The organism is Aquabacterium sp. G14 (assembly GCF_037482285.1).
Taxonomy (GTDB): domain Bacteria; phylum Pseudomonadota; class Gammaproteobacteria; order Burkholderiales; family Burkholderiaceae_C; genus Aquabacterium.
Genome location: NZ_JBBEYB010000001.1, coordinates 1 through 226,044, shown reverse-complemented (window position 1 = coordinate 226,044; position 226,044 = coordinate 1). Strand labels below are relative to the sequence as shown.

211 protein-coding genes, 3 pseudogenes and 1 riboswitch are annotated in these 226,044 nt (G+C 65.8%); of the genes and pseudogenes, 84 read left to right on the top strand and 130 right to left on the bottom strand.

The window, feature by feature from the left end:
- Window positions 1–26 precede the first annotated feature (26 nt).
- From WIT60_RS01075 to WIT60_RS01055, 5 genes are all read right to left on the bottom strand, one after another.
- The gene (locus WIT60_RS01075) at window positions 27–206 is read right to left on the bottom strand and encodes a hypothetical protein (RefSeq protein WP_339582103.1); all 180 of its coding nucleotides are present in this window, start codon (window positions 204–206) and stop codon (window positions 27–29) included.
- Window positions 207–296: 90 nt separating this feature from the next.
- Window positions 297–833: a hypothetical protein gene (locus tag WIT60_RS01070; protein ID WP_339582102.1), complete on the bottom strand. Its 537-nt coding sequence runs from the start codon at window positions 831–833 to the stop codon at window positions 297–299.
- A gap of 81 nt (window positions 834–914) precedes the next feature.
- The gene (gene mgtA, locus WIT60_RS01065) at window positions 915–3,578 is read right to left on the bottom strand and encodes a magnesium-translocating P-type ATPase (protein WP_339582101.1); all 2,664 of its coding nucleotides are present in this window, start codon (window positions 3,576–3,578) and stop codon (window positions 915–917) included.
- A gap of 77 nt (window positions 3,579–3,655) precedes the next feature.
- Entirely contained in the window at window positions 3,656–4,072 is a 417-nt protein-coding gene (locus tag WIT60_RS01060) for an Hsp20/alpha crystallin family protein (protein WP_339582100.1), read from the bottom strand.
- A 125-nt stretch (window positions 4,073–4,197) separates the two neighbouring features.
- Entirely contained in the window at window positions 4,198–4,689 is a 492-nt protein-coding gene (locus WIT60_RS01055; protein ID WP_339582099.1) for a glutathione peroxidase, read from the bottom strand.
- A gap of 211 nt (window positions 4,690–4,900) precedes the next feature.
- On the opposite strand from WIT60_RS01055, the gene WIT60_RS01050 reads away from it, so the two are divergent.
- The gene (locus tag WIT60_RS01050) at window positions 4,901–6,667 is read left to right on the top strand and encodes a hybrid sensor histidine kinase/response regulator (RefSeq protein WP_339582098.1); all 1,767 of its coding nucleotides are present in this window, start codon (window positions 4,901–4,903) and stop codon (window positions 6,665–6,667) included.
- A 26-nt stretch (window positions 6,668–6,693) separates the two neighbouring features.
- Here the strand turns inward: WIT60_RS01050 and WIT60_RS01045 are convergent, their stop codons facing one another.
- The 4 genes from WIT60_RS01045 to WIT60_RS01030 are packed head-to-tail and all read right to left on the bottom strand — an operon-like array spanning window position 6,694 to window position 11,004.
- Entirely contained in the window at window positions 6,694–7,566 is an 873-nt protein-coding gene (locus WIT60_RS01045; protein ID WP_339582097.1) for a M14 family zinc carboxypeptidase, read from the bottom strand.
- Between the two features lie 47 nt (window positions 7,567–7,613).
- Window positions 7,614–8,189: a Holliday junction branch migration protein RuvA gene (ruvA, locus tag WIT60_RS01040; RefSeq protein WP_339582096.1), complete on the bottom strand. Its 576-nt coding sequence runs from the start codon at window positions 8,187–8,189 to the stop codon at window positions 7,614–7,616.
- 9 nt (window positions 8,190–8,198) lie between these two features.
- Entirely contained in the window at window positions 8,199–8,861 is a 663-nt protein-coding gene (locus WIT60_RS01035) for a response regulator (protein WP_339582095.1), read from the bottom strand.
- A gap of 40 nt (window positions 8,862–8,901) precedes the next feature.
- A complete protein-coding gene (locus WIT60_RS01030; protein ID WP_339582094.1) occupies window positions 8,902–11,004 on the bottom strand; it encodes a sensor histidine kinase in 2,103 nt (700 codons plus the stop codon).
- A gap of 130 nt (window positions 11,005–11,134) precedes the next feature.
- Here WIT60_RS01030 and WIT60_RS01025 point away from each other — a divergent pair, with 130 nt between their 5' ends.
- Together WIT60_RS01025 and ybeY are read left to right on the top strand one after the other, a co-directional pair.
- Entirely contained in the window at window positions 11,135–12,211 is a 1,077-nt protein-coding gene (locus tag WIT60_RS01025; RefSeq protein WP_339582093.1) for a PhoH family protein, read from the top strand.
- Window positions 12,208–12,651: an rRNA maturation RNase YbeY gene (gene ybeY / locus WIT60_RS01020; RefSeq protein ID WP_339582092.1), complete on the top strand. Its 444-nt coding sequence runs from the start codon at window positions 12,208–12,210 to the stop codon at window positions 12,649–12,651. The genes WIT60_RS01025 and ybeY overlap by 4 nt, the downstream gene beginning before the upstream one ends.
- Before the next feature lie 50 nt (window positions 12,652–12,701).
- Here the strand turns inward: ybeY and WIT60_RS01015 are convergent, their stop codons facing one another.
- Window positions 12,702–13,820 (bottom strand): homocysteine S-methyltransferase family protein, encoded by a 1,119-nt coding sequence (locus tag WIT60_RS01015; protein WP_445207623.1) that lies wholly within the window; start codon window positions 13,818–13,820, stop codon window positions 12,702–12,704.
- A gap of 78 nt (window positions 13,821–13,898) precedes the next feature.
- Between WIT60_RS01015 and WIT60_RS01010 the strand changes: the two genes are divergently transcribed.
- Entirely contained in the window at window positions 13,899–14,774 is an 876-nt protein-coding gene (locus WIT60_RS01010; protein WP_339582091.1) for an ion transporter, read from the top strand.
- Between the two features lie 12 nt (window positions 14,775–14,786).
- Here WIT60_RS01010 and WIT60_RS01005 read toward each other — a convergent pair whose 3' ends face one another.
- The 3 genes from WIT60_RS01005 to WIT60_RS00995 form a co-directional block, all read right to left on the bottom strand.
- Window positions 14,787–16,982 carry a putative bifunctional diguanylate cyclase/phosphodiesterase gene (locus tag WIT60_RS01005; protein ID WP_339582090.1) on the bottom strand — a complete coding sequence of 732 codons (2,196 nt, stop codon included), beginning with the start codon at window positions 16,980–16,982 and terminating at the stop codon, window positions 14,787–14,789.
- Between the two features lie 122 nt (window positions 16,983–17,104).
- On the bottom strand, window positions 17,105–17,389 hold the full coding sequence (locus tag WIT60_RS01000; RefSeq protein ID WP_339582089.1) for a BTH_I0359 family protein: 285 nt from the start codon (window positions 17,387–17,389) through the stop codon (window positions 17,105–17,107).
- A 366-nt stretch (window positions 17,390–17,755) separates the two neighbouring features.
- Window positions 17,756–18,364, bottom strand: a complete 609-nt coding sequence (locus tag WIT60_RS00995) for a glutathione peroxidase (RefSeq protein WP_339582342.1) — start codon at window positions 18,362–18,364, stop codon at window positions 17,756–17,758.
- A gap of 288 nt (window positions 18,365–18,652) precedes the next feature.
- On the opposite strand from WIT60_RS00995, the gene codB reads away from it, so the two are divergent.
- From codB to codA, 3 genes are read left to right on the top strand one after another with little or no spacing between them, the layout of a single operon-like run.
- The gene (codB, locus tag WIT60_RS00990) at window positions 18,653–19,933 is read left to right on the top strand and encodes a cytosine permease (protein ID WP_339582088.1); all 1,281 of its coding nucleotides are present in this window, start codon (window positions 18,653–18,655) and stop codon (window positions 19,931–19,933) included.
- Window positions 19,930–21,174, top strand: a complete 1,245-nt coding sequence (locus tag WIT60_RS00985; protein ID WP_339582087.1) for a PucR family transcriptional regulator — start codon at window positions 19,930–19,932, stop codon at window positions 21,172–21,174. Before codB ends, WIT60_RS00985 begins: the two co-directional genes overlap by 4 nt.
- The gene (gene codA / locus WIT60_RS00980) at window positions 21,171–22,418 is read left to right on the top strand and encodes a cytosine deaminase (RefSeq protein WP_339582086.1); all 1,248 of its coding nucleotides are present in this window, start codon (window positions 21,171–21,173) and stop codon (window positions 22,416–22,418) included. Before WIT60_RS00985 ends, codA begins: the two co-directional genes overlap by 4 nt.
- 74 nt (window positions 22,419–22,492) lie before the next feature.
- On the opposite strand, the gene WIT60_RS00975 is transcribed toward codA, so the two are convergent.
- From WIT60_RS00975 to WIT60_RS00935, 9 genes are all read right to left on the bottom strand, one after another.
- A complete protein-coding gene (locus WIT60_RS00975; protein ID WP_339582085.1) occupies window positions 22,493–23,857 on the bottom strand; it encodes a Tle1 family T6SS lipase effector in 1,365 nt (454 codons plus the stop codon).
- A complete protein-coding gene (locus tag WIT60_RS00970) occupies window positions 23,841–24,347 on the bottom strand; it encodes a hypothetical protein (protein WP_339582084.1) in 507 nt (168 codons plus the stop codon). Before WIT60_RS00970 ends, WIT60_RS00975 begins: the two co-directional genes overlap by 17 nt.
- On the bottom strand, window positions 24,344–24,886 hold the full coding sequence (locus WIT60_RS00965; RefSeq protein WP_339582083.1) for a DUF3304 domain-containing protein: 543 nt from the start codon (window positions 24,884–24,886) through the stop codon (window positions 24,344–24,346). Before WIT60_RS00965 ends, WIT60_RS00970 begins: the two co-directional genes overlap by 4 nt.
- Window positions 24,883–25,839 (bottom strand): DUF4123 domain-containing protein, encoded by a 957-nt coding sequence (locus WIT60_RS00960; protein WP_339582082.1) that lies wholly within the window; start codon window positions 25,837–25,839, stop codon window positions 24,883–24,885. The genes WIT60_RS00965 and WIT60_RS00960 overlap by 4 nt, the downstream gene beginning before the upstream one ends.
- Entirely contained in the window at window positions 25,826–28,897 is a 3,072-nt protein-coding gene (locus tag WIT60_RS00955; RefSeq protein WP_339582081.1) for a type VI secretion system Vgr family protein, read from the bottom strand. The genes WIT60_RS00960 and WIT60_RS00955 overlap by 14 nt, the downstream gene beginning before the upstream one ends.
- Window positions 28,898–28,999: 102 nt before the next feature.
- Complete coding sequence (locus tag WIT60_RS00950; protein WP_339582080.1) at window positions 29,000–30,073, bottom strand: CaiB/BaiF CoA transferase family protein; 1,074 nt, start codon at window positions 30,071–30,073, stop codon at window positions 29,000–29,002.
- Window positions 30,070–32,229 (bottom strand): 3-hydroxyacyl-CoA dehydrogenase NAD-binding domain-containing protein, encoded by a 2,160-nt coding sequence (locus WIT60_RS00945; RefSeq protein ID WP_339582079.1) that lies wholly within the window; start codon window positions 32,227–32,229, stop codon window positions 30,070–30,072. The genes WIT60_RS00950 and WIT60_RS00945 overlap by 4 nt, the downstream gene beginning before the upstream one ends.
- A gap of 17 nt (window positions 32,230–32,246) precedes the next feature.
- Entirely contained in the window at window positions 32,247–33,449 is a 1,203-nt protein-coding gene (locus WIT60_RS00940) for an acetyl-CoA C-acetyltransferase (RefSeq protein WP_445207629.1), read from the bottom strand.
- A 44-nt stretch (window positions 33,450–33,493) separates the two neighbouring features.
- Complete coding sequence (locus tag WIT60_RS00935) at window positions 33,494–34,648, bottom strand: acyl-CoA dehydrogenase family protein (protein ID WP_320362816.1); 1,155 nt, start codon at window positions 34,646–34,648, stop codon at window positions 33,494–33,496.
- Between the two features lie 280 nt (window positions 34,649–34,928).
- Between WIT60_RS00935 and WIT60_RS00930 the strand changes: the two genes are divergently transcribed.
- Window positions 34,929–35,570 (top strand): TetR/AcrR family transcriptional regulator, encoded by a 642-nt coding sequence (locus WIT60_RS00930; protein WP_339582077.1) that lies wholly within the window; start codon window positions 34,929–34,931, stop codon window positions 35,568–35,570.
- Window positions 35,571–35,593: 23 nt separating this feature from the next.
- Here the strand turns inward: WIT60_RS00930 and WIT60_RS00925 are convergent, their stop codons facing one another.
- The 4 genes from WIT60_RS00925 to WIT60_RS00910 all read right to left on the bottom strand — a co-directional run bounded on the left by WIT60_RS00925 (window position 35,594) and on the right by WIT60_RS00910 (window position 39,262).
- Complete coding sequence (locus tag WIT60_RS00925; protein WP_339582076.1) at window positions 35,594–36,313, bottom strand: anti-sigma factor; 720 nt, start codon at window positions 36,311–36,313, stop codon at window positions 35,594–35,596.
- Window positions 36,310–36,846, bottom strand: coding sequence for a sigma-70 family RNA polymerase sigma factor (locus WIT60_RS00920; RefSeq protein WP_339582075.1), 537 nt, complete (start codon window positions 36,844–36,846; stop codon window positions 36,310–36,312). The genes WIT60_RS00925 and WIT60_RS00920 overlap by 4 nt, the downstream gene beginning before the upstream one ends.
- An 81-nt stretch (window positions 36,847–36,927) precedes the next feature.
- On the bottom strand, window positions 36,928–37,839 hold the full coding sequence (locus WIT60_RS00915) for a DUF4394 domain-containing protein (protein WP_339582074.1): 912 nt from the start codon (window positions 37,837–37,839) through the stop codon (window positions 36,928–36,930).
- A gap of 151 nt (window positions 37,840–37,990) precedes the next feature.
- Window positions 37,991–39,262 (bottom strand): DEAD/DEAH box helicase, encoded by a 1,272-nt coding sequence (locus WIT60_RS00910; protein ID WP_339582073.1) that lies wholly within the window; start codon window positions 39,260–39,262, stop codon window positions 37,991–37,993.
- 79 nt (window positions 39,263–39,341) lie between these two features.
- Between WIT60_RS00910 and WIT60_RS00905 the strand changes: the two genes are divergently transcribed.
- Both WIT60_RS00905 and WIT60_RS00900 read left to right on the top strand, forming a co-directional pair.
- Entirely contained in the window at window positions 39,342–39,683 is a 342-nt protein-coding gene (locus WIT60_RS00905) for a zinc ribbon domain-containing protein YjdM (protein WP_339582072.1), read from the top strand.
- Between the two features lie 116 nt (window positions 39,684–39,799).
- Entirely contained in the window at window positions 39,800–40,843 is a 1,044-nt protein-coding gene (locus WIT60_RS00900; RefSeq protein ID WP_339582071.1) for a GGDEF domain-containing protein, read from the top strand.
- A gap of 2 nt (window positions 40,844–40,845) precedes the next feature.
- Here WIT60_RS00900 and WIT60_RS00895 read toward each other — a convergent pair whose 3' ends face one another.
- Window positions 40,846–41,346, bottom strand: coding sequence for a MerR family transcriptional regulator (locus tag WIT60_RS00895; RefSeq protein ID WP_339582070.1), 501 nt, complete (start codon window positions 41,344–41,346; stop codon window positions 40,846–40,848).
- A gap of 220 nt (window positions 41,347–41,566) precedes the next feature.
- On the opposite strand from WIT60_RS00895, the gene WIT60_RS00890 reads away from it, so the two are divergent.
- From WIT60_RS00890 to WIT60_RS00860, 7 genes are all read left to right on the top strand, one after another.
- Window positions 41,567–43,180, top strand: coding sequence for an acyl-CoA carboxylase subunit beta (locus WIT60_RS00890; protein ID WP_339582069.1), 1,614 nt, complete (start codon window positions 41,567–41,569; stop codon window positions 43,178–43,180).
- 53 nt (window positions 43,181–43,233) lie between these two features.
- Window positions 43,234–44,388: an acyl-CoA dehydrogenase family protein gene (locus WIT60_RS00885; protein WP_339582068.1), complete on the top strand. Its 1,155-nt coding sequence runs from the start codon at window positions 43,234–43,236 to the stop codon at window positions 44,386–44,388.
- 10 nt (window positions 44,389–44,398) lie between these two features.
- Window positions 44,399–45,229, top strand: coding sequence for an enoyl-CoA hydratase/isomerase family protein (locus tag WIT60_RS00880; RefSeq protein ID WP_339582067.1), 831 nt, complete (start codon window positions 44,399–44,401; stop codon window positions 45,227–45,229).
- A gap of 120 nt (window positions 45,230–45,349) precedes the next feature.
- Entirely contained in the window at window positions 45,350–47,326 is a 1,977-nt protein-coding gene (locus tag WIT60_RS00875; protein ID WP_339582066.1) for an acetyl/propionyl/methylcrotonyl-CoA carboxylase subunit alpha, read from the top strand.
- A complete protein-coding gene (locus tag WIT60_RS00870) occupies window positions 47,323–48,225 on the top strand; it encodes a beta-keto acid cleavage family enzyme (RefSeq protein ID WP_445207622.1) in 903 nt (300 codons plus the stop codon). The genes WIT60_RS00875 and WIT60_RS00870 overlap by 4 nt, the downstream gene beginning before the upstream one ends.
- A 193-nt stretch (window positions 48,226–48,418) precedes the next feature.
- Window positions 48,419–49,468: a GGDEF domain-containing protein gene (locus WIT60_RS00865; RefSeq protein ID WP_339582064.1), complete on the top strand. Its 1,050-nt coding sequence runs from the start codon at window positions 48,419–48,421 to the stop codon at window positions 49,466–49,468.
- Window positions 49,465–50,583 (top strand): GGDEF domain-containing protein, encoded by a 1,119-nt coding sequence (locus tag WIT60_RS00860; protein ID WP_339582063.1) that lies wholly within the window; start codon window positions 49,465–49,467, stop codon window positions 50,581–50,583. The genes WIT60_RS00865 and WIT60_RS00860 overlap by 4 nt, the downstream gene beginning before the upstream one ends.
- Before the next feature lie 5 nt (window positions 50,584–50,588).
- On the opposite strand, the gene WIT60_RS00855 is transcribed toward WIT60_RS00860, so the two are convergent.
- The 7 genes from WIT60_RS00855 to WIT60_RS00825 all read right to left on the bottom strand — a co-directional run bounded on the left by WIT60_RS00855 (window position 50,589) and on the right by WIT60_RS00825 (window position 58,610).
- Complete coding sequence (locus tag WIT60_RS00855; protein ID WP_339582062.1) at window positions 50,589–51,107, bottom strand: hypothetical protein; 519 nt, start codon at window positions 51,105–51,107, stop codon at window positions 50,589–50,591.
- A gap of 198 nt (window positions 51,108–51,305) precedes the next feature.
- A complete protein-coding gene (locus tag WIT60_RS00850; protein WP_339582061.1) occupies window positions 51,306–52,760 on the bottom strand; it encodes an NAD(P)(+) transhydrogenase (Re/Si-specific) subunit beta in 1,455 nt (484 codons plus the stop codon).
- Entirely contained in the window at window positions 52,761–53,069 is a 309-nt protein-coding gene (locus tag WIT60_RS00845) for an NAD(P) transhydrogenase subunit alpha part 2 (RefSeq protein ID WP_339582060.1), read from the bottom strand. It lies immediately after the preceding gene.
- A gap of 29 nt (window positions 53,070–53,098) precedes the next feature.
- Window positions 53,099–53,464, bottom strand: coding sequence for an aspartate 1-decarboxylase (panD, locus tag WIT60_RS00840; RefSeq protein WP_339582059.1), 366 nt, complete (start codon window positions 53,462–53,464; stop codon window positions 53,099–53,101).
- A 34-nt stretch (window positions 53,465–53,498) separates the two neighbouring features.
- Window positions 53,499–54,614 carry a Re/Si-specific NAD(P)(+) transhydrogenase subunit alpha gene (locus WIT60_RS00835; RefSeq protein WP_339582058.1) on the bottom strand — a complete coding sequence of 372 codons (1,116 nt, stop codon included), beginning with the start codon at window positions 54,612–54,614 and terminating at the stop codon, window positions 53,499–53,501.
- Between the two features lie 216 nt (window positions 54,615–54,830).
- Window positions 54,831–56,384, bottom strand: coding sequence for a methyl-accepting chemotaxis protein (locus WIT60_RS00830; RefSeq protein ID WP_339582057.1), 1,554 nt, complete (start codon window positions 56,382–56,384; stop codon window positions 54,831–54,833).
- A 54-nt stretch (window positions 56,385–56,438) separates the two neighbouring features.
- Window positions 56,439–58,610 (bottom strand): sensor domain-containing protein, encoded by a 2,172-nt coding sequence (locus WIT60_RS00825; protein WP_339582056.1) that lies wholly within the window; start codon window positions 58,608–58,610, stop codon window positions 56,439–56,441.
- 322 nt (window positions 58,611–58,932) lie between these two features.
- On the opposite strand from WIT60_RS00825, the gene WIT60_RS00820 reads away from it, so the two are divergent.
- The 5 genes from WIT60_RS00820 to WIT60_RS00800 all read left to right on the top strand — a co-directional run bounded on the left by WIT60_RS00820 (window position 58,933) and on the right by WIT60_RS00800 (window position 62,923).
- Window positions 58,933–59,610: a TetR/AcrR family transcriptional regulator gene (locus tag WIT60_RS00820; protein WP_339582055.1), complete on the top strand. Its 678-nt coding sequence runs from the start codon at window positions 58,933–58,935 to the stop codon at window positions 59,608–59,610.
- Window positions 59,611–59,666: 56 nt separating this feature from the next.
- Window positions 59,667–60,221, top strand: coding sequence for an NUDIX hydrolase (locus WIT60_RS00815; protein ID WP_339582054.1), 555 nt, complete (start codon window positions 59,667–59,669; stop codon window positions 60,219–60,221).
- Window positions 60,222–60,239: 18 nt separating this feature from the next.
- Window positions 60,240–61,373, top strand: coding sequence for a tRNA 2-thiouridine(34) synthase MnmA (mnmA, locus tag WIT60_RS00810; protein WP_339582053.1), 1,134 nt, complete (start codon window positions 60,240–60,242; stop codon window positions 61,371–61,373).
- Entirely contained in the window at window positions 61,370–61,843 is a 474-nt protein-coding gene (locus tag WIT60_RS00805; protein ID WP_339582052.1) for a PIN domain-containing protein, read from the top strand. Before mnmA ends, WIT60_RS00805 begins: the two co-directional genes overlap by 4 nt.
- A 117-nt stretch (window positions 61,844–61,960) precedes the next feature.
- Complete coding sequence (locus tag WIT60_RS00800) at window positions 61,961–62,923, top strand: PaaI family thioesterase (protein WP_339582051.1); 963 nt, start codon at window positions 61,961–61,963, stop codon at window positions 62,921–62,923.
- A gap of 16 nt (window positions 62,924–62,939) precedes the next feature.
- Here the strand turns inward: WIT60_RS00800 and WIT60_RS00795 are convergent, their stop codons facing one another.
- The 3 genes from WIT60_RS00795 to WIT60_RS00785 are packed head-to-tail and all read right to left on the bottom strand — an operon-like array spanning window position 62,940 to window position 66,583.
- Window positions 62,940–63,734 carry an SDR family oxidoreductase gene (locus WIT60_RS00795; protein WP_339582050.1) on the bottom strand — a complete coding sequence of 265 codons (795 nt, stop codon included), beginning with the start codon at window positions 63,732–63,734 and terminating at the stop codon, window positions 62,940–62,942.
- A 47-nt stretch (window positions 63,735–63,781) separates the two neighbouring features.
- The gene (gene glpD / locus WIT60_RS00790) at window positions 63,782–65,395 is read right to left on the bottom strand and encodes a glycerol-3-phosphate dehydrogenase (RefSeq protein WP_339582049.1); all 1,614 of its coding nucleotides are present in this window, start codon (window positions 65,393–65,395) and stop codon (window positions 63,782–63,784) included.
- A 9-nt stretch (window positions 65,396–65,404) separates the two neighbouring features.
- Window positions 65,405–66,583 carry a type IV pilus assembly protein FimV gene (locus WIT60_RS00785; protein WP_339582048.1) on the bottom strand — a complete coding sequence of 393 codons (1,179 nt, stop codon included), beginning with the start codon at window positions 66,581–66,583 and terminating at the stop codon, window positions 65,405–65,407.
- Between the two features lie 190 nt (window positions 66,584–66,773).
- On the opposite strand from WIT60_RS00785, the gene WIT60_RS00780 reads away from it, so the two are divergent.
- Together WIT60_RS00780 and glpK are read left to right on the top strand one after the other, a co-directional pair.
- Entirely contained in the window at window positions 66,774–67,556 is a 783-nt protein-coding gene (locus WIT60_RS00780; RefSeq protein ID WP_339582047.1) for a DeoR/GlpR family DNA-binding transcription regulator, read from the top strand.
- 2 nt (window positions 67,557–67,558) lie between these two features.
- A complete protein-coding gene (gene glpK, locus WIT60_RS00775; protein WP_339582046.1) occupies window positions 67,559–69,085 on the top strand; it encodes a glycerol kinase GlpK in 1,527 nt (508 codons plus the stop codon).
- Between the two features lie 115 nt (window positions 69,086–69,200).
- On the opposite strand, the gene WIT60_RS00770 is transcribed toward glpK, so the two are convergent.
- From WIT60_RS00770 to badH, 13 genes are all read right to left on the bottom strand, one after another.
- Complete coding sequence (locus tag WIT60_RS00770; RefSeq protein ID WP_339582045.1) at window positions 69,201–70,382, bottom strand: ABC transporter substrate-binding protein; 1,182 nt, start codon at window positions 70,380–70,382, stop codon at window positions 69,201–69,203.
- 73 nt (window positions 70,383–70,455) lie between these two features.
- Complete coding sequence (locus WIT60_RS00765; protein WP_339582044.1) at window positions 70,456–71,160, bottom strand: ABC transporter ATP-binding protein; 705 nt, start codon at window positions 71,158–71,160, stop codon at window positions 70,456–70,458.
- The gene (locus WIT60_RS00760; protein ID WP_320362888.1) at window positions 71,157–71,876 is read right to left on the bottom strand and encodes an ABC transporter ATP-binding protein; all 720 of its coding nucleotides are present in this window, start codon (window positions 71,874–71,876) and stop codon (window positions 71,157–71,159) included. The genes WIT60_RS00765 and WIT60_RS00760 overlap by 4 nt, the downstream gene beginning before the upstream one ends.
- A gap of 18 nt (window positions 71,877–71,894) precedes the next feature.
- Window positions 71,895–72,881 carry a branched-chain amino acid ABC transporter permease gene (locus tag WIT60_RS00755; protein ID WP_339582043.1) on the bottom strand — a complete coding sequence of 329 codons (987 nt, stop codon included), beginning with the start codon at window positions 72,879–72,881 and terminating at the stop codon, window positions 71,895–71,897.
- 17 nt (window positions 72,882–72,898) lie between these two features.
- On the bottom strand, window positions 72,899–73,750 hold the full coding sequence (locus WIT60_RS00750; protein ID WP_339582042.1) for a branched-chain amino acid ABC transporter permease: 852 nt from the start codon (window positions 73,748–73,750) through the stop codon (window positions 72,899–72,901).
- 105 nt (window positions 73,751–73,855) lie between these two features.
- Window positions 73,856–74,788 carry an electron transfer flavoprotein subunit alpha/FixB family protein gene (locus tag WIT60_RS00745; protein ID WP_339582041.1) on the bottom strand — a complete coding sequence of 311 codons (933 nt, stop codon included), beginning with the start codon at window positions 74,786–74,788 and terminating at the stop codon, window positions 73,856–73,858.
- 23 nt (window positions 74,789–74,811) lie between these two features.
- The gene (locus tag WIT60_RS00740; RefSeq protein WP_320362896.1) at window positions 74,812–75,561 is read right to left on the bottom strand and encodes an electron transfer flavoprotein subunit beta/FixA family protein; all 750 of its coding nucleotides are present in this window, start codon (window positions 75,559–75,561) and stop codon (window positions 74,812–74,814) included.
- A gap of 28 nt (window positions 75,562–75,589) precedes the next feature.
- Window positions 75,590–76,783 (bottom strand): acyl-CoA dehydrogenase, encoded by a 1,194-nt coding sequence (locus WIT60_RS00735; protein WP_339582040.1) that lies wholly within the window; start codon window positions 76,781–76,783, stop codon window positions 75,590–75,592.
- A 20-nt stretch (window positions 76,784–76,803) separates the two neighbouring features.
- Entirely contained in the window at window positions 76,804–77,586 is a 783-nt protein-coding gene (locus WIT60_RS00730; protein WP_339582039.1) for an enoyl-CoA hydratase, read from the bottom strand.
- Between the two features lie 26 nt (window positions 77,587–77,612).
- Window positions 77,613–79,283: a cyclohexanecarboxylate-CoA ligase gene (aliA, locus tag WIT60_RS00725; protein WP_339582038.1), complete on the bottom strand. Its 1,671-nt coding sequence runs from the start codon at window positions 79,281–79,283 to the stop codon at window positions 77,613–77,615.
- Window positions 79,284–79,348: 65 nt separating this feature from the next.
- Complete coding sequence (aliB, locus tag WIT60_RS00720) at window positions 79,349–80,506, bottom strand: cyclohexanecarboxyl-CoA dehydrogenase (protein ID WP_320362904.1); 1,158 nt, start codon at window positions 80,504–80,506, stop codon at window positions 79,349–79,351.
- Between the two features lie 37 nt (window positions 80,507–80,543).
- Window positions 80,544–81,332, bottom strand: a complete 789-nt coding sequence (gene badI / locus WIT60_RS00715) for a 2-ketocyclohexanecarboxyl-CoA hydrolase (RefSeq protein WP_320362906.1) — start codon at window positions 81,330–81,332, stop codon at window positions 80,544–80,546.
- A gap of 42 nt (window positions 81,333–81,374) precedes the next feature.
- The gene (badH, locus tag WIT60_RS00710) at window positions 81,375–82,142 is read right to left on the bottom strand and encodes a 2-hydroxycyclohexanecarboxyl-CoA dehydrogenase (protein WP_339582037.1); all 768 of its coding nucleotides are present in this window, start codon (window positions 82,140–82,142) and stop codon (window positions 81,375–81,377) included.
- 135 nt (window positions 82,143–82,277) lie between these two features.
- On the opposite strand from badH, the gene WIT60_RS00705 reads away from it, so the two are divergent.
- Complete coding sequence (locus WIT60_RS00705) at window positions 82,278–82,790, top strand: MarR family winged helix-turn-helix transcriptional regulator (protein ID WP_339582036.1); 513 nt, start codon at window positions 82,278–82,280, stop codon at window positions 82,788–82,790.
- A 176-nt stretch (window positions 82,791–82,966) separates the two neighbouring features.
- Here WIT60_RS00705 and WIT60_RS00700 read toward each other — a convergent pair whose 3' ends face one another.
- On the bottom strand, window positions 82,967–83,455 hold the full coding sequence (locus tag WIT60_RS00700) for a LapA family protein (protein ID WP_339582035.1): 489 nt from the start codon (window positions 83,453–83,455) through the stop codon (window positions 82,967–82,969).
- A 195-nt stretch (window positions 83,456–83,650) separates the two neighbouring features.
- On the opposite strand from WIT60_RS00700, the gene WIT60_RS00695 reads away from it, so the two are divergent.
- Both WIT60_RS00695 and gstA read left to right on the top strand, forming a co-directional pair.
- Window positions 83,651–83,953: a hypothetical protein gene (locus tag WIT60_RS00695; protein WP_339582034.1), complete on the top strand. Its 303-nt coding sequence runs from the start codon at window positions 83,651–83,653 to the stop codon at window positions 83,951–83,953.
- Window positions 83,954–84,080: 127 nt separating this feature from the next.
- Window positions 84,081–84,686: a glutathione transferase GstA gene (gstA, locus tag WIT60_RS00690; RefSeq protein ID WP_339582033.1), complete on the top strand. Its 606-nt coding sequence runs from the start codon at window positions 84,081–84,083 to the stop codon at window positions 84,684–84,686.
- A gap of 7 nt (window positions 84,687–84,693) precedes the next feature.
- Here gstA and WIT60_RS00685 read toward each other — a convergent pair whose 3' ends face one another.
- A complete protein-coding gene (locus WIT60_RS00685; RefSeq protein WP_339582032.1) occupies window positions 84,694–85,371 on the bottom strand; it encodes a DUF502 domain-containing protein in 678 nt (225 codons plus the stop codon).
- Window positions 85,372–85,571: 200 nt separating this feature from the next.
- Between WIT60_RS00685 and leuS the strand changes: the two genes are divergently transcribed.
- The 4 genes from leuS to WIT60_RS00665 all read left to right on the top strand — a co-directional run bounded on the left by leuS (window position 85,572) and on the right by WIT60_RS00665 (window position 91,494).
- Window positions 85,572–88,289, top strand: coding sequence for a leucine--tRNA ligase (gene leuS, locus WIT60_RS00680; RefSeq protein ID WP_339582031.1), 2,718 nt, complete (start codon window positions 85,572–85,574; stop codon window positions 88,287–88,289).
- Between the two features lie 2 nt (window positions 88,290–88,291).
- Window positions 88,292–88,891 carry an LPS-assembly lipoprotein LptE gene (locus tag WIT60_RS00675; RefSeq protein WP_339582030.1) on the top strand — a complete coding sequence of 200 codons (600 nt, stop codon included), beginning with the start codon at window positions 88,292–88,294 and terminating at the stop codon, window positions 88,889–88,891.
- A gap of 7 nt (window positions 88,892–88,898) precedes the next feature.
- Entirely contained in the window at window positions 88,899–89,993 is a 1,095-nt protein-coding gene (gene holA / locus WIT60_RS00670) for a DNA polymerase III subunit delta (RefSeq protein WP_339582029.1), read from the top strand.
- A gap of 154 nt (window positions 89,994–90,147) precedes the next feature.
- Window positions 90,148–91,494, top strand: a complete 1,347-nt coding sequence (locus WIT60_RS00665; protein WP_339582028.1) for a condensation domain-containing protein — start codon at window positions 90,148–90,150, stop codon at window positions 91,492–91,494.
- A gap of 90 nt (window positions 91,495–91,584) precedes the next feature.
- Here WIT60_RS00665 and WIT60_RS00660 read toward each other — a convergent pair whose 3' ends face one another.
- The gene (locus WIT60_RS00660; protein ID WP_339582027.1) at window positions 91,585–91,980 is read right to left on the bottom strand and encodes a thioredoxin family protein; all 396 of its coding nucleotides are present in this window, start codon (window positions 91,978–91,980) and stop codon (window positions 91,585–91,587) included.
- Between the two features lie 102 nt (window positions 91,981–92,082).
- On the opposite strand from WIT60_RS00660, the gene WIT60_RS00655 reads away from it, so the two are divergent.
- Window positions 92,083–92,700, top strand: a complete 618-nt coding sequence (locus WIT60_RS00655; RefSeq protein ID WP_339582026.1) for a ParA family protein — start codon at window positions 92,083–92,085, stop codon at window positions 92,698–92,700.
- Between the two features lie 145 nt (window positions 92,701–92,845).
- Here WIT60_RS00655 and infA read toward each other — a convergent pair whose 3' ends face one another.
- Window positions 92,846–93,100: a translation initiation factor IF-1 gene (gene infA, locus WIT60_RS00650; protein ID WP_339582025.1), complete on the bottom strand. Its 255-nt coding sequence runs from the start codon at window positions 93,098–93,100 to the stop codon at window positions 92,846–92,848.
- 478 nt (window positions 93,101–93,578) lie between these two features.
- Between infA and WIT60_RS00645 the strand changes: the two genes are divergently transcribed.
- Both WIT60_RS00645 and WIT60_RS00640 read left to right on the top strand, forming a co-directional pair.
- Window positions 93,579–93,794 (top strand): cold-shock protein, encoded by a 216-nt coding sequence (locus WIT60_RS00645; RefSeq protein ID WP_320362946.1) that lies wholly within the window; start codon window positions 93,579–93,581, stop codon window positions 93,792–93,794.
- Between the two features lie 76 nt (window positions 93,795–93,870).
- Complete coding sequence (locus WIT60_RS00640) at window positions 93,871–95,115, top strand: MFS transporter (protein ID WP_339582024.1); 1,245 nt, start codon at window positions 93,871–93,873, stop codon at window positions 95,113–95,115.
- 77 nt (window positions 95,116–95,192) lie between these two features.
- On the opposite strand, the gene WIT60_RS00635 is transcribed toward WIT60_RS00640, so the two are convergent.
- Window positions 95,193–95,513, bottom strand: coding sequence for a hypothetical protein (locus tag WIT60_RS00635; protein WP_339582023.1), 321 nt, complete (start codon window positions 95,511–95,513; stop codon window positions 95,193–95,195).
- A gap of 85 nt (window positions 95,514–95,598) precedes the next feature.
- Here WIT60_RS00635 and WIT60_RS00630 point away from each other — a divergent pair, with 85 nt between their 5' ends.
- On the top strand, window positions 95,599–95,961 hold the full coding sequence (locus WIT60_RS00630) for a phage holin family protein (RefSeq protein ID WP_339582022.1): 363 nt from the start codon (window positions 95,599–95,601) through the stop codon (window positions 95,959–95,961).
- Between the two features lie 20 nt (window positions 95,962–95,981).
- Here the strand turns inward: WIT60_RS00630 and WIT60_RS00625 are convergent, their stop codons facing one another.
- The 5 genes from WIT60_RS00625 to WIT60_RS00605 form a co-directional block, all read right to left on the bottom strand.
- Window positions 95,982–96,479 carry a CinA family protein gene (locus WIT60_RS00625; RefSeq protein ID WP_339582021.1) on the bottom strand — a complete coding sequence of 166 codons (498 nt, stop codon included), beginning with the start codon at window positions 96,477–96,479 and terminating at the stop codon, window positions 95,982–95,984.
- A gap of 62 nt (window positions 96,480–96,541) precedes the next feature.
- Window positions 96,542–97,117, bottom strand: coding sequence for a phosphatidylglycerophosphatase A family protein (locus WIT60_RS00620; protein ID WP_339582020.1), 576 nt, complete (start codon window positions 97,115–97,117; stop codon window positions 96,542–96,544).
- A complete protein-coding gene (thiL, locus tag WIT60_RS00615; protein WP_339582341.1) occupies window positions 97,114–98,109 on the bottom strand; it encodes a thiamine-phosphate kinase in 996 nt (331 codons plus the stop codon). The genes WIT60_RS00620 and thiL overlap by 4 nt, the downstream gene beginning before the upstream one ends.
- A 52-nt stretch (window positions 98,110–98,161) precedes the next feature.
- Window positions 98,162–99,289 carry a hypothetical protein gene (locus tag WIT60_RS00610; protein WP_339582019.1) on the bottom strand — a complete coding sequence of 376 codons (1,128 nt, stop codon included), beginning with the start codon at window positions 99,287–99,289 and terminating at the stop codon, window positions 98,162–98,164.
- 69 nt (window positions 99,290–99,358) lie between these two features.
- Window positions 99,359–101,530, bottom strand: a complete 2,172-nt coding sequence (locus WIT60_RS00605; RefSeq protein WP_339582018.1) for a hypothetical protein — start codon at window positions 101,528–101,530, stop codon at window positions 99,359–99,361.
- 297 nt (window positions 101,531–101,827) lie between these two features.
- Between WIT60_RS00605 and WIT60_RS00600 the strand changes: the two genes are divergently transcribed.
- The 3 genes and pseudogenes from WIT60_RS00600 to WIT60_RS00590 all read left to right on the top strand — a co-directional run.
- Window positions 101,828–104,122, top strand: a complete 2,295-nt coding sequence (locus WIT60_RS00600; RefSeq protein WP_339582017.1) for an NADP-dependent malic enzyme — start codon at window positions 101,828–101,830, stop codon at window positions 104,120–104,122.
- A 265-nt stretch (window positions 104,123–104,387) separates the two neighbouring features.
- Window positions 104,388–104,738 carry a guanyl-specific ribonuclease gene (locus WIT60_RS00595; protein WP_339582340.1) on the top strand — a complete coding sequence of 117 codons (351 nt, stop codon included), beginning with the start codon at window positions 104,388–104,390 and terminating at the stop codon, window positions 104,736–104,738.
- Between the two features lie 96 nt (window positions 104,739–104,834).
- A pseudogene (locus WIT60_RS00590) lies at window positions 104,835–105,221 on the top strand (barstar family protein); the annotation flags it as partial.
- Window positions 105,222–105,494: 273 nt separating this feature from the next.
- Here WIT60_RS00590 and WIT60_RS00585 read toward each other — a convergent pair.
- Window positions 105,495–107,768, bottom strand: coding sequence for a lytic transglycosylase domain-containing protein (locus WIT60_RS00585; RefSeq protein ID WP_339582016.1), 2,274 nt, complete (start codon window positions 107,766–107,768; stop codon window positions 105,495–105,497).
- 17 nt (window positions 107,769–107,785) lie between these two features.
- Between WIT60_RS00585 and WIT60_RS00580 the strand changes: the two genes are divergently transcribed.
- The gene (locus tag WIT60_RS00580; protein WP_339582015.1) at window positions 107,786–108,367 is read left to right on the top strand and encodes a 5-formyltetrahydrofolate cyclo-ligase; all 582 of its coding nucleotides are present in this window, start codon (window positions 107,786–107,788) and stop codon (window positions 108,365–108,367) included.
- Window positions 108,368–108,380: 13 nt separating this feature from the next.
- On the opposite strand, the gene WIT60_RS00575 is transcribed toward WIT60_RS00580, so the two are convergent.
- The 4 genes from WIT60_RS00575 to WIT60_RS00560 all read right to left on the bottom strand — a co-directional run bounded on the left by WIT60_RS00575 (window position 108,381) and on the right by WIT60_RS00560 (window position 113,593).
- Window positions 108,381–109,661, bottom strand: a complete 1,281-nt coding sequence (locus tag WIT60_RS00575; RefSeq protein WP_339582014.1) for an alanine racemase — start codon at window positions 109,659–109,661, stop codon at window positions 108,381–108,383.
- Window positions 109,662–109,671: 10 nt separating this feature from the next.
- Entirely contained in the window at window positions 109,672–111,087 is a 1,416-nt protein-coding gene (locus tag WIT60_RS00570) for a D-arabinono-1,4-lactone oxidase (RefSeq protein WP_339582013.1), read from the bottom strand.
- Window positions 111,084–111,440, bottom strand: a complete 357-nt coding sequence (locus WIT60_RS00565; protein ID WP_339582012.1) for a c-type cytochrome — start codon at window positions 111,438–111,440, stop codon at window positions 111,084–111,086. The genes WIT60_RS00570 and WIT60_RS00565 overlap by 4 nt, the downstream gene beginning before the upstream one ends.
- Before the next feature lie 68 nt (window positions 111,441–111,508).
- Complete coding sequence (locus WIT60_RS00560) at window positions 111,509–113,593, bottom strand: neutral/alkaline ceramidase (protein ID WP_339582011.1); 2,085 nt, start codon at window positions 113,591–113,593, stop codon at window positions 111,509–111,511.
- A gap of 136 nt (window positions 113,594–113,729) precedes the next feature.
- On the opposite strand from WIT60_RS00560, the gene WIT60_RS00555 reads away from it, so the two are divergent.
- A complete protein-coding gene (locus WIT60_RS00555) occupies window positions 113,730–114,395 on the top strand; it encodes a TetR/AcrR family transcriptional regulator (protein ID WP_339582010.1) in 666 nt (221 codons plus the stop codon).
- A gap of 89 nt (window positions 114,396–114,484) precedes the next feature.
- On the opposite strand, the gene WIT60_RS00550 is transcribed toward WIT60_RS00555, so the two are convergent.
- The gene (locus tag WIT60_RS00550) at window positions 114,485–116,341 is read right to left on the bottom strand and encodes a phosphoenolpyruvate carboxykinase (GTP) (protein ID WP_339582009.1); all 1,857 of its coding nucleotides are present in this window, start codon (window positions 116,339–116,341) and stop codon (window positions 114,485–114,487) included.
- 279 nt (window positions 116,342–116,620) lie between these two features.
- On the opposite strand from WIT60_RS00550, the gene WIT60_RS00545 reads away from it, so the two are divergent.
- The 3 genes from WIT60_RS00545 (at window position 116,621) to WIT60_RS00535 (ending at window position 119,527) form a co-directional block, all read left to right on the top strand.
- Entirely contained in the window at window positions 116,621–117,427 is an 807-nt protein-coding gene (locus WIT60_RS00545) for a substrate-binding domain-containing protein (protein WP_339582008.1), read from the top strand.
- A 2-nt stretch (window positions 117,428–117,429) separates the two neighbouring features.
- Complete coding sequence (locus tag WIT60_RS00540) at window positions 117,430–118,830, top strand: molybdenum ABC transporter ATP-binding protein (protein WP_339582007.1); 1,401 nt, start codon at window positions 117,430–117,432, stop codon at window positions 118,828–118,830.
- A gap of 85 nt (window positions 118,831–118,915) precedes the next feature.
- Window positions 118,916–119,527, top strand: a complete 612-nt coding sequence (locus tag WIT60_RS00535; RefSeq protein WP_339582006.1) for an MOSC domain-containing protein — start codon at window positions 118,916–118,918, stop codon at window positions 119,525–119,527.
- A 28-nt stretch (window positions 119,528–119,555) separates the two neighbouring features.
- On the opposite strand, the gene WIT60_RS00530 is transcribed toward WIT60_RS00535, so the two are convergent.
- The 13 genes from WIT60_RS00530 to gspG form a co-directional block, all read right to left on the bottom strand.
- Complete coding sequence (locus WIT60_RS00530) at window positions 119,556–120,335, bottom strand: EAL domain-containing protein (protein WP_339582005.1); 780 nt, start codon at window positions 120,333–120,335, stop codon at window positions 119,556–119,558.
- Window positions 120,336–120,406: 71 nt separating this feature from the next.
- Complete coding sequence (locus WIT60_RS00525; protein WP_339582004.1) at window positions 120,407–121,324, bottom strand: 5'-nucleotidase; 918 nt, start codon at window positions 121,322–121,324, stop codon at window positions 120,407–120,409.
- Window positions 121,325–121,328: 4 nt separating this feature from the next.
- Window positions 121,329–122,549 (bottom strand): type II secretion system inner membrane protein GspF, encoded by a 1,221-nt coding sequence (gene gspF / locus WIT60_RS00520; RefSeq protein ID WP_339582003.1) that lies wholly within the window; start codon window positions 122,547–122,549, stop codon window positions 121,329–121,331.
- 9 nt (window positions 122,550–122,558) lie between these two features.
- The gene (gspE, locus tag WIT60_RS00515) at window positions 122,559–123,983 is read right to left on the bottom strand and encodes a type II secretion system ATPase GspE (protein WP_339582002.1); all 1,425 of its coding nucleotides are present in this window, start codon (window positions 123,981–123,983) and stop codon (window positions 122,559–122,561) included.
- A gap of 19 nt (window positions 123,984–124,002) precedes the next feature.
- Entirely contained in the window at window positions 124,003–126,288 is a 2,286-nt protein-coding gene (gene gspD / locus WIT60_RS00510) for a type II secretion system secretin GspD (protein WP_339582001.1), read from the bottom strand.
- 3 nt (window positions 126,289–126,291) lie between these two features.
- A complete protein-coding gene (gene gspN / locus WIT60_RS00505) occupies window positions 126,292–127,230 on the bottom strand; it encodes a type II secretion system protein N (protein WP_339582000.1) in 939 nt (312 codons plus the stop codon).
- Window positions 127,231–127,247: 17 nt separating this feature from the next.
- A complete protein-coding gene (locus tag WIT60_RS00500) occupies window positions 127,248–127,760 on the bottom strand; it encodes a type II secretion system protein M (protein WP_339581999.1) in 513 nt (170 codons plus the stop codon).
- 21 nt (window positions 127,761–127,781) lie between these two features.
- Entirely contained in the window at window positions 127,782–129,038 is a 1,257-nt protein-coding gene (gene gspL / locus WIT60_RS00495; protein ID WP_339581998.1) for a type II secretion system protein GspL, read from the bottom strand.
- 124 nt (window positions 129,039–129,162) lie between these two features.
- The gene (gene gspK, locus WIT60_RS00490) at window positions 129,163–130,188 is read right to left on the bottom strand and encodes a type II secretion system minor pseudopilin GspK (RefSeq protein ID WP_339581997.1); all 1,026 of its coding nucleotides are present in this window, start codon (window positions 130,186–130,188) and stop codon (window positions 129,163–129,165) included.
- 11 nt (window positions 130,189–130,199) lie between these two features.
- On the bottom strand, window positions 130,200–130,853 hold the full coding sequence (locus WIT60_RS00485; protein WP_339581996.1) for a PulJ/GspJ family protein: 654 nt from the start codon (window positions 130,851–130,853) through the stop codon (window positions 130,200–130,202).
- Window positions 130,854–130,873: 20 nt separating this feature from the next.
- Entirely contained in the window at window positions 130,874–131,296 is a 423-nt protein-coding gene (gspI, locus tag WIT60_RS00480; protein ID WP_339582339.1) for a type II secretion system minor pseudopilin GspI, read from the bottom strand.
- Entirely contained in the window at window positions 131,253–131,768 is a 516-nt protein-coding gene (locus WIT60_RS00475) for a pilus assembly FimT family protein (RefSeq protein ID WP_339581995.1), read from the bottom strand. Before WIT60_RS00475 ends, gspI begins: the two co-directional genes overlap by 44 nt.
- Window positions 131,743–132,201: a type II secretion system major pseudopilin GspG gene (gspG, locus tag WIT60_RS00470; protein ID WP_339581994.1), complete on the bottom strand. Its 459-nt coding sequence runs from the start codon at window positions 132,199–132,201 to the stop codon at window positions 131,743–131,745. The genes WIT60_RS00475 and gspG overlap by 26 nt, the downstream gene beginning before the upstream one ends.
- Window positions 132,202–132,370: 169 nt before the next feature.
- Between gspG and WIT60_RS00465 the strand changes: the two genes are divergently transcribed.
- On the top strand, window positions 132,371–132,934 hold the full coding sequence (locus tag WIT60_RS00465; RefSeq protein ID WP_339581993.1) for a type II secretion system protein N: 564 nt from the start codon (window positions 132,371–132,373) through the stop codon (window positions 132,932–132,934).
- Window positions 132,935–132,997: 63 nt separating this feature from the next.
- Here WIT60_RS00465 and ilvA read toward each other — a convergent pair whose 3' ends face one another.
- From ilvA to ahcY, 6 genes are all read right to left on the bottom strand, one after another.
- Window positions 132,998–134,611 (bottom strand): threonine ammonia-lyase, biosynthetic, encoded by a 1,614-nt coding sequence (gene ilvA, locus WIT60_RS00460; RefSeq protein WP_339581992.1) that lies wholly within the window; start codon window positions 134,609–134,611, stop codon window positions 132,998–133,000.
- Window positions 134,612–134,786: 175 nt separating this feature from the next.
- Complete coding sequence (locus tag WIT60_RS00455; protein ID WP_339581991.1) at window positions 134,787–135,467, bottom strand: PEP-CTERM sorting domain-containing protein; 681 nt, start codon at window positions 135,465–135,467, stop codon at window positions 134,787–134,789.
- Window positions 135,468–135,720: 253 nt separating this feature from the next.
- Entirely contained in the window at window positions 135,721–136,338 is a 618-nt protein-coding gene (locus tag WIT60_RS00450; RefSeq protein ID WP_339581990.1) for an OmpW/AlkL family protein, read from the bottom strand.
- A gap of 243 nt (window positions 136,339–136,581) precedes the next feature.
- Window positions 136,582–137,436: a methylenetetrahydrofolate reductase [NAD(P)H] gene (metF, locus tag WIT60_RS00445; RefSeq protein ID WP_339581989.1), complete on the bottom strand. Its 855-nt coding sequence runs from the start codon at window positions 137,434–137,436 to the stop codon at window positions 136,582–136,584.
- A gap of 55 nt (window positions 137,437–137,491) precedes the next feature.
- A complete protein-coding gene (locus WIT60_RS00440) occupies window positions 137,492–138,256 on the bottom strand; it encodes a TlyA family RNA methyltransferase (protein ID WP_339581988.1) in 765 nt (254 codons plus the stop codon).
- Window positions 138,257–138,367: 111 nt separating this feature from the next.
- Entirely contained in the window at window positions 138,368–139,816 is a 1,449-nt protein-coding gene (gene ahcY, locus WIT60_RS00435; RefSeq protein ID WP_339581987.1) for an adenosylhomocysteinase, read from the bottom strand.
- A gap of 88 nt (window positions 139,817–139,904) precedes the next feature.
- Window positions 139,905–139,983: riboswitch (S-adenosyl-L-homocysteine riboswitch) on the bottom strand.
- A 179-nt stretch (window positions 139,984–140,162) separates the two neighbouring features.
- On the opposite strand from ahcY, the gene WIT60_RS00430 reads away from it, so the two are divergent.
- Window positions 140,163–143,510: a PAS domain S-box protein gene (locus tag WIT60_RS00430; RefSeq protein ID WP_339581986.1), complete on the top strand. Its 3,348-nt coding sequence runs from the start codon at window positions 140,163–140,165 to the stop codon at window positions 143,508–143,510.
- Window positions 143,511–143,575: 65 nt separating this feature from the next.
- A complete protein-coding gene (locus tag WIT60_RS00425) occupies window positions 143,576–145,201 on the top strand; it encodes a peptide chain release factor 3 (RefSeq protein WP_339581985.1) in 1,626 nt (541 codons plus the stop codon).
- A 7-nt stretch (window positions 145,202–145,208) separates the two neighbouring features.
- Here the strand turns inward: WIT60_RS00425 and WIT60_RS00420 are convergent, their stop codons facing one another.
- The 4 genes from WIT60_RS00420 to WIT60_RS00405 all read right to left on the bottom strand — a co-directional run bounded on the left by WIT60_RS00420 (window position 145,209) and on the right by WIT60_RS00405 (window position 149,645).
- Window positions 145,209–145,901 (bottom strand): anaerobic ribonucleoside-triphosphate reductase activating protein, encoded by a 693-nt coding sequence (locus tag WIT60_RS00420; protein ID WP_339581984.1) that lies wholly within the window; start codon window positions 145,899–145,901, stop codon window positions 145,209–145,211.
- Window positions 145,894–146,115 carry an anaerobic ribonucleoside-triphosphate reductase gene (nrdD, locus tag WIT60_RS00415; protein ID WP_339581983.1) on the bottom strand — a complete coding sequence of 74 codons (222 nt, stop codon included), beginning with the start codon at window positions 146,113–146,115 and terminating at the stop codon, window positions 145,894–145,896. Before nrdD ends, WIT60_RS00420 begins: the two co-directional genes overlap by 8 nt.
- Window positions 146,116–146,164: 49 nt before the next feature.
- A complete protein-coding gene (locus WIT60_RS00410) occupies window positions 146,165–148,186 on the bottom strand; it encodes a ribonucleoside triphosphate reductase (RefSeq protein ID WP_339582338.1) in 2,022 nt (673 codons plus the stop codon).
- A gap of 226 nt (window positions 148,187–148,412) precedes the next feature.
- The gene (locus WIT60_RS00405; RefSeq protein ID WP_339581982.1) at window positions 148,413–149,645 is read right to left on the bottom strand and encodes a cyclic di-GMP phosphodiesterase; all 1,233 of its coding nucleotides are present in this window, start codon (window positions 149,643–149,645) and stop codon (window positions 148,413–148,415) included.
- A gap of 212 nt (window positions 149,646–149,857) precedes the next feature.
- Here WIT60_RS00405 and WIT60_RS00400 point away from each other — a divergent pair, with 212 nt between their 5' ends.
- The gene (locus tag WIT60_RS00400; protein WP_339581981.1) at window positions 149,858–151,357 is read left to right on the top strand and encodes a methyl-accepting chemotaxis protein; all 1,500 of its coding nucleotides are present in this window, start codon (window positions 149,858–149,860) and stop codon (window positions 151,355–151,357) included.
- A gap of 27 nt (window positions 151,358–151,384) precedes the next feature.
- On the opposite strand, the gene WIT60_RS00395 is transcribed toward WIT60_RS00400, so the two are convergent.
- Window positions 151,385–152,002, bottom strand: a complete 618-nt coding sequence (locus WIT60_RS00395) for a DUF2238 domain-containing protein (protein WP_339581980.1) — start codon at window positions 152,000–152,002, stop codon at window positions 151,385–151,387.
- A 65-nt stretch (window positions 152,003–152,067) separates the two neighbouring features.
- Window positions 152,068–153,258, bottom strand: coding sequence for a methionine adenosyltransferase (gene metK / locus WIT60_RS00390; RefSeq protein ID WP_339581979.1), 1,191 nt, complete (start codon window positions 153,256–153,258; stop codon window positions 152,068–152,070).
- A gap of 218 nt (window positions 153,259–153,476) precedes the next feature.
- Between metK and WIT60_RS00385 the strand changes: the two genes are divergently transcribed.
- The 10 genes from WIT60_RS00385 (at window position 153,477) to WIT60_RS00340 (ending at window position 164,378) form a co-directional block, all read left to right on the top strand.
- A complete protein-coding gene (locus WIT60_RS00385) occupies window positions 153,477–154,385 on the top strand; it encodes a lysophospholipid acyltransferase family protein (RefSeq protein ID WP_339581978.1) in 909 nt (302 codons plus the stop codon).
- Window positions 154,382–155,278, top strand: a complete 897-nt coding sequence (locus tag WIT60_RS00380; RefSeq protein WP_339581977.1) for a lysophospholipid acyltransferase family protein — start codon at window positions 154,382–154,384, stop codon at window positions 155,276–155,278. The genes WIT60_RS00385 and WIT60_RS00380 overlap by 4 nt, the downstream gene beginning before the upstream one ends.
- Window positions 155,279–155,380: 102 nt before the next feature.
- Window positions 155,381–156,973: a methyl-accepting chemotaxis protein gene (locus WIT60_RS00375; protein ID WP_339581976.1), complete on the top strand. Its 1,593-nt coding sequence runs from the start codon at window positions 155,381–155,383 to the stop codon at window positions 156,971–156,973.
- 40 nt (window positions 156,974–157,013) lie between these two features.
- Window positions 157,014–158,366: a hypothetical protein gene (locus WIT60_RS00370; RefSeq protein WP_339581975.1), complete on the top strand. Its 1,353-nt coding sequence runs from the start codon at window positions 157,014–157,016 to the stop codon at window positions 158,364–158,366.
- 42 nt (window positions 158,367–158,408) lie between these two features.
- Complete coding sequence (gene dapF, locus WIT60_RS00365; protein WP_339581974.1) at window positions 158,409–159,272, top strand: diaminopimelate epimerase; 864 nt, start codon at window positions 158,409–158,411, stop codon at window positions 159,270–159,272.
- A gap of 10 nt (window positions 159,273–159,282) precedes the next feature.
- Complete coding sequence (locus WIT60_RS00360) at window positions 159,283–159,963, top strand: DUF484 family protein (RefSeq protein ID WP_339581973.1); 681 nt, start codon at window positions 159,283–159,285, stop codon at window positions 159,961–159,963.
- Window positions 159,964–160,003: 40 nt separating this feature from the next.
- Entirely contained in the window at window positions 160,004–161,014 is a 1,011-nt protein-coding gene (locus WIT60_RS00355) for a tyrosine recombinase XerC (RefSeq protein WP_339581972.1), read from the top strand.
- Between the two features lie 148 nt (window positions 161,015–161,162).
- Window positions 161,163–162,251, top strand: a complete 1,089-nt coding sequence (locus WIT60_RS00350) for an AraC family transcriptional regulator (RefSeq protein WP_339581971.1) — start codon at window positions 161,163–161,165, stop codon at window positions 162,249–162,251.
- Window positions 162,252–162,357: 106 nt separating this feature from the next.
- A complete protein-coding gene (locus WIT60_RS00345; protein ID WP_339581970.1) occupies window positions 162,358–163,188 on the top strand; it encodes an HDOD domain-containing protein in 831 nt (276 codons plus the stop codon).
- Between the two features lie 131 nt (window positions 163,189–163,319).
- On the top strand, window positions 163,320–164,378 hold the full coding sequence (locus WIT60_RS00340) for a PEP-CTERM sorting domain-containing protein (protein WP_339581969.1): 1,059 nt from the start codon (window positions 163,320–163,322) through the stop codon (window positions 164,376–164,378).
- Between the two features lie 103 nt (window positions 164,379–164,481).
- Here WIT60_RS00340 and WIT60_RS00335 read toward each other — a convergent pair whose 3' ends face one another.
- The 3 genes from WIT60_RS00335 to WIT60_RS00325 form a co-directional block, all read right to left on the bottom strand.
- Window positions 164,482–165,060, bottom strand: coding sequence for a YceI family protein (locus WIT60_RS00335; protein ID WP_339581968.1), 579 nt, complete (start codon window positions 165,058–165,060; stop codon window positions 164,482–164,484).
- A gap of 77 nt (window positions 165,061–165,137) precedes the next feature.
- Window positions 165,138–165,710 (bottom strand): YceI family protein, encoded by a 573-nt coding sequence (locus WIT60_RS00330; protein WP_339581967.1) that lies wholly within the window; start codon window positions 165,708–165,710, stop codon window positions 165,138–165,140.
- Window positions 165,711–165,751: 41 nt separating this feature from the next.
- Complete coding sequence (locus WIT60_RS00325) at window positions 165,752–166,312, bottom strand: cytochrome b (protein ID WP_339581966.1); 561 nt, start codon at window positions 166,310–166,312, stop codon at window positions 165,752–165,754.
- 205 nt (window positions 166,313–166,517) lie between these two features.
- Between WIT60_RS00325 and WIT60_RS00320 the strand changes: the two genes are divergently transcribed.
- Genes WIT60_RS00320 through WIT60_RS00310 form a run of 3 tightly spaced genes read left to right on the top strand, consistent with a single transcriptional unit; the run spans window position 166,518 to window position 169,290 of the window.
- On the top strand, window positions 166,518–167,690 hold the full coding sequence (locus WIT60_RS00320) for a GGDEF domain-containing protein (protein WP_339581965.1): 1,173 nt from the start codon (window positions 166,518–166,520) through the stop codon (window positions 167,688–167,690).
- 39 nt (window positions 167,691–167,729) lie between these two features.
- Window positions 167,730–168,893, top strand: a complete 1,164-nt coding sequence (locus WIT60_RS00315) for a sensor histidine kinase (protein ID WP_339581964.1) — start codon at window positions 167,730–167,732, stop codon at window positions 168,891–168,893.
- Window positions 168,894–168,897: 4 nt separating this feature from the next.
- The gene (locus tag WIT60_RS00310) at window positions 168,898–169,290 is read left to right on the top strand and encodes a response regulator (RefSeq protein ID WP_339581963.1); all 393 of its coding nucleotides are present in this window, start codon (window positions 168,898–168,900) and stop codon (window positions 169,288–169,290) included.
- Window positions 169,291–169,320: 30 nt separating this feature from the next.
- On the opposite strand, the gene WIT60_RS00305 is transcribed toward WIT60_RS00310, so the two are convergent.
- Genes WIT60_RS00305 through WIT60_RS00295 form a run of 3 tightly spaced genes read right to left on the bottom strand, consistent with a single transcriptional unit; the run spans window position 169,321 to window position 171,576 of the window.
- The gene (locus WIT60_RS00305; RefSeq protein ID WP_339581962.1) at window positions 169,321–169,824 is read right to left on the bottom strand and encodes a flavin reductase family protein; all 504 of its coding nucleotides are present in this window, start codon (window positions 169,822–169,824) and stop codon (window positions 169,321–169,323) included.
- A gap of 36 nt (window positions 169,825–169,860) precedes the next feature.
- Window positions 169,861–170,640, bottom strand: a complete 780-nt coding sequence (locus WIT60_RS00300; RefSeq protein ID WP_339581961.1) for a class I SAM-dependent methyltransferase — start codon at window positions 170,638–170,640, stop codon at window positions 169,861–169,863.
- Window positions 170,641–170,673: 33 nt separating this feature from the next.
- Window positions 170,674–171,576, bottom strand: coding sequence for a ParB/RepB/Spo0J family partition protein (locus WIT60_RS00295; protein WP_339581960.1), 903 nt, complete (start codon window positions 171,574–171,576; stop codon window positions 170,674–170,676).
- Between the two features lie 61 nt (window positions 171,577–171,637).
- On the opposite strand from WIT60_RS00295, the gene WIT60_RS00290 reads away from it, so the two are divergent.
- Window positions 171,638–173,740, top strand: a complete 2,103-nt coding sequence (locus tag WIT60_RS00290) for a PAS domain-containing hybrid sensor histidine kinase/response regulator (protein WP_339581959.1) — start codon at window positions 171,638–171,640, stop codon at window positions 173,738–173,740.
- Here WIT60_RS00290 and WIT60_RS00285 read toward each other — a convergent pair.
- The 4 genes from WIT60_RS00285 to mnmG all read right to left on the bottom strand — a co-directional run bounded on the left by WIT60_RS00285 (window position 173,720) and on the right by mnmG (window position 178,653).
- On the bottom strand, window positions 173,720–174,520 hold the full coding sequence (locus WIT60_RS00285) for a ParA family protein (RefSeq protein ID WP_339581958.1): 801 nt from the start codon (window positions 174,518–174,520) through the stop codon (window positions 173,720–173,722). The two genes, WIT60_RS00290 and WIT60_RS00285, sit on opposite strands and share 21 nt — an antisense overlap.
- Window positions 174,521–174,553: 33 nt before the next feature.
- Window positions 174,554–175,564, bottom strand: a complete 1,011-nt coding sequence (locus WIT60_RS00280) for a hypothetical protein (protein ID WP_339581957.1) — start codon at window positions 175,562–175,564, stop codon at window positions 174,554–174,556.
- Entirely contained in the window at window positions 175,561–176,229 is a 669-nt protein-coding gene (rsmG, locus tag WIT60_RS00275) for a 16S rRNA (guanine(527)-N(7))-methyltransferase RsmG (protein ID WP_445207628.1), read from the bottom strand. Before rsmG ends, WIT60_RS00280 begins: the two co-directional genes overlap by 4 nt.
- A gap of 342 nt (window positions 176,230–176,571) precedes the next feature.
- Window positions 176,572–178,653, bottom strand: coding sequence for a tRNA uridine-5-carboxymethylaminomethyl(34) synthesis enzyme MnmG (gene mnmG, locus WIT60_RS00270; protein ID WP_339581956.1), 2,082 nt, complete (start codon window positions 178,651–178,653; stop codon window positions 176,572–176,574).
- A gap of 236 nt (window positions 178,654–178,889) precedes the next feature.
- On the opposite strand from mnmG, the gene WIT60_RS00265 reads away from it, so the two are divergent.
- Window positions 178,890–179,141: a YkgJ family cysteine cluster protein gene (locus WIT60_RS00265; protein WP_339581955.1), complete on the top strand. Its 252-nt coding sequence runs from the start codon at window positions 178,890–178,892 to the stop codon at window positions 179,139–179,141.
- On the opposite strand, the gene WIT60_RS00260 is transcribed toward WIT60_RS00265, so the two are convergent.
- The gene (locus tag WIT60_RS00260) at window positions 179,113–180,132 is read right to left on the bottom strand and encodes a sterol desaturase family protein (protein ID WP_339581954.1); all 1,020 of its coding nucleotides are present in this window, start codon (window positions 180,130–180,132) and stop codon (window positions 179,113–179,115) included. The two genes, WIT60_RS00265 and WIT60_RS00260, sit on opposite strands and share 29 nt — an antisense overlap.
- A gap of 111 nt (window positions 180,133–180,243) precedes the next feature.
- The gene (locus WIT60_RS00255) at window positions 180,244–180,651 is read right to left on the bottom strand and encodes a YchJ family protein (RefSeq protein WP_339581953.1); all 408 of its coding nucleotides are present in this window, start codon (window positions 180,649–180,651) and stop codon (window positions 180,244–180,246) included.
- Between the two features lie 18 nt (window positions 180,652–180,669).
- On the opposite strand from WIT60_RS00255, the gene WIT60_RS00250 reads away from it, so the two are divergent.
- Window positions 180,670–181,455: an SDR family oxidoreductase gene (locus WIT60_RS00250; RefSeq protein WP_339581952.1), complete on the top strand. Its 786-nt coding sequence runs from the start codon at window positions 180,670–180,672 to the stop codon at window positions 181,453–181,455.
- A 19-nt stretch (window positions 181,456–181,474) separates the two neighbouring features.
- Here the strand turns inward: WIT60_RS00250 and WIT60_RS00245 are convergent, their stop codons facing one another.
- Window positions 181,475–182,455, bottom strand: coding sequence for a hypothetical protein (locus tag WIT60_RS00245; protein WP_339581951.1), 981 nt, complete (start codon window positions 182,453–182,455; stop codon window positions 181,475–181,477).
- Window positions 182,456–182,725: 270 nt separating this feature from the next.
- Between WIT60_RS00245 and rbp the strand changes: the two genes are divergently transcribed.
- Entirely contained in the window at window positions 182,726–183,181 is a 456-nt protein-coding gene (rbp, locus tag WIT60_RS00240) for an RNA-binding regulator (protein ID WP_339581950.1), read from the top strand.
- 162 nt (window positions 183,182–183,343) lie between these two features.
- Window positions 183,344–183,865 (top strand): hypothetical protein, encoded by a 522-nt coding sequence (locus WIT60_RS00235; protein WP_339581949.1) that lies wholly within the window; start codon window positions 183,344–183,346, stop codon window positions 183,863–183,865.
- Between the two features lie 62 nt (window positions 183,866–183,927).
- Here WIT60_RS00235 and WIT60_RS00230 read toward each other — a convergent pair whose 3' ends face one another.
- The 6 genes from WIT60_RS00230 to mnmE all read right to left on the bottom strand — a co-directional run bounded on the left by WIT60_RS00230 (window position 183,928) and on the right by mnmE (window position 189,084).
- Entirely contained in the window at window positions 183,928–184,740 is an 813-nt protein-coding gene (locus tag WIT60_RS00230; RefSeq protein ID WP_339581948.1) for an SDR family oxidoreductase, read from the bottom strand.
- Window positions 184,737–185,342 carry an LPS export ABC transporter periplasmic protein LptC gene (gene lptC, locus WIT60_RS00225; RefSeq protein WP_339581947.1) on the bottom strand — a complete coding sequence of 202 codons (606 nt, stop codon included), beginning with the start codon at window positions 185,340–185,342 and terminating at the stop codon, window positions 184,737–184,739. Before lptC ends, WIT60_RS00230 begins: the two co-directional genes overlap by 4 nt.
- Window positions 185,339–185,926: a KdsC family phosphatase gene (locus WIT60_RS00220; protein WP_339581946.1), complete on the bottom strand. Its 588-nt coding sequence runs from the start codon at window positions 185,924–185,926 to the stop codon at window positions 185,339–185,341. The genes lptC and WIT60_RS00220 overlap by 4 nt, the downstream gene beginning before the upstream one ends.
- Window positions 185,926–186,924, bottom strand: a complete 999-nt coding sequence (locus WIT60_RS00215; RefSeq protein WP_339581945.1) for a KpsF/GutQ family sugar-phosphate isomerase — start codon at window positions 186,922–186,924, stop codon at window positions 185,926–185,928. Before WIT60_RS00215 ends, WIT60_RS00220 begins: the two co-directional genes overlap by 1 nt.
- 103 nt (window positions 186,925–187,027) lie before the next feature.
- Window positions 187,028–187,495, bottom strand: coding sequence for a cyclic nucleotide-binding domain-containing protein (locus WIT60_RS00210; RefSeq protein ID WP_339581944.1), 468 nt, complete (start codon window positions 187,493–187,495; stop codon window positions 187,028–187,030).
- Window positions 187,496–187,653: 158 nt separating this feature from the next.
- On the bottom strand, window positions 187,654–189,084 hold the full coding sequence (mnmE, locus tag WIT60_RS00205; protein WP_339581943.1) for a tRNA uridine-5-carboxymethylaminomethyl(34) synthesis GTPase MnmE: 1,431 nt from the start codon (window positions 189,082–189,084) through the stop codon (window positions 187,654–187,656).
- A gap of 159 nt (window positions 189,085–189,243) precedes the next feature.
- Between mnmE and WIT60_RS00200 the strand changes: the two genes are divergently transcribed.
- Window positions 189,244–190,224, top strand: coding sequence for a sterol desaturase family protein (locus WIT60_RS00200; protein WP_339581942.1), 981 nt, complete (start codon window positions 189,244–189,246; stop codon window positions 190,222–190,224).
- Window positions 190,225–190,351: 127 nt separating this feature from the next.
- On the opposite strand, the gene yidC is transcribed toward WIT60_RS00200, so the two are convergent.
- The 4 genes from yidC to rpmH form a co-directional block, all read right to left on the bottom strand.
- Entirely contained in the window at window positions 190,352–192,031 is a 1,680-nt protein-coding gene (gene yidC, locus WIT60_RS00195; protein ID WP_339581941.1) for a membrane protein insertase YidC, read from the bottom strand.
- Window positions 192,028–192,282 (bottom strand): membrane protein insertion efficiency factor YidD, encoded by a 255-nt coding sequence (yidD, locus tag WIT60_RS00190; protein WP_339582336.1) that lies wholly within the window; start codon window positions 192,280–192,282, stop codon window positions 192,028–192,030. The genes yidC and yidD overlap by 4 nt, the downstream gene beginning before the upstream one ends.
- A 68-nt stretch (window positions 192,283–192,350) precedes the next feature.
- On the bottom strand, window positions 192,351–192,866 hold the full coding sequence (locus WIT60_RS00185) for a ribonuclease P protein component (RefSeq protein ID WP_339581940.1): 516 nt from the start codon (window positions 192,864–192,866) through the stop codon (window positions 192,351–192,353).
- Window positions 192,867–192,973: 107 nt separating this feature from the next.
- Window positions 192,974–193,108, bottom strand: a complete 135-nt coding sequence (gene rpmH / locus WIT60_RS00180; RefSeq protein ID WP_339581939.1) for a 50S ribosomal protein L34 — start codon at window positions 193,106–193,108, stop codon at window positions 192,974–192,976.
- Window positions 193,109–193,477: 369 nt separating this feature from the next.
- On the opposite strand from rpmH, the gene dnaA reads away from it, so the two are divergent.
- The 3 genes from dnaA (at window position 193,478) to gyrB (ending at window position 199,650) form a co-directional block, all read left to right on the top strand.
- On the top strand, window positions 193,478–194,983 hold the full coding sequence (gene dnaA, locus WIT60_RS00175; protein WP_339581938.1) for a chromosomal replication initiator protein DnaA: 1,506 nt from the start codon (window positions 193,478–193,480) through the stop codon (window positions 194,981–194,983).
- An 857-nt stretch (window positions 194,984–195,840) separates the two neighbouring features.
- A complete protein-coding gene (gene dnaN, locus WIT60_RS00170; protein WP_339581937.1) occupies window positions 195,841–196,962 on the top strand; it encodes a DNA polymerase III subunit beta in 1,122 nt (373 codons plus the stop codon).
- A gap of 129 nt (window positions 196,963–197,091) precedes the next feature.
- Window positions 197,092–199,650 (top strand): DNA topoisomerase (ATP-hydrolyzing) subunit B, encoded by a 2,559-nt coding sequence (gyrB, locus tag WIT60_RS00165; protein WP_445207621.1) that lies wholly within the window; start codon window positions 197,092–197,094, stop codon window positions 199,648–199,650.
- On the opposite strand, the gene WIT60_RS00160 is transcribed toward gyrB, so the two are convergent.
- Window positions 199,647–200,858, bottom strand: coding sequence for a Fic family protein (locus tag WIT60_RS00160; protein ID WP_339581936.1), 1,212 nt, complete (start codon window positions 200,856–200,858; stop codon window positions 199,647–199,649). The genes gyrB and WIT60_RS00160 overlap by 4 nt on opposite strands.
- 307 nt (window positions 200,859–201,165) lie before the next feature.
- The gene (locus tag WIT60_RS00155; RefSeq protein ID WP_339581935.1) at window positions 201,166–202,074 is read right to left on the bottom strand and encodes an AraC family transcriptional regulator; all 909 of its coding nucleotides are present in this window, start codon (window positions 202,072–202,074) and stop codon (window positions 201,166–201,168) included.
- A 105-nt stretch (window positions 202,075–202,179) separates the two neighbouring features.
- Between WIT60_RS00155 and WIT60_RS00150 the strand changes: the two genes are divergently transcribed.
- From WIT60_RS00150 to WIT60_RS16855, 8 genes are all read left to right on the top strand, one after another.
- The gene (locus tag WIT60_RS00150; RefSeq protein ID WP_339581934.1) at window positions 202,180–202,953 is read left to right on the top strand and encodes a hypothetical protein; all 774 of its coding nucleotides are present in this window, start codon (window positions 202,180–202,182) and stop codon (window positions 202,951–202,953) included.
- Between the two features lie 53 nt (window positions 202,954–203,006).
- Window positions 203,007–203,195 carry a hypothetical protein gene (locus WIT60_RS00145; protein WP_339581933.1) on the top strand — a complete coding sequence of 63 codons (189 nt, stop codon included), beginning with the start codon at window positions 203,007–203,009 and terminating at the stop codon, window positions 203,193–203,195.
- Window positions 203,196–203,280: 85 nt separating this feature from the next.
- Window positions 203,281–204,297 (top strand): hypothetical protein, encoded by a 1,017-nt coding sequence (locus WIT60_RS00140; protein WP_339581932.1) that lies wholly within the window; start codon window positions 203,281–203,283, stop codon window positions 204,295–204,297.
- A 385-nt stretch (window positions 204,298–204,682) separates the two neighbouring features.
- Window positions 204,683–205,198 (top strand): hypothetical protein, encoded by a 516-nt coding sequence (locus tag WIT60_RS00135; protein WP_339581931.1) that lies wholly within the window; start codon window positions 204,683–204,685, stop codon window positions 205,196–205,198.
- On the top strand, window positions 205,195–205,479 hold the full coding sequence (locus WIT60_RS00130; RefSeq protein ID WP_339581930.1) for a hypothetical protein: 285 nt from the start codon (window positions 205,195–205,197) through the stop codon (window positions 205,477–205,479). The genes WIT60_RS00135 and WIT60_RS00130 overlap by 4 nt, the downstream gene beginning before the upstream one ends.
- Window positions 205,480–205,525: 46 nt before the next feature.
- A complete protein-coding gene (locus tag WIT60_RS00125) occupies window positions 205,526–206,140 on the top strand; it encodes a hypothetical protein (protein ID WP_339581929.1) in 615 nt (204 codons plus the stop codon).
- A gap of 69 nt (window positions 206,141–206,209) precedes the next feature.
- On the top strand, window positions 206,210–207,190 hold the full coding sequence (locus WIT60_RS00120) for an IS5 family transposase (RefSeq protein WP_028915768.1): 981 nt from the start codon (window positions 206,210–206,212) through the stop codon (window positions 207,188–207,190).
- A 154-nt stretch (window positions 207,191–207,344) separates the two neighbouring features.
- Window positions 207,345–207,563, top strand: coding sequence for a hypothetical protein (locus WIT60_RS16855; protein ID WP_066708443.1), 219 nt, complete (start codon window positions 207,345–207,347; stop codon window positions 207,561–207,563).
- Window positions 207,564–207,702: 139 nt separating this feature from the next.
- On the opposite strand, the pseudogene WIT60_RS00110 reads toward WIT60_RS16855, so the two are convergent.
- Both WIT60_RS00110 and WIT60_RS00100 read right to left on the bottom strand, forming a co-directional pair.
- Window positions 207,703–207,834, bottom strand: a pseudogene (locus tag WIT60_RS00110) (integrase core domain-containing protein); the annotation flags it as partial.
- A 313-nt stretch (window positions 207,835–208,147) separates the two neighbouring features.
- Window positions 208,148–209,424, bottom strand: a pseudogene (locus tag WIT60_RS00100) (putative bifunctional diguanylate cyclase/phosphodiesterase); the annotation flags it as partial.
- Here WIT60_RS00100 and WIT60_RS16950 point away from each other — a divergent pair.
- Window positions 209,312–209,632, top strand: coding sequence for a DUF302 domain-containing protein (locus WIT60_RS16950; protein WP_510166979.1), 321 nt, complete (start codon window positions 209,312–209,314; stop codon window positions 209,630–209,632). The pseudogene WIT60_RS00100 and the gene WIT60_RS16950 sit on opposite strands and share 113 nt — an antisense overlap.
- Before the next feature lie 16 nt (window positions 209,633–209,648).
- Here the strand turns inward: WIT60_RS16950 and sorB are convergent, their stop codons facing one another.
- The 8 genes from sorB to WIT60_RS00055 form a co-directional block, all read right to left on the bottom strand.
- Window positions 209,649–210,317 carry a SorB family sulfite dehydrogenase c-type cytochrome subunit gene (gene sorB / locus WIT60_RS00090; protein WP_221892517.1) on the bottom strand — a complete coding sequence of 223 codons (669 nt, stop codon included), beginning with the start codon at window positions 210,315–210,317 and terminating at the stop codon, window positions 209,649–209,651.
- 11 nt (window positions 210,318–210,328) lie between these two features.
- On the bottom strand, window positions 210,329–211,576 hold the full coding sequence (gene sorA, locus WIT60_RS00085) for a SorA family sulfite dehydrogenase catalytic subunit (RefSeq protein ID WP_045785196.1): 1,248 nt from the start codon (window positions 211,574–211,576) through the stop codon (window positions 210,329–210,331).
- 37 nt (window positions 211,577–211,613) lie between these two features.
- Window positions 211,614–212,999 (bottom strand): beta-propeller fold lactonase family protein, encoded by a 1,386-nt coding sequence (locus tag WIT60_RS00080; RefSeq protein ID WP_339581928.1) that lies wholly within the window; start codon window positions 212,997–212,999, stop codon window positions 211,614–211,616.
- Window positions 212,999–213,487 (bottom strand): DUF305 domain-containing protein, encoded by a 489-nt coding sequence (locus WIT60_RS00075; RefSeq protein WP_084382890.1) that lies wholly within the window; start codon window positions 213,485–213,487, stop codon window positions 212,999–213,001. Before WIT60_RS00075 ends, WIT60_RS00080 begins: the two co-directional genes overlap by 1 nt.
- Window positions 213,488–213,490: 3 nt before the next feature.
- Window positions 213,491–214,333: an anti-sigma factor family protein gene (locus WIT60_RS00070; RefSeq protein WP_066708469.1), complete on the bottom strand. Its 843-nt coding sequence runs from the start codon at window positions 214,331–214,333 to the stop codon at window positions 213,491–213,493.
- Complete coding sequence (locus WIT60_RS00065; protein WP_174525469.1) at window positions 214,330–214,857, bottom strand: RNA polymerase sigma factor; 528 nt, start codon at window positions 214,855–214,857, stop codon at window positions 214,330–214,332. Before WIT60_RS00065 ends, WIT60_RS00070 begins: the two co-directional genes overlap by 4 nt.
- A gap of 39 nt (window positions 214,858–214,896) precedes the next feature.
- Window positions 214,897–215,337, bottom strand: coding sequence for a nuclear transport factor 2 family protein (locus tag WIT60_RS00060; protein ID WP_066708472.1), 441 nt, complete (start codon window positions 215,335–215,337; stop codon window positions 214,897–214,899).
- 117 nt (window positions 215,338–215,454) lie between these two features.
- On the bottom strand, window positions 215,455–216,501 hold the full coding sequence (locus WIT60_RS00055) for a YeiH family protein (RefSeq protein WP_066708475.1): 1,047 nt from the start codon (window positions 216,499–216,501) through the stop codon (window positions 215,455–215,457).
- A gap of 131 nt (window positions 216,502–216,632) precedes the next feature.
- Between WIT60_RS00055 and WIT60_RS00050 the strand changes: the two genes are divergently transcribed.
- Window positions 216,633–217,547 (top strand): LysR substrate-binding domain-containing protein, encoded by a 915-nt coding sequence (locus tag WIT60_RS00050; protein WP_200899120.1) that lies wholly within the window; start codon window positions 216,633–216,635, stop codon window positions 217,545–217,547.
- A 456-nt stretch (window positions 217,548–218,003) separates the two neighbouring features.
- A complete protein-coding gene (locus WIT60_RS00045; protein ID WP_066708478.1) occupies window positions 218,004–218,993 on the top strand; it encodes an IS5 family transposase in 990 nt (329 codons plus the stop codon).
- A gap of 174 nt (window positions 218,994–219,167) precedes the next feature.
- Here WIT60_RS00045 and WIT60_RS00040 read toward each other — a convergent pair whose 3' ends face one another.
- From WIT60_RS00040 to WIT60_RS00030, 3 genes are all read right to left on the bottom strand, one after another.
- Window positions 219,168–219,797 (bottom strand): hypothetical protein, encoded by a 630-nt coding sequence (locus tag WIT60_RS00040; protein ID WP_339581927.1) that lies wholly within the window; start codon window positions 219,795–219,797, stop codon window positions 219,168–219,170.
- 230 nt (window positions 219,798–220,027) lie between these two features.
- Window positions 220,028–220,873, bottom strand: coding sequence for a DUF6531 domain-containing protein (locus WIT60_RS00035; protein ID WP_339581926.1), 846 nt, complete (start codon window positions 220,871–220,873; stop codon window positions 220,028–220,030).
- 15 nt (window positions 220,874–220,888) lie between these two features.
- Complete coding sequence (locus WIT60_RS00030) at window positions 220,889–221,404, bottom strand: hypothetical protein (RefSeq protein ID WP_339581925.1); 516 nt, start codon at window positions 221,402–221,404, stop codon at window positions 220,889–220,891.
- 321 nt (window positions 221,405–221,725) lie between these two features.
- On the opposite strand from WIT60_RS00030, the gene WIT60_RS00025 reads away from it, so the two are divergent.
- The 3 genes from WIT60_RS00025 to WIT60_RS00015 all read left to right on the top strand — a co-directional run bounded on the left by WIT60_RS00025 (window position 221,726) and on the right by WIT60_RS00015 (window position 223,678).
- Window positions 221,726–222,358 carry a hypothetical protein gene (locus WIT60_RS00025; protein ID WP_339581924.1) on the top strand — a complete coding sequence of 211 codons (633 nt, stop codon included), beginning with the start codon at window positions 221,726–221,728 and terminating at the stop codon, window positions 222,356–222,358.
- Between the two features lie 94 nt (window positions 222,359–222,452).
- The gene (locus WIT60_RS00020; RefSeq protein ID WP_339581923.1) at window positions 222,453–223,340 is read left to right on the top strand and encodes a hypothetical protein; all 888 of its coding nucleotides are present in this window, start codon (window positions 222,453–222,455) and stop codon (window positions 223,338–223,340) included.
- A gap of 20 nt (window positions 223,341–223,360) precedes the next feature.
- Window positions 223,361–223,678, top strand: coding sequence for a hypothetical protein (locus WIT60_RS00015; protein ID WP_339581922.1), 318 nt, complete (start codon window positions 223,361–223,363; stop codon window positions 223,676–223,678).
- A gap of 35 nt (window positions 223,679–223,713) precedes the next feature.
- Here WIT60_RS00015 and brnQ read toward each other — a convergent pair whose 3' ends face one another.
- A complete protein-coding gene (gene brnQ / locus WIT60_RS00010; protein WP_339581921.1) occupies window positions 223,714–225,024 on the bottom strand; it encodes a branched-chain amino acid transport system II carrier protein in 1,311 nt (436 codons plus the stop codon).
- A 99-nt stretch (window positions 225,025–225,123) separates the two neighbouring features.
- Between brnQ and WIT60_RS00005 the strand changes: the two genes are divergently transcribed.
- On the top strand, window positions 225,124–226,044 hold a 921-nt coding region (locus WIT60_RS00005), incomplete at its 3' end, for an IS1595 family transposase (protein ID WP_339581920.1).

Sequence of the window (226,044 nt, the reverse complement as noted above, 5' to 3'; positions counted from 1 at the left end):
CCTCGTGCGGACGAGGCCTGCCGACGTCAGGCGACGGGGCCAGATTCCGGTGCCACCGGGGCCCGTGACGGTGCCGCGTCTGCCTCGACCACCGCGTCAGCGTGACCGCCGCCTTCGGCCTTGCGTTGGGCCTTTTCGGCCTTCTTTTTCTTCTTTTCCAGCTCGCGCTGACGTTTTTCGAACGAATAGTTGGGTTTAGGTGGCACGCAGTGCTTTCAAAAGGTGAGTCTGCACACCATATCCCACTTGGGCCAAAACACCAACCTGATCAGCCCCGATCGACTCCCCGAATCCGCTCAGGGGGCCACGGTGGCAGTCGCCGCCACCGTCTGCGAAGGGGCGACACGCCACGAACAGTCTTTGGTGATCGCCACTCCCTTCAGGAAAGCGCGCCGCACGGTGCCTGCGGCAATGGCGGCCTCGACCTTGCGCGAATGACGCTCGGCGCCGCTGAGCTTGCGCACCCAGCCCCGAAAGGGAATCAAGCCATCGGCCGTGCGCGCCAGCGCCCCAATGGCCGCATCACCGGCCGCATCAGAGCCGCGCTCGATCAAGCCCGGGTTCTCCTTGGTGGGCGGCGTGTCCAGATCAGCCCCCAGCACATGGTCGAGTTCGTGGACCCGCTGCACCAGCGAGGCACAGTCCACCTCGGCCGGCAGTTGATAGGGTTTGGCCTGCGCCTGGCGCAGCACATCGGGGATCTCCTCGCGCACCAGATTCAGGTCGCCCAGCGGACGCGTGGCCGCGTCCGTGACCCGATCCGCTCCCTTGCTGGCGCAAGCTGCCAAGGCGCATGCCATGCCCAACACCAGCCAAGTCTTGATTGTCCGCATCACGATCGCTTTCCTGGCCACCGGCCATCCACGCTGAAGATCCGGCGATTCTCGCGCTGGCAAGGCCACCGGGCAGCCCCCTCAAGAGGGGGGCAAGCTCACCCGCTGCACCACCCCATGCGCCGGATGCCAGACCCGCCGCATGAGCAGATGGGCCAAGCCCAGGTAGGCCAGCAAGATGCCCCCCAGGATGGGCCAGTACGACCACGGCAAGGCCACCAGCCCCAAAGCCCCCGCCAGCGGCGAATACGGCAGACTCACGCCCACCGCGCACACGCCCAACGTCGTGGCGATCAAGGGCACGCTGGCGCGGCTCTGCACAAAGGGCACGCGTGCGGTGCGGATGATGTGGATCACCAGGGTCTGCGACAACAAGGACTCGACGAACCAGCCCGTGTGAAACAAGGCGGCCTGCGCGGCGGTCTGCGCACCGAAGCCGTAGAACATCACCGCAAAGACCACATAGTCAAACACCGAGCTGAGCGGCCCCATCCACAGCATGAAGCGTGCGATCTGGCCCATCTCCCAGCGCCGGGGTTGACGCAGTTCCTCGGTGTCCACCCGGTCGCTCGGAATGGCCGACTGCGACAGGTCGTACAGCAGGTTGTTGGTCAGCACCTGGATGGGCGCCATCGGAAGGAACGGTAGCCAGGCGCTCGCCCCCAGCACGCTGAACATGTTGCCGAAGTTGGAGCTGGCACCCATGCGGATGTACTTGAGCAGGTTGGCAAACACCCGGCGTCCCTCGCGCACACCGGCGTCCAGCACCATCAGGCTCTTTTCCAGCAAGATCAGGTCGGCCGACTCTTTGGCGATGTCCACCGCCGTGTCCACCGAGATGCCCACGTCGGCCGCCTTCAGCGCGGGGCCATCGTTGATCCCGTCGCCCATGTAGCCCACCACATGGCCACGGGCCCGCAGCGCCGTGATCACACGTGCCTTCTGCGTGGGCGAGAGCTTGGCAAACACCTGCGTGCCTCCCACGGCCTCCTGCAAGGCCAGGTCGGACAGGGGCTCGACCTGGTGCCCCAACATCACGCGCTCGACCGGCAGCCCCACCTCCTGACACACCTTGCGCGTGACCACCTCGTTGTCACCGGTCAGGATCTTGACGGCCACGCCATGGCGCCGCAGCGCCGCCAAGGCCGGTTGCGCCGACTCCTTGGGCGGGTCCAGAAAGGCCACATAGCCCAGCAGAATCAGATCGGCCTCATCGGCCACCGACATCGTGTGGGTGGCCGCAGTCAGTGGACGGTAGGCGATGGCGATCACCCGAAAGCCGTCTTCGTTCAAGGCCCGCGCGGCGGCCTGAATGCCCTGCAGGTGGCTGTCATCAAGCTGCACGCGCTGCCCGCCGAAGTCACCCTCACGGCACACGCTGAACACCTCTTCCACCGCCCCTTTGCAGATCAGCAGGCGCTCCTCGCCACGCTGGACCACCACCGACATGCGCCGGCGCTGAAAGTCAAACGGGATCTCGTCGATCTTCTGGTACAGCCCCTCCTCGTGCAGCTTGGCATGCACCTCGGCGTACTTGAGCACGGCGACATCCAACTGGTTCTTGAGTCCCGACTGGTAGTAGCTGTTGAGGTAGGCAAAGTCCAGCACGCGGTCGCTGGGCTCGCCGTTCAGGTCCACGTACTTTTCCAGGATGATGCGATCCTGGGTCAGCGTGCCGGTCTTGTCGGTGCACAGCACGTCCATCGCACCGAAGTTCTGGATCGCGTCCAGCCGTTTGACGATCACCTGCTTGCGCGACAGCGCCAGCGCGCCCTTGGCCAGGTTCATCGTCACCAGCATGGGCAGCATCTCGGGCGTCAGCCCCACGGCCACCGCGCTGGCAAACAGCAGCGCCTCCAGCCAGTCGCCCTTGGTCAGGCCGTTGATGATGAACACCAGCGGCACCATCACCGCCATGAAGCGCAGCATCAGCCACGTGAAGCGGTTCAGCCCCAAGGCGAAGCTGCTGGGGCCCTCCGCATCCGTCATCGACTGCGCGATGCCGCCGAACACGGCCTGCGCGCCCGTGTGCACCACCACCACCGTGGCCGTGCCGCTGGCCACGTGCGTGCCCATGAACGCGATGTTGCGCAAGGCCAGCGTGTCGGTGCCAGGGGCCTCGACCAGCGGGTACTTTTCCACCGGCAGGGACTCACCCGTCAGGGCCGACTCGTTGACGAAGAAGTCCCGCGCCGACAGCACCCGCACATCGGCCGGGACCAGATCACCCGCCGACAGGTGCACCACGTCACCGGGCACCAACTGCGCAATCGGCACCTCCAGGGTATCCGTCCCCGTGTGGCCGCCACGCTCGGCTGCGCTGGCGACCGGCGCACCGCCACGGCGCAAGACGGTCGCCGTCGTGTGCACCATCGCGCGCAAGGCCTGAGCCGCCCGGCCCGAGCGATGTTCCTGCACCCAGCCCAAGGTGATGCTCAGCAGCACCATCAGGGCAATGATGACCGCCGACTGCACATTGCCTGTGAACACCGACACCAGCGCCAGCACCAGCAGCAACAGGTTGAGCGGGTTGGCCACGCGGGCCAGCAACTGACGCCAGACGCTGATGGCGGAGGCCGTGGCCACCTCGTTGGGACCACAGCGCACCAGCCGCTCGGCGGCTTCCTCAGGGGTCAGACCGTGCTCGGCACTGCCCAAGGTGCGCAGGCCGTCCTCGACCGATTGCGCGGCCAAGGTCGACAGCGCCTGGCGGGCCGCCGCCTCTGGTTCGTGTGGTGCGCTCATGGCGTCCAGCATGACACAGTGCCATGACCGAATGCCATCCCCGCGCCCTCACCGAACCGAGGGGGCTCGGCGCACACTCAGCTGATCGTCAGACGCTTGCCGCCGGCCACGGTCTTCTTGGGCAGGGTCAGCTCCAGCACGCCGTCCTTGAAGCTGGCGGTGGCGGCGGCCTCGTCGATGTCATGCGCCAGCTGGAAGCTGCGCGAGACCTGACCGAAGTAACGCTCGGAGCGCAGCACGCGCTCACCGTCCTTCACTTCCTTCTCCTGCTTGACCTCGGCACTGATCGACACCTGGTTGCCGTCGATCTCGACGTGGATGTCTTCCTTCTTCACGCCGGGAATCTCGGCATGCACCTCGTAGGCCTTGTCCTGCTCCTTGACGTCCATCTTGATCTGCTGCGGCGTCAGCTCGGACGGCAGATCCATGGGTTTGACGAAGAAGCCGCGAAACAGTTCGTCCACAGGGTTGGTGTAACGGGTCAGTTTGCTCATGGTGTCCTCCAGTCGTAGTCGGTTTGAACACGCCACAGATGTGTGGGGCGGCCACCATTTTCAAGAGCCCATGCCGACCGTCAAGCCCCTGGAGGGCCTGTGGGTCTGACATGGATCAAACCCGCTCAGGCCGCAGCGGCCAGCGCCTTCTCAATGTCATCGATGAGGGATTTGGGCGCGTCAGTCGGGGCGTAGCGGCCCAGCACCTGACCATCGCGGCCGATGAGGAACTTGGTGAAGTTCCACTTGATCGACTTGGTGCCCAAAATGCCTGGCGCCTCCTTGACCAGCCACTGGTACAGCGGATGCGCCTGCGGCCCATTCACGTCGACCTTGGCCATCATCGGGAAGCTCACGCCATAGTTGAGCTGACAGAACGAGGCGATCTCGTCATTGGCACCCGGGTCCTGCCCGCCAAACTGGTTGCACGGAAAGCCCAGAACCGCCAAACCCTTCGGACCGAAGCGCTGCCACAGCTTCTCCAACCCTTCGAACTGCGGCGTGAAGCCGCATTTGCTGGCCGTGTTGACAATGAGCAGCACCTGGCCGCGGTATTGATCCAGCTTGACGGTCTGACCCGTGATGGTCTGCGCCTCGAAGTCGTAAACGGTACTCATGTGTCGTGATCCAACATGTTTTGACAAGGATCGTCAGGTTCACAGAAAGCCCAAATCCGACTGCGGCGCAGGGGCTTCAGACCCGCATCAAGGGGGGCAGGGTGGACCAGCGTGTTCAAGCACGGTCGAAGCGCCTAGACTGCCCCTTGTGGTGATGCCGGCACACGAACTGGCCACCGAAAACAGCATCAGGAAGACCGAGGAGACCCCCATGCCGGCTGCCGACACCCGCCCCTCTGGCCCTCACGCGGACGCGAATTCCCACACGTCCACCCGACGCTCGCCCGGCGAGGCGCGCCAGCTGCCCGCCGGCATTTCCGAGCGACTCAGCGACGATGCACCCCGCCTGCTCGACGAGTTGCACCTGCGCGATGCCAGCCTCGCCCAGCAAGCCCAGCTGATCCACCAACTGCAGACGGCCCTGCAGCGCGCGCACAGCACCAACCAGGAACTGGCCCTGATCGCCGACCGCGTCAGCGACGCCATCCTGATCTGCGACACCCAGCGTTGCATCACCTGGGTCAACCCCGCCTTCACACGGCTGACGGGCTTCACGCTCACCGAGAGCCACGGTCAGCAGCCGGAAGAACTGCTCAGCGGCCCCCACACCGACTCGGCCACCATCACCCACATCAACCAGGCCCTGGCCCAGGGTGACAGCATCGAACGCCTGGAGATCTGCCACCACCGCAAGGACGGCGAGCCCTTCTGGGTGGCGCGCTCGGTGCAAAGGGTGATCGGCAACGAAGGTCAGGTCAGCCACCACATCGAGGTGCTCAGTGACATGAGCGACCGGCGCCGCGCCGAGACCGAGCACGCCCGGCGCCTCGAAGCGGAGGTGGCGCTGGCCAACAAGGCCGAGTTCCTCTCACGCATGAGCCACAGCATGCGCTCCTCGCTCAATGCCATCCTGGGCTTCACCCAGTTGCTGGACATGAGCGTCGATGGCTTGTTGCCCGAGACCCAGCGCCGCCAGGTGGGCCACATCCACACCGCCGGCCAGCAGCTGCTGAGTCTGCTCGACCAGTCTCTGGAGTATGCGCGGCTGGAGAGTCGACCGCTGAACCTGCGCCCTCAGCGCATCGAACTGTCGGTGCTGTTGCGCGATGTGCGCAACGAACTGGAAGGCGAGGCCCTGGCCCACGACATCCACGTGCTGATCGATGGTCCGGCTCTGACCCTGTGGGCCGACCCCCAGCACACCCGCGCCATCTTGCTCAACCTGCTGCGCAACGCCATCAAGTTCAGCCCCGGTGGGGCCACGGTGTGGCTGCAATCTCGCCCCGCCCCCAACGAACGGGTCGCCCTCATCGAGGTGCGTGACCAAGGCTTCGGCATCGAGCCAGGCGATCAGGAACGCATCTTCCAGCCCTTCGTCCAGCTCGAGAGCGCCACCGGACGCAGCCACGGCAACGGCCTGGGTCTGGCGGTCTCGCAGCGTCTGGCCGAACTGATGCACGGGCGCATCGACGTCACCAGCACCCTGGGGCACGGCAGCACTTTCACCCTGCGCTTGCCCCTGGCCGAGCACGCCCCTGGTGCCCAGGCTCCCGGCACGCACCATCCGGAGCCGGCCGTGATGCTGCCGCCGCTGCGCGTGGTGCACATCGAAGACAACGCGCTGAACCGCAGCCTGGTCGAGGCGCTGTTCGCGGCCTACCCGCAAGTTCGCCTGCATTCGGCCGAAACCGCGGCCGAGGGACTGGCCAGCATCGAGCAGCTGCGCCCCGATGTGGCCCTGGTCGACATCAACCTGCCCGATGGCAGCGGCCTGGACCTGTGCCGACGCGTGCGCGCCAACCCCACGCTCAAGCAAATGCCCCTGATCGCACTGAGCGCCGATGCCCTGCCCGAGCACATCGCCCGCGCGCTGCAGACCGGCTTCAACCACTACCTGGTCAAGCCGCTGCAGATCCAGCGTCTGCTGTCGATCCTGGCCACCCTGCCCAGCACCCAGGCCGCACCGCCCCAAACCTGAGCGCGTCCAGGCCTGACAGCCCAGCGTCAGCTGGTGGGCGGGCGCAGGCGCAGGTGGGTCCAGCGCAGCAGGTCCTGCCACATCTTGCGCATCTCGGCCTCCTGCGGGGTGCGCAGGGCGCTGGGCAATTCGATGGTCACCACGGGCACCTTCTTGTGCACGCCGCCATAGTTGCCCAGGCTGCCGGGGAAGATGCCGACCTGGTCCAGCACCAGACTGCCCAGCTTTTTGGGCGCGGTCACCGGACCGTCGTAATCGAGCACGCCATAAGGGGCATGCACCGCGACGATCAGGTGGGGTTGCCAGCGCTCCATCTCGTCGTGCAGCCAGCGGGTCTCCGGCTCGGACAAGGCCTGGTGCCCGGGAAAGCGACGCGGGTCCTTGCTGGTGCGGTGCTGCCAGTAGCGCGGGGCTTCCTTGTCCCAATGGGGCGTGGGAAAGTTGCGGTTCAGGTCCACGCCGTTCGCATTGGTGCGCGTGGGGCGAGCCTTGAGCATGCCATCGGGATTCATCAGCGGCACGAAGCGCCAGTGGATGTTGGCGGGCGCATCCTGCGCGGCGCCAATCCAGTGCAGCACCAGCGAGGTCGAGGACAGCTCGTCACCATGCACGCCCCCCACCACCAGCACGCGCAAGGTGGCCTTGGGGGCCACCACATCACGCGTCAGCAGGTTGTGCCCCTTCACCGAACGGGCGGGGCCGGGCTGCAGCTGCGCCAGATCGCACAGGGCTGGCGTCACATTGGGCAGCTTGCGCACCATGAGCTCGCAAAAGCGTGCGTGAGACTGAATCGGGGCGCCAGCGCGCGCCGCCTCACGAGCAGGAGCGGCGGTCGCGGTGGCGGCCGACATCAGCGCACCGACGCTGAGCAGCCAGGCAAATGAACGGAAAAAACGCATGATGGCCGATGATACCGGCACCAGGCGTCACGCACCACGCTGTTCGTTCAACGCGCCAGGGCCTTGAGCGCCTGCTTGATGCCGTCGCTGACCGACACATCGGGCGGCAGCGCCTTGAGGGCCACCTGCGCCTCCTTGTCGGAGTAACCCAGCGCGACCAAGGCTTGCAAGATGTCGGTCTGCGCATCGCTGACCGCGCTCCAGTCGGGCGTGGCCAGCACCGGGGCCATCTTGCCCTTGAGCTCGAGCAGCAGGCGCTCGGCGGTCTTCTTGCCGATGCCGGGCACCTTGACCAGGCGGCTGGCGTCCTGCGCCGACACGGCCTGGGCCAGCTCGTCGGTGTTCAGACCCGAGAGCAGCGCCAGCGCGATGCGCGGCCCCACGCCACTGATCTTGATCAGCTCGCGGAACGAGGCCCGCTCGGTCGGCGTGAGGAAGCCGTAGAGCAGCTGCGCGTCTTCGCGCACGATGAACTGGGTCAGCAGCGTGACCTTGGCACCGAGCTCGGGCAGGTTGTAGAAGGTGCTCATGGGCACCTGCACTTCGTAGCCGACGCCGTTGACGTCCACCAGCACAAAGGGGGGTGCTTTTTCAGACAGCACCCCAGTCAGTCGAGAGATCATGAGCCCAGTTTAGCGGCGGAACAGGCCCAGGCGCTGCGCTTCGAGCGCGGCTTCGGCCCGCGACGACACATTGAGCTTGCGGTAGATCTGCTTGACGTAGTCGGCAATGGTGTGGCGCGACAGGTTGAGCTGCACGCCGATTTCGGGCAGGGTGAAGCCCTTGGCCACGCGCAGCAGCACCTCGTTTTCGCGCTCGGTCAACTGCACGTGCGGGGTCACGTTGTCGGGCTCGCGCATGGGTTGCTGGCGGGCCTGCGCCGTGAAGTACTGGATCACACGGCGGGCGATGGACGGCGACAGCGGGGGCTCGCCTTGGCTGATGCGCTGGAGCTGCTCGGAGAGCTGCTCGCGCGACTGCTCCTTGAGCAGGTAGCCGAAGGCGCCGGCCTGCAATGCGGGGAAGAGGTGATCGTCGTCTTCGTGGATGGTCACCACCACCGACTGGGCCTCGGGCTGCTTCTCGCGCAGCGCCTGCACCACTTCCACGCCCGACCCATCGGGCAGTCCCAGGTCCAGCAAGGCCACATCGAAGCGCACGGCGTTGACCAGCTCCAGGGCATCGTGGATGCGGGAGGCTTCACTGATCTGGGCGTCCGGGAACACCTGCATGACCAGGGCCTTGAGCCAGGCGCGGATTTCGGGCAGATCTTCCAGGAGAAGAATTTGCTTCATAGGGGTGTGACCTCTCTCTCTACGGATGGGATGGATGCGCTCACTGGCCGCGCACCTGATCCACCATGCGTGGGACCACGTGGGCCCCCGGCTGCTGCATGGTGGCGACTTCAAGAGGCAGCGTCAAGCGAATGACGGTGCCAAAACCGGGACCAGACTCGACCAGACATTGCCCGCTCAGCTGCTTGGCACGGTGCTTCATGCTCGTCATGCCGTGACCGCGATCCGGGCGGTCGTCCAGCTCCAGCGCGATGCCCTTGCCGTTGTCCTGAATGACGAGCACGAAATCGTGCAGATCCAGATGCACCTCGGCCGAGACCACGACATGCGAAGCCCCGCTGTGCTTGATGACATTGCTGACCGCCTCGCGCAGGATGCGCGTGGTCTGCACATAGGTGCGCGAAGACAGCGGCTCTTCGATGATGTCGTTGGGGTTGCGCCATTCGCACTCGATGCCGGCCTGGCGCAGGCGCGAGACCACCTCGGCGCGCCAGTCGGCCAACGCATCAGACAGCACCATGGGTCGCCCAGTCAGGCCGCGCACTGACAGCCGCATTTCTTCCAGCGCCTCACGCGCCAGCGTCGAGATGCGGTCGTTGTTGCTGGTGTGGACGATGGTGAGCAGCTTGGCGCCCAGGTCGTCGTGCAGGTCAGAGGCAATGCGCTTGCGCTCCTTTTCGGCCACCTGTTCGGCGCGCAACTCGGCGATCTGGTTGAAGTTGCGCTCCAGGTCGGCCGTGACCTCCTTGACGCGCTGCTCCAGCTTGGTCTTGGCCCCCTGCGCGGCCTGCAAGGCCTTGGCATACACCTGCATCAGGCGGATGGCCACCGCGGCATACAGCAGCGGCATCACGAAGTGGGTCACGTGCACACCCCACAGCTTGATCCAGCCCGCCTGGTAAGACAGTTCAATGCCCAGCACCGCCACCACCACGCCCATGACCGCCGACATCAGCCAGAACTCGGGACGACGCTTCTTGCCCGCAGCCCACAGGAAGTAGGCAATGCCGGCACAGATCTCGATGGCGAACACCGGGTACCAGAGGCCCACGCCATCGAAGATGCGATCGAACCCCAGCCACACCAGCGTCAAGGGCACCAGCACGCACTGCGCCCACAACCATGCGCGCACGCGCCACATCCAGACCTCGCTGATCATGGGCTGCAGACGAGCCCCGGCATAACAGAGCACAAACTGCACGGCACAGCCCACCAGCGGGGCAAACATCATGGCGATCAGCACCTCGACCGTGGCATTGGGCGCGGGCAGCTCGGTCAGCCAGAAACGTGCAGTCGCCAACGCCCAGCCCGTGGTCAACAGGCCGAAGTACGCCAGGTAGTCGAGCCGACGAATCCACGCCAGCCCCAGGGCGAACAGACCCATCACGGCCAGGATGCCCCCCAGCACGCGCGACAGGGTCGAGGTCCAGAACTCTTGCTCGTCGTACAACTCGCGAATGTCGGCCAAAGAGCCGATGCGTACCGACGCCAAGCCACCGGCGCGCTGCCGCGCCGCCACCTGCTCCAGGGGATAGCCCACCACCTTGAGGTCCAGCACATTGCCCTGTGCCTTCAACAGCGCCAGAGGCAGGGAAACCACGTGTGACCGGTAGCAGTGCCGGGCATAGGGTTCGGTCATGCGCCCGCCACGGTACAGCACTTGACCATTGAGCCGCACTTCCACATTGGAGCAGGCCCGCTCGATGTAGATGGCCCGCAAATCCTCTCCCCCTGGACGCGCAATAGCCTCGTCGATCTGGAAGCGATACCAGATCCCGCCCTTGTAGCCAGGGTGATTGAGGGCCCATTCGTCGGGCAAGGCCAACCAACGCCCGGGCGCACCTTCCGGGAAGCGCTCCGCCTCGCTGGGCACCACCCAGGCACGGCTCAAGGTCTGGATGCCCGCCCCCTCCGTGTTGCCTGCAGCCGGGTGGCTCAGGCGCACGGCCTCGCGGTTGAGCAGCAACAAGCCCCAACCAACCGCGCCGGCCAGCAGCAAACCCATGAACAACGCCATCCAGAACAGGCGCCGCGAAACCCCGCCACCGCTGCGGTCGGCCGCAGCGTCGCTCACCCCCTCCTCGGCGGTGCTCCACTCCTGACGGAAACGGCGGGCCCACGATTGCCACCCGCGATACGACATGCTCAAAACGGCTCCTGCTGCGGCACGCGATCCGTGCACGACAAAGTTCGATTGATTTTCGCAAGAGATGTCATGCGCTGACGCGCACGGCAGGCGACAATTTGCATGCTTTCGCTCAATACAGGCCGCTATGCAACTGCGACACAGCTTTTCGCCTCCGGATAACTCCCGACTTGCACATCTGTGCGGTTCGTTGGATGAACATCTGCGCACCATCGAAGCGGCCTTCAATGTGACGCTGAGCCGGCGCGGCGAACACTTCCGCATCGAGGGCGCGCGCGGCGTACCGCAGCAGGTTGTCGAGCTGCTCGAATCGCTGTATGCGCAAAGTGCGCGGCCCATCAGTGCCGAGATGGTGCAGCTCGCCATCACCTCCGTGTTGGCAGCCAAACAGCGCGCGCTGCAACCCAAGCGCGGCCGCACGGCCGATGAGGTGCCGCCCCTGCCCGACGAAGCGCCGGACGGCCCCACCCTGCACACCCGTCGCGCCGACCTGCAGGGCCGCACGCCCAACCAAGTCAGCTACCTGCGCCAGGTGCTGAGCAACGACCTGACCTTCGGCATCGGCCCGGCCGGCACAGGCAAGACCTTCCTGGCCGTGGCCTGCGCGGTGGACGCGCTCGAGCGCAGCAGCGTACAGCGCATCATCCTGACGCGCCCGGCGGTGGAAGCCGGCGAGCGCCTGGGCTTCCTGCCCGGCGACCTCACGCAGAAGGTCGACCCCTATCTGCGCCCGCTGTACGACGCGCTCTACGACCTGATGGGCTTTGACCGCGTCACGAAAGCGTTTGAAAAGGGCCTGATCGAGATCGCGCCCCTGGCCTTCATGCGCGGCCGCACCCTGAACCACGCCTTCATCATCCTCGACGAGGCGCAGAACACCACGCCCGAGCAGATGAAGATGTTCCTCACCCGCATCGGCTTCGGCTCGCGCGCGGTGGTGACCGGCGACATCAGCCAGATCGACCTGCCACGCGGCGCACGCAGCGGCCTGATTGAGGCCGAGCGCATCCTCAAGCGCGTCAAGGGGGTGGCCTTCACCCGCTTCACCTCGGCCGACGTGGTGCGCCACCCGCTGGTGCAGCGCATTGTCGAAGCTTACGATGCCGCCCAGGCCGCCGAACCCGACACACCCCGGGGTGGCCGCGCCCCACGTCCCAGCGAACCTCCTGCCGACGGCCCTGACGCCGACCTGCCGACCCAATGAAACCGACCCTGAGCCTGAGCCTGCAATTCGCTGACAAGCGCCACCGTGACCAACTGCCCCGCCACAAGGTGGCGCGCTGGCTGAAAGCCGCGCTGGAAAGCGATGCGGAACTGACCGTGCGCATCGTGGACGCCGAGGAGGGACAGGCCCTCAACCGCGACTACCGCCAGAAGGACTACGCGACCAATGTGCTGACCTTCGACTACACGCAAGAGCCGGTGGTCATGGCCGACCTGATTCTGTGCGCGCCGGTGGTCGAGCGCGAAGCCCAGGAGCAGCACAAGGACCTGGTGGCGCACTACGCCCACATGCTGGTGCACGGCGCCCTGCACGCGCAGGGCTGGGATCACCTGGAAGACGACGAAGCCCAGGCCATGGAGCAGCGTGAGCGCGAGATCATGGCCGCGCTCGGCTTCGACGATCCTTACGCGACGAACTAAGCGGGCGGCGCCGGCATCCAGAGTGCCGCGCCACCGCCCTTCGCCGACGCTCAGGCGGCTTTCAGGCCGCTGAGAAAGCCCGTGGTGCCGCCCTCATGCAGACAGCGCGGCTTCCACTGGCCCACACGCTTGGCGATCTCGGCGATGTGGTCGGGCGTGGTGCCGCAGCAGCCCCCGGCGATGTTCAGGAAACCTGCCTTGGCGAACTCTTCGACCAGGCCGCCCGTGATCTCGGGCGTTTCGTCAAAACCGGTATCGCTCATCGGATTGGGCAGGCCGGCGTTGGGGTAGCAGCTGATGTAGGTGTCCCCGGCGATCTTGGCCAGCTCTTCGATGTAGGGGCGCATCAGCGTGGCGCCCAGCGCGCAGTTCAAGCCGATCGCAATGGGGTGCGCGTGGCGGACCGAGTGCCAGAAGGCGCTCACGGTCTGGCCCGAAAGGATGCGGCCTGATGCGTCGGTCACGGTACCCGAGATGATGATGGGCAGGCGCTCGCCGGTGTCCTCGAACAGCTCGTCGATCGCGAAGATGGCAGCCTTGGCGTTGAGCGTGTCGAAGATGGTTTCGACCAGGAAGACGTCACAGCCGCCTTCCATCAGGGCCTTGGCCTGCTCGTAATAGGCCTGGCGCAGCGTGTCGAAATCGACGTTGCGGGCGCCGGCGTCGTTCACGTCCGGGCTGATGCTGGCCGTCTTGGGGGTCGGGCCAATGGCGCCGGCCACGAAACGGGGCTTGTCGGGCGTGCTGTAACGGTCGCAGCATTCGCGCGCCAGCTTGGCCGCTGCGAGGTTCATCTCGTAGGCCAGCTCGGGCAGATCGTAGTCTTCCTGAGCCACGGTGGTGGCGCCAAAGGTGTTGGTCTCGATCAGGTCAGCCCCGGCAGCGAGGTACTGCTCATGGATCTCGCGGATCACCTCGGGCTTGGTGAGCTGCAGCAGCTCGTTGTTGCCCTTGAGGTCCTTGGGATGGTCGGCAAAGCGGGCGCCCCGGTAATCGGCTTCCGTCAGCTTGTAGCGCTGGATCATGGTGCCCATGGCGCCATCGAGCACGACGATGCGCTCGCGCATGATCTGGGGCAACTGGGCCGCACGGGTGTAGGGCCGACGCTCGACCGGAGGCAAAACAGAGGCGGCGTCAGCGCGGGCAGCGGAGGAAGCAGGGGTGTTCATGCCGCCATTTTAGAGAGTCGGGCGCACTGTGCAGGCCAACCACACCATGCCCCTTGCCGAAAAGCTTATAAATGGCGGATGCACACCGATCTGGACAAACCCGCGCAAGGCTGGCGCCGCACCCTTTACACCGTCATCTACGAGTCGGACACGCCTGCCGGGCGGCGCTTCGACCAGATCCTGATCTGGACCATCCTGATCAGCGTGCTGGCCGTGATCCTGGACAGTGTGGCCAGCATCGCCGACACCCATGGGCCGCTGCTGCACGTGCTGGAGTGGGGCTTCACCCTGGTCTTCACGGTCGAGTATGTGCTGCGCCTGGCCTGTACCGAGCGCCCCCGCAAGTACGCCCTGAGCTTTTTCGGCATCATCGACCTGCTCTCCATCCTGCCGTCCTACCTGGCCCTGATCGAGCCGGGCGCCCTGTTCTTCCTGGATGTGCGCATCCTGCGCCTGATGCGGGTGTTCCGGGTGTTCAAGCTCACGGGCTTTGTCTCGGAGTACACGATCCTGGGCCTGGCGCTGCTGGCCAGCCGGCGCAAGATCATGGTGTTCATGTCCTTCGTGCTGATGATCTCGCTGCTGATGGCCACCGCCATGTATGTGTTCGAAGGGCCCGAGCATGGCTTCACCAGCATCCCCACGGCGATGTACTGGGCCATCACCACGATGACGACCGTGGGCTTTGGCGACATCACGCCCAAGACCGACATTGGCCGGCTGATTTCCTCGTTCGTGATGCTGATGGGTTGGAGCGTGCTGGCCGTGCCCACGGGCATCGTGACCGCCGAGCTGACGGCCAAGCGCCGCCAGGCTGCCGCAGGTGCGCCACTGGACAGCCCCAGCCAGTTCACGGATGTGAGCTGCCCGCGTTGTGATGCCATCGATCAACACCCGCAAGGGCGTTACTGCTGGCGTTGCGGCGCAGACCTGCGCCCGCCCGCCTCGCCCTGAACTCGCCCCGGCTCAGCGACCGACTTGACGCAGCAAAGGCGCGTAGTCCAGTTCGGACCATGCCGTGATGGGGCGCCCCGCCCCCTTCGCAGCCTGCTTGACCTCCGCCGCCGGACGCGACGGGCCTTCCGGCACCACGCCCATGACCGCCATGTCCTGCCGCAGCACCCACACCAGCAGGTCACGCTCAGGCATCGGGCGGGCGTACAGATAGCCCTGTAGCTCATCGCACTGCAAGCGGGTGAGGATGGCCGCCTGCTCAGGCGTCTCCACCCCTTCGGCAACCACCTTCAGACCCAGCGCATGGGCCAAGTGCACCACCGCCTCGACAATGGCCTGCGCATCTGGGCTGGAGTCCAGGTCTCGGACGAAGCTGCGATCGATCTTGAGTTGACGGGCGGGCAGTCGGCGCAGGTAGCTCAGGCTGGAGTAGCCCGTTCCAAAGTCGTCGATCGAGAGCTGCACCCCAATGTCGTCGAGCAGGTCAAACACCCGCAAGGACGCCTCGATGTCGTCCATGGCCACCGACTCGGTGATCTCCAGGATCAACATGGCAGGCGGCACGCGGTGTCGCACCAGGGCTTCGCGCACGCGTCGCTCCAGATCGGGCTGACGCAACTGGTGGGCCGAGAGGTTCACCGCCACCGGCACGTCGACCCCGGCCTCGTGCCACAGCCGCACCTGGCGGCAAGCGGCATCGAGAACCCACAGGCCCAACTCGCCAATCAGCCCAAACCGCTCCGCCACCGGGATGAAGGTGGCAGGGCTCACCAGACCGCGCACCGGATGCTGCCAACGCAACAAGGCCTCCACGCCCGCCAAGGCCCCGCTGCCGGCATGCAGCTTGGGCTGGAAGTGCAGCATCAGTTCGTCTCGCGCGATGGCGTGCCGCAGGTCACGCTGCAAGGCCACCTGGTCGACCCCCACCTGGTCTTCGCCACTGCGATGAAAGCAGTAGACCCCACCACCCGCCTTGCGGGCCGTGAGCATGGCATCGCTGGCGTGGGTCAACAGCAAACGGGCATTGAAACTCTCGGGAGAGCGCGCGATGCCGATGGAGGCACTCACCGAGAGCTCATGGCCGTCGACCAGGCAGGGTTCATGCACTGCGGTCAAAAAGCGCTGCGCCAACTGGGCCATGTCGTGCTCGTCCACCAGGCCATGCGCCAGCACGAGGAATTCGTCAAACTCTGCGTGGGCGAGCACATCGCCTTCGCGCAGGGCCACCTTCAACCGCAGTGCCAAGTGACGCATCAGCTGATCACCGTGGGCGTGACCATAGGTTTCGATGAGGGTGCGCACGCCATCGACGTGCAGACGCATCAGGCACAGCCGTCTCGCCGGCGATGCACCCGCGTCTTCCAACACTTGGTGCAACATGCGCTCGAACCCCTGGCGGTTCAGCAGCCCGGTCAAAGGGTCATGCTGCGCGGCCTCCTCCAGAGCGGCCTGCGCCTCTTTGAGCGAATTGACCAGCACCTGCTGTCGCCGCTGCGCGCGGGCATCGAGTCGCATGCTGAGATGACCCATGACCAGCAACATCAGCACGGCACCAGAGAGCACCAGCACCAGGCCATCACCCGACAGGTGGTCCACGCTCAGGCACTCGGCCCCCGCGGGCACCTGCATGGCCCACACCATGCACACCTGACCCGCGTTGAACAGCCCACTGATGCCCAGCACCTTCAAGGACCGCACCCACAGAGGTGGCTCGACCGCCAGACTCTGCCGCAAGGCCAGCGAGCCCAGCAGGCAGCCCCCCAAGGTCAGCAGCGAGGCCGCCATCAAGCGCCAGACATCCCAGGACACACTCGGCTGGAACATGATGGCCGACGCGTGAATGAAGGTGAGCAGGCAGAACCCGAACGCAATCAGGACCCCACCGATGACGCGCAGGCGCACAGGAAAATGCAGACGGGTCTGCATCCAGATGGCCGCCGCACTGATGACGACGGCCGGCATCCAGGCAGCCAGCACCACCTGCGCCACGAATCCCACACGGATGGGCAGCTGCAGGGCCACCAGATTCAGCAGGGATTGCGCCCAGAAACCGGTCCCGACGCACATCGCGCCGCCCAGCCACCAACCCAGGCCGGCATCTCGGTCGTTGGCGCGCACACAGCGCACGACCGTGCCTTGCAGGAACAGAGCGTACAAGCCGAGGGCCCACGCGATGAGCAGGGTCGACGGCTGAAATTGGGCGTCCATGAAGGGCGAAGACATGCGAATCGATACAAAACGGTGTCGCAGTCTAGGCAGGGGGGATGGCACCAGTCATGGGCACTCACCCCAGCTACGGGGGCGCAAACGGCTCCCCGCGCGCATTTTCGTTAATGCATCACGACTGGCTGCTGCGCCATCCCGGCGAAGCGTTCCAGATACGCATCAAAGTCTTCCACGCTGTGGGCTGATTCGATCAAGGCCTCGACCCCTTGCTTGAAGGACTCGGCCAAAGCGCCTTCGAGGAAGAGCTCCTTGCGTGCATGCTTGTCCACGATCTCGTAGCCACCGCGCGTCAAAGCCGGCCCGGCCCCCTCGGTCGTGGCGACCCCCAGCTCGGGCAGCATCTCGATCTGCACCACGGCATAGCTGTCGGAGTTGTAGAGCATGTGCATGGACGTGACTCCTTGTGTGATCCATCTGTCAGGTCATCAGATAGGGACGGGGCCGCTGTCTGCAAGACCATCATGGGTCTTTCTTCGACCTGCGCACACCCCGACTTGACGGCTGTGACACACGAAAATGACCAAGATGTGTCCAAGTGCACATTCCCCTCGGATTGGGGCCCGGATGGCACATCACCCCCCTGAGAGGGATGCGGGTCACGCGCAGACGCTCTACAGTCTCAACCAGTGCTGTCACACGGTTCTGCTGAGCAGGACAACAGGGAAGACAAGAAAAAAGAAGACATCACGCCAAGTGGCCCCGTCGGTTACCGTCGGGGCCATTTTCTTGGGTGTGCAGCGCATGCGCCGCCCTGGTCAAGGTTGGGCCGCCAGGGCCTGCTCGATGTCGGCCACCAAGCTGCGACTGTCAGGGGCGGTGAGGCTGTTGTAGGCCTCGACCGTGCGCCCATCCCGGGCGATCAGGTACTTGTAGAAGTTCCATTTGGGGGTGGTCCCCGACAGCTTGGCCAACTCGGCGAACAGCGGGTTGGCCTGCGCGCCCTTGACGCTGCTCTTGGCGAACATCGGGAACTTCACGCCAAAGGTGTTGGCGCAGAACTCGGCAATCTGCTTACCCGAGTCGGGCTCCTGCTGTCCGAAATCATTGGACGGAAAACCCAGCACCACCAAACCCCGACCTTTGTACTTGGCGTACAAATCCTCCAATCCCTTGTACTGGGAAGTGAAGCCGCAGTAACTGGCCGTGTTGACCACCAGGATCACCTGCCCGCTGTACTGGCACAGCGACTGGGGCTTTTCGTCTTGCAGGCGAGGAAAGGTCTTGTTGAGCAGGGCCGGACACGTGCTGGACACCGGCGCGGCGGTGCCTGCTGGTGCAGCCTGGGCCACGCCCCCTGCCGCAGCGACGCCCAAGAGGGTGAGAGACAGCATCCAGGGACGCAAACACAAGGCGGTGGTGAGCATGGCGGACACGTGGTGAGACGGAAGATCACAGCTTACCGCGCGCGCAAGGCCCCACACCGAAGTCGGGCTTGCCTGCACCGATGCGAGGCGCCGTCACGCGAGGCCGCCTGCGCTTGGTGCGTCCCCAGCGAAGAGCGCCCTCGCGACGCCGTCGGTCGCAGCGCGAATTGTGCATGGCGCACAAAGCCACTTGTGATGGGTGAACGGTGACACGCGCAGCACCGCCGACGTGGGCCGTGGCACAGGGTTTGCACTGTGAGCGGTGTCCCATGCAACCGGAGTCACCCCATGGCCCAAGCCCCCGACCTCGATCACGACTACCCCCTCAGTGAAGTCCCGCCCGGCGCCCGCAAAGGACTGCTGTCCACCTCCATCCTCTTGTTCGGCTTCACCTTCTTCACGGCCACCATGTTTGCCGGCGGCAAGATGGGCATGGCCTTCGACTTCAAGACGCTCATCTGGGCGGCCATCGCGGGCAACCTGCTGCTGGGCCTGTATGCCGCCGTGCTCAGCCTGATCGCCTGCCGCAGCGGCCTCAACTCTGTGCTGATGGGCCGCTTCTGCTTTGGCGAAACCGGCAGCAAGCTGTCGGACTTCCTGCTCGGCTTCACCCAGATCGGCTGGTACGCGTGGGGCACCGCCACCATCGCCCTGGTGCTGGTCAAGATGCTGTCGCTGCCCAGCAGTTGGACCATGCCGCTGATGGTGCTGTTTGGCTTCGGCTTCAGCCTGACGGCCTTCATCGGCTACAAGGGCCTGGACCTGCTGTCGCGCGTGGCCGTGCCCGCCATGCTCGCGTTGCTGGCCTGGTCGCTGTGGATCGCCACGCGGGATGCCGGCGGCCTCCAAGGCCTGCTCGCCATCCAGCCCAAGGAAAGCATGAGCTGGCACATGGCCATCACCCTGGTGTTTGGCACCTTTGTCAGCGGCGCCACCCAGGCCACCAACTGGACGCGCTTTGCCCGTGATGGCAAGACCGCCGTGCTCTCCAGCCTGGTGGGCTTTTTCATCGGCAATGGCCTGATGATCGTCGTGGGTGCCTACGGCGCGATGGTCTACCAGCAGCCCGACATCGTTGAAGTCATGGTGCTGCAAGGCCTGTCGGTTGCGGCCGTGGTGATGCTGTTCCTGAACCTGTGGACCACCCAGGACAACACCATCTACAACTTCGCCGCGGCCGGCTGCAACCTGGTCCGCCAGGATCGCCGCGGCACCATCACCCTGGTCGGCGCCGGCATCGGCACGCTGCTGGCGATCGCGGGCATGTCGGACATGTTGATCCCCTTCCTGATTCTGCTGGGCTCGATCATCCCGCCCATCGGCGGCGTGATCATGGCCGACTTCTTCCACGGTCACAAAGGCCGCTACCCGCAGCTCAGCACCACCACCCTGCCCCGCTTCAACGGCGTCGGCCTGGGCGCCTATGCCATCGGCGCCGTGTGCGCCTACGCCTCGCCCTGGGTGGCGCCACTGGTGGGCATTGGCGTGGCCGCGCTCAGCTATGTGGTGCTGTTCGAGATCCAGCGCGTGCGCGTCGCTCGTCAACAACTGGGCAGTGTCAGCGCATGAGCCTGAGCATCAGTGATGTGTTGCTCCTGCCCCGGCTCCAGGCCATGCGCCTGCGTGCCGGGCAGGCCGGCGAGCACCACACCGTTCGCTGGCCCTATGTGGCCGAGAACGAGTCGATTGCCGAGTGGGTGCTGGGCGGTGAGCTGGTGTTCGTCACCGGCATCAACCAGCTGCGCAGCGAGGCCAACCTGTGCCAGCTGGTGCGCGAGGCCCATGAGCGACGCTGCGCCGGCCTGGTGATCCTGACCGGTCCCGAGTACATCCGGGAGATCCCAGACAGCGTGCTGCACGAGGCCGATCGCCTGGGCCTGCCCCTGATCGAGCAGCCGTATGCGCTGCCCATGATCGTGGTCACCGAAGCCATCGGCTCGGCCCTGGTGCAAGCCCAGTGGCTGGGCAGCTCCCGCCAGCAGTTCGTCGAGCACCTGCTGGAAGGCCACTTGGTCGATGACGCCGTGCGGGCCCACCGCGCCGCCAGCCTGGCCATCGACCTGCGCCAGCCCCGTCAGGTGCTGGTGCTGACCTTGGGCGGCAGCGCGGCCCTGTTCCGCTCGTATGCGCCCGACATGGCAGAGACCCTGCTGCAGTCGTTCCGCCAAGGGGTGCTGTCGCACCTCACCCGCGCCCTGGCCGAGCTGGGCGAGCCCTGGCCCATCGTCAGCCAGGCCGAGCAGTGGCTGGCCCTCTTGCCCGCTGCCGCCAGCGACGAGGCCCAGCGCAACCGCAGTCTGGTGGAGCAACTCCTGCACACCCTCAACGATGGCGACACGCCCTTGCGCGTGTTCGGCGGCCTGAGTGCCGTCTGCCCACAGGCCCGGGACCTGCCGCGTGGCCTGACGCAAGCCCGCCAGGCCCTGGTGGCCGCCCAATCCTTCCCCGAGCGCCTGGGCCTGTGCTGCTTTGAAGAGCTGGGGGTGCTGGAATTGCTGGTGGCGATCCGCGACCGCAGCCTGCTGGACCGCTTCGTGCAAACCACTCTGGGCCCTTTGCTGCAGCACGATCAGAGCCACCATGCGGCCCTGACGGCGACGCTGGAAGCCTGGACGCAAACCAATGGCAACTTGGTGGCGGCGGCACAGCGGCTGAACGTGCACCGCAACACCCTGAACTACCGCATGCAGCAGATCCAGATCCTGACCGGCCTGGACCTCAACGATGCCCAACACCGCCTGAACATCGCGATTGCGCTGATGATCTGGCGACTGTCTCCTCACCAATCTCACACACGCACCCTGCCATGAACCACATTGTCAACGCCCGCCTGCGTGGCCGCACCGGCCTGTTCACCTTGCGCTGGGATGCCGGCCGGATCAGCGCCATCGAGGCGCAAGCCGACACCCTGCCCCCGCCTGCAGCGGACTCAAGCGGCTTCGATGCCGCCGGCAAACTGGTGATCCCTCCCCTGGTCGAGCCGCACATCCACCTGGACGCCGCCCTCACCGCGGGCGAGCCGAACTGGAACCTCAGCGGCACGCTGTTCGAAGGCATCGAGCGCTGGGCCGAGCGCAAGGCACTGGTCACGCCCGAGGACACCAAGTCCCGCGCGCACCGCACCATCCGCATGCTGGCCGCCCATGGCATCCAGCACGTGCGCACGCACGTCGATGTCACCGAACCGGGTCTGGGCACGCTCAAGGCCATGCTGGCCGTGCGCGAGGAGGCCCGCGACCTGGTGGACCTGCAGATCGTGGCCTTCCCGCAAGAAGGCATCGAGTCCTTCGCCAATGGTCGCGCGCTGATGACCGAGGCCGTGGAGATGGGCGCAGATGTGGTGGGCGGCATCCCCCACTTCGAGAACACGCGCGACCAAGGCGTCTCGTCGCTCCACTTCCTGATGGACCTGGCCGAACGCCACGGGCGCCTGGTGGACGTGCACTGCGACGAAACCGACGACCCCCACTCGCGCTTCCTGGAGGTGCTGGCCGAGCTCACCCGTGTGAAGGGCATGGGTGCGCGCGTGACAGCCAGCCACACCACGGCCATGGGCTCATACGACAACGCGTACTGCTACAAGCTGTTCCGGCTGCTCAAGCAGGCAGGACTGAGCTTCATCTCCTGCCCCACCGAGAGCATCCACCTGCAGGGCCGCTTTGACAGCTACCCCAAGCGCCGCGGCCTGACCCGCGTGCCCGAGCTGGACCGCGCCGGGCTGAACGTGTGCTTTGCGCAGGACTCCATCGTGGACCCCTGGTACCCGCTGGGCAATGGCAACATCTTGCGCATCCTGGATGCGGGACTGCACATCTGCCACATGCTGGGCTACGAGGACCTGCAGCGGGCGCTGGACTTCGTGACCGACCATGGCGCCCAGGCCATGGCACTGGGCGAGGGCTATGGTCTGGAAGTGGGCCGACCGGCGAACCTGGTGCTGCTGTCCGCCGAGAACGACTATGAGGTGCTGCGCACGCAAGGGCATGCGCTGCTGTCGGTGCGGCATGGGAAGGTGGTGGTGCGCAGGACGGTGGGGGAGGTGGTGTGGGGGTAAGGCACCTGCCGAAGCCACACAACACTCAATCCACCGAACCAGAATCGTTCGTGTTACTCGTACAGAAAAGGAATTCAACTTCTGTCAAAAATCACTCTTGCCCTAACATGCCCCTCACTCTCACGGCGAGTGGCCGTCATCATGCGCAGAGTAGTTCTTGTCAGAACATCCTCCATGCTCATGAGATCTGGCACGTCAGAGTCTGAGATCTTTGGGAGTTGCCCCGGGCTGCGCTTCTGAAGCTCTGCCACTTTACGCTCATATGCGTTCAAGGCTTCTCCACGTCGCTGCTTAGCCGCCACATCAGCTATCAACTGCTTTCGCTCAAGAGCCGACGTCGGGCCCAGCAGATAGAAGGAGGCGTGAGAGTCATGAATATGCTGATCGAATAACTCCGCAATCAATGCTGGGACTGGTTGAGGGGTTGCCTTCTCAGCCAACACGATGCTTTCAGCCTGCGTAAGCACAGGAACCTCGACTCGTGCGCCGGCACTCGCCATAGAGGCATCTTGCAGAGCAGTCGATATTGGATTCTTCCGTCGATGTGCCTGTGCATCACGATCCCTCTGTGCCTGCGCAACATCGCGCAGGAAATCCTGCTCGCTGGCATGCAAGTCCTCGCGATCCTGTTCACTAGCCGCCTGATAGCTGGTCAATCGATTCAGGTGAGAGCCCACGTGCAAGCGCCAACGCCAGTACCAGCGCAAGTGCTCCAACACCGTTTTATTGATCTCTCCGCCTTTGGGGCCGTACTGAAGGTATTCGTCGAATCGCTGCGCAAGCTCTTGCGAGAGCGCCAAATCGTTGATTGTTTCGGCACGTCCAATTGAATCCAGTTCCTTGGCATCAGCCAACGGCACCCCTGCCGCACGCGCCTCACGAAACATATGCAAGAGAGGCACCTGTGACAAAAGGTCTGCCCTGCTACGCGCCTTGCCCTGATCTCCTGGTGCGTAGCCACCACCCACATCGGAGTGGGCGCCAGGGTACATCACCTCGCGCACGGCGCATAAACTCTTTCGAGTGGTCGACAGTGGGAACGACTTGCGAATTTCATGCATTGCGACGTAGTGCACACATCGATCTACCCTCGCAGGGAGTTCCAGCGTGCCGTCAGCCCAGCCCATAAAGCCACCGTCATTAGGTACTGGAGCAGAGTTCGCCAACCCCACAGATGCCACTGTGTCGAATAGCCCCACAAACTGGATACGCAGACGCGGGATGCATCCATAAAGCCTGTCATCTGCCTCAACCACTGTCTTCCAGAGACGGTCCAACCAATGACAAAAAACTCGAGCTTCAGCCGCGCCACGGGAAAAGCCGAACACCGTCAGGTACAAAGTCTGAAGCCGCGGCTTGTTATCACGTAGTTTTGCCGCAAGTTCTGAGATTAGAGTGCTGAATACACCACGTCTACGAGCATCACTGGTCGAAACCAAGTTGCCCCCCCCCAAGGAAACTGGGGCCGTTGACCAAACTTGCCAGTCTTGCTTTGTCAACCAATGGTTGACCACTCAATGCTCTGTGAGCTGCATTCAACACCTGAATCATGGCCCAGTGAATACGAGCCTCACCTCCTCTGGCCATCGACTTGCCTTCCCTGCTCTCACCCATCTCTCCGATGTCGGGAAAAGGCGTACCTACACCTGGAACGTAGTAACGATAATGCTTGGGACGCTGGTCGTTGTAGGCGTCAAATAAAACCACTACATTGGAGTGACTGCGTGCGTTAGGGTCCTGCACGTCTTCTTGGTCGCGTTTTTTGTTATTGTTGGTACCATCAAAAAACATGCCCACATGCACGTCCGCCACGCAAGCCGGCAAAGTGCAAGCACCTTGACTAACTGCCTGAGCCCGTGACAGTTGCTCTCTGGCCGAAAGCCGTGATGACGCGGGCTGCGCCGCGCCCGGCTTGAGTACCGTGCTCATTTCAGTTCTCTCCAGTTTGGATTATCCAAGGGGTGAGGACGCCCTAACTTGGCAGGATGATCCTTGTGCTCAGGATCAAACGAGGTCACATATACCTTAACTTCGTCGTCAGGCAGAAAGAACACCTGCACTGTGTCTCCGTTGTCGAAGGGCTCAATCAAGACCTCTTTCTTGAGCGTCCTGTATTTCCATTCAGGAGGTTTTTGCCCCATCTGGAAATCCAAAGGCAGTGGCGGGCAACGCGTGTTCTCAGGCCCTCTTTGTCCGCAATCGCTACGCCGCCATCCAATCGTCACCTTGAGGTCAGGTGACCACCGCTCAGGCAGGTTCACACAGCACACCGTGCCATAACCACCGCCAATGCTGATGCCCCCCCCCCAGGCACCGTTGACGTAGTACTCCTGAATGCCTTCGCTGCTGTAGTTGAATCCTGAGATCGTGCTTGCACTGGCTTCGTTCTTCGGTAGCTCCTTGCCGCAAGCTGAGAGCAGCACCGCCACACCAATGATCCACATCCGACTCATTTGTCGTCGTTTCATGTGTTCGCTTCCCCGTAAAACGCTGCCTGGGACTCGGACTCGATAGCTGCCCAGAGTTCGTCTGGCCACTCATTCACCCATTCAGTGAAGCGTTGGTTCGGCTTGCGATGCTCACGCCAGCCTTGTGCCAACACTGGGCTGGCATGGAAGTCGTCATACGTGCTCAGGCCCAACACCACAAACTGAAACAGATCAGGTAAGTCGTCAAGGCCGTGTGCGTGTGCAGCCGCGAGCATGCTGACAAGCCTCTGGTGAATGAGGCCTCCCTCTTGCTGAGGCAAGATGTCTGGCATTTTCTCCAGCAACATCTGATAGACCATATCTGGTTCGGCCATCGTGAGCATTTGCGAAAACTGCTGCGCATCGAATTCCAACAGTCGATCTGGTGTGCTGATCTGACCGTTGTTCCGATCGAATTTCTCGCAGGTCCACCCCTGCCCTAACCGATCCGGCCACCCCCACCAATTGATCACAGAAGCCAACTGCTCACGCTGATGTGGTTTCAGCACAGCTAGCAGCGAAGACGTGACCCGAGTATCAGCAAATCGGCAGTACAAGGGCACATCGTCATCATCTGTTTCAACCCAGGCAAGCCACTGCAATACGGTTACAAGACTCGCCATATCGGACCGCGGCGATAGCAACGAAAAGGCGGGCTTGAGTTGGCACATTGATACCAACTGGCGCAAGAAGTCCGAGTTGTCCGGCATCGCACTCAGCAGAACAGGCCCGTGCTGACCAAAGCTATCGAACGCGCGCCCCTTGAGTACCCAATGAACTTGTACCGAGTGCCGCAGCACGAGACGATCAAGTAATTTTTCATTGAGCATACTCATGTCCAGCAGTGCCAGCCATGGTTCGGCCTCCTCGGCACACACCGTCACCATGCGCTCGCACAGTGCGCTCGAAACAGGAGAACAAGCGAATTGCATCTGCTCTTCAAACCGTTGCAAATGGAGAGCCAGCTTTCATGGCTGCAAGCATGCATGCCAGGCAGAACTGACGCGGAAGTGGGGGCATGGGCCACCCAATCGTCCCCGGTCCCACCATCGCCTTCTTGCTGGCCTTGACCGTGATCTTCCCCGGACACTGGGCCGTGAACTGCCCACCTGCAATGGTGATGCTCGCGCCACCTGACACCGCCAGCACGACCTTCTTGGCTGCGGCAAGGTTGACCACGCCACTGGCCGTCTTCAACTCCAGCGTCTGCTTGGCTGCCACCTGAGCGGCACCGGCTTGCGCCTGCAGGTCGATGGGGCCTTGCGCGGCGATCATCGTCAGGCCTTTGCCTGCTGCTTCGCTGCCAGGCTGGATGGCCCCAGCCAGCACGCCAATGGCCTGCCCGACCTGCACGCGAGCCTGTCCACCTACGGCCCAATGCGTGTCTTGTCCACTGGCGATCTGGATGGTGTCCTGGCTGCTCAGGTGCAGATCCTGCCCTGCCGTGAGGCCGATACCGGCTTTGCCAATCAGGGCGATGTCGGGGTCGGCCATGTGGGGCACTTTGTCGGCGCCGCCTTGGGTGAGCTTGTCAGCCGCATCGGCTTGCGCGTTGGGCAGGCTGGTGCTGCTGACCATGCCGCTCAGGCTCTTGGTCAAGGCGGCAGCGGGTGCGGCTTGATCATCAAGCGCGCTCTGGCCGGCTTGCTGGCTGCCAGCCGCGGTCGCCAGCCCCACAGTCTGGTGGGTGGTCGCCGCCTGATGGAAGGTCTGGCTCAGTTGTTGGGCTTGCTTGGCCAGGGCCATGCCGGGGGCGTTGTCACCGGCGGGCTCAGGCGTCTGCCCTTGGCCATCACGCAGGCTGAAGGTGCTGAGCATGATGCCGCGCGCGGCGCGCAAGCCACCCCAGCCGTCGGTGCGCAGCTCAAAGCCCAGGCCGCGGAAGCTGCCGCGGTGGTTGTCGGCCTGGTGCAGCAGGTGGCCCATTTGCAGCCAGGTCTGGTTGTGGGTGCTGTGCAGTTGGGTGCGCAGTTGGCCAGGGGTGTCGTCGAGCACCAGTTGGTTGTGGCCGCTGCCACCAAATTCCTTGCTCTTGACGCCGCTGAGCGCCGCGGCGTTCGCCTGACCTTCGTTGCCCTCGCTGGGGGCACCAGGGGCCGCACCGTGCCAGGCCGGGCTGTGGCCGCCGCTGCCGCTGTTGACGCGGTTCATCTGGCTGCTGGGGCGATGGTCGGTGGACTCGGCCAGGGCCGCCGTGTCCGGCGCACCCGCGGCGCTACCGGGCGTGGGCGCGATGCCGGAGTCGCCTCGGCCGTTGTAGAGGCTGGCAATGACCACCGGGCGGTCGATGTCGTTGCCCAGAAAGCCGACCAACACCTCCTGCCCGATGCGGGGGATGAACTGGTGGCCGCCGCCGGCCGTGGCGGCACGCTGCACGACGCGCACCCAGCAGCTGTGGTCGCTGTTGGCACGCTGCAGTGCAAAGGGATTGGCCTGCCAGTGGAACTTGACCTTGATGCGGCCCAGCGCATCGGTGTGGAGCTCGTCGGCGCCTTGGGCGCTGATCTGCCCCTGCGGGCCGACGACGATGGCGGTTTGCGGCCCCAAGGCGGTGGGGCGCGGACGGGGGCGTGCGCCGGTGCCGTCCAGCAGCACCGGGCGCCAGGGCACCTTGCGGCGCAGGGCCTGGAACTGGCAGGCGTAGCCGGTGCGCTCGGCGCGTTCGCGCAGGGCTTGGGTGTCGGCCGCCGTGTCGGTGGTGGCATCGGGGTCGATGGCCTGCTCGGCGCCCTCCTCCATGCCCAGTGCAGCGGGCAACGCCGCCTCGCCCAGGCTGCGCGCAATCGCTTCGCTGAGGTCTTTGGGCAGGTTGTTGATGCCCAGCGCGTGCACGCGGGTGAAGAAGAAGTCCTTGTCGCCCTCGGCTTGGCCGAACTGGGCCAGCGGGTCGAGGGTGGAATGGGTGACGGCCGCCCAGGTGCCGGCCCGCAGGGTGCGCACCGTGCCACGGCCCAGCCAGCGCTTGTAGCGCGCCTCCAGCGCCTCCTGCAGGCGGGTGGCGGCGAACTGGGCTTCGGCGCTGCTGCCCCAGATGAAGTCGCCGCTGGGGTCATAGCTGCTCAGCCAGGTTTGCAGGCTGCTGGCTTCGGTGCCGCCCCATTGGTGCGCGGTGGGCACCTCGGCGCTGATGGCAGCGTGGGCCTTGTAGTCCCAGCCTTGCACCACCGTCGCGGTGGGGCCCAACTCGCGCAGTGCGGCCAATGCCTGGATGCTGTCTTGGGCCTCCTGGCTGCTGCTGCCGTGGAAGCGGATGCCGCGCCCGCCCAGACTGCTCTGGCTGGTGGGGTCTTGCGGCTGGCGACTGCTGTCCACGAAGAAGACGACACGATGCCCCCCGGGGGCCGCCTCGTCTTCCTCCACCCGCCAGCCAATGCCCTCCTCGGCCAGCAGGCGCTGGACGAAGGCGAGGTCGGTCTCGCGGTACTGCACGCAGTAGCTGCGCTGGCCGCCATTGCGGGCAAACAGGCCCTGGGCCACGTAGGTGGGCACGTCTTCGTCCCAATCCCAGGCGGCAATGCTGGCGTGGTCGGCGAACACGTCTTCGACGATCTCGATCACGCTCTTGTCCTGCCAGACGCGGCTTTGCAGGCTGTGGCCGAGCAAGGCGATCCAGGGGCGCAGCAACAAGGCCTTGCGGGCCAGGCCGCCGTCACTTTGCAGAGACCAGGCCTCGGTGACGTAGCCACTGCGGCGCGCCTGGCTGCCATCGGCCAGGGTGGTCAGCAGGGTGACGGGACGGGCGTAGAGCTGTTTCAGCTCGACATGGGCGTCGAGCACCAGCGTGTTGAGGTAGAGCACGAAGGGCTCGGAGACCGCATCGTGCAGGATGAAGCTCTCGACCATCAGGTCGGTGGGCAGCGGACGCTCGCGGCTGGCCGAGGCCAGGTGATAGAGACGGGTGTCGGTGTGCCAAGCCGCCACCAGCGCCTGCCACAGCGGCGCAGCGGAAGATGGCAATGGCGGCAGCTCCGGCATGCCGGTCAGTTGACCGGGTCGGCCCGACAGAATCATGGTGTCCCTGGGTGAAATTCGTTTGCCAGGGAGTCTAGGAGGGGGGGCTGCGCGGGGACGCCCCCCTGATGGGGTGAATGTGCAACGGCCGGTAACGCGGCCTCAGGCGCTGGGCACCATGTGCCAGGGCTGGACGCTGGCATCGCCAGCGAACAAGGGGTGGGCCTCGGCTTCGGCCAGGGTCAGCACAGGCGTCACGCAGGCATCGGCGTCTGCGAAACGTTCGGCCCAGACGGCCAGGGACTGGGAGGCCACCAGCGCTGCCACCTCGTCACGCAAGGCCTGCGCATCCGGTGTGCCGGGGAAAGCACCGCGCTGCCAGTGACGGTCGATCCAGTCGGGGCGGCCAAACACCTCGCAGGCGGCTCGCCAGAACTTGTGTTCCAGCGCCCCCACGGCCAGGTGGCGATCGTCGGCCGTGCGGTACAGGCTGTAGCAGGGCAGTCCGCCGTTGAGCATGTCTTCCCCGGCGCCGGGACGGTGTCCCAGCATGGGGGCCAGCAGGGCGGCCGTGGAACGGGGCATGACCAGGTGCGCGTGCAGGCCGTGCGTCATGCTGACGTCGATGTGGTGACCCTCGCCCGTCCGCTGGGCAGAGAACACGGCCGACAGGATGGCGATGGTGGCCATGGCGCTGCCGCCGGCCAGATCGCCCCACTGCACATTGGACTGCGCCAGGCTGCCATCGGGCGCACGCATCTGATCGAGGGCGCCCGACAGGGCCATGAAGTTGAGGTCGTGGCCGGCCTTGTTGGCCCACGGGCCGGTCTGGCCGTAGCCGGTGATGGACACCATGACCAGACGCGGGTTGCGGGCGTGCAAGGTCGCAGCATCCAGGCCCATGGCCGTCAGGACCCCGGGGCGGAAGCTGTCGACCATGACATCAGAGGTGGCCAGCCAGTCGCGCAACTGCGCCAGATCGTCAGCCTGTCGAAAGTCGATGCGCCGACAGGTCTTGCCGTGGTTCAGGCTGTCGAACAGCGAACCCAAGGCGCGGGCCGGGTCCCCCTCCGGCGGCTCGACCTTGAGGATGTCGGCGCCCAGGTCGGCCAGCATGCGGGTGCTGAACGGGCCGGGCAGGTTGCGCGTGAGGTCGATCACGCGCAAGCCGCTCAGCAGCCCGTTCAAGCCGGTGCCCACGGGAAGGCCGGGCGCATCGGTGCGGGCATTCGTCACGCCACGTCCTCGAAGCGGCCACCTTCTTGCGCCATCTTCACCACGATGGCAGCGGGCTCGAAGCGGGCGCCATGGCGCTGTGCCAGTTCACGCGAACGGGCAACAAAGGCCTGCGCGCCCATCGCGTTGATGAACTGCAGTGCACCACCCTGGTGGGGTGCAAAGCCCCAACCGAAGATGGAGCCGATGTTGGTGTCAGACACCGAACGCACGACCTTCTCTTCATAGCAGCGCGCGGCTTCGTTGGCCTGGATGAACATCAGGCGGTCGATGATCTCCTGCTGGCTGGGCTGTTCGGCCTTGGGCGGGTAGATCTCCAGCAGACCGGGCCACAGGGTCTTCTCCTTGCCCTGGTAGTCGTACAGGCCCTGGCCGCTCTTCTTGCCGACGCGGCCACGCACGCCACACACCTCCTGCAGCACAGCCTCGCCAGGATGCGCCGGGTAGGCGATGCCTTCGGCGGCCAGGTCCTTGCGGGTCTGGGCCGAGATGTGCAGTGACAGGCTCAGCGAGACCTCGTCTTGCAGGGCCAGCGGCGGCATGGGCATGCCGGCCTTCAGGCCTGCGACCTCGACGGAACGCGGGTGCACACCTTCGGCCACCATGGCCAGGCCTTCCATCACATAGGTGGCGAACACGCGCGAGGTGTAGAAGCCGCGCTTGTCGTTGACGACGATGGGTGTCTTGCCGATCTGCAGCACGTAGTCGAAGCCGCGCGCCAGGGTCTCGTCCGAGGTTTGGGCGCCGACGATGATCTCGACCAGCGGCATCTTGTCAACCGGCGAGAAGAAGTGCAGGCCGATGAAGTTGGCCGGGCGCACACTGGCCTTGGCCAGGCCGGTGATGGGCAGCGTGGAGGTGTTGGACGCGAACACGGCGTCCGCGGCGATGACGGCTTCGGTCTTCTGTGTGCAGGCGGCCTTGATGTCGCGGTCTTCGAACACCGCTTCGATGACCAGGTCGCAGCCCTTGAGGTCCTCGTACGAGGTCGTGGTCTGGATGCGGGCCAGCAGCGCATCGCGCTTCTCGGTGGTGCTGCGGCCGCGCGAGATGGCCTTGTCCAGGATGCTTTGCGAGTAGGCTTTGCCCTTGTCGGCGTTCTCTTGCGTGGTGTCGAGCAGCACGACGTCGATGCCGGCCTTGGCCGAGACGTAGGCGATGCCCGCGCCCATCATGCCGGCGCCCAGGATGCCGACCTTCTTCACCTGGGTCTCGGCGATGCCTTTGGGACGCGACTGGCCTTTCTTGATGGCGTTGAGCTGGTGCCACAGCGTGCCGATCATGTTCTTCGAAACCTGCGAGACGACGCAGGCGGCGAAGTAGCGCGACTCGACCTGCGAGGCGGCATCGAAGTCGAGCAGGCAGCCCTCGAACAGGCAGCTCATGATGTGGGTGAGCGCCGGGTAGTTGCCGTGTGCCTTGGCGTTGGCCATAGACGGGGCAATGGCCAGCACCTGCACCACGGCCGGGCTCTTGCTGTCGCCACCGGGGATGCGGAAGCCCTTGGTGTCCCACGGCGCGGCGGCCTTGGGGTTGGCCAGGCACCAGGCTTTGGCCTTGGCAATGAGCTCATCGCGTGAGCTGGTCAGGTCGGTGACCAGGCCCATGTCCTTGGCCTTGGCTGCAGTCAGCTCCTTGCCTTGGGTGATGAGCTCCAGGCTCTTCTGGATGCCGATGAGGCGCGGCACGCGCTGGGTGCCGCCGCCACCGGGCAGCAGGCCCAGCTTGACTTCAGGCAGGCCGAGCTTGAGCTTGGGGTCGTTGAGGGCGATACGAGCGTGGCAGGCCAGTGCCAGCTCCAGGCCACCGCCCAGCGCGGTGCCGTTGAGCGCGGCGACCACGGGCTTGCCGCACTTTTCCATGCGGCGCAGCATGCCCTTGAGGCTTTCGCACAGCGCGTAGGCCTCGTCGGCCGAGGTGATCTGCGTGAGCTGGTCGATGTCGGCGCCGACGATGAAGGTGGACTTGCCCGAGGTGATGACGAGACCCTTGAGGGCGGCGTCGGTTTCCAGGCGCTGGACGAGTTCGGCGAAGGGCGCGGTCAGCGTCGGGTTCAGCACGTTCATGGCCCGGCCGGGCATGTCGATGGTGACCAGGCCGATGCCGTCGGCGTCGATGTCCAGGGTGAAGGCTTGCGCGTTGACGGATGTGGTCATGTTGGGTTGCCTCCGAATCAGACGCGTTCGATGATGGTGGCGATGCCCATGCCGGCACCGATGCACAGCGAGGCCAGCGCGGTGGACTTGCCGGTGCGCTCCAGCTCGTCCAAGGCGGTGCCGAGGATGATGGCGCCCGTGGCGCCGAGCGGGTGGCCCATGGCGATGGCGCCGCCGTTGACGTTGACGCGATCGAGCGAGACACCCAGGTCACGCGCGGTCTTCATCGGCACGGTGGCAAAGGCCTCGTTGATTTCCCACAGGTCGATGTCGCTGGCCTGCATGCGGGCCTTGCCGAGCGCCTTCAGGCAGGCGGGCGTGGGGCCGGTCAGCATGATGGTGGGTTCGGAGCCGATGACCGCACACATGCGCACCTTGGCACGCGGCTTGAGGCCGGCCTTGAGACCCGCTTCCTTGCTGCCCAACAGCACCAGGGCGGCACCATCGACGATGCCCGAGGAGTTGCCGGCGTGGTGCACGTGGTGGATTTTTTCGATGGTGGTGTAGCGGTCGAGCGCGGTCGCGTCGAAGCCCATGGTGCCCATCATCTCGAAGGAGGGATTCAGCTTGGAGAGCGACTCCACCGAGGTGCCGACGCGGATGGTTTCATCCTTGGCCAGCATCGTCATGCCATTGAGGTCGGTGACGGGCACGACCGAGCGGTCGAAGCGGCCATCGGCTTGCGCAGCCGCGGCGCGGCGGTGTGACTCGGCGGCGAAGGCATCCAGATCCGCCCGGCTGAAGCCTTCGAGCGTGGCGATGAGGTCAGCGCTGACGCCTTGCGGGATAAAGCCCAGACCGGTGTTGACGCGCGGGTCCATGGCCCAGGCGCCGCCGTCGCTGCCCATGGGCCAGCGGCTCATGGACTCGACGCCACCGGCGACCACCATGTCTTCCATGCCGGACATGATCTTGGCCGCAGCCAGGTTGACGGCTTCCAGGCCCGAGGCACAGAAGCGCGACAGCGTGACGCCAGCGACCGACTCGGCCCAGCCGGCGTCGAGCACGGCAGTGCGGGCGATGTCAGCGCCCTGCTCGCCTACCGGCGTGACGCAACCCATCACCACGTCATCGACCAGCGAGGTGTCGAGGTGATGGCGTTGTTGCAGCGCCTGCAGCAGCGTGCGCAGCAGCCACACCGGCGTGGCCTGGTGCAGGCTGCCGTCTTTCTTGCCCTTGCCGCGCGGCGTGCGCACGGTGTCGTAGATGTAGGCTTCGATCATGAATGGTTCCTCAAAGATGGCGGGATGGCGCGAGCGTCAGATCACAAGAAACGGCTCGCGAGCTCCTTCATGATTTCGTTGGTACCGCCATAGATGCGCTGCACGCGGGCGTCGGCGTACAGGCGAGCGATCACGTATTCCTTCATGTAGCCGTAGCCGCCAAACAGCTGCAAGCATTCGTCGATCAGCTTGCACTGCTGGTCGGTGATCCAGTACTTGAGCAGCGCGGCACGCTCGACGCCCAGCTCCCCCTTGAGGTGAGACACCATGGCCGCGTCCACCATGGCGCGCGAGGCCATCAGGAGGGCCTGGCATTCGGCCAGCGTGAAGCGGGTGTTCTGGAAGTTGAAGATGGGCTTGCCGAAGGCCTGACGGTCCTTGGTGTAGGCCAGGGTTTCCTGCATGGCCAGCTCCATCGCGCCCACGCCGCCCACGGCGACGATCAGGCGCTCTTGCGGCAGCTCCTGCATCAGCTGGAAGAAGCCCATGCCTTCTTGCAGACCCAGCAGGTTCTCCTTGGGCACGACCACGTCATCGAAGAACAGCTCGGAGGTGTCCTGCGCGTCCATGCCGATCTTGTCGAGGTTGCGGCCGCGGCGGAAGCCGGTGACCTCGTCGGTCTCGACCACCAGCAGCGAGATGCCTTGCGCGCCCTTGGTCTTGTCGGTCTTGCAGACGACGACGATGAGGTTGGCGAGCTGGCCGTTGGTGATGAAGGTCTTGCTGCCGTTGATCTTGTAGGTGTCGCCCTCCAGCACGGCGGAGGTGCGCACGCCCTGCAGGTCGGAGCCGGTGCCGGGCTCGGTCATGGCGATGGCGCCGATCAGCTCGCCGGTGGCCATCTTGGGCAGCCAGCGCTTTTTCTGCTCTTCGGTGCCGTAATGCAGGATGTAGGGGGCGACGATGCCCGAGTGCAGCGAGCCGCCAAAGCCGGCCTGACCAGCCGCGGCCTGGGCCAGGATCAGGGCAGCTTCGTGGCCGAAGTCGCCACCGGCACCACCGTACTCTTCGGGCATGGAGGCGCACAGGAAACCGTTGGCACCGGCTTCGCGCCAGGCTTCGCGGTCCATCATGCCCTGGGCACGCCAGGCTTCGTCCTTCGGACCCCACTGTTCTTTGAAGAAGCGTGTGGCCGACTCCAGCAGCATCTTGTGCTCGTCGGTCATCCAGGTGGATTCGAAGTTCTGAATGGGCATGAGGTCTCCTCAGGAAAAGCTGCGTGGACCGCTTGACGCGACGCCTTCCCTTCAGACCCTTGACGGTAATTTGAATTACCGTTGGTGGAAACCCGTAGAACAGACATCCTGGACGACAGATTTTGTCGTCCTGTCGCATGGAATGCCTTTGTGCATCGCGTCTGCGGCAGATGATCCATGTTGATCAAGGCCGCGTCGCAAGGCAAGAGGATTGGGCCTGATTCGGCGAACGATCGTTCATTTGGTAAGATGAATTACCAACTTGGAAAGCCGGATTCCCATGCCCGCCAGCACCCCCAGCGCCCCGCCGCCGCGCACCCACGAGGAGCGCCGCGCCATGCTCGCCACCATGCGCACCGACACGCTGCAGCGCATCGAAAAGGCGGTGTTGAGCCTGTTCTCCCAGCGCGACTTCCATGAGGTCAGCCTGATCGACGTGGCGCGCACGGCCCATGTGTCCCTGCAGACGATCTACAAGTACTTCGGCAGCAAGGAGGTGCTGGTGTACGCGATGCTCGACGTGATGCTAGGCCGCCTGGCCGAGCGCATGCTCGACCACCTGCAGGGCATCGACAACGTGCGCGAGCGCCTGCGCAAGACCTGCTGGGTGACGCTGGACTACATGGACAAGCACCCGGCCGTGATCCTGCTGCTGTTCACGGCGGTGCCGGTGTCACGCCACAACCAGATCGGCATTTATGAAAGCCCGGAGCTGATGGGAGCGTTTCGCGGCGTGCTGAAAGACGGGCAGGCGCGCGGGGTGCTCAACAACACCGTGTCCTCCAAGGTACTGCTGGACGTGTTCATGGGCATCATCGGACGGGTCATCCTGATGCATGTGGTGCGTGGTGAGCAACGTCCGCTGGTGGACCAGTTCGACGCGCTGTTTCACATCGTCTGGCGGGCGATGTCGGACGACTGAACGCGCACCAGACGACGCGACACTCACAGCGCCACCGCCTTGCCTACCGCGAGGATGGGACCGGTCGGACGGCCGATGGGCGAGCCGTTGGCCGGCTCCATCGTGAGCTCGAACAGCTGTCGCTGTCCCAACGCAGGCAAGCGAGAGGCCGGGATCACATAGGTTTGCCCCGCCTGAACGAGGCCCAGCGAGGTGGGACCGGCAGCGCCTTCGGGCTTGGTCCAGAATTCCATCGCCTTGCCGGCCGGCACCACGGGCATCGCGCCCACGGGGATGAGGCGCACGTCGCCGCCCGCGGCCGCCTCCACCACCCAGGTTGTGGTGCGATCGGGCGCCTGCAGCACGGCCAGGTAACGGGCGCTGACCACTATGCTGTCGGGCTGACGGATGGTGACCAGCACTGTGCCCATCACCACGCTGGCCGCCACGGCCAGGCCGCTGACGACTTGCCAAAAGCGGGTGCGGCGCCAGAACGGATCGTTCGCTGCCGGCGCCATCACCACCGGCGGACGCCCTGTTCCCAGGCGACGGGCGATGCGCGACCACAGGTCGGGACGCACCATCATGGGCGCCGTGTGGGCGTGAAAGTTCAGGAACCGATCCTGCCAGGCGTACACCTCGGCCTGCAGCTCGCGGTCGATGCGCAGCTGGGCTTCAAAGGTGTCGCGCTCGCTCGGGGTCAGGGTGCCGAGCACGTACTCGCCCGCCGAGGCGGTGCGTTCCAGTGCGTCTTGCAAGTTCATGTCAGGCACTCCTTGAGGGCCAGCAGACCGCGGCGCACCCAGGATTTGATGGTGCCCACAGGCCGGTTGCGGCGCTGGGCAATCTGTTCATGGGTGTAGCCTTCCAGATAGGCGTCCACCACGCATTGGCGCTTGTCATCGTCCAGTTGCGACAGGCAGTACTGGAGGGCCGCATCGTCCAGGTCGGGTGCGGTGTCCGTGTGCGTGGCGGTGCTGTCGATGAGCGCCGTCAGCTCATCGCCCACGGGTGTTTCGCGCTCGGCGCGACGGGCTTCGTCCAGGGCCCGGTGACGCACGATGGTGTAGATCCAGCCGCGTCCCGATCCGAGCGAGCGCTGGTAGGTCCCGGCACGCTGCCAGATTTGCACGAAGGCCTCTTGCAGCACATCGTGCGCCAGCTCGCGGTTGCGCACGATGCGCATGGCCACACTCAGCAGCCAGCGCGACTCACGCTCGTAGATCGCCTGCAAGGCGAACTGCTCACCGCGAGCACAGGCCTCCAGGGCGGCGTCATGGTCAAAATCCAGGCTCATTGACGGGGTCCATGGGGGATCAGGCAAGACCGGAAATCCCAGCCTCGCCACATTATGACGTGCGCTTGAGGGCGCCCGTGCTCAGTGCTGGCTCAAGGGCACGGCGATGTCGACCACACTCAGGTCAGAGGCCAGCTTGCCGCGCGGCTGGGCCTTGCCGGTCAGCACGTCCACGCTGTAGAGCGCCACCGAGCCGTCGGCCGCGTGCATCGTGGCCAGTGCGCGGTTGGAGACGGTGATGCCGTCACGCAGCACGCTGTAGATGTCGAAGCCGGTGGTGCTGGACGCGTCCACGGTCAGCTTGCCGGTGGCCATCAGCGAGCCGGCATTGGGCGGCGACTGCAGCACGACCTGATCCTGGGTGGCGTCCAGCACGAACAGGGTGGTGCCGGTAGTGGGCGGCGTGGCCGGGCTCAGGTCGTTGTTGGTGTAAGCCGCGGCCACGATGCCCTGGGCCGGGGTGCCAGCGGTGTAGTTCAGCGTGCCGTCGGCGAGGGTCACACCGTTGGCGTTGACGTTGTGGCGCAGGTTCTGACCGGCATCACTGACGATGCGCAGGCGGTCGGCTGCGGGGTTGAAGTCTACGCCAAAGGTGGTGCCGGACAGGGGCACGCTCAGGCGGTTGACCAGGGCGGCCGCCGCGTTGACGGTGCTGAGGGTGTAGACCCCGCCCGCATCGCCCACGCCGTAGAGCAGACCGTCTTGCACGCGGAAGTCGATGCCGACCAGACGGGTGTCACCTTGCAGGCCATTGACCATGCCGATGAGGCGGGCCTTGGAAGGCTTGTGCTCATTGAAGCAAACCAGACGACTGTCGGCGGTCAGGGCCACGACGTCGAGCTTGTCGTCGGCAGAACCTTTCTTGCCGGCCAGGGTGCCGGCGGTGCCGCTGGCACAGCTCAGCGGCGGGGTGTCGCGGCGCATGTCGGCCTGGGCGCCGAAGGACAAGGCCAAGAGGGTGGCGGCCAGCGAGAGGGAGAAACGGTGTTGCATGACTTTTTCCTTGCGTGAATGAACGTGGGCGATCCGGATGGCGACCCGGCCTCGATATGAGGCGATGCGGGCGCTCATCTGGGACTACGAACGGATGCAGGAAAAAGATGCAGTGCGGATGAAAAAAGTTGAAAAAACTTCGGCCGACCTGTCAGCCCCCTCGGGCGGCGGCCTCGCGGAGCTTGTCCTTCTTGCTCTTGCGCTTGCCTTTGACGCCACCATTCGGGTCGAGTCCCTTGGGGCCGTCCACGACGCTGCCATCAGTCGGCGCCGGTGCCGCCGGCTCGAATCCAGCCAGGCGTTCGCGCGGCACGCGTTGACCCTGGCGCTTTTCGATCAGACGGAAATGCGACTCGGCGTCGGGCGTGATGAAGCTGATGGCCAGGCCGCTGGCGCCCGCCCGGCCGGTGCGGCCGATGCGGTGGATGTAGTCGTCGGGCGAGCGGGGCAGGTCGAAGTTGACCACCACGGGCAGGCCGGCGATGTCGATGCCGCGCGCGGCCACGTCGGTGGCCACGACCACCTGCAGTTCGCTGGCCTTGAAGGCGTCGAGCACGGCGCGGCGGGCGCCCTGGCTCAGGTCGCCATGGAAGGCGGCCGCGTGAATGCCGGCCCGGTGCAGCTTGTGCGCGACCAGTTCGGTGGCGTACTTGGTGGCGGCAAACACCAGCACGCGTGAGGTGCTGCCCCAGTCACTGGTCTGGATCAGGTGCTTGAGCAGCTGGGCGCGCTGGGGGGCATCGACCTCGATGGCGCGCTGGGTGATGTCCGGACGGGTCTCGGGCTCGGCCGGCACCTCGATGCGCAGCGGGTCGTGCAACAAGGCCGAAGCCAGGGCCTGCACCTCGTCGGCAAAGGTGGCCGAAAAGAACAGGCTCTGGCGGCGCGCCGGCAGCATCGCCAGGATCTCGGCCAGCTCGTCGGCAAAACCCAGGTCCAGCAGACGGTCGGCCTCGTCGAGCACCAGGGCGGCCACGTCGTCGAGGCGCACGGCGTTGTGCTGGACCAGGTCGAGCAGGCGCCCCGGTGTGGCCACGACGATGTCGGCGCCACCGCGCAAGGCCATCATCTGCGGGTTGATGGACACGCCGCCAAAGGCGGTGACGACCTTGACGGGCGCGCCCAGGCCCTGGGCCAGTTCACGGGTCACGCCGCCCACCTGATCGGCCAGTTCGCGCGTGGGCACCAGGATCAGCACCAGCAAGCGGCGCGGCGTGCTGCGGCGCGTACCCAGCACCTGCTGCAGGAGCGGCAGCACGAAGGCGGCGGTCTTGCCCGAACCGGTCTGCGCCAGACCGAGCACATCGCGCCCCTGCAAAATGGCCGGGATGGCGGCCGACTGGATGGGCGTGGGGTGCACGAAGCCCTGATCGGCGGCGACGCGGGCCAGGGGAGAGGTCAAACCAAGGGAAGCAAAGGGCATGGCGGCAGTGTAAAGGCGCCCCTCCCTACATGTCCCTGCGACAATCGGGGTTTTGTCCCGTTCTGAGAAGGAAAATCCCATGTCCACCATCCCCGCTTGCCCCGTTTGCGCCATGGAGAACACCTATCAGGATGGCGACAACTACGTCTGCCCGGACTGCGCCCATGAATGGCCAGTGGCCGCCCAGGCCGAGGAAGGCGAGGCCGACGCGGTCATCAAAGACGCGCACGGCACCCCGCTGGCCGATGGCGACAGCGTCATCCTGATCAAGGACCTCAAGGTCAAGGGCTCCTCGCTGGTGCTGAAGAAAGGCACCAAGGTCAAGAGCATCCGCCTGGTGGGTGGCGACCACGATGTGGACTGCAAGATCGACGGCATCGGCAGCATGTCGCTGAAGTCCGAGTTTCTGAAGAAGGCCTGAGGCCGGCCTGAGCCTTGGCTGGCGGCCCCTGCAATCTAGGGCTTGGGTTGGCGCCCAAAGTGCCGATATAGACAGCAAGCCTTGCCGAACACCGCGGGGCGTCGCCCGAAAGCACCATGTCGAATCACCTCGCCCCTGAACACGAAGCCCAGCGTCTGGCCGCTGTGGCGGCCCTGGCCTGCACGGCCGACATGGGCGATCCGGCCCTGGATGCGCTGGTGCGGGTGGCCGCCCAGAGCTTTGGTGCGCCTGCGGCGGTGATCAGCCTGATGCAGGCCGACCACCAGGTCTTTGTGGCCCGGGTGGGCGTGGATGTGTCGGAGTTGGCGCGGACCGAATCGCTGTGTGAACCGGTGCTGGCCTCGCCGCAGAGCCCGCTGGTGGTCGAAGACCTGAGCGCCGACCCGGCACGTGCCCAACACCCGCTGGTGCAAGGCGAGCCGCATGTGCGCCTGTACGCTGGCGCGGCCCTGTGCGACGACCAAGGTCTGGCTGTGGGCACCCTGGTTTTGCTCGACACCCAGCCTGCGGCGCCCTGGACCGAAGTGCAACGCCGCAGCTTGCAGGACCTGGCCCTGGTGGCCGCCCGCATCTTGCAAGACCGGCGCAGCCTGCGCGAGCACGCAAGCTCTGCGCTCGTGCCACACGAGGCGCAGACCACCCTGGCGGCGGCGCTGCCCGGTTTGCGTCCGGCCGATCAGTTTCAGGAGCAGTTGGAAGCCGAACTGGCCCACGCCATGCGCACGGGCGAACCCTTTGCCTTGCTGGCCCTGGACATCGACGGGATCGACACCATTGAAACCGGCTTCGGCGCCGCCGCCGCCGAGTTCGCCCTGCACGACACCGTGCAACGCCTGGCCCAGCAGGTGCGCCTGGGCGATGTGCTGGCCCGCCTGGGGCCGACGCGTTTCGGCGTGCTGATGCGCCACGGTGGCGACGACGAGGCCGAAGGCCTGCAACGACGCATCGCCCACGCCGTGGCCGCGCCGCTGGTGCTGCCCAGCGGCGACGAGGTGGGTGTGGGACTGGCCATGGGGGTGGCGGCGTATACGGACGCCACCGAATCCCTGCACCAGTTACAGGAAGCCGCGCTCACGGCACTGGAAGCCGACCGGGCCCTGCAAGCGCGACGCTGGCAGGCCTTCACGCTGACACGCTGAACTCAGCGCGCCTCGCCGTCTTCCTGCTGCTTCTCGGCCAAAGTCTGGCGGCTGCGCGCGTTGATGACGCGCAACTCGGCCAGCGCCGTGTCGATCTGGGCGCGTTTGGCTTCGAGTTCCGCAATGGCCGCATCGGTCTTCTCGATGACATAGGTGAGCTGCTGGATGCGGCCTTCGCCGCGCTGCCCATACATGTCCAGGTAGTGCTTGATCTCGGCCAACGGGGTGCCGAGCGACTTGGCCCGCAGGATGCGGGTCAGCCGGGCGCGATCCACTTTGTTGTAGACCCGGGTGCCATTGATGCGGCGCGGCGCCAGCAGGCCCTTGGTTTCGTAAAAACGCAGGGCACGGGGCGAGACCTTGTACAGCTCACACACCTCGGCGATGCCCATCAGGGCGTCGGCGCTGGTGTCGTCCTCGTCGTCAAAGGCCCAAGACGGTGGTAGGCCCGTCTCGCGCTGCGCGAGCTCGGACGTCGATGCATTTTCAGCTTTGGCTTTCACGGAACCCACCACGACAAGAACACCCCACTTCGTTTTCCGGACGCCATGTTAACGGGCCGGGACACTCCTCGCCCGTTCGACAGCCGAACCTGCGAGGTTTCCCAAGGGTAGCGACGCGCCGCCCAAGGCTGGCTAGGTAGTTTACCTAGTCAGCATTTGATTGACGTTAACGTCAAGCAACTCTACAGTGAACCTGTCCTCTCCAGACTGGTTCACCAAGATGCCTGCCCTGCGATCTGCCCTTCACACCAAGTCCCCTGCCTTCCAGGCCAACGTCGACCGCATGACGGAGCGCCTGGACCAGGTCCGCGCGCTGGAAGCCCAGGTGCGCGACGGCTCGGCCGACAAGCGCGCCAAGTTCGACCAGCGTGGGCAGTTGCTGCCGCGTGAACGCGTGGCCCGCCTGCTCGACCGCGGCTCGCCCTTTCTCGAGTTCAGCACCCTGGCCGGCCTGGGCATGCACGACGACGACGGCAAGAAGTCCGTCCTCGGCGGCGGCACCATCATCGGCGTGGGCATCGTGGCGGGCAAGCGCTGCCTGATCACCGCCAGCGATTCGGCCCTCAAGGGCGGCACCGTCTCACCGATGGGCCTCAAGAAGGGCCTGCGCGCGCAGGAAATCGCCCGCGAGAACAAGCTGCCCCTGATCTGCCTGGTCGAGAGCGGCGGCGCCAACCTGATGTACCAGGCCGAGATCTTCGTGGAAGGCGGGCGCAGTTTCGCCAACCAGGCGCGTCTGTCGGCCATGGGCATCCCGCAGATCGCCGTGGTGCACGGCTCGTCCACCGCTGGCGGCGCCTACCTGCCCGGCCTGTCCGACTACGTCGTGCTGGTCAAGGGACGCTCCAGCATCTACCTGGCCGGCCCCCCACTGGTCAAGGCCGCCATCGGGGAAGACGCCACCGACGAGGAACTGGGCGGCGCCGAGATGCACGCCAGCGTGACCGGCCTGGGCGAGTACCTGACCGACAACGACGCCCATGCCATCGCCCTGACCCGCGACCTGGTCGACAAGCTGAAATGGGATGCGGCCACACCGCCCAAGGCCGACGTGGTCGCGCCGCTGTACGACGAGCAAGAGCTGCTCGGCTGCATCCCCGCCGACGACCGCGAGCCCTTCGACACCCGCGAGGTCATCGCCCGCATCGTCGATGGCTCCGACTTCCTCGAATTCAAGGCGGAGTACGGCCACGAAACCCTGTGCGGCCACGCCCGCATCAACGGTCACCTGGTCGGCATCCTGGGCAACAACGGCCCGATCCAGCCCAGTGGTTCGACCAAGGCCGCGCAGTTCATCCAGCTGTGCGACCAGTCCGGCACCCCGCTGCTGTTCCTGCAGAACACCACCGGCTACATGGTCGGCAAGACGGCCGAGCACACCGGCGCCATCAAGCATGGCTCCAAGATGATCCAGGCCGTGGCCAATGCCCGCGTGCCGAAATTCACCGTGGTGCTCAACGGCTCGTTTGGCGCCGGCAACTACGGCATGTGCGGTCGCGGCTTCGACCCGCGCTTCATCTTCAGCTGGCCTTCGGCCCGCACCGCCGTGATGGGCGGCGCCCAGGCCGCCAAGGTGATGGAACTGGTCACGCGCGGCAAGATGGAACGCGCCGGCATGCCCGTCAACGACGCGATGCTCGAAGGCATGTCCGGCGAGATCCGCAAGCGCCTGGACGCCGAGGCCAGCGTGCTGTTCGGCACCGCCCGCCTGTGGGACGACGGCGTGATCGACCCACGCGATACCCGCCGCGTGCTGTCGATGTGCCTGGATATGGCCGCCGAAGCCGAACAGCGCCAGCTGCGCCCCAACACCTTCGGCGTGGCTCGTCTGTAAGCCCTGCCCTCCCCCTGCCCTGTCTGCCCCACCCGCCGTTTCAAGGACCGCTCATGCAATTCACCGCCGAACACCTCACCCTCAGCGACACCGTCAAGCGCTTCGTCGAAAACGAGATCAACCCCTATTCCGACGAATGGGAAAAGGCCGGGCACTTCCCCGCCCACGACGTCTTCAAGAAGCTGGGCAACCTGGGCCTGCTGGGCATCAAGTACGACACCGCCTACGGTGGCATGGGCCTGGACTTCTCGTACTCGATGGTGGCCTCGGAAGCGCTGGGCGTGGCCAACTGCGGCGGCGTGCCGCTGGCCATCGGCGTGCAGACCGACATGTGCACCCCGGCCCTGCACCGCTTCGGCTCGGACGCGCTGAAGAAAGAATTCCTGGCCCCGGCCATTGCCGGTGACATGGTCGGCTGCATCGGCGTGAGCGAAGTGGGCGGCGGCTCGGACGTGGCCGCGCTCAAGACCACGGCCAAGTCCGATGGCGACGACTACGTCATCAATGGCTCCAAGATGTGGATCACCAACGGCATGCAGGCCGACTGGTGCTGCCTGCTGGCCAACACTTCCGAAGGCAAGGTCCACGAGAACAAGTCACTGATCATCGTGCCGATGGACGCCAAGGGCATCGAGCGCCAGAAGATCGACAAGCTGGGCATGCGCTCGTCCGACACGGCGCAGCTCTTCTTCGACAACGTGCGCGTGCCCAAGCGCAACCTGATCGGCGTCGAAGGCACGGGCTTCATGATGCAGATGCTGCAGTTCCAGGAAGAGCGCCTGTACGGCGCGGCCAACTCGCTGCTGATGATGGACCGCCTGATTGACCTGACCATCGCGTACTGCAAGGAGCGCAGCACTTTCGGCACGCCGCTGATCCACAACCAGGTCATCCACTTCCGCCTGGCCGAGCTGCGCACCGAGGTCGAGTTGCTGCGCTCGCTGACCTACCGCGCGGTCGAAGACTACGTGGCGGGCAAGGACGTGACCCGCCTGGCCTCGATGGCCAAGCTCAAGTGCGGTCGCCTGACCCGCGAAGTGACCGACAGCTGCCTGCAGTACTGGGGCGGCATGGGCTTCACCTGGGACAACCCGCTGGCCCGCGCCTACCGCGACGGTCGCCTGGTCTCCATCGGAGGCGGCGCCGACGAAATCATGCTGGGCATCATCGCCAAGCTCGAAGGCACCCTGCCCAAGAAGGCCCGCTGAGGATCACCCCATGAGCCACACCACCCTTCAGGTCCAGATGGACCGGGGCGTCTGCACCCTCACGCTGAACCGGCCCGAGGTGCGCAACGCCATGTCCATGACCATGGTGCAGGAGCTGCTCACCGCCCTGAGTGACGCCGAAGCCGACCCGCAGGCCCGCGTGGTGGTGCTGCGCGGCGCGGGCGGCCACTTCTGCGCCGGTGGCGACATCGGCGACATGGCCCAGGCGCGCATGAAGCTGGCGCAGCAGCAGGCGGCACTCAGCGCCGGGCAGGCGGTCAACGAGCGCAACCCGATCGAAGCGGTCAACGCCGCGTTCGGTCGCCTCTGCCTGGCCTTCTCACGCTCCAGCCTGCCCATCGTCACCGTGCTGGAAGGCACGGTGATGGGCGGCGGCTTCGGCCTGGCCTGCGTGTCCGACGTCACCCTGGCGCGCGACAACGTGAGCTTCCGTCTGCCGGAAACCTCGCTGGGCATCGTCCCGGCACAGATCGCGCCCTTCCTGGTCGAACGCCTGGGCTACGCCGAGGCCAAGCGCCTGTCGGTGACGGGCGCCAAGGTCGATGCGCAGGAAGCCCTGACGATCCGCCTGGTGCACGAGGTGCATGCCGACGAGGCCAGCCTGGCTGCGGCGCTGCAGCGCACGGTCGATCGCATCCTGGCCTGCGGCCCCAAGGCCATCACCGAAACCAAGTTGCTGCTCGCCCGTGCCCGCCACACCTCGGCCGAATACCTGATCGACGACGCCGCGGCGGTGTTCGCCCGCGCCGTGCTCAGCGAAGAAGGCCAGGAGGGCACCAGCGCCTTCATGCAAAAACGTGCGCCGACCTGGGTTCCATGACCCACCCCCTACGCGCTGCGCGCGCCCCCTCAAGGGGCACCACCAACGGACCGGCGAAGCCGGATCCATGGTGGTCGCTGGGATGACACCGCATGCAGAGATGTTCACCATAAAGACACCATGCTGAAAAAAATCCTCATTGCCAATCGCGGCGAGATCGCCTGCCGCGTCATCCGCACCGCCCGCAAGCTGGGCTACCGCACGGTGGCCGTCTACAGCGAAGCCGATGCCCAGGCCCCGCACGTCAGCCTGGCCGACGAGGCCGTCTGCATTGGCCCCGCCCCCGCGGCCGAGTCCTACCTGAAGGCCGACGTGCTGCTGGCAGCCTGCCGCCAGACCGGTGCCAACGCCATCCACCCCGGCTATGGCTTCCTGTCGGAAAACGCCGCCTTCGCCCAGGCCTGTCGTGATGCCGGCGTCATTTTCATCGGCCCCTCGCCCGAAGCCATCCGCGTGATGGGCGACAAGGCCGGCGCCAAGCAGGAGATGATCAAGGCTGGCGTGCCCACCGCGCCCGGCTACCTGGGGGCCGATCAGAACGACGAGACCCTGATCGCCGAAGGCCAGCGCCTGGGCTACCCGCTGCTGGTCAAGGCCGTCAGCGGCGGCGGCGGACGCGGCATGCGTCTGGTGCACCAGGACAGCGAACTGGCCCAGGCCATCGTCAGTGCCCGACGCGAAGCGCAAAGCGCCTTCGGCGACGGCACGCTGATGCTCGAGCGCCTGATCCTCGACGGCCGCCACATCGAGATCCAGGTCTTCGCCGACAGCCACGGCAACGCCGTCTACATCGGCGAGCGCGACTGCACAGCGCAGCGCCGTCGCCAGAAGGTCATCGAAGAGTCCCCCTCCCCGGTCGTCAGCCCCGCCATGCGCGAGGCCATGGGCCGCGACGCGGTGCTGGCCGCCAAGGCGATTCACTATTGCGGCGCTGGCACCATCGAGTACATCGTTGACCAGAACCTGAACTACTACTTCCTGGAGATGAACACCCGCCTGCAGGTGGAGCACCCGGTCACGGAAATGATCTCGGGTCTGGACCTGGTGGAGTGGCAGTTGCGCGTGGCCTCAGGTCAGCCTCTGCCCCTCACACAAGAGCAGATCACGCTGAGCGGCCATGCCGTCGAGGCGCGTCTGTACACCGAAGACCCCTACGCCAACTTCGCCCCGCAGACCGGGCGCATCGCCTGGTGGCGCCCCGAGCAGGCCCTGTTCGACGGCGTGCGCATCGACGACGGCATCCGCGAAGGCGGCGAGGTCAGTCCGCACTACGACCCGATGGTGGCCAAGCTCATCGTGCACGGCCGCGACCGCGACGACGCGATCCGCCGCCTGATCGCCACGCTGGACGACGCGCCCCTGCTGGGCCTCAACCACAACGCCCGCTTCCTGCGCGACCTGGTGGACCACCCGCGTTTCCGCGCTGGCACCATGACCACCACGCTGATCGACCAGTGGCAAACCGAGAGCGAGCCCCTGCTGCAGCGCCCTGCTGCCCCCGACACCGCCTGGCTGCTGGCCGCCGCCCTGCACGCCGTGCACCGTGAAGGCCGTGCCACCGACCTGCGCGCCGCCAGCGTGCTGGCCTACGACATCCCGCTGGCCTGCGGCAGCGACCAGCGTGCCCTGCGCGTGCAGCACGGCACCGGCCACACCTACCTGGTCCACCCCACGCCCATGGCGCCTGCCACCCCACTGCGCCTGCTCTCGCACGACGAAGCCACCGGCTGGTGCCGCTACGAACTGGACGGCGTGCAAAAGCGCGTCCGCGCCGTGTGGGTCGGGGAAGAACTGCACCTCGTGATCGAGGCGGCCACCCACGTGTTCACCGAGGTCTCGGCCTGGCCCAACCAAGGCAGTGGTCAGGACCCCAGCCGCGGCCTCTCGCCCGTGGCGGGCACGGTGGCACAGGTGCTGGTCAAGCCCGGTGATGCGGTCGTCGAAGGCCAGCCGCTGCTGAGCATCGAGGCCATGAAGATGGAAATGTGGCTCTCCGCGCAAGCCCCGGGCGTGGTCAAGGCCGTGCATGCGGTCCCGGGCGAACAGGTGCAGGCCAAGGCCCTGCTGATCGACATCGAACTCACCAAGGATCAATGATGGACAAGGCCATTCTCACCTGCGCGCTCACCGGCGTGCTGACCGACCCCAAGCAACACCCGGTGCCCGTCACGGCCCAGGAAATGGCCGCCGCCGCGCGCGAGGCCTACAACGCGGGCGCGTCCATCATGCACGTGCACCTGCGCCAGCAGGCCCCCGGCATGGGGCGCTTCCCCAGCTGGGACCCGGCTGTGGCCGCCGAGATCGACACCGCCATCCGCGAGGCCTGCCCCGACGTCATCATCAACCTGACCACCGGCGTGGTCGGCACCGACATCTCCGGCCCGGCGGCCTGCATCCGCGCAGTGCGCCCCGAGATCGCCGCCTGCAACGCCGGCAGCCTGAACTACCTCAAGATCAAGGACAACGGCGAATGGGCCTGGCCCCCGATGCTGTTCGACAACCAGGTCGACAAGGTCAAGGCCATGCTCGACGTGATGAACGAAACCGGCACCCGCGCCGAGTTCGAATGCTTTGACGTGGGCATCGTGCGCTCGGTGGGCATGTACAAGAAGGCCGGCATGACCGACCACCTCGAATACAACTTCGTGATGGGCGTGGCCTCGGGCATGCCGGTGGACGCCGACCTGCTCAAGCTGCTGGTCAAGTACCGCGAACCCGACACCATCTGGCAGACCACCCTGATCGGCCGTGAAGAGATCTGGGCCGTGCACCAGGCCACCGCCGACCTCGGCGGCATGCTGCGCACCGGCGTGGAAGACACCTTCTACCTGCCCGGAGGCGCCCGCACCACTGGCAACGGCCAGCTGATCGAGGCCCTGGCCCAGTGCGCGCGCAACGCCGGTCGCGCCATCGCCAGCCCCGCCGAAGCCCGTGCCCTGCTCGGCCTCAAGCCCCGCAGCGCCCATGGCGTCTCATCGCCCCTCGTCACTGCCTAAGGACATACCCCAGAACGGGTGGCCCCCCTCACAGGCACCGACTGAAACTGGCATCATCGATCAGCGCCCTTACGCAGTCGTCGACCGGTTCATGGTGTCCAGCCCTCTTCTCCCCACCACCCACAGCGAGCCCCCTGCGCCTCGGGGTCGCGCGTCGGCGGCGGCGGATTGGCATGGCACCGCTCAACAGGGCTTGCATCGTCTGCAAATCACGGTGTTGCCCTACTGCATCGGCGTCGGGTCTGCCTACCTCGGGAGCACGCTCCACGCTGTGCCACTGTGGGCGGCGCACGCCCTGGCCCTTTGGTGCACGACCGGCGTCTTGCTGTTCTGGGCCCTGTTGCACCACGACCTGACTGAACAATGGCATGACCCCGCCCTGATTTTTCCCCAGGTGCTGTTCGGCTGTGGCGCCGTGGTCTTGGCCTACACCCTGATCGACGCATCGAGAGGCCTGGCCCTGTTGTGGCTGTGCCTGCTGATGCTGTTCGACATCCACCGTCTCACCACCCGCCAACTGGTGCTGGCTACGATGGGATCGCTCACCTTGATGGTCGTGGCCACGCTGCTGCATGACCAGCTGCATGACACCCCCATCGACCGGATCTCGGAATGGATCAGCTTGGGCACAGGCGCCATCGTCATGCCAGTGATGCGCCTAGTCTCGCTCAAGAGCTACCGCATGCGCAGCGAGATGCTGGCCCAACGGGCCGCATTGGCCCAGACGGTCGCCGACCTGGAGCGCGCCTCAGCCCATGATGCGCTGACAGGCCTGATCAACCGCCGCCACATGCAGACCCTGCTCGATGAAGAGTTTCGCCGCCTGCGCCGCACCGAGCAGGCCTTCTGTCTGGCCATCATCGACCTGGATCACTTCAAGCAGATCAACGACCAACACGGCCATGCAGTGGGCGACGCCGTCCTGCAAGGCTTTGCCCAGGTGGCCCAGACCGCCTTGCCCCCCACCGACCGACTGGCCCGCTGGGGCGGCGAAGAGTTCCTGCTGCTGATGCCGGAGACGGGTCTGCCGACCGCCCAACAGCGCCTCGACGCCCTGCAACAGAAGGTGCGCCAGCATGACTGGGCGGCCTTCGGCGAGGGCCTGACCGTGAGCTTCTCGGCCGGCCTGTGTGAGCCGGGCGGGCGGGTGCCGCTGCACCGCGATCTAGAACGCGCCGACCGCGCCCTCTACAAAGCCAAAGCCCAGGGCCGTGCCCGCACGGTGCTGGCCGACCGCACATGAACGCCGTCGCCACCTCGTCTTGGTCCGACCGCTTGCTGGGCACCGACCCACGCATGCGTGACCGCACGCTGATGTGTCTGCTCGGCGGCCTGGTCTACCTGGTGTGGTTCCTGGTGATGGTCACGTTCGCCATCCCCCAGCAGCGCATCAGCGCCCAACTCGGGCTGATGTTCGGCCTGCTCATGCTGCCGGGCATGCTGTTGTTCTACCCCTTGGTGCGCAGCGGCTGGACCCAACGCTTTGCCGACCCGGGGCTGATGTCCGTCCAGATGCTCTGGGGTTGCCTGATCGCGGTCGTGGCCTATGCCACCGTGCCCACCGGTCGGGCCGCCTTGTTGCAGACCATGGGCTTGGCCCTGGTCTTCGGCTTCATGAGTCTGAGCCCGCAGGCGGCCCTGCGTACCGGCGCGATCCTGGTTGGGATGCTGCTGGTGATGCTCGTGTGCGGTTTTGTGTGGTCACTGCCCGCCTTCCGTCCCGCCGCCCAAGCCGTCAAGCTGCTCTCGGCTGCCTTCATCATGGGCCTGATCACCCTGCAGTCGCGCAAGTTTGCGCTGCTGCGTGAACGCATCGTGACCGAGCGGCGCGAGCTGGCCGCCGCGCAGAGCGCGCTGGAGAGAGTCACCCGCCACGATGCACTCACAGGACTTCTCAGCCGCCAATACGGCCAGGAACGACTGGATCAGGAGCACCAGCGAGCCAAGCTCAGTGGCCGACCCTTTGGCGTGGTTCAGATCGACCTGGACCATTTCAAGCAGATCAACGACCAGCACAGCCACCAGGTGGGCGATGAGGTGCTGATGGCGTTTGCGCAAGCCGCGCGTGAAGTGCTGCGCGACACCGATCTGATGGCCCGCTGGGGCGGCGAAGAATTCTTGCTGATCCTGCCTGACACGCAGCAGCCCCAGGAAGCCCTGCAGGCACTGGAACGCCTGCAAGCCAAGCTGGGCACCACCGTCGTATCCGCCGCTGTGCCCAGCTTGCGGATCAGCTTTTCAGCGGGCTATGCGCTGTGGGCGGCACCTGAGGACGTGGACATCTTGCTGCAGCGCGCCGACCGCGCCCTGTATGCTGCCAAGCACGCTGGCCGCCGGCGCTGCGTGCAAGCGGCCTGAACGCCTCAAGCCGACAAACCCAAGGCCACCTGGGTCGATTGCGCCACCCGCTCGCCCTTGAGGCGGTGCACCTCGTCGACCAGACGCTGCGCCACATCACGCAGCTCGGCGACGGAACTGGCCTTCTCGATCTCCAAGGAGAAGTGGTAGCCCTTGATCAGCCCCAGGTGGCTCTTGATCTGGGCATTGAGTTGCTCGTACAGCTGACCGTAACTGAGCGTGCTTTCCGCAGCCGGCGGCGTGCGCATGGGGGGAGTGGCAGGGGCGGTGGCCGGCGGCGCCAGCACGGCGATCAGTCCGGCATCTTGCAAGGTCTGCAGATCCTCAACCGTGGCCCCCTGCACCATCGACAGCCACTCGGTCGCCGCCCGTGCAGAGTCGATCACAAACAGCAGGTTGCGCGCCGTGCGCGACAACGGCAAAGACCGCGCCCGAAGCTCCTGGCGACCCAGCTCGGTCTTGGTGAAACACGCCCCCATCGTTCCTCCCCTCACGGCATTGACCTTGTCTTTGACGAGACCCACCCGCCTGTTCTGGCGAGCAAGCAGGAATGTTAGGCGACAGGAACTCGACGTGGGCTATCGTTAGCCCTGCGTACAGAACAGGGCATGTTTTGACGTCCACCGACACGTGCGCGGTGATACGCAAAGCGCCACGCCCATGAAAAAGGCCGGTCCACAGACCGGCCTTCAGAAGCGTGCGCGTGAACGCGTCGCAGGCGCTTACTCGACCGCCTTGACCATGTCCTCGACCACCTTCTTGGCATCGCCAAACACCATCATGGTCTTGTCCATGTAGAACAGCTCGTTGTCCAGACCGGCGTAGCCGCTGGCCATGGAGCGCTTGTTCACGATCACCGTCTTGGCCTTGTAGGCTTCGAGGATCGGCATGCCATAAATCGGGCTGCCCTTGACGTGAGCCGCCGGGTTCACCACGTCGTTGGCGCCCAGGATGATGGCCACGTCGGCCTGGCCGAACTCGGCGTTGATGTCCTCCATCTCATGCACCTGGTCGTAGGGCACTTCGGCCTCGGCCAGCAGCACGTTCATGTGACCGGGCATGCGACCGGCCACCGGGTGAATGGCGTACTTGACGTTGACACCCTTCTCGGTGAGCTTCTGTGCCAGTTCCTTGACCGCGTGCTGGGCACGGGCCACGGCCAGACCGTAGCCGGGCACGATGATGACCGACTCGGCATTGCCGAGGATGAAGGCGGCATCGTCGGCCGAGCCGCTCTTGACGCTGCGCTGCTGCTGCGCGCCACCGGCGGCCGCGGCCCCGGCGTCACCGCCGAAGCCACCCAGGATCACGTTGAAGAACGAGCGGTTCATCGCCTTGCACATGATGTACGAAAGGATGGCACCGGACGAACCCACCAGCGAACCGGCGATGATCAGCATGGAGTTGTTCAGCGAGAAACCGATGCCGGCCGCGGCCCAGCCCGAGTAGCTGTTGAGCATCGACACCACCACCGGCATGTCGGCGCCGCCAATGGGGATGATGATCAGCACGCCCAAGATGAAGCTCAGCGCCACCAGGGCCAGGAACACGTCCATGCGCTGCGTGGCCATGAAGACCCCGATCAAGGCGATGGCCAGCAGACCCAGCACCAGGTTCAGCATGTGCTGACCCTTGAAGATCACCGGCGCGCCCTGGAACAGACGGAACTTGTACTTGCCGCTCAGCTTGCCGAACGCGATGACCGAGCCCGAGAAGGTGATAGCCCCAATGGCCGCACCCAGCGACAACTCCAGCAGGTTGCCCACCGGGATGGGCGCCACCGAACCGTCCACCGGCTTGGCGACGATCTGGAAGGCGTAGGGCTCGGCCACCACGGCGATGGCGATGAACACCGCGGCCAGGCCGATCATGCTGTGCATGAAGGCGACCAACTCCGGCATCTTCGTCATCTCGACGCGCTTGGCCATGATGGCGCCGGCACCGCCGCCGACCACCAGAGCGCCCAGCACATAGCCCAGGCCTTCACCGAAGTTCACGCCCAGTGCCGCAGCCTGACCATGGATCAGGCCGACCGTGGTCAACACGGCAATCGTCATGCCGACCATGCCGAACAGGTTCCCCCGGATCGACGTGGTGGGGTGGCTCAAGCCCTTGAGCGCCTGGATGAAACACACCGAGGCGATCAGGTACAGCAATGCAATCAGGTTCATGCTCATTTACTTGGCCCCCGCCTTCTTGTCCTTCTTCTTGAACATTTCCAGCATGCGGCGGGTCACGAGGAAGCCCCCGAACACGTTGACCGCTGCCAGCGCCACGGCCAGCACGCCCATGGATTTACCCAGGGGCGTCACGGTCAAGGCCGCCGCCAGCATGGCGCCCACGATGACGATGGCCGACACCGCGTTGGTCACGGCCATCAAAGGGGTGTGCAGGGCGGGCGTCACCGTCCAGACCACGTGATAGCCCACATAAATGGCCAGCACGAAAATCGAGAGGTTGATGACAACGTGTGAAACAGCTTCCATCGCGTGGTCTCCAAGTGAAAAGATGAGGATCAGGTGAACTTGCGAACTTCTTTGACCTTGTTGCCGGCGTCCAGCAACACAACCTTGGGCTTGTAGCTGGCCACTTCTTCCTCGTTCATCGGCGCGTAGGTGCAGATGATGAGCAGGTCGCCCACATGGGCACGACGGGCGGCCGCGCCATTGAGGGAAATGGTGCCGGAGCCACGCGGCGCCTTGATGATGTAGGTGGCAAAGCGCTCGCCGTTGTTGACGTTGTAGAGCTCGATGTACTCGAACTCTTTCATGTCGGCCGCGTCCATCAGGTCTTCGTCGATACCGCAGGACCCTTCATAGTCCAGGATGGCTTCGGTGACGGTGGCGCGGTGCAGCTTGGCACGCAGCATGTTGCGTTGCATGGTATTTACTCCTCAGGGCACAAAAGCCACGTGCTCAGGCACGCAGCAACTGGCCATCACGACACATCAGGCAGGCCTTGACGATGTCGTCTTCCAGATCGACATGGAACTGGCCTTCCTTGTTGATGACCAGTTTCAAGAAATCGATCACGTTACGGGCATAGAGCGCAGAGGCGTCAGCGGCCACCAGCGCGGGCAAATTGGTTTCACCGACCAGGGTCACGCCGTGCTTGACGACGGTCTGGCCAGCTTCGGTCAGGGGGCAGTTGCCGCCTTGCGCTGCCGCCAGGTCCACGATGACCGAGCCGGGCTTCATGGACTTGACCATGTCTTCCGACACGAGCACCGGTGCAGCACGGCCCGGAATCAGGGCGGTGGTGATGACGATGTCGGCCTGCGCCACGCGCTTGGCCACTTCGGCCTTCTGGCGGTCCAGCCAGGACTGGGGCATCGGACGGGCGTAACCGCCCACGCCTTCGGCGGCTTCCTTCTCTTCGGCCGTTTCATACGGCACGTCGATGAACTTGGCGCCCAGCGACTCGACCTGCTCCTTCACCGAAGGACGCACGTCGGAGGCCTCGATGACCGCGCCCAGGCGCTTGGCCGTGGCGATGGCCTGCAGACCAGCCACGCCCACACCCAGGATCACCACGCGGGCAGCCTTGACGGTGCCGGCGGCGGTCATCAGCATCGGGAAGATGCGCTGGTACTTGTCGGCGGCGATCATGACGGCCTTGTAGCCCGCCAGGTTGGCCTGCGACGACAGCACGTCCATGCTCTGCGCACGGGTGGTGCGGGGGGCGGCTTCGAGCGCGAAGGCGGTCAGCTTGCTGTCGGTCAATGCCTGCAGCCCGTCCTTGTCGAAGGGGTTGAGCATGCCCACCAGCACGGCGCCCGGCTTCATCAGCGCACGCTCGTCGGCATTCGGCGAACGCACCTTCAGCACCATCTCGGCCCCGAAGGCACCGGCCGCATCGGTGATCTCGGCACCGGCGGCCACATAGGCCTCGTCGGTCACGCTGGCGGCCACGCCGGCTCCGGACTGCACGCGAAGCGTGTGGCCCTGGGCCTTGAGCTTCTTGACGGTCTCCGGGGTCACGGCCACGCGGCTTTCGCCAGCGGTGGTCTCCATGGGTATGCCAATGAGCATACGGATCTCCTAGTGGGACAGATGAGGAACAAATGACAGGACGCCGGTCCGCAAGAACCGTCGCCGCAAGACATATGGAACCCGTCAGCATACACAATCTTGTTGACAAGATCGGGTTTCTGCGGGGGCAGACCATGCACCAACTGGGTGCATGGCGTGGATCCCACACCCAAGGCCGCGGGTTAACCCGCAACCCAGTCCCCCGTCGCGCGCGGCTCAGCCGGTTCGACGGAAAGCGTGGATCGCCTCCACCAGGCGCCCCGTGCGCTGGTACAACTGCGCCGCGGCATTGGCCGACTGCTCCACCAGCGAGGCGTTTTGCTGGGTCATCTGGTCGAGTTGCGTGACCGCCTGGTTCATCTGACCGATCCCGGCAGACTGGTCGTTGGACGCGGAGTGAATCTCGCTGACCAGGGTGGTGACCTGCTGTACCTGGGTGACCAGGCTGGTCATGGTCTGCCCCGCCCCTGCAGTGAGGGATGCACCGGCCTCGATGCGCGCCACGCTGTCCCCGATCAAGGACTTGATCTCACGCGCCGCACCGGCGCTGCGCTGGGCCAGCGCACGCACCTCGCCAGCCACCACGGCAAAGCCACGACCCTGCTCACCGGCCCGGGCCGCCTCCACGGCCGCATTGAGCGCCAGGATGTTGGTCTGGAACGCGATCGAGTCGATGACCCCGATGATGTCGGCGATCTTGCTGGAGCTGCGCGAGATGTCGGCCATGGTGTCCACCACCTGCGCCACCACCTGCCCACCCGAATGGGCCAGCGCACTGACTTCGGCCGAGCGCTCGGCCGCCTGGCGGGCCGAATCGGCGTTGTTGGCCACGGTGGCACTGAGCTCGTCCATGGCCGCTGCGGTCTGCTCCAGACTGGCGGCAGCCTCTTCGGTGCGACTGCTCAGGTCGTTGTTGCCGTCCGCGATCTCTCCACTGGCCTGGCGCAGCCCTTCCACCTGAACATCCACATCGTCCACCAGGGAGCGCAGGTTCAGGCCCGCCTGATTGATGGCGCGCATCAACAGAGCCAGTTCATCGGCCCGGTCAGGGCGGCGGTTCTTGCCAGGCTGCCCTGACGCCACGGCCAGAGCCTGACCCAAAATGATGTGGATCGGACGGGCAATCTGATACTCCAGCCAGGCGCTGGCGATGACGGCCGACAGCAGTGTGGCCGCCACCATGGCCCCGCAGGCCACGCTGTTGTCCACCATGTAGAGCGCGCAGGCAATCGCCGGCAGGGTCGTGACGGCGCAGGCCGAGCGGATGCGCCAGTTCACCGACATCACCTGAGGCAGCGAACGCCAGGCCTGCCAGCCGCTGCGCACGATGAGCCCGCGGTGGAAGCCCCAGCCCTTCATCTCGCCACGGCGAAACCGGGCATACAGCTCTTCGGTGGCGGCGACCTCCTCGCGCGAAGGCTTGGTGCGCACCGACATGTAGCCCACCACCTGCCGGCCATCGCGCACAGGGGTGGCGTTGGCACGCACCCAGTAGTGATCGCCATTCTTGCGGCGATTTTTCACCAGCCCGGACCATGACAAACCCGCCTTCAGCGTGGCCCACATGTCGGCAAAGGCCTCGGGGGGCATATCCGGGTGACGCACGAGGTTATGGAAACTGCCGATCAGCTCCTCGGGTTCAAAGCCGCTGACTTCGATGAAGGCGGCGTTGGCATAGGTCAGGCGACTGTCCAGATCGGTGGAAGACATCAGCGTGACGCCATCGGGCAGCACGTACTCACGTTGGGTGACAGGCAAATTGATTTTCATGCGAACTGCGCTTTGCTTTTCTCGGAGACCGGGCCTTGAGCCCCAGGGATGCCATCAAGAGGGACGGCACGACGGTCGGAACCGACTGCGGCGAGGGCGCAGCTCTGGCGGAGGCCGTTCGGTGTGGGCCGCCAGGAGCGCCATCACGCCGGAGGCGGGCATGGGACGCCCCAGGTGATAGCCCTGCATCAGGTCGCAGCCGTGGCCCACCAGGAAGCTGCGCTGGGCATCGGTTTCGACGCCCTCGGCCACGACCTCCAACCCCAATGAATGCGCCATCTGGATGGCCGCCTTGCAGATGGCCTGGTCATCGGGGTTGAGCTCCATGTCCTTGACGAAGGTGCGATCGAGCTTGATGCGCTGGATGGGCAGGGTCTTGAGGTAGGCCAGCGAGGAGTAGCCGGTGCCAAAGTCGTCCACCGCCAGGGACACCTGCAGACCGCGCAGCTCCTTCATCATCTCGATGCTGGCGCCCGGATCGTGCATGGCCACGGCCTCGGTCAGTTCCAGCTCCAGCGCACCGGGGGGCATGTCGAAGCGCTCGGTGAGCTGGCGGATGCGCGCGAGCAAGCCCCGGTCACGCAACTGGCTGGCCGAAAGGTTCACCGCCACACGGATGTCACCCCCGTACTGCGCCCGCCACTGCTGCCAGTGCGCACAGGCCTCCTCCAGCACCCAGTTGCCAATCGGCTGGATCAGGCCGGACTCTTCGGCCACCGGGATGAACTGGTCGGGCGGAATCCAGCGCCCGTCGGGTGTTTGCCAACGCAGCAGGGCCTCGAAGCCGATCAAGCGGGTGCCCTCGGCCTGGAACTGCGGCTGAAAGTGCAGGCTCAGTTCGCCGCGCGCCAGGGCCAGGCGCAGCTGGCTTTCGAGCTCGAAGCGCTCGCTGAGGCGGGCGTTCAACTCTTCGCTGAAGAAGCTGTGCGTGTTGCGGCCCTTGCCCTTGGCGTGGTACATCGCGGCATCGGCATGGCGCATCAGCTCGGAAGCGGTTTCGCCATCGCGGGGATACAGGCTGATGCCCAGGCTGGCGGTGACGTGCAGCTCGCGATCCTGGATCAGCATGGGCGCCGCAATGCGGCTCAGCAGCTTGCTCGCGATGCGGTCCACGGCGGCTTCGGCATCCACGCCAGCCAGCACCACGACGAATTCGTCGCCCCCCAGACGCCCCACCACATCGGTGCCGCGGACGGCATCCCGCAGGCGTTGCGCGCAGGTCTTGAGCAACTCGTCGCCTACCTGATGACCCAGCGAATCGTTGATCGTTTTGAAGCGGTCCAGATCCACGAACAACAGGGCCATGTGCTGGCCGGTGTCGCGCGCCACCTCCAGGCGTTGGTGCAACACCTCCTGCAGTTGCTCACGGTTGGCCAGGCCCGTCAGGGTGTCGTGCCAGGCGAGGTACTGGATGCGGTCATGCGCCTCCTTGGTCGCCGAGATGTCAAACACCAGGCCGCACATGCGACTGGGCAGCGAGCCCTCGGCGGGCAGGTAGTAGCCCCGCTCGCGGATCCAGCGCACCTTGCCCTCGCCAGACAGCAGGCGGTACTCGATCTCGTAGGGGCGCTGCTCGGACACCAGGGCCCAGTAAGCATCGTCCAGCGCCGCGCGGTCATCGTGATGGAGGAGACTGACGTGCCCCCGGAAGGAGCAAGGCAGCAGTGCCTCGGGCAGGCCCACGACCTGCTCGGCCCCGGGCGACCAGAACATCTCGTCGGTGTCGAAGTTGCATTCGAAACTGGCCATGCGCGCCAGGCGCTGCGCTTCGGCCAGGCGGCGCTCACTGGCCATCAGGGCTTCACGCGACTGACGGCGCTCGGTGACGTCGGTCTGGATGGCCACGAAGTGGGTGAGTCGCCCCGATTCGTCATGCACGGGGCGAATGTGCAGGCGCACCCAGTAGGGTTGACCATCGCGGCGGTAATTGACCAGCTCGACGCCATCGATCGACTCGCCCAGGCTCAGGGCACGCGAGATGCGGCGCACCGACTCGGCGTCGGTCAAGGGGCCGTGGAGCAAACGGCCGGGCTTGAGGCCACGCACCTCGGGCAGGGTCCAACCCGTCACGCGCGTGTAAGACGGATTGACGTATTCGATGCGACGCTCGGCATCGGTGATGACCACCATGTTGCTGGAATGCTCGACGATCAGCCGGAAGCGCTGCAACTCGTCGAACACCTTCATGTCCACCTCGGCGCCCCGCGCCGGTTGTAATGCATCCACCCTGACCACCTTTTTTGCCGGCACGCGCTGCGCGGTCGCGGGATGCCGCGATGCGCGCACGCCGCCGCGTGATGACATCACAAATGTCTCTGTACTGTACGCGTACAAGATGACAGCTTCAATGTATCGAGATCAGGCAATCGCCGTATTGCGCAGCATCAGCATTTCGGCTATGCGCCGAATTCAAGAGGCGTTCGCCTTGCGAACAACCCTCGGAAAATTCGGGGATTCATACCCCGAATTTGGCCCCTGTGCCCCGCCCCATCTAAGATGCAACCCGTGTTTAAAGTGGGCCACTGTGGGTCACACACACAGGTCCCTCATGCAGGCTGACGCACCGCCCTCCACCGCCCCCACCCCGAAACGGCGCCTCACCCCGGCCGCGCGTGAACAGTTCCGCCAAGAACTGGTGGACATCGCGCGGCGCATCTTTCTGAGCGAAGGCTATGCAGCGGTCACGATCCGCCGCATCACCGCCGAGGCGGGTGTCACGCCCATGGCGTTCTACTGGTACTTCGACTGCAAGGAAGCCTTGCTGATCGTCATCTGGGACGAGATCATCGAAGAAGCGGCCCGGACCTGTCAGGCCCACAGCCAGTCCGTTCCCATGGCGGAGCGCGCGGTCGCGTACTGCGAGGCCATGATCGACCACTGGCTGGCGCACCGAGACCACTTCCGCTTCATCTTCATTGGCGACAGCCCGAACGTGGACATGGTGCAGTTGCGTCAACAGCTGCAAAGCATGCCCGGCACCCGGATGCTGTACGAGGATCTGGACACCTTGCTGCGATGGCACGCCCCCGTGGGCACCCCCAAGGCCGAGTTCGACGCCGACTATCTCCGCATCCGTACCTTGCTGACCTACCGTGTTTTCGGTTTCCTGCACAGCGTGATTGGCATGCGCCAGACCACGCCGGAATTGCTGGCCCTGCAAAAGGGCTGGGTGCTGGCTGACCTGAAAAGCACCCTGGAGCGCTGGCGCCTGAGCAGTGAATTCTGAGCGCGTCACAGAAACGTCAAACAGTTCAGAACGGATTGGCGGATAATGTCTGGCTCATGAACACCGCCGATTTGTTGAAGGCTGATTTGCCGTCCGACATCACGCCCACTTCCAAGGTACGCTGGAAACCCAACGTCACCGTGGCTGCGCTCATCGAGCGTGACGGACGCTTTTTGCTGGTGGAAGAGGAAACCTCTGACGGCCTGCTGCTCAACAATCCGGCTGGCCACCTGGATCCGGGTGAATCGCCGCTGGAAGGCGTGATCCGCGAAACCCTGGAAGAAACCGCGCGGGCGTTCACGCCGGAAGGCTTTGTCGGCCTGTACATGTCACGCTTCCGTCGCACCCGCACGGGCGAAGACATCACTTATCTGCGCCTGGCCTTTTGCGGCTCGGTGGGCGAGGCCGATCCGAACCTGCAACTCGACGAAGGCATCGTGCGCACCGTGTGGATGACGCCGGACGAGATCCGCGCCTGCCCTGAGCGCCACCGCAGCCCGCTGCTGCTGGAATGCCTGGAAAGCTACCTGGCCGGCCAGCGTTATCCGCTCGAGATCCTGACCGTGCACGAGTCGGTGTTTTCGGCGCCGTCGTACCATCGGGCCTCCTGAGCTTTTTTCTGATCTGACATGCAACAGAGGCAACGCGTCGTCGTGGGCCTGAGTGGCGGCGTGGACTCGGCCGTCAGCGCCTGGCTGCTCAAGCAACAGGGCCACGAAGTCATCGGCATTTTCATGAAGAACTGGGAAGATGACGACGACAGCGAGTACTGCTCCAGCCGTCAGGATTTCCTGGATGCGGCCTCGGTGGCCGACGTCATCGGCATCGAGATCGAGCACGTGAACTTCGCGGCCGACTACAAGGACCGCGTGTTCGCCGAGTTCCTGCGCGAGTACCAGGCCGGGCGCACACCCAACCCGGATGTGCTGTGCAATGCCGAGATCAAGTTCAAGGCCTTCCTGGACCACGCGATGCGCCTGGGTGCCGAGAAGATCGCCACGGGGCACTATGCCCGGGTGCGCTCGGTGGCCGATGCGCGCTACGAAGGCGGCCAGCGCTTTGAGTTGCTCAAGGGCCTGGACCCGCTCAAAGACCAGAGCTACTTCCTGCACCGCCTGAACCAGGCGCAGCTGAGCAAGACGATGTTCCCGGTGGGCGAGCTGCCCAAGACCGAGGTGCGCCGCATCGCCGACGAGATCAAGCTGCCCAACGCCAAGAAGAAGGACTCCACCGGGATCTGCTTCATCGGCGAGCGGCCGTTCCGCGAGTTCCTCAACCGCTATCTGTCGAACGAGCCCGGCCCGATCAAGGACGACCGCGGCCGCAAGCTGGGCGAGCACGTGGGCCTGAGCTTTTACACGCTGGGCCAGCGCAAGGGCATCGGCATTGGCGGCGTGAAGGAAAAAGGCGCGCCGCGCGGCGGTGGCGAGCATGAGCCCTGGTTTGTGGCCCGCAAGGACATGGCGACCAACACCCTGTATGTGGTGCAGGGCCATGACCACCCCTGGCTGTTGCAGCACACCCTGGTGGCCGACGACCTGAGCTGGGTCGATGGTCGCGGCCCCGCGGTGGCACAGACCGGCGTGGGCACCAAGACCCGCTATCGTCAGGCCGATGCGCCCTGCGAGGTCACAGCGGTCAGCGCCAGCGAGATCGCGCTGCGCTTCCCTGATGCGCAATGGGCGGTCACGCCCGGGCAGTCAGCGGTGCTGTACCAGGGCGAGGTGTGCCTGGGCGGTGGCGTGATCGCGCGCGCCGAATGAGCGAGGCCGACGCGGCGACGCCCGCCAGCGACGTCCCCATCGTCATCCTCGACACCAACGCCCTGCTGGACTGGCGGGTGTTCAAGGACCCGGCCGCCCACCCGATCGCCGAGGCCATCCTGGCCGGCCGCCTGCGCTGGCTGGCCTGCCCGTCGATGGAAAAGGAATGGCACCAGGTGTGGCCGCGCAGCTACCTCAAGCCCTGGCAGCCCGACCCGATGCTGACACTGACGGTGTTCCAGCACGCCACCTTCGTGGACGAGCCCCCGCCCTGCGGGCTGCGCTGCAAGGACCCGGACGACCAGGTCTTCATCGACCTGGCCATGCAGGTGGGCGCGCGCTGGCTGTTCAGCAAGGATGCGGCGCTGCTCAAACTGAACAAGCGCGCGTTCCGGCTCAAGGGGGTGCAGGTGCTGCGCCTGACAGACTGGCTGAGCCTGAGCGAAACGGACGCAGCACTGTCACCTTGACGACGCTTGTCCGCAATGCCAAAGTGAGGGGCTGGATATCCAGGTGGCGCGGTTGACGCACACGGGCCGGCGCAGAGAGACAATCACGCCTTTCGCGCATTTCGACGGGTTGTGACTATGAGCATCTTCAGCAGCGATTCCCGCACCAACTGGGCCCAGGCGTTCGTCTCGGGCATCCCGTATGCCGCCTTTTCGGGCATGCAGGTGGTGGACATCGGTCAGGGCTTCGTCACGCTGCTGCTGCCCGCCCGCGCCACCTGGACGGGCGACACCCAGCGCAACCTGATCCACGCCGGCTGCCTGAGCGTGCTGGCCGACACCGCCTGCGGCCTGGCCGTGGGCAGCGCCATGGAAGAGATGGAGCCCTTCGCCACGCTGGACCTGCGCATGGACTACCTGCGCCCGCCGGTGGCCAACGTGAATGTGACCTGCCGCGCCGAGTGCCACCGCCTGTCACGCAGCGTGGCCTTCGTGCGCGGCGAGCTGTTCCAGTTGGGGCAGGCCAAGCCCGTCGCCACGGTCAACGCGACCTTCATGCGCGGCACCGCCAGCACCCGCAAGGCCCCCGCGGCCCAGCAGCCCACGCCGGCCGAGGCCGCCTCACACCTGGTCTCGCCCACCAGCCTGGACACCAGCCATCACATCCGCAGCACCCCCGCCGCAACGCCGGAAACCCCGGCACGCACCGGTGGCCGCTCGCCCTATGTGGACTTCCTGCAGATCCACCAGCAAGCGCAGGTGGACGCAGGCCCGGTGTTCCGCCTGCCCTTCCAGCACGACCTGATCGGCAACCCCATGCTGCCGGCGCTGCATGGTGGGGTGCTGGCCGGTTTTGGGGAAACCGCCATGATCCTGCACCTGATGGACACGGTCCCCGGCATCCCCGATGCCCCGCGCAGCGTGGACTTCGCCATCGCCTACCTGCGCTCGGCCAAGCCGGTGGACACCTTTGCGCAGTGCACGACGGTGCGTCAGGGCAACCGCGTGGCGCTGGCCCAGGTCTCGATCTGGCAGGACGACCCGCAGCGACCGGTGGCCAATGCACGCGGTCACTTCCTGATGCCGCGCGAAGAAGGCTGAGCGCGCTGTCAGTGTCTCAGTAGCCGGCCATGCGGGCCGTCACCAGCCGGTTCATGAAGCCCGGTGAGAGCTTGGAGAGCAGCGCAAACAGCTTCGTCTGCCAACCCACACAGGAGTGCACAGGCAAGCTGGCGGCCGGTGCCGTGGCCAACCGCCAGACCGTGGCCGCGACATCGTCTGGCCCCAGACGCACGCCCAGCGTCGCCACGGTTTTCATGCGGCTGACCTCGTCCGTGACCATGGCGGTGTTGACGAACAGCGGCAGCACATCGACGACGCGGATGCCGTGGCGGCGCCATTCGATGTCCAGCGCCTCGGTGAGGCTGCGCACCGCCGCCTTGCTGGCCGAGTAGGTGCCCAGCTCGGGCTGACCATACAGGGCCGAGGCCGAGCACATGTTGATGACGCGGCTGCCGGGTGTGCGCTGCAGCAAGGGGAAGGCCAGATGACAGCCATTGACCAGGCCCTTGAGATTGATGTCGATCAGGCGGTGGTGGCGCGCCAGATCGGCCTCTTCAAAGGGCTGGGTGACGGCAATGCCCGCGTTGTTGAAGAGCACATCCAGTCGGCCTCCGGTGGCTGCCGCGAAACCGCTCAGCGCCGCCCGCCAGTCGTCGGCCGCACTCACATCCAGACGGGCGCTCACGCAGCGCTCAGGACCCCAGCGTTGCTGCAGAGCCTGCAGGCCCGCCTCGTCAACGTCGTACAGGCCCACAAACCAGCCCGCGGCCAGGAAGCGTTCGGCCACCGCGCGACCAATGCCCGCCGCAGCGCCGGTCACGAACAAGGTGGTGGAAGGTATCGGGGACATGCAGAACTCAGAAGGTGGGGGTTGAAACGGGAGACACGACCTGGGACTCAGCCAGAACCTTGAGCGGCCAGCCAGTCGGCCACGGCCTGACGTTGCGCGGGGCTGTAGTGCAGGCCCAGTTTGCTGCGACGCCACAGCACATCGTCAGCCGTCTGTGCCCACTCGTGACGACGCAGGTAGAAGAGTTCGGCCTCGTACAGGTCGGGGGCCACTTCGGAGCCCAAGTCGGCGCGGCTGCGCACGCCGTCGAGCAGGAGGTCGATGCGGCTGCCGTAGGCCTGGCTCCAGCGGCGCGCCAGGCCCAGGTCCATCCAGGGGTGACGCTGGCGCAGACGCGCCTGGAAGGCCCGCAACTGGGCGACCGGCGAGGCAGGGATCATGGCGGTGTCGCTGCCAGCCTGCAGCAGCCCGCCCGGCAGAAAGGCCTCCGTGGTCCAGCGGGCACGCGGATCGCCCAACAGGGTGCCGACGCGGTCCGCAGCCTGTTCGGCCAGCACCCGGAAGGTGGTGAGCTTGCCGCCCCACACGGTCAGCCACGGCGCGGGCTGGGTGTGCGTCTCCAGACGATAGTCGCGCGTGACCGCGGCGGCGGCACCCGTGGCATCGTCAAGCAAGGGGCGCACACCGGCGTAACGCCACACCACCTCGTCAGGCGAAACGGGCCGGCGCAGATAGCGTCCCACCGCAGCACACAGGTAGCGCACCTCCTCATCGCTCACGCTCACCACGCCGGGATCCCCCGGGTGGTCGACATCGGTGGTGCCGATGAGGGTGAACGCGCGCTCATAGGGAATGGCAAACACCACACGCCGGTCCTCCCCCTGGAAGAGATAGGCGTGGTCGTGTTCGAACAAGCGCGGCACGACGATGTGGCTGCCCTTGACCAGACGCAGATGAGCCCCCCGGCTGGCCGCACGCGCGCCGCCTGCGGCGCTGCCCACCACACCCATGGTGCCGCGCAACAGCTGCTCGGCCCACGGGCCCGCCGCGTTGACCACGGCCCGCGCCTGCACGGTGAGCGTGCGGGTGGGAAGGTGGGTGAAGGCATGGTGCCGCTCGAGGGTGGCACGCCAGCCGCCACCATAGGGTTGCAGTTGCGTGCAGCGGGTCCGCGGCAGGATGTGGGCGCCTTGCTCGGCGGCATCGAGCGCGCACAGCAACACGAGGCGGGCGTCGTCCACCCAACCGTCGGTGTAGACGAAGCCCTGGCGCCACTGACGGTGCAAGGGCTGTCCCCAGGGGCTCTGACTAAGGTCCACGGCCCGGCTGCCCGAAAGGAAGTCGCGCGGCGCCAGGTGGTCGTAGCACCACAGGCCCAGGCGGATCATCCAGGCCGGACGCGTGCGCGGATCGTGGGGCAGCACGAAGGACAAGGGGTGCATGATGTGCGGCGCCGAACGCAACAGGCGCTCCCGCTCCATCAAGGCCTTGCGCACCAGGCCAAAGGCGCCATGCTCCAGGTAGCGCAGCCCCCCATGGATCAGCTTGGTGGACGCCGACGAGGTGTGGCTGGCCAGGTCATCTTGCTCACACAGGAGCACGCGCCAGCCACGCCCAGCCAGATCGCGAGCGATACCCGCCCCGTTGATGCCACCGCCCACCACGAGCACATCACAGTGGTGATCGGCCTCGGGCAGCGGCGACAGGTCGCTCTGGCTCATCGAACGAGCTCAGCGCGGTGCATCGGTCCACCAGGCACGGGCCTGATCCTGCCGGCGCAGACGCAGGAGGAGGTAGGCGCTGAGCAGCAGCGATGCGCCCGCCACGGCCGAGACGGCCACCAACCAGGCCGGATGGCTGGCATCGGACAGGCCCGCAGGTCGGCCCACACCCACCCCGGAGGCAGCGGCCTTGGCCTGCTCAGCCTCCTGGCGCAACTGGGTGATGAGCTTTTCCATCTCGTCGAGACGCTGACGGTCTTGGGCCAGTTGTGCCTGCAGGCGATCGAGGTCAGAGCCCGCTTGCGAAGTGACCAGATTGGGCTGCACCGCCGAAGCCACACTGCTGGCGCCAGCGCCGGGCATCGTGGCGGCCATGGGCACGACCGGGTCGAGCACCAGACGCGACACGGGGGCCGGCTTGGGGGCCGGTGCGGGCTTGCGCACAACGACCGAAGAGGCCTTGGGCGCCGCAGCCACCGCCGAGGCAGGCGGGTTGGCCGAAGCAGGGACCGCCGCCGGCGTGGGCGCCGGGGTGGGGGCGACCACGGGCTCCGGCACCGGTGCCGGGGCAGCCTGCGGGGGGGGCGCCGGCGGAGCCTTGGGACGGGGCGCGGGAGCTGGCGCGGCCACCTTGGCGGGTCGACGCACCGGCACGGGTCGAACGGCACGGGGCGCGGCCGGCTCTGCGCGCACCGCCGACGCCGTGGCCACGCGCGTGCCGCTGACCGATGCGGCGGCGCCCTCGCTCACGCGGGCGTCGGTTGCGGGCTCGGAGGTGGTGGCCGGGCGCAGCACCACGGTGGGCACGAACTCGGGAGGGCTGGCAAATATCGTGAACTTGCGCGAGAGGCGGGCGCCGCAACCGTAGCTGAGGCTCACCTCGATGAGCGGCTCATTGATGGGCTGGATGGCCCGCACCGTCAGCACGCGATGGCGCCCGCTTTGCGGCGACACACCCAGGATCACCTTGCCAGCATCGACGCGTCCGTCACCGTAGTAGACCTCGGCTTGCGGGCAACCGTCGTCGGTGTCTTCGCCAGTTTCCAGCTCCAGCGGCACCGAGATCCGCAAGGATTCCCCCAGGATGGCCCGGCTGTTGGGTGTCCCCAGTCCCAGGGCCTGTGCGCCCCCTGAAACCAGGGCCATGGCCGCAGCGGCCACGGCGGAAACCTGCTTCCACTGCTTCATCGTGTCTTGGACCTTCCTGTAAGAAGATGTGCGTTTTGACTCTAGCACGAAGGGGGGAGCGACAACAGTCGCGCATGTCCGGTGATCGCATGCTTGCGACAACTGGTGCGCTTGGGCGCTTTTATGTTGCAATCTCTTCGTTGCCACGGCATCACCGCGCCGTGCCACCCCTTGCCCCGGAGAGTCCCCCATGTCCCCTGCCAACCCCTGGAGTCCCAACCCACGTCAGCAGGCGCTGCTCGATGAAGTGCGGGCGCGGGGAGCCGTGTCGGTCGAGCGTCTGGCCCAGCGTCTGGACGTGACGATGCAGACGGTGCGCCGCGATGTGCAGCGCCTCGCCGATGCCGGGCTGCTGTTGCGCTTTCACGGCGGGGTGAGCCTGCCGCGCGAAGCCCCCAGCGTGGCCGCCTGGAAGGAGCGTCAGGCCGTGCAGGCCGATGCCAAGGCGCGCATCGCTCGCTCGGTGGCCGCCGCCATCCCCGATGGCAGCAGCCTGATGATGGGCGTGGGCACCACGGTCGAAGCCGTGGCGCGCGAGTTGTTGAAGAAGACCGGCCTGCAGGTCATCACCGACAACCTGCATGTGGCCGGCCTGCTCAGCGAGCACCCTGACTGCAAGGTGCACGTGGCCGGCGGCATGCTGCGGGGCCGTGACAGTGCGCTCGAAGGCGACAGCACCGTGGCCTACCTGCGCCAGTTCAAGGTGGACATCTGCATCGTGACCGCGCTGGGGATCGACCCCGATGGCACGCTGCGCGACCGTGACCTGCGCGAGCTGCCCGCCGCCCAGGCCATGATGAGCCAGGCCCGCGAGACCTGGCTGGTGGCCGATGCCAGCAAGTTCCACCAGCCTGCGCTGGCCAAGGTGGGGCACCTGAAAGACATGAAGCGGGTGTTCACCGAAGCCCTGCCCCCGGCGCCCTTCCCTGCCTTGCTGCAGGAATGGGGCGTGGCCTTGACGATTGCCTCCTGACCATGGCCTTGATCCTCGCCCTGGACCAGGGCACCTCCAGTTCCCGCAGCATCGTCTTCGATGAGCACGGCCACATTCTGGCCAGTGCCCAATTGGAGACGCGCCAGCACTACCCACACCCCGGCTGGGTCGAGCACGACCCGCTGGAATTGTGGACCTCGCAGCGCGACACGGCCCACGCCGCGCTGGCGCAGTTGCGCACCCTGGGCCATGACCTCAGCGAGGTCTACGCCCTGGGCATCACCAACCAGCGCGAGACCACGGTGCTGTGGCGCCGCGACACGGGGCAGCCCGTGGGCCCCGCCATCGTCTGGCAGGACCGTCGCACCGAGGCGCAATGCGCACGCTGGCGCGAGGAAGGGCTGGCCGAGATGATCCGGGCCAAGACCGGGCTGGTCATCGACCCCTACTTTTCCGGCAGCAAACTGCAATGGCTGCTGGACCACATCGACGGCGCGCGCGCGGCGGCCCAGCGCGGCGAGCTGGCCTTTGGCACCGTGGACAGCTGGCTGCTGTGGAACCTGACCGGCGGCACCGTGCACGCCACCGACGTGAGCAACGCCTCGCGCACCATGCTGTTCAACATCCACACGCAAGACTGGGATGAGGACTTGCTGCGCCTGATGGACATCCCCCGCGAGGTGCTGCCACAGGTGCGCCCTTCCAGCCATGTGTACGGCGAAGCGCAACCCGAGATCTGGGGCAGTGGCGACTTCCTGGCCGGCCTGGGCGCCTTGCCCATTGGCGGCATGGCCGGCGACCAGCAGGCCGCGCTGTTTGGCCAGGCAGGGTTTCAGGCCGGCATGGCCAAGAACACCTATGGCACGGGCTGCTTCATGCTGATGCACACCGGTGCACAAACCCAGCCTTCGGCCAACGGCCTGCTGAGCACGGTGGCGGCGCAGTTGCCCGGCCAGCGCGCTTATGCGCTCGAAGGCAGCGTCTTCATTGGCGGGGCCGTGGTGCAGTGGTTGCGCGACGGCCTGCACGCGGTGCGCACCGCCAGCGAGGTGCAAGAGCTGGCAGCCAGCGTGCCCGACAGCGGCGGCGTGATGTTCGTGCCCGCCTTCACCGGCTTGGGCGCCCCGTACTGGGACAGCGAGGCGCGCGGTGCCATCGTGGGGCTGACGCGGGGCAGCACGGTGGCGCACATCGCACGGGCGGCGCTGGAGTCGATCGCGTTCCAGAGTGCCGCGCTGCTGCAGGCCATGAGCCGCGATGCCGTGGCCTCGGGCTGCTGCGCGCTGCGCGAGCTGCGGGTGGACGGGGGCGCCTGCGTCAACGACCTGCTGATGCAGTTCCAGGCCGACCTGCTGGGTATTCCGGTGGTGCGACCGAAGGTGGTGGAGACGACCGCGCTGGGCGCGTCCTACCTGGCTGGCTTGAGCACCGGGCTGCATGCCGACACGGCCGTGATCGGTCGCCAGTGGCGCGCCGAGCGCACCTTTGAGCCGCAGCTGTCGCGTGACGAAGCGGCGGCGCGCATGGCGCACTGGGAGCATGCGGTGCGGCAGGCGAGCGCGCGCTGACACACCCCACGCGCTCGGCCTCGTCCAGGCAAAAAAAAGGGCAACCCGAAGGTTGCCCAAAGCGCTCTGAAACCTGAATTCAAAAGGAGGGGGCGCGCTCAACGCCCCCAGGCCCTCACATCTTGCACAGCGGCGAGGCGGCCGGTGTGATCGAGGCGGGGAAGGTCTGCTCGATGACCGGACGCAGCACGCCATCAGCGGTCTTCACGCGGGCCACAAAGTTCGGGATCACCATCTGGTTGTCGGCCGCGCGCACGGTGGCCTTGCCATACAGGGTGTCCACGGTGGCGCCGCGCAGGGCCTTGGTCACGGCTTCGGGCTCGACGCTCTTGGCCAGCTTCACGCCCTGGAACAGCACCATGGCACCGTTGTAGGCCTGGCCTTCGGTGTCGGTGGGCAGACGGCCGTTCTTGGCCTTGAAGGCCGCGGCAAAGGCCTTGGAGGCCGGCGAGTTCACGTCAGGCGTGTAGCCCACGTTGCCAGGCGTGCCTTCGAGCAGCTTGCCGGTGGCATTGATGATGAAGTTGGAGACCAGCGCATGGCCGATCAGCGGGGTCTTCAGGCCAAAGTCGTTGGCCTGCTTGACGAAGTTGACACCGCCCGAGACGTCGGCAAACCAGATGGCGTCCACACCGGCGGCTTTGAGTTGCTGGATGTAGGGCGCGTAGTCCTTGGTGCCGAGGGGCGCGAACAGCTTGAGGCTGACCTTTTTGCCCTGGGCCGTCACGGCGGCTTCAAAGGACTTGGCCGAGTCCTGGCCCCACACATAGTCGGCCGCCAAGATGGCGAAGTTGTTGCCCTTGAGGCCCTTGACCCACTGGTTGATCATCGCCAGGTCCATCGCGTCGGAATGGTTGGTGCGGATGAAACGGGGGTTACAAGCATCAGCGGTCAGCTTGTCGGCCTTGGCCATGGTGCCGATGAAAGCGGCGTCCCAACGGGTCAGGTTCTGGCTGATGGCCAGCGAGATCGAGGAGGTGATGGGACCCAGGATGAACTTGTAGCCGTCGCGGGTCAGCTTCTCCGCGGCGCGGCGGCCGGCGTCGGGCGTGCTTTCGTCGTCGCCTTCGGCCAGCTCGACCTTGCGACCGTCCACACCACCCTTGGCGTTGGCTTCGTCCACCGCGAACTTGATGCCGCTGATCACGTCAGCGCCCATGGTGGAGAAACCACCGGACTTCGACGCCACCAGGGCGATCTTCAGAGGTTCCTTGGCTTGAGCCAGGGCGGCGGTCGGCAGGCTGGCGACCAGCACCACACCGGCCAGCAACTGGGTCATCTTCGTGTACTTGTTCATCATGGTCTCCTCGAATCAAACAATGTCTGCCGGATGCGGTCCGGCCGCCGATTCACCACATTCGAAAAAAGGCTCACACCATCACGTGTTCTTCCAGGTCCTTGAGGCACTCGCGCGTGTTCTCGACACGGCCTTCGGCCACCACGGATCCCTTGGCCATCGCCAGATAGCGGTGCGCCACGCGCACCACCAGGCTCATGTTCTGTTCGATCAACAACAGCGCGGTGCCCTGGTCGGCCACCTGGTTGAAGATGTCAGCGAGCTGGTCCACGATCACCGGGGCCAGGCCTTCGGTGGGCTCGTCCAGCAGGATCAGATCGGGGTTGGCCATCAAGGCCCGGCCCACGGCCACCATCTGCTGCTGGCCGCCCGACAAGGCGGTGCCCGAGGTGTGGGCGCGCTCTTTCAGGATGGGGAAGAGCTTGTAGATCTCGGCCACGTTCCAGTGGCCCTTGCGGCCCGTGGCCGCGCCGAGCAGCAGGTTCTCCTCCACCGTCAGGTTGGCGATGATGCGGCGGCCCTGCGGCACCACGACGATGCCGTTTTGCGCGGCCATGTAGGCGCGCGGCTTGGTGATGGGCTTGCTGCCAAAGTGGATGTGACCCGACTTCATCTGGGCCAGGCCCAGGATGGTGTTGACCACGGTGGTCTTGCCCACGCCGTTGCGGCCGATCAGGCCCACGCGCTCGCCCGCGTTCACGTGCAGGCTCAGGCTGTGGAGGATGTGCGCCGAGCCGTAGTAGGACTGGACGCCTTGCAGGTTCAACAGAGCGGTCATGCGGTGCTCCCGAGGTAGGCTTCACGGACGCGCGGGTTGGCGCGGACTTCGGCGGGGGCGCCCTGGGCGATCACGCGGCCGAGTTCGAACACGGTGATGACATCGGAGATGCCGAACACCACGTCCATGTCGTGCTCGACCAGCAGCACCGACACGTCCCACTTCGAGGTCAAGGCCTTGAGGTGCTTGGCCAGGTCGTGCGATTCCTTGACCGACAGGCCGGCCATCGGTTCGTCGAGCATCAGCACCTGCGGACGGCCCACCAGGGCCAGGGCCAGGTCCAGGCGGCGTTGCTCGCCGTAGCCCAGGTCCTCGGCCACGATGTTGCCCAGGCGGTCGAGGTCGAGTTCCTTGAGCACGGCCTCAGCGTCTTCGGCCGAGTTCGCCATGCCCATCTTGTAAGACGCCAGCTCCACCTGCGCCCGCACGGTCATGCCGTGGAAGATGGAGGTGCGCTGGAAGCTGCGCGACAGGCCACGGGCGCGACGCTCGACCGCCCCAAGGTGGCTCACGTCCTGACCCATCAGGGTCACCTTGCCGCGCGTCAGCGGACGGCGACCGGTGATGGCATCGATCACGGTGGACTTGCCGGCGCCGTTCGGGCCGATCAGGCCACGGATCTGGCCCTTCTCCAGCGTCATGTCCACGCCGTCCAGCGCCTTGACGCCGCCGTAGTGGATGGCCACATCCTGGGCCTGCAGTACATATTGGCTCATGGGTGTCTCCTGTGGCGCTCAGTGGCTGATGGGCTGGTGGGCCGCACCGGCGGGCTTCTTGCCCTTGAAGGCTCGCTCGATGGCACCGATGATCCCGTCGGGCGAGAACACGATGACCGCGATCAGCGCCGCGCCAAAGATGGCGTTGCTGTGCGTGGCGTACTCACCCAGCAGGTCCTTGAACAGGAAGTACACGATGGCGCCGATGATCGGGCCGACCGGGCGCTTGAAGCCCCCCACCACGACCATCAGCAGGGTGATGGCCGAGACGCTCCAGTGCAGGTTCTCGGGCGAGACGAAGCCGGTGTTGAACGAGGACAGCAGACCGGCGATGCCGGTGACCACACCGGAGATGGCGAAGATGAGGGCACGCGGCACCGTGGTCGTGATGCCGATGAAGCGGGCACGCTCTTCGTTGTCGCGGATGGCCTCGGTGATGGCACCGAAGCGCGTGCGGATGACCCACAGCAGGATGTAGGTGACCACCACCATCAGCACCCAGGCAATCATGAACAGCACCGCGGGCTTGAGCAGCACCGACTGCGAGAAGCCGAACACCTCGTTGGGCCAGGCCACGCTCATGCCATCGGTGCCGCCGGTCATGCCGGTGGCGCGGGTGGCCAGCAGGTAAGCCATCTGGCCAATGGCCAGCGTCAACATGCCGAAGGCGATGCCGGGCACCCGCACGATCACCAGGCCCATCAGGAAACCCATCACGGCCAGGCCGCCGAGCACCGCGAAGATGGCGGCTTCGGCCGACATCCATTCCAGTTGCAGGATGACGCCCATGCCGTAGCCGGCGGCGCCAAAGAACAGCGCGTGGCCAAAGCTGACCAGACCGTTCTGGCGCAGCAGGAAGCCCACGCCCAAGGCCGAGATGGCATAGACCACGGCCTGCGTGAACATCGCCAGCAGCGAGCTGGAGGTCACGAAGGTCATGATGCCCACGCCCAGGATCAGGGTCAGCACGGACAGGATGCTGACGCGAGACATACTCATGTTCATGTGGTTCTCCCGGTCGATCAGGTGCGGCTGCCCATCAGGCCCGACGGCTTCCAGATCAGCACAGCGATCATGAAGAGGAAGGGCAACAGGACGGACACGCCGGGCAGGTAGACGGCGCCCAGGGCCTGCATCATCCCGAGCAGGATGGCGGCGATGAAGGCGCCAGCCAGTGAGCCCAGGCCACCGATCACGACGACGACGAAGGAGTCGATCAGCACGTCCGAGCTCATGTGCGGCGACAGCGACAGGAAAGGACCGGCGACCACACCGGCCAAGCCGGCCAGCGCACTGCCCAGGCCCACCACACCGGCGCTCAGCACGTCGGTGTTGACGCCCTGCATCGAAGTGGTGACCGGCTCGGTGGAGGCGGCACGCACGAACAGGCCGATGCGCGAGAAGCGCAGCCACAGCGTCAGCCCCACGGCCACGGCGATGCCCATGAAGAGCACCGCGATGCGGTAGGCCGGCAGATCATGGCCGAACAGGTTCACCGAGAAGTTGAGCAGCTCGGGCGTGAAGATGGAGTAGTTGCCCTTGCCCCAGATGGCGACCACCAGGTCTTCCAGGATCAGCAGCAAACCGAAGGTGACGAGCATCACGTTGAGGGGCTCGCGGTCTTGCAGCAGGCGAAAGCCATAGCGGTCCAGCAGCACGCCGACCACGGCCATGATCGCCGGTGCGGCCACCAGCGCGACCCAGAAATTGGTCTGCAGGGCCACGGTGTAGCCCAGGTAGGCCCCGAGCATGTAGAGCGCACCGTGCGCGAAGTTCACGACGCGGCGCAGGCCGTAGATCAAGGCGAGGCCCGAACTCATCACGATGAGCAGGGCGCCATAGACCAGCCCGTTGAACAGGTTGATGGTCAACATAGAAGGTGTCTCCTGTCAGGAGGTGTGGCTGGTGGCCACAGGGGGAGCGGGCCCCGCCAGGCTTGTTCCCTGTCTGGGCACCCGGAGGGACTCACTCAGAGCGGATCACAGCGATTGCGTCAGCTCCGGCACCGCGGCGAACAGATCGGCTTCCAGACCGAAGTCGGCCACCTGGAAGATCGGGGCTTCGGGATCCTTGTTGATCGCGACGATCACCTTGGAGTCCTTCATGCCTGCCAGATGCTGGATGGCGCCCGAGATGCCGGCAGCGATGTAGAGCTGCGGCGCCACGATCTTGCCGGTCTGCCCGACCTGCAGGTCGTTGGCGGCGTAGCCCGCATCCACCGCGGCGCGCGAAGCCCCGATGGCGGCACCCAGCTTGTCGGCCAGGGGCGTCAGCACCTCGTTGAACTTCTCGGCCGAGCCCAGTGCGCGACCACCGGAGACGATGATCTTGGCGGCAGTCAGTTCGGGGCGGTCGTTCTTGGCGATCTCGCTGCCCTGGAAGGTGCTCAGCCCCGAGTCGGCCACGGCGTCCACGGTGCGCACCGTGGCGCTGCCACCGGTGGCGGCCGCAGCGTCAAAGCCAGTGGTGCGCACGGTCAGCACCTTCACCGCGTCGGCGCTCTGCACGGTGGCGATGGCGTTGCCGGCGTAGATCGGGCGCTCGAAGGTGTCAGCCGAGACCACCTTGGTGACATCGCTGATCTGGGCCACGTCGAGGCGGGCGGCCACACGGGGGGCCACGTTCTTGCCCGCAGCCGTGGCCGGGAACAGGATGTGGCTGTAGCCGGAGGCCAGGCTCACGACCTGCGCCTTCACGTTCTCGGCCAAGCCCTGCGCCAGGCTGGGGCCATCGGCATGGATCACCTGCGTGACGCCGGCGATCTGGGCGGCGGCAGCGGCCGCTGCGCCGGCGTTGTGGCCTGCCACCAGCACGTGCACCTCCGCGCCGCAAGCGGCGGCCGCAGTGACGGTGTTGAGGGTCGCGCCCTTGAGCGTGGCGTTGTCGTGTTCGGCAATGACGAGTGCGGTCATGTGTGTGTCTCCTTGCAGCGGCCTCACAGGACCTTGGCGTCGTTCTTCAGCTTGCTCACCAGGGTGGCCACATCGGGCACCTTGATGCCGGCCGAGCGCGCAGGCGGTTCGCTGACCTTGAGCGTCTTCAGACGCGGGCTCACATCCACACCCAGGTCAGCCGGCTTGAAGGTGTCCAGCGGCTTCTTCTTGGCCTTCATGATGTTGGGCAGGGTGACGTAGCGCGGCTCGTTGAGACGCAGGTCGGTCGTCACCACAGCCGGCAGGCTCAGCGCCAGGGTTTCGGCACCGCCGTCCACCTCACGGGTCACCACCAGCTTGTCACCGTCCTTGGCCACCTTGGACGCGAACGTGGCTTGCGGCAGGTTGGCCAGCTCGGCCAGCATCTGGCCGGTCTGGTTGCTGTCGTCATCGATGGCCTGTTTGCCGACGATGATCAGGCCCGGCTGTTCCTTGTCCACGAGGGCCTTGAGCAGCTTGGCCACGGCCAGGGGCTGCAACTCGGCATCGCTTTCGACCAGGATGGCACGGTCGGCACCGATGGCCATGGCGGTGCGCAGCACCTCCTGGCACTGGGCCACGCCGCAGGACACGGCCACCACCTCGGTGACGATGCCCTGCTCTTTCAGGCGCACGGCCTCTTCGACGGCGATTTCGTCAAAGGGGTTCATGCTCATCTTGACGTTGGCAATGTCCACGCCGCTCTGGTCAGCTTTGACGCGAACCTTCACGTTGTAGTCCACCACACGCTTGACGGCGACGAGTGCTTTCATCTTGTTGTGCTCCGAGGCGTGTGTGAAATCAGAAGGCGGCCGAGCCGGTGATCGCACGGCCCAGGATCAGGGCGTGGATGTCGTGCGTGCCTTCGTAGGTGTTGACCACCTCGAGGTTGACCAGGTGACGGGCCACGCCGAATTCGTCGGAGATGCCGTTGCCACCCATCATGTCGCGCGCCAGGCGGGCGATGTCCAGGGCCTTGCCGCAGTTGTTGCGCTTCATGATCGAGGTCACTTCGACCGGTGCCTTGCCCGCGTCCTTGAGGCGACCCAGGGCCAGGCTGCCTTGCAGGCCCAGCGTGATCTCGGTGAGCATGTCGGCCAGCTTCTTCTGGATCAGCTGGTTGGCGGCCAGGGGCTTGCCAAACTGCTTGCGGTCCATCACGTACTGACGGGCGCGGCTGTAGCAGTCTTCGGCGGCACCCAGGGCGCCCCAGGAGATGCCATAGCGGGCACTGTTCAGGCAGGTGAAGGGACCCTTCAGACCACGCACTTCGGGGAAGGCGTTTTCTTCGGGCACGAACACTTCGTCCATCACGATTTCACCGGTGATGGAGGCACGCAGGCCGACCTTGCCGTGGATGGCCGGGGCGCTCAGGCCCTTCCAGCCCTTTTCCAGCACGAAGCCGCGGATGGCGTCCTTGCCGTTCTCGTTGCACTGCGCCCAGACCACGAACACGTCGGCAATCGGCGAGTTGCTGATCCACATCTTCGAGCCGCTGAGCTTGTAGCCGCCTTCCACCTTGGTGGCGCGCGTGATCATGCTGCCAGGGTCGGAGCCGTGGTTGGGCTCGGTCAGGCCGAAGCAGCCGATGTACTCACCGGTGCACAGCTTGGGCAGGTACTTGCGCTTGGTCGCTTCGGTGCCGAATTCGTTGATGGGCACCATCACCAGCGAGTGCTGCACGCTCATCATCGAGCGATAGCCGGAGTCCACGCGCTCGACTTCACGGGCCACCAGGCCGTAAGAGACGTAGTTCAGACCGGAGCCACCGTACTCGGTGGGGATGGTCACGCCCAGCAGGCCCAGCTCGCCCATCTCGCGGAAGATGGACGGGTCGGTCTTCTCGTGGCGGAAGGCTTCGAGCACGCGCGGGGCCAGCTTGTCCTGGCAGTAGGCGCGGGCGGCGTCGCGCACGGCGCGTTCGTCATCGGTCAACTGCTGGTCCAGCAGCAGGGGATCGTCCCATTGGAAAGAGGCTTTGGCGTGTGAAGACATGGTGTGATCCTTGAAAAATATCAACGGTGCTGGAACACCGGTTTACGTTTGGCCAGGAAGGCTTGCATGCCTTCGCGGGCGTCGTCGGTGGCGAAGCGGCCATACAGCTCGCGACGCTCGAAGCCAATGCCTTCGGCCAGGGACGATTCCCAGGCGCGGTTGACACAGGCCTTGATGCTCATGACGGCCGGCAGCGAGAAGCTCGCCACCGTGGTGGCCACGGCCATCGCTTCGTCCATCAGTTGTTCGTTGGCGACCACGCGCGACACCAGGCCATCGCGCTCGGCTTCCTGGGCATTGAGCAGGCGGCCGGTCAGGCACAGGTCCATGGCCTTGGCCTTGCCGATGGCGCGCGGCAGGCGCTGGGTGCCGCCGGCGCCCGGCAGCATCGCCAGCTTGACTTCGGGCAGCCCGAAGCGGGCCGACTCGGCCGCGATGACGATGTCGCACGACAGGGCCAGTTCACAGCCACCACCCAGCGCGAAGCCGGCCACGGCACCGATCACGGGCTTGCGCACCTGGCGAATGGTTTCCCAGTTGCGGGTCACGAACTGATCGCGCACCACGTCCTGGTAGGTCCAGTCGGCCATGGCGGCGATGTCGGCACCCGCGGCAAAGGCCTTGTCGTTGCCGGTGATCACGATCGCACCGATGTTCTCGTCACGGTCGAAGGCCAGCAAGGCCTCGCCCAGGGCGGTCATCAGCGCGTCGTTGAGCGCGTTCATCTGCGCCGGACGGTTGAGGGTGATGATCCCGACGCGGCCTTGCGTGGAGGTCAGGATCGGTTGTTCTGTGGAGCTCATGGCAGATCGTTCTCTTGAAGGCTCACTCACTGAGCCTGCTTGACCATATCGGCGATCATTTCGCGCAGCTTGAACTTCTGAATCTTTCCAGATGCGGTCGAGGGCATGGATTCTTGAACCAGTAGCTTCTCGGGGATGTACTGCATCGCGACCTTCTGGTCCTTCATGTACGCCACCATCTCTTCGAAGCTCAGCGACTGACCTGGCTTGGTCACCACCACGGCGCAGGCACGTTCACCCATGCGCTCATCGGGATACGGCACGATGGCAGCCAGGGCCACAGCGGGATGGCGATACAGCAGGTTTTCGATTTCGACGACCGGGATGTTCTCGCCACCGCGGATGATCACGTCCTTGCTGCGGCCGGTGATGCGGATGTAGCCGTGCTCGTCCATGCGGGCCAGGTCACCCGTGTCGAACCAGCCTTGCTCATCGGTGCCGTTGAGGTGCGGGCGCTTGAGGTAGCCCCCAAAGTTGGAGCACGAACGCACCAGCAGCTTGCCGGCCTGACCGTGCGGCAGCTCGGTGCCATCCACGTCCACCACCTTGACTTCCACGCCGGGCAGCGGGCAGCCATCGGTGTTGAAGGCGCGCTCGTCGGGGTCGTCCAGGCGGGTCGTGGTCACGGCACCGTTCTCGGACATGCCCCAGGCGGACACGATCTTCACACCCAGCACGGCGCGGGCCTGCTCGACCAGGGCGGTGGGGATGGGGGCGCCCGCGCACAGGAAGGTTTGCAGCGTGGGCACGCTGGTGTTGGCCGCCTGCACGGTGTTGGTCAGGTCGGTCAGGAAAGGGGTGGAGGCCATCGTGAAGGCCACCTTCTCGGCATTGATCAGCTCGATGCCCTTCTTGGCCTCCCAGATGTCCTGCAGGACCACATGGGTCTTCAGGATGATGGGCATCAGCAGGCCGTACATGAAACCGGTCTGGTGGGCCATCGGCGAGGCCATCAAGATGGTGTCGTCGGCACCCAGCTTCAGACGCTTGGCATAGGGCACGATGTTGGCAAACACCGTGTTGGCCGAGTGCATCACACCCTTGGGTTCGCCGGTGGTGCCCGAGGTGTAGATCAGCTGGGTGATGTCGTCGGCCGTCGGACGGTGCTGCGTGAGGATGGCCTTCGCATCCGCGTCCTTTTCCCACTCGGGAATGGTCAGCAGGGCTTCGAAGCTGTTGGCCGCAGGCTGGCCGTTGGCATCGACAGCACCCACAACCACCACATGCTGGAGGTCGGGCAGCTGGGGCTTGAGGCCGTTGAGCATGGCTTCGAAGTCGAAACCACGGAAGACCTTGGGCACGATGACGACCTTGGCCTCACCATGCTTGAGCATGAAGGACAACTCGCGCTCGCGGAAGATGTGCATCATCGGGTTGAGCACCGCGCCGATGCGCGAGCACGCGAGGTAGGTCAGCGTGAACTGCCACCAGTTGGGCAGTTGCAGGCCCACGATGTCGTTCTTGCCCACACCAAGTTTGGTGAGGCCCACGGCGATGCGGTCTGCCAGGCGCGCCATCTCGGCGTAGGTGAAGCGGGTGACTTCACCGCTCTCCACGCGCACCGCGGTCAACGCCAGCTTGTCCGGACAGGCGGCCACGGCCGCGTCCAGCTCGTCGTTGATGGTGCGATCCAGCCAGTAACCTTGGGTCACGGCGGCGGCGCGACGGGGCGCCAGCAAAACAGCATCGAAATCCATGGGGTGTCTCCTCAATCTCTTTTCTCAAGGCGGCTGGTGGACTGTCAGCCCGGCCGCCACCGGCATCAGGCCGGCACGTTCTTGCGACCGGCGCGCACGCGGGCCACGATGGTCTTCATGATCTGGGCGGTGCCATCACCGATCTGGAAGCCCAGCACGTCGCGCAAGCGCTGTTCCATCAGACCGCGGTCGTAACCGCCGTGGCCGTAGCACAGCAGGCACTGGTGGATCACGTCGTAGGCCAGCTTGGGACCCCACCACTTGGCCATGCCGGCCTCGGCGGTGTGAGGCAGGCCCTGGTCCTTGAGCCACAGGCCTTGCAGGCACAGCAGGCGGGCGCCTTCGACTTCGGTGTCGAACTGGGCCAGCGGGTGGGTCACGCCCTGGAAGTTGGACAGGGTCTTGCCGAAGGCTTCACGCTGGGTGATGTATTCCCAGGTTTCTTCCAGCGCGACGCGGGCCACGGCCAGGCACTGCAGACCGATCAGCGAGCGCGAGAAGTCGAAGCCGTGCATCACCTGCACGAAGCCCTTGTTCTCTTCGCCCAGACGGTGGCTGACAGGCACGCGCACGTTCTCGAAGAAGATCGAGCCGCGGCCGATGGCGCGCTGGCCATGGCAGTCGAAGCGGTTGGTGGTCAGGCCCGGGGTGTCCATCGGGACCATCACGGCGGTGACGCCATGGGCACCGTCTTCAGGCTTGCCGGTGCGACCGAACACGACCGCGATGTCGGCCTGGTCGGCGGCGGAAATGGAGGTCTTCTCGCCGTTGATGACGTAGAAGTCGCCGTCACGCTCGATGCGCAGGCGCAGGTTGGCCGCGTCCGAGCCGCCACGCGGTTCGGTCAGGGCGATACAGCAGATGGCCTCACCCTTGGTCAGCTTGCGCAGCCAGGGGCCGACAACCTCGGGATTGCCGTACTTGGACAGGATCTGGCCGTTGAGCGAGGCCAGCAGGTTCAGGTAAGAGAAGCTGAGGTCGGCACGGGCGATCTCTTCGTGGATCACACCCGCAGCCAGACAGCCCATGCCCAGCCCGCCGAATTCTTCGGGCAGTTCAGGGCAGATGAACCCGAGTTCACCCATTTCGCGCAGCAACTCGCGATTGAGGTCGCGGGTCTTGTCGCGCTCCAGAAAACCGGGCGCCACGCGCTCGGTCGCAAAACGGCGGGCCGTCTCGGCCAGCGCCTGCAGGTCTTCGTTGATATACGGGTTCGGGTTCATCTCTCAGTCTCCAGATACGTGCTTGTCGTCGGTGCGCTTACTTGGCGTACTTGCGGAAGTCCGGCTGACGCTTTTCCTTCAGCGCGTTGACGCCTTCACGCGACTCTTCGGTGTCGTAGTACAGCTTCAGGGCGTACATGCCCATGCCGGCGATGCCGCTCTGGTGCGCGGTGTCCATGTTGAAGCTGCGCTTGGCGATGGCGATGGCGGTCGGGCTGCGTTCGCAGATCGTCTCGGCCCATTCCTGCACGGTGGCGTCGAGCTGGTCGTGCGGCACGACGGCGTTGGCCAGGCCCATGGCCACGGCTTCGGCGCCGGAGTAGCGCTTGTTCAGGTACCAGATCTCGCGGGCCTTCTTTTCGCCGACCACGCGGGCCAGGAAAGCGGTGCCGTAGCCAGGGTCGACCGAGCCCATCTTGGGGCCGACCTGGCCGAAGATGGCCTTCTCGGAAGCAATGGTCAGGTCACAGATGGTGCACAGCACGTTGCCGCCGCCGATGGCGTAGCCTTGCACGCGGGCGATCACGGGCTTGGGCACGTCGCGGATGGCGGTGTGCAGCTCTTCCATCGGCAGACCGATGGTGCCGCGGCCGTCGTAGTTGCCGTTGTGGGCCGACTGGTCGCCACCGGTGCAGAAGGCACGGTCGCCCGCGCCCGCCAGCACGATGCAACCGACTTCACGGTCGTAACCGGCCTTGTTCAGGGCCTTGATGATTTCGTCGCAGGTCTGGCCGCGGAACGAGTTCATCTTGTCGGGGCGGTTGATGGTGATCCACGCCACACGGTTACGCACTTCGTACAGGATGTCTTCGAATTCAACAGTCATGGTGTTCTCGCTTGGAATGAGGTTGGATGAGATGCAATCGGCTCAACCGTGCATGGTCAGACCGCCAGAGACGGAGATCACCTGACCGGTGATGAAGCCAGCGTCGTCGCTGCCGAAGAAGGCAATGGCGCTGGCCAGGTCGTCGGGCTGGCCCAGACGGCCCAGGGGGATGGCGCTCTTGAACGCTTCGATCAGCTTGGCCGGATCGCGGGCACCTTCGGCCACGCCCGCCAGCAGGGCGGTGTCGGTCGGGCCGGGGCACACGACGTTGACGGTGATGCTTTGGCGAGCGTGTTCGCGGGCCAGGGTCTTGGACAGGGCCACCAGACCGCCCTTGCAAGCGGAGTAGACGGCTTCGCCGGACGAGCCACCGCGGGCGGCGTCAGAGGCAACGTTCACGATGCGGCCGTACTTGCGCTCGGCCATGCCGGGCAGCACCGCGTGCAGCATGTGCAGTGCGCCGGTCAGGTTGATGGCGATCAGCTTGTCCCACTCTGCGGGCACGGTCTTCACGAAAGGCTTGAAGACATCCCAGCCGGCGTTGTTGACCAGCACGGCGATGGGGCCCAGGGCGGCTTCGGCAGCGGCCACGGCGGCATCGACTTCAGCGCGGTCGGTGATGTTGCACTTGAAGGCCTGGGCCACGCCACCGGCGGCCTTGATCTCGTCGACCACCTTCTGCGCAGCTTCGACGTTCATGTCGAACACGGCGACCTTGGCGCCATCCTTGGCGAAGCGCTTGCTGGTGGCACCACCGATGCCACCACCACCGCCGGTCACGATCACGGTCTTGCCTTCAAAGTTTGCCATGGGGTTCTCCATCCAGAGTGAGGGTTGATATGCTGCGCAATCAGGATGTTTGTCACGCAGCCGATATGTCAATGTGTTGACTAATCTTAGCCCTGCGTCTATCTTTTCGCAAGCATCCACACCAACGGAACATCTATGGTTTTCCCTAATGATGTGGGCGACATGGCCCGCATGGAACAGGCCAACCGCCTGTTCTTCCGCCTCTACCAATGCGCCAACATGTTGCATAAAACCGGCACCAAGGCCGTTGAGAGCGAAGGACTGACCACCCAGCAGTGGGCGGTTCTGGGGGCCTTGTCACGTCCTGATACACAAAACGGCATCAGCATGGGGGACCTCGCCCGCTTCCTGATGGTCAGTCGCCAGAACCTCTCCGGCCTGATCAGCCGCATGGAGCGCGACGGCCATGTCCGCAGCGCCCCGGATGGGCGCGACCGGCGCTCCCGCCTGGTCACCATGACCGACTCCGGCCGCCAGGTCTGGCTCGAGCAGGCAGCTCCCAAGATCCTGCGCTACTACGCACAGGCATTGAGCGGCTTTTCGAACAGCGACCTCACCCACACGGTGCACTACCTGCTCAAGCTGCTGGACAACATGAAGGTCATCGACGCCGAACAAGGGGGACATGGCCCGGTCGATGAGGACTGAGGATCTGGACCGTCGCCCCTGATCGAGCCAACAAGCTGATCAGCGCGCCCCCCTCCAAAGGCCGCCCGACGCACTTTTTCCTGATGCGGCAGGCCACATGGGCTGCACATCTGCTGGCCGCACCTGCGGCTTGTTGTCATGGGCGTGCCGTTCGCTCGCCGGCCAAGCTCACGCGTTCAGCGGCGCGGCCCGGGCAAACCGCGTTCCAGGCGGTCTTCCAGCTCGCCCAAGCTGGCCGCCAGCGAATTGCCGGTCTGCTCGGTGAAGGTCTGCGCCGCCTGCTCCAGCTCCGCGATGCGGGCCAGCAGCGCCTGATGCGCCTCGGCCTGCCGCATCGCCTGGCGCGTCAGCTCCGTCGAGATGAACTCCTGCAAGGCGGTAAAGCGCGAAGCCTCGGCCTTGTCGGCCAGCTCGCGGTTGACCTGCAGCTCCTTGCTGTGGCGGCGGGTGTCCAGCAAGACCGTGCCCTGCAGGTACACGGCGTGCACCAGGAAGATCACGGTGAGCAGCACGAGCAGGCTCAGCAGCGTCAGCCCCAGCGGCAGCGACACGCTGGCAAAGCCCAGGGACAGCTCCGTCGGGCTGACAAAGGCCTCCCAGTTCAAGACGGTGACCGCTGCCAGCATGGCCGCGAGCAACAAGAGCAACAGGTACAAGGTTCGCATGGCGGTCTCCCACATCGTCCAGTCATTCAGAGGGCACAGCCCCGAACCGCACCTTACACCGAGCGGGGTCCCTCGCGGCCTCTTGGCGCCTTCTGGGCGCCGCTGCACACCGCATCGCGCCGTCTGACAAGACTCGACGCCGACGCCGCACAGGCTCACAATGATCGCGTCAGCACCTTGAACCGGAGAAGTGCGATGCCGATGCCCCGCCTGCCCACCGAAGACTTCGCCGAGGCCGACGCCCTTGATGTCAACGATCCCCGCATCGTGCTGCGCCCCGATGGCTACCACTGGCTGAGTGAAGGCGGCCGCATCGAAAACGGTCCTTTCGAGAGCGCCCGCGCCGCCTGGGCCGACATGCACGCGGCCGACGAAGCCGCCCCGACGGCCGAAGACGACGTCGGCGAGGTATCGGCCGAGATCGGCATCGCCGATTGGATCAATCCCGACACCGGTGATCTGGCCGAAGGCACGATCCCGCACCTGAGCGACGAGTGAGGGCACACAGACAGGCGTCTCCGCGCCCCATCGCTGGCGCCAATTCCCAGCGCCAGCGATGGGCAAGCCCCCTCGGTCACAATGCGCCGCAAGCCCTTGTGACCCTGTTCGCCCACGGAGAACCCTGATGAAACTGTTCCTGAAACCCGGCGCCTGCTCGCTGGCCTCGCACATCGTCCTCGAAGAACTCGGCCGCCCCTACGAGACCGAAGCTGTCGACCTGGCCAAGAAGGTCACCGCCAGCGGCGCCGATTTCTGGGCCATCAACCCCAAGGGCTATGTGCCCGCCCTGCTGCTCGACGACGGCGACCTGCTCACCGAAGGCCCGGCCATCTTGCAATACTTGGCCGACCTGGCCCCTGAGCTGAACCTGGCGCCCGCCAACGGCAGCAAGGCCCGCTACCAGCTGCAAAGCTGGCTGGCGTTTGTCGGCACCGAAGTGCACAAAAACTTCAGCCCCTTCTTCAACCCGGCGGCCACACCCGAGATGAAGGAGCTGGCCCGCGCCAACCTGCAACGCCGTCTGGGCTACGTCAACGACCAGCTCGCCGATCGCGACTTCCTGATGGGCGACACCTTCAGCGTGGCCGACGCCTACCTGTTCACCGTGGTGGGCTGGGCTAAGTTCGTCCAGCTCGACCTGAGCGCCTGGCCCCACCTGATCGCCTTCCAGGGTCGCGTCGCTGCGCGCCCGGCCACCCAGCGCGCACTGAAGGCAGAAGGCCTGATCTGAGCCTGGCTCAGGCAGCCGGGTCCTGCGCCTTGGGCAAGGCCTGGCTGCGTCCCAGCACCTGGCTGGACGTCACGCCCATCGACACATAGATGCTGGTCAGTCCGTCCATGCCCACCTCGGCGGGTGTCACCCAATCCTCGCGCACATACAGCAGGCCGCCGCCCACCGGCACCGGTGCGGTAGGCACCAGCACCGCCAGGTGAGGCTGCCCATCGATCTCGACCGGATCGGGACTGGACAGCAGCGCCAGCACCTTCACGCCGCCGCTGTCGCCAAAGCGGCACCAGACCGGGCTCATGGTCTTGAGGCCGTCCTCTTCGCCCTGACTGAGCATGTCCACAAAGCGGCGGATCAGGTCATAGACATTGCGCACCAGCGGGATGCGGCGCACCACCGCATTGACCAGCCGCGCCAGGCCGCGCTGCAACTCGGCCTCGACCAGCAGCCCGAGCGCGAACACCCCCAGCACGATGATGAAGGCGCCCAGCACATAGCCCAGCATCACCGAACCCGACAGCCCGATCCCCAGGCTGACGAACACCTTGCCCACCAAGCTGCTCGGCCCCAGCCAGGCGTACAGCAGCCGCCCCAGCCAGATGAACACGGCGGCGGTCACAAACAAAGGCAAGGCAGCCAGCAGGCCCGTCACGAAGGTGCGGGTGAGCTGACGCAGGGAACGCTTCATGAGCATGTCAGGGCCCAGACATCGGCACGGCAACACTGCCGCCCGGCATTATCGCGAGCCTGGGCGGCAAAGCGCCCCACCCTGCCGCCGGCTACTTCCTATAATCAGCGGTTCCACCTTCACAGGCTGGCACCCGACGGCTGTGCACCGCACCGCTTCCTCCCAGGGCTGCCAGCCTCTCTTGTCTTTTCGGTGACCCCATGAGCGCTCCTTCCGACAACCAGACCTACGACCCGCGTGCCGTCGAAGCCCGTGCCCAACAGCACTGGGAAGCCAACGACGCCTACCGCGTCACCGAGAACCCAGACAAGAAATCGTTCTACGCCTGCTCCATGCTGCCCTACCCCTCGGGCAAGCTGCACATGGGCCACGTGCGCAACTACACGATCAACGACATGTTGACCCGTTACCTGCGCATGAACGGCTACAACGTGCTGATGCCCATGGGCTGGGACGCCTTCGGCCTGCCCGCCGAAAACGCCGCGCTCAAGAACAAGGTGCCGCCTGCCGCCTGGACCTACGACAACATCGCTTACATGAAGAAGCAGATGAAGGCGATGGGCCTGGCGATCGACTGGTCGCGCGAAATCGCCACCTGCCAGCCCGAGTACTACAAGTGGAACCAGTGGCTGTTCATCAAGATGCTGGAAGCCGGCATCTGCGAGCGCCGCACGCAAACCGTCAACTGGGACCCGGTTGACCAGACCGTGCTGGCCAACGAGCAGGTGATCGACGGCCGCGGCTGGCGCTCGGGCGCCCTGGTGGAAAAGCGCGAGATCCCGGGCTACTACCTGAACATCACCAAGTACGCCGACGAGCTGCTGGGCGCCGTCGCCAACCCCGAAGACAAGAACTACCTGTCGGGCTGGCCGGAGCGCGTGCGCCTGATGCAGGAAAACTGGATCGGCAAGTCCGAGGGCGTGCGCTTTGCGTTCAGCCACGACATCACCGGCGCCGATGGCCAGAAGATCAACAACGGTCAGCTGTGGGTGTTCACCACCCGCGCCGACACCATCATGGGTGTGACCTTCTGCGCCGTGGCGGCCGAGCACCCCCTGGCCCTGCACGCCGCAGCCTCCAAGCCCGAAGTGCAGGCCTTCATCGACGAGTGCAAGCACGGTGGCACCACCGAGGCCGAGCTCGCCACGCAAGAAAAGAAGGGCGTGCCCACCGGCCTGTTCGTCACCCACCCGCTCACCGGCCAGCAGGTCGAAGTCTGGGTCGGCAACTATGTGCTGATGTCCTATGGCGACGGCGCCGTGATGGGCGTGCCCGCGCACGACGAGCGCGACTTCGCCTTCGCCAAGAAGTACGGGATCGCCATCCAACAGGTCATCGGTGTCGAAGGCAAGACCTTCAGCCTGGACGCCTGGGCCGACTGGTACGGCGACAAGCAGCAAGGCGTGTGCGTCAACTCCGGCGTGCTCGACGGCCTGGCCCACAAGGACGCCGTCGCCAAGGTCGCCGAGTTGCTGATCGCCAAGGGCATCGGCGAGAAGAAGACCACCTGGCGCCTGCGCGACTGGGGCATCAGCCGCCAGCGTTACTGGGGCACCCCCATCCCCGTCATCCACTGCGCCGACTGCGGCCCCGTGCCGGTGCCTGAAAAGGACCTGCCGGTCGTGCTGCCCGAAGACGTGGTGCCGGACGGCAGCGGCAACCCGCTCAAGTCGCGCCCCGACTTCCTCAACGTCGGCTGCCCCAAGTGCGGCAAGCCCGCCCAGCGCGAAACCGACACGATGGACACCTTCGTGGACTCGAGCTGGTACTTCCTGCGCTACACCTGCGCCGACAACCACGGCCAGATGGTGGACGCTCGCACCGACTACTGGATGCCGATGGACCAGTACATCGGTGGCATCGAGCACGCCATCTTGCACCTGCTGTACGCGCGCTTCTGGACCAAGGTCATGCGTGACCTGGGCCTGGTCAAGGCCGACGAGCCCTTCAAGAAGCTGCTCACCCAGGGCATGGTGCTCAACCACATCTACTCACGCCGCACCGCCAAGGGCGGCAAGGAGTACTTCTGGCCCAAGGACGTCGAGCACGTCCTGGACGAAACCGGCAAGGTCACCGGCGCCCGCCTGATCACCGCCGTGGACAGCGCCGACGGCATGCTGCCGGTGGGCACCGCCATCGACTACGAAGGCGTGGGCACCATGTCCAAGTCGAAGAACAACGGCATCGACCCGCAAGAGCTGATCGAGAAGTACGGCGCCGACACCGCCCGCCTGTACACCATGTTCACCGCGCCGCCCGAGCTGACGCTGGAGTGGAACGACGCCGCCGTCGAAGGCAGCTTCCGCTTCCTGCGCCGCGTCTGGAACTTCGGCATGAAGCTGAGCGCCCTGCCCAAGGCCGACACCAGCGCGCTCACGCAAGGTGCCAGCTCGCTGGCCGACGTCGCCTTCGGCAAGGACGCCAAGGCCCTGCGCCTGGAAGTGCACACCGTGCTCAAGCAGGTGGACTACGACTACCAGCGCATGCAGTACAACACCGTGGTCTCCGGTGCGATGAAGCTGCTCAACGCGCTCGAAGGCTTCAAGGCCACCGACACGCCCGACGGCCAGATCGCCCTGATCGAAGGCTTCGGCATCCTGCTGCGCGTGCTCTACCCCGCCACCCCGCACCTGGCCCACACGCTGTGGAGCGAGCTGGGCTATGCCCTGAAACAGGGCGACCTGCTGGACGCGGCCTGGCCCAAGGTCGACGACAGCGCCCTGGTGCAAGACGAGATCGAACTGATGCTGCAGGTCAACGGCAAGCTGCGCGGCTCGATCAAGGTCAGCCCAAACGCCGACAAGGCCGCCATCGAGGCCGCCGCCCTGGCCAGCGAAGACTTCGCCAAGTTCGCCGAAGGCAAGGCCCCCAAGAAGGTCGTGGTCGTGCCCGGTCGCCTCGTCAACGTGGTGGTCTGACCATGCAGCGCCGCCACCTCCTCACCGGCCTGAGCGCCTCGCTGGCCCTGGCCACCCTCGGAGGCTGCGGCTTCCAGTTGCGTCGTGGCCCCAAGGCCATGGCCTTCCGCACCATTCAGCTCACTGGCTTCACCAGCACCTCGCCCCTGGCGGCCGAACTGGCGCGTGCACTCGAAGCCAGTGGCGTGCGCGTGGTCGATTCCACCCTGCAAGCCACCCAGGCGGCCGGCACCGAACAGGTGCCCACCAGCCACCTGGTGTTCGAGGCCTTGCGTGACAGTCGCGACCTGGTTGTCGTCACCAAAACCGCCTACGGTCAGGTGCGCGTCATGAGCGTGCGCACCAGCGTGCGCTTTCGCATCCTGCGGGGCGACGGGTCCGAACTGCTCCGCCCCACCGACGTGGCCCTGGCGCGCGACCTGAACTACAACGAGCGCGACGCGCTGGCCAAGCAGGACGAAGCTGCGGCCCTCCAAAAGAGCATGCAGACCGACATCGTCAACCAGGTGCTGCGCCGTCTGGCGGCCATCCGCCCCGAGCAGCTCCGCAGCGATGCGATCCCGATGCCCGCCACCCAGGCCGGGTCCGGGCCGGTGCGCTGAGCACCCCATGCAACTGCGCCTCGACCAGCTCTCGGCCCACCTGAGCAAAGGTGCCGGTGCGCTCAAACCCGTCTACACGCTGTACGGTGACGAGCCCCTGCTGGCCCAGGAAGCCGGTGATGCCATCCGCACCGCTGCGCGCGCAGCCGGCTTCACCGAACGCCAGGTGCACACCGTCAGCGGTGCGCACTTTGACTGGTCGGGCCTGTTGGGTGCGGCCAGCGAAATGTCCCTGTTCGGTGACAAGCAGATCATCGAGATCCGCATCCCCTCGGGCAAGCCCGGCAAGGAGGGCTCGCAGGCCCTGCAGCAGTACTGCGAAGCCGCCCAGGGCAACGATGGTCTGCTCACGCTAGTCACCCTGCCGCGCCTGGACAAGACCCAGCAAAACAGCGCCTGGTTCACCGCCCTCGATGGCACGGGCCTGACCCTGCGCTGCGATCCGATCGAGCGCGGGCAGTTGCCCCTGTGGATCGCCCAGCGCCTGGCTGCCCAGGGCCAGCAGGTCGAACCCGGCGAGGCCGGTCAGCGCACCCTGGCCTTCTTCGCCGACCGCGTCGAAGGCAACCTGCTCGCCGCGCACCAGGAAATCGTCAAGCTCGGCCTGCTGCACCCGCCCGGCACCCTCACCATCGAGCAGATCGAAGAGGCCGTGGTCGATGTGGCCCGCTTCAACGTCTTCAAGCTCAGCGAGGCCGTGCTCTCGGGCCAGATCGAGCGCACGCTGCGCATGATCGACGGCCTGCAGGCCGAAGGCGAAGCCGCCGTGCTCGTGCACTGGGCCTTGGCCGAAGACATCCTGGCGCTCTACCGCGCCCGCACCGCACTGGACGGCGGCAAGCCCCTGCCCATGGTGCTGCGCGAACAGCGCGTCTGGGGCCCGCGCGAGCGCCTGTTCGAACGCATCCTGCCCCAGACCCGCGCCACCGCCCTGGCTCGCCTGGTGGCCCACGCCAGCACCGTCGACGGCATCGTCAAAGGTCTGCGCCACCCGCAATGGCCCGAAGACGGCTGGGAAGCCTTGCGCCGCCTGGCGCTGGAGCTGGCCCAGACCGCGCAAGGCCAAGCCGCCGGCCGCGCCCCGGCGCCTGCCCGCCGCTGAGCGCCACCCGACCACAACCGGCGCCCACCGCCTGGGCTCGGCGCGCCCACGGCCCCCGCAGATCGGGGGCCGCCTCACTGGAAAGCCCCCGGCCAGCGTAGCGTCTGCCCCACCTACAGTCGGTGCACCGCCCCCTCGCGAAGCCTGCTCTCCCGTGCGCTCCCCCGACCTGATTCCACTGAACCGATCCGAGCACCTGTACTGGGCCGGTGAGGGCCACCTCGGCCCCATCAACCAGCCCTATGTCTTGCGCCTGAGCGGCCCGGTCGACGAAGCCTTGGTGCGGCAAGCACTGCGCGAACTCACCACCGGCTTCCCGCGCCTGCGCAGCGTGATCGAGCCCGGCCCCTGGCGCGACCGCCTGCGCATCCTGCCCGACGACCGCAGCGTGGACCAGCTGTTCGACGACGCCTACCGGGTGGAGCTCGGCGTGGCCCTCGACGACCGCGACGCGCTGCAGGCCTGGCACAGCGCCCGCCTCAACGAGCCGCTCTCGCTGGAGCGCGGCCTGCCCTGGCGCGCCCGCTTCCTGCCTCACCCCACGCAGCCCGCCCTGCTCTTCGTGGTGCACCACATCGTGGGCGACGGCCGCTCCATGGTCCAGCTGCTGTGTGCCATCCTCGGCCGACTCAACGGCCAGCCCATCGCGGCCAGCCCCCTGGACTCGCCCTCGATGCACGCCGCCGTCACGCCCGCGCGCCTGTGGCAATGGCCCGCAGCCGTCTGGCGGGGCTGGCGCCAGGGCCGCGCCGACAAACTCGCAGCCCAAGGCCAACAGGTCATCATGCTGGCCAGCCGGCGCAGCCCGCGCTTCACCACCTCGGCCATCCGCTACCACGAGCTGCCCTGCCCGGCCGAGGCCATGAAGCAGTTCGCCAAGGCCCATCGCACCACGCAAAACACCCTGCTGACCGCCCTGGTGGCCAACACCTTCCTGGCCCCGCACACCGGCAACGCACAGGCAGTGGCCGCCTTGCGCATCTCCGTCGACCTGCGCCGCTACTACCCCGAAGGCCAGGCCCCGGTATTCGGCAACTACGTCTCGTCCTTCACCGTGCGCGCACGCCACCAGCCCACGCTGGCCGCCCAGATCGCCGACATCGAGCGGCAGATCCAGCAGCACCTGGCCCGTTACGAACGGCGTGACCACGCCCTGCCCCTGACGCTGTACGAATGGCTGCCCTTCATCGGGCGCACGCGCTATCGCCAGCTGATCGCGGCCAGCAAGGCCCGCGGCACCCTGCCCGCACTCAGCTGCCACCTCAGCAACCTGGGCAGCGCCGAGTTCATCAACCCGAAAGACGCCCGCGTGCGCCTGCAGGCCCTGTGGCCCGCCACCGTCAGCACCGCACTGCTGCTGGGCGCCCTCACCCTCAACGGCCGGCAGTGCCTCACCGTGATCCGCCAGTGCGACGAGATCGACGACGAGGCCGTCGTGGACTTTCTCAGCCGGCTCGATCAGCAGTTCGCCAGCTTGCAGGGGTCGTCCACCGTCAGCTGACCCACGACCAGACGACGAGCACGCGGCCCCCGACCTGTTGCCCCTCCAGCTGTACGAGTTTGCTCCCCGCCTGCCGCAGCGGGATGGGCATCAGCCGCGCGCCGTGTGCAGCGCCTGCGCCAGCTGCGTGTAGGCGGTTTGCTGATCCGCCGGCAGCCCCAGGCTCGCCAGCGAGGGCCAGGCCTGGCGCTGCACCACCTCGGTCTGCACCTCGATCAAGCGCAGGGCATCGCCCAGACGCGGCAGCACCGGGCCGGCAAACAGCACGCGTCCCCCGTGGGCCACCAACAGCGTCGGAAAGGTCTCGATGTCGATGTCACCCAGCGCGTCGGCCTCGTCCTCGATGTCGATCCAGCGGTAGTGGTGGGCCGGCAGCGCCTGCTGCAGGGCCTCGAACACCTGCGCGTACTCACGGCAGGTGCCGCACCAGTCGGCGCACAGACAAACCACATCGAGGGCGGGCACGAGGGAGGGCGAATCAACCATGGTGCCCCGATTGTCTCAAACCCGGCGCTGTCACATTGCACCGGGCATCCACCGCCATAATCGAACTCCCTTTTTCAACCCCGTCACACAGGAGTTCGAACCATGCCGGTGATCGTGGTGGCCAATCCCAAGGGCGGCGTCGGCAAGTCCACGCTGTCGAGCAACATCGCGGGCTATTTCGCCCGCCAGGGGCACAGCGTCATGCTGGGCGACATCGATCGCCAGCAGTCGTCGCGCCTGTGGCTGCAACTGCGCCCCGACACGCTGCCCGCCATCCAGAGTTGGGACGTGGACCGCGACGACATCGTGCGCCCCCCGAAGGGCACCACCCACGTCGTGCTCGACACCCCGGCCGGCCTGCACGGCAAGCGATTGCAGGCGGTCATGAAACTGGCCGGCCACATCATCGTACCGCTGCAGGCCAGCGTGTTCGACATCTACGCCACGCAGGACTTCCTGAGCGAGCTGCACCGAAGCAAACGCTCCGACAAGGTGAAGCTGGGCGTGGTGGCCAACCGCGTCAAGGACCACACCAAGGCCGCCGAGCACCTGCAGACCTTCCTGCGCTCGCTCGACATCCCCTGGCTGGCCCAGTTGCGCGACACGCAGAACTACACCCATCTGGCGGCCCATGGCCTCAGCCTGTGGGACGTGCCTGCGCACAAGGTGGACAAGGACCTGGCGCAGTGGCGCCCCATCCTCGACTGGCTGGGCCGCTGAGCCCATCACTGCGGCCCAAGCACCAAAGCCCGGGCCCTCTCATGAGGCACCGGGCACATTCAGGCGTTCACGCCAGACAACAACGGGGGTGAGCGAACCACGTTCGCATCCGGAACCGGCCGCAGGGCCGTTCCGGTGAGTCACATCAGTGGCGGCGGGGAGGCGGCGTGTAGCCGTTGCGCTCGATGTGACGGAAGGTGATGCGACCCTTGGTCAGGTCGTAAGGCGACAGCTCCAGCGAGACCTTGTCACCCGCCAGGATGCGGATATGGTGCTTCTTCATCTTGCCCGAGGTGTAGGCAATCAGCTGGTGTCCGTTTTCGAGCGTGACGCGGAAACGCGAGTCCGGCAGGACTTCGTCCACGACGCCATTCATTTCAATCAGTTCTTCCTTGGCCATGGGCCGATCTCCAATAGGTCTTGACGGTGATGTGGCGGCGCCCTGCGCGGAGGGTGCGCGCCCGCCCGGGACAAAAGACCATGATCGGTTGCGCTCGGAGCGCGGCGTCCTGGGTGTGCAAACGTGTGCCATCCGATCGCAGTCAATGCGCGAGGCCTGTCATGGCAAGACCTCAGGCCGAATGGGCAACTGAACATGATAACACGGTGCGCCCAATCCAACGATGACGACACAAGCACCCCGCTGAGCCCCCCATTTCAGGCGAGAGGCCAAATAAAACAAGACAGGGGCGGAAAAACCGTGTATGGTGCGTTCTGTAGGTATACCAAGACCGTCGTTACTGAGGTCTGTTGTTTGTCCCCTGCCGCCCGGCAGGTTGGTTCGAATTTCCACCCAAGTGATCTTCTTGCGTGTCTCTGCAACGCCCCGGCATGTCGTCGCGGACGTTTTTTCATCACTTGTTAATTAAGGAAATTCCATGTCCACCACCAACCAAACCGGCACCGTCAAGTGGTTCAACGAAGGCAAGGGCTTCGGCTTCATCGCCCAAGACAACGGCGGCAATGACCTGTTCGCCCACTTCAGCGAAATCCGCACTTCGGGCTTCAAGACCCTGCAAGAAAACCAACGCGTTGAATTCGACATCACCCAAGGCCAAAAGGGCCTGCAGGCGTCGAACATCCGCCCGCTGTAATCCAGTCGGCTGAGTTTCACGCTCAGGCAAACGCGGCTTCGGCCGCGTTTTTTTTCGCCTGTGGCACAGTGCCCGGATGTCGTCCCATGCCACCCCGACCGCTCCGGCAGCCCACTCGGCTCGCCAGGACATCCGCACCATCGGCCTGATCGGCCTCGGTCACTGCACCTCTCACTTCCACCACATGCTGCTGCCGCCGCTGTTCCCGGTGTTCATCCGGGAGTTCGGCTTCAGCTATGCCGAGCTCGGGCTGCTGCTGACGGTGTTCTTCGTCATCTCCGGCGTGGGGCAGGCCCTGGCCGGCTTCGTGGTCGATCGCCACGGCGCCCGCCCGGTGCTGTATGGCGCGATGGTTTGCTATGTGGCCGCCTCACTGGCCACCGCGACCGCGCAAGGCTATGCCGGCCTGATGCTGGCGGCCGCCCTGGCCGGCCTGGGCAATGCCCCCATGCACCCGGCCAACTTCACCGTCTTGAACCGCCGGGTTTCAAGCTCGCGTCTGGGCCATGCCTTCTCGGCGCATGGGCTCAGCGGCAACCTGGGCTGGGGGCTGGGTCCGGTCTTCCTCATCGGGCTGACCACGCTGACGGGCAGCTGGCGCACTGCCGCGCTGTGCGCCGCGCTGCTGGGCGCCGGGGTGTTGGCACTGATGCTGTGGCGCCGTGACGATCTGGACGACCACCACGCCACCCACCGCGCTCAGGTCCAGGCGCAGGTCGCCGACGGCTCGGCCGAACACGCGCTGGCTTTCCTGAAGCTGCCCGCAGTGTGGCTGTGCTTCTCCTTTTTCCTGTGGACGGCCGCCGCCCTGGGCGCGATCCAGAGCTTTGCCAGCCCGGCACTGAACCTGATGTACGGCCTGACCGACACCACCACGGCCTTCGTCGTGACCGGCTACATGCTGTGCGGTGCCGTGGGCATGTTCATCGGCGGCTTCCTGGTCAACCGCGTGGCGCGGCTGGAGCGCACCATTGGGGCGTCCATCGGGGTGTCGGTGCTCATGCTGCTGCTGAGCGCCTCCGGGCAGTTGCCGCCCTGGCTGGCGGCCCTCAGCGTGGTGCTGGCCGGCTTTGGCACCGGTCTGGCCAACCCCTCGCGCGACATGCTGATCAAGCGGGCGGCTCCTCCGGGCGCCACCGGCCGGGTGTACGGCACGGTGTACGCAGGACTGGACAGCGGTCTGGCGCTGGCCGCACCGGCCTTCGGCCTGCTGATGGACCACGGTCTGCCCGCCGCGGTGTTCGCCGGGGCCGCTCTCACCTTGGCCTTGGGCGTCGCGTCCGCGGCCATCGTGGGTCAACGCATCGCCGCGCGGGCCTGATCGGGCCCGACTGGCCGCCCCCTCAGGGTGTCCGCACGCATCCATGCACCCTGGCAGGGAGGGCGCTCGCGCCACCCTCAATGTGGTTTGCGGGGTTTCTGAAACGCCTCAGGCTTGTAGACATTGCCTTCGCGTACCACATCGGCCGCCCGGCTGGCGCGCCGGGCACGCTCGATGGCGGCCTCGGTCGCCTGGCGTGCCTGCTCGGCTTGCGCGGCCTCGGCCTGGCGGGCGGCACGGCTGCGAAACAGACGGTGAACGGCGCCCGAAGTGAGCACCCACTGACGTCTGACGGCTTGATCCAGTTGGATGCGACGCGATGCGGGCAGGCACAGCCGCACCAACATCACGGCGCACACGCTCGCCACCAGCACCGCCAGAACCTGTTCCCCGGACATCACACCCTCGCCTTCTGCTCGCCCCACGCCACCACCGCAGCGCGCACCTCAATATAGTCCAGCCAGCTGGGCTATGCTTGCCACCATGACACTCCTGATACGCTGGCTTTTGCTGGCCTGTGCCCTGGTGCTGCTGACGCAGTGGAACCTGGGCGTACAGGTCGACAGCTTCGGCTCGGCCATGTGGGCCGCCCTGGTGATCGGCTTGCTCAACGCCTTCGTGCGCCCGCTGCTGATCCTGCTGACCCTGCCGGTCACCATCCTGACGCTGGGCCTGTTCCTGTTCGTCATCAACGCGCTGACCTTCCAGATGGCCTCGGGCTTGCTGGACGGTTTCCACGTGACCGGCTTCTGGCAGGCGCTGCTGGGCTCCATCCTCTACAGCCTGTGGGGCCTGGTCATCGACACGGCCCTGCAGCGCATGATGGCCCGCCCACCGCAGGGCTGAGCCCCCTCAGCGCCGACGCGTCACAGCGGTGTGGCCCGCAGGCGCACGCCGGCCAAGGCATGGGCCACGGTTGCCTCGCGCACGGCCGCGCGGTCGCCCGGCAGGTGCAGCAACTCGGTGTGCACGATGCCGCGGCGCAGCGCCCAGGCCAGCCACACCGTGCCCACGGGCTTCTCGGCCGAGCCCCCGGTCGGGCCGGCGATGCCAGTGACGGCCACGGCGATGTCGGCCCGCGAGCGCGCCAACGCCCCTTCGGCCATGGCCCGCGCCACCGGCTCGCTCACCGCACCGTGGGCGGCAATCAGGGCGGCGTCCACGCCCAGCATCTCGGATTTGGCCTCGTTGCTGTAGGTGACGAAGCCCCGCTCGAACCAGTCGCTCGAACCGCTCAGCGCGGTGCAACGGGCGGCAATCAGACCACCGGTGCACGATTCGGCCGTGGCCAAGCGCCAGTGGTGGGCCTTGAGGCGCTCGGCCAGCGCCACGACCTCGCTCGACACATTCAGGCTCACGCTCATCGCTGCATCCTTTCCGGCCCACCGGCCATTTGCTTGCCTCGCTCCAACGACCTTGATGCGGTTCAGCCGAACAGGGTAGCCAGCACCCCGCGATCCCGCACCGCCACACCCAGCGCCAGCACCAGCAAGGCGCAGGCGGCGGCCACCAGGTCGTCGAGCATGATGCCCAGGCCCTGGCGCCAGCCGATCGGCTGACCCGGCACGGCCTTGAACAGGGCATCGGCCCAGGCCACCGGACCCGGCTTGGCCGCATCGAAGAAACGGAAGGCCACGAACGCGCCCAGTTGCCCCAGCCAGCCCACCGGACCGATCAGCCACAACATCAGCCAGAAAGCCCAGATCTCATCCCACACGATGGCACCGGGGTCGCTGGTGCGCAAGTGCTGCGCCGTGCGGGTGCAGGCCCAGCAGCCCAGGGGCCAGCCCAACAGCAGAATGGCCGCCCAGATCAGATCGGCCTGCGGCTGGCCGCTCAGCGCCATCTGCAGCGCGACAAAGCTGAGCCAGGCCCACAGCGTGCCGACCGTGCCCGGCGCGATGGGGCTGAGCCCACTGCCAGCACCCAGGGCGATGAAGTGCGCCGGGCGGCTGAGCAAGATGCCCACCGTGGGCCGGCGCGGGGCTTCGCTCAGGGTCATGCGCCCCCCTTGAAGTGATCGAACGAGGTCCAGCGGTTGGGCACGGCCTGACGGTCCTCCGCGGTGCCCACGGCGCCACGCCACAGGCGCAAGCCCGGCTCGGCTTCGATCTGGCCGATGCGGCTGAGCACCAGGCCCAGCTCGGCCCCCAGTTGAGCCACCCGCTCACGCTGGGTGGGGGGCACGGTGAACAGCAGTTCGTAATCGTCGCCACCGGCCAGGATGCAATCGAGCCGTTCGTCGGACGAGCGCGTGGCCAGCCAGGGGCTCACGGGCAAGGCGTCCAGCGACAAGGCGGCCCCCACCCGGCTGCGGCGCAGCACATGGCCCAGGTCGCCCAGCAGGCCGTCGGACACGTCGATGGCGGCGGTGGCCAGGCCACGCAGGCCCACGCCCAGCGCGACGCGCGGGTCGGGGCGCTCCATGGCCAGGCGGGTGGCCTCGAAGGCCTCCGTGCTCAACCCTGGATGCAGGCTGCCGCGGAAGGCCTCCAGCGCCAGCCGCGCCTCACCGGGACAGCCGCTGACCCACAGGTCATCGCCCACCTGGGCACCGCTGCGCAGCAAGGCCTGACCGGTCGGCACCTCGCCCATCACGGTGATGCCGATGGCCAAAGGCCCCGCGGTGGTGTCGCCTCCGATGAGTTCGCAGTCGTGTTCGTCAGCCAGGTCGAGCAGACCACGGGCAAAGCCGCGGAGCCAGGCTTCGTCCACCCGGGGCAAGGTCAAGGCCAGGGTGAAAGCCAGGGGCGCCGCGCCACAGGCGGCCAGGTCCGACAGGTTCACCGCCAGCGCCTTGTGGCCCAGACGGGCCGGGCTGACGGTGGGCAGAAAGTGCCGTCCCTCCACCAAGGTGTCGGTGGACACGGCCAGCTGCATCCCCGGCGCCGGCGCGATCACCGCACAGTCGTCGCCATTGCCCACCACCGCACGGTGGGGCCCCTGGCCCGGCCGGCGCCAAAAGAAGGTTTCGATCAGATCAAATTCACCCAGGCTCATGGGTGCATTGTCGGGGAAGACGGCAACGACGTCCGTCTTGAAACGGTCAGAAAGACCCTGACCACGACAGCTGCCCGCCTCGGGCGTGCGATCCGTTGTCCAAGCGGTCGGTCATGACAGAGGCACTCAGACCTTTCCAATCCACTCCGAGTTGCATCGCGGCGGCAAACGGCTCCACGGCCACGCGCCAGCCGACTGTGCCTGGGTTTTGCCATCCCAACCACCCTTGCCAGAGCCCAACGCGGTTCTTGACCTTCACGGACCACAGTCCTTCAGGCCTCAGCCACTCGGCACGTACTTGCGTGGTCACGGGAATCCGCTCCACCACGGTGCGACGGGAGTACGTCCCGTTGATTTGGGCTTCCCGCGGATCGGCCACCTCACTGTTCAGGACAGCGTCTTCACCATTGATGCCCCGCCAGCGCAGACGCGACCACGCATCGCTGACCTGCAAACTCACGGTGTCCGGCACCCACGGTGACACCAGGGTCGAGCGCGATGCCTTGCGCCATGCCAGCGCGAGGGACAGTGCCTGGCCCACCCCTTCGGCACCGGGAGGCTGGAAGTACGTCGGCAGCGTCTTGGAGTGATCATCTCGCAAGGTGCCGGCGTAGCTATAGGTGTCGTTTGCGTTGTAAGCGACCTGGCCGGCGCTGCGCAGCGAGCGCAAGCGCTTCAGCGTGAGTTGATCAAACGACACGTCCAGCTTGAAGCCGCCCAAGTCCATGACCGGCGCCTGAACGGTCACGCCTTGACCGGTCCAATACAGGATGTGCGAGCGGGCATCGAGGGTCACGGGCGCATCGGGGTCGGTGCGGCTTTGATAGTGATACAGGGCCTGTGCGGCATCACCAGACATGCGCGCACTGCCATCGACACGCCCCACGGCCCCCAGCCGCCAGGCTCGGCCATCGCGCTGACGTCCCCAGGGCAGTAGCACCCCTGCCTCGGCCCGTGCGGTCACATACGCGCGCTGTTCGCCCGCGCGACGCTCGTAGCCTTTGGCCCAGCGGCCATCGAGGTCCAGTACCGGCGTGCCGTTGGACCAGGCCTCTACCGAGGCCTCGACGTAACCGCCCCAGCCAGCGAGGGGCGAGGCGGTCTGTGCAGCGGCACTGGATGTCCACAACGAGACCCCCACCATCAGCAGTGAAAAAACGTGAGATTGCGTCATGAATGAAGATCGTGTCATGCCAATGAAAAGGCCCCCGTGAGGGGGCCCGGTGTTCGGATCCTCGTGGAATCAGAACTGTTCGTAGGTGCCGTCAGCGTACACGACGCGGCTGGAGCCCACATTGAACTGACCCAGCTCGGTGCTACCCTTTTTGATGGGCACCACGGTGTCACTGCGTTTGGCCACGAAGCCCACACCACCGGCCGTGGTGGTCAAGGACAGTTGGTCATTGGCCGGCGTGGTCTTGGAGCTCAGCAAGGTGAGGAGGAACGTGGTCGCGCCTTGGGTGTAGCGCCCCGTCACGGTGACCTCACCCAGCGTAGGCTGCAGGGCTGTCAGATTGACAGCCAGCGTGTTGGCACCCGTGGTGGCCAAGGTGCCGTCCAGCTTCATATCCCAGTTCACGCCTGTATCCGTGGGCATGATCAACGTGAGCGTGCCATCGAACAACTTGGCGCTGCCCGTCATGTCGGTCAAGTACCCGATCAGCGTGGCGTTCTTCGGGCCGTTGTGTGTCGCGGTCTGCTCAAAGTTGCTCAACACCAAAGTGCCACCGATCTTGTACCCGGTCTTGAGTTGCGCCTCCAGGATCAGGTTGGCCGCCTTCGGCTGGGTGGGGCCAGCCACATTCGCTTCTTCAATGTAGCTGCCTGACTTCAAGCTGACACGCGACTGAACATTGGTGTCGCTGTACACACTTACATCGCCGGACAGGTTGTAGCGCGTGGTTGTTGCGCCCACCACTTCGCCCAAGGTGAGGGCCACCTTCTGGTGAGTGCCTAGCACGACGGCTGTCTCTGTCCCGGTATCCCAGTTGGACTCGATCCCCGGCGCCAATTCACCAGTCACCGTCAGCGCATTTTGACCTGAGACAACCGTCAAGCTACGAGGACTTGCGCCACTTAACAAATCCTCTGTTCCAAGCACCAGCGGCGATGCACTGATAATTAGAGCGCGACCCAGTCTGGATTTGACGGTGTATCCCGCGGTGCCTCCGTCTATCACCCCAAAGCGGTGATAAGCCATGAAGGGCTGGCCACTGGTATAACCCAATCGCTGAACCACACGGCAACCCAGATAGGCCGTACGCGCCGATGCCGCTATCTCAAAATTGTCACTCGTGAAATACCGGCAACCTGAAACCGGCTGGCCGTTCCACCACACACCGGAATTCAGCTGAAAATTGAGGCCTGTCGCAGGATCTTCGTGAGCCGTGATCGCTTCCGACAAAGCGGTCAACAAGGTCATCGTGGAGTCATCTAGGGGCTGAGCCACACCACGACTGGCATCCGCTACAGCCTGCACCCGTGTCGCCAAAGAAGTGGCATCCGACTTGTTGGAAAGTGCGGTAGCGGTAGCGCGTACGCTCGCGATCAGCGTCTTGGCCTCCTGGATCGCGGTTTGAGTTCCGGCCACCACCGTCACAGTCGCAGGCGGCGTCGTCACCGGCGCTGTGGCTTTGGCCAGCTCCAGTGGATCCGAAATGGAGATATCGCTGGTCGGCAACGAATTCAATGCAGTGGCCACATCATCCGAAGTGGTGGAGTCGGCCAGTTTCGTGACGACACAAGCAACTCGACTCAATTGATCCGCCGCGTTACACCCAAGGGCGCTGTCGCTGGCCAACGCCGAAAGTGCTGCCAATTTGGCCCCAGCCGCATTGGTGGCCACCACGTCCCCTCCGACGTTAGCGAAGGTCGGCTTGTCCGTCAGGATCGAGATGCCGGCAAAAGCCGAGACCGAACCGTTGGAGGCGGCCACCACGTCCGGCTTCAAACCTCCGTTGGCTTCGGCCAGCGTCACAGCCATATTGGTAAACGGTGTGATCTGCGCGCTGGTTTCACCCTTGCTGTCCAGATTGACCGCTGCACGCAAAGCGAAACCACTGCTCGCAGGCACATCCAGTTGTAGATTGGTGGCCTCATCGACCATCTTGGTCCCAGCCTGGGGAGTGACCTCCAGCAAGACCAACGCCCCCGCCGGCAACCCCGTCAGGGTGTAACTGCCATCCGTGGCGCTGGTGGTGACGCTGGCCAACTTGTTGCCTTTGGTGCCGTCCGCGTTCACCGCATAGGCCGTCACCACGGCATTGAGCAGCAAGCCCTTGGACGCCACGCCCGATACCGCCACCGTGGACGGCGTGCCGCCACTGCTGCTGGAACCACCACCGCCGCCACAGGCAGCCAAGGCCAACAAGGCCGCCATCGACAGGGCCGTGCGACTGCGCGCCCAAACATTCATGCTTGCCATCATCTCTTCTCCTGATTAGACGCCCTTCGGCGCCGAACACTCACCCAAGGTGACGACAGAGCGTCCGACTCCCCCAGCGCGAGCTAATGTTCTCATTTATACACCGACATTTACATTGGTTTACATGCACTTTCGCACGCACTCAACACCCCTTAGGGGGGATGTGCAGTGCACCCCGCCTCTGATATGCCTCAGCTTGCCCACCCCACCTCCGCACCACAACCTCGGGAAGTTCCTAGAATGTGAGCCTGCCGACACATCCGCCGGCCTTTCAAGGTGAACCAAAACATGACGACCCCTGAGCAAAAACGCGCTGAACTCAAAAAGGCGGCGCTGGAATACCACGAGCACCCTACCCCCGGTAAGCTCGCCATCAGCGCCACCAAGCAACTCACCAACCAGCGCGACCTGGCGCTGGCCTACTCGCCCGGCGTGGCCGCGCCCTGCGAGGAAATCGTCGAAAACCCGGCCACTGCCTTCAAGTACACCTCCCGCGGCAACCTGGTGGCCGTGATCACCAACGGCACCGCCGTGCTGGGTCTGGGCGACATCGGCCCGCTGGCCGCCAAGCCGGTGATGGAAGGCAAGGCCGTTCTGTTCAAGAAGTTCTCCGACATCGATGTGTTCGACATCGAAATCGACGAGAAAGACCCTGAAAAGCTGGTCGAGATCATCGCCTCGCTGGAGCCCACCTTCGGCGGCATCAACCTCGAAGACATCAAGGCGCCGGACTGCTTCTACATCGAGCGCAAGCTGCGCGAGCGCATGAAGATCCCCGTTTTCCACGACGACCAACATGGCACCGCCATCGTCGTGGGCGCCGCCATGCTCAACGGCCTGCATGTGACCGGCAAGGACATCAAGCAGGTCAAGCTGGTCGCCTCGGGCGCCGGTGCCGCGGCCCTCGCCTGCCTGGGGCTGCTGGTCAAGATGGGCTTCCCGCGTGAAAACATCTGGGTCACCGACCTAGCCGGCGTGGTCTACGAAGGCCGCACCGAGTTGATGGACGAAGACAAGGCCTTCTTCGCCCAGAAGACCGACCTGCGCAAGCTGTCCGAGGTCATCGAAGGCGCCGACATCTTCCTGGGCCTGTCCGCCGGCGGCGTGCTCAAGAAAGAAATGGTCGCCAAGATGGCGCCCAAGCCCATCATCTTTGCCCTGGCCAATCCGAACCCGGAAATCACCCCGGAAGACGTCAAGGCCGTGCGCGACGACGCCATCATGGCCACCGGCCGCTCGGACTACCCGAACCAGGTCAACAACGTCCTGTGCTTCCCCTACATCTTCCGCGGCGCGCTGGACTCGGGTGCAACGACCATCACGGATGAGATGGAAATCGCCGCGGTGCGCGCCATCGCCGAGCTGGCCCGCGCCGAGCAGAACGAGGTGGTGGCCGCTGCCTACGCGGGCGAGTCGCTGAGCTTCGGTCCTGAATACCTGATTCCGAAGCCGTTTGACCCCCGCCTGATGATGAAGATCGCACCGGCGGTGGCCAAGGCGGCGGCCGATTCGGGCGTGGCCTCGCGCCCGGTGACCGATTTCGTGGCCTATGGCGAGAAGCTGCAGAGCTTCGTCTATGCCTCGGGCACGACGATGAAGCCCATTTTCAGCGTGGCCAAGCGCGCCAAGGCCAAGCGCATCGCCTACGCCGAGGGCGAGAACGAAGGCGTGCTGCGCGCCGCCCAGATCGTGGTGGACGAGAACATCGCCCGCCCGACCCTGGTGGGTCGACCCGAAATCATCGCCCAGCGCATCGAGAAGTTCGGCCTGCGCATGAAGGCCGGCGTGGACTACGACGCCGTCAGCGTCGAAAACGACCCGCGCTACCGCGAGTACTGGCAGACCTACCACCGTCTGACCGAGCGCAAGGGCGTGACCGAGCAGATGGCCAAGATCGAGATGCGCCGTCGCCTGACGCTGATCAGCTCCATGTTGCTGCACAAGGGTGAGGTCGATGGCCTGATCTGCGGCACCTGGGGTCAGACCAGCATGCACCTGGCCTACATCGACCAGGTGATCGGCAAGCGTGAGGGCGTCAAAACCTATGCCGCCATGACGGGCCTGATCCTGCCGGGTCGCACGGTCAACATCCTCGACACGCACATCAACTACGACCCCACGGCCGAACAGCTCGCCGAGATCACCATCATGGCGGCCGAGGAGATGATGCGTTTCGGCCAGCGTCCGAAGGCGGCCCTGTTGTCGCACTCGAACTTCGGCTCCAGCAACGAGCCCTCGGCCGTGAAGATGCGCCAGGCCCTGGCCCTGATCCAGCAACAGGCCCCCTGGCTGGAGATCGACGGCGAGATGCACGGTGACACCGCGCTGGACGAGCCCTATCGCCAAAAGCTGATGCCGCGCAGCACCCTGAGTGGTGAGGCCAATCTGCTGGTGTGCCCGAACGTGGATGCCGCCAACATCGCCTACAACCTGCTCAAGGTCGCGGCCGGCAACAACATCGCGCTGGGCCCGGTCCTGCTGGGTGCGGCCAAGCCGGTGTGCATCCTGACGCCCTCGGCCACGGTGCGCCGCATTGTCAACATGACGGCGATGACGGTGGCCGACGCCAACGCCACCCGCTGAACGTGACGCGGCCAGGTGCCGCTGAAAACAGCCCGGGCTTATAGCACAGGCTGTCAACCCCCCGTCAAAAGGCCCCGGTTAGCCGCTTTTCAGCGGCCCGGGGCCTTGAGCTTTTGGGGGGTTTTCGATAGCATGATGGCTTTCACGTAGAGCTGTTGTGCTGAGTGCAGAACCCTTCACGACCCGGCTGTCAGGGCCTTCCCGCCTGACTTCGCGGTCTGCGGCTTTCCTGGCTGGACTGGTGCTGGGTGTCGCCGCCCACTGGATGCCTTCAGAGGCCCTGGCGCGACGCTCCGATCCCACCCAACCGCCGGCCGTTGAAGCCGTGGTGCCGTTGTCGGCGCTGCCGGTTCAAGCGCAAGTCGTCCACCGACGCATTCTGGCAGGCGGTCCCTTCCGTTACGCCAAAGACGGCTCGGTGTTCGGCAACCGCGAACGCCTCCTGCCCCGTCAGCCACGCGGCCACTACCGTGAATACACCGTGCCCACCCCAGGTGCGCGCGACCGCGGTGCGCGGCGCATCGTCTGTGGTGGTAAAGAAATGCGTCAACCTGAAACTTGTTTCTACACCGAGGATCACTACAGCAGCTTTCAACGCATCGACCCTCGGCATTGACCGTTCCGGTCCCCCTCCGCTCTTTTTTCTTTGACCCTCAACTTTGCCTCCCGGCCCCCGGAGTCTTGCTCCTGGCGCTGAAGGCCCCAAGCGATCATGTTGTTGCAATCCGTTCGACCCAACATCGTTCAAGCCATCCGAGCCTTTCGCCCGGAAGAACTGCAACAGGCAGCCCACGCGGTTGGCCACCACTTCCTGTACACGAACCTGAGCGCTGCGAAGGACAAACAGGACGTGCTGGACATCATTGCTCGCGACTTCCTGTTCCCGGATCACTTCGGCAAGAACCTCGACGCGCTGTACGACTGCATGACCGACCTCGTCCACAAGTCGGGTCCGCAGCCTGGCTTCGTTGTCGTGCTCGAACTCATCCCCGGTGACAACGCCTGCGACCGCGAAACCCGCGAGCAGCTGCTCGACGCCTTCCGTGATGCCGCCGACTTCTGGAGCGAGCGCAAGATCCCCTTCCGCGTGTTCTATTCCATGGCTGTGTCGGGCAAGGAATCGGCCAGCAACTGGGACAAGGCCGATGTGGCGCAAAATGACCCCAACGTGAAGCCTGTGAAGGTCTCCAAGAACGCCACGCCGACCATCGTGATGAACCTGCCACCGATGAGCAGCGTGTTCGACACCGCCGCACTGCTGAGCGCCGCCTGACCACGCTAGGCGCAGGCGACCGGCCACGCGCTGACAAAGGGCCCCTCCTCACGGATGGGGCCCTTTTGCTTGGGGTGACGCCGCGGCGCGCCGGCGCGATCAGGGAAGATCTTGCGCCACACCGGGGGCCGACACCACCCGCGGCCCGATGGTGTCGCCCAGACGGCGTTTGAGCGCCAGGGGTTGCCCGCTCAGGACGTGGGCATACACGGTGGCGTTGGCCAGCACCTTTTTGACGTAGTCACGGGTCTCGGCAAACGGCACGTTCTCGGCCCAGGCCGCTGCATCGACCGTGCTGCCTTCACGCCAGCGTCGTGGGCGGCTGGGGCCGGCGTTGTAGGCCGCTGCGGCCATGGCTTGCGTGCCCTCGAAGTCATCGAGCACCAGCTTGAGGTAACCCGCACCGATGCGCAGGTTGGTGGCACGGTCGGTCAGCAGCTCAGGGCTGTAAGGGATGTTGAGCTTGCGCGCGGTCCAGGCGGCTGTGGCCGGCATCACCTGCATCAGCCCCGAGGCCCCGACCGACGAGCGGGCCGCCACCAGAAAGCGTGACTCCTGGCGAATCAGCCCGTACATGTAGGCGGGGTCCAACCCGACTTCGGCGGCAGCGGCGAGCACCTCGTCGTGGAAAGGCGTGGGGTAGCGTTGGGCCAGGCTCACCGCCTGGCGGGTGCGCTCGCTGGAATTGATGCAGCGGTCCCAGATCTCGCGGCGGCACGCCACTTCGGCCACGGCCAGCAGTTCACGGTCGCTCAGGCCACCCGGCTTGGTGCGCGACAAGGTGAAGTTCCACTCGCGCACCGCCTCGGTTCGCCAGCCCAGCGCCAGCAGGCGCAGCGCACGGTCGATGCCGGGCTCCGCTTCGGCGCGGGCCAGTTCCGCATCACTCAGTGGAGCGGGGGGCACGGGTGGCGCAGCTGGGCGGCCTTGCAAGGCCTCGGCAGCCAGTTGTCCGTAGAAGGTCAGCGGGTCAGCGACCTGGATCAGGAGTTCACGGGCCTGCTGGCGCAAGGCCGCGGCAGCCGATGGCGTTTGCGCCGCACGGGCCTGCAGCGCCCGCGCCTGCCAGTATGCCCAGGCCGGATCGCGGCGCTGTTCGGCGGACATGGCCGAGACGGCTTGCTCCACCTGGGGCCAGCGGGAGGTGTCACCCGCCGTGGCCGCACGGATGGCACTGCGCACCATCCAGGCCAGGGTCTCCTCGGACCAGGCCGCCGCGCCGGGCGACAACTCGCCCGCGCCCGCAGCGATGCCCAGATCGGTCCAGGCCCGCGCATAGTGCGCTGGCGCCTCGGGCAGCAGCCGCCATGCCGCGGTACGGCCCAATTGCGACCAGGCCCAGGCGGCCTCTTCGGCGCGCCATTGCCAGCGGGCGCGGGTGGCGGGATCGGCGATGGCAGCGGCCGCCGCGGCGTGGTCCACGCTGGCCCAGCGGATGAAGGCCAGCAGGTTGAGCGGGCCTTCCGATTCCGGCGGGATCGTCAGCGGGATGCTGGCCAGCGTGGGCTTGGGCAGCTGCTTCTTGCGCAGCACACTGGTGGCGGGTTTTTTCGATGCCTTCGTGCCCGACGACGGAGGCCCCATCGAGGCGCCCGGTGCGCCGCTGGGCGGCTCTCCCGCCGACATGAGGGGAGCGGTGAGCGCGCCAGGCTGCAACACGGCCTGCGGCGCGGTCATCAGGCGCGCAGCCACCTGGGCCACTGCATCGCCGAGGTGGCGCGCCGATTGCTGCACGGCCTTGGGCTTGTTGGTCTCCACGACCAAACGCAGCTTGTGCCACACATCGTCGGGTGTGAGCACCCCGGCTTTCAGCAGCGCGCTGGCCATGCGGTCGCAAGCCTGGTCTGCATCCTTCTGGTCCCACCAGGCCTGCTGGGCCTGGCTGCGCCAGATGATCGCGGGCTGGGCGGTGGGACGGGTCTGGTAGCGCGCCAACACGTCCCAGCATGCCACCTCGCGGTCGTCGGCCATGCGGAACTGCGGCTGGATCCGCAGGAAGGTCACCCAGTCCTGGCGACGTCCCAGCTCCAGCAACCAGTCGTTGCGGCCCCGGTCGGCCACGTAGCTGTCCGGCCAGCGCGCGAAGAAGGCGTCTGCCTCGGCCACGCTGAGGGTGGGCAGGCGCAGCATCAGCGACCAGTAGTCGGCCCAGGGGGCCAAGGGGTGCTGCGTGCGGATCAGCTGATCGCGGGCGGACAGCAGCGCCACCGCGTCGCGGGTGCGCCAGGCCTCGCGGGCCGCCATGATGGCGGCATTGTCCGCGCCGTCCGTCGCGGTCTGCGCGGAGGCGACGGGGACCGAGGCGCCCCAGGCCAGGGCCATCGCCGCCAGCATCCGGGCGGCCGGGGCCGCATACTTGAGTGTGAATTTCAATGGAATGTCTCTCTGTGATGACCTCACCCGCCCCGACTCCCGATCGTCCTGCCCTGCGCCGCCGCCTCTTGGCCGCACATCAAGCCTGGTGCGCCACGCCTGCCGGCGAGGCCGCACAAGCGCAGCTTGAACAAGGTCTGCTGGACGTGCTCGCGCAACTGGAGCCCGATGTCCTGGGGGTGTACTGGCCCATGAAAGGGGAATTTAACCCAAGGACACTGGCCTTGCGCGCCCAGGCGCAGTGGGATTGCCGCCTGGCCTTGCCCTTTGCCCAGCGCGAACCGGTGGCGATGCATTTCCGCCCCTGGGATGGGGGCGAGTTGAGCAGCGTAGACGAGTGCGGTCTGCCCAGCCCGACGGGCAAGGCAGTGGTGCCCGATGTGGTGCTGGTGCCCTGCGTAGGCTTCACGCCCGAGGGCTACCGCCTGGGCTATGGTGGCGGCTATTTCGACCGTTACCTGGCCGCGCACCCCGGGGTGACCGTGATCGGCGTGGCCTGGGAGCAGGCACGTTTGAGCCGCGAGGAGCTGGCCCCGCAGGCACACGACCTGCCGCTGATGGCCGTGGTGACCGAAGCGCGGGTGTGGACGCCGGACTGAGGCCGCAAGCCGCTCAGGCGCGCGCGGGGAAGACCGGCCACATCGCCACCACGCGCTCGCCTTCGACCACGGCCATGTCCCCGAACTGCTGGAGCACCGCCTCGCTCTGCGTCGGACGGAAGAACACGAGGTCATCAGGCTGCAGGCCCTGGCGGCCCGAGCCCACATAGAGCTGCTGGTTGGACGAAGCCCCGATCAGGGCGCTGGCCTGCAAGCCCGCCGGCGAGTCGGGCTGTGCCAGCCAGTGCCCCCCGTGGATGAAATGGGCGACGCGCTGGTTGGGGTCCCAGCCGCGCAGCAGCGTGCCCAAGGCCCCCACCCCGTCGGGCGCCCGCCAAGGGGCCACCTTGAGCACTGGCGTGGCGATCCAGACGGCGGGTTGCAGATCGGCCAACAGGGGGGTGTCGAAGTCGCTGGGTTTGACCAGGGCCGAGCCCAGGGCCACCTCGTTGGCCGCGCCCCCGGCCTGGTGCAGGCGGTAGGTGGGGGAGCCGCCGGTGTTGAGCGTCAGCCGCGCGGGGTCGCGGGCCAGCGGGCTGGCCCGCATCGCGTCCAGGCAGGCCCGGTAGCGCTGCTGCACCTGGGCGCGTGCCGCCGTGCGCAGCCCACCCAGGTCGGGGATTTTCTCGGTGTGGGCGTCGTAGCCCATGAAGCCGGACCATTGCAACCAGGGTTCGCCTTGCAGCAGGCCGATCACCTCGCGCAGCGACGCGTCGTCGGGCAGACCGCCACGGTGCAGGCCCACGTCGATTTCGAGGTTGATGCGCAGCACCTGCCGGCGCGCCCGGGCGAGGTCGCGGTACTGGGCCAGCCGCGCCGGGGTGTCCACCAGCCATTGCACCTGTCGGATGGGATCGAACCCACTGCGCGGGGGATGCGCCAGAAAATGGGCGGCCGCGGCCACCGGAAAGGGCTTGCCGAGCAACACCTCGCTGCGCGGCCGCTGCTCGGCCAGCAGTTGCAGGTAAGGCAGGTTGAACACCATCTGCCGCTCGGTGCCCAACAGGGTGGACAGCTCATCGAGCAGAAGCAGGCTGGGCAAGGATTTGTTGACCAGACGCAGCGCCAGGGCCGCATCGAGGTTGGCGCGCACCTGGCGGGCATTGGCGTGCAGCTGCGCGCGGTCGAGCACCAGCGTGGGCTGGGTGAGACCGGCCTGGCGCAGGGCACGGCTCAGGGCCTGAAAGCGTGCGGCATGGGGCGCCCCGGCCTCCTGTGGGCGCACAGCCCAGACCGCTGCGCCGCTCCCCAGGGCAGCAGCGCCCAGCCAGCGTCGGCGTGTCCAGTTCGGCATGTGCAGGTCCTCAGGTGATGCCGAACACCTGGCGCAGGTGGGCATTGAGCAGGCGCCCCTGCGGGTCGAAGCGCTGGCGCAGGGCAGCGAAATCGGCCCAGCGCGGGTAGAGCGGGGCCAGGTCGGCGGCGCCCAGGCGGTGCAGCTTGCCCCAGTGGGGGCGCCCCTGATGCGCACGGAAGATCGGCGTGAAATCGTCGATCAGATAGGCCCAGGCCTCGTCGGCCGCGGCATGCACGGCGATCGAGCAGCTGTCTCGGCCGTGGAAGGGGCTGAGCCAGGCGCCATCGCCCCGGACAAAGCGGAACTCCAGCGGGAAGAAGGCCTCGTTGCGCTGCTCCAGCCGGTCGACCACCGCACGCAGGCAGGCCAGTCCCTGCTCACGCGGCACATGCCATTCGGTTTCCTGGAAGCGGGTCGGGCGCACCGACGACAACAGGCGGTGGGAGCGATGACGGGCCGATTCGGTGAGCTGGGGGTCGATGGCCTGCTGGGCCACCCAGCGGCGCAAACGGGGGAACCGTCCCAGCCAGTCACGCAGCTGCTTGAGGTCGCTGAGGACGTCCTCATCGGCTGATTTCGGCAGGGCCAGGTCCGTGCCCTGGTACAGGTCATGGCGGATGCAGGCTGCGTAGCCAGTGAAGGGCAGCACATAGAACTCGAAATGCCGGTGGCGCTGCGCCAGCTCGGGTGCCTCGGCCAGCGCCTGCTCAACCGGCATCAGCCAGACGTGGCGCGCCAGGTGGAAAGCGGGCACCACGCGCAGGGTCACACGGGTGACCAGACCCAGGCTGCCCAGCGAGACGCGGGCGGCCGCCAGCAGCTCCGGGTCGCGGCGGGCGTCGATCTCGACGAGCTCCCCGTCCGGTCGCACCAGGCGCATCCCCACGACCTCGTCGTGCAGGGCGGGCAAGGTGGCGCCCGTGCCGTGGGTGCCGGTGGCGATGGCGCCGGCCAGGGTCTGCACGTCCACATCGGGCTGGTTGCGCAGGGCCAGACCCTGGGCGTCGAGGGCCCGCGCCAGGGCGCCGATGCGCGTGCCGGCGTGGGCGGTGACGGTCATCGCGGCCCGGTCGACCGAGACAAGGCCATGAAGGCGGTCCAACGACACCAGGGTCTGGTCGGTGGGCACCAGGGCCGTGAAGGAGTGGCCCGCGCCAACCGCACGCACCTCGCCGCGCGTGCGACGCAGGAGCTGCTGCACCTCGGCCTCGTTGGCGGGTGTCGCCCAGGTGGCCGGCGTGGCCTGCTGCAAGCCCGACCAGTTCTGCCAGCGGCGCGGCGCCGCGGGCGCACGCGTTGGCGTCTGTGCATGGGCCTCGCTGACCAACCATGGCGCCAGGGTCCCGCCCCGCAAGGCGTCGACGAGGCCCAGGGCGGCAGCGCCACTCAGCAGCTGTCGGCGATTCAGGTGACGTCGGCTCATCGGGGGGTGCTCATGAAGGTGATCAGGTCTTGCAGCTCGGCATCGCTGCAATCGGGGCACAGGCCCATGGCGGGCATGCCACGCAGGCCCTCGCGGGTGTGGGCCAGCAAGACGTCCGGGCCCTGCTGCAGGCGCGCCTGCCACGACGGGGCATGGCCCGTCAGCGGTGCGGCGCTGCGCACGCCGTGACAGGCGAGGCAGCTGCGCTCGTACAGGGCGGTCAATTCAGGTCGGGCCGGACGCAGCCGCTCGGCGGCCAGCACATCGGCATCGGTGGGTGGCACCGGAGCCCGCTCACCGCAGCCACTCAAGCCCACGGACCAGGCCAAAGCCCCAACGGTCCCCCAAGCCACCCATCGTCTCTGCAGGGACCGATGCCCCCGCGCGGTACACCAAGACTTCACCAACGCACTCCTGCCTCTCAGTCCACACGGAAGGCGCGGCTCACGCCCGTGTAGGGGTTGATCGCCCCCGTCCAGCCGTTCTTCCAATGCCCGTCGTGACGCAAGCGGTAGCTGCCGACGGGCGTGCCAGCAGGGATGCGCCACACCACATCCACCACCGAATAGGCGATCCCCTCACGGCGCCACTGGTAGCTGGTCTCCCAGTCCCAGTCCTGGGCCACGGCCACCCATTGCCCGTCCTGCCAGCGCTCGACCCGCAGGAAGCTGTCCTGGGTCTGGAGGTGGTTCTTGGGATGGCCGCTGCGGAAGCTCGCCTTCACCACCTGACCCGCCTGATAGGCCGGCAGGGCGTCCTGCAGCACCTTGCCAAAGCTCTCTCTCAGCGGCTTGTCATCGAAGGCCACGCCCGGTCGCGTCAGGCGCAGCGCCGAGGTCCGGTCACGCGGCGGCAGACCTGGCTCCACGGCTGCGCCACTGACCATGGCCTGCGTCAGGTGCGCCACGGTCTGCTGGACGGCGCCGAGCGCCCAGGGCCCAAACTCGTTGGAGGCGCCTTCATAGTGCTGCATCTCGAACTCTTCGCGGGTGGTCAGGTAGCCGGCATAGCTGTTGGACAGGCCCGCCACCACCACCGTGTCCACCCCCTTGGCGGCCAGTTGCTGGCGCACCTGGGCGCGCAAGCGATGCCCGACCATCGTCGTCGGCTCGAAGGGCAGCCCGACGATGGCCAGTGCGCCGACCTGGATCACCTGGATGGGCAGCACCGACGGCACCCAGTCCAGGGCCCCGGTGGGCAACAGGGTGGGCTTGGGCGACTGGCAAGGGTCACTGACCACCGACGAGATGCCGAAGAACGCCGTCTGCACCAGGCCACCCAGCGGCGAGCTCGCAAAGGTCTGCAGGGCCGTGCCCAGTTGGGCGCTCGACGTGGTCATGCCCTCGGTGATGCCGGGGATGTTGGACGGGCCGTTCTCACCACCGGCAGCGAACGACACCCCTCGGGCCGCCGTGCACAGCACCGCGCCACCGGGCTGACTGTAGGCGGGCGCCACGGCCAGGCCGGGCATTGTCACCCACTGGTGGCGCAGGTCCACCACCCCGGGCAGGATGCGACCGGGCGTGGTGTACAGCTCCCAGGCCTTGTGGAGCTGGCGCTGGCCCGCCGCCTCGGCATTGGCGTACTCGTTGGGCGAGCCCTCGTAGCCCGGTGCCGAGTAGGCATTGCCATCGGTCGGAACCACATCGCCCTCATCGGCATTCGCAAAGGCCGCGACAAAGGTCTCGGAGGCACTGTAGTTGACCCCCTTTCGCCGCTCGAAGAACTGCGACGCGTAGCCCTTGTTGTCACCGCTGATATGGGTGAACTTCATGCTGAAGCTGGTCGGGTGGATCGCGTACCAGTTCAGCATGCCAACCTCACGCCCATTGTCCTTGCGGAACTTCAGCACCGTCATGGTCTTGTTGGTGTCGTGCCCCAGCGCGGCCGCATCCGGATTGGCGCGGAACGCTGGCAGCGAGCGGTTGCGCGTGGCCCCCAGCAAGTTGCCTTCCACCAGTTCGATGCGACCCGGTGCGAGGTTGCGGTGCGCGCGCTCGATGGCGGCCACGATGCCCGACACCGCCGCCTCGAAGCTCTGGGCGTCATAGCCGGCCCCACTCTTGTCGGCCGCCGCCAGGATGTAAAGCGTGTGGTGCGCATGGCCACCACTGCCCACATGCGTGTGGGTGGCCGAGAGCATCACGTTGTCGTGGCGGTACAGCGCGCCATAGCGGGCCTGCAGTCGCTGGATGACGGCGAGCTTCAGGGACTCGTGGGCCGCGCCCAGGTCCGCGTTCACGAACACCGCACGCGGGCCGCCCTGTGCGCCCTGCATGATGAAGGCACGGGCCCGCAAACGCTGGTGCAGGCCATTGACCTCCTGCTGCGCGGCATAGCCGAACATGCCCGTCTCGGCCGCCGGACCGGTGATGTCGTACACCCCCGTGCCAATCAGGAACTCACCGGCCCAGGCCGGCGCCGCCATGAGGCCCGTCAGGGCCAAGGCACAAGCCGTGGCAATGGCACGCACACGACGACGCATGAAAGGCAGGCAAACAGGCATGGCGGCAGCTCCCGATCGGTTGAACACGTGCCGTCATGTTCGATAGTGATTACTATCCAATCATCGGGACTTACCCGTGAAACGAGCCCGGCTCGGGGCCCATGCCAGAATTCCCGCATCGATACGGGGCCAAAAGATGCCAAGCACCCTTTCCACGACCCGTCCGTCCGCACCGGACCTGGACACCAAAACCCTGCCGCGCCAAGGCCGCGCGCAGGAAACCTTCGAGCGCATCCTGGCCATCACGGCCGATCTGCTGTCCGAGGTCGGCATCGAACGCCTGTCCACCAACCTGATCTGCGAGCGCGCCGGGCTCACCCCACCCGCGCTGTACCGCTACTTCCCCAACAAGTACGCGGTGCTACACGCCTTGGGGGAGCGCCTGATGGGCGCGCAAAACAGCTTACTGGCCCAATGGGCCACGCCCGAAACCCTGGCAGCGCCAGCCGCCGAATTCGAGCGACGGCTGCTGGTGCTCTTCGCTGACACCCTCGCGCTGACCGACGCGTTCGCGGGTGGGGTCTGGATCATGCGGGCCCTGCGCGCGGTGCCCGCCTTGTACGAGGTGCGGGTGGCCTCCCACCGCCACGTCTCGCAACTCATCGAGCAGGCCTTCCTGAGCGCGCACCCTGACATCGACCGCACCCAGGTCCAGACCTTCGCCCGTTTGGCCGTGGAGATGGGCTACGCCGTGCAGGAGATGCTGAGCGATGAGCCCGATCTGGACGCCCGGGTGGTCATCCAACGCTACGCCGCCATGATCACCCGCGAAGTGATGGACCTGCGCGATTCGGCACGCTGAAGCGCCCCCACAGACGAAAAAAAGCCCCGCACAGCGGGGCTCGGAGCGCGGCGCCACGAGGGCGCCGGAATCAGACCGATCGGGAACGATCAGGCCGCCAGACGCTGGGCCAGCTTGGCCTTGGTGGCGGGCATTTCGGCGGGCAGGTTGTACGACAGCTGGGTGAACAGCTCGTCGTGCAGCTTGAGTTCTTGCTCCCAGGCCGCCTTGTCGATACCGATGACGGACTGGAACTGATCCTTGGTGAAGTTCAGACCGTTCCAGTTGATGTCTTCGTAGTTGGGGCTCAGGCCGAATGCGTTCTCGGTGCCGTTGGCCTTGCCTTCCAGGCGACCGACCATCCACTCCAGCACGCGCATGTTTTCGCTGTAGCCAGGCCACACGAACTTGCCGTCAGCGCCCTTGCGGAACCAGTTCACGCAGTAGATCTTGGGCAGAGCGTGACCAGCGGCCTGCAGCTTGGCGCCCAGGTTCAGCCAGTGCTGGAAGTAGTCGCTCATGTTGTAGCCCATGAAGGGCAGCATGGCGAACGGGTCACGGCGCACCACGCCTTGCTGGCCGAAAGCGGCAGCGGTGGTTTCCGAACCCATGGTGGCAGCCATGTAGACGCCTTCGGTCCAGTCACGGGCTTCGGTCACCAGCGGCACGGTGGTCGAGCGACGGCCACCGAAGATGAAGGCGTCGATCGGCACACCAGCGGGGTTGTCCCACTCGGGGTCCAGCGCCGGGTTGTTGGTGGCGGCCACGGTGAAGCGGGCGTTCGGGTGAGCGGCCTTGGCGCCGGTTTCCTTGGCAATCGCGGGCGTCCAGTCCTTGCCTTGCCAGTCGATCAGGTGCGCTGGGGCCTCGTCGGTCATCGACTCCCACCACACGTCGCCGTCGTCGGTCAGGGCCACGTTCGTGAAAATCACGTCACGGTCCAGCGACTTCATGCAGTTGAAGTTCGTCAAGGTGTTGGTACCCGGGGCGACGCCGAAGTAACCGGCTTCGGGGTTGATGGCGTACAGCTTGCCATCGGCATGGGGCTTGATCCAGGCGATGTCGTCACCGATGGTGGTGACTTTCCAGCCGTTGTAGCCCTCGGGCGGGATCAGCATGGAGAAGTTGGTCTTGCCGCAGGCCGAGGGGAAAGCGGCCGCCACGTGGTACTTCTTGCCTTCGGGGTTGGTCACGCCCAAGAGCAGCATGTGCTCAGCCAGCCAGCCTTGGTCGCGGCCCATGGTCGAGGCGATGCGCAGCGCGAAGCACTTCTTGCCCAGCAGCGCGTTGCCGCCGTAGCCCGAACCGTAAGACCAGATTTCGCGGGTCGAGGGGTAGTGGACGATGTACTTGGTGTCGGGGTTGCAAGGCCAGGCCACGTCTTGCTGACCTTCGGCCAACGGGGCGCCCACGGTGTGCACGCAAGGCACGAACTCGCCGTCGGTGCCCAGCACGTCGATCACGCCCTTGCCCATGCGGGTCATGAGCTTCATGTTGACAGCCACATAGGCCGAGTCAGACAGTTCGACGCCGATGTGAGCGATGTTGGAACCCAGAGGGCCCATCGAGAAGGGGATCACGTACATCGTGCGGCCCTTCATGCTGCCCTTGAACAGGGCGTTTTCGCCCGTTTGCAGCTTGGCGCGCATCTCGGCGGGCTCACACCAGTTGTTGGTGGGGCCGGCGTCTTCCTTGCGCTCGGCGCAGATGAAGGTGCGGTCTTCCACGCGGGCCACGTCGGACGGGTGGGTCCAGGCCAGGTAAGAATTGGGGCGCAGTTCGGGGTTGAGCTTCTTGAAGGAGCCGGCGGCCACGAGCTGGGCGCACAGGCGGTCGTACTCTTCGGTCGAACCGTCACACCAGACGATGTCCTTGGGCTGGGTCAGGGCGGCGATTTCGGCCACCCAGGCGATCAGCTTGGTGTTTTTGACGTAGGCAGGTGCATTCACCTGTACTGCAGCAGTCATGACTCACTCCAGAAAATGAAAAAACAGGGTCTCGACAGCACTGCTTCGCGGCTTTTTCACACCGGGGCACCACACGGCCACCCACAATGCTCTCGACACCCAGCCCAAGCGGGAACCTTCCATTTTAATCAAGTCGCCCGTTTTTGACACCCCCCTGTCATTGATCCCGACCAAGGACAGACCCCTACCCCCCCATCAAAGCGTGCCCCGTCGTTCTGCTTTTTTGTATCCTGACACGCTTGTCCGCCCCCACAGGGCCCTGCTTCGACGCCTGCCGCCATGCCTCTCTCCGCCCGCCGCACCTTCTGCACCGCCACCCTGCCCGGCCTGGGCCTGCTGGCGGCGCCTTCGATGAGCCTGGCCCAGGGACGGGTGCCGGCACGCGCCGACAGCCCGCGCATCGGCGCCGACCCCCTGCTGATCAGCACCGGCCTGACCGGCCGCTGGCAATCGTCCATGCGTCAGGACCTGGGCTGGACCGCGCGCTTCGAGGCCATGGGCACCCGACAGGTGCTGACCGCCCTGGAGCAGGGTGCCATCGACGCTGGCCTGTTTTTGTCTCACCCACGCGCCGACCGCCTGGACCAGGAAGGCCTGATCTTCGACCGCAAGACGGTGGCCCGCACCGATGTGCTGCTGTTGGGCCCGGCCACCGACGTCGCCGGCATCCGGGGCGAGACCGATGCCGGTCGCGCGCTGCAGCAGGTGCTGGCCGCCTGTCGCGCTGGCGTGGCCAGCTGGCAACCGCTGGAGGCCGACTCCCCCCTGGAGGCGCTGGCCCATCGGCTCAGTGGTGGCCAACTGCGCGCCTTGCTGAGTCTGGCGGCCAGCGTGCAGACTGGCGCCCGCTTGCCCAGCTATCGCCTCATGACCCGCGCACAGTGGCAAGCCACCCCGCCACAGGGAGAGCCCCGCAAGGTCTGGCTGGCGGGGGGGCCTCAGCTGATGCTGGAAGCCCAGATCGCCTGCGCGTTCCACGCCCGCCACCCTGGGGCCAAGCTGCTGGTGAAATGGCTGCAGTGGCCTCTTGCGCAGAACGCGGTCAAAGCCAGCCGTCCGGGTTGGCAAGGCCCCCGAGGAGGATGACGATGGACGCCTGGCTGCGCACCTGGTCGTGGTTGCCCACGCTGCCCGACGGGCAGGTCGACCTGCCCCTGCTCGGCAACGTCGTGGCCGCCAGCCTGATGGCGGTGCTGGCCCTGTTGATGTGGATGGGGCAGCGCACCCAGTCCCTGCCCCCCATGAGCCGCCCACTCGCCCACACCCTGGGTGCCTCGCGTTGGCGCAGTTGGTGGACCTTGGCGCTGCAGCTGCCGGCCCCCCGCCTGACGCGGCACCGCGCGATGGCCGCCCCGGCCCGGGCCCTCAGTGTCGAGCTGCGTCTGCAGCAACCTGGGCTCGACATCCGGGCGCAGTTTCGCGTGCCACCCGGCCGCGTCTGCGCCCTGGTGGGGCGTGAACCCGCCAGTCAAAGCGCCCTGCTGCAGGCCACCGCCGGCCTCATCCCGGTACGCGGAGGGCGCATCGCCATCGGCCAGGACACGGTGTACGACGGCTCGGCGCGCATCAACCTGCCCGTGCACCAGCGCCGCCTGGTCTGGCTGGACGCTCATGCCCACCTGTTCGCCCATCTGAGCGTGCGTGGCAACCTGCGCTACGGCCTGCCGCGCGGCACCCCACCCGCCGACGCCCCCGACTTCGATCAAGTGGTCGCCTGGCTGGCCCTGTCTCCCCTGCTCTCCCGTCGCCCCGCCCAGCTCACGGCCGCGCAGCGTGTGCGCGTCGCCCTCGGTCGGGCCCTGCTCTCCGCGCCACAGGCTCTGCTGCTCGACAACCCGCTGGGCGAGGTGCCGGCACACGAGCACGAGGAATTGCTGACCTTGCTGGGCGAGATCCCGCGCCGTTGGCGCATCCCCATGGTGCTGGTGAGCCCCCGCATGAGCGAAGTGGTGCGGCTGGCCGATGATGTGCTGGTGCTGCACGAAGGCCGCATGGCCAGCGCAGGACCGGCTGCCCAGGTGCTGTCGGACGTCTCCCTCTCGACCTTCCTGGAAGGCACCGACGCCGGCAGCGTGCTCGAAGGCGTGGTGCGCCGCCACGACCTGAACTGGCTGCTCAGTGAGGTCGATGTCGGGGGGCAGCGCATCACCGTGCCCGCCATGCTGCATCCGGTGGGCAGCACGGTGCGACTGAAACTGCGCGCCCGCGACCTGAGCCTGCACCGCCAGCCCCCCGCCGACACCAGCAGCCTCAACTGCCTGCATGGCCGCATCAGCCAGGTGATGCTGGCCGGCGAGCACGGCACCTATGGCGCCGTCGGGATCGAACTGGACCAGGCACTCGGACTGCACGGCAATGCCGAGCAACTGCCCCCGAGCGTGTGGGCCCTGCTGACCCGCAAGGCCATTCAGCAGATGAACTGGCAGCCGGGTCAGCCCTGCGTGGTCGGCTTCAAGGCCATGGCGACGGCCGTGTCCGCCTGGCATTGAGCGCGCGCCCGCCCGGGCGGAGGGAACGGGCGCATACTGCCGACCTGAGTTCCTGTTTCCGCCCTCACCCGATTGCGCCCCGATCATGTCCACGCTGCTGCCGCGCCAGATCCTGTCCGTCAACACCGCTGCGGCCACGCCGCTTGACATCGAGGGGCGTCGCATCCTCAGTGGCATCGTCAAGCGCGCGGTCAGCACCCCGGCCGACCCGCAGCGCATCGCGGTGCAGCGATTGGGTCTGGCCGGCGACGAGCAGGCTGATCTGACAGTGCACGGAGGCCTGAACAAGGCGGTTTACGCCTACCCGCACGAGCACTACGCCTTCTGGCAGACGGTGCGCGCCCAAGCGGGGGTGCAGGCCTGGAACGAGCCCCTGCCACACGGCATGCTGGGCGAAAACCTCACCCTCACCGGCCTGTTGGAAGGCGACGCCCATGTGGGCGACCAACTCAAGTTTGCCGACTGCGTGCTGGCTGTCAGCGAACCGCGCAGACCCTGCTTCAAGTTCGATGCCATCATGGGCTTCAAACAGGCGACCAAGATGATGGCCCAGTCGGGCTACTGCGGCTTTTACCTGTCGGTGATCCAGCCCGGCACGATCGCCGCAGGCGAAAGCTATGAACTGATCCCCGGCCCGCGCGAGGTGAGCATCCGCGAGCTGTTCCGGGCCAAGATGAACCGGCGCCACATGGACTGACGCGATCAGGTCCGTTCGTGAGTCGACGTCAGCAGTGTTGCCAGTCGGGTTCGGGCAGCGCCTCGACCTGCGGACGCGCCAGCAAATAGCCTTGGAACATTGACACGCCCAGCTCACGCAGGGTGTCGAGTTCTTGCGGGGTTTCGATGCCTTCGGCGATGACCTTGCAGCCCAGGGCCTTGCAGGTGCCGATCACCCCGCCCACGATGGCGCGGCGCACCGGGTCGCGGTCGATGTCACGCGTGAGCGCCATGTCGAGCTTGACAAGGTGCGGCTGGAAATCGGCCAGCAGGTTCAGGCCCGAATAGCCGGCCCCGAAATCGTCGATGGCGGTGAGGAAACCCCGCTGCTGATAGTCCTTGATGATGCGCAGCGCGTGGGCCGGGTCGCGGATCTTTTCGCCTTCGGTCAGCTCGAAGATCAGGCGGTCCGGGGGAAAGCCCACCTTGCGCGCGGCCGCCAGCGTCAGGCGGATGCAGGTGGACGGCTCGTACACCGCATTGGGCAGGAAGTTGATGGACAGGTAAGACGTCATGCCCAGGCGCTGGGCCGTGTCGATGGCCAGCACGCGGCAGGTCTGGTCAAAGCTGTACATCTCCTCCGGGGCCACGGCCGCCAGGATCTCGGCGGCCGACGCCCCGTTGGCACCGCGCACCAGCGCCTCATAGGCGAACACGCTGCGGGCGTCCACGTCCACGATGGGCTGGAAGGCCATCTTCAACGCCAGGTGCAGCGGCTTCGCGTTGCGGCAACGGATGCAGCCGACCAGGTCCTCATCGGCGTCGGCAAAAAAGTCGTTCAGAAACATGCGGCATCCTGGGCGGGCAAAACGGGGCGCCCAGTTTTACCACGTCAAAGCCAGGACAAGCCAGCGCAGGGTCAAGCGCCGGGGGCGTTCGTGACCCCCGCGGCCACATGGCCCGACGGCACGTGGGGCGCTGCGTTGTTCACGTGGCCGGTCTGATCGTCGAAGAAGAAGTCGGGCTCGAACTCGCGCAGGAACTCGCCCTTGGGCAGCCCGCCGAGGAACAAGGCTTCGTGCACCTCGATGCCCCAGTCCATCAGGGTGCGGATGGCGCGCTCGTGCGCCGGGGCCCCGCGCGCCGTGACCAGGGCGGTGCGGATGCGCATGCCGTTCGTGCCGCCGCTGGCTGCGTGCTGCTGCAGGGCGTGCAGGGCTTGCAGCAAGGGCTTGAAGGGCCCGTCAGGCAGGGGCTGCTCGGCCAGCGCGACCTCATGGGCCTGGAAGGCATCGAGCCCGCCACGTTGGTAGACCTGCTCGGCCTCGTCGGAAAACAGCACGGCGTCGCCGTCGAAGGCGATGCGCACCTCGTGGGGATGGGCCTCGCCGGCACGCGCGGCATGGGGCAGCACGCGCGCCGCCGGCACGCCCGCGCCCAGGGCCGAGCGCACATCGGCCTCATTGGCCGACAAAAACAGATGTGCCTGCAAGGGGCGCAGGTAGCGCCAGGGGCTCTCGCCACGCGTGAACACGCCGCGCTCGATCGACAGGCCATAGTGACGCGCCGAGCGGAACACGCGCATGCCCGAGACCGGATCGTTGCGCGAGAGGATGACGACCTCGACGCGTTGCGCGTCGGGCGTGTTGAAGGCCAGCAGCTTGCGCACCAGCGAGAAGGCCACGCCGGGACGCGCCGGCTCATCGACCTTGGCCAGTTGCAGGGCCATGTAGGCGCGGTCATCGGCGCCCTCAAAGAGCTGGTTTTCTTCTTCGAAATCGAACAGGGCGCGCGAAGAGATCGCGACCACCAGCTTGCCATTCAGAGAGGCGGCCATCGCGTCATTTCACCCAGGTGTTCATCTGCATGATGGGCAGCATCACCGACATGACGATGAGCATCACCACCAGGCCCATGGCCACGATCAACAGCGGCTCCAGGATGGTGGCAATGGCCAGCGCCTTGCGCGTGACCTCGGCGCCCAACTGATTGGCCGCACGCTGCAACATCACCGGCAACTGCCCGGTCTGCTCGCCCAGGCGGGCGAACATGGCCAGCAGGCCCGGAAAGCGCTTTTTGGCCGCCAGCGCCGAGGCCAGCGGCGCCCCTTCGCGCACCTGGTCCAGACAGTCCATGGCGTCAGCGCGCATGGCTCGATTGGACAGGGTTTCGGCGGCGGCCTGCAAGGCCTTGAGGATGGGCACGCCCGAGCCGGCCAGCATGGCCAGCGTGCCGGCAAAGCGCGCGGCGTTGTAGCCCTTGGCCAGGCGCCCGATGATGGGCAGCCCCAGCCAGAAGGCATCGAAACGCACACGAAAATCCTCGTTGCGACGCGCCAGCACCAGACCGGTGCCACCGCCCATCAGCGCCAGCGCCAGCAGCCACCCCCAGTTGCGCATGAAGGCGCTCAAGCCCAGCATGAACTGGGTGAGCATGGGCAGCGCCCGTTTGCTGCTGGCAAACACCTGGGCCACCTGCGGCACCACGAACACCAGTAGCGCCACCACGATGACCACGGCAAACACCGAGACGATGGCAGGGTAGAGCGTGGCGCCGATGAGCTTGGAGGTCAGGGCCTGCTGCTCTTCCAGGTCGTTGGCGAGCTTCTCCAGCACATTGCCGAGCTGGCCGCTTTGCTCGCCGGCCGCCACCACCCCACGGTAGACCTCGTCGAACTCGCGGGGCGAACCGCTCAGCGCCCGCGCAAAGGTCGAGCCCGCGTTGACCTCGGCGCGCAGGTGAGCGACCAACTCGCGCTGGCGCGGGTCTTCGGCCTCGTCGGCCAGGGCGGTCAGGGCCCGCTCCAGCGGCAGGCCGGCGACGACCAGGCCCGAGAGCTGGCGCGTCCAGATCGCCAGGGCGGTGGCGTTGAACACACGGCGTGCAAACAACTGGCCCGAGCCACCGGCATCCCCCTCGGCCACCACCGTGGGCTCCACTTTCAGCGGCACCAGTTGCTGGCCGCGCAGCTGCGCCCGCGCCGCCTTGGGCGTGTCGGCCTCGACCAGACCGTTGACGGTCTTGCCCGCGGCGTTGAGCGCTTCGAACTTGAAAGCCGGCATCGCCCGCCCTTATTCGCGGGTGACCCGCAAGACCTCTTCGAGGGAGGTCACGCCTTCGGCCACCAGGCGGTCACCGTCGTCGCGCATGGTCTTCATGCCGGCCTTTTGCGCCACCTCGAACAACTGGGACTCGGCCGCCTGCGCGTGGATCAGCCCACGGATCTCGTCGTCGGCCACCATGAGCTCGTACACCCCGGTGCGGCCCTTGTAGCCGCTCATGCCGCATTCGGTGCAACCGACCGGGTGCCAGCGGCCCTGCTCATCCTCGCGCTTGCAGTGCGGGCACAACTTGCGCACCAGGCGCTGGCCGAGCACCCCCAGCAAGGAGGACGACAGCAGGAAGGGCTCGATGCCCATGTCGGTGAGGCGGGTGACGGCACTGGGCGCGTCATTGGTGTGCAGCGTGGCCAGCACCAAGTGGCCGGTCAGCGAGGCCTGCACGGCGATCTGCGCGGTTTCGAAGTCGCGGATTTCACCGATCATGATGACGTCCGGGTCCTGACGCAGGATGGCGCGCAGGGCTTTGGCAAAGGTCAGGTCGATCTTGGCGTTGACCTGGGTCTGGCCGATGCCGGGCAGCTCGTACTCGACCGGGTCTTCCACCGTCAGCACATTGGTGGTGGACGCATCGACCGTGCTCAGGCCCGCGTACAGCGTGGTGGTCTTGCCCGAGCCGGTGGGACCAGTGACCAGCACGATGCCGTGCGGCTGGCGCAGCAGGCGCTTGAAGCGATCGAGCGACTCGCCGCTCATGCCCAGCGATTCGAGCGTGAACTTGCTGGTGTCGCCCTTGTCCAGGATCCGCAACACAGCGCGTTCGCCATGGGCCGAAGGCAGCGTGGACACCCGCACGTCCACCGCGCGGCCGCCGATGCGCAAGGAGATGCGGCCGTCTTGCGGCAGGCGCTTTTCCGAGATGTCGAGCTCGGCCATGATCTTCAGGCGCGAGATCAGCGCAGCATGCAGCGCCTTGTTGGGCTGCACCACCTCGCGCAGCGTGCCGTCCACGCGGAAGCGCACGGCCGAGGAGCGCTCGTAGGGCTCGATGTGGATGTCCGACGCCCCGTCCTTGGTCGCCTGCGTCAGCAGCGCATTGAGCATGCGGATGATGGGCGCGTCGTTGCTCGATTCGAGCAGGTCTTCGACCGCGGGCAACTCCTGCAGCATGCGAGACAGGTCGACCGCGCTTTCGACCTCGCCGACCACAGCCGCCGCACTGCCCTCACCGCCCGAATAGGCGGCCGCGATGCGCTGTGCCAGGGTGTCAGGCGGATCGTGTTCGATGCGGTGCACGGCATACAGGCGCATCACCTCGGACAGCGCCGCATGCGAAACGTTCAGGCTGGCCCACAGCGTGGCGCGCTCACCGTCTTGCTCCAGCAGCAGGTTGTGCGCCTTGGCGAAGGCGTAAGGAAGAGGATGGCGTGCGCCCATGGTTTGCGTGCTCCCTGGCTCACGGTGCCACAGACGGGGCTGGCGGCACCGCGCCACCGGGCTTGGCCTCGGGCACCGGAGCCAGCTTGGCGCCATAGCCCGATCCCGCGGGCATCAGCACCTGGGTCACCGGGCTGCCCGGGTCGTCGAGGGGCTGCTGGGTCGAAGGCAAGGTCATGCGGGTGCTGAGCTTGAGCGGGTCCATCACCGGCGCCTCGTTGATCGGCAACAGGGTGCTTTCCTTGGGCTGGCTGTCCAGCTGGCGCTGACGCATGTAGTCATAGCGGTCCAGCGTCAGGGCATTGGCCGCATCCTGGTTGCGCATCACGATGGGACGCAGGAACACCATCAGGTTGGTCTTCTTGCGGCTGCGCTCCTGACTCTTGAACAGGTTGCCCAGGTAGGGGATGTCGCCCAACAGCGGGACCTTGGACTGCCCATCGGCGTACTCGTCCTTCATCAGCCCGCCGAGCACCAGCACCTCGCCATCGTCGACCACCACCGAGGTCTCGATGGAGCTCTTGGACGTGGTCGGGCCGTTTGCGGCGGAGGCCGTGGCGCTCTTGACGCTGGCGTCTTCCTGGAAGATGGTCAGGCGCACGGCACCGCCCTCGCCCACCTGTGGCCGCACGCGCAGGGTCAGGCCCACGTCCTTGCGCTCCACCGTCTGGAAGGGGTTGACCGAGCCGGAGCTCGAACCGGTGTTGGTGTAGGTACCCGTCACGAAGGGCACGTTCTCGCCCACCACGATCTTGGCCTCTTCGTTGTCGAGGGTGACCAGATTGGGCGTGGACAGGATGTTGCCGCCGGCCTCGGTTTGGAGGAAGGTGGCCAAAGCCCCCAGGCTGATGCTGCCATCGCTCAGGCGCCGCGCCAAGGCCACGTTGAAGCCGTTGATGGCCGGCACGGCGTTGTTGGCCGCGCTGCTGAGCACATCGGTCAAGGCCGGGATCTTGCCAAAGCCGGTGAAGTTCGCGCCGGCGCCCACCAGCGTGCTGTTGCCGGCCCCGCCAGCCCACTGCACACCGAGGCTGGCCGCCTTCTCGGCGTCCACCTTGACGATCATGGCCTCGATGTAGATCTGGGCACGGCGCCCGTCAAGCTGATCGATGACCGCACGCAGCTGGCGATACTGCGCCTCGGAGGCCGTGATGATCAGGGAGTTGGTGCTCGGGTCGGCCTGAATGAAGCCCCCGGTCGAAGGCTGGGCCGACGCGGCCACGGGCGAAGTGGACTGGGTCGAAGCACCGGCAGCGTTGCCCGTGCCGGACCCACCCAGGGCGTTACCGGTTGCTGGGGTCGCCGGGGTGGTCGACGTCGTGGTGCCGCCCGTTGCGCCACTGGCGCCGCTGCCACCGGCCCCTGGGTAGGCGGCACGCAACACCTGGGCCAGCTTCACGGCATCGGCGTTCTTGAGGTAGACCACATGGATGCCGCTGCCACCCACGCCGGTGTTCCCGGGGCGGTCAAGGCGCTGCACCAGGTTGCGCACCAGGGTCATGCGCGCGGGCGAAGAGGCCCGGACCATCAGGGTGTTGGTGCGGGCATCGGCCATCACCAGCGTGCCCCCGGTCCCCGCCGCTGCGCCCGGTGCGGCCGGCGCCGCACCTCCGCCATCGGCCAGACGCTGCACCACAGGGGCCAGGTCCACGGCGACGGCATGCTGCAGCGGAATGGCTTCCAGGTCCGACGCTGTGGGCACATCCAGGGCCGCGATCATCTGGCCGATGCGCCGCAGGTTGTCGGCGTAGTCGGTGATGACCAGGGTGTTGCTCGACGGGTTCGCGTTGATGGTGTTGTTCGGACTGATCAGCGGACGCAGCACCGCCACCAGGTTGTTGGCGTTCTCGTTTTGCAGGCGGAAGATCTGGGTGAGCACCTGATCGCCCGAGCGGCGCACCGCGCCCACGTCCACCGTGCCGGTCTGCAACTTGGCTTCGGCCTCGGGCACCACCTTGAGCAGGCCGGCCACGTCCACCACGCTGAACCCCTGGCCGCGCAGGGCTGCCAGGAAGTTCTGGTAAGCCGCACGCGTGCTCATGGGCTGGTCGCTGTAGAGCGTGATCGTGCCCTTGACACGTGGATCCACCAGGATCTGTCGGTCCAGGATGGCGGCCATGGCACGGGCCACCCCTTCGATCTCGGCGTTGACGAAGTTCAGCGTCACCATCGCCTCCCGGGTCCCCGCCTGCGGGGCAGCCAGGGCCTGGCCCACAGTCAGGAAACCGCCTGGCCCCCAGCCCAGGGCCAGGGCCATGACCAGCGCCGTGGCGCGGGGACGAGTCAGCAGGGGATGGGTCTTCATGCCTTATCCGATCGAAATGACAGACCGGTCGCCCGAGCGGCGGCCGATGATGTTCAACAAATTGTCCAGCGCCCCGCGCTCGGCCTCGCTGGCCTGCGCTTCGCCCCGGAAACGGGTGCCCGTGGCACCGATCGTGCCCTGGCCCGACAGCTGCAGCGCGCCGTCGACGGTACGCATCGACATCTGGACGAGGCCTTGCTCGTCCGCACGCAGGCCCAGGTGGTAGGACCCCAGACGGTCCAAGGTGGTCAGGCGGGACGACACATTGTCCAGCCAGACATCGGCCTGTCCACTGACACGCACACGCCCGCCAACCCATTCGACGGCCAGTGTGTCGGACGACACGCGCAACACCCCGCCGAGTTGCAGGGTGTTCCACGGTGTGCCCAGGCCACTCAACCAGGCTGCGGGCCAGTGCCCGATCGTGCCCGCCGCCTGCCAACCCTTGGGGTTGTCCACTGGCACCAGGCCGATGTCCACCCGGGCTCGGCCCCAGCCAGGGCGCAATTGCACGGCCAGGGGCTGCGGCAGGCAGCAGTCGTGCTGCAACACCACCCGCACACCACGGTCCTGCCAGCGCAAGGTCCAGTTCAGGCGTCCGGGCAAGGCGCGCACGTCACGGCTACCGGGACCGCCGGTCAGCACCGCCACCGCCTGTCCTTGCCAGATTGTGCCCTGCGCGTCGGCCAGCAAGAGACGCTCTCCCGTGAGGCGTGAGACGCCCTGGGCCAGCCAGCTGGCCGGCGCAAAGGCCACCACCCCCGTCACGCCCCCGATCACGGCCCCCGCCCAGGCCCAGCGTCGACCGGCTTTGCGCACCTTCTCCCAGCGCAGCACCTCCAGGGTGGATTCGAAGCTGCGGGTGACGTAAGCCTCCGGCCCCAGCAGCCAGCGGGGCCGCCGCGCCCAACGCAAACGCCACAACTGCATCGTGCTTTGCACGGTGGACTGAAATGAGGTCACTGCGCACCTCCCAGGCCCAGGGACAGGGTCACCGAGCCCTGGTAGGCGCCATCGGCACCGCGTTGCCAGGCCGCCTCCAGCGGTCGCGCACGCGCCCCCACGCGCACCTCTTCCAGCCAGGCCGCCAGGGCCTCACCGGAGACCCCCTGGAAACTCAGCACCGCGCGATCACCCTGGCGGCTCAAGCGTGCCGCTGCCCCCAGGCGACTGGTGGCCGCCTGCAAGCTGGCCTCGGCCTGCACGGGCGGCACGGGCGGGCGCTGGCGCAACGCTTGCGCTTCGGCGGCTTGCTGACGCATCAACACCAGCTCGGCCTCGACCGCCTGCATCTGGGCCGGCACGGTCTGCAAGGTGCGCCACGCAGGACGCAGTCCGACCATGACCACGAGGGTGAGCCCCGCCAGCCAGGCCGCCACGGTGACCAGGCGCCGTTCGCTGGCCGACATGCCGGACCACTGGGCCTGCCAGGCCTGACGCAAGGATTGAACACGTTGGGACAGAGCACTCATTCAGACGACTTTCAAGGTGCTTCAGCTGCGGGGGCCGCGGCGCAAGGTCAGTTGCCCATCGGCCTCGGTGTCCACCTGAACACCGGCGGCGCCGAGCTGCACACGGAATTGTTCGATCTCGCCCGGCCCCCAGCCGGCGGGCGGCGCCACGGTCAGGGCCTGACCGTCATAACGCACCGACGCGCTGGGGGTTTCCGGCGGCCAGGCCGTGGCCACCACGGCCATCAGCGACTCCAGATCGTTGGCACCGGGCTCACCGGCTTGCGCGCGCAGGCTGTCGGTCTCGCGTTGCATCTGCACGGGCGCATCCAGCACCACACGCACCTGCGGGTGCGCCTGCTGGAGCAGTTGCACGCGCTGCATCTGACGGGCCTTGAGGGTGTGCTGCTGATGCCAGGCCCACAAATTGAGCCCGAGCACCTGCACCACGACCAGAGACACCAGCCCCACGCGCACCGGTCGCCAGGCGGGCGACATGAAACGGCGCCACTGGTCGGACAGGACATGGGCCCCCTTGCTGCGTGGCGCCAGCTCGAATTGCAGCAGGTTCCACAGCGAACGCGAAGCCAGCAGCATGTGTTCGGCCGGGGTCTGCACCGTCACGGCGCGGCCCAGCCAGCGCTCTGCGGGGGACGCCACGGGAGGGGTCGCCAGAAAACGGGCCTGAGGGGGCAAGGGATCGGGCAGCAGGCCGCGCGACAGGCTGCCGCCGAGCGGCCAGGTCGACACCCCATCGGGCCCCGCCCAGGTCACCAGCACCTCGTGCCCCGACTCCCAACTGGACTGGCCCGCCTCCAGAGCCTCGTGGAACAACACCGTGGCCGGCTCATCCGGCGCAGCGCCCGGCACCACGCGGTCCACACGCAACTGGGCCTTTTCCATGGCCATCAGCTGCGAGGTCAGCCAGGTGTGGTCACAGACGGCCACCCAGGTCGGCTGCCCCACCTTGGCCTGCGGAGCCACGGCCAGGTGCAGCTGCTCGGGCTCGTCGAGCAAAACCTCTTCCAGCAAACTGGCCAAGGCGGCGCGCAAACGGGCCTGAGGCGCCTTGGGCAGGGTCAGGCGATGCCAGCTCACATCGGTGGGGGCCAGCACGGCCACCACGCTGTCGGCCGACGGCATCTGGGCCAACTCACAACGCCCCTGCCGACTGAGGGCCTCGCCATCGACACTGAGCACATAGGCGTAGGACTGAGGCCCCGGCGCGGCAGGCGCGGCTTCGGGCGCTGATGCGCTCGAACGCTGGCGCGCTGGCAATTGAATGATGAGGATGCTCATGCCCGGACTTCAGATGTCTGTGTTCCCTGCCGCACCCCAGCCGGGTGCTCGGTGATTGTAGGAGGGCGATCCGGCCCATCCCTTAAGGATTCATACCTGCACGAGACAGGCTGCAACACCCTGATCACGGGGTGCCTCCTGAAACGGCGGAGCGATCGAGTCCGGAAAAGCGTGACTGGTTCCGCACCTTGACCTCGTTGCCGACACGTTGCACCAGATGGCGCTGCTCGATCACGTTGTCCTCCAGGCGCAGACGCCCCCGCACCTCGAAGAACTCGGAGTTGACGGCGAGCCGCTCGAAACGCCAGTTGCCCGCCCCCAGCACATTGTTCAGCTCATCCAGACTCTTGAAGGGACTGCGCTGGCGCACCTGCACCAGACGTGCCGCCCGGCCCACGTCGAGCCCGTCGACCACGGCCGCCAGCACCTCGCGCGACGCGGTGTTGACGTTGACCTTGGTGCGCAGCGGCAGCACGGTCAACACCGGACGCAGCCGCTCGACGGTGGCCGCGTCCATGCCCAGCCAGGTGAGCTCATCGAAGCGCTGGGGCTGCAAGGGCGCCTCGCTGCGGGCCTGCTCGCCACCGAGTTTCTCCAGCATGGTCGGGTCATCGGCCAGCGTGGCCAGGGTGGCACGGCGCCAGGCCGACGCGATGCCTTCGGCCAGGGCCGGCGACAGCCCCGCGTACTCGCACAAGCGACGCAACACCGCCACCTCCTCGGGCACCAGCTCCCCCTCGGCCGACAGCACATTGCGCAGGTTGTAGCGCGTGGTGGCATCTTCCACCTGCCCGGACAGGAAGGCCTCGGGTGCCCCCCCTTCGTCACTGGCATTGTTGGACGAGTCCGAGGCCAGGAAGGTGGACAGGCGCGCCTCGGCCAGCGGGATCGCCCAGGGCTCGCCCAGGTGATCGGGCCCCCCGCTGCGCTGGTCCTCGCGCAGGATCAGCATCGCCCAGTCCAGCGCCCCGCTGAGCACCCACGTGGCCTGCGTGCGCACGCGCTCGGCGCTTTCAACCTGCACGGCGCGCCACTGCTGCCACACCATCGAGGCGGACAGGGTCGCCACCAGGGTGACGATGACCATGGCCATCAGCAAGGCCGCCCCCCGCTGTGGGCGGCGTGTGCTCAGGGACATGGGACGTGGCATGGTCGGGGCCCTCAATCCTGATTGGGCTGGGGGGCGAGCATCAGGTCACGGCTGAGCGTGCCCTGAAAGCCACTGCCTTCGCCCAGCGACAGCTGCAGGCGCACGGCCTGAGGCAGTTGCTCACGCCCACCGTCTGGCGACACATCGCCCGAAGACTGACAGTTGCTCATCGCCCCATTGCGAAAACAAAACACCTGCCACTGCGCGACGCCGCGCAAGGCCACCAGCGTGCCGCGCTCACGGCCCAGCAGCTGCTGTGACTGCTGCCAGGCCCGCTGCAAGCCCCCCACGCCCGTGCTCTCGGCACTGGCCCAGCGCTGCCAACGGCCCTCGCGCAGCGACCACACCACCACCTGCACCCCGGCGGGGCTGCGGCGGGTCATGCGCAAGGCCGCACCGTCGAACTGGAAGCCCTGCACGACCTGGGTGTCGAGCACCTGGGCCAGATCGGTCTCGAACTGGGTCATCACTGCCTGCAGGCGCAAGGTCTGCTGCAGGTTCTCGTCCGACACCTGGCGTGCCGTGCTGATCGCGTCCAGCCCCTTCCAGGCCGAGGCGGCCAGCACCGACAGGATCAGCAGCGAAACCAGCACCTCGATCAGGGTGAAGCCTCGCACCACCTGACGGCGACGGGGGCCTGCCCGACCCGGGCTCGAACCCGTCATGGAACACCACGCGTGCATCATCATCGGACACGCGGCAAGACGGTGGAGAGCTTGACGATGGGCAGGTTCGCCTCGTCAAACACCTGGGCATCCACCCGTCGGAAGTTGGGGTTGGGCGTCGGTCGCACGGCCATGCGACCTGGCAGTTGCCGGCCGAGGTGCTGGCAACGGAAGTCGCTGTCGCCCACCGCCGGAAAGGTCTGCCCCAGTTTCAAGGCCGTGATCTGGTTTTCGGCGCACCACTGGGCCAGCACGAGGTCACTCATGCGCTGCGCATTGAGCGTGAGCCCACCAGCGGCCTTGATGCCTGCCGACAAGGTGATGGCGACGATGGCCAGGGCCACGAGCACCTCGATGAGGGTCATGCCACGGTCCTGCAAGACACCGGCGGCACAAAGGTCACGGCGTGGCGGCACGGGCCATCCCTTCCAGCAGGGGCACATCATCCAGGGTGGGCTCTCCGGTGAGCACCTGAAAGGGCCCCAGCCCCTGCGTCCCCACCACCAGCTGCTGCTCACCCAGGCGCAGCACCACTTTTTGCGCCCCAATCACCGGCTCCGGGCCCAGCACGATGCTGGCGCCGTCCACCACCTCGGCCCGCACCTCGGGCGTGAGCCATTGCAGCGGCGGCATCAAGGCCGGTGGCAAGCCCAGAAACTGAAAGTCGGCGTCGGGCCCCTTGGCCTGCGGCACCCACAGCACCGTCATGGCCCCGGCACGCGCCTGCGTGCGCGCCGACTCCAACAAGGCAATCAGGCGGGCAGCCTCACGCTCCAGCCGCGTGCTGGACGGATCAGGGATCGCAAACGCCACCACCGCCGATGCCACGCCGATCATGGCGACCACCACCATGAGCTCGAGCAAGGTGAAACCGCGAGCGAGGCGCGACTTACTGCCAGGAACCGATGTCCGCATCCCGGCCTTCACCACCGCTTTGGCCATCGGCACCGAAACTGAACACGTCCACCGCGCCCTTGACGCCCGGGTTCACATACTGGTACTGCGCCCCCCAGGGGTCATTGGGCAGTTTTTCCAGATAGGGCTTCCAGTTCGAGGGGACGGGACCGGCGGTGGGCTTGGTCACGAGGGCCTGCAGACCTTGCTCGGCCGTGGGATAGCGCTGGTTGTCCAGGCGGTAAAGCTTGAGCGCCTGCATCAGGTTGCTCACGTCGGTGCGGGCCGCGGTGACACGGGCGTCGTCGGCCCGGTCCATCACATTGGGCACGATCAAGGCCGCCAGCAGACCGATGATCACCAACACCACCATCAGTTCGATCAGGGTGAAACCGCGCTGCACGCCCCGTGCCAGCGCCCGAACCCCTTGGGGGATACGCGCACACATCTTCATGACAAATTCCGAAACAGTCCGAGAAAGGCTCCCGCCCGCCGCACGGCACCGACGCCGCATGCCCCGAGCATGCATGGCAGGTGGCGCCCATCACGGTGGGATCAACCCCAGGTTTGAAGGCCTGACCCGTCACACAGGGGATGGGGAAGACCCATCATAATGGCCCTATATGTCATCACGTCTGTCCGCCCTCCTGATTTGGGCCGCGGTTGCGGCGAGCCTGGCCTATTGGGGCCTGCGCTGGTTGGCGCCACCGATGGCTGTGCCCGACAACGCCGTCTCGGTGGCGATGGACAGCGGCAGCAAAGGTGACTTCCGGCGCTTGTTGAGCGGTCCGGCCGCCTCCTCCCCCCAGACCCTCGACCCGGGTGCGCAATCGGTGCTGGCCGGTCGCATCCAGCTGCAAGGGGCGTTTGCGGGCGGTGATGCCCAGGGCCTGGGTGGTGTCGCCTTGCTCTCGGTCGACGGACAACCCGCCCGGGCCGTGCGTGTGGGCCAGACCGTGGATGGCAACCTGGTGCTGCAACGGGTCGACGCTTCGGGCGCCCAGATCGGTCCGGCAGACGGCCCGGCCGCCTTGACCCTGGCCTTGCCCACCTTGCCACCGCCGGCGACGGGCAGCCTGCCCCCCCCCACAGGCGTGCGCACCACGGTGGCCGCCGCCACACCCGTCATGATCCCGGCGGCCCCGCCGGCGCAGCCCGACGCCGTCAGCCCCCCGTCAGACGACTGACGACACAGGGCGCGGCACGCGGTTCAGACCGAGCAGCCCGGTGGCGGGCCACTCCTGACCCGGTCAGCGCAGGAACAAGCGATACACGGGATTGTTCGTCTCGTCCACGTAGGCGTAGCCCAGGCCCGACAGGAAGGGCTTGATGGCCTTGGCCTCGCCCTTGGGCACCTGCAGGCCCACCAGGATGCGACCGTAATCAGCGCCCTGGTTGCGATAGTGGAACAGGCTGATGTTCCAGCCGGGTGGCAGGCTGGTCAAGAAGGTCATCAAGGCACCTGGGCGCTCCGGGAAGATGAAGCTGTACAGGCGCTCACCCTCGGCCAGCGCCGAGCGGCCGCCCACCATGTGGCGGATGTGCGTCTTGGCCAACTCGTCACCGGTCAGGTCCACTGTGCGGAAGCCCTGAGCCTCGAACTGTTCGGCAATCTGCGCCGACTCGCCCTTGCGCTTGGTGCTCAGCCCCACGAACACATGGGCCACGCTCTCGTCGGAGATGCGGTAGTTGAACTCGGTGACGCTGCGCGGGCCAATCAGCTCGCAGAAGCGCTTGAAAGAGCCGCGCTCTTCGGGAATGGTCACGGCCATCAGCGCCTCCCGCTCTTCTCCCACCTCCGAACGTTCGGCGACGAAGCGCAGTCGGTCGAAGTTCATGTTGGCGCCGCAGTTGATGGCGATGTAGGTCTGGCCTTCGCCACCGTGCTGGGCCGCGTACTGCTTGAGCGCGGCCACGCCCATGGCCCCGGCCGGCTCCACGATGGAGCGGGTGTCTTCGTAAATGTCCTTGATGGCGGCGCAGACGGCGTCGGTGTTGACAACCACGTAGTCGTCGACCAGCTCGCGTGCGAGGCGGAAGGTTTCTTCGCCCACCAGCTTGACGGCCGTGCCATCGGAGAACAGGCCCACGTCATGCAGCGTGACGCGCTTGCCTGCCTGCACCGAGCGCACCATGGCATCGGAATCGTTCATCTGCACACCGATCACCTTGATCTCCGGGCGCACGGCCTTGATGTAGGCGGCCACACCGCTGATCAGACCGCCGCCACCGATGGCCACGAACACCGCGTCGATGGGGCCAGCATGCTGGCGGAGGATCTCCATGGCCACGGTGCCTTGGCCGGCGATGACCTCGGGGTCGTCAAAAGGATGGACAAAGGTCAGGGCCTCGGTCTTTTCCAGTACCTTGGCGTGCTGGGCGGCATCGGAGTAACTTTCGCCGTGCAGGACGATGCGCACCTGGTCTCCGCCGAAGCGGCGCACGGCGTCGATCTTGACCTGCGGCGTGGTGACCGGCATCACGATGGTGGCCTGGCAGCCCAGACGACGGGCGCCCAGGGCCACGCCTTGGGCATGGTTGCCGGCGGAGGCGCAGATCACGCCCTTGTCACGGGCGGCCGGGCTGAGCTTGGCCATCTTGTTGTAGGCCCCGCGCAGCTTGAAGCTGAACACCGGTTGCTGGTCTTCGCGCTTGAGGTAAACCTGGTGCCCCAGACGGGCCGAGAGGTTGCGCGCCAGGTCGAGCGAACTTTCCACCGCCACGTCGTAGACGCGGCTGGTGAGGATTTTTTGCAGGTAGTCCTGAATCGTCAGCGGTCCGGCCTTGGCCTTGATCGCCGGCTTGGCCAGCTGGGCGGCGGTGCGGCGAGGGGTGGGCGAAGCGGCGGTACGCGCGGTCGACATGGAAACGACTCCGGAAAAGGGCAGATGCGGGATGGAATCCGCCAGTCTACTCCTGCAGGTTCCGGCTTGCGTGCGTGGGCAGCGGTCACAAAAAAGTGGGGCGCCACGGATGGCGCCCCCGAAAACCTCACCAAACCTCGGGTCTGGCTGGGCCCACGCAGAGAACTGAGGTGTCTCAGGCAGCGCGGCGGCGACGCGCGACGAAACCCATGCCCACCAGACCCAGGCCCATCAGGGCATAGGTGGAGGGTTCAGGCACGGCGGCCGTCACATCCACCTTCAGGTTGCCGAAGTTCACGCCCGTGGCCAGACCGGCGTAGAAGGACGGCAGACCAAAGGCCGACACCAGCGTGGAAGCGGCGCCGCTGCTCAGGTTCAGGTTGCCGGTGGTCAGCAGGCCCGTGCCGTTCGTGGCGCTGAAAGCCTCGCCGAGGGTCACCGTGCCGGTCGTCAGGAACACGCCGCTGTACTGCTGGGTGCCATTGACCGACAGGACGGCGCTCAGTGCCTTGGCCGCGTTGTCATAGCTGACGCCGGTGATGTCGAGGGTGGTGCCCGATGCGGTCAGACGCAGACCCGAGGTGGCGCCGGTCAGGCCGATGAGATCGGCGGCCGTGCTGTTGCTCAGGTTGACCGAGGTGAAGGACTCGGTCAGCGTACGGGTCGCGGCGTTGTAGGTGGCATCACCCAGGGCCGTGTAGGTGGTCCCGGCGCCCAGCAGGCTGGTCAGGTCGGTGCTCAGCGTCAGCACAGCCGAGGTCGGCGCAGTGAAACTGGCGGCCTGGGCGGCCGAGAGGCCGGTCGCCAACAGGGCGGCCAAAGCAGTGGACTTCAAAATGGCAGAGCGTGCTTGCATGAGGTCACCCCAAGATTGGTGAAGATGTGGACAACGCGGCTTTCACCGCCGATGTGTTGATCTTGCAAGCAGCCCCTCGAAGGCCCTTTAGCGTTCACCCTTAAACACCCCCCATGCGAGGGAGGTCCGTCGAGCGTGCCTGGGAGCATTTGATGCCGAAATCGCCGTGCACCCGCAAAAAAGGCTCCCTGGCCGCAGCCTCGGGAGCCCTGTGGGGTTGCGGAGCCTCGAGAGGCTCACGCGATGAGCCGTATCAGAAGCGGTAGCCGAGGCCCACGCCGATCAGCAGCGGATCCACCTTGAGGGTGTCCACCTTGCTGCCGTCTTGTGCCTGCACTTCAGCACGGATCTGCACCTTCTTGACGTCCACGTTCAAGGACCACTGCTTGTTCAACGGGATGTCGACACCAGCTTGCAGCGCCCAGCCGAAGCTGCTGCGCTTGACGTTCAGCTGACCGAACGGAGCACCCAGGTTGGGCAGGTTCACGGAGGAGAAGTTGGTGTAGTTCACACCGGCACCGACGTACGGACGGATGGCCGCGTCATTGGGCATGAAGTGGTACTGCGCGGTCAGGGTTGGCGGCAGGTGACGCACGCTGCCGATCACCGAACCACCCAGCTTGACGTTGTGCTTTTGGGGGTAGGTCAGGATCAGTTCGGCCGCGATGTTGGGGGTGAAGAAGTAGCTGATGTCCACTTCGGGGATCAGCTTGGCGTTCACCGCCAGCGGCAGGCCGTTCTCGGTCTTGTTGGCCGGATCCAGATTCACGGCACGCACGCGCACCTGCCATGGGGTTTCCTGCGCCATGGCAGGGGTCAGAGCGGCGACAGACAGGGCGGCGATGGCCACAGCGCGGAGGGTCTTGTTCATGATGCAGTCCTTTGGATGACAGGGAAGCGTTGCGACACCGATCTCCGGCGCCGCCATGAACACATTGCAACAAGTGCACCCCGCGCCAGACTTGCGCCACATCAAGTCCGCGCAGCGAAAGCAGGGAACAACCCTGAGAAGCTCAGGGTGTTTGCGCCAGATCAGGAAAACCCGATGCCGGCGCGCCACACCCTGTTGACACGACCCTTGCAGCCGTGGCTCAGCGCGGTCCAGGCGCCCGGATCAAGCCGGAATCAAACCCAAACGCTCGCACAGTGCCAGCACAGGCGCCGACTGGTTCATCGTGTAGAAATGCAGGCCCGGCACGCCCCCGGCGCGCAGCTGCTCGCACAGGTCGGTGACCACGTCCAGCCCGAAGGCCTGGATGGAAGCCTTGTCGTCGCCGAAGCCTTCCAGCCGGGTGCGGATCCAGCGCGGCACCTCGGCGCCACAGGCGTCGGAGAAGCGCAGCAGCTGGCTGCTGTTGGTGATGGGCATGATGCCTGGCACGACCGGGATGGTGGCCCCCAGGGCCTCGGCCTCTTCGACGAAGCGGAAGTAAGCGTCGCTGTTGAAGAAGTACTGGGTGATGGCCACGTCGGCCCCGGCCTTGACCTTGGTGGCGTAGGCCCGCAGGTCGGCCTGCGGGTTGCGCGCCTGCGGGTGCATCTCGGGGTAGGCGCCCACTTCAATCTGGAAGTGGCTGCCGGTTTCCTCGCGGATGAAGGCCACCAGGTCGCTGGCGTACTTGAACTCGCCAAAGCCGCCGTAGCCGCTGGGCAGGTCGCCACGCAAGGCGACGATGCGCTTGATGCCGTCGGCCTTGAACTGGGCGAGCTGCTCGCGCACGCTGGCCTTGCTGGCGCCGATGCACGAAAAGTGCGGGGCCGCGTCGCAGCCTTCACTGAGGATGGCGCGCACGGTCTGGATGGTGCCGTCTTGCGTGCTGCCACCAGCCCCGTAGGTGACGGAGCAGTACTCGGGGCGGATCGCGTACAGCTGCTGGCGCACGGCGGCCAGCTTCTCGACGCCTTCCGGGGTCTTGGGCGGGAAGAACTCCACGCTCACCGGCAGGGAGTTCGGGGATGACTTCGTCATGTGTGGGTCTTTCAAGGTGGGCGCGCGAGCCCGCCGAGCCCGATCAGGAGGATGATCAGGCCTGCGGCGACTGCGCCCAGATGAAGAATTCGAGGTTGCCGTCGCCACCGGCGATCGAGCTGGCAAAGCCCTTGTGGACGGTCCAGCCCAGGTCGGTACAGGCGCGGCGCACCATGTCACGGGCACGGGCGTGCTGGGCCGGGTCCTTGACGACACCGCCCTTGCCCACGTGGTCCTTGCCCACTTCGAACTGCGGCTTGATCAGCATCAGCACCTGCCCGCCTGGCTTGAGCCACGGCGCCAGGTGGGGCACGATCTTGGACAGCGCGATGAAGGACAGGTCGGCCACGATCAGATCGAAGCCTTCGGCGGGGGCGTGCTCGCGCAGCGGGCTGTCTTCCAGCTCACGGGCGTTGACGTTCTCCAGCACCACCACGCGCTCGTCGGCCTTGAGCTTCTCGTGGATCTGGCCATGGCCCACTTCCACGCCCACGACGCGCGTGGCGCCCTGGGACAGCAACACGTCGGTGAAGCCGCCGGTGCTCTGACCGATGTCCAGGCAGGTCATGCCCGTCACGTCCAGGTCGATCTGCTGCAGTGCGCCTTCGAGCTTGAGCCCGGCGCGCGACACCCAGCGCAGCTCCTCGTCATTGGTGACACGGAACTGGGCCTCTTCCGGCAGGTCTTCCCCCGCCTTGCGCAGCACGGTCCAGCCCTTGGGGCCGAGCCACTGCACCGCCCGCGCATCGATCAAACGATGAGCGGCCGAGCGGGTGGGCGCGTGCCCTTGTTGAACGATGAGTTGGTCTGCGCGTGGCATGGTGAATCCTGTGAAGCGGCCCGAGGCCAAATCCCAGCGACCGCCGCGGAACCGGCTCTGCCGGGCCGCTGGCGGTGCCCCCTGGGGGGCGGCCGTCAGGCCGTAGGGGGGTTAATAACGATATGTGTCGGGCTTGTAAGGGCCCTGCTTGGGCACGCCAATGTAAGCGGCCTGCTCGTCGGTCAGCTCGGTGAGCTGGGCGTTGAGCGTGGTCAGCTGCAGGCGGGCCACCTTTTCATCGAGGTGCTTGGGCAGCACATAGACCTTGCCAACGTCGTAGGCGTCGCTGTGGGCGAACAGCTCGATCTGGGCGATGGTCTGGTTGGCGAAGCTCGACGACATCACATAGCTGGGGTGACCGGTGCCGCAACCCAGGTTCACCAGACGGCCCTTGGCCAGCAGGATGATGCGCTTGCCATCGGGGAAGATGACGTGGTCGACCTGGGGCTTGATCTCTTCCCACTGGCACTTCTCTTCCAGCTTGGCAACCTGGATTTCGTTGTCGAAGTGACCAATGTTGCAGACGATGGCGTTGTTCTTCATCGCGGCCATGTGCTCATAGGTGATCACGTCGCGGTTGCCGGTGGTGGTCACGAAGATGTCAGCCTTGTCGGCGGCCCAGTCCATCGTCACCACGCGGTAGCCTTCCATGGCGGCCTGCAGGGCGTTGATGGGGTCGATTTCGGTGACCCACACCTGGGCGCTCAGGGCGCGCAGGGCCTGGGCCGAGCCCTTGCCCACGTCACCGTAACCGGCCACCACGGCGACCTTGCCGGCGATCATCACGTCGGTGGCGCGCTTGATGCCGTCCACCAGCGACTCACGGCAGCCATACAGGTTGTCGAACTTGGACTTGGTCACCGAGTCGTTCACGTTGATGGCGCGGAACATCAGGGTGCCCTTGGCGGACATTTCGTTCAGGCGGTGCACGCCGGTCGTGGTTTCTTCGGTCACGCCGATGATCTGGGCCGACTTGCGCGAGTACCAGGTGCTGTCCTCGGACAGCTTGGCCTTGATGGCGGCAAACAGGATGCGCTCTTCTTCGCTGCCGGGGTTGGCCAGCACCGACGGGTCGGTCTCGGCCTTCTTGCCCAGGTGCATCAGCAGCGTGGCGTCCCCACCGTCGTCCAGGATCATGTTGGGGCCTTCACCTTCCGAACCCTTGGGCCCGAAGTCGAAGATGCGGTGGGTGTAGTCCCAGTAGTCTTCCAGCGACTCACCCTTGTAGGCGAACACCGGGGTGCCGGCTTCGACCAGGGCGGCGGCGGCGTGGTCTTGCGTCGAGAAGATGTTGCACGAAGCCCAGCGCACGTCGGCGCCCAGGGCTTGCAGGGTCTCGACCAGCACGCCGGTCTGGATGGTCATGTGCAGCGAGCCGGTGATGCGCGCGCCCTTGAGGATCTGCTTGGGCGCGTATTCCTCGCGGATGGCCATCAGCGCGGGCATTTCGCTCTCGGCGATCTTCAGTTCCTTGCGGCCCCATTCGGCCAGCGACAGGTCGGCGATGGCGCAAGGGACGCCCTTGTGCTCGGTGATCAGTTTGGTGTTAACAGCGGACATGGACAAAGCTCCTCAACGTTCAGAAGCCGCCGTGCGCTACCGGGGGTCAAAAAGACACAGAGAGATACCACTCACCCAGCGGGACACATGCGGGTGAGCGCCGTTGCAGAAGACAAGTCTTTCGAGCCTGGGATCCGGAGGTGGACCTTGCAACGCTCCTCGAAAGCGGACGCCAGTATAAAGCGAGCCCCCCCCGACTGTGTGGGTTTGAGCCGGAAATCGGTGCGCTTGCAGGGGCTTTGACCCCAGTTTCGTCCTGCGGGTCGCACATTTGGACACCAAAGACACCGGACATGCGGGCAGACACCGACGGTGGCATTCGACGACACGGCTAACATGACACGCGATGACAATGCTCGCTCAATGGCCCCATGACGATGCCCTCAGGCCCCCGGTTTCGGGCGCGGGCACCGTCGTGCCCGATGCCGGACTCACCGCCCTGGCGGCGCTCGCCTGCACCGTCTGCGACACCCCGATTGCGCTCATCAGCCTGGTCACCCCCCAGCGCCAGCACCTGCTCGCCCAGGTCGGCCTCGGTGAACCCGGCGCGCCCTTGCCTCACCTGGCCTGGACGATCGACACGCTGAACCACACCGGCCTGCGGATGGTGCCCGACGTGGCCGCCACGCCGGGCTGGGCCAGCGACTGGCTGGCCACCGGTCCGGCGGGCATCCGTTTTTACGCAGGCCTGGCCTTGCGTGGCCCCCACGGTCAGCCCATTGGCACGCTGTGCGTGATGGACACCTGCCCCCGTGACCTGGATGCAGCCACCCAGGCCCAGCTCAGCGCCTTGGCACAGACCTTGGGCCTGTCACTGCCCCACAGCCATCCCGAGGACCTGGGGGCCTTCCACCACACGCCCAGCGAGCTCGATTGCTACCGTGCCATCGTCGACAGCCAGACCGATCAGGTCTGCCTGGCCAGCCCGGAAGGCCGCCTGACATTTGTCAACCCAGCTTACGCCGCGCACGTGGGCCGGCCACCTGACGCCCTGATCGGCAGCAGCCTGTTCGAGCACCTCCCCCCCGCTGACCGCGACGCCGTCGCCTCGCAGGTGGCGGCGGTGTGCGCCCACCGACTGGTGTTGGGCAGCGAGGTGCGCGAGCCGACCCCTGACGGGCAGGTGCGCTGGACCAGCTGGACCCACCACCCCCTGACGGACGGACAGGGACGGGTGTGGGCCGTGCACTCGGTGGGACGCGACATCACCGAGCGCAAGCTCACGGAGCGCTCGCTCAAGGAAAGCCAGGCACGCTTGCGCTCCCTGTACGAGTCCACGCCGGCCATGCTGCATTCGATCGATGCACAAGGTCGCCTGCTCACGGTCAGCGACACCTGGCTGACCAAGATGGGATACAGCCGCAGCGAAGTGATTGGCCGCAACTCGGCCGAATTCCTCACGCCGGAATCACACGCCTACGCACGCAATGTGGTGTTGCCCCGCTACCTGCGTGAAGGGCGTTGCGAGAACATCGAATACCAGATGGTGCGCAAGGATGGCACCTTGATCGATGTGCTGCTGTCGGCCACGATGGAGCGCGACGAACAAGGACGCCCGCTGCGCTCGCTGGCCATCCTGGAAGACGTCACCGAGAAGCACGCCGTGGAGGCGGCTTTGCGTGCCAACCAGGAGCGCCTGGCACTGGCCACCCGGGTCAACGGGATTGGCATCTGGGAGCTGGACCTGGTGAATGGCCGGCTGACCTGGAGCGAGATGATGTTCAAGATCTTCGGCGTGGAACCGGCCACCTTCGAAGGCCGCGCGGAAGACTGGCAGCGCGCCGTGCACCCCGATGATCTGGCACGCTGCCAGGCCGAAATGGCCCAGGCCATCGCCACCGGTCGACCGATGAACTTCGACTTCCGCATCGTTCACGGCGACGGACGCATCCACGATGTGAACGCCAGCGCCACCGTGTTCTACGACAGCGAAGGGCACCCGCTGCGCATGCTGGGCACCAACTACGACGTCACCGAGCGCAAGCGCATGGAACGCGAGTTGGCCGAAAAACACGAATTGCTGAGGGTCACCTTGCATTCGATCGGGGACGCCGTGATCACCACCGACGCCCGTGGTCGGGTCCAATGGCTCAACCCGGTGGCCGAGCGCATGACGGGCTGGGGCAACGCCGAGGCCGCCGGCCAACCGCTGAGCGCGGTTTTCCACATCGTGGACGAAGCCACCGGCGCGCCCGAGATGTGCCCGGTCAGCCGCTGCCTGGTCGACACCCCCGACGATGAGCGGCTCACCCTGACCCAGCTGATTGCGCGCGATGGCCGTACCTACGGCATCGAGGACTCGGCCGCCCCGATCCGCGATGCCCAGGGGCAGGTGCTGGGCGTCGTGCTGGTCTTCCATGACGTGACCGAGCAGCGGCGCATGGGCCACGAAATGAGCTTCCGAGCCACCCACGACGAGCTGACCGGCCTGGTCAACCGCAGCGAGTTCGAGTCGCGCCTGCAGCGTGCCCTGAGCGACAGCCAACAGCGCGGCAGCGAACACGCGCTGATGTACATCGACCTCGACCAGTTCAAGCTGGTCAACGATGCCTGCGGCCACGCCGTGGGCGACCAGTTGCTGCGCCAGGTCACCGAGTTGCTGCACAGCTGTGTGCGCTCACGCGACACGCTGGCGCGTCTGGGCGGCGATGAGTTCGGGGTGATCCTGGAACACTGCAGCGTCGAGCAGGCCGAGCGGGTCGCGCAAAAGATTTGCGACCAGATGGAAGAATTCCGCTTCGTGCACGAAGGTCGGCGTTTCCGCATCGGCACCAGCATCGGTCTGGTGCCCCTGGACAAGCGCTGGAGCAACAGTGACGCCATCATGCAGGCCGCCGACACCTCCTGCTATGCCGCCAAAGAAGCAGGCCGCAACCGTGTGCACCTGTGGTTCGACACCGACCAGACCATGCGCACCCGCAAGGGCGAAATGCAGTGGGCGACACGCCTGGAGCAGGCCCTCGACGAAGACCGCTTCGTGCTCTACGGTCAGCGCATTGCCCCCATCCGACCCAATGGCGAGGGGCTGCGCTGCGAAGTCTTGATTCGCCTGCAGGAACACGATGGCGCCGTCATCCCGCCCGGCGCCTTCTTGCCCGCTGCCGAACGCTTCCAGCTGGCCTCGCGCATCGACCGCTGGGTGGTGCGCCAGGTGTTCGCCCTGCTGGCCTCGCGCCACCCGGCCCTCACCGCGGTTCACACGCTGGCCGTCAACCTCTCGGGCCAGTCGATTGCCGACCCGGCCTTCCAGCGCTACGTGCTCGAACTCATCGAGAGCCAGCCGGTGGACCTGAGCAAGCTGTGTTTCGAGATCACCGAAACCGCGGCCATCACCAAGCTGGCCGAGGCCGGCAGCTTCGTGCAGGACATGCGCCGCCTGGGCATGCGTCTGGCGCTGGACGACTTCGGCGCCGGCTCCTCGTCCTTTGGCTACCTGAAGGCGCTGCAGGTCGACTACCTGAAAATCGACGGCCAGTTCATCAAGGACGTGGTGCACGATCCGCTCGACCGCGCCGCCGTGCGCTGCTTCTGCGACGTCGCCCGGGTGATGGGGCTGAAGACCGTCGGTGAATTCGTCGAGAACGACCCCATCTTGCAGGAGTTGCTGGAGTTGGGGGTGGACTACGCCCAGGGCTACCTGATCCACCGCCCGGAGCCCCTGAGCCAGCTGCTCGGCCTGGCGGCGCGCAGGTGACCGCCAGGGATGACCGTCGGGAGCGAATCGGCTAGCATGTCGGGCTTCGCCGGAGCCAGCTTGCCGTGACCACCTCAGTTTTTGCCCCAGAAACCAGCCGCCGTCGCACCTTTGCGATCATTTCCCACCCTGACGCGGGTAAAACCACGCTGACGGAAAAGTTGCTGCTGTTCTCTGGCGCCATCCACATCGCCGGGGCCGTCAAGGGCCGCAAGGCCTCGCGCCATGCCACGTCGGACTGGATGGAAATCGAAAAGCAGCGCGGCATCTCGGTGGCCTCCAGCGTGATGCAGATGCTCTACCGCGAACATGTGGTCAACCTGCTCGACACCCCCGGCCACAAGGACTTCTCGGAAGACACCTACCGCGTGCTGACCGCCGTGGACTCGGCCCTGATGGTGATCGACGCGGCCAACGGCGTGGAAGCGCAGACCAAGCGCCTGATCGAGGTGTGCCGCCAGCGTGACACGCCCATCATCACCTTTGTCAACAAGATGGACCGCGAAGGCCGCGACCCGCTCGAACTGCTCGATGAAGTCGAGCAGGAGCTGGGCATGCCCTGCGTGCCCATGACCTGGCCGGTGGGCCAGGGCAAGACCTTCGGCGGCATCGTCAACCTGCGCACGCAAAGCATGCGCCTGTTCGACGCCGGCGCCGACAAGCGCGGCGAAGACGACGAGGTGGTGTCGCTGAGCGAGCGAGACAAGCTGCACGCCCGCTTCGGCCACGACTGGGAGCTGGCCGAGCAGAACATGGAGCTGATGGCCGAGGCCGCGCCGGCGTTCGACCTGGAAGCCTTCCTGTCTGCCAAGCAGACGCCCGTGTTCTTCGGCTCGGCCGTGAACAACTTCGGCGTGCAGGAGGTGCTCGACGCCCTGGTGGACCTGGCGCCCTCGCCCCGTCCGCGCTTCAGCACCGAGAAGGACGGCTCGCACAAGGAAATCCTGCCCGAGATGGAGAACTTCTCCGGCGTGGTCTTCAAGGTGCAGGCCAACATGGACCCGTCGCACCGTGACCGCATCGCCTTCGTGCGCGTGTGCTCGGGCAAGTACACCCCAGGCATGAAGCTCAAGGTGCAGCGTTCCGGCAAGGAGCTGCGTCCCACGTCGGTGGTGACCTTCCTGTCGCAGCGCCGTGAAGCCGTGGACGAGGCCTTTGCCGGCGACATCATCGGCTTCACCACCCACGGCGGCGTGCAGCTGGGCGACACCATCACCGATGGCATCAACCTGCAGTACACCGGCCTGCCCTTCTTCGCACCCGAGCTGTTCCAGACGGTGGAACTGGCCAACCCGATGAAGTCCAAGCAATTGCAGGCAGGTTTGATGCAGTTGGGCGAAGAAGGCGCCATCCAGGTGTTCCGTCCGGAAGTGGGCGGCTCAATGCTGCTGGGCGCTGTCGGTCAACTGCAGTTCGAAGTGGTGCAGCACCGCCTCAAGGCCGAGTACAGCGTCGACATCCGCCTGATGCCCTGCCGCTTCGTGGGTGCGCGCTGGATCACGGCCGACACCCCCGAGGCCATGAAGAAGTTCTGTGACGAGAACGCGTCGAAGTTGGCGCTGGACGCCGCCGACACCCTGGCCTACATGATGACCTCGGCCTATGACCTGCGCCTGACGGCCGAGCGCCATCCGCAGGTGCACTTCCACCCGCTGCGTGAGCATGCGGGCCTGAGCCTGTCGAATCAGTGAGCGAGGGCTAGCGCAGCACCACGCGCATCCCGCACTGGGCCATGCGACCCAACAGGGCTGTGCTGGGTTCCCGGCAAGCGGCGGCCAGCTCAATGGGCATGGCGGGTGTCGGTCGGCAGGTCTGCCAGACCCACTCGCGCACCCCGCACGCCGCCAACTGCGCACCCAGCTTGCCCATCGCGTGGTCGTCATGGAGTGCCGGGTGCCAGGTGGTGCGGATCTCGCACCCGATGCCGCGCTCGCGCACCTCGGTCATCACCCGGTTCAGGCTGTTTTGTACCGCCTCGCCACTGCGTGGCACAGCAGTGACGCGTTCGTAATCAGCCCATGCCGCCTTGAGATCGAACCCCACCCAATCAACCAGCGGCAGCACGGCCTGCAGGCGATCGGGGTAGATGCCGGCGGTGTGCAAGCCCACCTGAAAGCCCAGCGCCCGCACCGCCGACATGGCCTGCGGCAAGGACGGATCCAGCGTGGGCTCGCCACCGCTGAACACCACCCCATCAAGCAAGCCCTGCCGACGGCGCAACAGGTCGAGGGCTTGGACCCAAGCCCCTTGTGGCGCCCCCGACCTGGGCTGCAGGTCGGCGTTGTGGCAGTAGTGACAGCGCCAGGGGCAGCCCTGCACGAACACCACCGCGACCAGCCGGTCCGGCCAGTCGGTAGTGCTCAGCGGCGTGAAGCCTCCAACCTCAAGCATCGGCACCGGCCAGAGCCTGCCCGGCGAGCGTCGGCGCAGTGGCACACCCGGGTTCACGGAAATAGACGCGTTCGTGGAACTCGCCTTGCTTGCCCGTGTTGAAGGACGCCATGGGGCGGTGGTAGCCCATCACGCGCGTCCAGATTTCGCAGCGCTGACGTTCGTGCGCTTGCAAGACCGGATGGGTGGACGGGGTGGCGTAAGAAGGATGCATGCAGATCTCCTGTGACAAGGATGGAAAGAAAGAAGCAGACGCCCGTGCGTCAGACCGGCATCGAACCCTGGGGTTCGACCTCGGCGGCGCGCTTGCGCTGCAAGGCCTCTTCGTCGCAACGCGGACAGAACGCGTGCTCGCCGGCGAGGTAGCCGTGAACCGGACAGATCGAGAAGGTGGGCGTGACCGTGATGTAGGGCAGCCGGAACTGGCTCAGGGCGCGCCGCACCAGCTCCTTGCAGGCGTGCGCCGAGGACACCCGCTCGCCCAGGTAGAGGTGCAGCACGGTGCCGCCGGTGTACTTGGACTGCAGCACCTCCTGGCGGGCCAGGGCATCGAAGGGGTCGTCGCAAAAGCCGACCGGAAGCTGGGAGGAGTTGGTGTAGTAGGGCTGCTCGGCCGTGCCGGCCTGCAGGATGTCGGCAAAGCGCTTGCGGTCTTCCTTGGCGAAGCGGTAGGTGGTGCCCTCGGCCGGGGTGGCTTCGAGGTTGTAGAGGTGCCCGGTCTCTTCCTGAAAACAGGTGATGCGCGCACGGATGTGGTCCAGAAAGCGCACGGCAAACGCCTCGCCCCAGGGGGTTGTGATGTCGTGGGCATCGCCGCTGAAGTTGCGGATCATCTCGTTGATGCCGTTGACGCCCAGCGTGGAGAAATGGTTGCGTAAGGTGCCGAGGTAGCGGCGGGTGTAGGGGAACAGGCCCGCATCCATGAGCTGTTGGATCAGCTTGCGCTTGATCTCCAGGCTGTCCTTGCCCAGCGTCAGCAACTCGTCGGTGCGCGCGAGCAAGGCGGCCTCGTCGCCCTTGAACAGATAGCCCAGGCGCGCGCAGTTGAGGGTCACCACGCCCAGTGAGCCGGTCTGCTCGGCCGAGCCAAACAGGCCATTGCCGCGCTTGAGCAGTTCGCGCAGGTCCAGCTGCAGGCGGCAGCACATCGAGCGGACCATGTTGGGCTCCAGGTCCGAGTTCAGGAAGTTCTGGAAATAGGGCAGGCCGTACTTGGCCGTCATCTCGAACAGGCGCTCGGTGTTGGGGTGCGCCCAATCGAAGTCGCGGGTGATGTTGTAGGTGGGGATGGGGAAGGTGAAGGCCCGGCCCTTGGCATCGCCCTGCATCATGACCTCGATGTAGGCGCGGTTGATCATGTCCATCTCGGCCTGCAGGTCGCCGTAGGCAAAGGGCATTTCCTCACCGCCGATGACGGGCACCTGCTCACGCAGGTCCTCCGGGCAGACCCAGTCAAAGGTGAGGTTGGTGAACGGCGTCTGGGTGCCCCAGCGCGAGGGCACGTTGAGGTTGTAGACCAGCTCCTGCATGCTCTGGCGCACGGCCTCGTAGCTCAGTGCGTCCTTGCGGATGTAGGGGGCCAGGTAGGTGTCGACCGAGCTGAAGGCCTGCGCCCCGGCCCACTCGTTTTGCAGCGTGCCCAGGAAGTTGACCATCTGCCCCATGGCGCTCGACAGATGCCGAGGGGGCGCCGACTCCACCTTGCCGGGCACACCGTTGAGGCCCTCGTGCAGCAGGGTGCGCAACGACCAGCCGGCGCAATAGCCCGAGAGCATGTCGAGGTCGTGGATGTGGAGGTCGGCCTCGCGGTGCGCCCCGCCGATGGCGGGCGGGTAGACGTGGGTGAGCCAGTAGTTGGCGATCACCTTGCCCGACACATTCAGGATCAGCCCGCCCAGCGAGTAACCCTGGTTGGCATTGGCGTTGACGCGCCAGTCCTGCTGCGAGAGGTACTCGTTGACCGAGCGCTCGACGTCCACCGCGCAGGCCGCATCGGCACGCAGCATCTGGTGCTGCTCGCGGTAGACGATGTAGGCGCGCGCCGTGTCGAAGTGACCGGCCTCGATCAAGGTGCGCTCAACCTGGTCTTGCACCTGCTCCACCGTGGGCACGCGGCGGGTCAGGTTCGCCACGACCTGGGCGGCCAGTGCCTGGGCGCGATCCTGCCCGAACTCCCCGGTGGCCCGGCCTGCGCTGGCGATGGCCTCCACGATTTTGTCGGCGTGGAAGGTGGCCGCCGTGCCGTTGCGCTGGATGACGGCAACCGGCGTCTCGGACCCGGTCATTGTTGGAACTGGCATGAGTCAAACCCTATATATAGTGCATTTTCTTTGTGAAAACACTATATGTAGTGTCATGACTCCGTCTACCAACGAGTTTGACCTCACTCAAACCGAGTCAAAATCGCCGTCAAACGATGGGTCAAGCCTTGCATGGACACAGGGCGGCACATCCTGAGCACCCAGAAGTCGGGTCAGGAACAGGCGTCAACCTGCCATGAAAGCGCGCGCTTCAACCCGGCTGGTTCCAGAGCTGATCGAGGTTCTGGAACCCCCACTGGCTCTTGGACTCGCGCGAGACGATCTGGTCCACGGTCTTGCCCAGGTCGAGCAGCTCGACCGGGATCGGTTGATTCGATTTGGTCGAGAAAAACACCCGCACGATGGGCGACAGCAGCGAGCCGCTGCCTTGCTCCACCACCACGGCCAGACGGCCGGACTGCAGCTTGACCAGCGAGCCGGTGGGGTAGATGCCGATGCTCTTGACGAAGGCCTGGAAGACGCGATCGTCGAAGTGGCCTTCCTTGGTCCAGGCCGCCATCTTCATCAGCGAGTCGGCCGGGTCCCAGCCCGCCTTGTAAGGGCGGTTGGAGGTGATGGCGTCGTACACGTCGCACACCGCGCCCATCTTGGCGTACAGGCTGATCTCATCACCCTTGAGACCCTTGGGATAGCCGCGGCCGTTGATCTTTTCATGGTGGTGCAGGCACACGTCCAAGGCCACCGGCCCCACGCCACCGCCTTCCTTGAGGAGCTTGTAGCCCTCTTCGGGATGGCTCTTCATGATGGCGAACTCTTCTTGCGTGAGGGCGCCGGGCTTGTTGAGCACCTCCAGAGGCATCAGGGCCTTGCCCATGTCGTGCACCAAGCCAGCCATGCCGGCTTCGCGCGCCTGCGACTCGCTGAGTTTGAGTTGGCGGGCCAGCGACACCATCAGCGCGCACACCGCCGCCGAGTGCATGAAGGTGTAGGCGTCGCTCGTCTTCAGGCGCGCCAGGCTGACCAGGGCGCCGGGGTTGCGCTCGACCGAGTCGGCAATCTCGTTGACCAGGGGCAGGCAGTGCTCGGTGTCGAGGGCCTTGCCCATGCGGGCGTCCTGGAACATCGTCTGCATGGCCTCGCGCGACTTGGCCAAGACCCGCCCCGCACGGGCCAATTCGTCCTTGAAAGATGTCGGAACCTGACGGACCGGCTCGGACGGCGGCGACGGCGGCGTGAACACCGGCTCAGGCAGATCGCTGAAATCCGTGGACGGCAGCTCAATGTCGTGGACCACCTTCATATCCACGTCCCGCCCCTTGTCGGTGTCGATGATCACCTCACGGATGGCCCCGAGCTGACGGATCTGATCCTCGTCCGTCACCTTGAAGGAGCCACGCCAAAACGGGTGCTCCAGCCACGAGCCGCACACCTCGTGGACGTGCATGCCAACGCGCAAGGAATCGGTGGGAATCTTTCGGAGCATGGTCAGATGTGAAAGCAGCCGACGCTGCGTTATCCCAAGATCTTAGGACGCGAAACGCACAACGTTCAGACGAGCTTGCGTGAAATCACCGCAAAGCGCGTCATTTTACTCGGGGTTCTCCCTAACACGATTTCATGACAAGCTGATTCAGCCTCAACATTGCCCTGCCACTTCGGTTTCGGGGTGTTTTTACTTTTTGTCTGGTCTCTGGCATGCGTCTTCAAAATCTGGGCATCGCCCGCAAACTCTGGCTTGGCGTGATTTTTCTGATCGCTGCCAACGTGGTCATCGTCGGCTTCTCGGGGGTTCGCACGGCCAAGCTCACCGCCAGCTTTGATGCGGCGTTCGCGCAGCTGGACACCAAACTGGCGCTCGCCCAGGACTGGGCCAGCCGGAGCGAAGCCGAGGCGAACCGTGCGGCCGTGCTGGGCCACACGCCCGGCGCCATCGATCCGCTGGCCGCGGCCCGCGAGCAAAACCAGGCCCAGCTGGTGACACTTCGCCAGCAACTGGATGGGCTGCCGCTGGACGAGGCCGACCGGGCCCAGTTGGCCCGCATCGACGCGGCGCAGGCGCAGTTCACCCAGGCCCTGGCCCACCCAGAGCAGATCGAGCCGGCGCTGAAGGCCTACACCGAGGCTCTGCGCGAGTTCTCGGCCATGCAGCCGCGGGCCGCCACCGCCTTGCGCCACCAGTTTGGCGAGGCGCGCCGTGGCACGGTGCTGATCGCGGGCGTGATGGCCCTGGGCACGATGGGCACGATGGTCCTGAGCGCCGCGCTGCTGATCCGCTCCATCCGCCGCCCCCTGAACACCGCGGTGGCCGCCGCCGCCCAGATGGCCGCGGGCGACCTGCGCGTGCATGTGAGCTCGCACGCCAGTGACGAAATCGGCCAATTGCTGAATTCGTTGGGCACGCTGAGCAGCTCGCTCAACCGTCTGGTGGGCGATGTGCGCCTGACCACTGACAGCATTTACACGGCCTCCAACGAGATCGCCGTGGGCAACCAGGACCTGTCCAACCGCACCGAGCAGACCGCCGCCAACCTGGAAGAGACCGCCTCGTCGATGATCGAGCTGACCGGCAATGTCCACGAGTCCGCCAATGCCGCGCAACAGGCGCACGCCTTGGTCGAACAGGCCTCGTCGACGGCCCGCCGCGGCGGTGAGGTGATGGACCGCGTGGTCAACAACATGGACGGCATCGCCCAGGCCTCGCGCAAGATCAACGACATCATCGGCGTGATCGACGGCATCGCCTTCCAGACCAACATCCTGGCGCTGAACGCGGCCGTGGAAGCGGCCCGGGCAGGCGAGCAGGGCCGTGGGTTTGCCGTGGTGGCCGGCGAGGTGCGCACGCTGGCACAGCGCAGCGCCGAAGCGGCCCGCGAGATCAAGAGCCTGATCGGCGCCTCGGTGACCCAGGTGGAGTCGGGCTCGCAACTGGTGCAGGACGCCGGCAAGACCATGCAGGAAATCGTCAACGACGTGGTGCGCGTCAGCAGCGTGATCAGCGAGATTTCAGCGGCGGCGGCCGAGCAAAGCAGCAGCATCGGCCAGATCAACCAGGCCGTGAGCCACCTCGATCAGATGACACAGCAGAACGCGGCCCTGGTGGAAGAGTCCACCGCAGCAGCGGCCAGCCTCACCGAGCAAGCGCACCGCCTGTCTTCGGCCATCAACGCCTTCCAGACGGACGCGCAGCGAGGCTGAGGATCCAGGTCCGGCGTCCGGGGGGCATCATCCGCGCAAGGTCGCCAGTTGGCGGTCGTGCCAGCGTGACAGCAGCACCTGGGCCAGCATGGCGCCCAGGGTGGCCATCAGCATGTCGGCCTGGGTGTCAAACGGATCCCCCTGCGTGGCCAGGAACTCGTCGGCCCCAGCGCCCAGCGCCAGCGCCGTCCACCACTCGATGAACTCGTAGACGGCACTGATGGCCAGACACACGCTGGTCACCAGGAAAAACAGCCAGCCCCCTGGCTTCAACGGGGTCTGACGCAGCAGGATTTCGCGCGCCACCATGGCCGGGATGAAGCCCTGTGCCAGATGGCCGATGCGGTCGTAGTGGTTGCGGCTGAAGTCGAACCACTCCTGCAGCCAGAAGCCCAAGGGCACACGGGCGTAGGTGTAGTGCCCGCCCACCATCAAGATGATGGCGTGCACCAGGATCAGGGTGTAGACCAGCGATGTGAGCGGAAAGCGCTTGCGCGTGAAGGCCAGCACCGGCACGGCGATGAACACCGGCAGCACCTCCATCAGCCACACCCCGGGGTCATAGGCGCCAATCCAGGACCAGACCAGCACAGCCGCGATGAGGGCCAGCCAGCCAGCTTCAGACAGGTGGGCGCGAACGTTCATGCAGGGTCTCCCAGATGTGCAAAAGGCCGCACGAGGCGGCCTTGGAATTGTGCACGGGGTAAAGGTCAGCCCTTCAGACCGGCGTCTGCGCGCAAGGCCTGGGCCTTGTCCGTCCGCTCCCACGTGAACTCGGGCTCGTCGCGGCCGAAGTGACCGTAAGCGGCGGTCTTCTGGTAGATCGGACGCAGCAGGTCCAGCATCTGGATGATGCCCTTGGGACGCAGGTCGAAGTGGGCGTTCACCAACTTGGCGATCTGGTCGTCGGCGATCACGCCGGTGCCGAAGGTGTTGACCGTCACGTTCATCGGGCGGGCCACGCCGATGGCGTAAGCCACCTGCACCTGGCACTGCTTGGCCAGGCCGGCCGCGACCACGTTCTTGGCCACGTAGCGGGCGGCGTAGGCGGCCGAGCGGTCCACCTTGGTGGGATCCTTGCCCGAGAAGGCGCCACCACCGTGCGGGCAGGCGCCGCCGTAGGTGTCGACGATGATCTTGCGGCCGGTCAGGCCACAGTCACCCTGCGGGCCACCGATGACGAAACGGCCGGTCGGGTTGATCAGGTACTTGGTGTCGGCCGTCAGCCACTCTTTCGGCAGCACCGGCTTGATGATCTCTTCGCGGACTGCCTCGTAGAAGCTGTCCTTCATCTTGGTGGCGGTTTCCGACTGGTCGGGGCTGTGCTGGGTGGACAGCACCACGGTGTCGATGCCCACGGGCTTGCCGTCCACATAGCGCAGCGTGATCTGGCCCTTGGCGTCCGGGCGCAGGAAAGGCAGGCGGCCGTCCTTGCGCAGCTGGGCCTGGCGCTCGACCAGACGGTGCGCGTAGTAGATGGCCGCGGGCATCAGCTCGGGCGTCTCGTCGCAGGCGTAGCCGAACATCAGGCCTTGGTCGCCGGCGCCGATGTTGAGGTAATCGTCGCTGGCACGGTCCACACCCTGGGCGATGTCGTTGGACTGCTTGTCGTAGGCGACCAGCACGGCGCAACCTTTGTAGTCGATGCCGTACTCGGTGTTGTCGTAACCAATGCGCTTGATGGTGTCGCGCGCGACCTGGATGTAGTCGACGTTGGCCTGGGTCGTGATCTCACCCGCCAGCACGACCAGACCGGTGTTGGTCAGGGTCTCGGCGGCGACGCGGGAGAGGGGGTCCTGCGCCAGGATGGCGTCCAGGATGGCATCGGAGATCTGGTCGGCGACCTTGTCGGGGTGGCCTTCCGAGACCGACTCGGAGGTGAAGAGGTAATCGTTCGACACGCTGTGTGCTCCAGTTCAAAAAACATAGACCTCGGCGTCGCCAAGGCTGTGAGACTGGGAAGGGTGCACAGCGGCGAACGCTTTAGCGGGATTTGTGAATCGCCCCGCAAGTTGTCCTGTTAACTCGGCGATCCGGATAGTGTAGCCAAACTCCCCAGCGCGTGCAGCGTGGGATCTGCGAAGATCAGGGTTTTGTGTTCTGGCTCAAGCTGCGTTCCATGGCCCGCCTGTTTTTCATGCTGTCACGCTGGCCCCTGGCCGTGCTGCACCCCCTGGGCAGCCTGCTGGGCTGGCTGGCTTACCTGCTGTCGCCTTCGTATCGGCAGCGCCTGAACGCCCACGCGCGGCAAGCCGGCCTGAGCCGCTGGCAGCGCTGGCAGGCGGTAGCCCATGCCGGCAAGATGGTCAGCGAGTCGCCCCGCCTGTGGGGCCGCCCGCGCGACCTGCCGCTGGGCGACAGCGTGCGCTGGGTGCGCCCCGAGGTGGTCGATGCGGCCCTGGCCGAAGGCCGCGGCCTGCTGCTGCTCACGCCCCACCTGGGCTGCTTCGAGATCACCGCGCAGGCCTATGCCGACCGCTTTGGCGCACACAAGCCCATCACGGCGCTCTACCGCCCGGCCAAGCAGGCCTGGTTGGCCGAGTTGATGAAGAACGCCCGCAACCGCCCCGGCATGCTCACCAGCCCCGCCACCCTGGCCGGCGTGCGCCAGATGCTGCGCGCCCTGAAAAAAGGCGAGACCGTGGGCCTGCTGCCCGACCAGGTGCCGCCCGAGGGCATGGGCGTATGGGCGCCCTTCTTCGGCCGCGAGGCCTACACGATGACGATGGCGGCCAAGCTGGTGGCCCAAACCGGCTGCGCCGTGGTGCTGCTGCGCGGTGAACGTCTGGGCTGGCGCGATCGGCTGCGTCAGGGTTGCGACTACATCGTGCACGCCGATCGGGTGCCGCCTGACACCGAACAAGTGCTGGCCGGCGGTGATGCGGCACAATCCGCCGCCGCCGTGAACCGGCTGATGGAAGAAATGATCATGCACGCACCCGAGCAGTACCTGTGGGGCTACAACCGTTACAAAGGCCCGCGCGCCGAGATCCTGACCTCGGCCAGCGTCGGGGAGGGCCAGGCATGAAGGAGATCGGTCTGCGCCTGGCCCTGGGCCTGCTGTGGCTGCTGCACTGGCTGCCCCTGCCCTGGCTGGCCGCCCTCGCCCATCGCCTCGGGTCCCTGCTGTACCACGTGGCGGGTTCACGCCGCAAGGTCGGCCTGCGCAATCTGGAACTGTGCTTCCCCGACATGCCCGCTGCGGAGCGAGAAGCCCTGCTGAAACAGCACTTCCAATGGCTGACCCAGAGCCTGCTCGACCGCGCCGTGCTGTGGTGGGCCTCGCCCGAGCGCATCCGCCGCCTCATCCAGATCGAAGGTGACATCGAGTTGGCCGAGCGGGTCTATCAAACGGAAGGCCGTGCCACGATGTGGTTGTGCCCGCACTTCGTGGGCCTGGATGTGGCCGGTGCGGCCATCCTGCTGTGTCAGTCGCGTCCCGGAGCCTCCATCTACCAGGCGCAAAGCCACCCCTTGATGGACAAGCTGATGAAGCGCGGCCGCCTGCGCTTTGGCGACGCCCAGATCTTCCCGCGCAGCGACTCGGTCAAGCCCCTGCTGCGCGCCATCAAGGAAGGCCGGGGGTTTTTCAATCTGCCAGACATGGATTTTGGCCGCAAGGATGCGGCCTTCGTGCCCTTCTTCGGCGTGCCCGCGGCCACGTTGCTGGCCCCCTCACGCATGGCGCGCATGCTCAACATGGTGGTGCAACCGGTGATTGCCGAATTGCTGCCACGAGGACAAGGTTGGCGGGTGCGGTTCCTGCCGGCTTTGCACGACTTTCCCACCGACCATGCCGAAGCCGATGCCGCACAGATGAACCGCTTCATCGAGCACGAAATTCTCAAACAACCTGCGCAATATTTGTGGGTTCACCGTCGTTTCAAGACGCGCCCCCCGGGCGAATCGCGCTTTTATTGACCCCGTCGGGGTGATTCTGCGTCGATACTCGGGGTCCGTTGTAAATCCCACGCCCCATCAGCGGGAGTGGGGGTCTTTCACGAACTTGAGGAGTGTCGGCACATGAATCTGATCACCTGGCTGCGGAGGTTTTCCATCCGCTCCCGCCTCATCACCTGCATGGTGCTGGTGGTGGCCATTGGCACCATCGTGGGCTCCGGCATGAGCTGGCGGTTGTGGTCGCTCAAGGGCGAGTTCGACGAGTTCACCCAGCAGGAGTTCGCGGCCGTCCAGCGCATGGGTCAGCTGGCCTTGAACCTGTCCTCGCTGCGCGGCCACGAGAAGGCCGCCATCATCAACGCCGGTGACTCCGTGTCGGCACAGGCTGAGTTAAAGGCTTGGCAAAGCGCGCTGAAAGCCACCGAAACGGCCATGCAGGCCTTGCAAGAGGCCGCCCCCAACGAGGCTATCCGCAGCCAGGTCCAGGCCCTGATGCCGAAGCTGGCCAGCTACGGTCAAGCCTTGCAGCCCACGCTGACGATGTTGAGCGAGCTGGCCATCACGTCCTCGGCCGAGGCCTACCAGGGCAGCGAAGGCGCACGCACCGAAGCGGACACCATCGAGCGTCAGGTCAACGAGCTCAATGCCAGCATCACCGAGCTGGCCGAAGCCCGTCGCGCCAAGGCAGCCGATGGCGTGACCCACACCATCGTCCTGCTGTGGGGCTTGCTCTTGTCGCCAGGCTTCATCTTCCTGCCCTTGATGGCGCTGACCATCCTGTCGATCACCCGCCCCCTGCGCCGCGCCGAAGACATCACCCAGGCCATCGCCCACGGCGACCTGACGCACGACATCCAGCCACGTGGCCACGACGAGATCACGCACCTGATGGTGTCAATGAAGCACATGCAGGACGGGCTGCGCGAAATGGTCGCGTCCGTGCGCGAGTCGTCCGAGAGCATGTTGACGGCCAGCACCCAGATTGCCGCCGGCAACCAGGACCTGTCGAGTCGCACCGAACAGACGGCCTCCAACCTGCAGTCCACCTCCTCGGCCATGGACGAGTTGAGCAAGACGGTCGAAAACTCGGCCGACTCGGCCCATGTCGCCAATGACCTGGCCAGCACGGCCAGCCAGCGCGCGGTCGCCGGCGGCGAAGTGGTGGAGAGCGTGGTCACGCAGATGGCCGACATCAGCCAGGCCTCGCGTCAGATCGGCGACATCATTGGCGTGATCGACGGCATCGCCTTCCAGACCAACATCCTGGCGCTGAACGCGGCTGTGGAAGCGGCCCGGGCAGGCGAACAAGGCCGCGGCTTTGCCGTGGTGGCGGGTGAAGTGCGCTCCCTGGCGCAACGCAGCGCCGAAGCCGCCCGCGAGATCAAGGCACTGATCGGCAAGTCCACCGAGCGCGTCGAAGCCGGCGCCGACAAGGTGCGCGAAGCGGGCGCGGTCATGACCGAGATCGTGGACGCCATCCAGCGCGTGACCCACGCGATGGGTGAGATTGCCGAGGCCACGCGTCAGCAATCGATGGGCATCGGACACGTCAGCCAGTCCATCAACCAGCTCGACCAGATGACGCAGCAGAACGCTGCACTGGTGGAAGAGTCGGCCGCCGCGGCCGACAGCCTGCGCCAGCAAGCCATGGACCTGTCGCGCACCGTGCAGCGCTTCCACATCGAGGTCAGCGCCAACGCGGCCATCGAGGCCTGACCCTCGCCGGGCGCGCGGCGAGCACGGCATACTCACGCCGATGCATCGACGCCCCTGGCTTGTGATCTGCGCCACGCTCGGCACCCTGGTGGTGCTGGGTGCGGCTGTTGCCCTGTGGGGGGTCTCGATGGCCTTGCAGGCGCAGCCCAGCACGGCCTTGGGTGCCCCCCTTGCCATCAGTGACCTCCAGTCGGCACGCCGGTTGCTCAACCGTCAGGTGCTGCGTGAAGCCTTTCACGGCCAGCCCTTGACGCTGACGCTGACCGCCGCCCAGGCGGAAGCCCTCACCCAGGACATGGCCGCCCGCGTGCTGCATGCCCCGGCCGCCTTGACCCTGGCCGATCAGCAGGCTGACTTGACCCTGAGCCTGCCCCTGCAGCAAACCCCCTTGCGCGCACTGCACCCGCTGGGCGCCTGGCTGAACGTGCGGGTCCGCTTGCACGCCCCGCCCAGTGGCCCGCCGGTCTTGCAGGCCGTGCAGGTGGGGAATCTGTCCGTGCCGCCGTGGCTGGCACGGTGGACGGCCGAGCGCCTGGCTCGCACGCGAGGCATGGACCAGCTCGCCATGCTCGCCCTGGCGGCCATCGAGCGCGTGCGGCTGAGCCCGACTCAGGTGTCCACCACCGTGCGCTGGCGGCCGGAACTGAGCGCCCAGGCGTCGGCCTTGCTCGTGCCTCCCGACATGGTCGAAGCCCTGTCTCGCTACCACCACCAACTGGCCCGCTTGCTCAGCGAGCCCCTTCAGTCCGACGGCCCGCACCATGCCCCGCGCTGGGACCGTCCGCTCAGCACCTTGCTGCCCGCGCTGATGGCCACGGCCCAGCAGACCAGCCTGGCCAGCGCCCTCAGCGCATCGACCCCGCACCTGCAAGACACCGCCGCGCGCGAGAACCGGGCCGTGCTGGTGGTGCTGGGTTTGTACGTCAACCGCGTCTCGTTGGCCACCCTGGTGCCTGCCGCCCGTGACTGGCCCGCCCTGCCCACGCGCCCCCTGACCCTGCAAGGGCGCGAAGACCTCGCGCAGCACTACCTCACCTCGGCCGCCCTCGCCACCGATCTGGGTGGTCGCCTGTCCGACCTGATCGGCACCTACAAGGAATTGCTGGACGCGGCGCCACAAGGCCGAGGCAGTGGCTTCAGTTTCAACGACCTCGCAGCGGACAAGGCCGGCGTGCGCCTGGGACGCCTCGCGGCACATGACCCACTGACCCTGCAATCGCGCCTGGCCAGCGCACAGTCTGAGTCAGACCTGTTGCCCACGGTGAGCGACCTGCCCGAGTTCCTCACCGCGGCGCAACTGCAACAGCGCTACGGGGGCATCGACGCCCCCGCCTACCAGGCCCTGATGCGCGACATCGACCAACGCATTGCCCAAACGCCCGTCTTGCGTTGAGTCCTGCTGCAAGACCCGCACAAGGGGCGGATAATCCACCTCATGAAGCTGCCCTTCACCAAAATGCATGGCGCCGGCAACGACTTCGTTGTGCTCGACGCCACCCGCGCGCCCCTGGCCCTGAGCCCGGCGCAGTACCGTTTCCTGGCCGATCGCCGTTTCGGTATCGGCGCCGACCAGATCCTGGTGGTCGAACCCGGTGACCCCGCGGCCGGCACCGACTTCACCTACCGCATCTTCAATGCCGATGGCGGCGAGGTCGAGCAGTGCGGCAACGGCGCACGCTGCTTCGCCCGCTTCGTGCACGACAAGGGCCTGACGGCCAAGACCACCTTGCGCGTCCAGACCCAGAAAGCCGTGATCGAGCCGCGCCTGCAGCTCGACGGCCGCGTCACCGTGGACATGGGTGCGCCCTTCCTCGCACCTGCCGAGGTGCCCTTTGACACCACCGGCCTGACCCCACGTCTGGAGTTCGGCTGCGAACTCTGGCCCGTGGCCCTGGCCAACCACCCGGTCGAGCTGGCCGTGGTCTCCATGGGCAATCCGCATGCCGTCATGCGCGTGGACAACGTGGCCCAGGCCCCGGTCGATGAGCTCGGCCCGCAGATCGAAAGCCACGCCCGCTTCCCCCGCCGCGTCAACGCCGGCTTCATGGAAGTGGTCACCCGCGGCCACATCCGCCTGCGTGTGTACGAACGCGGCGCCGGCGAGACCCTGGCCTGCGGCTCGGGTGCCTGCGCCGCGGTCGTGGCGGGCATCCGTCTCGGCTGGCTGGACGCCACCGTGGACGTGGACATGCCCGGCGGCCGCCTGAGCATCAGCTGGGCCGGCCCCGGCACCCCTGTTTTGATGACCGGTCCCGCCACCACCGTGTTTGACGGCGTGATCGACGTACCCGCACTCTGAGCCCCCTGACATGACCTTGCAAGGCATCACCGAAGACGAGATTGCCAACTACCTCGTCCACACGCCGGCTTTTTTCGAACGCAACGCCGCCCTGCTCTCCAGCATCCAGCTCACCAGCCCACACGGCCAGCGCGCCGTCTCGCTGCAGGAGCGCCAGATGGAGATGCTGCGCGACAAGATCCGCGGCCTGGAAAAGCGCATCATGGAGATGATCCGCCACAGCCAGGACAACGAGGCCATTGCCGAGCGCCTGCACCGCTGGGTGCGCGCCGTGCTGCTCGCCCACGACAACGCCACGCTGGCCGACGTCATGCTCAACAGCCTGCGCGACCTGTTCCTGATCCCGCAGGCCGCGGTGCGCATCTGGGGCACCGAAGCCCACCCTCTGCGCACCGAGCTGGGCGCCCTGGCTTGCACCCAGACCGTCAGCGACGATGCGCGCAGCTTCGCCGCCAGCCTGAACCAGCCCTACTGTGGCCTCAACGCCGGCTTCGAGGCCAGCAAGTGGCTCGATGACAGCGCCAGCATCACCTCGATCGCCCTCATCCCGCTGCAACACGAAGGCGCCTGCTTCGGCCTGCTCGTGCTGGGGTCACCCGACGCGACACGCTACAGCGCGGACATGGGTGTGGACTTCCTCATCCAGGTGGGCGACGTGGCCAGTGCCGCCCTGGCGCGCCTGCTCGACTGAGCGCCCACCGGCGGCCAGCGCGCGCACACAGACGCCCGAGATGTCCGCGCCTGACACCCCACGCGACGCGCTCGCCCCGCCGGCACCACCGCCCCTCATCGTTCGCCACCTCGACCACCTGCGCATCCAGCGCCGCTTGGCCGAGCGCACGCTGGCGATGTATGGCGACGCCTTCCGGCGCCTGCACGCGTTCTGCCACCAAGAAGGGCTGGACCTCGTCGCCGTGCGCCCCCACCATGTGCGGGGCTGGACCGCCCGCCTGCACGCACAAGGCCTGGGGCCACGCAGCATCGCCATCACCCTGGCCGGCTGGCGTGGTCTGTACAAATGGCTGGGACGTGAGGGCTGGGTCCACCTGAACCCCGTCGAGGGCATCAAGGCACCCAAAGCTCCCAAACCCTTGCCCAAGGCCCTCCCCGTGGACCAGGCGGTGGCGCTGGCCGAGCATCGGCCCGCCGATCCCAGCGACACGGCGGCCTCACCGGCCGCCGCCACCCGGGCTGCCCGTGAGGCGCCCTGGCTGCAAGCCCGCGATCGGGCCATGGTGGAGCTGCTCTACAGCAGCGGCCTGCGCAGCGCCGAACTGCTCGGACTGGATGTGCACGCCAGCCCGCACGCGGCAGGCTGGATCGACCTGGCCGGCGCAGAAGCCCATGTCCTCGGCAAGGGCAGCAAGCGCCGCAGCGTGCCAGTCGGCCAGGCAGCCCTGGCCGCCTTGCGGACCTGGCTGGACCTGCGCGCCGCCCTCAGCCCCCCCCAGGACGACGCCCTCTTTCTCAGTCGCCTGGGGCGGCGCCTGACCCCGGTGCAGTTGCGCAACCGGCTCAAGCAACTGGCCCAGCAAGCCGGTCTGCCCACCCATGTGCACCCCCACATGCTGCGCCACAGTTTTGCCAGCCACCTGCTGCAGTCCAGTGGCGACCTGCGTGCCGTACAGGAACTGCTGGGCCACGCCCACATCGGCACCACCCAGGTCTACACCAAGCTCGACTTCCAGCACCTGGCTCAGGTCTACGACGCGGCCCACCCCCGCGCCCGTCGCAAGGATTGACCCCCCCACTTCGAGGGGGGCCAACCCAGGAATATTGCCGCAAATGCGAATCGTTTTCAGGGAATGTCCTGGAAAATGAGACATCTTCGATACATCGGAAAACGAAAACGGACATAATCCGTTGTCAACTTTCGGAGTGCATCGCATCATGGCTAGCAAGGCATCCAGCCCTCCCTCCTGGGACTTCCGTCGTGGCGTCGCCACGGCCCGAGTGCTCACACAGCTGGGCCTGGACCGAGGCCTGTCACTGGATGCGCTGCTGCGCCACACCGGGCTCACCCCGGCCGCCCTGGAGGCCCCGCAAGGTGAGATCGAAGCCCAGCAAGAAATCCAGCTGATCCGCAACCTGCAGGCAGAGTTGCCGCAGATCGAGACCCTGGGCCTCGAAGCCGGGATGCGCTATCACGTCACCACTTACGGTCTGTGGGGCTACGCCGTGCTGAGCAGCCCGACCCTGGGCAGCGCCTTCGGCATGGCGGCACGCATGCTCAACCAGACGTTCTCGCTGAGCACCAACGAGGTCGAGCAACTCGGTGACCAGGTGATGATCAGCTACCACGTCGAGCACCTGCCGCCCGACATCCGTCAGTTTGTCCTGGACCGCGACCGCGCCGCGGCCGTCACCCTGCAGCGTGAAATCCTGGGGCAGCCCATGCCCTACCGCGCCGTGTTGCTGCGTCGTCCGGAACCATCCCCCCAGATGATCGAGGCCTACACCCAGCTGTTTGGCGTGCTCCCCCTGTTCGGCCAGCCGCAAGACCGGGGTCTGTTCGACACCGCGCTCATGCACCAGCCCCTGCCCCAGGCGAACGCCCACACCAAACGCCTGTGCGAAGACATGCTCAAGAAGCTGGTGGACGCCCGCCAGCAGCGCACCGGTGTGGCGGCCACCGTGCGTGACCGACTGCTGCGCAACCCCGGCCAGATCCCCGACATGGAAGAGGTGGCCGCCGAGATGCGCATGACCTCACGCACCCTGCGCCGCCACCTCACGGCAGAAGGGGCCACCTTCCGCGGCCTCCTCGAAGAGGTCCGCTCGACGCTGACCGAGGAATTGATGGGCGGCGCCAACCTCACCCATGGCGAGATTGCCGAGCGCCTGGGTTATGCCGACGTCACCACCTTCATCGAAGCCTTCCGCCGTTGGAAAGGCGTGCCACCGAGCGAGTACCGTCGCGCCAGCGGACTGGCCAACCGCCATCCCCGCCTGACCCGTCGCCGTTTCGTGCCGCGTTGAGCCCAGGCCGGATCGCGCCTCCGGCACCCCGGATTCAGGGCATCTGCGCTGCGCCATGCAGCGCAAATGCCCCTAGACTGATGTCGCTGCCATTTCCGAGTGCGTCATGACCATCGATCCGCAACTGCGCAACCTCAACATCGACCTGCCCGCCTGTCCTGGCACGTTGGTCAAGCTGTCCTTGCTGATGGCCGACGAGAACTGCGCCATCGACCCGCTGGCGGCGCTGATCGAAACCGACATGGCACTGGCCTCGGCGGTCGTGCGCACGGTGAACTCGGCGCTGTTTGGTCTGCTCAAGCGCGTTGAAACCGTTCACGAAGCCGTGCGCTATCTGGGCATGGCCCAGGTGGCGGGCCTCACCTACGAAATTGGGCTGCGGGGCGCCTTCCCTCCCAGCCCCACGCTGCAAAGCATCTGGGACCGCGCGGGCGTGCGGGGACTCGCCATGGGGCGCATCGCCCGTCAACTGGACGTCGATCCCTGGCAGGCCCACACCGCCGGCCTGTTCGCCGAGAGTGGACGCGCCGTGCTGTACGCCCACGACCGCACACGCTATGTGGCCCTGGAGCAGCAAGCACCCGACGAAGCACAGTTGTGTGCCAGTGAGATCGAAGCCTTTGGCGTGAGTCACGCCGCCCTCGGGGCCGCCTTGTGCCAGTCCTGGGGACTCTCCCGCGAGGTGACCGACAGTGTGCGGGCGCGTGTCAACAATCCCGGTCAATGGACCACCGAGCGTCCCACGGTCCAGAAGCTGCTGGCCATTGGTCACGTGGTCGATCTTCTCGTGCTGAACCCCGAGACCGCCTCGCAGCCCATGGCGGTTTGGACCACGATGGAGCCCATCGCCCATCAGGTCGGCCTGCACTTTCAGTCTTTCCAGCTCGCCACCATGCGGGTCTGCGAACGACTGAACGTGCACGAGCGTCACACCTGAGTGCGCCGCCAGCTCGTTGGGCCGGCCGACGGATGATGCACCCCGTTACACAATCCCCGTGACCGCTTGATTGACAGCGTGCAGACGGCCTCGCAACATGGTTTCTCCAATCATTCAATCAAGGAGAAGCCATGTCCCACATGGTTCGCATGGGGCTGCGCCCCGCTTCGCTCGCGCTCGCGGCTGCCTTGTGCTTCGGCACCCACGTGCAGGCCGCTGACGACCCCATCGTTGCGCAAAGCGCCCTCACCCTGAGTGGTCTGAGCTTCCAGCTGATCGACCTCACACCGGGCGACGGCATCGCCCCCAGCCTGAGCTTCCAAAGCGACGGCCTGATCGACACAGGGGACTGGATCTATGACGAGGCATCTGACAGCTATAACTTCGCCGGCGGCCCGCAGTTCCAGAACAGCCTCTTGCCCGCCACACCGATGACACACGTGAGCTCGAATGGACTGAGCACGGTCACCAGCACGGTCAACAGTGTCACGCTGCAGACCCAGTTGCCGCTGTCGCAATTGCTGCCATCGATGGCCCCCCCTGATGGCACAGGGACAGATGATTTCACAGACTCCGGATCCTGGGCGGAGGCCAATCTGTCTGTGGGTGATGGCAACACAGGGGGGTTTGCGTCATTCACCTTAGGGAGCGGCACGGGTTTGATTCTGCGAGGCACCCTGTCCAGTCAGCTCACCATGGACAGTTCAGCTGTCTCAGCCGTCCTCGCAGCGAACGGCTATGACCATTGGTCGCTGTACGGCAATCTCGATGCCTATGGCAGTTTCCTCATGGCAGCGCAGGCCGAGACCCCATGGCCCAACGCTGACTTGTTGCTGCAACAGGGCAACCAACTGGACCTGTCGCGTTATCACACTGTGTGGCACGGCTCCAACATGTGGCATGACAACACCCCGCTGAGCGACGCCACATCGCAAAGCTTCGAATTCACGGTCGTCAATTTCGGTGACAGCAACCTGATCGGTGACGTGTTGCTGAACCTCCATGTGTTGCACAACGTTGACCTGCTCGCCACGCGCCCGAGCACCTACATTCCTCCGGTTGATGTGCCGCCGATCGATGTCCCGCCCATCGATGTTCCGGCCATCCCCGAACCCTCAACCTACGCCCTGATGGGCCTGGGCCTGGTCGGCATCGTGGCTGTGGCGCGTCGACGCCGTCACACCGCCTGACCTCACGGTAGATTCGCCCAAACCAAAGGCCGGCTGCATCACGCAACCGGCCTTTTTTGTCATCGGTGCGCCCCCATTCCGGAGACGTCATCACTTCTGATGCTTACTGCTTGACAGCTTCCACCTGGATCACCAACTTCACATCGTTGGGAATGAAGGGCAGGCCATAGGTCATGCCGAACTTCTCGCGCTGAATGGTGGTCTCGAAGTCGCCGCCGCACACTTCGCGCTTGAGCATCGGGTTGTCGTAGCAGCCAAAGTGGTTGGCCGACAGGGTCACGGTCTGGGTCTTGCCCAGCAGGGTCAGATCGCCCACCACGGCGCTCACCTTGTCACCGTCGAAGATGAAGCGCGAGCTCTTGAACGTGGCCTTGGGGAAGGCTTCGGCGTTGAAGAAGTCCTTGCCCTTGAGGTGACCGTCAAAGTTGGCGGTGCCGGTGCTGATCGACGCCATGTCAATCGTGATGTCCACCGAGCCGGTCTTGGCGGCCTTGTCCAGGGTCACGGTGCCCGACTTCTTGTCGAAGCGACCGCGGTTGGTCGAGGTGCCGAAGTGCTTGGCTTCGAAAGTCACGAACGTGTGGGTGGGGTCGATGGCGTAGGTGGCCGGGGCGGCGTGGGCCACACCCACAGCAGCCAGGGTGGCAGCGGTCACAACGGAAGCGATCACGGTACGGGTCATGTCAGAGCTCCTGAGAAGAATGCGTGCCGGGTCGGCACTGAAGAAAACACAAACGAAAGAAGACGAAAGTCAGCCGATCAAAGGGCTGGGACGCCCTGCAGCACCAGCTTGAACTGCACCTGCACATCGTTGGCGACGATGGACGTGTCGGTCCAGTCGCCTTCGCCAATGCGGTAGTCCAGTCGCTTGAGCGTGAAGGCGCCCGATGCCGTGCTCAGGCCCTTGGCCTGGGTCAGCGTCACCGGCACCACCAGGTCACGCGCCTGGCCCTTGATGGCCAGCTTGCCGCGCACCTGGAACTTGCCCCCGCCCAAGGCCTGGATGGCGCTGGACTGGAACGTGGCCTTCGGGAACTTGGGCACATTGAACCACTCTGCCTTGGGCAGCTCGGCGTCCGCGTCGGCATTGAGCGACACGCTGCCCAGGTCCAACTCGAAGGCGATCTTGCTGGTGGCCAGGGCCTTGGGGTCGAAAGCGACCTGGGCCTGGAAACGCTTGAAACGACCTTGCAGGGGCACGCCCAGCTGCTTGGCCACGAAGGTGACTTCGCTCTGGGCCGGCACCAGGGTCTGCCCTGCGGCATGGGCCGACAGGCCCCAGACGGCGGCACTCAGCGCCACAGCGCTCAACACGGTACGGCGAGAAAACATGGTCGGCATCCTTGTGAAACAGGAGAGAAAGCCTGCGCGGCTCAACGGCCGGGGCGCATGCGGTCGATCAGGCCGTCGCGGTCGACGAACTGGTGCTTGAGGGCCGCGGCCACATGCAGGGCCACCAGGCCGATCAAGCCATAGGCGGACAAGGCGTGCAGGGGCTTGAGTACCTGCGCCAAAGGCTCACTGACGGGCACCCAATCGGGCAAAGGCAACACGCCGAACCAGACGATGGGGTAGCCCTTGGCAGAACTGTAGGCCCAGCCCAGCAGCGGCACAGCGAAAAACAGCAGGTACATCAGGTGGTGGGTGCCGTGGAAGGCCACCCGCTGCCAGCCCGGCATGGCCCGCTCGATGCGCGCCGGCAGCGCAGGTGGTCGGTGCGTCAGGCGCCACACCAGACGCCAGAGCGACAACGCCAGGATCGTCACCCCCGCCCATTTGTGCCAGTTGATCAACTTGAGCTTGGCAAGGGAAAACGGCAAGTCCGCGACGTAGATCCCCACCGCAAAGACAGAGAGAATGAAAACCGCCAGCACCCAGTGCAAGGCCATGGCCACCAGGCCGTAGCGCGGCTCAGAGGTGGTGTGTGAGGTCATGACAGCCCTTCCCAAAGATTCAGCATGATGGTCCTTACTCTAACGAGCCCCTGCGCCCACCAGATTGAGATCGGTTCACGCCTTGATTCAATCTTTTTGAATGGGCTGTCCGGCTTTCCTACGGGTTTTACCCCCCCGCCCTATCCCCTGATTCGGGCTTGCACCGGCTTGCCCCATGGACCATGATGGGTCCAAAACACGCAACATGCACGCATCCGCCTTCTTTCGCCAGCTGGCCACCCTGATCCTGGGTCATGAACGCAAGCAACAGTTGCGCATTTCGCGCTCCCTGACTGCGGCGTTCGTCTTTCTGGCCTGCATTGGTCTGCAGATTTATGGCTACTGGCACGGCTTAATAGAGGCTCAGTACGTCTGGCGCCTGTCCATCGTCATCCTCGTCAACGTCGTCTTCTGGTACGCGCTGCTGCGCTCCGGACTGAACCTTCGGTTCCGAGATCCGGCGCTCACCTTGCCGCAGGTGCTGTCCGCCCTGACCATCATCACCTATGCCTATTCGGTGACCGGCCGCATCCACGGCTCCATCATGATGCTGCTGCCCCTGGTGCAGGTGTTCGGCATCTTCAACATGAGCCAGCGTGATTCGCGCCTGGCCGGCTTTTACAGCCTGGGCCTGATGGGCTGTGCCATGGTCTACAAGACCCTGACCGACCCCGAGAACTACCCCTACCAGGTCGAGCTCGCTCACTTCATCCTGATCGCGGCCATCTTGCCCACCATCTCGAGCCTGGCGGGCCAGCTCAACAGCATGCGGATGCGCCTGCAGAGCCAGAAGAACGAACTGGCCCAGGCCCTGACCCGCATTCAGATCCTGGCCACACGCGACGAGCTCACCGGCCTGTTCAACCGCCGTCACATGATGGAGGTCCTGACCCAGCACCAAAAACGCCTGATCCGCTCCGGTCACCACCGCTTCTGCCTGGCCCTGCTCGACATCGACCACTTCAAGCGCATCAACGACACCCATGGCCATGGCGTGGGTGACGAGGTGCTGCGCGAGTTTGCCGCCACCTTGCAGCGCGCCCTGCGCGACACCGATGTGCTCGCCCGCTGGGGCGGTGAGGAATTCCTGCTGCTGATCAACGACACGTCACCCGAGTTGGCCAACATCGGCCTGGAGCGGGCCCGCGACATGCTCGCGAGCGCCCCCCTGCTGGCGCACATGCCCGACCTGCGGGTGACGTTCTCGGCAGGTTTGACCGGCTACGACGATGTGGAAGAGCTCAGCATCTGCATCGAACGCGCCGACCAGGCCTTGTACCGGGCCAAGGCCGAGGGACGCAACCGCACCGTGATCGACGACCAGCTTCCCTCTCTGGTGGGAAAGCGCCCCCGCGCGCCCGTGGCTGCGGCACACTGATGGCTTGTCTGTTCAGCCTGCCCGACAGGCCCCCTGACCATGCCCGCCCTCGAGGTCCCACCTGCTGCCGATGGTGACGACGCGCATCGCCTGATCTTTGGCGCGCTCGATGTCGGCTTGCTGCGGGTCAGCCTCGATGGCCACATCCTGGAGGCCAACCCCTGCGCAGGCGAACGCCTGGGCGCCCCCCCTGACACGCTGATCGGGCGACATCTGCTCGATCTCCTTCACCCCGACGAGAAGACCACCGGCACAGCCCAGCTGGACGCTGTGCTGGCTGGGTCCCCACTGCCCATCGTCGTGCACCTGTTGCGCGCGCCAGACGGCGGACGCCAGGCACGCGTGCCCCTGCAAGTGCACCTGCTGCGCGCCCCGGATGGGCGGGCCGTGCAACTTCTGGGGCGCATGCTGGCGCAGCAAGGCCCCATCCCGCCAGCCCTGTCCACGGCGCCACCGGAGGCCTCGACCGGCTTCGACGTGCTCGCAGGCATGGGGCACGCCCTGCGCACCCCCCTCAACGCGATGCTGGGCTTTGCGCAACTGCTGCGCGTCGACCCGCAACAGAGCCTGAGCCCCAGCCAGCGCGAGAAAGTGGCGCACATCGAACAATCTGGCGCCCAATTGCTGAACCTGGTCTCGAACGTCATCGATCTGGCACGTCTGGAGGTCGATCGCCTGCCACTGCAGATCCAGATGTGGCCACTGTCCCCCGTGCTGGACGACGTCCTCGCAGGCGTGTCCGCCACCGCCGCACAACGTGGTGTGGTGCTTGAGCGCCAGCCCGCCGAGGCCGAACCCAGCGTATGGGCCGACCTCGAACGACTCAAGCAGGTCCTGCGCACCCTCTTGCTCCACCTGGTCCAAGAGCCCGGCCCGGGCGGCCGCATCCTGCTGGAAGTGCAGACCCTCAACCATCAGGTGGCCCTCACGCTCAGCGACACGCGTCCTGCTTCTCAGGTCTGGCCACATGCGCGCTGGCTGGAGACACACCAGGCGGCTCCTGCCCCCGCCCCCAGCGACGGCACCCACCTGGGCTTGCTCATGGCGCGCAGGTTGATCGAACTGATGCAGGGGCGCATCCAGGTGAGCAGTGCGCCCGGCATGGGCACCCGTTTGCGCATCTGGTTGCCTCAGGGACAAACCCTGAACGCCACAACCATGCCCCCTGCCCCCCCCCCACCGATCGGCCTTTGGCGACCTTGACGGCGTGCCGGGCGAACAGGCCCTGACCGTGCTGTATGCCGAAGACAATGTGGTGAACATCGAGCTGGTGCGTCAGGTGATGCGGATGCGACCGCAATGGCGGCTGGAAGTGGCGTACTGCGGCCAGGATGCGATCGCGATGGCCCTGCGCGACCCACCTGATCTGCTCTTGCTGGACATGCACCTGGGAGACATGAGCGGACTGGACGTGTCGAACGTGCTGACACGCCAGGCCTATACCGCCGACATCCCGCGTGTGGCCTTGTCGGCCGACGTGCTGCCCGACCACATCCGGGAGGCACGCGCTCAGGGCTTTGCGGACTACCTGACCAAGCCGCTGGATGTGGAGCGCCTGCTGCGGCTGCTCGATCGCATGGCGCAGCGCAAGGCGGGCTGAGTCTCGCGAGCCCCCCGCCGGCCCTGGCGCTCAGTCGGCCAGCTCGGTGAAGAACCGACCGCCGTGGAACACCAATGGGGCCACGCCCACACGGCGACGGCAATGCGCCACCCGCCCCACGAAAACAATGTGATCGCCGGCTTCGTGCTGACCATGGTGGCTGCATTCGAACACGGCCACGGCCCCGTCGATCACGGGCGCCCCCGTCAGGCCGGGACGCCAGGCCGTGCCCTCAAAGCGGTCGATGCCGCGGCGGGCAAACCGCTCGGCCAGCAATCGCTGGTCCGCCGCCAGCACATTGATGGCGTAGTGCATGGCCGAACGAAAGCCCGGCAGGGTCGCAGACTGAGCGCCCAGGCTCCACAGCACCAGCGGCGGCGACAAGGACACCGAGTTGAAGGAATTGGCCGTCAGCCCCACCAACTGGCCGTTCGCATCCCGGGCGGTGACAATGGTCACACCGGTGGCAAACTGGCCCAACGACGCCCGAAACTCTTCGGCGGTGAAGGGGGGAGAATCGGACGGCTGGCTCATGGGGGCTTTCGTGACAAGGGGCACAGTGTAGTGTGCTCAGCGTCGGCGCGCCGGGCCGATCCGATACACCCACACGACACGTCCGCCCGGCAGACCGAGGCGGGCGTGCGCGGGCACCGGCAAACCGCGGGCATCGATCGCCTCGAACTCCAGGCTCACCAACCAGGTACCAGGCCGCATCTCGGCACAGGCCTTGGCCCAGGCGCGCGGCATGGTTTCCGGACGTTGAAACAGGTACACCAGTTCGCAATCGCCCCAGGGCTGGGCCCACATGTCCCCCCTGCGCACCTCGGCGAAACGACAGCGCCAGGCCGCCACCAGGCACCACAAGCGACTCCATTCCACGCCGCTCACCTGCGCCTGCGGGTAAGCGGCGTGCAACGCGATGAGGCCGTCCCCGAGGCCACAACCGGCGTCGTGCACCCGCGCGGTGGGCGAGCGCAGCGGTGCATGGCGCGCCAATTCGGCCAAGGCCCCGCGCGGGGTCGGGAACACGGGGGCATCGCGCCAGGCACGCAGGGGGTAGGCCAGCAGCAGGATGGCCAGGGGCAGCAGCCACCATCCCGGTGCCATGCCGCCCTGCCCCAGGGCCAACACACTCAGGGGGAAACCTGCCGCCACCCAGAGTCGGCGCCAGGGCGTGCCCGCCACCACCGGCCACAGGGCCGCCAACGCCCCCCCGGCAGCCGGCAGGCCCAGGCAGGCCCACAACGGCGCCCCCATGGCACGCAAGGCCCACGCCGATGCCCAGGCCAGCGTCCACACCCACAGGGCCGACAGCGGCCAGTTCAACAGACGTGTCAGCCCGACGTGCATGTGCAGCGCTGCCCCAGCGTCGTGCCTGCCGGATCAGGCTTCGCCGCGCCCGCCGCGCAGCTTGTCGATCAGACCGTTGAGCTCATCGAGGCTGCCGAACTGGATCGTGATCTCGCCCTGTTCGCCACGCCGGGTCTTGCGCTTGATGTGGATCTCGACCTGTGCGGTCAGCAGGTCCGACAACTGCTCCTCCAGCCGCTGCACATCGCGTGACTTCTCGCTCTTGACGCGCAGCAGGGGTGCCTGGCGACCGACGCCCTGCACCTGGGCCACCAGCTTCTCCGCTTCGCGCACATTGAGTTTCTTGGCCACCACTTCATGGGCGGTCGTGATCTGCTGGGCCTTGTCCAGCGGCAGCAGGGCCCGGGCATGGCCCATGTCCAGATCCCCGGCCATCAGCATGCCCTGCACGGGCTCGGCCAGCTGGAGCAGGCGCAGCAGGTTGGACGCGGCGCTGCGCGAACGCCCGACCGCCTGGGCGGCCTGTTCGTGGGTCAGTCCGAACTCGGCAGTCAGACGCTGCAAACCCTGAGCCTCCTCCAGCGGATTGAGGTCTTCGCGCTGGATGTTCTCGATCAGGGCCATGGCGGCCGCGGCCTCATCGGGCACGTCCTTCACGAGCACGGGCACCTCGGTCAGACCGGCCAGCTTGGCGGCCCGCGAGCGGCGCTCACCGGCAATGATCTCGTAGCGGCCCTCGCCAATCGGGCGAACCAGAATGGGCTGCATGATGCCCTGGGCCTTGATGCTCTCGGCCAGCTCGTAGAGCGAGCCCTCGTCCATGCGCGTGCGTGGCTGGTACTTGCCCGCCTGCATCAGGTCCAGACGCAGGACCGAAGGCGCCCCCTCGGCCGATGCGGGAGCGGTGTCGCTGACTTTGGGGCCCAGCAGGGCCTCCAGGCCCATGCCCAGGCCTTTGGATTTCTTGGTCGCCATAGATCAGGATTGTCCCTTGTTTCGCACCCATTGCCGGGCCAGGCATCCCATAATGGCCTACATGGATCCACACGGCCCCTCTGCTGACGCTGCGTTGCCCCCTCCCCCAGGGACGGTGACGACGCCAGAGCTCGACCGTCTGCGCGCCGCCCTGTCGCGCAGTGAAGCACGCGAGGCAGCCCTGACAGCACAATTGCAGGCGCGCGAGCAACTGGTTCAGGGCCTGAGTCGGCATGTGCCGGGCGGGTTGATGGTGCTGGACCGATTGCCCGATGGGCACCGGCGCATCCCTTATGCCAGCGACGGCCTGTTCACCCTTTTCGATCTGGATCCGGCGCTGGCACAGGACCCCGACGCCCTCTTTGTCGCGCTGGTTCAGCGCGTGCACCCGGAACACCGCGGCATGATCCAGCAATGGGAGGTGGCCGCCGCAGCGGGTGCCCCGGTTCTCAGCGGCGACTTCCAGATCGTGTGCGCCAATGGCGAGGAGCGCTGGATCGCGATGCAACTGGGCATCCAGCTCAACGACGATGGTCACCGCATCTGGTACGGCATGCTGCAGGACGTCACGGTGCGCCAGAAAATGGCCCAGCGCCTGGTGGAGCGCGATGTGCTGCTCAAAAGCCTGGGGCGCAACCTGCCCGGCGTGCTCTTCAAGGTCTGGGTGTCGCCCCAGGGTGAGCCACAACTGCAGTACGTCAGTGCGCAGGTCAAGCAACTGTACGAGCTGCCCGACAGCACCCAGCCGGGCGACTGGCAGCGCCACTACGAGCGCATCCACCCCGATGACGTGGCGGGCGTGCGTCAACTGATGACAGGGCAAGGCCTCGACACCAGCAAGCCGATCTCGTACGAGTACCGTGTGCAACTGCCCTCGAAGGGCTTGCGCTGGCTGGCCGGTCAGGTCATGCCGATGCCCGAGGCCGATGGCAGCGTATCCTGGTACGGCTACACCTCGGACGTCACCGAGCAGAAGCTCTATGCCGATGCGGTGATCTCGGCCGAGGCCGCCGAGCGGGCCAACCGTGCCAAGAGCGAGTTCCTCTCGCGCATGAGCCATGAGCTGCGCACGCCGCTCAATGCCGTCATCGGCTTCGCGCAGTTGCTGCAGATGGACCGCAGCCACGAGTTTGGCGAAACCCAGCGCGGTCATGTGCGCCTGATCGAAAAGGCGGGGCAGCACCTGCTGTCGGTGCTGGGTGACGTGCTGGACCTCTCGCGCATCGAAGCCGGCAGTCTGCCCTTGAACATCACGGCGCAAGACTGCCGTCACGTGGTCGAAGATGCCTTGCAAATGGTGTCGGATCTGGCCCGACGCCACCGCATCACCCTGCACGCCGACGAGGTGGCAGAGCACCTGACGGTTCAGGCCGACCGGGTGCGGCTGCAACAGGTGCTGGTCAACTTGCTGGTGAACGCCATCAAGTACAACCGTCCTGGAGGCCAGGTGGCTGTGCGGGCCTGGCTGGACGCCGATCGGGTCGTGCTGGAAGTCCAGGACACCGGGATGGGGCTGGACGCCACGCAACTCGCCCACTTGTTCGAACCCTTCAACCGCCTGGGCGCCGAGCGCACCGGGATCGAGGGCACCGGCATCGGGCTGGTGATCGTGCACCGGCTCGTGACGCTGATGCACGGCCAGATCGAAGCCCAGAGCGCACCGGGTCAGGGCAGCTGCTTTCGGATCGGCTTGCCGAGCGCCTCCGATCCGCCCGTCGATTCTGGCGCCATGCCCTTGGATGAACTGCCCTCTCGCCCCCCTTCTGCCGAGCCTCTCATGACAGCGACCATCCTTTATGCCGAAGACAACGAGGTGAACGTCTTGCTGGTGCAAGAGGTGATCCGCATGCGCCCACAGTGGCAATTGCAGGTGGGACGCAGCGGTGCCCAGGCCCTGGCCCTCGCACAGGCGGCCCCGCCCGACCTGATGCTGGTGGACATGCACCTCGGCGACATGAGCGGCTTCGATCTGGCCGACGCCCTGGACCGGGACGGTCGCCTGCGCGCGGTCCCCCGCGTGGCCCTGTCAGCGGACGCCATGCCCGACCGCATCCATGCGGCCGAAGCGCGTGGCTTCAAAGCCTACCTGACCAAACCGCTGGACGTGATGGCCCTGCTACGCTGCCTGGACGAGCACCTGCCCTCAGGCCTGAACCCGGGCTGAGGACGGGGTGGCGGGCTGTGCCGCCCGGGCGACCACCTCGCGGGCGAACGACAGGAAGGCCTGCGCGCCCTTGGATGCCGGATCGAACACCACACCGGGCACGCCGTAGCTGGGCGCTTCCGCCAGGCGCACATTGCGCGGGATCACGGTGTCGAACACCTTGTCGCCAAAGTGGTCCTTGAGTTGCTCGCTGACCTGCTGCTGCAAGGTGATGCGAGGGTCGAACATCACGCGCAAGAGTCCGATCAGGGTGAGCTCACGGTTGAGGTTGGCGTGCACCTGCTTGACAGTGTTGACCAGGTCGGTGAGCCCTTCGAGCGCAAAGTACTCGCACTGCATGGGCACGATCACCCCGTGGGCGCAGGTGAGACCATTGAGGGTGAGCAGGCTCAAGGACGGCGGACAATCGATGAGCACAAAATCGTAATCGGCTGCGGCCGCCTCCAGCGCGGTCTTGAGACGGCGGTCACGCCGCTCCAACGTCACCAACTCGATCTCGGCCCCGGCCAGTTCGCGGTTGGCGCCGAGCACGTCGTACCCACCCTTGGGGCTGCGCACCCGCGCCTCGGCAATGGTGGCATCTTCCAGCAAGACGTCGTAGACGCTGTGCGTCAGCGTGCGTTTGTCCACGCCCGACCCCATCGTGGCGTTGCCCTGGGGGTCCAGGTCAATGATCAGCACACGCTGACCGATCTGGGCCAGGCCAGCGGCCAGGTTCACGGTGGTGGTGGTTTTGCCCACCCCGCCCTTTTGGTTGGCAATGCAGAAGATGTGCGGCATGCCGGCATTATCTCCGCTGCACAGTGGCCTCGCTCACCGCGACGACGTGCGGGACACCTTCTGCGGTGCGATTTTCTTCGCTTTGACGGCGGGGGCCGCGGTTTTGGCGCGGCTCGGTGCCACGCGGGGTGCGGTGACCCCGCGGGCCTTCTTGCCCGCCGATGGGCTCGCCTGGCGGGCCGCCGGGGCGAGCGCCTTGGCACGGCCTGGCCGACGGGTGTCAGGCGCTGCCATGCGCGACGTGGGGGCCTTGCCCTTCGGAGACAGGGTCTGAGTTGCTGGTGCAGCAGCCCGCATCGACGGCCCTCCCCGCTTCGAGGCGGACGCCGACTTCGCCACGGTCATCTTCGTCACCATGCGCTTTTTCGAGGCCCGCTCTGGCGCCACCCGGGCACCAGACTGCTCCACCAACGTCCGGGGGCGAGCCCTGCCGGCCATGGGCGTCTTGGCCGCCTCGGACTTGGCCAGCGCTTTTCCGGCAGAACGGCCCTTCTGAGCCGGCCTCACCGGCTCGACCACACCTGGCTTGGCCTGGGTACGTTGGCGCTCACGGGCAGGTGTTTCACGTGGAACATCGGCAGAGCGGGCCCCTCGCACCACGGCGCGACTCGGTGGTTCGACCAAGCGAGGCGTGCGCTTCTCGGTCGTGCCGGCGAGGCGCCCGGTGTGGCTGGGTGTGTTCGCAGCCTCGGATGATGGACGACGAACCACGCCCACTGCAGGCTTGTCGACAGGGCGAGCGACCGTGCGCCCCGGCGGCACGCCAGGCGCGGTGGTGCGCGAATCGTCACGTGCCAGAGGCACCTTGGCATTCGATGCCGGCGACACGACAGGGGCGGGGCTGCGTACTGTCGGTGACGCGGAGGGCTTGGACGTGGCCACCGGTGCGATCGGCAACTCGTATAACAACTCCCCGCGGTCGCCTGGCGGCGGTGCCACTTCACGGGCCTGACTGATGCCCGTGGCCATCACGGGGCCAGCCAGCGCCCATGCCCCGCACGCGCCCCACCACCATGCGCTCCGGCGGCAACGTGCCTGGCTCATGGACGCTCCTGTGCCCCTGCCGGACGCATCCAGACCAGGCAGCGTTCGGCCTCCAATCCAGGTACGTGCAAAGGTTCCACGTGAAACACCTGGACATCCGCAGGCAGTTCGGCGCGCTCCTCGTCGGGCGTCTTGCCCTTCATCGCCATCCACACCGCCCCCTCGCCCAGCAACTGACGCGTCAGGTTGACGAAATCCACCAGCGAAGCAAACGCCCGCGAGGTGATCAGGTCATAGCGACCGGGTAGCTGCTCGACCCGCGCGTGCTCGGCTTTCAGATTGGGCAAGCGCAACTCCGCTGCCACCTGGCGGATGAAGGCGGCCTTCTTGCCCACCGTGTCCACGCAGGTCACCTGTACCTGCGGACAGCAGATGGCGAGCACCACACCGGGCAGGCCCCCGCCGCTGCCCACGTCCAGCAGACGTGGCGCAGGTGTCCGGTCGAGCCAGCCGCCCTCACGCAGGTGGCGCATCAGCGGCTGCAGCACGACCAGGCAGTCGCTCAGGTGGTGACTGAGCATCTCTGGGGCATCCCGCAGGGCCGTCAGGTTGAAGGTGCTGTTCCAGTGTGCCAGCATGACCATGTAGGTGGCCAACTGGCGTTGCTGGGCCTCGCTCAAGGCGCCGGCCACCTCGTCGGTCAACTGGGTCAACACGGGCGGCAAGGCCTCTTGCCACTGCGCTTCGGACCAGACCACGGCAGGGCGCTGTGGGGCCGGACGTGCGGCGGGCGCGGCCTTACGGGCCGGCGCACTCACCTTGCCGCCGCGCAGTTCGTAGCCGGTCAGCACGCTGCGGTCCACGGCACCGTGGCGTCCGCCTCGACCTCCGCCAGAGCCCCCTGCCCCACCGGACTTGCCGGCCGGACCTCGTTTGTTCATGTTCATCTCAGTGTCCTTGGTCAACTGCGCGCCCTGCTGGCCGCAGTCTGACCGGTTCTTCATGCATCCTGTCCACGCGACCCGGCTCAGCACACGCGGCGCCACCGGAACCTGCCGCCCCTCTCGTCAGGAGGCCGACGCCTCGCGCTCGCCCGGCCCTTCGGTCGTGGCGAATCCCTTGAAGCGCCCCTTCTTCAGATGGATCAGCAGCAGCGAAATGGCCGCCGGCGTGATCCCCGAAATGCGTGAAGCCTGCCCCAGCGTTTCCGGGCGGTGCTTGTCCAGTTTCTGGCGGGCTTCGAAACTCAGCGCCGAGACCTGCATGTAGTCCAGATCCGCGGGCAGCTTGAGGTTCTCGTAGTACGCAGCACGCTCGACCTCGTCATTTTGCTTGTCAATGTAGCCGGCGTACTTGATGCTGATCTCGACCTGCTCGATCACCGCATCGGCCAGCGCATCACCCAGTTTGGCACGCAGGCTGGCGCGGCTGACGGTTTCACGTGAAACAGCCTCGCCGCCTTCGGTGGAGCCCGTCTTGCCCGCCTCGGCCCACAAGGCAGCCTGACGGGCGGCCGCGATGGCGCCCACCTCGTTGATCTGGTCGTAGTTGACGCCGGGGCGGCGCAGCAGGTCACCCAGGTTGTATTCGCGCTCCAGCGCCTTGCCCAGCAGGCGCTCGGCGTCGGCGGCTGGCAGGGTGGCCGGCCGCACCCAGGTCGCCTTCAGGCGCTGTGTTTCACGTGAAACAGCGTCGCGCTTGCGGTTGAAGGCGTCCCAGCGCACGTCGTCCACCAGGCCCAGCTCACGCCCGATCTCGGTCAGGCGCATGTCGGCGTTGTCCTCGCGCAGTTGCAGGCGGAACTCGGCACGGCTGGTGAACATGCGGTAGGGCTCGGTCACACCCTTGGTGATCAGGTCGTCCACCAGCACGCCCAGGTAGGCCTGGTCGCGGCGCGGCGTCCAGGCCTCTCGACCCTGGGCCTGCAAGGCAGCATTCAGCCCGGCGAAAAGCCCTTGCGCTGCTGCCTCCTCGTAGCCGGTGGTGCCATTGATCTGGCCGGCAAAGAACAGCCCCTGGATGGCCTTGGTTTCGAAGGTGGACTTCAGCTCACGCGGGTCGAAGTAGTCGTACTCGATCGCGTAGCCGGGACGCAGGATGTAGGCATTTTCGAGCCCGGGCATGGTGCGCAGCGCCGCCAGCTGGATATCGAACGGCAGCGAGGTGCTGATGCCGTTGGGGTAGAACTCGTTGGTCGTGAGACCTTCGGGCTCCAGGAAGATCTGGTGCGAGTCCTTGTCGGCAAAACGGTTGATCTTGTCCTCGATGGACGGGCAGTAACGCGGCCCCACCCCTTCGATCACCCCGGTGAACATCGGGCTGCGGTCAAAGCCCGAGCGGATGATGTCGTGCGTGCGGGTGTTGGTGTGCGTGACCCAGCAGGGCAGCTGGCGCGGGTGCTGGGCGGGCGAACCCAGGAAACTGAACACCGGCACCTCCGGGCCGCTGGGGGCCGAGGCGCCCCACTGCCCCACCAGCGGCACGCCATCGCCGGGCTGCTCGGTCAGCTTGCTGAAGTCGATGCTGCGGCCATCGATGCGCGGCGGGGTGCCGGTCTTCAGGCGGCCCTGCGGCAGCTTCAGCTCCTTCAGCCGCGCCGACAGCGACACGGCCGGCGGATCCCCCGCGCGACCGGCGCTGTAGTTGTTCAGGCCCACATGGATCTTGCCGTCCAGGAAGGTGCCCGCCGTCAGCACGACGGTGCGCGCGCGGAAGCGGATGCCCACCTGGGTCACGGCCCCCACGACGCGGTCGCCCTCCACCATCAGGTCGTCCACCGCCTGCTGGAACAGCCACAGATTGGGCTGATTCTCCAGACGGTGGCGGATGGCCGCCTTGTACAGAATGCGGTCGGCCTGGGCGCGGGTGGCGCGCACCGCCGGCCCCTTGCTCGCATTGAGGATGCGGAACTGGATGCCGCTCTCGTCGGTGGCGGCGCCCATGGCCCCACCCAGTGCGTCCACCTCCTTGACCAGGTGGCCCTTGCCAATCCCGCCGATCGAGGGGTTGCAACTCATCTGCCCCAGCGTCTCGATGTTGTGGGTCAGCAGCAAGGTGGCACAGCCCATGCGGGCAGCCGCCAGCGCGGCCTCGGTACCGGCGTGGCCGCCGCCGACCACGATGACATCAAATTCTTGGGGATAAAGCATGGGCTGCGCCTCGGGAAATCTGCCTCATTTTTGGGCAACCTTCCATTGTACCGAGACACCCTGCGCTTGCGGGCATTCCCGCCCCATGCCGCCTCAAAGTCCCCGGATTTGTGGCCCTGCGGCCGCGTGGCATCCGCCTGACGTGGTCGGTGTTCCACGTGAAACATCTCGCACCGCGACGCCGCGCATCTGGTGACACCGAAAGTCAGGCACCCACACCCTGCGACAATCACGACATGAACTGCCGCCCTGGCTGCGCCGCCTGCTGCATCGCGCCCTCCATCAGCTCGCCCCTGCCCGGCCTGCCCCACGGCAAGCCAGCGGGCATGCCCTGCCCGCATCTGGACGAGGCCCTGCGCTGCCGCCTGTTCGGTCAGCCTGAGCGCCCTGCCGTTTGCGGCTCGCTACAGCCCTCGGCCGAGATGTGCGGCGAAACGCGCGAGCAGGCCCTGCGCTGGCTCACCGACTTGGAAACGGCGACGCGCTGAACACCGTCTCGGGCCCGTTGTCTTCCTCGGGCGGCAGGCGACCATCGAGCAACCATTCTGGCGGCACCCCGGCCGGCTGCCCGGTCAAGGCTGTCATGTGGGCGCGCAAGGCTTCGGTCGTCAGGCCCTGGCCGTTGGGTGCCCAGCCTGGCGGGCCGAACAGATAGCCCACCAGATCACGCGGCCCTCGTACCTTGGGCAGGTCTTTCAAGATGGCCCACCACTCGGCCAGGCAAATCTTCAAGGCGCTGTACGAGCGTTGCGGCTTGACCAGGCCGTAGCGGATCGGCACGCCATCCTGCTCGGGCACATAGGTGCCGAAGAGCCGATCGAACAGCATGATGGTGCCGCCATAGTTGCAGTCCAGGTACTCGACGTTGGCCGCATGGTGCACCCGGTGGGCCGAAGGCGTGTTCAACACCCCCTCCATCCAGCCCAGCTTGCCGATCAGGTCGGTGTGGATCCAGAACTGGTAGACCAGGTTGACGATGTAGGACATCAGCACCGCGTCCGGCGAAAAACCCAACAGGCACTGCGGCGCAAAGAACACGAAACCGCCCGACACCTTGCCTGTGAGCGACTGACGGAAGGCCGCCGCCAGGTTGTACTGGTTACCGGTGTGGTGCACCTGATGCGAGGCCCAGTACCAGCGCACCCGGTGGCCCGTGCGATGCAGCCAGTAGTAGAAGAATTCGGTGCAAAAGAACATCGCCACCCAGCCCCAGGCGGTGTCCATCGGCACCGTCCACAGGCGCTGCTCGTACATCCACGCGCCAAACGGCAGGGCGACGCCCAGCACCGCCCCCATCGGGATCGATTCGACCACGGCCCGCCACAGGTTGATGCGCACGGTGGTCCAGAAGGCGGCCCAGTCATAGGGCTCGCCCCCGCGTCGGCGGCTGATCAGCACCCCTTCCACGGTGATGATGCCCAGCGCGGCCAGGCCCACAGCGGCCATCGCCATCTGGATGAGGGTGAGTGGTTCGAACATGGGGCGGGGCCTCGCGCGCGTGTGAAAGGTCGCGCCACGATAAGCCGTGCCCCTCCCTCCGTCCCGAGGGGAAGCCCTGCCGGACCGCGTTAAACCCCAGGAATGAGGGGATCAGTCTGCCGCACGCACGTACAGCCAGCGCCCGTCTTCGCGCACGAAGGTACTGATCTCGTGCAAACGGTGCGCCCGCCCGCCCAGCTTGCTGCGCGCCACGAACTCCACCACCCCATGGTCGGCGTCAAGCTGCACGGCCCGGCGGACGTCCAGACCCAGCCACTGCAGGCCCGGCTCCGGCGGCTCGATGTCGGCCGGGCGGGTGCTGGGGTGCCAGGTGGCCAGCAGATAGGGACGCAGGTCTTTGACGAAGGCGCTGTAACGCGAACGCATCAGCGACTCCGGGTCGGGCGCCTGCAAAGCCAGCGGTCCCGTGTGATAGCGGCCGCAGCAATCGGCGTACGCGGCCGAGCGACCACAAGGGCAGGCATCGACCAGAGAGGAGGGAAGAGAACGTGAACGCATGAGGGGCACAATCATGACATGCCTGTTCTGACCCCTCCCCCCTTTGATCTGCATGGCCGCGTGGCCCTGGTGACCGGCGCCGGTCGCGGCCTGGGGCTGGCCATGGCGCAGGCGCTGGCCCAGGCCGGCGCCACCGTCTGGCTCAACGGCCGCGACCCCGTCGCCTTGAGCGCCGCCGCCCAGTCCCTGAACAGCCCACGCGTGTACGCCCTGCCCTTCGACATCCAGGACGACAGTGCCCGCGCCACCGCCCTGCAGCACCTGCAAGCCCGGTCCGGACGCCTCGACATCCTGGTCAACAACGTGGGCCAGCGTGACCGGCGTGCACTCGACGACTTCGCGATCGACGACATCCGTCACCTGCTCGACGTCAACCTCGTCGCCCCACTGGCCCTGTCGCGTGAAGTCGCCCAGCTGATGGCCGACTGCGGGGCCTGCGCCCAGGGCAGCGCGCGCATCGTCAACATCACCTCGATCGCCGGCCCCATCTCACGGGCGGGCGATGTCGCGTACACCGTGGCCAAGGGTGGGCTGGACGCCGCCACCCGCGCGCTGGCAGCCGAACTGGGTCCGCGCGGCATCAACGTCAATGCTGTGGCGCCCGGCTATTTCGCCACCGAAGCCAACGCCGAGATGGTCGCCGACACCGATGTGGCCAACTGGCTGTCACGGCGCACCTCACTGGGTCGCTGGGGGCGACCTGCCGAGGTCGCCGGCGCCGTCGTCTTTCTGGCCAGCCCGGCAGCCAGCTACATCACCGGCCAGACCCTGGCGGTCGATGGCGGCTATCTCTCGCACTTCTGAGGCTAAAGGGCCGTCCGGTTCACCGGGCGTCAGCCTGGTCGTCTGCACCCGCCGACAAGGCCAGGTAAATCTCGCACACCCCACGCAGATAGACCACCGTGGGCAACACCAGGGCCACGGCAAACACCACACCACCGCCCACCGTCGCCGCGGAGATGTAATTCAGCGCTCTGGCTGGCACCTGCACCGCCGCGCCCACCTGAACCGTCTGACCCAGCAATCCCGCCATCAAGGCCTGCGGGGGAATGTCCACACCCAGGATCCACACCGAGGCCTCGGCCATCACCCGCCCACCCAGCAACACCACCAGGCTGATCGCCGCCCCCACGACGGCCGTGACCACACTCAGGGCCCCCGCCAGCACCGTGGCCTGCAACAGCCGCCCTCGGATCAGCCGTCCGATCCGACGCACAGTCTGCCAGGATGACGCCCCGGCCCACACCGTGGGCCCAGTCAGCGGGGCCACCACCGCGGCGCCGGCCGTGAACATCAGGCCAATGACGCTCACCGTCACAGGCACGACCACCACGAACAACCACGGCCCGATGCCTGGCAGGCTGCACAACCAGTACAGCCCCAACAGCAGACCCGCCATCCCTGCGCCGATCAGTCCCATCACCAGCAAGGCCAGCAGGGTGCGGTGCCCGATGCCCAAGGCATCCTCCAGGGCATCGCCCACCTCGCGAGGTGCCTGTCCCATGGCCCGGTCCATGAGGAGCAGACCCGCCGCCTGGGCGCCATAAAAGGCCACGAACAAAGCCGCTGCGCCCTGCCCGATGGCCCAGTTCAACTCCTGCCGTCCCAGCGAGGCCCGCGCCGCAGCCAAGGCCAAACCTGCTCCGACAAATGCGGCCAGCAACACGTACAAGGCCCGACCATCTCGCACGGCCTCGACACTGGCCAACACCCGACCCAGGCTGGTCCACCAGTCGAACCCATGCCGATGGGGCGTCGACGACACCCCATCGGCAGACACCACATCCTTGTGAAACTCCGACATGCTCGACCCAGGTAAATGAGGACAAAAAACAGGGGCGCTGCGCCCATTTGACGGCAGATGATAGGGGGTCACCCTAGGAAGACACTGAGGGGCAGGCGCAACAATTTCGATCGACAGTTGACACGCGCTGACAAAAGAGGGTTGAAAACCCTAGAACTGTATGGCTGATTCACCCATAATGGTTTTGTCTGTGTCTGGTAGCGGCACCGTCGTTGGAATGGGTCCGGATGGGTTGAAGCTCCACATGGTTACTTTGAAAGGGGCTCTCTCGTGGGCAACAAACTTTACGTGGGCAATCTGGCCTATTCCGTGCGCGATCAAGATCTGCAAGACGCATTTGCCGAATTCGGTGCCGTTTCCTCGGCCAAGGTCATGATGGACCGTGAAACCGGCCGCTCCAAGGGTTTTGGTTTCGTTGAAATGGGTTCGGATGCCGAAGCCCAAGCCGCCATCAACGGCCTGAACGGTCAGCCCGTGGCCGGTCGTGCCATCGTCGTGAACGAAGCCCGTCCTCGTGAAGAGCGTCCTGCTGGCTTCCGCAGCCCCTACGGTGGCAGCGGCGGTGGCCGTGAAGGCGGCGGTGGCTACGGTGGTGGCCGCTCGGGTGGCGGCGGCTACGGCGGTGGCCGTGAAGGCGGCGGCGGTGGCTACGGCGGCGGCCGCTCGGGTGGCGGCGGCTACGGCGGTGGCCGTGGCAACGGCGGCGGCTACGGCGGCGGCTACTGATCGGTGTGATCAGCACGGCGTGTGAGCCCGGTCACTCAGGCCACACGCACAAACTGATACATCCTGCAAAAAGGCGATACCTCAGGGTGTCGCCTTTTTTCATGGGCCGTGCGTTATGACGATGACACCGCCCTGGTGGCGGTCTTTTGGAAGGAACACTTCATGTCACACACTTCTCGCTCTCTGATGTCCCGCCTCGCAGCGGCCACCGCGCTGGCATCCACCTTCGTGATGGCTGCGCCAGCTCAAGCTGCCGATGTCGGCGTGAGCATCAGTGTCAACCAGCCAGGTTTCTACGGCCGTGTGGACATCGGGGACCAACGGCCGGTGCTGATCTACCCGCAGCCGGTCATCATCCACCAAGGCCCCTACAGCGTGCGCCAGCGCCCCATCTACATGCGCGTGCCCCCAGGGCACTACAAGCAATGGGCCCGCTACTGCGGTCAGTACAACGCCTGTAACCAGCCGGTGTACTTCGTCAAGGATGGCCGCCCGCATCCAAACGCCTACGCCCCCAGCCCCCGCCACGACGACCACCACCGCATGGACCGCCGGGACGATCGCAGGGATGACCGCCATGATCACCGCCACGACCACCGTGATGATCGACGCGACGACCGCGGTCACCCTGGCAAAGGCCACGACAAGGACCGTGGTCATGGGCACGGCAACGGTCACCGCTGATCGGTGATCACTGCGCAGGGGCGCGCATCACGCCCCTGCGGTCAGGGGCCCGGTGCACCGCGTCAGGTCGGGTCGCGACGCCGCTTTTTGCGGTGCCGCTGCGCCCCCACCAGGACGTCGAACCAGCTGCGTGGCAGCCAGCGCAAAATCGTGGCCACCACCCCCATCTGCCAGGGGATGACCCGCCAGCGCGCCCCAGCCGAAATGGCATGGAACGCCCGATCGGCAAAGGCTGCAGGCGGCATCAGGAAGGGCATGGGGTAATCGTTCTCGCGCGTCAGCGGCGTGTCGATGTAGCCTGGCGCCAAGGTCACCACGCACACACCGAAGGGGCGCAACTCACCGCGCAAGGTCTCGCACAACTGGACCACCGCCCCTTTGGCTGCGCAGTAGCCCGCGTGCCCCGGCAAGCCCCGCACCGAGGCCACGCTGGCCATGCCGACCAAGGTGCCACGCCGACGGGCACGCATGCCCTCGATGAAAGGCTGGAACGTGGCCGCCAGACCGATCACATTGGTGTCGAGCAGGTCGCGCAACACAGCCAGGTCTTCGGCCAGACCCAGGTCGACCCCCACGCTGATACCGGCATTGGCCACGACCACCTCCGGCAAGCCCTGGGCCGTCAGGCAGGCCTGGGCGGCTGCGGCGATCTCGGCCTCGTGGCGCACATCGGCCTCGTACACCGCCCACTGGCTGGCCGGCCAGCCTTGCGCCATGGCCCAGGTCCGCATCAAGGCCCCACGGCGCGCCACCAAGGCAAGGCGCCAGCCGGCCTGCGCATAGCGCAGCGCAAGGGCCTGGCCAATGCCGCTGGAGGCACCGGTGATGAACACCAGCGGTGCGCCCTCCCCCCGGCCCGGCGTGGACGCGCTCACCGCCCTGGCACCTGATACTGGCCAGTCACCCGACCACCCAGCACGGTCACGCCGGTGCGCTCATCGTGGCGCATGGATTGGCCGCGCACCACATTGCCATCCTGGCTCAGGGTCACGGGCTGGCGGGAACTGACGACACGCTCGCGTGTGTCCACGCTCAAGGTCTCACCCAGAAAGCGCACCGGCCCCCCAGGCTTGCCCACAGCGGGCGTGGCCACCACCTGTGCGCCGCCACGCAAGGTCACCACTTCGGCGCTCTGGTCAGCCTCCCCCTGGCGGGCTGTGGCCCGCAGACCCTGGCCTTGCTCGTCGCGACCGAGCAGCAGCACCTGGTCGATCAACAGGCGATCAGGCTCGGGAAAATGGCGCATCACCTTCCCATCCACCACCGCCTCCAGGCGGCCCGTGGCGTCGAAGCGGGCCACACGGGCCTGGTGCAGCTCGTAGTCGGGCGCGGAAGACACCCGTGCCGCGCGGGGTGGCCCATCCTCTTGTGGCGAAGACTGGACCAGCCACCAGGTGAAACCTGCCAGCCCTGCCGCCGCAAGCAGAGGCAAGCTGGCTTGTGCCCGCTCCAGCACCAGCCACCAGCGCGCATTCACGAGCGGGCTCCCGGTGCCGTGGTGTCCAGGGTTTCCAGATGGCCGTGCAGCAACTCGGCATAGCGACCGGTGGCCCACAACAGCAGGTCACAGCATTCACGGGCCGCCCCCTGGCCACCTCGCAGGGCACTGACGTGGTGGGCGATGGCCTTGACCTCGGCGTGTGCGTTGGCCGGGGCCACCGCGAGGCCTGCACGAACCAGCAGCGGCAGGTCGGGCCAATCGTCGCCCATGACCGCCATCTCGCTCCAGCTCAGCCCCAACTGCGCCAACAGCGGCTCGGCCGCCGCCAGCTTGTCATGCGCACCGAACACCGCATGCACGATGCCCAGGTCCTTCAGACGTCGTCGCACCGCAGGAGAATCCCGTCCCGTGATGACGATCGGGGTGATGCCGCCTTGCGCGAGCAACTTGAGGCCGTGACCATCCAGGGCGTGAAAGGCCTTGAGGGTCTCGCCCGCCTCCGAAATGTAGAGCGTGCCGTCGGTCAGCACGCCGTCGACATCGAAAATGGCCGCGCGAATGGCACGGGCCTGCAGTCGCAAACAGGCCGGAAAACTCAGGGTGGGCGCCAGGGCTTGCATCAGATCACCTTCGCACGCATCAGGTCATTGGTGCTGACAGCACCCACCAACACCCCGGCGGCATCGACCACCAGCAAGGTGTTGATCCGGCGGGCCTCCATCAGGGCCACGGCCTCGGCGGCCAGCACGTCCTGACGGATGGTCAGCGGTGACGGGGTCATCAGCTCGCGGGCGCTGGCGCTGCGCAACTCCACGCCCGCTTCGATCTTGCGACGCAGGTCCCCGTCGGTGAACACCCCGAGCACCGTGCCGTTGGCAGCCACCACGGCGGTCGCACCCAAGCCTTTGGCGCTCATCTCGCGCATGACATCACCGAACGGTGCTTCGGGCGCCACGCGGGGGACGGCATCGCCACTGCGCATCACATCGGTCAGATGGGTCAGCAGCTTGCGGCCCAAGGCGCCACCCGGGTGCGAGCGGGCAAAGTCTTCGGCCTTGAAGCCACGGGCATCAAGCAGCACGACCGCCAATGCATCGCCCAACGCCATCTGCGCGGTGGTGCTGGCTGTCGGGGCGAGATTGAGCGGGCAGGCTTCCTGCGCCACCGCGCTGTCGAGCACGATGTCGGCATGGCGGGCCAGCGAAGACGTGGGCTTGCCCGTCATCGCCAGCAGGGTCACGCCCTGGCGCTTGAGCACGGGCAACAAGCCTGTGAGTTCTTCGCTTTCGCCAGAGTTGGAAATGGCCAGCACCACATCGCCAGGCTGGACCATGCCCAGGTCACCATGGTGGGCCTCGGCGGGGTGCACGAACATCGCTGGCGTGCCGGTGGATGCGAGCGTGGCCGTGATCTTGCGACCCACATGGCCGCTCTTGCCCATGCCCATCACGACGACGCGGCCCTGGCAGGCCAGCATCGCCTGCACCGCACGGGCAAAGGCTTGACCGGCGTCTGCCAACAGCCGTTCGGACAGGCCGTGGATCGCGCGCGCTTCGATGTCGAGGGCCTGGCGGGCCAGCGCCACGATGGCGTCTTGAGAGAGGGAGGTGGCAGACATGGCAATCGGGAAAGTTGCAAACCGCGGCCCAGGCCGCACCCCGAGATTCTAGGGACAAGCAGCCCCGGCCGCCGCCCCCAGGCCGTCTTTCACCGCTGGCGCATCAGGCCGAAGGAATTTGCTTGTGCAGGTTGGCGCGCATGCGCAAGGCCATGATGCTGCCGGCAGCACGCAACACCTCGATGGCGATCACGGGCACACGGGCGGCCATTTCCTCGAAACGCGGCAGGCGCAGGGCGTAGACCACGCACGGGGTCATGGCCTCGATGTTGGCGCTGCGCGTGCCCTCGCCAAACAGGCCCGGCTCGCCACAGATGGCCCCCGGACGCAGGATGGCAATCCGAGAAGCCCCCGGCGCTGCGCCCGTGACAAACACCTGCAAGGAACCCTGGCCCAGGAAATACACCGTGCGGTCCTGGTCGCCCTGCTTGATCAGCAAATCGCCGGAGCGCAGTTCATGACGCGTCAGATACTGACAAAAGGTCCGCCACTGCTGAGGGTCCAGACGCGGACGAAAGGCATCTTCCGTATTGAGCGTTTGAATCGCCTGAATCAGTTCGGTGGAATCCATCGTGGCCTCTGTCTATATTTTTATCTGCGGCAATACCGCTTCATGCCGAACTTGGAATTTAATCGATCGGACACAAATGGTGTGCGCTATTTGCACAAAGCTTCCGTTTTTGACATGCGAAAGGGTCAGGTCATACCCTGAAGCTGCGCTGCAAGCCCTCATTTGCCGATGCAAAAGCGGGTGAAGATCTCACCCAGGAGGTCGTCTGCCGAGAACGCGCCCGTGATGGTGCCCAAGGCGTTGTGGGTCAGACGCAGTTCCTCGGCGAGCAGGTCCAAGGCCCCATCGTTCAAGGCCGCATGGGCCTGGGCTGCTTCCAGGTGTTCCCGGGCGGTGCGCAGCGCCTGCACATGGCGCTGGCGCGCGATGAACACGCCTTCCGGTGCCGCTTGCCAGCCGGCGATGTCGAGCAAGGTCTGGCGCAGGGTCTGCAAACCATCGCCGGTCTTGGCCGACAGACTCAAGACCGGTCCGTGCGGTTGCACCGCGGCCTCGACCGCGGGCGGCAAGACGCCCGCATCGGCCTTGTTGAACACATGCACCACAGGCACGCCCTCAGGCAGACGCTCGGCGATGTCGGCATCGGCCTGGGCATAGACGGTGTCGCTCACGCGGGTGAGGTCGTGCAGGAAGAGCACCGCGTCGGCCTGTGCGATCGCCTCCCAGCTGCGTGCCATGCCGATGCGCTCCACCTCGTCAGAGGCCTCGTGCGCCGCGCGCAGGCCAGCAGTGTCGATCACATGCAGGGGCACGCCCTCGATCTGGATGGTCTCGCTGACCTTGTCGCGCGTGGTGCCGGCAATCGGGGTGACGATGGCCAGCTCGGCCCCGGCCAAGGCATTGAGCAGGGAACTCTTGCCCGCATTGGGCTGACCGGCGAGCACCACCTGCAGGCCTTCACGCAGCAAGGCGCCCTGGCGAGCCTGGCGCAACACCGCGTCCAGGGTGTCGGCCACGCGGTTGAGCTTGCCGCGTGCATCGGCCTTTTCCAAGAAGTCGATTTCCTCTTCGGGAAAGTCCAGCGTGGCCTCGACCAGCATGCGCAGATTGATCAGCCGCTCGCGCAGGGCCTCGATCTCCTGGCTGAAGGCACCGCCCAGCGAACGGCTGGCTGAACGGGCCGCCGCTTCGGTGCTGGCGTCGATCAGGTCGGCAATGGCCTCGGCCTGGGCCAGGTCGATCTTGTCGTTGAGAAAAGCGCGCTGCGTGAACTCGCCCGGTTCGGCCAGACGCAAGCCGGGCAGGCGCGCCCGGCCGCTCATCGCATCGGCTTCCGCGGCCGCCTCCAGGCAGCGCGCCAACAGCAACTGCATCACCACCGGGCCACCATGCCCCTGAAACTCCAGCACATCCTCGCCGGTGTAGCTGTGGGGTGCGGGAAAGTAAAGCGCCAGACCATGGTCGAGCGCCTCGCCCCGGGCATCACGGAACGGCCCGTAGGTGGCCACGCGCGGCACCAGTTCGCGCCCACAGATGGCTTGCGCCAAAGGCATCAAACCCTTGCCCGACACCCGAACGATGCCCACCGCGCCGCGGCCCGAAGCCGTGGCCACCGCCACGATCGGCACATTGCGTTCATTGAAGGCCATCTCGCTTCCCCACTCCCTGGCGCACCTGCGCCCAGCCAAAGCGCCATTGTCCCCCGAGCGGACGCGTCCCCCCAAGCACGGGGCCTTGGGCACAAACCCCGATGGCTGCCCCATCGTGCCCCCCTACCCTGCCTCCCACCACAAGCGGAGGAACGCATCATGTTGCCACTCGTCGCCAGTTGGGGGTTCCTGTTCGGGGCCCTCGGCCTGGGCATCTACACCGTGCTGAACACCCAGTTCGATCCGACCCAGATCGCGCTGACCTTTCTGTTTCCGTATTACGCCCTGTGCACCGCGCTGCAATATGTGTGGCCCGAGCAAGCCAACCGCTTCGAGAAAGGTGAGGTGCTCACCGACAGCCTGCACAACGTCGCGCTGGTGGCCATCACCGGCTTCACCGACTTCTTCATCCATGTGCTGGTCGCAGCCACCGGCACCGGCCTGCTGTTCCACTTCGGCGTGCTGCCCGAGAGCTGGGCGGCACATCACCTGCCGCTGTGGGCCCAGGTGCTGATCGCCTGGCTGACCTTCGACTTCATGTTCTACGTCACCCACCGCATGGGCCATGAGATCGACGCCCTGTGGCGCCTGCACAGCGTGCACCACTGCGCCCACCGTCTGAGCGTGCTCAATGCCAGCCGCGCCCACCCGCTTGACCTGATCTGGCGCCGCCTCATCCCGGTCTTCGTCACCTTCCAGACCGGGGTCAGCCCCGAGGCCTTCATCATGAGCGGCATGATTGGCAGCGTGCTGGCCACCATCACGCACATGAACGTGCGTTTCCGCTTCGGCTGGCTCAACTACCTGATCGGCACCAACGAGATCCACCGCTGGCACCACTCCAACCAGCTGCACGAGGCGCAGAACTACAGCGTCGTCATGCTGTGGGACCACCTGTTCGGCACCTTTGTCTACCCGAAGCACCGCACCCGCCCCACCCAGATGGGCCTGTTCAACGAACACGCCTACCCGATACACCACTACCTGGGCCAGCTGCTGGTGCCGCTGACCTGGTCGCGCATGAAGGCCCGCCAGGCCCAGGCCGGCTCGCAGCCACACGACACTGATGCCGGCCCCATGACGCGCCTGGCCGACGGACCCGAGTTCCTCGACACGCTGCCGCTGCCAGCCGACCGCTGAACCAGGCCGCCATCTGCCACCGCTGCATCCCGACCGGCCCGGTCGGCGCCTGACGCAGCAGCATCCAAACAAAAACCGCCTGGCGCGATGCGCACAGGCGGTTTTTCTTGTCAGCGTGGGCTGCGACTTACTTGGTCACACCCAACTGGCGGTTGATCATCCACTGCTGGGCGATCGACAGGATGTTGTTCGTCAGCCAGTACAACACCAGACCGGCCGGGAAGAAGAAGAACATCACACTGAACAGCAGCGGCATGATCCACATCATCTTGGCCTGCAGGGGGTCCGGCGGCGTCGGGTTCAGCCAGGTCTGCAGCAAGGTCGACAGGGTCATCAGCGCAGGCAGCACGAAGTAAGGATCCTTGATCGACAGGTCGGTGATCCACCCGATCCAGGGCGCGTTGCGCATCTCGACCGAGGACAGCAGCACCCAGTACAGCGCAATGAACACCGGGATCTGGATCAGGATGGGCAGACAGCCGCCGATCGGGTTGACCTTTTCCTCGCGGTAGATCTTCAGCATCTGCTGCTGCATTTCCTGCGGCTTGTCCTTGAGGTTCTCACGCAGCTGCTGGATGCGCGGGTTCAGGGCCTTCATCTTGGCCATCGAACGGTAGGCACTGGCGTTCAGCCAGTAGAACGCCGCCTTCAACAGCACCACCAGGGCCACGATCGCCCAGCCCCAGTTGCCGATCAGGCTGTGCAGCCAGTTCAACAGCCAGAACAAAGGCTTGGCCATGATGTGGGTCCAGCCATAGTCCTTGACCAGCTCCAGGCCTTCGGCCAACTTGGCCAGCTTGACCTCTTCCTGCGGGCCGACCAGCAGCTGCGTCTCGATGGCCTTGGTCTGACCCGGGGCCACTTCGCCCACCGGGAACAGCATGCCCAGGGCATACAGGTTGCTGTCCAGCTTGCGGGCGTAGAACTCGCGCGCGGTCTTGGTGTTGTTCAACCAGGCGGCGGTGAAGTAGTGCTGGACGACGGCCACCCAACCGTTGTCGGCATTCTTCTGGAACTCGGCCTCGTTCTTCTCGATCTGGGCAAACTCCACCTTCTGGAACTTGGCTTCGCCCGTGTAGAACGCACCACCCAGGTAGGCCTGAGGCGCACCGATCATGGTGGGACCTTCGGCCGTCGGGGCCGAACCATCGCGCACCAGTTGCACATACAACTGTGGGCTGACGGCGGCGGCAGAACTGTTGACCACTTCCTGCTTCACATCGATGGCGTAATTGCCACGCGGGAAGGTGAAAGTCTTGATCAGCTGCACACCGTTCACCGGTGCCGAAGCCATCTTGACAACCAACTTGTCCGCGCCATCGGCGAGCACACGCTCGGTGCTCAAGACGGTGAAGGGGGTTTTGTGGTTGGGCAATCCGGTGGTCGCAATCAAGCCGGTCTCGGCCACATAGGTGTGACCGGCGGTCTTGTTGAACAAGACCATGTTCTGCTTGAAATCATCTTGCGCACGGTGCTGCAGCAACTCCACGCGCACCAGGCTGCCGCCCAAGGTGTCGAACGTCGCCTTGACCACATCGGTGGTGACCGTGATCAACTCACTTTTCGGCACCACCGGGGCACTGGCGCCACCATCGGCAGCCACGGCTGCGGCGGGCGCGCCCAGCGCGGCACTGGGAGTGGGCAAGTTGGCAGACGAAGCCGGCCCCGACGCAGCGGGTGCCGAAGCCACCACCGGTGCGGGCGCAAACAAGGAAGGTTGACCAGTGTGAACCAGCCAGCCATCCCACAACATCAGCAGTGAGACGGCAAACACCGACCACAGCAGGGTGCGACGCAGATCATTCATGGGCGATTGGAATCCGACGAAGGGTTGCAAAAACGGGACAAGAGACGCGGTGCCTGATCGGGCACCGGGTCATGGCCACCCGGACAACCCGGATGACAACGCAGCAGACGCCGTGCCGTCAGGTACGACCCTGCGGCCGGACCATGACGCTCCAGCGCCTGCAAAGCATATTGGGAACAGGTGGGCGTGAAACGACAGGCCGAGCCCAGCCAAGGGCTGAGCAAGAGCCGATACGCTTTCACGACCCCCATCAGCACCGCATTGAGACCGGCGCACAGCGCAGCCAGCCCTTGGCGGAACACATGGAGGAGCGTGTGCATCATGCCGTACTCCGGGCCAGACGTGACCAGAGTTGGTCAAGTTCGTCGCGCACAGCCACGTTCAACGCACGGGAGGCGGCGCTGGGAAAGAACTGACGGTCAAACGGGGCTTTGAGACGCACGACCCAGCCATCGACCTCGGGGCCATGGCGACCGGCGGCCCAGATGTCAGGGCCATGTCGACGCAGGGCCTCACGGACCTGGTGACGGATCAGGGAACGCGTCACCGAACGACGCGCCTGTTTTTTGGGCAGCACCAAGCCCAGTCGCCAGCCGCTCGGGCCACAACTGGGCAAAGTGAGTGCACACTCATCCACACACAAGGCGGCCGACAACCCCTCGTCTGTGGACAACGGGGCTGGCGAAGCGAGGGCCTCAGGCTCGGACCCTGCCAAAGCAGCATCCGCAGCACGCACCAACGGCAGCGCATGCAAGACGAAGTGCGTCGTGCGCGAAACCGGGCGCGAACCCAAAGCCCTCTGAAAATCAGCAGCTTTCAGGCTGGGTGGCCGCACGGTGTGTCAGGAAAGTCAAGTCGAAACAAAGCCGGGCAGCGCCCGGCCTCGTTCACACCTGTACTGGTCGAACGCCCTCACGGCACCGACCAGACCGGGACGGGAAATTACAGACCCAGACGCTTGCGGCCCTTGGCGCGGCGAGCAGCGATGACCTTGCGGCCACCCTTGGTCTTCATGCGCACCAGGAAACCGTGGGTGCGGGCGCGGCGGGTCTTGGAGGGTTGGTAAGTACGCTTCATGAGATGGTCCTTCATGAGGCCGCACCTCAATGGGGCGGCCCTGTCTGTGTCTTGTGATCCCTGATGCGATGCAATTGCCGCCCAGGTGGCACCCGGACCCTCTGCACACTCAGACACGCCACCATGGATGGTATTGGCACGCCAAAGCATTCAGCTGACCGGACGAACCCGCGATTACAACAGGTTTTTGGCACAGGGTCAATGCCTTTGCGGATCTGGGCCTGGGCTGAGCTTCCCACCCCCCGAAATCGCAGTCAGACACCGACCTTGTCCCAAATCACCCACCCCGGGAAAAAACTGTGGATAACCTGTCAATGACCTGTGCTCATGCGCTTAGAATTCGCTCCCCGAAGAAAGACTTGTCCACACATGAGTGCCGCCGAATTGACCACCGCCGGCCAGAGCCCCGACGACCCCGCCACCCTGTGGCAACGGACCTGTGAGCGCCTGGCCACCGAACTGCCTGAACAGCAGTTCAACACCTGGATCCGCCCGCTGCCGCCGGCCGAAGTGAGCCAGAGCGAAGGCGTGACCCTGGTGTCGGTGCGTGTGGCCAACCGTTTCATGCTGGACTGGATCCGCACCCAGTACAGCGCACGCCTTGAAGCCATCCTGGGCGAACTGCAGTCAGGCGAAATCCGCCTGGACCTGGCCCTGGCGCCCCGCATGGCCGCCCCCGTCGGTGGCTTGCGTCCCGGCATGGTGATGCCGGGTCGCGCCCTGCCCCCCAATGCGCAAGCCAGTCCGGCCATGCCTCCGCAGATGGCCCAGGCCCAAGCTGCCAACCAGGGTCCGGCGGGCGCCGCCTATCCACAGGCGTCTGAACCGAGTCGTGGTGGTCGCGCACAACCTCAGGTCATGGGCTTGAACCCGGCGCTGACCTTCGACAACCTCGTGCCCGGCCGTGCCAACCAGATGGCCCGCACCGCCGCCCTGCATGTGGCCGGCGCCCCTGGTCAGATGTACAACCCGCTGTTCATTTACGGTGGGGTCGGTCTGGGTAAAACTCACTTGATGAACGCCGTGGGCAACGCCCTGCTGGCCGACAAGCCGGACGCGCGCATTCTTTACCTGCACGCCGAGCAGTTCATCTCGGACGTGGTCAAGAACTACCAGCGCAAGACCTTTGACGAGCTCAAGGCCAAGTACCACAACCTCGATCTGCTGCTGATCGACGATGTGCAGTTCTTCGCCGGCAAGGACCGCACGCAGGAAGAGTTCTTCAACGCCTTCGAGGCGCTGCTGGCCAAGAAGGCCCACATCATCATGACGTCCGACACCTATCCCAAGGGGTTGGCCAACATCGATGAACGCCTGACCTCGCGCTTCGACGCCGGCCTGACGGTGGCGATCGAGCCGCCCGAACTGGAAATGCGCGTGGCCATCCTGATCAAGAAGGCTGCCCAGGAAGGCATCGACATGCCCGAAGACGTGGCCTTCTTCGTCGCCAAGAACGTGCGTGCCAACGTGCGTGAGCTCGAAGGCGCGCTGCGCAAGGTGCTGGCCTTTGCCAAATTCAGCCACAAGGAGATCACGATCAACCTGGCGCGCGAGGCCCTCAAGGACTTGCTGTCGATCCAAAACCGCCAGATCTCGGTGGAAAACATCCAGAAAACCGTGGCCGACTTCTACAAGATCAAGGTCGCGGACATGTATTCGAAGAAGCGCCCGGCCTCGATCGCCAAGCCGCGCCAGATCGCCATGTACCTGGCCAAGGAGCTGACACAAAAGAGCCTGCCCGAAATTGGGGAGCTGTTTGGTGGGCGCGACCACACCACCGTGCTGCACGCTGTGCGCAAGATTGCCGGTGAACGGGGCAAGGACACCGAGCTCAACCAGCAGTTGCACGTGCTGGAGCAAACGCTCAAGGGCTGATTCGCCGCATTGACGCGGATCAGGCAACGCACCAGGAGGCTTCGGCCTCCTTTTTTTCGCCCTGTCAAGCCAACAAAGTTGTGGACAAGATCAGAACAAGTGGGGACTTGTCCACAGGCCAGCGTGTTTTTTCAAAGTTGTTGTCGTTTGTCCCCTGCGCGAACCGCATGCAGCTCCACATCCTTGTCCTGAAGGCAAGTGCTTGATTTGAGAGGCTGAAATCAGACTTGTGCACAGCAAAACGCACCCTCTACTACTACGACCAATTTGAAAGATAAAGATGATTGTGAAGACAGTGACGCACGGGATGCCATCAAAAAAATGGACTTGTTTCAAGTCTTGGTCTTCATTGATTCAAGACGACATATCGTCCTCCGTTCAAAGCTCAGAACGAAGGCGCATGTTGTCTGGAACTGAAACGGGCAGGGTCTGTCAAGCCAACAAAGCTGTGGACAAGATCAGAACAAGTCATCACTTGTCCACAGCCCGATGCCTGTTTTCAAAGTTGTTGGCAAACCGTGCAGGGGCAATCAGACGCAGCTTCCACACCGTTATGGCATCTTCAAATCATTGATTTCAAAACGAAAAAATGACTTGTCCACAGATTCGGATGCCCTCTACCACTACAACGAATTAAAAAGATCAAGACAGATATGAATACAGTGCAACGCCCGTTGACGCGAAAAAAACGCGATCGCAGCCGGAAAGACACTGAACTGCGTGATCTGTGCCGTGCCGAGTCACCTCAATCGGTGAAGGCAGCGGGAACCGCGGTACGATCGGCGGGTTTGCGCACGGTCTCACCCGAGACAAGACCCTGAAGCCGTGCGGGCAGTGACTATTGGGAAAGCCCTCAGATGATTGTGTTCAAAGCAGCTCAAGAGAAAGTTCTTGCCGCCCTGCAATCGGTGGCCGGGATCGTGGAACGCCGCCACACCCTGCCCATCCTGGCCAATGTGTTGTTGCGCAAACAAGGCTCCGAGCTCGAATTGATCACCAGCGACCTGGAGATCCAGATTCGCACCACGGCCCAACTCGATGGCGATGAAGGCAACTACGCCATCACCGTCGGGGCCAAGAAGCTGGGCGACATCCTCAAGAGCCTGCCTTCGGACCAGATCGTCTCGCTCACGGCCAACCAGACCAAGCTGACGCTGCAAGGTGGCAAGAGCCGCTTCACGCTGCAAAGCCTGCCGGCCGAAGACTTCCCGCTGGTGCAGGAAGCCGCTGATTTCGGCCCCGCCTTCAGCGTGCCGCAAAAGACGCTGAAGCTGCTCATCAGCCAGGTGCACTTCGCGATGGCGGTGCACGACATCCGCTACTACCTCAACGGCATCCTGTTCGTGGCCGAAGGCAAGACGCTGACGCTGGTGGCGACCGACGGTCACCGCTTGGCCCTGTCGCAGGCGACGCTCGATGTCGAGATGCCCAAGCAGGAAGTCATCCTGCCGCGCAAGACGGTGCTGGAGCTGCAACGCCTGCTCAAGGACGACAGCAAGAGCGAGGAAGAACAGCTCATCGAGATGCGTTTTGCCGGCAACCAGGCCAAGTTCAGTTTCGGCGGTCTGGAGTTCGTGACCAAGCTGGTCGAGGGCAAGTTCCCCGACTACAACCGCGTCATCCCCAAGAACCACAAGCACCACATCACCCTCGGTCGCACCACCTTGCTGGCCTCGCTGCAACGCGCAGCCATCCTGACGAGCGAGAAGTTCAAGGGCGTGCGCATGTCGTTCGCACCGGGCGTGCTTGGCATCGCATCGAGCAACGCCGAGCAGGAAGAGGCGAAAGAAGAACTCGAAATCGACTACGGTGGCGACACCTTCGAGATCGGCTTCAACGTGGGCTACCTGATGGACGTGCTGGCCAACATGAGCCAGGACATGGTGACCGTCTCACTGCAGGATGCCAACAGTTCGGCCCTCATCACCAACCCCGAGTACGAAGGCTTCAAGTACGTCGTCATGCCGATGCGCATTTGAGGGGCGTCGTGACAAAAAGTGCCTCTGTGCGCAGGGGCTAGAATGGGGGTCCTGCCGTGTCAACGGACAGGACCTTTTTCTTTTTCTGGGCCCCCACCGCTGGTCCCACCTTACCTAGCGCTTGTACCCATGACCGACGCCACGAACCCCGATCAACAGCCCGATGTGCAGCCTGCTCAGTCCGCTGAGGCGCCTGTGCCGCAAACCGAGGCTCAGATTTCGGCGGGCTATGGCGAAGGCAGCATCCAGATCCTAGAAGGGCTGGAAGCGGTGCGCAAGCGTCCTGGCATGTACATCGGCGACACCTCCGACGGCACCGGTCTGCACCACCTGGTGTTCGAAGTGGTGGACAACTCCATCGACGAAGCGCTGGCCGGGCACTGCGATGACATCGTCGTCACCATCCATACCGACAACTCCATCAGCGTGGTGGACAACGGCCGGGGCATCCCGACCGGCGTGAAGATGGACGACAAGCACGAGCCCAAGCGCTCGGCCGCTGAGATCGCGCTGACCGAGCTGCACGCCGGGGGCAAGTTCAACCAGAACAGCTACAAGGTCTCCGGTGGTTTGCACGGCGTGGGCGTGAGCTGCGTGAACGCCCTCTCGAAGTGGCTGCGCCTGACGGTGCGCCGTGAAGGCAAGGCGCATTTCATCGAGTTCCGCAAGGGCGTGCCGCAAGAACGCGTGATCGAGGTGCGTGACGGCGTCGAAACCAGCCCGATGAAGATCGTTGGTGACACCGACAAGCGCGGTACCGAAGTCCACTTCCTGCCCGACACCGACATCTTTGCCCAGAACAACGAGTTCCACTACGAGATCCTGGCCAAGCGCCTGCGCGAGTTGAGCTTCCTGAACAACGGCGTCAAGATTCGCCTGGTCGACGAGCGCAACAACAAGGAAGACAACTTCGCCTACGCCGGTGGGGTCAAGGGCTTTGTGGAGTTCATCAACAAGGGCAAGACCACGCTCAATCCCAACATCTTCCATGCCCAAGGTGACAAGGTCTCCGAAAACGGCACGAACGTGGCGGTGGAAGTGGCGATGCAGTGGAACGAGAGCTACAACGAGAATGTGCTCTGTTTCACCAACAACATCCCGCAGCGTGACGGCGGCACCCACCTGACCGGCCTGCGCGCGGCGATGACCCGGGTCATCAACAAGTACATCGAAGACAACGAGCTGGCCAAGAAGGCCAAGGTCGATGTGGCTGGCGACGACATGCGCGAAGGCCTGGCCTGCGTGGTGTCGGTGAAGGTGCCCGAGCCCAAGTTTTCGAGCCAGACCAAGGACAAGCTGGTCTCCAGCGAGGTGCGTGCACCGGTGGAAGACATCGTCAGCCGCCTGCTGACCGACTGGCTGCTGGAGAACCCGACCGACGCCAAGATCATCTGCGGCAAGATCGTGGAAGCGGCGCGTGCCCGTGAAGCGGCCCGCAAGGCCCGCGAAATGACGCGCCGCAAGGGCGTGCTCGACGGCCTGGGCCTGCCCGGCAAGCTGGCCGACTGCCAGGAAAAAGACCCCGCGCTGTGCGAAATCTACATCGTGGAGGGTGACTCCGCCGGTGGCTCGGCCAAGCAGGGCCGTGATCGCAAGTTCCAGGCGATCTTGCCCCTGCGTGGCAAGATCCTGAATGTCGAAAAAGCCCGCTACGAAAAGCTGCTGACCAGCAATGAAATCCTCACGCTGATCACGGCCCTGGGCACCGGCATCGGTCGTGGCGCCGGCACCGACGACTTCAACCCGGACAAGCTGCGCTACCACCGCATCATCATCATGACCGACGCGGACGTGGACGGCGCCCACATCCGTACCCTGCTGCTGACCTTCTTCTTCCGACAGATGCCGGAGCTGGTCGAGCGCGGCCACATCTACATTGCGCAGCCGCCGCTCTACAAGGTCAAGCACGGCAAGCAGGAGCAGTACCTCAAAGACGCCAGTGCGTTGGATGAGTACCTGATGAAGGTGGCACTGGACGGTGCGGTGGTGGAGCCGGGCCAAGGCAAACCGGCCATTGGCGGTGAGGCGCTGGCCGAACTGGCCAAGGCCTATGTGACCGCGCGCAGCGTGGTGGACCGCCTGAGCAACTGGATGGATGTGGAAGCGCTGCGTGCGATTGCCAATGGCCTGACGCTGAACCTGGACACGCTGGCCGATGCCGAAGCCAGTGCCGCGGCCCTCAAGGCTGCCCTGCACAACGCCGAGGTGAGCGCCGAGCACGATGCCCGCACGGACAAGCACGTCCTGCGCATCAGCCGCATCTTCCACGGCAACACGAAGTACAGCATCATCAATGCCGACTTCGTGCATGGTGCGGACTACGAAGCGCTGGCCACGGCCGGTGTCACCTTCAAGGACCTGCTGACGGAAGATGCCGTGGTACGTCGGGGCGAAGGCGAGAAGGCGAAAGAGGCCAAGGTGGTCGACTTCCGTGCGGCCATGGCCTGGCTGCTGCAGCAAGCCGAAAGCTCGGTGGGCCGCCAGCGCTACAAGGGTTTGGGTGAAATGAACCCCGAGCAGCTGTGGGAAACCACGATGGATCCGAATGTGCGCCGTTTGCTGCGTGTGCAGATTGAGGACGCCATCGAGGCCGACCGCGTGTTCACCATGCTGATGGGCGACGAGGTGGAGCCGCGTCGCGATTTCATCGAGACGAATGCGCTGCGGGCGACGAACATCGACGCTTAATAGTCCAGCACCGAAGACACCGCTTCAGGGTACAGATTCGGCAGCAACACCCCCAACGCATCCAGCGGCAGTCCCATTCTCACTGGGCCTTTGGGGGTGTCACTGATCAACAGGCCATCGGCCAGCAGTTGCGCCAGCACCTTGCGGGCGGTGCGCTCTCCCAGCCCGGTGAGCTGCACGAACTCACCCCGTGTGATGGGGCCCAGCGCCATCACGTGCTGCAGCGGCAAGATGGCCTCGGGTCGGTAGTCCGGGGTTTGACGCTGGTGAGCCCGGATGGTGATCAGCGCCCTGATGCGGTCTTTCAACTCATCGAGGTTGAGCATGCGGGTCATGAATTCGACCTGATCGCGGCAGGTGTCGATGAAGAACTCGCACCACGCGATCAGCATGCGTTCGCTCAGATTGCCTCTGCCGTCGAGATCCCCTTGTCGCGCCATGTCGGCTTCTGAGAGGTGGCGGTAGTAGTCGTCGCGTCGCCGGGCGAGACCGCGGTTGACCGACCACAGCCCCCCGGTGATATGACGCATCACCGCGTGGGTGTGCAGGCGACAGGCGCGGCCGTTGCCATCGAGGAAGGGGTGCACCCAGGCCAGCCGATGGTGGGCACAGGCGGCGGTGATGAGCAGCTGTTCGAGCCCCCAGGGTTTGGCATAGCGCTCGTCGGCCCGAGCCAGGAACAGCGGCAGCGCGGTGTGCGTTGGGGGCTGGTGGCGGGACACCGCCACGTCTTGCGTGCGCAACTGGCCTGGCAGCAAGTCCAAGCCTTCGTCGGTGCGACGGTCTTCGGGCTGCAATTGTTCGTACAGCAGACGATGAGCCAGCAGCAAGCTGCGGCTGTGCAGGGATTCGAGCTCGCTCAGCTCAAGGGCTTCCAGTGCCTGTTCGGCCTGGATGTGGGCCACGGCCAGACGTTGGCGACGGGCGATGTCGGGTTGATCGGAAAAATCAGCTTTCAACGCACGGGCGATGTGCACGGGGTGGGTGCTCTGCCCTTCGATGCGGTTGGAGTAGTAGGAATTCATGGACCGCACCAGTCCACGCAGTTCTGCCAATGTGGCGGGGTGGACCCCAGCCTGGAGGCGCAGGGCTGCTTCGATCACTGGCCTGGCTTGTCGACTCAGATCGTCCAGACGACGGCTGGGCAGCAGGGGCTCGAACTGGTGGGGCTGGTCGTAAGCCGCGATGGAGGTGGCTGGAACTGACATAAATTTCCGATCTGATTGCAAATCATGATCGAGAAAAAATCATTTTATGTCAATGACTTGGTTGAGATTAACGTGCCGAATTTAGGCATGAATTGCCGATCTGGTGACCGACCTTTGTGCTGATCGATGGATGGCCTGCCGCGTAGGGGCGCGGAGATGGGTGCCTTGTGCGCTTCGAGACGCTGTCTTGTGCGCGTCAGCGGAGCATCAAATTGCGGTTGTAACAACTGTGGCGCCCTACGGTAGGCTCAGCGGCGTCTTCGGCCGAAGTTCTCTGTCATCTGACAGATGCAGGTGTGGTCATGAGCTAAGAACTCCCCTTTTCAGGGGCAACCTTACCTCCCGGTGCATTCCGCATGGCTTCGTTCTTGAGCCAGTCACGCGGTGACAGCCCCGTGCGGCCGCTGAAGGCCCGTGACAGCGCTGACGGGTTGGAGTAGCCCAGCTCTTCGGCCAGGGCCTTGATGGGCCGCCCTTCGCGCAGCCGGCTTTGCGCCAGCGCGATGCGCCAGTCGGCCAGGTAGTCGGCCGGTGTCTGGCCCACCACCTCGCGGAAGGCGTTGGCGAACGCGGTGCGCGACATGCCCGCGTGGTCGGCCATGCGCTCCAACGTCCAGGCTTGGCCGGGCGCGTCGTGCATGGCCACCAAGGCGCGCGCCAGGCGCGGATCCGACAGCCCTGTGATCAGGCCCGTGCGGATGCCGGCCTCTTGCGGGTGGTCCAGCAGCCAGCGCAGCAACTTGAGCACCACCACCTCGAAGAGCCGGTCGGCCAGCAGGCGCTGACCGCAGCGCACGTGGTCGGTCTCGGCGAACAGCAGCTCCAGCGCCGAACCCAGGCCCTGGACCTGCGCCAGCGGCAGCGCGATCAGTGGCGGCAGCGCGCGCGCCAGCGGGTTCTGCGCGCCGCCATCGAAAGCCAGCCGCGCGCAAGTGAAGTCCGAGCCGTCCAGCGGGGGGTTGTGAAATCGGTGGGTGAAGGGGCGCGGGTACAGCAGCAGCGTCGGCTCCTCCAGGCGCAGCGACGCGTGCACTTCGTGGGCACCCGGATGGCTGACCTCCAGCGTGCCCCGCCGCAGCACGTGCAGGTAGCCGTGTCCGTCGCAGGCGTCGAAGTGGCTCAGCCCGCACAGCGCGCCGGTGTGGTGCAACTGAGCCTGCACCCGAAAGCGTTCGAGGATGCCCGAGAGGCGGTCGATGGGAGGTGTGGCTTGCATCGGGGGATCTGGACGAAATGGTATATAGCGTGGACGAAATGTATCAACAAATACGTTCAGCGCCATGACACTGCCCCTACACCCACTTTGCACACAGAGGACACCATGCAAGCGCTGACCTTCAAACCCGCCTTCCTGAACGCCGCGTTGCTCGCCAGCCTGATCGGCGGCGCCACCGGCATCGCACAGGCCCACGGCACGGGCCACCACCACGGCGGCATCGCCACCGAAGGCAAGAAGGCCGTCAAGGCCCCCTTCGACGTGGTGCACACGCGCATCAGCACCGACGGCAAGACCGCGGTCTTTCACATGGCCGTCTCGGGCAAGGCCGGCGCCACCCGCCCGACCAAGTCCGGCAAGCTCGCTGGCAGCTCGGTCTTCTCCTACGTGTGGCCCACCAGCCTGGACCCGGCCACCGTTGGCTTCGAGCACAAGGCCGGCATCCTGGCCTTTGCGGTAACCTCGCACCCCGACTTCGACGACACCCCGCTGTTCGACGAGAACGGCGACGGCCACACCGGCAACGACGGCAACGTCTGGCACTCGCACTGGGTCGTGCTGCAGCCCGACGACGCCTGCGGCAAGGGCGCCCTGAAGGTGGTGGACATCCCCGAAGGCGCCAAGCCTCGCCTGCCCAAGACCTGGCCCGGCCTGCCCATCTTGATCGACAGTCCGGGCTGGTCGCCGACCTTCAAGAACGAGACCGTCGAGGTACGCGTGCCCTTCGACGACATCGGCGCGGTCGAAGCCGGTGCCTTCGATGGCGTGACCGCTGCGCTGCGCGTCAATGCCAGTGTGCACAACCCGCTGCTGTGCGTCAGCAACGTTTTCAAGGTCGCCTCCGGCGACCTGTCCCTGCCCGGCAAGGTCAACCGCTGACCCCAGCGCAGACACCCCGCCAGGTCCAGCAGGCCTTCGGCGCCACACCCAACATGTTCAAGGCCGAGGTGATCCACCGCTGTGGCCGGTGGAAGACCAAGCAGGCCATCGAGCTCACAACGCGGGAACGGGTCTCTTGGTTCACTCACCATCGATTGATGGGGCCGCTGGGCCATGTCCCGTCCGCCGAATTCGAGGCAAATTACCATCAAGAACGCGCTGGTCAGGCCGCGACCATCTGACTTAAACCAACCGGCCTCCGCGGAAACCGGATGTGCTTCACTACAGTCATCCGATCCGGTCAATTGCCCATTGGAGATGTATCGCATGAGCTGGTTTGAAAAACTCACTGGTTTTCGCGAGTTGGGCTACGCCCAGACACAAGCCAAATTTGAGGTGATTGGCAACCGCCTCCATTCGCGGGTCAACGGCTGCAGCTGGCAGATCGGTGAACTGGAAACGCCCAGCCTGGCCGAACTGCGGTTGCGAGCTGCCTCCGTGCGCGAGGCCACACGAGGTGCGCTCCGCGTACACAACATTGCGGCCGATGCGTACCAACTTCACACCTGGCCCGAGGTCAACGGTGCTTTGGTACAGGTGGCGTCACAGTTCAACTTGCTCGAGATGCCCGGCTACCACGTGATCCCGGAAGACGGGGTGAGCGACTACGAGCATGACCTTACCCAGGGGCCTGCCTGTGCTCGCGCAGCCGGTGCAGCGACCATCTATCGCAACTACTTTGCGCCGGTGGGCGACCAGATTGGGCAAACGCGTGCGCGGCAGATTGACACCCTGGCCGACTTGCGTGCGGCTTTGCCACGGGGCGATGAGATCGAGATGCGCAATGGCTATGCCCTGGCCACACCTGACATCTTGCATGCCATCGATACCAGGCTGGCAGACCTCAGCGAGGCCGAGCGAGACAGGCTGCGGACCCTGCTGCGCATCGGGCTGCATCACGATGTGGATGTGACCGCTGTGGGTTCACTGCAAGGGCAACGCGTCAGCCAGGCGTATTGCGCAGCGCTGCCGGTCAACTACAACCATGGCACCGATCCTGCAATGTGGGCGTCGTTCGCGCGCCTGGTGCTGGAAGCGGCCTACGAGGCTACGGTGCATGCAGCCGTGGTCAATGCCAACCGAGTGGGGGGGAGTCACCGCGTTTACTTGACCCTGGTAGGTGGCGGCGTGTTTGGCAATCGCAGGGATTGGATTCTGGGTGCCATCCGACGCGCACTCGACCTGGTGCGAGGACAAGCGCTGGAGGTCTGGCTGGTAAGTTACGGCAGCGTGCCGGATGACCTGTTGATGCTGGCGAACGAATACGACCACCACAGGACTTGACCGCTGCCCGCAACGCCTTGCGCTGTGCCAACAGCATGCCCCCTCGGGACGCTGTCTTGTTTGTGTCAACCGAGCATCAGATTGCGTGTGCAACAACTTTGGCGCGACGTAGGCCAGTCGCGGCAACTGTGACAGGATTGCCAAGGAACTCTGGCGTCTTCCGGGCTAAGTGCTTGATCTGTTGTACCGCTGGGCGCATCGACTGTGGCGCCCTACGGCCGTCGTAGGGCGCCACAGTAGTTGCGACTGGCAAACGGTGGATACCATTGGTGACCGCCATGGACGCACGCCTCTTCCCATCCGGCCGAAGCCAATCCGTTCGGCTGCTGGTAGGCAGCTTCAACGTTGGCGCAGATGCCACCGTGAACGCAACTGGGAAATAGCCATGAAAGTTCAACTCAACGGCAAGATCTGCCAAGCCCTTTTGCTCTTGTTCATCGTCACGACGGGATGGGCGCAAGACCTCAGGCACTTGCCTCGCAAAGTGGAGTTGTGGATCAGCACAGAACCCGACCATGGTCGCCTGGAAGTCTGCGCCTCTCACACCGCGAAAGATTGGTTGATGGTCCAAGACCAGCTTAGCCTTCGACAACAAAGCGCAGGCAAATCAACCGCCATCCAATTGAGCGGCTTGGATGCCAAGGCGGCCAGCTTGGAGACAACACAGCGTTGTTTTCAACTGCGCAGCCAAGGTCAGTTGATTGCCCAGGGGGCGGTGCTTCCGGCAGAGTCGGCACGCTTGATTGCGACACCGATGCTGATTTTGAGTCTTCATCACACCGAGGCAGACCTGCCGCTGATGGTCATGAGCTGCGGCTTTCCTGACCAAGGCCTTCGGCCGGTCCAAAGCTGCGCCCAAGGGTGGTGGCCAATCGCATCCTTACACGGAGAGCACCAGTGAACCTTGTGCGCTATCAGGTGTCCCGGCAAGGCGACATTGTCGATCGGGGGGTGTTTGCTGTATCCGGACCTCACAGGGTGCAGGTGGAGATGCTTACATCGGGACGACACCGTGTGTTGGATGTCACAACCCAGGTGCAGGCACTGGTAGACAGTGGCCATGTGGCGATGGACTTTAAGCTGGAAACCTGCGAAGTCATCGAAAAGTTCGGCGACACACTGCAACTGACAGAGACGTTCCAATTGACATTGTGCTTGGTCGATGCGCCACGCACCATTTGACTTACTTATCGCTGCACGCCATCATCACCAAATGGATCTAAAACTCATGACTGCTCACAGTGTGACCTGGCGTATATGGATCCTGGCTCTATTGGCCCTGTGCCCATTGTTTGTTCACGCAACCGATCAGCGGGTGATCGTGCCAGGGCCATTGAGCGTGCGAGATGCGGCTCAGTTGCGTGAAAGTTTGACGGGTTATCAACAGCATGGTCACTGTGAGGCGGTCAGGGATTTCCTGAATACTGCCCGTCAACTTGAGGCTGAGCATGTGGCTTCAAAACTGAAGGGCTGGATTATTGGTGGTATCGGGGGCACTTTGTTTACTGAGCAGGTGGTGTTTGACAGCATGTGCCGTGAAGTGGCTGAACAATATCGACACTTGAGTGAGGCTTATGCTGACAAGCGCAGTCATTTCACCATTCAACGCTTTGATCAGGTGCTGTCATTGGCGCATGACTCCGGCTACTGCGGCGTTGTGGTTGATTTGATCCACACTCAAAAAATGATGCGGGATACCGACTTGCTACGCTTACTTGAAGGCTATCACAACGGTCCTGTGGTGCGTCGTTTTGGGGTGATGAATTCGGAGGCCATGATAAGTGAGTGTGATTACGCCAAATACATATTGAGGCAACTTCTTGCTCAGGCTGTAGGGCAGTAGTATTAAGGAAGGTCTGAACAACTCCGCCCCATTGCGCGACAATGCCTCACCGTGATCGGGGTGAGTGCGATGCAGCTGTCGTTCGGTGATGCCGAGGGTCTGGGGAGCCGCAAGCGCACGCGGCGCGAGGTGTTTTTGGCGGAGATGGAGCAGGTGGTGCCGTGGCAGGCGCTGCTGGGTCTGATCGAGCCGCACTACCCGAAGATGGGCCGTCCCGGTCGCCAGCCCTATCCGTTGGCGACGATGCTGCGCATCCACTTCCTGCAGCAGTGGTATGCGCTCAGCGACCCGGCGATGGAAGAAGCCTTGTACGACACGCCGGTGATGCGCCGCTTCGCGCAGTTGGGCGGGCTTGCCGACATCCCGGACGAGACGACGATCCTCAACTTCCGCCGGCTGTTGGAGACGCACGGGCTGGCCGAGAAGCTCTTCGAGCAGGTCAACGCCCATCTTCAGCGCAAGGGCCTGAGCCTGCGCAGTGGCACGATCGTGGATGCCACGATCATCAGTGCGCCGAGCTCGACCAAGAACAAGGCGGGCGAGCGCGATCCGGCGATGCACCAGACCAAGAAGGGCAACCAGTGGTTCTTCGGGATGAAGGCGCACATCGGCGTGGATGACGCGTCCGGTCTGGTGCACCACGTGGAATGCACGGCGGCGAACGTGGCCGACGTGACGCAGGTGTACAAGCTGCTGCACGGCCGGGAAGACACGGTGTGCGGCGACAGCGGCTACACGGGTGCCGAGAAGCGCGAGGAGCTGCAGGACGTGGACGCCGGATTCCTGATCGCGGAGAAGCCGTCGAAGCTGCGTGCGATGAAGAACGAGCGCGAGCGGCGCTACGCCGAGCGGTGGGAGCGCTACAAGGCCAGTCTGCGGGCGAAGGTGGAGCACCCGTTCCGGGTGATCAAGCGCCAGTTCGGCTACACGAAGGTGCGCTACCGCGGCCTGGCGAAGAACGCGGCGCAGGTGCTGACGCTGTTCGCGCTGTCGAACCTGTGGATGGCGCGCCGGCGTTTGTTGCCGACGACGGGAGCAGTGCGTCCGTAAGGCGGGGAAACCCGCCAAAAACCGCCCTGCACGGGCGAAATCCGGCTCGAAAGCGACGCCAGGCCGGCGCCACGATGCCGCAATCCGGGCGGCAGAGCGGGTTGTTCAGACCTTCCCTAAAGCGGAGGTCGCCAAGGCGGAAGCCGAGCTGATCGTGCTCAACAATCGGCGCAGCGACATCGAGCAGGCCAATGCCCGCAAAGCCGCGCAGGCCGAACGGGAACTGGCCGATGCCCTGGCGCAGGCGCGTGAGGAACTGGCGCAGATCACCGGCACGGCGACCGATGCCGACCGGCAGGCGGCCATTGCCCGCAGCTACCGCGATCTGCGCTCGCGCCTCGCAGCGGAAATGGCGTGCTGTCGGTGCACCTGAACGGCGTGCTCGCCATTCAGATGAACGCGCAGGACACCATCCGGGGTGGCGGCCCGCTGCTCACCGCCTTCATCGGCGCGATACCATCCACCCCGGACTCACTGCCTGATTGGCTACAAGTTCCATACTCAGGTCAGAACTGCCGCCAGCGTTCGATCAGGACCTTCGCCTCGGCGCGGCTGCGGAACCACTCTCGGTTGAGCAGCTCGTCCCGCAGCTTGCCGTTAAAGCTCTCGACGAATCCGTTCTGCCAAGGGCTGCCAGGCGCGACGAGGCCCGGGCTGATGTGTTCGGTTACCTCGAGCGGTTCCACAACCCGAGAATGCGTCGTAGAGTTGCCCGGCGTGACCGGGAGTTTCAGGCCTTAATCAAACCGTCCTGGAAACGGGGTAGAACCCTTGGGGCGAACCAGCCCAAGTGCCTTTGGTCTGTGCGCTTTCGCAGAGGCAACGGCCCCGATCGCTGTTGAACCGACCGGGCTGACGGCTCCCGATCACGGATCAGCGTGAACGCTACGAAGAGTTTGAGAGAACTCGGGGGCGTGATCATGCGCCGGGGCCCGGCGCCATGGAGCGGCTTTGCCGTTATGTACCGAGGTGGCCTTGCTCTTGGCGATCCACGTCCTGACCGAGATCATGACTCGGACATGCGCTTTGCAACCACCTGCGCGCGAAAACCTCGGCCGGCTCCGGACGGGCGAAGTAATACCCCTGTGCTTCGTCGCAACCCAATGCCAGCAAGTGTTCCGCCTGCGCTGCCTCTTCCACACCTTCGGCCAGGGTCTTGAGGCCGAGGCTCTTCGCCATGGCAACGATGGCGGACACAATGGCGAGATCGTTGCGATCGGTCAGCATGTCCCGCACGAACGAGATGTCGATCTTCAGTTTATGAACGGGAAATCGCTTGAGGTAAGCCAGTGAGGAATACCCGGTGCCGAAATCATCGATGGACAGCGCAAACCCGGCCGAGGTCAGGGCGCGCGTGACCTCCACGGCACGTTCCGGGTCGCGCATCATGCCCGACTCGGTCAGCTCGAGCTCGATTGCAGAAGACGCTGCACCGGATTCGCGAGCGATCCTAAGACACCGGTCAACGAAATCGTCGTCCTCAAATTGTTTCGCGGCCACATTCACCGCGACCCTTCCGGGCAGCGGACACCCTCGTTCCTGCCAATGCCGCACCTGGCGGCATGCCCCGGCGAGCGCCCATTCGCCCAATGTACCGATCAATCCCCGTTCTTCCGCGATCGGGATGAATTCGGCTGGGGAAACCATGCCCCAATCCGCATCATGCCATCTCGACAGTGCCTCGGCGCCTACGATTTTGCCGCTGGGCAAATGCACCTGGGGATGATAGTGGAGTTGCAACCGTCCGGCGGCAAGCGCGGTTTCCAGGCGATGGACGATTTCCAGCTTCCTCGCCAAATCCGTACCCATCTCCGAACGGTAGAAGCGATAGCCCCCGCCGCTGGCCTTGGCCCGGTACATGGCGATGTCGGCGTGTTTGAGCAGCTCCTCGGCCGAGCGTCCATCTTCTGGATAGAAAGCAATGCCGATACTTGCCTTGAGCGCAAAAAACCGTCCATTGATTGCGAGAGGTTCGGCGAGCGCTTTTTTTGGATACGTTCGGCGATGAGGGCCGCGGCCGACTGGTTGGCCCCCATTGCAATCACGACGAACTCGTCGCCTGCCAGGCGCGCCAGGGTTTCCTCCTCTCGCAATGCGGCCTGAAACCGCCGGGCGATCTCGATGAGCGCCCGGTCGCCGATGGCGTGCCCCTGGGTGTCGTTGATCTCCTTGAAGCGGTCGAGATCCAAAAACAGAAGCGCCACCCGCTGTCCGTGGCGCTGGGCGCTCGCCAGCGCTTGCTTGAGCCGATCCAGGAACAACGCCCGGTTGGGCAGGCCCTGCAACGTGGTGGTGCGGGAGGACACGCCGGGGCTGAGCACCGTCGCGTTCATCGATCCGCAAACCATGGTCGCGTTGAGCGGCAACCCACAGGTGCGCGAGGTGGCCGATGACGCCGCGGCGCGGCTGGCTCGCGTGCGCGAACGCCTGGCGGCGGGATGAGGAACGCGGACCGGCGTCAGCGGCTCAGCACCCACTTCGCCAGCGTATCCAGCTCGGCCGGCGTCAGTCCCGGGTACGGCGGCATCGGCACCGTGCCCCACTTGCCGGCGCCGCCCGCGCGGATGTTGGCGGCCACCTGCTGCAGCGCATCGGCCTTGCCGGCGTATTTCGCCGCGACCTCCTTGAACGCAGGGCCCACGACCTTCTGCTCGACGGCGTGACAAGCGGTGCAATTGTTGGCCTTCAGCAGCGCTTCGGGCTGCAGCGACGCAGCGGTAGTGGGGGTTGCCGGTGCAGCGGTCTTCGGGGGCGGCGCGGCGGCCACCATGGCGGGTGCCGGTGTGGCAGCGGTGGTCTGCTCGGCGCCGTAGGTCTTGACGAGGTAGTCGACCATTGCCGGAATGTCCTCGTCGGAGAAGGGCGCACCGAACGGGTGTTTCATCTTCTTCACCGTGGCTTCCCAGTAGCTGCGCGGGGAGGTGGACGGCTGGTACTGCACATATTGCGCCGAATGACAGGTCATGCAGTTCTGCTGCACCAGCCGGTAGCCCGGCAGCTCGCTGGGCTTGTATGCGGCCGTCTCAGCGGGCAGCGTGATGTCCAGCGCGAAAGCGGCAGGCAGCGCGGCCGTCGCCGATATGATCCCCACGAGAACGCGCAGGCAGTAACGTTGTTTTGTGCTCATGCCTGTTCTCCTCATGCCGCGACGACGCGCGTGGTCTCGACGACGTTGCGCATGTAGCCGGCCGGGTTCCACAACGCGGACAGCGGCTGGCTTTGACCGATGCGGTTGACCGCGCGCACCTTCAGTTCATGAGCGCCTCGCTTGCTCGGCTTGAAGGCCACACTCCACTCGCGGAAGGAATACTTGCCCAAATCCTTGCCGAGCCGGGCTTCCGTCCAGGTGTGTCCACCATCGGCGGAGAAGGCGACTTCGGTGATGCCGAAGCCGCCGTCGAAGGCAATGCCGCGCACCACCGTCTCGCGCCCAACGCGCACCTTGTCGCCGTCGCGCAGGCTGGTGATGAACGAGCGCACGTTGAACCGGTTGATAGGCACGGTCTTGGCTGGCGCCTTGCCCGGCTCCACGCAGGCGCAGGCGTTGTCGGGAATGCGGTAGGCCGTACTCATCCAGAACCCGTCGAACGCCTTGTCCAGCACTTGAATGTCGGACAGGTGCTTGACCCAGTAGGTGCCGTAATGGCCGGGAACGATCAGCCGGACCGGATAGCCGTTGAGCATCGGCAGGTCCTCGCCATTCATCGCCCAGGCCAGCATCACCTCGCCGTCGAGCGCGTGGTCGACCGCGAGCGCCTTGACGAAGTCCGGGCTCTCGCCTTGCAGCGGCGGATGGTCCAGGCCATTGAAGCTCACCTGCACGGCACCGGCCTGCACGCCGGCCTTCTCCAACACTTTCTTCAGCGGCACCCCTGTCCAGCGTGCGTTGCCCATCGCGCCATTGGACAGCTGGCCGCCGTTGGCGCGCGGCGTGAAATGCCCGCGGCTGTTGCCGGAGCACTGGTTGACCGCCACCAGCTCCACCGGGTCGGCCAGACGCTTCAGGTCGTCCAGCGACAGCTCCAGCGGCGTGTTGACCTTGCCGCCCACGCGCAGCCGATAGCTTTGCGGATCGATCGAGGTGGGAATGCCGCTCCAGTGGTAGCGCACGAAGAACGCGTCGTTGGGCGTGATGACGCCTTCGTTGAAGACCGAAAACGGCGTCTCCAGCTGCGGCGGCCGGCTGGTCAGCAGGATCAGCGGGCGCTTCTGCGGAAAGGCCACCAACTCGCGCTCGCCATTGTCGAACGGCAACACGACGCGACCCGCAGTCGCCGCAAGCGCCTCGGCGGTCGGACCCATCAGGCCGGCACCGGCGCCGATGGCGCCCAAGGTCTTCAGCACACGGCGGCGCGCAGGCCAGGGGGGGGTGTCGTCACGCTCCATGTTTGTCTCCTTCTTCGAGTAGATGGGAAACCGCGCCCTATCGGGCGCTCACCAGAACTGCATTCGACGCCTGCGCCGCCGCATCACCTTCGACCACGAGAATCTGCGCGACGGAAGGCGTTTTCGACGACATGGTGGTCACCGCGTCTCGCAGCGGGCCGATCACCGTGCCGTTGGCCGCCCCGGCGGGGTTGGTCTTGAAACTCGCGATCGGCGAACGCTGGCTGCTCACATACACGTTGTACACCGTTTTCGGCTTGAGCTTGAAGAGGAAGACTTCCAGAGCGTCCACCAGCCCCAGGTTGCGCGCCACGACGAAGCCGCGGGCCTCTCCCTGCGTGGCTTTGAGCGTAATGTTGACTGGCTCGTCGTTGACGCGGGGCACGAGGTGGGCTGTGCCCGTGCCGCTGGGCACGGCGTTCGACACATAGACCAGCGCCTGCGGGGCCTGCCCCACGGGTGCGCGAGCGATCACCCGGTCGGTGGCGGTGTCGATCACGTCCACCGCGTCACCGTTTTCCAGCCCCACGTACATGCGCGTGCCATCGTCGGATGGCCAGATGCCGTGCGGTAGCGCGCCCACCGGGATGGTGGCCAGCAGCTTGGGCGTGGCGTCGGTGGTGTAGACCTTCACCACGTTCTCGCCGCCGATGGTCACGTAGGCCAGCGTGCCGCGTGCGGTCTTGGCGAACCCGAGGTGGTTGGTGATGAATCCGGTCTCGATCACGCCCTTGACCTGAAGCGTATCGGTGTCGATGCGGGTCACCTTGCCCACGTCCTTGTGCGTCATCCACACTTCCTTGAAGTCCGGGGTTAACTGCAGGAAGGGCGAGAACGGGCTGACCACCGGGATGCGCTTGATCACCTTGCGCGTGGGCACGTCGATCACGTCCACCTCCGGCGTGAAGCTGTGCACCACGAAGGCGATGTTCTTCTGCGGATGGAACAGCACCATGCCCGGCCCGGGCGCGGTTTCGATGCGGCCGACTTCCTTGAAGGTCGCGGCATCGATCACGGACACGTAGTTCTCGCCGCGCACGACCGCCCACACGTGCTTGCCGTCCGGCGTGAAGAACGCCTCGTGCGGCGAGCGGCCGATGTAGGCGATGCCTTTGACCTGGTTGGTGGCGGTGTCGATGAAGGCGACCGAATTGGAGCCGTTGGAAATCGCGACCAGGGTCTTGTGGTCAGGCGAGAAGCCCAGGCCGTGCACGTTGAGCTCACCCTTGTACAACGGCGACAGCACCTCCGGCCGCACGTTGCCCAGCCGGATCTGGCCCAGCAGCGTGTTGGACGAAGGATCGATCACCGACACCGTGTTGGTGTTCTGGTCGGCGGTGTAGACGCGATCGGCGGGGGCCGGCGCGGCCAGCGCGATGCCGCTGCACATCACCAGTTGCAGGGCGAGGAAGAGTCGTTTCATCATCGGGTTCCTTGTGTCGTTTCGGTTGAGTGGGATGGGTGCGCCGCTGCGGCCTTGGCGGCGGCATCGTCGGCATGCCGTGCAAGCCAGGCCTGCATCAGTCGAATCTCGTTGCGCTGCTCGACAATGATGGACAGTGCAAGGTTGCGCAGTTCCGGGTCCTTGGTGGACAGCAGCACAGCCTTGGCCATGTCGATGGCGCCTTGATGGTGCGGGATCATCATCACGACGAAGTCGTGGTCGGGGTTGCCGTTCATCGGGGCGGTACGCATGCCGTGGTCCATGACCGCCATCGCGTCGTCCATCAACTGGGCGAAGGACTTGGCGGTGCTGGCCACGAAGCTCGGCGGGGGCGGTGTCTGCGCTTCGGCCGCTGGGGAATGAGCATGCTGCGCCAGGGCCGGCAGGCTCGCCAGCATGGCCAGCGCCGCCATCGCCCACTGGCGGGCGGGTCTCGGTGATGTCATCTTGAAAGCGAGAGGCTGCATGGATCAGCTCGGTTGAAGTTGGGCGTAGACGGCCGTGGCGATGCGCGCCAGCTCGCCTTTGTCGATGCCGGCCGATAAGGCGTAACCGAACTTGCCGTCGATCCAATAGAACACATTGACCGGCCCCTCCTGCGCGAAGCGGAAGCCGGTATCCTGATTGGATGCTTGCTCGTTCGTGACGTACAGCGTCAGGCGCTGCCCCGTGGTGTCGTGGTACATGAACTGCGCCACCGGGCCGCTCGATCCGGGCAACAGGCGCCCGCCGATCAGTTCGTAGCCCAGTGCACCCAGCTTCGGGGGGCGGATCTTCGCGCCCAAGCGCTTGGACAGCCAGGCGACCAACTGGTCTTCCTGGTCGGCGCCGATCTCCACCGGTCGCCGCACGTCGGGGCTGTAGACCACGTGCGCGATGGCCGCTTGCCGCGGCAGGCTGCCGGCCGCCGCGTTGACGATGACCGCCGGCCCACGGGACGACTGCGCGAGCATCTCCGCGGTTTGCCATGCGCCGCGCCCCACCCAGCCGGCGCCTGCGCCGAAGAACACCAACGCAAAGCCTGCCGCCACGCGTTCGAGCGACCAGCGCGGCAGGCGTGCACCCGCGTGGCGTGCAGCGGCGCGCGTACGCGGCGCCCGGGCCGCGTGCAGCAAGGTGTCGGGGACGGCTTCGTCCAGCACCGCGCCGTACAGCGCCTTGATCGCCTGTTTGTCTTGCCGGTAGGCCTGCAAGCGCTGCGCCTCCTGCGGGCGCTCGGCCAGGTAGGTTTCGATCTCGGCGCGCCGGGATTCGGGCAACAGGCCGTCGACAAAGGCATGCAGATCCGCTTCAGTGATGGGCAACGGGTTCATTTCACCACCTTCAATGCCGTGGGTTGGATGCGTCCCTCCATCACGCCGCGCAGGCGCGCGCGGCCACGCGACAGCCGCGACATCACGGTGCCCAGCGGCACACCGAGCGTGCGCGCGATCTCGTCGTAGCTCATGTCCTCCAGCGCCACCAGCAGCAGCACCTCGCGCTGCTCGGGCGGGAGCTGCCGCAGTGCAATTTCGAGATCTCTCATTTCGAGGCCGTCGGTCTGTGAAGCCCTGACCGGCGACGCCAGCGCTTCTTCGTCCAGCGGCACGGCTACCACGGCGGGCCGGCGGCGCTGGTCCACATGCAGGTTGTGCAGAATGCTGAACAGCCAAGCGCGCATGTCGCCGTCCGGCCGCCAGTTGTCGATGCGGGCCCAGGCCCGCTCCAGAGCGTCCTGCACCAGATCGTCGGCAGCGGCGTGGTCGCCGACCAGCGCGCGAGCGTAGCGCCGCAGGCGCGGCAGGGCCGCCACCATCAGCGCGCCCGCCTCGGTCAACGCCACGTCCTGGGCCTTCATCGCGCACCGACGCCGTTCGCTGCCGTCGCCCGTGGCTGCTCAGTAACTGGCCACTGACAGTTTCGGATCGATCTGCCAGGTTTCGTTGACGATCTTGGCGTCGCGATAGGTCAGAACGTAGCGCACCTTGATCGGCTGCTTGCCCTCGAACTGCACGTTGGCCGTCACGGTGGCGCCCTTGGGGTTGGCCGATTCCTCCACCTTGTCGATCGACACCTTCAGAGTCCCTTGCGACTTGGTGAACTTCTCCCAGACCCCGCGGATCGCGTCAGCGCCCGCGTAGCTGCCATCCAGCGGCCCCCCAACCCAGGTGAGTTGGGCGTTGTCGGCGTAGCCCCGCATCAGCACGGCCAGATCGCCCGAGCCGATGGCCTGGAAGTGCGTGCGGGCGTCGTCGGCGGGTCCGGCGAACGCCGTGCCGCTGAACAGGGTCGCGAGAGCGAAAGCGGTGGCGGTGGCGGTGGCGGTGAGTCGTTTCATGATCGGTAGTCCTTAGTACGTGGGTGGAAGAAATGAGGTTGACATTGAGGTATACGGGAGCGTCGGCCGGTTTATTCCCGCCTGGGCGCAAAACTCATCGCCTCATCGCGGCATGCTTCACCCCAGCCAGTGGCTGACGGCCCGGTTCACACCATAGCCGCCGACCATCAGAAAACCGAACAGCGTGGCCGCCAGCAGCAAGGGCTTAAGGCCCGCTTGGCGGATGGCTCCCACGTGGGTACGCAGCCCGAGCGCGGCCATCGCCATGGCCAGCAGCACGGTGTCGAGCTGCACCAGGGCCGCGACCCATTGCGGCGGCAGCCACCCCAGCGAATTCACGCCGGCGGCGGCGATGAACACCAGCGCGAACCAGGGAATGGTGATGCGGGCCGCGCCACCCTGTCCGTCGGCCCGGTCGGCCCTTGACAGCGCCAGCAGGAACGGCGCAAGCATCATCACGCGCAGCATCTTGACGATGACGGCCGTGGCGGCGGCCGGCTCGCTGACGCTGCGCCCGGCGGCCACCACCTGCGCCACCTCGTGGATCGTCGAGCCCGCGTACACGCCATAGGCCTGCTCGGACAGGTGCAGGTACGGGTACAGCAGCGGGTAGGCGAACATCGCCAGCGTGCCGAACACGACCACCGTGGCCACGGCCACCGACACCTTGTGCGCCTGCGCGCGCACCACCGGCTCGGCGGCCATCACGGCGGCGGCGCCGCAGATCGCGCTGCCCGCGCCGATCAGCATCGAGGTCTGCCGGTCCAGCTTGAACACGCGCGTGCCCAGCTGCAGCGCGAGAACAAAGGTCAGCGCCACCATCAGCGCATCGATCACCACGCCGGCCCAGCCGATGGCGCCGATCTGCTGGAAGGTGATGCGAAAACCGTACAGCACGATGCCCGCGCGCAGCAGCCGGTTCTTGGAGAAATCGACCCCGGCAGCCGTGTGCGCGGCGATGGCCGGAAAGAACGTGTTGCCGGCCACGATGCCCAGCACGATGGCCAGCGTCAGCGCCGACAGGCCCCAGCGCCCCGCCCAAGGCGTCTGCGCCGCCACCATGGCGGCGGCGGCAAGTAGCCCCGCCAGCGCCAGGCCTTGCCACCAGGCACGCGTCCTCCAGGTCGGAGGCGCAGAGGTCGTGGCGGACAACGAGGTGGACATGGTCGGACTCCTTCACGGAAAACGTTGGCTGGCGCTTAGAGACCGCTATGAGCGCCGCGATGCACGTCAGCTTCCTGCATCTGGTACCATGAGTCCAATACATTCTTTTCAAGAAAACGTAACTTTAAGTTATGCGACTGAATCTTCACCTGCTGCGCGTGTTCTTCACTGTGGCTGAGCTGCGAAGCTTCTCGCGCGCGGCCGAGGCCCTGTTCATCAGCCAGCCCGCTGTCTCCAAAGCCGTGCGCGAGCTGGAATGCCAGATCGGCCTACCCTTGCTCGAACGTGGCGCGGGCGGCCCCAAGAGCGCCCGGGGCGTGCAACTGACGCCGGACGGTGCGGCGGTGTTCGAGCATGCACGGGGCATCTTTGCGCTGGAGCGGGCCGCGATCGAAGACGTGCAGGCGCGCGTGGGGCTGCAGCGCGGTCGCCTGCGGGTGGGGGCCAGCACCACCGTGGGTGCCTACTGGCTGCCCCAACTGCTGGCGGACTTTGTGCATCGCCATCCAGCCGTCGATGTGCAAGTGGTTCAGGGCAACACGCAGATGGTCTGCGAGGCCCTGCTCGACTGCCGCATCGACATCGGTCTGGTCGAGGGCGATGTGCACGACCCGCGTCTTGCAGCGCACACGTGGCGCGAGGAGCCGCTGTGCGTCGTCGCTGGCGTGCACTCGCCGCTGGCGCGCAGCCGACGCCTCACCGCCGCCACACTGAGCAGCGAGATCTGGCTGCTGCGCGAGCCGGGCTCCGGCACCCGCGACGTGGCCGACCGGCTGCTGCACGAACTCGCGATCCGGCCACAGCGATGCATAGAGATCGGCAGCAACGAAGGCATCGCCCGCGCCGTCGCGGCCGGCCTGGGGGTGGCACTGCTGCCGATGCGCGTGGTGCGCGAGCTGCTGGCGCTGCGTGAAGTGGCTGCCCTCAAGCTATCAGGCGCACCCAAGCTGGTCCGGCTCCTGTGGCGCGTGGAACTGAAGGGCCGTCCGCCGTCGCCGCTGGTGCTGGCCTGGCGTGAGGCGCTGGCGCGCCCGCTCGCGCACTGACCGGGCGCGAGCGGGCCGCTCTGCTGTCGTTGCCTTCAGGAGTAGTCGTCTGAGCTGCGCGAGTTACTGGCACCAGATCGCATTCACAAGCTGACCGAGCAGGAGTTCGTAGATGCCGTTTCCCGGGTGCACGCGATCCGAGACCAGGCCGTCAGGCAGGGATACGAGCACTTGGTCTTGCCTGACCGACCGCAGGCCGGCGACGACAAGGTGGAAAAGTTCGGCGAGTGGCTCTGACGGCAGCGATTCGCGGAACGCGATCCGCAGCGACGACTGCCGAAGTGGCTTATTGCTTCAATCGCCGATTCGATCTTAAAACCACCCTCCCGCGCCTGATCATCGCAGCGGCGCGTACGTGCGCTTGCCCGTTGCAGATGATCAGGTGGGCTGAGGGACATTGCTAAGGAAGGTCTGCAAAACCTTCCTGCCAGACTGCCGGGATGGGACAATAGCGACATGAAGCAGATGAGTCTGGAGGCGCCGATGTATACGGGCTTTGAGCTGCGCGCCAAGCGCACCCGCAAGCGTGCGTTTTTGGAGCAGATGGACCGTGTGGTGCCGTGGGCAGAGTTGGTCGCACTCATCGAGCCGTATGCGCCGAAGGCGGGTCCCAAGGGTGGGCGGCCACCCTTTGCGGTAGAGAAGCTGCTGAGGATTCATTTTTTGCAGCAGTGGTTTGGTCTGTCGGACCCGGCGGTGGAGGAAGCCTTGTACGACACGCCGCTGCTGGCGAGCTTTGTTGGTCTGGACCTGGGGGTGGATGTCGTGCCGGATGAGAGCACCATCCTGCGCTTTCGCCACCTGCTGGAGCAACACGGCCTGAGCCAGCGTATCCTCGAGACGGTCAATCGCATCCTGACCGAGCGTGGCCTCATGCTCAAGAGCGGCACCATCGTGGATGCCACGCTCATTGCTGCTCCCAGCTCGACCAAGAACGCCCGCCGTGAGCGCGACCCTGAGATGCACCAGACGAAGAAGGGCAACCAGTGGTACTTCGGCATGAAAGCGCACGTTGGGGTCGACGCCGAGACAGGGCTGGTACACACGGTGGTGGCCACCGCTGCCAACGTCTCGGATGTGACGCAGGCGCATCGGCTCTTGCACGGGCAAGAGACCGACGTCTTTGCCGATGCGGGCTATCAGGGAGTGGACAAGCGAGCGGAAAACCAGGGCAAGCAAGTCGCTTGGCACGTGGCCATGCGGCCGGGCAAGCGCCGGGCATTGGACAAGCGCACTTTTCTTGGCCAGGTGATGGATGCCTTGGAACGCACCAAGGCGCGCATTCGTGCCAAGGGTGAGCATCCGTTTCGGGTACTCAAATGCCAGTTTGGCTACCGCAAGACGCCCTATCGAGGCTTGGCCAAGAACGGCGCGCAGCTCAACGTCCTGTTTGCGCTGGTCAATCTGTGGCTGGCGCGCAAAGCCTTGCTGGCTGCGACGGGATAAGTGCGCCCGCAGTGGGCTCACTGGGGCCGGATGAGGCTGCAGAGGGCCCACGAAGGGGCTTGCTGGAGCCCAAGAACCGTTCAGCATCTGTTTCGATCCCATCCTACGAAACGATATTGACCCTGAACTCGTCGCCACGAACGAGTGGGCGGGGTAGTGCAGAGGTTCCTTAGGTTACCCACAAGTTGCAACGGGCCTGACCTGAATGTGGAAGCGGAAGGTCTGGGATGAATCAGAGGTGCCACTTCCGCGTTGAATGTCAATCGTGCCGGGACGCATTGACCGACTGCCGACCAGAAAGACACCGACCCGCGGCTCATCGCCTTCGGGCACCGCGAGTTGCTCCAGTCGCACCAATTGCAGGGTGGTTGCCTGACCGTTTGTCATCCTCCACCCATCATTCAGGTGCCCCGTGACGCTGATCCACAATGTATTGCGATTCGCATCCAGCACAAACTGTGGTTCTGGCTCGTTCTGGCTGGTCATGAGGGGAATGGGCTCGCCACTCGGCGTTGGTTGTGGATACACCATACCGAGCACAACAGAGTAGTTCCATCCCGATGGACTGCTCAGTTGCATCTCTGCCTTGCCGAAACTGGCTGCATGAACGTACACCCACTTTCGTGCCGCCGACAAACGCTCGACCGGTGCATCCGAAGGTGACCTTTTGAACATGGGGCGAAGACGCTCGACGGCATCGTCTCCAAGAACCTCAAGCGGTGCCATTGCGCCTTGTTGCAGCGGCTTGACGATGACGGTCGCATCTGTCGGCACGGCATAGGCATACACCCATCCAATGGGCATGTTGTGAGGCTCTGGCGCGCGTGGTTTGCCTGAGGTGCCATCCGGTGACCAATGACGCAGGTGGATCACACGATCTGGCACCTGTGTTTCAACGCAAGCGGTCACGGTACCTTGTCCACACAACAGGAGCCCCAAGGCAACGTAGTGGGCGTGGCCGATAAGGGGGCGCCACAAGGCAGGCTCTGTGCTCATCCATGCTCCGAATGTGTGAATCCAAGAGGGCGACTGTCTCAGCGAGTGTCGTCCACCCGAAGAGATTCTGAGGGATCTCGCCAAAGACATGAAAGGGGGCTCCACCCATGGTGAGCTGGCGAGATGGCGACTTGCTGGTGACGATCGTCGGGGTGGGAGCGCTGCGTCAGCTTGCGCTGATCACCATAGGCATATTGAATCAGTCGCCCTGTGGTGTCGGTGGACTTCAGCAAATTGCCGGCACCGTCATGCTCATAACTGACACTGATACCCGCTGGATCGCGTACCTGGGTCAGCTTGCCTGCCTCACTCCAGTGCAGCGTCAACGTCTGGCCAAGGCTGTCCTGAATGTGCGTCGCTCGGCCAGCTTCGTAGATCACCTCAAACTTGTACCCGTCCCAGGCTTCGCGGCTCAACAATCGCCCCTGTTGATCGAAAAAGTCTTCATGCCCGCTACATGATCCGCGACGGTAGCCCTGGGCGGTCACTTGCAAGTAGCCTGAAGCGCAACGGGAATCTTGCAACAGCGTTCGGGTCGGCAGGGCCAGAATCCAGCCGCTCGGCGCCTCATCCGGTCGGGGGCGGCGATAGACATGTTGCGGGCCATTGCCGTTCTCGTGAATCACGAAGGCGCCATTTGTACCCGCCGCCACGTAGGTCTCATATACAGAGCCCCAGCCGGTGCCCACCCAGCCCGAATGAGTAGACTGGGCGTTGTAGGTACGCTCAAAGGCCAATGTGTGCTGATGGACAGTCATGGCCACATCGCGGTGGGACAAATGGACGTGATCACCTTGCCGGGTTAGCTCTGCCCAACTTGGGGTCAATGACAACTGCAGGACCAAGCAAGCGGTGACCGAGCTTTTCACGGGTTGACAGGTCATGACCACTTCCTTACCTCATGGCGCGTCTGCATTGGCCTGCAGGCGTGTGGCCGAGAATTGCGATTCACCATCGCGCCGAACCTGCAGCACGACTTGAGCGGGATCGGCGGTGTCACCCACGGACCACGCCAGCTCACGGGCTTCACCTTCTGCCATGGGGGACAAGGATCGACGCTGCAGGCCGTACGTGCGATCGACAAAAAATACCTCCATGCCTTGTGTCCGCTTGCCAGTGTTGTGCAGGCTCAGCCCGATCTCAGTGGGGCCGCGCCGATGCACAGAGACCTTCACCGTCGATTGCGGGTTGGCAAAGGCCGCATAGAGCAGTGAACGTGCCAGAAACACCCGCGTGAGCGCAGTTTCCCACTGCTCTCGCAAGCCACCATCGGCCGCGTGCCAGCGGGGATCGGATGTCAGTGTGAACCTGGGGCGCACCTCCGTGCCCACCCACCATTCAATCGACTGTGGTTTGAGCACAATGCGGGCGTCCGCAGGCTGTGAGTCATCGACCCAGACGGTTCGATCGCGCATCGGCGCGACAGGGCTTCGGACCACCGCACGCGGCATGCACCGAGGTTGGCACGCCGTCATGTCCAACTGAAGTACCAAATCTGGTGGATGTGCATGTGAGACGTTGGCATGCCCCATCAGGCCGATCCAGACCATTCCCAATCCAGCCAGGGGGCTTGCCCAGCGACGCGTGACGGTCACAACTCACTCCTTGTCATCTGGTCAATGGCGTTCACGGACGATGGTAATGGTGCTTCAACGATCTGTGGGGGGGTTCTTTGCCAACATCTTGGACGGATCGTTGATACTTCCACCGCGTTAACCTCACATCGGAGCGCTCTCATGCACAAGCTTTTACCCGCTTTGGCCCTTCTTGCCATCCACTGCATGAGCCGTGCCGATGTGCTGCCCCCGCAGGTGGTTGACGTGGGCTTGCGCATGCAAAAGCACCCCAATCTGGTGGACCGCATTGAGCGACATTGTTCGGGTAGAAAGTCAGGCGATGCCTGCGTGCTGCCTGGGACGCCATTTTCTGGAGGGGGCGCGGGCTCCTGCAAACGCACCTTGAACACACAGGCGCTCACCATCGATCTGGTGTGTGATGTCGAATCAAGAGTCATCATCGATCGCCAACTGCCTGGTGACGATGTGGGCTGGGTACATGACGCTTCGTTGTGTCGCCAGCCTGAGAACATGGCCCCTGGATTTCTGAACTGCAAGCCGCTGGCGGCGCCTCCGGTCGATGTGTTTTGCCAAGACAAGACGGTGGGGGCTGCCTGCGTGGCCGAGATGCGCATCACCGGCAAAGGCGGCGTGCATCGCTTCCCTGGCGTCTGTGCGCGTGTGACGGAACGCCGGGGTTTCTATTACCAGGGACACCGCGAGATGACGCGTGACGTCATCCAATGCGAAGCACCTGCTTTGCCCCCTCCGGAGTTTGAAACCGTCGGCTGGTTCAAAAAGCTGTTCCAGTGAGGTGTGCCTGATCTTTTGGAGCACATGCATGCGTCGTGCCTCGCATTTGCCGTCATGCCTTCCCCTTGAGCGTCGACATGGGGAGGTTGTGTTGTTGCTGGCGCTGGCCCTGTTGATGCCAGTTCCGCTGTATCTGGTCTCACTCGCGTTGTTTGGCTTGCCTCACGTGATCGCAGAGTTGGCATACATCTCGCATCGATACCGGGGCAGATGGCCATGGCGCTGGTGGATACCCATTGGTTTGACGCTGGCTTGTCAGGCGGTCGTGCGCACTGGCGTGTGGCTGGGGGCGTACCCTCAGGATGTAGGGCAAATTGCAGACTTGGCGACCTTGCTGGTGTTGGCGATCGTCATGGCGGTGGCTCCCATGCGCCTTGCCTGGCCGGCTCGGCTCTGCGCCCTTGCCATGGCGATTGGGCTTTTCTGGCTATTGGAACAAGGTCAGTGGCTGATCGCTTTGCTGATCTTGTCGATGGTCCACAACTTCACCCCTCTGGGTTTGGCTTGGGATCTGGCGCGAGAAAATCGGCAGCATCGTCCCATGCTTCGCGCGTTTGCCATTTACTTCAGCCTGCCTGTGGTGGTGGCCATGGCAGGGTACTCGGGGCATGAGGTCTTCCTGCGCACATCTGAAAACGAAGCGAAGTTGCTGGCACAACAGATTCCCCATTCTTGGTTAGCCTGGGGTGAAGGACAGCAGGGGGCCCTGATGAGCGCTTTGGCGATGGCACAGTGCCTTCATTACCTGGCGGTCATGCGCTGGCTACCCGCGACAGCACGCACCGCTTCGGTCGCCGTGATGGGAACAAAGCTGGTGTGGTTGACCGTGATCGCTGCCAGTGTCTTGATGGTGTACTTCTGGATCGACTATGGTCGGGCGCGTCAGCTGTACGGCATTGCCGCAGGATTTCACGCCTGGCTTGAGTGGCCGATTCTGTGGATGGTGCTGATAGGCCAGCCATCTGGCCCACCACAGACGTGATGCAGACATCGGACGGTTGAATGCATCAACATGAGGCATGGTTCCTGTCGTTGGTGGTGGAGTTGCCACTCCTCGTGGTGATGCTGTACCCGTACGATGTGAGGCGTGTGGTGTTGGCTGGAATGGTGGCCACATCCTTGACTCACCCGGTGGCATGGTGGGCATCGGGATTGCTGGCGCCTGCCGAGTACCTACAGGGCATTCTGATCATTGAGCTCGTGGTGTGGGCCACGGAGAGTCTCTTGCTCCGATTCATGCTCCCGGCTCCATGGACCGTCGCTGTGGCATGTGCCTGCTTGGCGAACATGGCTTCCATGGCGGTGGGGTGGCTGATCTGACGTGTCCATGCCTTGCGTCTCAGCCGGACGACACCTCAGCCGACGTCTGGTCCATCACGCCAGCGGTCCAGTACCGCAGCCACCACCAGCGTGAACGCCGCAGGCAGCACCCAGCCCATGGTCACGTCGGCCAGGGGCAGGCTCTGGAATAAGCGGGTGGTCACCCCTAACCCGATGCCGGCCGCATTGAGGCCATCGGCTGCGCCAAACACGCAGGTCACGGTCATGACGGGGCGGAATACCCGCTCGGGCACGCGCCACAGGCCATCTGCCAGGCTGAGCACCACCAGCATGATGGCCAGCGGATACAGGCCCATCAGCACCGGGATGGAAAACTGGATCAGTTGGGTGAGCCCGACGTTGGAGATCAGCAGGCTCATCAGCACGAAGAGCGTGGCGACCCGCCGGTAAGGCTGGCCCAGCAGCTCACCGAAGTACTCGCCACACGCCGTCATCAGGCCCACGGCGGTGGTGAGGCAGGCCAGCACGATGACCACGGCCAGCAGCAGCAGGCCGGAGGTGCCGAAGGTATGCTGCACATAGCGCGTCAGCAACTCGCCGCCATTGCTGGCACCTTGTGCCAGAACGGCGCTGCCAGCGCCCAGGTAGAACAGCGAGAGGTAGACCAGCGCCAGCGCTGTGGCGGCAATCAGCACGGCGATCACCGAGTAGCGGGTGACGAGGCGGCGCTCGAACACGCCGCGGTCGCGCACCGCCGTGGCAATGACGATGCCAAAAACCAGCGCGCCCAGCGCGTCCATGGTCAGATAGCCTTCCAGAAAGCCCTTGAGCAGGGGCTGGGCCACGTAGTCGCCCTGGGGCAGAGCCACCGGGCCGGCGGGCAGGTGCAGGCCGGCGGCGCCGAGCAGGATCAGGGCCACGATCAGCACCGGGGTGATGAGCTTGCCCACCATGTCGATGAGGCGGCCTGGAAACAGCACCAGCGCCCACACCACCAGGAAAAACACGCCGCTGTAGACCGACAGGGCCAGGGTGCCCTCGCCACTGAAGGGGCTGATGCCGATTTCGAACGAGGCCACCGCCGCACGCGGGGTGGCAAAGAGCGGGCCGATCACCAGGTAGACGGCCACCGCCAGCGCGGTGCCAGCGCGCTGGCCCAGCGGTGCGGTCAGGGCGGGCATGCCGCCGCCCACCCGGGCCAGTGCCACCACGGTCAGCAAGGGCAGGCCCACGGCCGTGATCAGAAAGCCAATGGCGGCGGGCAGCAGATGCGCGCCGGCCTGCAACCCTGCCAGGGGCGGAAAGATGATGTTGCCCGCGCCCAGAAACAGCGCGAAGGTCATGAACCCCAGAGCCAACAGATCAGAATGATTCAGACGCGCCATGTTCAACTTCAGACCTGATTAGAAACCTGCCTCAGCGAGGCTCACCCCATGAGCTTGTGACTCACTAATCTGTGGTCTTCTTACAGTGGGGTGAGCACCATGGCCTTCAACCAGATTCAGTTCCAGCACGGCATGTCGATTCCGGAATTCCTTCGTAGCTTTGGCACCGAGGCACAGTGCGCCGAAGCGATCAAGGCCGCGCGCTGGCCTGAGGGATTTCGCTGTCCGCGCTGCTCCAGCAGTGATCACTATGTGGTCGGCCACGGTGTCCGTAAGCTCTTCCAGTGCAATGGCTGTCGGCATCAGACCTCCCTGACCGCAGGCAGTCTCATGGCACACACCAAACTGCCCCTGACGACCTGGTTCTTGGCCATCTACCTCATCAGTCAGGCCAAAACCGGCCTGTCTGCCCTGGCGCTCAAGCGTCAGCTTGGCGTGAGCTATCCCACTGCCTGGCTGTTGCATCAGAAGATCAACCGGGCCATGGCCTCGCAAGACGCCACCCACCAACTCAGCGGCACGGTGCAACTCGATGACGCTTACCTCGGAGGCGAGCGCACAGGCGGCAAAGTCGGTCGGGGCTCCGAGAACAAGGTCCCCTTTGTCGCGGCTGTCTCGGTCAATGATCACGGGCATCCGATGTTCATCAAGCTCAATGTGGTCAGAGGGTTCACCTCTGAAGCGATCAGCAAGTGGGCCAAGTCCAATCTGGCACCGGGCACCAGCGTGCACAGCGATGGTTTGGCCTGCTTCAGTGCGGTGGCCGATGCCGGTTGCCTTCACCTCCCGATGGTGGTCGGCTCCCTCAAGCCGCGCGACCTGCCCAGCTTCAAGTGGGTCAACACCGTGCTGGGCAATCTCAAGACCACGTTGGCCGGAGCCTTCCATGCCCTGAACTACCGCAAGTACGCCGAGCACTACCTTGCTGGCTTCGCCTACAGGTTCAACCGCCGCTTCGATCTGCGTGGTCTGGTCGCAAGTCTCATCGTCGACGTCGTGAGAGCAAAGCCCATCAAGGAA

Bases quoted from the DNA above. Each gene is read 5' to 3' on its own strand.
- WIT60_RS01015 (WP_445207623.1), bottom strand. From the start codon at position 13,820: ATGAACACCCCTGCTTCCTCCGCTGCCCGCGCTGACGCCGCCTCTGTT.
- WIT60_RS00675 (WP_339582030.1), top strand. From the start codon at position 88,292: ATGCAGCGCCGCCACCTCCTCACCGGCCTGAGCGCCTCGCTGGCCCTG.
- WIT60_RS00320 (WP_339581965.1), top strand. From the start codon at position 166,518: ATGCACGCATCCGCCTTCTTTCGCCAGCTGGCCACCCTGATCCTGGGT.
- WIT60_RS00330 (WP_339581967.1), bottom strand. From the start codon at position 165,710: ATGTTTTCTCGCCGTACCGTGTTGAGCGCTGTGGCGCTGAGTGCCGCC.
- ruvA (WP_339582096.1), bottom strand. From the start codon at position 8,189: ATGATCTCTCGACTGACTGGGGTGCTGTCTGAAAAAGCACCCCCCTTT.
- WIT60_RS00405 (WP_339581982.1), bottom strand. From the start codon at position 149,645: ATGCTCCGAAAGATTCCCACCGATTCCTTGCGCGTTGGCATGCACGTC.
- WIT60_RS00635 (WP_339582023.1), bottom strand. From the start codon at position 95,513: ATGTCCGGGGAACAGGTTCTGGCGGTGCTGGTGGCGAGCGTGTGCGCC.
- WIT60_RS00545 (WP_339582008.1), top strand. From the start codon at position 116,621: ATGCCTCTCTCCGCCCGCCGCACCTTCTGCACCGCCACCCTGCCCGGC.
- WIT60_RS00250 (WP_339581952.1), top strand. From the start codon at position 180,670: ATGCCTGTTCTGACCCCTCCCCCCTTTGATCTGCATGGCCGCGTGGCC.
- brnQ (WP_339581921.1), bottom strand. From the start codon at position 225,024: ATGGCGCGTCTGAATCATTCTGATCTGTTGGCTCTGGGGTTCATGACC.
- WIT60_RS00885 (WP_339582068.1), top strand. From the start codon at position 43,234: ATGCAATTCACCGCCGAACACCTCACCCTCAGCGACACCGTCAAGCGC.
- WIT60_RS00700 (WP_339582035.1), bottom strand. From the start codon at position 83,455: ATGCGAACCTTGTACCTGTTGCTCTTGTTGCTCGCGGCCATGCTGGCA.
- WIT60_RS00285 (WP_339581958.1), bottom strand. From the start codon at position 174,520: ATGCCGCACATCTTCTGCATTGCCAACCAAAAGGGCGGGGTGGGCAAA.
- WIT60_RS00410 (WP_339582338.1), bottom strand. From the start codon at position 148,186: ATGACCGGGTCCGAGACGCCGGTTGCCGTCATCCAGCGCAACGGCACG.
- ybeY (WP_339582092.1), top strand. From the start codon at position 12,208: ATGAAACCGACCCTGAGCCTGAGCCTGCAATTCGCTGACAAGCGCCAC.
- gspG (WP_339581994.1), bottom strand. From the start codon at position 132,201: ATGAAGATGTGTGCGCGTATCCCCCAAGGGGTTCGGGCGCTGGCACGG.
- WIT60_RS00795 (WP_339582050.1), bottom strand. From the start codon at position 63,734: ATGTCCCCGATACCTTCCACCACCTTGTTCGTGACCGGCGCTGCGGCG.
- WIT60_RS00800 (WP_339582051.1), top strand. From the start codon at position 61,961: ATGAGCATCTTCAGCAGCGATTCCCGCACCAACTGGGCCCAGGCGTTC.
- WIT60_RS00465 (WP_339581993.1), top strand. From the start codon at position 132,371: ATGTCATCACGTCTGTCCGCCCTCCTGATTTGGGCCGCGGTTGCGGCG.
- WIT60_RS00540 (WP_339582007.1), top strand. From the start codon at position 117,430: ATGGACGCCTGGCTGCGCACCTGGTCGTGGTTGCCCACGCTGCCCGAC.
- WIT60_RS00245 (WP_339581951.1), bottom strand. From the start codon at position 182,455: ATGTCGGAGTTTCACAAGGATGTGGTGTCTGCCGATGGGGTGTCGTCG.
- WIT60_RS00335 (WP_339581968.1), bottom strand. From the start codon at position 165,060: ATGACCCGTACCGTGATCGCTTCCGTTGTGACCGCTGCCACCCTGGCT.
- glpK (WP_339582046.1), top strand. From the start codon at position 67,559: ATGGCCTTGATCCTCGCCCTGGACCAGGGCACCTCCAGTTCCCGCAGC.
- WIT60_RS00580 (WP_339582015.1), top strand. From the start codon at position 107,786: ATGACCTCACCCGCCCCGACTCCCGATCGTCCTGCCCTGCGCCGCCGC.
- WIT60_RS01045 (WP_339582097.1), bottom strand. From the start codon at position 7,566: ATGCGTTTTTTCCGTTCATTTGCCTGGCTGCTCAGCGTCGGTGCGCTG.
- WIT60_RS00705 (WP_339582036.1), top strand. From the start codon at position 82,278: ATGGTTTTCCCTAATGATGTGGGCGACATGGCCCGCATGGAACAGGCC.
- WIT60_RS01060 (WP_339582100.1), bottom strand. From the start codon at position 4,072: ATGAGCAAACTGACCCGTTACACCAACCCTGTGGACGAACTGTTTCGC.
- WIT60_RS00235 (WP_339581949.1), top strand. From the start codon at position 183,344: ATGTCACACACTTCTCGCTCTCTGATGTCCCGCCTCGCAGCGGCCACC.
- WIT60_RS00870 (WP_445207622.1), top strand. From the start codon at position 47,323: ATGATGGACAAGGCCATTCTCACCTGCGCGCTCACCGGCGTGCTGACC.
- WIT60_RS00925 (WP_339582076.1), bottom strand. From the start codon at position 36,313: ATGAACTTGCAAGACGCACTGGAACGCACCGCCTCGGCGGGCGAGTAC.
- gyrB (WP_445207621.1), top strand. From the start codon at position 197,092: ATGACCGACGCCACGAACCCCGATCAACAGCCCGATGTGCAGCCTGCT.
- WIT60_RS00970 (WP_339582084.1), bottom strand. From the start codon at position 24,347: ATGAGCACGGTACTCAAGCCGGGCGCGGCGCAGCCCGCGTCATCACGG.
- WIT60_RS00830 (WP_339582057.1), bottom strand. From the start codon at position 56,384: ATGAAAATCAATTTGCCTGTCACCCAACGTGAGTACGTGCTGCCCGAT.
- WIT60_RS01030 (WP_339582094.1), bottom strand. From the start codon at position 11,004: ATGTCGTATCGCGGGTGGCAATCGTGGGCCCGCCGTTTCCGTCAGGAG.
- WIT60_RS00030 (WP_339581925.1), bottom strand. From the start codon at position 221,404: ATGCGCGATCGAACCGTCTGGGTCGATGACTCACAGCCTGCGGACGCC.
- WIT60_RS00155 (WP_339581935.1), bottom strand. From the start codon at position 202,074: ATGCAAGCCACACCTCCCATCGACCGCCTCTCGGGCATCCTCGAACGC.
- WIT60_RS00910 (WP_339582073.1), bottom strand. From the start codon at position 39,262: ATGCCCTTTGCTTCCCTTGGTTTGACCTCTCCCCTGGCCCGCGTCGCC.
- sorB (WP_221892517.1), bottom strand. From the start codon at position 210,317: ATGAGCACAAAACAACGTTACTGCCTGCGCGTTCTCGTGGGGATCATA.
- WIT60_RS00625 (WP_339582021.1), bottom strand. From the start codon at position 96,479: ATGAGCGTGAGCCTGAATGTGTCGAGCGAGGTCGTGGCGCTGGCCGAG.
- WIT60_RS00050 (WP_200899120.1), top strand. From the start codon at position 216,633: ATGCGACTGAATCTTCACCTGCTGCGCGTGTTCTTCACTGTGGCTGAG.
- WIT60_RS00210 (WP_339581944.1), bottom strand. From the start codon at position 187,495: ATGGATTCCACCGAACTGATTCAGGCGATTCAAACGCTCAATACGGAA.
- sorA (WP_045785196.1), bottom strand. From the start codon at position 211,576: ATGGAGCGTGACGACACCCCCCCCTGGCCTGCGCGCCGCCGTGTGCTG.
- panD (WP_339582059.1), bottom strand. From the start codon at position 53,464: ATGCAACGCAACATGCTGCGTGCCAAGCTGCACCGCGCCACCGTCACC.
- WIT60_RS01035 (WP_339582095.1), bottom strand. From the start codon at position 8,861: ATGAAGCAAATTCTTCTCCTGGAAGATCTGCCCGAAATCCGCGCCTGG.
- dnaN (WP_339581937.1), top strand. From the start codon at position 195,841: ATGATTGTGTTCAAAGCAGCTCAAGAGAAAGTTCTTGCCGCCCTGCAA.
- WIT60_RS00055 (WP_066708475.1), bottom strand. From the start codon at position 216,501: ATGTCCACCTCGTTGTCCGCCACGACCTCTGCGCCTCCGACCTGGAGG.
- WIT60_RS00890 (WP_339582069.1), top strand. From the start codon at position 41,567: ATGCCTGCCCTGCGATCTGCCCTTCACACCAAGTCCCCTGCCTTCCAG.
- WIT60_RS00325 (WP_339581966.1), bottom strand. From the start codon at position 166,312: ATGACCTCACACACCACCTCTGAGCCGCGCTACGGCCTGGTGGCCATG.
- WIT60_RS00645 (WP_320362946.1), top strand. From the start codon at position 93,579: ATGTCCACCACCAACCAAACCGGCACCGTCAAGTGGTTCAACGAAGGC.
- WIT60_RS00685 (WP_339582032.1), bottom strand. From the start codon at position 85,371: ATGAAGCGTTCCCTGCGTCAGCTCACCCGCACCTTCGTGACGGGCCTG.
- WIT60_RS00150 (WP_339581934.1), top strand. From the start codon at position 202,180: ATGCAAGCGCTGACCTTCAAACCCGCCTTCCTGAACGCCGCGTTGCTC.
- WIT60_RS00905 (WP_339582072.1), top strand. From the start codon at position 39,342: ATGTCCACCATCCCCGCTTGCCCCGTTTGCGCCATGGAGAACACCTAT.
- WIT60_RS00835 (WP_339582058.1), bottom strand. From the start codon at position 54,614: ATGCTCATTGGCATACCCATGGAGACCACCGCTGGCGAAAGCCGCGTG.
- WIT60_RS00125 (WP_339581929.1), top strand. From the start codon at position 205,526: ATGACTGCTCACAGTGTGACCTGGCGTATATGGATCCTGGCTCTATTG.
- WIT60_RS00530 (WP_339582005.1), bottom strand. From the start codon at position 120,335: ATGTTTCTGAACGACTTTTTTGCCGACGCCGATGAGGACCTGGTCGGC.
- WIT60_RS00695 (WP_339582034.1), top strand. From the start codon at position 83,651: ATGCCGATGCCCCGCCTGCCCACCGAAGACTTCGCCGAGGCCGACGCC.
- WIT60_RS00730 (WP_339582039.1), bottom strand. From the start codon at position 77,586: ATGAGCTCCACAGAACAACCGATCCTGACCTCCACGCAAGGCCGCGTC.
- WIT60_RS00345 (WP_339581970.1), top strand. From the start codon at position 162,358: ATGACCATCGATCCGCAACTGCGCAACCTCAACATCGACCTGCCCGCC.
- WIT60_RS00965 (WP_339582083.1), bottom strand. From the start codon at position 24,886: ATGAAACGACGACAAATGAGTCGGATGTGGATCATTGGTGTGGCGGTG.
- WIT60_RS00780 (WP_339582047.1), top strand. From the start codon at position 66,774: ATGTCCCCTGCCAACCCCTGGAGTCCCAACCCACGTCAGCAGGCGCTG.
- WIT60_RS00755 (WP_339582043.1), bottom strand. From the start codon at position 72,881: ATGAACATGAGTATGTCTCGCGTCAGCATCCTGTCCGTGCTGACCCTG.
- WIT60_RS00135 (WP_339581931.1), top strand. From the start codon at position 204,683: ATGAAAGTTCAACTCAACGGCAAGATCTGCCAAGCCCTTTTGCTCTTG.
- mnmG (WP_339581956.1), bottom strand. From the start codon at position 178,653: ATGCTTTATCCCCAAGAATTTGATGTCATCGTGGTCGGCGGCGGCCAC.
- WIT60_RS00550 (WP_339582009.1), bottom strand. From the start codon at position 116,341: ATGACTGCTGCAGTACAGGTGAATGCACCTGCCTACGTCAAAAACACC.
- WIT60_RS00765 (WP_339582044.1), bottom strand. From the start codon at position 71,160: ATGACCGCTCTGTTGAACCTGCAAGGCGTCCAGTCCTACTACGGCTCG.
- dapF (WP_339581974.1), top strand. From the start codon at position 158,409: ATGAAGCTGCCCTTCACCAAAATGCATGGCGCCGGCAACGACTTCGTT.
- WIT60_RS01050 (WP_339582098.1), top strand. From the start codon at position 4,901: ATGCCGGCTGCCGACACCCGCCCCTCTGGCCCTCACGCGGACGCGAAT.
- WIT60_RS00930 (WP_339582077.1), top strand. From the start codon at position 34,929: ATGCCCGCCAGCACCCCCAGCGCCCCGCCGCCGCGCACCCACGAGGAG.
- WIT60_RS00860 (WP_339582063.1), top strand. From the start codon at position 49,465: ATGAACGCCGTCGCCACCTCGTCTTGGTCCGACCGCTTGCTGGGCACC.
- WIT60_RS00605 (WP_339582018.1), bottom strand. From the start codon at position 101,530: ATGAATGTTTGGGCGCGCAGTCGCACGGCCCTGTCGATGGCGGCCTTG.
- WIT60_RS00200 (WP_339581942.1), top strand. From the start codon at position 189,244: ATGTTGCCACTCGTCGCCAGTTGGGGGTTCCTGTTCGGGGCCCTCGGC.
- dnaA (WP_339581938.1), top strand. From the start codon at position 193,478: ATGAGTGCCGCCGAATTGACCACCGCCGGCCAGAGCCCCGACGACCCC.
- WIT60_RS01025 (WP_339582093.1), top strand. From the start codon at position 11,135: ATGCAACTGCGACACAGCTTTTCGCCTCCGGATAACTCCCGACTTGCA.
- WIT60_RS00915 (WP_339582074.1), bottom strand. From the start codon at position 37,839: ATGCAACACCGTTTCTCCCTCTCGCTGGCCGCCACCCTCTTGGCCTTG.
- WIT60_RS00995 (WP_339582342.1), bottom strand. From the start codon at position 18,364: ATGCTCACCACCGCCTTGTGTTTGCGTCCCTGGATGCTGTCTCTCACC.
- WIT60_RS00075 (WP_084382890.1), bottom strand. From the start codon at position 213,487: ATGCAGCCTCTCGCTTTCAAGATGACATCACCGAGACCCGCCCGCCAG.
- yidD (WP_339582336.1), bottom strand. From the start codon at position 192,282: ATGGGGGTCGTGAAAGCGTATCGGCTCTTGCTCAGCCCTTGGCTGGGC.
- WIT60_RS00815 (WP_339582054.1), top strand. From the start codon at position 59,667: ATGAACACCGCCGATTTGTTGAAGGCTGATTTGCCGTCCGACATCACG.
- glpD (WP_339582049.1), bottom strand. From the start codon at position 65,395: ATGAGCCAGAGCGACCTGTCGCCGCTGCCCGAGGCCGATCACCACTGT.
- WIT60_RS00160 (WP_339581936.1), bottom strand. From the start codon at position 200,858: ATGTCAGTTCCAGCCACCTCCATCGCGGCTTACGACCAGCCCCACCAG.
- WIT60_RS00035 (WP_339581926.1), bottom strand. From the start codon at position 220,873: ATGACCTGTCAACCCGTGAAAAGCTCGGTCACCGCTTGCTTGGTCCTG.
- WIT60_RS00620 (WP_339582020.1), bottom strand. From the start codon at position 97,117: ATGACCCTGAGCGAAGCCCCGCGCCGGCCCACGGTGGGCATCTTGCTC.
- WIT60_RS00060 (WP_066708472.1), bottom strand. From the start codon at position 215,337: ATGAAACGACTCACCGCCACCGCCACCGCCACCGCTTTCGCTCTCGCG.
- WIT60_RS00280 (WP_339581957.1), bottom strand. From the start codon at position 175,564: ATGAGCCAGGCACGTTGCCGCCGGAGCGCATGGTGGTGGGGCGCGTGC.
- mnmA (WP_339582053.1), top strand. From the start codon at position 60,240: ATGCAACAGAGGCAACGCGTCGTCGTGGGCCTGAGTGGCGGCGTGGAC.
- WIT60_RS00045 (WP_066708478.1), top strand. From the start codon at position 218,004: ATGAAGCAGATGAGTCTGGAGGCGCCGATGTATACGGGCTTTGAGCTG.
- gspK (WP_339581997.1), bottom strand. From the start codon at position 130,188: ATGCCACGTCCCATGTCCCTGAGCACACGCCGCCCACAGCGGGGGGCG.
- WIT60_RS00395 (WP_339581980.1), bottom strand. From the start codon at position 152,002: ATGAACGTTCGCGCCCACCTGTCTGAAGCTGGCTGGCTGGCCCTCATC.
- WIT60_RS00430 (WP_339581986.1), top strand. From the start codon at position 140,163: ATGACAATGCTCGCTCAATGGCCCCATGACGATGCCCTCAGGCCCCCG.
- WIT60_RS00375 (WP_339581976.1), top strand. From the start codon at position 155,381: ATGAATCTGATCACCTGGCTGCGGAGGTTTTCCATCCGCTCCCGCCTC.
- WIT60_RS00385 (WP_339581978.1), top strand. From the start codon at position 153,477: ATGGCCCGCCTGTTTTTCATGCTGTCACGCTGGCCCCTGGCCGTGCTG.
- ilvA (WP_339581992.1), bottom strand. From the start codon at position 134,611: ATGTCGACCGCGCGTACCGCCGCTTCGCCCACCCCTCGCCGCACCGCC.
- WIT60_RS00420 (WP_339581984.1), bottom strand. From the start codon at position 145,901: ATGCTTGAGGTTGGAGGCTTCACGCCGCTGAGCACTACCGACTGGCCG.
- WIT60_RS00255 (WP_339581953.1), bottom strand. From the start codon at position 180,651: ATGCGTTCACGTTCTCTTCCCTCCTCTCTGGTCGATGCCTGCCCTTGT.
- WIT60_RS00500 (WP_339581999.1), bottom strand. From the start codon at position 127,760: ATGAGTGCTCTGTCCCAACGTGTTCAATCCTTGCGTCAGGCCTGGCAG.
- badI (WP_320362906.1), bottom strand. From the start codon at position 81,332: ATGACTGTTGAATTCGAAGACATCCTGTACGAAGTGCGTAACCGTGTG.
- WIT60_RS00120 (WP_028915768.1), top strand. From the start codon at position 206,210: ATGCAGCTGTCGTTCGGTGATGCCGAGGGTCTGGGGAGCCGCAAGCGC.
- WIT60_RS00080 (WP_339581928.1), bottom strand. From the start codon at position 212,999: ATGAAACGACTCTTCCTCGCCCTGCAACTGGTGATGTGCAGCGGCATC.
- WIT60_RS00535 (WP_339582006.1), top strand. From the start codon at position 118,916: ATGTCCACGCTGCTGCCGCGCCAGATCCTGTCCGTCAACACCGCTGCG.
- gspF (WP_339582003.1), bottom strand. From the start codon at position 122,549: ATGCCGGCTTTCAAGTTCGAAGCGCTCAACGCCGCGGGCAAGACCGTC.
- WIT60_RS00440 (WP_339581988.1), bottom strand. From the start codon at position 138,256: ATGCCACGCGCAGACCAACTCATCGTTCAACAAGGGCACGCGCCCACC.
- WIT60_RS00295 (WP_339581960.1), bottom strand. From the start codon at position 171,576: ATGGCGACCAAGAAATCCAAAGGCCTGGGCATGGGCCTGGAGGCCCTG.
- WIT60_RS00260 (WP_339581954.1), bottom strand. From the start codon at position 180,132: ATGTTCGAACCACTCACCCTCATCCAGATGGCGATGGCCGCTGTGGGC.
- WIT60_RS00655 (WP_339582026.1), top strand. From the start codon at position 92,083: ATGCCGGTGATCGTGGTGGCCAATCCCAAGGGCGGCGTCGGCAAGTCC.
- WIT60_RS00820 (WP_339582055.1), top strand. From the start codon at position 58,933: ATGCAGGCTGACGCACCGCCCTCCACCGCCCCCACCCCGAAACGGCGC.
- WIT60_RS00850 (WP_339582061.1), bottom strand. From the start codon at position 52,760: ATGAGCATGAACCTGATTGCATTGCTGTACCTGATCGCCTCGGTGTGT.
- WIT60_RS01055 (WP_339582099.1), bottom strand. From the start codon at position 4,689: ATGAGTACCGTTTACGACTTCGAGGCGCAGACCATCACGGGTCAGACC.
- WIT60_RS00455 (WP_339581991.1), bottom strand. From the start codon at position 135,467: ATGCAAGCACGCTCTGCCATTTTGAAGTCCACTGCTTTGGCCGCCCTG.
- aliA (WP_339582038.1), bottom strand. From the start codon at position 79,283: ATGGATTTCGATGCTGTTTTGCTGGCGCCCCGTCGCGCCGCCGCCGTG.
- WIT60_RS00290 (WP_339581959.1), top strand. From the start codon at position 171,638: ATGGATCCACACGGCCCCTCTGCTGACGCTGCGTTGCCCCCTCCCCCA.
- WIT60_RS00985 (WP_339582087.1), top strand. From the start codon at position 19,930: ATGAGCCTGAGCATCAGTGATGTGTTGCTCCTGCCCCGGCTCCAGGCC.
- WIT60_RS00070 (WP_066708469.1), bottom strand. From the start codon at position 214,333: ATGAACCCGTTGCCCATCACTGAAGCGGATCTGCATGCCTTTGTCGAC.
- WIT60_RS00140 (WP_339581932.1), top strand. From the start codon at position 203,281: ATGAGCTGGTTTGAAAAACTCACTGGTTTTCGCGAGTTGGGCTACGCC.
- WIT60_RS00745 (WP_339582041.1), bottom strand. From the start codon at position 74,788: ATGACCGCACTCGTCATTGCCGAACACGACAACGCCACGCTCAAGGGC.
- WIT60_RS00595 (WP_339582340.1), top strand. From the start codon at position 104,388: ATGCCTTCAGAGGCCCTGGCGCGACGCTCCGATCCCACCCAACCGCCG.
- WIT60_RS00215 (WP_339581945.1), bottom strand. From the start codon at position 186,924: ATGTCTGCCACCTCCCTCTCTCAAGACGCCATCGTGGCGCTGGCCCGC.
- gspL (WP_339581998.1), bottom strand. From the start codon at position 129,038: ATGAGCATCCTCATCATTCAATTGCCAGCGCGCCAGCGTTCGAGCGCA.
- WIT60_RS00660 (WP_339582027.1), bottom strand. From the start codon at position 91,980: ATGGTTGATTCGCCCTCCCTCGTGCCCGCCCTCGATGTGGTTTGTCTG.
- WIT60_RS00875 (WP_339582066.1), top strand. From the start codon at position 45,350: ATGCTGAAAAAAATCCTCATTGCCAATCGCGGCGAGATCGCCTGCCGC.
- WIT60_RS01005 (WP_339582090.1), bottom strand. From the start codon at position 16,982: ATGGACGCCCAATTTCAGCCGTCGACCCTGCTCATCGCGTGGGCCCTC.
- WIT60_RS00740 (WP_320362896.1), bottom strand. From the start codon at position 75,561: ATGAAAGCACTCGTCGCCGTCAAGCGTGTGGTGGACTACAACGTGAAG.
- WIT60_RS16950 (WP_510166979.1), top strand. From the start codon at position 209,312: ATGAGCGCCCGGTCGCCGATGGCGTGCCCCTGGGTGTCGTTGATCTCC.
- WIT60_RS00040 (WP_339581927.1), bottom strand. From the start codon at position 219,797: ATGCCCATTGGATGGGTGTATGCCTATGCCGTGCCGACAGATGCGACC.
- codA (WP_339582086.1), top strand. From the start codon at position 21,171: ATGAACCACATTGTCAACGCCCGCCTGCGTGGCCGCACCGGCCTGTTC.
- WIT60_RS00265 (WP_339581955.1), top strand. From the start codon at position 178,890: ATGAACTGCCGCCCTGGCTGCGCCGCCTGCTGCATCGCGCCCTCCATC.
- WIT60_RS00350 (WP_339581971.1), top strand. From the start codon at position 161,163: ATGGCTAGCAAGGCATCCAGCCCTCCCTCCTGGGACTTCCGTCGTGGC.
- metF (WP_339581989.1), bottom strand. From the start codon at position 137,436: ATGACGAAGTCATCCCCGAACTCCCTGCCGGTGAGCGTGGAGTTCTTC.
- nrdD (WP_339581983.1), bottom strand. From the start codon at position 146,115: ATGCATCCTTCTTACGCCACCCCGTCCACCCATCCGGTCTTGCAAGCG.
- WIT60_RS00880 (WP_339582067.1), top strand. From the start codon at position 44,399: ATGAGCCACACCACCCTTCAGGTCCAGATGGACCGGGGCGTCTGCACC.
- gspI (WP_339582339.1), bottom strand. From the start codon at position 131,296: ATGTGCCCCTGCTGGAAGGGATGGCCCGTGCCGCCACGCCGTGACCTT.
- WIT60_RS00750 (WP_339582042.1), bottom strand. From the start codon at position 73,750: ATGTTGACCATCAACCTGTTCAACGGGCTGGTCTATGGCGCCCTGCTC.
- rpmH (WP_339581939.1), bottom strand. From the start codon at position 193,108: ATGAAGCGTACTTACCAACCCTCCAAGACCCGCCGCGCCCGCACCCAC.
- WIT60_RS00610 (WP_339582019.1), bottom strand. From the start codon at position 99,289: ATGACGCAATCTCACGTTTTTTCACTGCTGATGGTGGGGGTCTCGTTG.
- WIT60_RS00575 (WP_339582014.1), bottom strand. From the start codon at position 109,661: ATGCCGAACTGGACACGCCGACGCTGGCTGGGCGCTGCTGCCCTGGGG.
- badH (WP_339582037.1), bottom strand. From the start codon at position 82,142: ATGGCAAACTTTGAAGGCAAGACCGTGATCGTGACCGGCGGTGGTGGT.
- WIT60_RS00555 (WP_339582010.1), top strand. From the start codon at position 113,730: ATGCCAAGCACCCTTTCCACGACCCGTCCGTCCGCACCGGACCTGGAC.
- WIT60_RS00380 (WP_339581977.1), top strand. From the start codon at position 154,382: ATGAAGGAGATCGGTCTGCGCCTGGCCCTGGGCCTGCTGTGGCTGCTG.
- WIT60_RS00920 (WP_339582075.1), bottom strand. From the start codon at position 36,846: ATGAGCCTGGATTTTGACCATGACGCCGCCCTGGAGGCCTGTGCTCGC.
- WIT60_RS00785 (WP_339582048.1), bottom strand. From the start codon at position 66,583: ATGAAGCAGTGGAAGCAGGTTTCCGCCGTGGCCGCTGCGGCCATGGCC.
- WIT60_RS00760 (WP_320362888.1), bottom strand. From the start codon at position 71,876: ATGAGCCAATATGTACTGCAGGCCCAGGATGTGGCCATCCACTACGGC.
- WIT60_RS00630 (WP_339582022.1), top strand. From the start codon at position 95,599: ATGACACTCCTGATACGCTGGCTTTTGCTGGCCTGTGCCCTGGTGCTG.
- WIT60_RS00305 (WP_339581962.1), bottom strand. From the start codon at position 169,824: ATGAGCCAGCCGTCCGATTCTCCCCCCTTCACCGCCGAAGAGTTTCGG.
- codB (WP_339582088.1), top strand. From the start codon at position 18,653: ATGGCCCAAGCCCCCGACCTCGATCACGACTACCCCCTCAGTGAAGTC.
- WIT60_RS00570 (WP_339582013.1), bottom strand. From the start codon at position 111,087: ATGAGCCGACGTCACCTGAATCGCCGACAGCTGCTGAGTGGCGCTGCC.
- gspE (WP_339582002.1), bottom strand. From the start codon at position 123,983: ATGGGCGCACGCCATCCTCTTCCTTACGCCTTCGCCAAGGCGCACAAC.
- WIT60_RS00560 (WP_339582011.1), bottom strand. From the start codon at position 113,593: ATGCCTGTTTGCCTGCCTTTCATGCGTCGTCGTGTGCGTGCCATTGCC.
- gstA (WP_339582033.1), top strand. From the start codon at position 84,081: ATGAAACTGTTCCTGAAACCCGGCGCCTGCTCGCTGGCCTCGCACATC.
- WIT60_RS01010 (WP_339582091.1), top strand. From the start codon at position 13,899: ATGCACACCGATCTGGACAAACCCGCGCAAGGCTGGCGCCGCACCCTT.
- WIT60_RS00450 (WP_339581990.1), bottom strand. From the start codon at position 136,338: ATGAACAAGACCCTCCGCGCTGTGGCCATCGCCGCCCTGTCTGTCGCC.
- WIT60_RS00935 (WP_320362816.1), bottom strand. From the start codon at position 34,648: ATGCCCATTCAGAACTTCGAATCCACCTGGATGACCGACGAGCACAAG.
- WIT60_RS00370 (WP_339581975.1), top strand. From the start codon at position 157,014: ATGCATCGACGCCCCTGGCTTGTGATCTGCGCCACGCTCGGCACCCTG.
- holA (WP_339582029.1), top strand. From the start codon at position 88,899: ATGCAACTGCGCCTCGACCAGCTCTCGGCCCACCTGAGCAAAGGTGCC.
- WIT60_RS00145 (WP_339581933.1), top strand. From the start codon at position 203,007: ATGTTCAAGGCCGAGGTGATCCACCGCTGTGGCCGGTGGAAGACCAAG.
- WIT60_RS00360 (WP_339581973.1), top strand. From the start codon at position 159,283: ATGACCTTGCAAGGCATCACCGAAGACGAGATTGCCAACTACCTCGTC.
- WIT60_RS00220 (WP_339581946.1), bottom strand. From the start codon at position 185,926: ATGCAAGCCCTGGCGCCCACCCTGAGTTTTCCGGCCTGTTTGCGACTG.
- WIT60_RS00065 (WP_174525469.1), bottom strand. From the start codon at position 214,857: ATGAAGGCCCAGGACGTGGCGTTGACCGAGGCGGGCGCGCTGATGGTG.
- WIT60_RS00845 (WP_339582060.1), bottom strand. From the start codon at position 53,069: ATGGAAGCTGTTTCACACGTTGTCATCAACCTCTCGATTTTCGTGCTG.
- gspD (WP_339582001.1), bottom strand. From the start codon at position 126,288: ATGAAGACCCATCCCCTGCTGACTCGTCCCCGCGCCACGGCGCTGGTC.
- WIT60_RS00600 (WP_339582017.1), top strand. From the start codon at position 101,828: ATGACGACCCCTGAGCAAAAACGCGCTGAACTCAAAAAGGCGGCGCTG.
- WIT60_RS00955 (WP_339582081.1), bottom strand. From the start codon at position 28,897: ATGATTCTGTCGGGCCGACCCGGTCAACTGACCGGCATGCCGGAGCTG.
- WIT60_RS00015 (WP_339581922.1), top strand. From the start codon at position 223,361: ATGCATCAACATGAGGCATGGTTCCTGTCGTTGGTGGTGGAGTTGCCA.
- WIT60_RS00640 (WP_339582024.1), top strand. From the start codon at position 93,871: ATGTCGTCCCATGCCACCCCGACCGCTCCGGCAGCCCACTCGGCTCGC.
- WIT60_RS00475 (WP_339581995.1), bottom strand. From the start codon at position 131,768: ATGCGGACATCGGTTCCTGGCAGTAAGTCGCGCCTCGCTCGCGGTTTC.
- infA (WP_339582025.1), bottom strand. From the start codon at position 93,100: ATGGCCAAGGAAGAACTGATTGAAATGAATGGCGTCGTGGACGAAGTC.
- mnmE (WP_339581943.1), bottom strand. From the start codon at position 189,084: ATGGCCTTCAATGAACGCAATGTGCCGATCGTGGCGGTGGCCACGGCT.
- WIT60_RS00485 (WP_339581996.1), bottom strand. From the start codon at position 130,853: ATGACGGGTTCGAGCCCGGGTCGGGCAGGCCCCCGTCGCCGTCAGGTG.
- WIT60_RS00900 (WP_339582071.1), top strand. From the start codon at position 39,800: ATGTCGAATCACCTCGCCCCTGAACACGAAGCCCAGCGTCTGGCCGCT.
- leuS (WP_339582031.1), top strand. From the start codon at position 85,572: ATGAGCGCTCCTTCCGACAACCAGACCTACGACCCGCGTGCCGTCGAA.
- WIT60_RS01000 (WP_339582089.1), bottom strand. From the start codon at position 17,389: ATGCACATGCTCTACAACTCCGACAGCTATGCCGTGGTGCAGATCGAG.
- WIT60_RS00355 (WP_339581972.1), top strand. From the start codon at position 160,004: ATGTCCGCGCCTGACACCCCACGCGACGCGCTCGCCCCGCCGGCACCA.
- aliB (WP_320362904.1), bottom strand. From the start codon at position 80,506: ATGAACCCGAACCCGTATATCAACGAAGACCTGCAGGCGCTGGCCGAG.
- mgtA (WP_339582101.1), bottom strand. From the start codon at position 3,578: ATGAGCGCACCACACGAACCAGAGGCGGCGGCCCGCCAGGCGCTGTCG.
- WIT60_RS01070 (WP_339582102.1), bottom strand. From the start codon at position 833: ATGCGGACAATCAAGACTTGGCTGGTGTTGGGCATGGCATGCGCCTTG.
- WIT60_RS00025 (WP_339581924.1), top strand. From the start codon at position 221,726: ATGCACAAGCTTTTACCCGCTTTGGCCCTTCTTGCCATCCACTGCATG.
- WIT60_RS00525 (WP_339582004.1), bottom strand. From the start codon at position 121,324: ATGGCCGCCTCTCTGAATGGCAAGCTGGTGGTCGCGATCTCTTCGCGC.
- WIT60_RS00400 (WP_339581981.1), top strand. From the start codon at position 149,858: ATGCGTCTTCAAAATCTGGGCATCGCCCGCAAACTCTGGCTTGGCGTG.
- WIT60_RS00300 (WP_339581961.1), bottom strand. From the start codon at position 170,640: ATGCACGTCGGGCTGACACGTCTGTTGAACTGGCCGCTGTCGGCCCTG.
- yidC (WP_339581941.1), bottom strand. From the start codon at position 192,031: ATGAATGATCTGCGTCGCACCCTGCTGTGGTCGGTGTTTGCCGTCTCA.
- WIT60_RS00735 (WP_339582040.1), bottom strand. From the start codon at position 76,783: ATGTCTTCACACGCCAAAGCCTCTTTCCAATGGGACGATCCCCTGCTG.
- WIT60_RS00315 (WP_339581964.1), top strand. From the start codon at position 167,730: ATGCCCGCCCTCGAGGTCCCACCTGCTGCCGATGGTGACGACGCGCAT.
- ahcY (WP_339581987.1), bottom strand. From the start codon at position 139,816: ATGTCCGCTGTTAACACCAAACTGATCACCGAGCACAAGGGCGTCCCT.
- WIT60_RS00340 (WP_339581969.1), top strand. From the start codon at position 163,320: ATGTCCCACATGGTTCGCATGGGGCTGCGCCCCGCTTCGCTCGCGCTC.
- WIT60_RS00770 (WP_339582045.1), bottom strand. From the start codon at position 70,382: ATGAACAAGTACACGAAGATGACCCAGTTGCTGGCCGGTGTGGTGCTG.
- WIT60_RS00805 (WP_339582052.1), top strand. From the start codon at position 61,370: ATGAGCGAGGCCGACGCGGCGACGCCCGCCAGCGACGTCCCCATCGTC.
- WIT60_RS00945 (WP_339582079.1), bottom strand. From the start codon at position 32,229: ATGACCACATCCGTCAACGCGCAAGCCTTCACCCTGGACATCGACGCC.